The organism is Hydrogenophaga sp. GW823-FHT04C09, from assembly GCF_058796355.1.
This window is the reverse complement of the sequence record NZ_JBXAIO010000005.1, coordinates 1-219,837: the sequence shown is the minus strand read 5'-3', so window position 1 is coordinate 219,837 and position 219,837 is coordinate 1. Positions and strand designations below refer to the sequence as shown.

The 219,837-nt window shown below is 68.8% G+C and carries 213 protein-coding genes and 1 riboswitch (1 of these 214 only partly in view); of the genes, 106 read left to right on the top strand and 107 right to left on the bottom strand.

From position 1 onward, the window contains the following. The 3 genes from AC1Q9M_RS15875 to AC1Q9M_RS15865 form a co-directional block, all read left to right on the top strand. On the top strand, positions 1 to 255 hold the 3' portion of the coding sequence (locus AC1Q9M_RS15875) for a rhodanese-like domain-containing protein (protein ID WP_382163436.1). 165 nt of this gene lie to the left of the window's left edge; 255 of the gene's 420 nt are visible here — the last part of the coding sequence; the start codon falls outside the window, past its left edge; its stop codon occupies positions 253 to 255. A gap of 5 nt (positions 256 to 260) precedes the next feature. After that, positions 261 to 2,171: a DNA helicase RecQ gene (gene recQ / locus AC1Q9M_RS15870; RefSeq protein WP_492434567.1), complete on the top strand. Its 1,911-nt coding sequence runs from the start codon at positions 261 to 263 to the stop codon at positions 2,169 to 2,171. A gap of 180 nt (positions 2,172 to 2,351) precedes the next feature. After that, positions 2,352 to 2,702: a hypothetical protein gene (locus tag AC1Q9M_RS15865; protein WP_291120422.1), complete on the top strand. Its 351-nt coding sequence runs from the start codon at positions 2,352 to 2,354 to the stop codon at positions 2,700 to 2,702. A gap of 129 nt (positions 2,703 to 2,831) precedes the next feature. Here AC1Q9M_RS15865 and AC1Q9M_RS15860 read toward each other — a convergent pair whose 3' ends face one another. After that, positions 2,832 to 5,099, bottom strand: a complete 2,268-nt coding sequence (locus AC1Q9M_RS15860; RefSeq protein ID WP_382163792.1) for an ATP-binding protein — start codon at positions 5,097 to 5,099, stop codon at positions 2,832 to 2,834. 308 nt (positions 5,100 to 5,407) lie between these two features. Here AC1Q9M_RS15860 and AC1Q9M_RS15855 point away from each other — a divergent pair, with 308 nt between their 5' ends. From AC1Q9M_RS15855 to AC1Q9M_RS15835, 5 genes are all read left to right on the top strand, one after another. After that, positions 5,408 to 6,607, top strand: coding sequence for a threonine ammonia-lyase (locus tag AC1Q9M_RS15855; protein ID WP_382163442.1), 1,200 nt, complete (start codon positions 5,408 to 5,410; stop codon positions 6,605 to 6,607). Between the two features lie 82 nt (positions 6,608 to 6,689). After that, positions 6,690 to 8,150, top strand: a complete 1,461-nt coding sequence (locus AC1Q9M_RS15850) for a mechanosensitive ion channel (RefSeq protein WP_382322710.1) — start codon at positions 6,690 to 6,692, stop codon at positions 8,148 to 8,150. A 4-nt stretch (positions 8,151 to 8,154) separates the two neighbouring features. Continuing rightward, positions 8,155 to 8,583 carry a PaaI family thioesterase gene (locus AC1Q9M_RS15845; protein WP_382322709.1) on the top strand — a complete coding sequence of 143 codons (429 nt, stop codon included), beginning with the start codon at positions 8,155 to 8,157 and terminating at the stop codon, positions 8,581 to 8,583. Between the two features lie 60 nt (positions 8,584 to 8,643). Continuing rightward, a complete protein-coding gene (locus AC1Q9M_RS15840; RefSeq protein ID WP_382163450.1) occupies positions 8,644 to 8,787 on the top strand; it encodes a hypothetical protein in 144 nt (47 codons plus the stop codon). 369 nt (positions 8,788 to 9,156) lie between these two features. Continuing rightward, positions 9,157 to 11,016, top strand: a complete 1,860-nt coding sequence (locus AC1Q9M_RS15835) for a phosphoenolpyruvate carboxykinase (GTP) (protein ID WP_382163452.1) — start codon at positions 9,157 to 9,159, stop codon at positions 11,014 to 11,016. A gap of 127 nt (positions 11,017 to 11,143) precedes the next feature. Here AC1Q9M_RS15835 and AC1Q9M_RS15830 read toward each other — a convergent pair whose 3' ends face one another. Then, a complete protein-coding gene (locus tag AC1Q9M_RS15830; protein WP_382322708.1) occupies positions 11,144 to 11,719 on the bottom strand; it encodes a hypothetical protein in 576 nt (191 codons plus the stop codon). A gap of 105 nt (positions 11,720 to 11,824) precedes the next feature. On the opposite strand from AC1Q9M_RS15830, the gene AC1Q9M_RS15825 reads away from it, so the two are divergent. From AC1Q9M_RS15825 to AC1Q9M_RS15815, 3 genes are all read left to right on the top strand, one after another. Beyond that, positions 11,825 to 12,832, top strand: coding sequence for a LysR family transcriptional regulator (locus tag AC1Q9M_RS15825; RefSeq protein ID WP_492434742.1), 1,008 nt, complete (start codon positions 11,825 to 11,827; stop codon positions 12,830 to 12,832). 23 nt (positions 12,833 to 12,855) lie between these two features. Next, positions 12,856 to 13,653, top strand: coding sequence for a metallophosphoesterase (locus AC1Q9M_RS15820; RefSeq protein ID WP_382163458.1), 798 nt, complete (start codon positions 12,856 to 12,858; stop codon positions 13,651 to 13,653). A gap of 69 nt (positions 13,654 to 13,722) precedes the next feature. After that, on the top strand, positions 13,723 to 14,145 hold the full coding sequence (locus tag AC1Q9M_RS15815) for a universal stress protein (protein WP_291120438.1): 423 nt from the start codon (positions 13,723 to 13,725) through the stop codon (positions 14,143 to 14,145). Between the two features lie 68 nt (positions 14,146 to 14,213). Here AC1Q9M_RS15815 and AC1Q9M_RS15810 read toward each other — a convergent pair whose 3' ends face one another. Continuing rightward, positions 14,214 to 14,861 (bottom strand): TetR/AcrR family transcriptional regulator, encoded by a 648-nt coding sequence (locus AC1Q9M_RS15810; RefSeq protein WP_382163460.1) that lies wholly within the window; start codon positions 14,859 to 14,861, stop codon positions 14,214 to 14,216. Positions 14,862 to 14,960: 99 nt separating this feature from the next. Then, positions 14,961 to 15,890 (bottom strand): LysR family transcriptional regulator ArgP, encoded by a 930-nt coding sequence (locus AC1Q9M_RS15805; RefSeq protein ID WP_382322707.1) that lies wholly within the window; start codon positions 15,888 to 15,890, stop codon positions 14,961 to 14,963. Between the two features lie 153 nt (positions 15,891 to 16,043). Here AC1Q9M_RS15805 and AC1Q9M_RS15800 point away from each other — a divergent pair, with 153 nt between their 5' ends. The 3 genes from AC1Q9M_RS15800 (at position 16,044) to AC1Q9M_RS15790 (ending at position 18,369) form a co-directional block, all read left to right on the top strand. Then, a complete protein-coding gene (locus tag AC1Q9M_RS15800) occupies positions 16,044 to 17,396 on the top strand; it encodes a D-amino acid dehydrogenase (RefSeq protein ID WP_492434566.1) in 1,353 nt (450 codons plus the stop codon). Positions 17,397 to 17,603: 207 nt separating this feature from the next. Beyond that, a complete protein-coding gene (locus AC1Q9M_RS15795; RefSeq protein ID WP_492434565.1) occupies positions 17,604 to 18,038 on the top strand; it encodes a hypothetical protein in 435 nt (144 codons plus the stop codon). Positions 18,039 to 18,051: 13 nt separating this feature from the next. Further along, positions 18,052 to 18,369 carry a hypothetical protein gene (locus tag AC1Q9M_RS15790; protein ID WP_492434564.1) on the top strand — a complete coding sequence of 106 codons (318 nt, stop codon included), beginning with the start codon at positions 18,052 to 18,054 and terminating at the stop codon, positions 18,367 to 18,369. A gap of 601 nt (positions 18,370 to 18,970) precedes the next feature. Here AC1Q9M_RS15790 and AC1Q9M_RS15785 read toward each other — a convergent pair. Next, positions 18,971 to 20,137 (bottom strand): mandelate racemase/muconate lactonizing enzyme family protein, encoded by a 1,167-nt coding sequence (locus AC1Q9M_RS15785; RefSeq protein WP_492434563.1) that lies wholly within the window; start codon positions 20,135 to 20,137, stop codon positions 18,971 to 18,973. Between the two features lie 98 nt (positions 20,138 to 20,235). Between AC1Q9M_RS15785 and AC1Q9M_RS15780 the strand changes: the two genes are divergently transcribed. Beyond that, positions 20,236 to 21,183 carry a LysR family transcriptional regulator gene (locus tag AC1Q9M_RS15780; protein WP_382322702.1) on the top strand — a complete coding sequence of 316 codons (948 nt, stop codon included), beginning with the start codon at positions 20,236 to 20,238 and terminating at the stop codon, positions 21,181 to 21,183. A 4-nt stretch (positions 21,184 to 21,187) separates the two neighbouring features. Here the strand turns inward: AC1Q9M_RS15780 and AC1Q9M_RS15775 are convergent, their stop codons facing one another. Genes AC1Q9M_RS15775 through AC1Q9M_RS15755 form a run of 5 tightly spaced genes read right to left on the bottom strand, consistent with a single transcriptional unit; the run spans position 21,188 to position 26,510 of the window. Beyond that, on the bottom strand, positions 21,188 to 22,069 hold the full coding sequence (locus AC1Q9M_RS15775) for a M14 family murein peptide amidase A (RefSeq protein WP_382163472.1): 882 nt from the start codon (positions 22,067 to 22,069) through the stop codon (positions 21,188 to 21,190). A 41-nt stretch (positions 22,070 to 22,110) separates the two neighbouring features. Next, positions 22,111 to 23,367 (bottom strand): acyl-CoA dehydrogenase family protein, encoded by a 1,257-nt coding sequence (locus tag AC1Q9M_RS15770; protein WP_492434562.1) that lies wholly within the window; start codon positions 23,365 to 23,367, stop codon positions 22,111 to 22,113. Positions 23,368 to 23,402: 35 nt separating this feature from the next. Continuing rightward, positions 23,403 to 24,644 (bottom strand): serine hydrolase domain-containing protein, encoded by a 1,242-nt coding sequence (locus AC1Q9M_RS15765; RefSeq protein WP_492434561.1) that lies wholly within the window; start codon positions 24,642 to 24,644, stop codon positions 23,403 to 23,405. A gap of 22 nt (positions 24,645 to 24,666) precedes the next feature. Continuing rightward, positions 24,667 to 25,461: an alpha/beta fold hydrolase gene (locus tag AC1Q9M_RS15760; RefSeq protein ID WP_382322698.1), complete on the bottom strand. Its 795-nt coding sequence runs from the start codon at positions 25,459 to 25,461 to the stop codon at positions 24,667 to 24,669. Further along, positions 25,458 to 26,510 carry a 2,5-dihydroxypyridine 5,6-dioxygenase NicX family protein gene (locus AC1Q9M_RS15755; protein ID WP_492434560.1) on the bottom strand — a complete coding sequence of 351 codons (1,053 nt, stop codon included), beginning with the start codon at positions 26,508 to 26,510 and terminating at the stop codon, positions 25,458 to 25,460. The genes AC1Q9M_RS15760 and AC1Q9M_RS15755 overlap by 4 nt, the downstream gene beginning before the upstream one ends. Before the next feature lie 86 nt (positions 26,511 to 26,596). Between AC1Q9M_RS15755 and AC1Q9M_RS15750 the strand changes: the two genes are divergently transcribed. The 5 genes from AC1Q9M_RS15750 (at position 26,597) to AC1Q9M_RS15730 (ending at position 32,712) form a co-directional block, all read left to right on the top strand. Continuing rightward, positions 26,597 to 27,118: a flavin reductase family protein gene (locus tag AC1Q9M_RS15750; RefSeq protein ID WP_492434559.1), complete on the top strand. Its 522-nt coding sequence runs from the start codon at positions 26,597 to 26,599 to the stop codon at positions 27,116 to 27,118. Between the two features lie 5 nt (positions 27,119 to 27,123). Then, positions 27,124 to 27,552, top strand: a complete 429-nt coding sequence (locus AC1Q9M_RS15745; protein WP_382322696.1) for a MarR family winged helix-turn-helix transcriptional regulator — start codon at positions 27,124 to 27,126, stop codon at positions 27,550 to 27,552. 57 nt (positions 27,553 to 27,609) lie between these two features. Further along, complete coding sequence (locus AC1Q9M_RS15740; protein ID WP_382322695.1) at positions 27,610 to 28,515, top strand: DMT family transporter; 906 nt, start codon at positions 27,610 to 27,612, stop codon at positions 28,513 to 28,515. Positions 28,516 to 28,647: 132 nt separating this feature from the next. Further along, positions 28,648 to 32,154: a hypothetical protein gene (locus AC1Q9M_RS15735; RefSeq protein WP_492434558.1), complete on the top strand. Its 3,507-nt coding sequence runs from the start codon at positions 28,648 to 28,650 to the stop codon at positions 32,152 to 32,154. Between the two features lie 135 nt (positions 32,155 to 32,289). Beyond that, positions 32,290 to 32,712, top strand: coding sequence for a hypothetical protein (locus tag AC1Q9M_RS15730; protein ID WP_382163489.1), 423 nt, complete (start codon positions 32,290 to 32,292; stop codon positions 32,710 to 32,712). Positions 32,713 to 32,719: 7 nt separating this feature from the next. On the opposite strand, the gene AC1Q9M_RS15725 is transcribed toward AC1Q9M_RS15730, so the two are convergent. Beyond that, entirely contained in the window at positions 32,720 to 33,637 is a 918-nt protein-coding gene (locus tag AC1Q9M_RS15725; RefSeq protein ID WP_382327748.1) for a LysR family transcriptional regulator, read from the bottom strand. A gap of 101 nt (positions 33,638 to 33,738) precedes the next feature. Between AC1Q9M_RS15725 and AC1Q9M_RS15720 the strand changes: the two genes are divergently transcribed. Next, a complete protein-coding gene (locus tag AC1Q9M_RS15720) occupies positions 33,739 to 34,383 on the top strand; it encodes an NAD(P)-dependent oxidoreductase (RefSeq protein WP_492434557.1) in 645 nt (214 codons plus the stop codon). A 307-nt stretch (positions 34,384 to 34,690) separates the two neighbouring features. Here AC1Q9M_RS15720 and AC1Q9M_RS15715 read toward each other — a convergent pair whose 3' ends face one another. Beyond that, positions 34,691 to 36,769, bottom strand: coding sequence for an acetoacetate--CoA ligase (locus tag AC1Q9M_RS15715; protein WP_492434556.1), 2,079 nt, complete (start codon positions 36,767 to 36,769; stop codon positions 34,691 to 34,693). Positions 36,770 to 36,899: 130 nt separating this feature from the next. Between AC1Q9M_RS15715 and AC1Q9M_RS15710 the strand changes: the two genes are divergently transcribed. From AC1Q9M_RS15710 to fahA, 8 genes are all read left to right on the top strand, one after another. Continuing rightward, complete coding sequence (locus AC1Q9M_RS15710) at positions 36,900 to 37,940, top strand: SMP-30/gluconolactonase/LRE family protein (RefSeq protein ID WP_382322691.1); 1,041 nt, start codon at positions 36,900 to 36,902, stop codon at positions 37,938 to 37,940. Positions 37,941 to 38,023: 83 nt separating this feature from the next. After that, the gene (locus AC1Q9M_RS15705; protein WP_382322690.1) at positions 38,024 to 38,743 is read left to right on the top strand and encodes a TetR/AcrR family transcriptional regulator; all 720 of its coding nucleotides are present in this window, start codon (positions 38,024 to 38,026) and stop codon (positions 38,741 to 38,743) included. After that, entirely contained in the window at positions 38,740 to 39,684 is a 945-nt protein-coding gene (locus AC1Q9M_RS15700; protein WP_444687821.1) for an ABC transporter substrate-binding protein, read from the top strand. The genes AC1Q9M_RS15705 and AC1Q9M_RS15700 overlap by 4 nt, the downstream gene beginning before the upstream one ends. A gap of 35 nt (positions 39,685 to 39,719) precedes the next feature. After that, positions 39,720 to 40,487 (top strand): ABC transporter ATP-binding protein, encoded by a 768-nt coding sequence (locus AC1Q9M_RS15695; RefSeq protein ID WP_382163500.1) that lies wholly within the window; start codon positions 39,720 to 39,722, stop codon positions 40,485 to 40,487. A gap of 3 nt (positions 40,488 to 40,490) precedes the next feature. Beyond that, positions 40,491 to 41,240, top strand: a complete 750-nt coding sequence (locus tag AC1Q9M_RS15690; RefSeq protein WP_382322688.1) for an ABC transporter permease — start codon at positions 40,491 to 40,493, stop codon at positions 41,238 to 41,240. Positions 41,241 to 41,301: 61 nt separating this feature from the next. Continuing rightward, positions 41,302 to 42,087 (top strand): ABC transporter permease, encoded by a 786-nt coding sequence (locus AC1Q9M_RS15685; RefSeq protein ID WP_492434555.1) that lies wholly within the window; start codon positions 41,302 to 41,304, stop codon positions 42,085 to 42,087. Between the two features lie 35 nt (positions 42,088 to 42,122). After that, positions 42,123 to 42,932 carry a cyclase family protein gene (locus AC1Q9M_RS15680; RefSeq protein ID WP_382163506.1) on the top strand — a complete coding sequence of 270 codons (810 nt, stop codon included), beginning with the start codon at positions 42,123 to 42,125 and terminating at the stop codon, positions 42,930 to 42,932. A gap of 2 nt (positions 42,933 to 42,934) precedes the next feature. Further along, positions 42,935 to 44,257, top strand: coding sequence for a fumarylacetoacetase (gene fahA, locus AC1Q9M_RS15675; RefSeq protein ID WP_492434554.1), 1,323 nt, complete (start codon positions 42,935 to 42,937; stop codon positions 44,255 to 44,257). Between the two features lie 33 nt (positions 44,258 to 44,290). On the opposite strand, the gene AC1Q9M_RS15670 is transcribed toward fahA, so the two are convergent. Next, on the bottom strand, positions 44,291 to 44,980 hold the full coding sequence (locus tag AC1Q9M_RS15670; protein ID WP_382322685.1) for a TerC family protein: 690 nt from the start codon (positions 44,978 to 44,980) through the stop codon (positions 44,291 to 44,293). 211 nt (positions 44,981 to 45,191) lie between these two features. Between AC1Q9M_RS15670 and AC1Q9M_RS15665 the strand changes: the two genes are divergently transcribed. Next, entirely contained in the window at positions 45,192 to 46,493 is a 1,302-nt protein-coding gene (locus tag AC1Q9M_RS15665; protein WP_382163510.1) for a solute carrier family 23 protein, read from the top strand. 6 nt (positions 46,494 to 46,499) lie between these two features. Here the strand turns inward: AC1Q9M_RS15665 and AC1Q9M_RS15660 are convergent, their stop codons facing one another. Then, positions 46,500 to 47,780: an AsmA family protein gene (locus AC1Q9M_RS15660; RefSeq protein WP_492434553.1), complete on the bottom strand. Its 1,281-nt coding sequence runs from the start codon at positions 47,778 to 47,780 to the stop codon at positions 46,500 to 46,502. Positions 47,781 to 47,903: 123 nt separating this feature from the next. Here AC1Q9M_RS15660 and AC1Q9M_RS15655 point away from each other — a divergent pair, with 123 nt between their 5' ends. Next, entirely contained in the window at positions 47,904 to 48,326 is a 423-nt protein-coding gene (locus AC1Q9M_RS15655; protein ID WP_382163513.1) for a hotdog fold thioesterase, read from the top strand. Between the two features lie 12 nt (positions 48,327 to 48,338). On the opposite strand, the gene AC1Q9M_RS15650 is transcribed toward AC1Q9M_RS15655, so the two are convergent. Both AC1Q9M_RS15650 and AC1Q9M_RS15645 read right to left on the bottom strand, forming a co-directional pair. Then, a complete protein-coding gene (locus AC1Q9M_RS15650; RefSeq protein WP_444687819.1) occupies positions 48,339 to 48,698 on the bottom strand; it encodes a hypothetical protein in 360 nt (119 codons plus the stop codon). Continuing rightward, on the bottom strand, positions 48,695 to 49,261 hold the full coding sequence (locus tag AC1Q9M_RS15645) for a cob(I)yrinic acid a,c-diamide adenosyltransferase (protein WP_291119221.1): 567 nt from the start codon (positions 49,259 to 49,261) through the stop codon (positions 48,695 to 48,697). The genes AC1Q9M_RS15650 and AC1Q9M_RS15645 overlap by 4 nt, the downstream gene beginning before the upstream one ends. Before the next feature lie 201 nt (positions 49,262 to 49,462). On the opposite strand from AC1Q9M_RS15645, the gene AC1Q9M_RS15640 reads away from it, so the two are divergent. Both AC1Q9M_RS15640 and AC1Q9M_RS15635 read left to right on the top strand, forming a co-directional pair. Further along, positions 49,463 to 49,690: a hypothetical protein gene (locus AC1Q9M_RS15640; protein WP_382163517.1), complete on the top strand. Its 228-nt coding sequence runs from the start codon at positions 49,463 to 49,465 to the stop codon at positions 49,688 to 49,690. 85 nt (positions 49,691 to 49,775) lie between these two features. Beyond that, positions 49,776 to 51,200: an FAD-binding oxidoreductase gene (locus tag AC1Q9M_RS15635; RefSeq protein ID WP_382163518.1), complete on the top strand. Its 1,425-nt coding sequence runs from the start codon at positions 49,776 to 49,778 to the stop codon at positions 51,198 to 51,200. Here AC1Q9M_RS15635 and AC1Q9M_RS15630 read toward each other — a convergent pair. After that, positions 51,169 to 51,732: a toxin-activating lysine-acyltransferase gene (locus tag AC1Q9M_RS15630; RefSeq protein WP_492434552.1), complete on the bottom strand. Its 564-nt coding sequence runs from the start codon at positions 51,730 to 51,732 to the stop codon at positions 51,169 to 51,171. The two genes, AC1Q9M_RS15635 and AC1Q9M_RS15630, sit on opposite strands and share 32 nt — an antisense overlap. After that, positions 51,729 to 52,766: a TolC family outer membrane protein gene (locus tag AC1Q9M_RS15625; RefSeq protein ID WP_492434551.1), complete on the bottom strand. Its 1,038-nt coding sequence runs from the start codon at positions 52,764 to 52,766 to the stop codon at positions 51,729 to 51,731. The genes AC1Q9M_RS15630 and AC1Q9M_RS15625 overlap by 4 nt, the downstream gene beginning before the upstream one ends. Before the next feature lie 300 nt (positions 52,767 to 53,066). Here AC1Q9M_RS15625 and AC1Q9M_RS15620 point away from each other — a divergent pair, with 300 nt between their 5' ends. Continuing rightward, positions 53,067 to 53,624, top strand: a complete 558-nt coding sequence (locus AC1Q9M_RS15620; protein ID WP_492434550.1) for a 7TMR-DISMED2 domain-containing protein — start codon at positions 53,067 to 53,069, stop codon at positions 53,622 to 53,624. Positions 53,625 to 53,727: 103 nt separating this feature from the next. Here AC1Q9M_RS15620 and AC1Q9M_RS15615 read toward each other — a convergent pair whose 3' ends face one another. The 8 genes from AC1Q9M_RS15615 to mnmG all read right to left on the bottom strand — a co-directional run bounded on the left by AC1Q9M_RS15615 (position 53,728) and on the right by mnmG (position 61,945). Continuing rightward, the gene (locus tag AC1Q9M_RS15615; RefSeq protein WP_492434549.1) at positions 53,728 to 54,537 is read right to left on the bottom strand and encodes a YbaY family lipoprotein; all 810 of its coding nucleotides are present in this window, start codon (positions 54,535 to 54,537) and stop codon (positions 53,728 to 53,730) included. A gap of 93 nt (positions 54,538 to 54,630) precedes the next feature. After that, positions 54,631 to 56,187 (bottom strand): methyl-accepting chemotaxis protein, encoded by a 1,557-nt coding sequence (locus AC1Q9M_RS15610; protein ID WP_492434548.1) that lies wholly within the window; start codon positions 56,185 to 56,187, stop codon positions 54,631 to 54,633. A gap of 158 nt (positions 56,188 to 56,345) precedes the next feature. Next, positions 56,346 to 57,272 (bottom strand): ParB/RepB/Spo0J family partition protein, encoded by a 927-nt coding sequence (locus tag AC1Q9M_RS15605; RefSeq protein ID WP_382322677.1) that lies wholly within the window; start codon positions 57,270 to 57,272, stop codon positions 56,346 to 56,348. 20 nt (positions 57,273 to 57,292) lie between these two features. Next, entirely contained in the window at positions 57,293 to 57,832 is a 540-nt protein-coding gene (locus AC1Q9M_RS15600) for an RBBP9/YdeN family alpha/beta hydrolase (RefSeq protein ID WP_492434547.1), read from the bottom strand. Between the two features lie 16 nt (positions 57,833 to 57,848). Continuing rightward, positions 57,849 to 58,619 (bottom strand): ParA family protein, encoded by a 771-nt coding sequence (locus AC1Q9M_RS15595; protein ID WP_444687813.1) that lies wholly within the window; start codon positions 58,617 to 58,619, stop codon positions 57,849 to 57,851. Positions 58,620 to 58,630: 11 nt separating this feature from the next. Continuing rightward, on the bottom strand, positions 58,631 to 59,245 hold the full coding sequence (locus AC1Q9M_RS15590) for a LysE family transporter (RefSeq protein ID WP_382322675.1): 615 nt from the start codon (positions 59,243 to 59,245) through the stop codon (positions 58,631 to 58,633). 61 nt (positions 59,246 to 59,306) lie between these two features. Next, the gene (gene rsmG, locus AC1Q9M_RS15585; protein ID WP_492434546.1) at positions 59,307 to 59,981 is read right to left on the bottom strand and encodes a 16S rRNA (guanine(527)-N(7))-methyltransferase RsmG; all 675 of its coding nucleotides are present in this window, start codon (positions 59,979 to 59,981) and stop codon (positions 59,307 to 59,309) included. Then, positions 59,978 to 61,945, bottom strand: a complete 1,968-nt coding sequence (mnmG, locus tag AC1Q9M_RS15580) for a tRNA uridine-5-carboxymethylaminomethyl(34) synthesis enzyme MnmG (protein ID WP_382163535.1) — start codon at positions 61,943 to 61,945, stop codon at positions 59,978 to 59,980. Before mnmG ends, rsmG begins: the two co-directional genes overlap by 4 nt. A 137-nt stretch (positions 61,946 to 62,082) precedes the next feature. Here mnmG and AC1Q9M_RS15575 point away from each other — a divergent pair, with 137 nt between their 5' ends. After that, positions 62,083 to 62,670, top strand: a complete 588-nt coding sequence (locus tag AC1Q9M_RS15575) for an NADPH-dependent FMN reductase (RefSeq protein WP_382322674.1) — start codon at positions 62,083 to 62,085, stop codon at positions 62,668 to 62,670. A gap of 13 nt (positions 62,671 to 62,683) precedes the next feature. On the opposite strand, the gene AC1Q9M_RS15570 is transcribed toward AC1Q9M_RS15575, so the two are convergent. Both AC1Q9M_RS15570 and mprF read right to left on the bottom strand, forming a co-directional pair. Next, positions 62,684 to 64,072 carry a virulence factor family protein gene (locus tag AC1Q9M_RS15570; protein WP_492434545.1) on the bottom strand — a complete coding sequence of 463 codons (1,389 nt, stop codon included), beginning with the start codon at positions 64,070 to 64,072 and terminating at the stop codon, positions 62,684 to 62,686. Continuing rightward, on the bottom strand, positions 64,069 to 66,639 hold the full coding sequence (gene mprF, locus AC1Q9M_RS15565) for a bifunctional lysylphosphatidylglycerol flippase/synthetase MprF (RefSeq protein WP_492434544.1): 2,571 nt from the start codon (positions 66,637 to 66,639) through the stop codon (positions 64,069 to 64,071). Before mprF ends, AC1Q9M_RS15570 begins: the two co-directional genes overlap by 4 nt. Positions 66,640 to 66,755: 116 nt before the next feature. Here mprF and AC1Q9M_RS15560 point away from each other — a divergent pair, with 116 nt between their 5' ends. The 4 genes from AC1Q9M_RS15560 (at position 66,756) to AC1Q9M_RS15545 (ending at position 70,420) form a co-directional block, all read left to right on the top strand. Beyond that, positions 66,756 to 67,016 (top strand): YkgJ family cysteine cluster protein, encoded by a 261-nt coding sequence (locus tag AC1Q9M_RS15560; protein WP_382325812.1) that lies wholly within the window; start codon positions 66,756 to 66,758, stop codon positions 67,014 to 67,016. Between the two features lie 178 nt (positions 67,017 to 67,194). Next, positions 67,195 to 67,644 (top strand): CesT family type III secretion system chaperone, encoded by a 450-nt coding sequence (locus AC1Q9M_RS15555; protein ID WP_492434543.1) that lies wholly within the window; start codon positions 67,195 to 67,197, stop codon positions 67,642 to 67,644. Further along, positions 67,637 to 69,565: an OTU domain-containing protein gene (locus AC1Q9M_RS15550; protein ID WP_492434542.1), complete on the top strand. Its 1,929-nt coding sequence runs from the start codon at positions 67,637 to 67,639 to the stop codon at positions 69,563 to 69,565. Before AC1Q9M_RS15555 ends, AC1Q9M_RS15550 begins: the two co-directional genes overlap by 8 nt. A gap of 84 nt (positions 69,566 to 69,649) precedes the next feature. Next, positions 69,650 to 70,420, top strand: a complete 771-nt coding sequence (locus AC1Q9M_RS15545) for a class II aldolase/adducin family protein (RefSeq protein ID WP_382322669.1) — start codon at positions 69,650 to 69,652, stop codon at positions 70,418 to 70,420. A 21-nt stretch (positions 70,421 to 70,441) separates the two neighbouring features. On the opposite strand, the gene AC1Q9M_RS15540 is transcribed toward AC1Q9M_RS15545, so the two are convergent. The 13 genes from AC1Q9M_RS15540 to AC1Q9M_RS15480 all read right to left on the bottom strand — a co-directional run bounded on the left by AC1Q9M_RS15540 (position 70,442) and on the right by AC1Q9M_RS15480 (position 84,799). Continuing rightward, positions 70,442 to 71,188, bottom strand: a complete 747-nt coding sequence (locus AC1Q9M_RS15540; RefSeq protein WP_492434541.1) for a BUD32 family EKC/KEOPS complex subunit — start codon at positions 71,186 to 71,188, stop codon at positions 70,442 to 70,444. Positions 71,189 to 71,222: 34 nt separating this feature from the next. Continuing rightward, positions 71,223 to 72,557, bottom strand: a complete 1,335-nt coding sequence (gene glnT / locus AC1Q9M_RS15535; protein WP_492434739.1) for a type III glutamate--ammonia ligase — start codon at positions 72,555 to 72,557, stop codon at positions 71,223 to 71,225. 5 nt (positions 72,558 to 72,562) lie between these two features. Then, positions 72,563 to 73,873, bottom strand: coding sequence for a 4-aminobutyrate--2-oxoglutarate transaminase (gene gabT / locus AC1Q9M_RS15530; protein ID WP_492434540.1), 1,311 nt, complete (start codon positions 73,871 to 73,873; stop codon positions 72,563 to 72,565). 11 nt (positions 73,874 to 73,884) lie between these two features. Beyond that, entirely contained in the window at positions 73,885 to 75,354 is a 1,470-nt protein-coding gene (locus AC1Q9M_RS15525) for an aldehyde dehydrogenase (protein WP_382322665.1), read from the bottom strand. A gap of 155 nt (positions 75,355 to 75,509) precedes the next feature. Beyond that, a complete protein-coding gene (locus tag AC1Q9M_RS15520; RefSeq protein WP_382322664.1) occupies positions 75,510 to 76,121 on the bottom strand; it encodes a hypothetical protein in 612 nt (203 codons plus the stop codon). An 8-nt stretch (positions 76,122 to 76,129) separates the two neighbouring features. Further along, entirely contained in the window at positions 76,130 to 76,549 is a 420-nt protein-coding gene (locus AC1Q9M_RS15515; RefSeq protein WP_382322663.1) for a type III secretion system chaperone family protein, read from the bottom strand. Positions 76,550 to 76,669: 120 nt separating this feature from the next. Next, complete coding sequence (locus AC1Q9M_RS15510; RefSeq protein WP_382163568.1) at positions 76,670 to 77,506, bottom strand: ABC transporter permease; 837 nt, start codon at positions 77,504 to 77,506, stop codon at positions 76,670 to 76,672. 11 nt (positions 77,507 to 77,517) lie between these two features. Next, positions 77,518 to 78,426, bottom strand: coding sequence for an ABC transporter permease (locus tag AC1Q9M_RS15505; RefSeq protein ID WP_382322662.1), 909 nt, complete (start codon positions 78,424 to 78,426; stop codon positions 77,518 to 77,520). Positions 78,427 to 78,547: 121 nt separating this feature from the next. After that, positions 78,548 to 79,642, bottom strand: coding sequence for an ABC transporter ATP-binding protein (locus tag AC1Q9M_RS15500; protein WP_382322661.1), 1,095 nt, complete (start codon positions 79,640 to 79,642; stop codon positions 78,548 to 78,550). A gap of 97 nt (positions 79,643 to 79,739) precedes the next feature. After that, positions 79,740 to 80,909 carry an extracellular solute-binding protein gene (locus AC1Q9M_RS15495; RefSeq protein ID WP_444687806.1) on the bottom strand — a complete coding sequence of 390 codons (1,170 nt, stop codon included), beginning with the start codon at positions 80,907 to 80,909 and terminating at the stop codon, positions 79,740 to 79,742. A gap of 187 nt (positions 80,910 to 81,096) precedes the next feature. Continuing rightward, positions 81,097 to 82,536 (bottom strand): aspartate aminotransferase family protein, encoded by a 1,440-nt coding sequence (locus AC1Q9M_RS15490; protein ID WP_444687805.1) that lies wholly within the window; start codon positions 82,534 to 82,536, stop codon positions 81,097 to 81,099. 20 nt (positions 82,537 to 82,556) lie between these two features. Further along, the gene (locus AC1Q9M_RS15485; protein ID WP_382163578.1) at positions 82,557 to 83,924 is read right to left on the bottom strand and encodes a glutamine synthetase family protein; all 1,368 of its coding nucleotides are present in this window, start codon (positions 83,922 to 83,924) and stop codon (positions 82,557 to 82,559) included. A 65-nt stretch (positions 83,925 to 83,989) separates the two neighbouring features. Further along, positions 83,990 to 84,799 carry a gamma-glutamyl-gamma-aminobutyrate hydrolase family protein gene (locus AC1Q9M_RS15480; protein WP_382163580.1) on the bottom strand — a complete coding sequence of 270 codons (810 nt, stop codon included), beginning with the start codon at positions 84,797 to 84,799 and terminating at the stop codon, positions 83,990 to 83,992. A gap of 213 nt (positions 84,800 to 85,012) precedes the next feature. Between AC1Q9M_RS15480 and pdxR the strand changes: the two genes are divergently transcribed. Beyond that, positions 85,013 to 86,509 carry a MocR-like pyridoxine biosynthesis transcription factor PdxR gene (pdxR, locus tag AC1Q9M_RS15475; RefSeq protein WP_492434539.1) on the top strand — a complete coding sequence of 499 codons (1,497 nt, stop codon included), beginning with the start codon at positions 85,013 to 85,015 and terminating at the stop codon, positions 86,507 to 86,509. Position 86,510: 1 nt separating this feature from the next. Here the strand turns inward: pdxR and AC1Q9M_RS15470 are convergent, their stop codons facing one another. Together AC1Q9M_RS15470 and speB are read right to left on the bottom strand one after the other, a co-directional pair. After that, the gene (locus AC1Q9M_RS15470; protein ID WP_492434538.1) at positions 86,511 to 87,812 is read right to left on the bottom strand and encodes an NAD(P)/FAD-dependent oxidoreductase; all 1,302 of its coding nucleotides are present in this window, start codon (positions 87,810 to 87,812) and stop codon (positions 86,511 to 86,513) included. After that, positions 87,812 to 88,744, bottom strand: coding sequence for an agmatinase (speB, locus tag AC1Q9M_RS15465; RefSeq protein ID WP_492434537.1), 933 nt, complete (start codon positions 88,742 to 88,744; stop codon positions 87,812 to 87,814). Before speB ends, AC1Q9M_RS15470 begins: the two co-directional genes overlap by 1 nt. A 148-nt stretch (positions 88,745 to 88,892) precedes the next feature. On the opposite strand from speB, the gene AC1Q9M_RS15460 reads away from it, so the two are divergent. From AC1Q9M_RS15460 to gstA, 4 genes are all read left to right on the top strand, one after another. Beyond that, a complete protein-coding gene (locus AC1Q9M_RS15460; RefSeq protein ID WP_382322654.1) occupies positions 88,893 to 89,582 on the top strand; it encodes a response regulator transcription factor in 690 nt (229 codons plus the stop codon). Next, a complete protein-coding gene (locus AC1Q9M_RS15455) occupies positions 89,579 to 91,363 on the top strand; it encodes an ATP-binding response regulator (RefSeq protein ID WP_492434536.1) in 1,785 nt (594 codons plus the stop codon). The genes AC1Q9M_RS15460 and AC1Q9M_RS15455 overlap by 4 nt, the downstream gene beginning before the upstream one ends. Before the next feature lie 76 nt (positions 91,364 to 91,439). Beyond that, on the top strand, positions 91,440 to 93,917 hold the full coding sequence (locus AC1Q9M_RS15450; RefSeq protein WP_492434535.1) for a hypothetical protein: 2,478 nt from the start codon (positions 91,440 to 91,442) through the stop codon (positions 93,915 to 93,917). Positions 93,918 to 94,003: 86 nt separating this feature from the next. Next, the gene (gene gstA, locus AC1Q9M_RS15445) at positions 94,004 to 94,609 is read left to right on the top strand and encodes a glutathione transferase GstA (protein ID WP_382322649.1); all 606 of its coding nucleotides are present in this window, start codon (positions 94,004 to 94,006) and stop codon (positions 94,607 to 94,609) included. A gap of 96 nt (positions 94,610 to 94,705) precedes the next feature. Here gstA and AC1Q9M_RS15440 read toward each other — a convergent pair whose 3' ends face one another. After that, a complete protein-coding gene (locus tag AC1Q9M_RS15440; RefSeq protein ID WP_492434534.1) occupies positions 94,706 to 95,926 on the bottom strand; it encodes a YbfB/YjiJ family MFS transporter in 1,221 nt (406 codons plus the stop codon). Between the two features lie 118 nt (positions 95,927 to 96,044). Here AC1Q9M_RS15440 and AC1Q9M_RS15435 point away from each other — a divergent pair, with 118 nt between their 5' ends. Next, positions 96,045 to 97,397, top strand: a complete 1,353-nt coding sequence (locus AC1Q9M_RS15435; RefSeq protein ID WP_492434533.1) for a transaminase — start codon at positions 96,045 to 96,047, stop codon at positions 97,395 to 97,397. Here the strand turns inward: AC1Q9M_RS15435 and AC1Q9M_RS15430 are convergent. Next, entirely contained in the window at positions 97,394 to 97,996 is a 603-nt protein-coding gene (locus AC1Q9M_RS15430; protein ID WP_492434532.1) for a hemerythrin domain-containing protein, read from the bottom strand. The two genes, AC1Q9M_RS15435 and AC1Q9M_RS15430, sit on opposite strands and share 4 nt — an antisense overlap. Positions 97,997 to 98,083: 87 nt before the next feature. Next, positions 98,084 to 100,408 (bottom strand): heavy metal translocating P-type ATPase, encoded by a 2,325-nt coding sequence (locus AC1Q9M_RS15425; RefSeq protein ID WP_492434531.1) that lies wholly within the window; start codon positions 100,406 to 100,408, stop codon positions 98,084 to 98,086. Between the two features lie 141 nt (positions 100,409 to 100,549). On the opposite strand from AC1Q9M_RS15425, the gene AC1Q9M_RS15420 reads away from it, so the two are divergent. The 6 genes from AC1Q9M_RS15420 to minE all read left to right on the top strand — a co-directional run bounded on the left by AC1Q9M_RS15420 (position 100,550) and on the right by minE (position 104,281). Further along, positions 100,550 to 100,747 carry a heavy-metal-associated domain-containing protein gene (locus AC1Q9M_RS15420; protein ID WP_492434530.1) on the top strand — a complete coding sequence of 66 codons (198 nt, stop codon included), beginning with the start codon at positions 100,550 to 100,552 and terminating at the stop codon, positions 100,745 to 100,747. 4 nt (positions 100,748 to 100,751) lie between these two features. Further along, positions 100,752 to 101,306: a Cu(I)-responsive transcriptional regulator gene (cueR, locus tag AC1Q9M_RS15415; RefSeq protein WP_444687793.1), complete on the top strand. Its 555-nt coding sequence runs from the start codon at positions 100,752 to 100,754 to the stop codon at positions 101,304 to 101,306. A gap of 64 nt (positions 101,307 to 101,370) precedes the next feature. Then, positions 101,371 to 101,988: a Spy/CpxP family protein refolding chaperone gene (locus tag AC1Q9M_RS15410; protein WP_492434529.1), complete on the top strand. Its 618-nt coding sequence runs from the start codon at positions 101,371 to 101,373 to the stop codon at positions 101,986 to 101,988. A gap of 410 nt (positions 101,989 to 102,398) precedes the next feature. Continuing rightward, on the top strand, positions 102,399 to 103,166 hold the full coding sequence (gene minC, locus AC1Q9M_RS15405; protein WP_382322644.1) for a septum site-determining protein MinC: 768 nt from the start codon (positions 102,399 to 102,401) through the stop codon (positions 103,164 to 103,166). 35 nt (positions 103,167 to 103,201) lie between these two features. Further along, positions 103,202 to 104,017: a septum site-determining protein MinD gene (gene minD, locus AC1Q9M_RS15400; protein WP_291116397.1), complete on the top strand. Its 816-nt coding sequence runs from the start codon at positions 103,202 to 103,204 to the stop codon at positions 104,015 to 104,017. A gap of 3 nt (positions 104,018 to 104,020) precedes the next feature. Further along, on the top strand, positions 104,021 to 104,281 hold the full coding sequence (minE, locus tag AC1Q9M_RS15395; protein WP_204735402.1) for a cell division topological specificity factor MinE: 261 nt from the start codon (positions 104,021 to 104,023) through the stop codon (positions 104,279 to 104,281). Between the two features lie 295 nt (positions 104,282 to 104,576). On the opposite strand, the gene AC1Q9M_RS15390 is transcribed toward minE, so the two are convergent. The 12 genes from AC1Q9M_RS15390 to AC1Q9M_RS15335 form a co-directional block, all read right to left on the bottom strand. Then, positions 104,577 to 106,865 (bottom strand): penicillin-binding protein 1A, encoded by a 2,289-nt coding sequence (locus AC1Q9M_RS15390; protein ID WP_492434528.1) that lies wholly within the window; start codon positions 106,863 to 106,865, stop codon positions 104,577 to 104,579. 128 nt (positions 106,866 to 106,993) lie between these two features. Continuing rightward, positions 106,994 to 107,083, bottom strand: a riboswitch (glycine riboswitch). A 29-nt stretch (positions 107,084 to 107,112) separates the two neighbouring features. Then, the gene (gene map / locus AC1Q9M_RS15385; protein WP_444687788.1) at positions 107,113 to 107,904 is read right to left on the bottom strand and encodes a type I methionyl aminopeptidase; all 792 of its coding nucleotides are present in this window, start codon (positions 107,902 to 107,904) and stop codon (positions 107,113 to 107,115) included. Beyond that, a complete protein-coding gene (locus AC1Q9M_RS15380; RefSeq protein WP_382322642.1) occupies positions 107,904 to 108,158 on the bottom strand; it encodes a ParD-like family protein in 255 nt (84 codons plus the stop codon). Before AC1Q9M_RS15380 ends, map begins: the two co-directional genes overlap by 1 nt. A gap of 56 nt (positions 108,159 to 108,214) precedes the next feature. After that, positions 108,215 to 108,817 (bottom strand): hypothetical protein, encoded by a 603-nt coding sequence (locus AC1Q9M_RS15375; RefSeq protein ID WP_382322641.1) that lies wholly within the window; start codon positions 108,815 to 108,817, stop codon positions 108,215 to 108,217. A gap of 83 nt (positions 108,818 to 108,900) precedes the next feature. Continuing rightward, positions 108,901 to 110,088 (bottom strand): calcium:cation antiporter, encoded by a 1,188-nt coding sequence (locus tag AC1Q9M_RS15370; RefSeq protein WP_444687787.1) that lies wholly within the window; start codon positions 110,086 to 110,088, stop codon positions 108,901 to 108,903. Positions 110,089 to 110,335: 247 nt separating this feature from the next. After that, positions 110,336 to 111,124, bottom strand: coding sequence for an aminoglycoside phosphotransferase family protein (locus AC1Q9M_RS15365; RefSeq protein WP_492434527.1), 789 nt, complete (start codon positions 111,122 to 111,124; stop codon positions 110,336 to 110,338). A 26-nt stretch (positions 111,125 to 111,150) separates the two neighbouring features. After that, positions 111,151 to 111,459 carry a hypothetical protein gene (locus AC1Q9M_RS15360; RefSeq protein WP_382322639.1) on the bottom strand — a complete coding sequence of 103 codons (309 nt, stop codon included), beginning with the start codon at positions 111,457 to 111,459 and terminating at the stop codon, positions 111,151 to 111,153. 131 nt (positions 111,460 to 111,590) lie between these two features. Next, positions 111,591 to 113,384 (bottom strand): ATP-binding response regulator, encoded by a 1,794-nt coding sequence (locus AC1Q9M_RS15355; RefSeq protein ID WP_492434526.1) that lies wholly within the window; start codon positions 113,382 to 113,384, stop codon positions 111,591 to 111,593. Between the two features lie 7 nt (positions 113,385 to 113,391). Further along, entirely contained in the window at positions 113,392 to 113,988 is a 597-nt protein-coding gene (locus tag AC1Q9M_RS15350; RefSeq protein ID WP_492434525.1) for a response regulator, read from the bottom strand. A 92-nt stretch (positions 113,989 to 114,080) separates the two neighbouring features. Further along, entirely contained in the window at positions 114,081 to 114,473 is a 393-nt protein-coding gene (locus AC1Q9M_RS15345) for a GFA family protein (protein WP_492434524.1), read from the bottom strand. An 84-nt stretch (positions 114,474 to 114,557) separates the two neighbouring features. Further along, complete coding sequence (locus tag AC1Q9M_RS15340) at positions 114,558 to 115,460, bottom strand: spore coat protein U domain-containing protein (protein WP_492434523.1); 903 nt, start codon at positions 115,458 to 115,460, stop codon at positions 114,558 to 114,560. After that, positions 115,457 to 116,917, bottom strand: coding sequence for a fimbria/pilus outer membrane usher protein (locus tag AC1Q9M_RS15335; protein ID WP_492434522.1), 1,461 nt, complete (start codon positions 116,915 to 116,917; stop codon positions 115,457 to 115,459). The genes AC1Q9M_RS15340 and AC1Q9M_RS15335 overlap by 4 nt, the downstream gene beginning before the upstream one ends. Here AC1Q9M_RS15335 and AC1Q9M_RS15330 point away from each other — a divergent pair. From AC1Q9M_RS15330 to infA, 5 genes are all read left to right on the top strand, one after another. Further along, positions 116,858 to 117,352, top strand: coding sequence for a hypothetical protein (locus AC1Q9M_RS15330; RefSeq protein WP_492434521.1), 495 nt, complete (start codon positions 116,858 to 116,860; stop codon positions 117,350 to 117,352). The genes AC1Q9M_RS15335 and AC1Q9M_RS15330 overlap by 60 nt on opposite strands. A 98-nt stretch (positions 117,353 to 117,450) precedes the next feature. After that, positions 117,451 to 122,022 carry a hypothetical protein gene (locus tag AC1Q9M_RS15325; RefSeq protein WP_492434520.1) on the top strand — a complete coding sequence of 1,524 codons (4,572 nt, stop codon included), beginning with the start codon at positions 117,451 to 117,453 and terminating at the stop codon, positions 122,020 to 122,022. A gap of 148 nt (positions 122,023 to 122,170) precedes the next feature. Further along, positions 122,171 to 122,587: a hypothetical protein gene (locus AC1Q9M_RS15320; protein WP_492434519.1), complete on the top strand. Its 417-nt coding sequence runs from the start codon at positions 122,171 to 122,173 to the stop codon at positions 122,585 to 122,587. A 403-nt stretch (positions 122,588 to 122,990) separates the two neighbouring features. Beyond that, positions 122,991 to 123,209, top strand: a complete 219-nt coding sequence (locus AC1Q9M_RS15315; protein WP_444687778.1) for a hypothetical protein — start codon at positions 122,991 to 122,993, stop codon at positions 123,207 to 123,209. A 28-nt stretch (positions 123,210 to 123,237) separates the two neighbouring features. After that, positions 123,238 to 123,492 (top strand): translation initiation factor IF-1, encoded by a 255-nt coding sequence (gene infA / locus AC1Q9M_RS15310; protein ID WP_056265133.1) that lies wholly within the window; start codon positions 123,238 to 123,240, stop codon positions 123,490 to 123,492. Positions 123,493 to 123,504: 12 nt separating this feature from the next. On the opposite strand, the gene AC1Q9M_RS15305 is transcribed toward infA, so the two are convergent. Beyond that, entirely contained in the window at positions 123,505 to 124,533 is a 1,029-nt protein-coding gene (locus AC1Q9M_RS15305; protein ID WP_382322633.1) for a patatin-like phospholipase family protein, read from the bottom strand. Positions 124,534 to 124,538: 5 nt separating this feature from the next. Continuing rightward, entirely contained in the window at positions 124,539 to 125,636 is a 1,098-nt protein-coding gene (locus AC1Q9M_RS15300; RefSeq protein ID WP_492434518.1) for a 3-deoxy-7-phosphoheptulonate synthase, read from the bottom strand. A 171-nt stretch (positions 125,637 to 125,807) separates the two neighbouring features. Here AC1Q9M_RS15300 and AC1Q9M_RS15295 point away from each other — a divergent pair, with 171 nt between their 5' ends. Continuing rightward, positions 125,808 to 126,092, top strand: coding sequence for a hypothetical protein (locus AC1Q9M_RS15295; RefSeq protein ID WP_492434517.1), 285 nt, complete (start codon positions 125,808 to 125,810; stop codon positions 126,090 to 126,092). Here AC1Q9M_RS15295 and AC1Q9M_RS15290 read toward each other — a convergent pair. The 7 genes from AC1Q9M_RS15290 to AC1Q9M_RS15260 form a co-directional block, all read right to left on the bottom strand. Next, complete coding sequence (locus AC1Q9M_RS15290; RefSeq protein ID WP_492434516.1) at positions 126,073 to 126,717, bottom strand: 3'-5' exonuclease; 645 nt, start codon at positions 126,715 to 126,717, stop codon at positions 126,073 to 126,075. The genes AC1Q9M_RS15295 and AC1Q9M_RS15290 overlap by 20 nt on opposite strands. A gap of 86 nt (positions 126,718 to 126,803) precedes the next feature. Beyond that, positions 126,804 to 127,169, bottom strand: coding sequence for a DUF4148 domain-containing protein (locus AC1Q9M_RS15285; RefSeq protein WP_444687775.1), 366 nt, complete (start codon positions 127,167 to 127,169; stop codon positions 126,804 to 126,806). A 93-nt stretch (positions 127,170 to 127,262) separates the two neighbouring features. Beyond that, entirely contained in the window at positions 127,263 to 127,685 is a 423-nt protein-coding gene (locus tag AC1Q9M_RS15280) for a PaaI family thioesterase (protein ID WP_382322628.1), read from the bottom strand. Positions 127,686 to 127,723: 38 nt separating this feature from the next. Next, a complete protein-coding gene (locus AC1Q9M_RS15275; RefSeq protein ID WP_492434515.1) occupies positions 127,724 to 129,109 on the bottom strand; it encodes an MATE family efflux transporter in 1,386 nt (461 codons plus the stop codon). Positions 129,110 to 129,121: 12 nt separating this feature from the next. Then, on the bottom strand, positions 129,122 to 129,829 hold the full coding sequence (locus tag AC1Q9M_RS15270) for an SDR family oxidoreductase (RefSeq protein WP_382322626.1): 708 nt from the start codon (positions 129,827 to 129,829) through the stop codon (positions 129,122 to 129,124). Positions 129,830 to 129,928: 99 nt separating this feature from the next. Continuing rightward, positions 129,929 to 130,525 (bottom strand): TetR/AcrR family transcriptional regulator, encoded by a 597-nt coding sequence (locus AC1Q9M_RS15265; protein ID WP_382322625.1) that lies wholly within the window; start codon positions 130,523 to 130,525, stop codon positions 129,929 to 129,931. 73 nt (positions 130,526 to 130,598) lie between these two features. After that, positions 130,599 to 131,216, bottom strand: coding sequence for a TetR/AcrR family transcriptional regulator (locus AC1Q9M_RS15260; protein ID WP_382163658.1), 618 nt, complete (start codon positions 131,214 to 131,216; stop codon positions 130,599 to 130,601). 100 nt (positions 131,217 to 131,316) lie between these two features. Here AC1Q9M_RS15260 and AC1Q9M_RS15255 point away from each other — a divergent pair, with 100 nt between their 5' ends. Next, positions 131,317 to 132,057, top strand: a complete 741-nt coding sequence (locus AC1Q9M_RS15255) for an SDR family NAD(P)-dependent oxidoreductase (RefSeq protein WP_492434514.1) — start codon at positions 131,317 to 131,319, stop codon at positions 132,055 to 132,057. After that, positions 132,054 to 132,389 (top strand): DMT family transporter, encoded by a 336-nt coding sequence (locus AC1Q9M_RS15250; protein ID WP_291111674.1) that lies wholly within the window; start codon positions 132,054 to 132,056, stop codon positions 132,387 to 132,389. The genes AC1Q9M_RS15255 and AC1Q9M_RS15250 overlap by 4 nt, the downstream gene beginning before the upstream one ends. A gap of 6 nt (positions 132,390 to 132,395) precedes the next feature. On the opposite strand, the gene AC1Q9M_RS15245 is transcribed toward AC1Q9M_RS15250, so the two are convergent. Then, positions 132,396 to 133,067 (bottom strand): TetR/AcrR family transcriptional regulator, encoded by a 672-nt coding sequence (locus AC1Q9M_RS15245; RefSeq protein WP_492434513.1) that lies wholly within the window; start codon positions 133,065 to 133,067, stop codon positions 132,396 to 132,398. A 142-nt stretch (positions 133,068 to 133,209) separates the two neighbouring features. Here AC1Q9M_RS15245 and AC1Q9M_RS15240 point away from each other — a divergent pair, with 142 nt between their 5' ends. Genes AC1Q9M_RS15240 through AC1Q9M_RS15230 form a run of 3 tightly spaced genes read left to right on the top strand, consistent with a single transcriptional unit; the run spans position 133,210 to position 136,722 of the window. Beyond that, positions 133,210 to 134,016, top strand: coding sequence for an SDR family NAD(P)-dependent oxidoreductase (locus tag AC1Q9M_RS15240; RefSeq protein ID WP_444687769.1), 807 nt, complete (start codon positions 133,210 to 133,212; stop codon positions 134,014 to 134,016). A gap of 14 nt (positions 134,017 to 134,030) precedes the next feature. Further along, positions 134,031 to 135,167, top strand: coding sequence for a DUF5938 domain-containing protein (locus tag AC1Q9M_RS15235; RefSeq protein ID WP_382327797.1), 1,137 nt, complete (start codon positions 134,031 to 134,033; stop codon positions 135,165 to 135,167). A 13-nt stretch (positions 135,168 to 135,180) separates the two neighbouring features. Then, positions 135,181 to 136,722, top strand: coding sequence for an AMP-binding protein (locus AC1Q9M_RS15230; RefSeq protein WP_492434512.1), 1,542 nt, complete (start codon positions 135,181 to 135,183; stop codon positions 136,720 to 136,722). Here AC1Q9M_RS15230 and AC1Q9M_RS15225 read toward each other — a convergent pair. Then, positions 136,719 to 137,636: a LysR family transcriptional regulator gene (locus AC1Q9M_RS15225; RefSeq protein ID WP_492434511.1), complete on the bottom strand. Its 918-nt coding sequence runs from the start codon at positions 137,634 to 137,636 to the stop codon at positions 136,719 to 136,721. The two genes, AC1Q9M_RS15230 and AC1Q9M_RS15225, sit on opposite strands and share 4 nt — an antisense overlap. A 104-nt stretch (positions 137,637 to 137,740) precedes the next feature. Here AC1Q9M_RS15225 and AC1Q9M_RS15220 point away from each other — a divergent pair, with 104 nt between their 5' ends. Both AC1Q9M_RS15220 and AC1Q9M_RS15215 read left to right on the top strand, forming a co-directional pair. Beyond that, complete coding sequence (locus AC1Q9M_RS15220) at positions 137,741 to 138,838, top strand: alkene reductase (protein WP_492434510.1); 1,098 nt, start codon at positions 137,741 to 137,743, stop codon at positions 138,836 to 138,838. Between the two features lie 41 nt (positions 138,839 to 138,879). Further along, positions 138,880 to 139,899 (top strand): zinc-binding alcohol dehydrogenase family protein, encoded by a 1,020-nt coding sequence (locus AC1Q9M_RS15215; RefSeq protein ID WP_492434509.1) that lies wholly within the window; start codon positions 138,880 to 138,882, stop codon positions 139,897 to 139,899. Positions 139,900 to 139,912: 13 nt separating this feature from the next. Here the strand turns inward: AC1Q9M_RS15215 and AC1Q9M_RS15210 are convergent, their stop codons facing one another. After that, positions 139,913 to 141,292: a sigma-54 interaction domain-containing protein gene (locus tag AC1Q9M_RS15210; protein ID WP_492434508.1), complete on the bottom strand. Its 1,380-nt coding sequence runs from the start codon at positions 141,290 to 141,292 to the stop codon at positions 139,913 to 139,915. 213 nt (positions 141,293 to 141,505) lie between these two features. Here AC1Q9M_RS15210 and AC1Q9M_RS15205 point away from each other — a divergent pair, with 213 nt between their 5' ends. Both AC1Q9M_RS15205 and AC1Q9M_RS15200 read left to right on the top strand, forming a co-directional pair. Further along, the gene (locus tag AC1Q9M_RS15205) at positions 141,506 to 142,288 is read left to right on the top strand and encodes an alpha/beta fold hydrolase (RefSeq protein WP_492434507.1); all 783 of its coding nucleotides are present in this window, start codon (positions 141,506 to 141,508) and stop codon (positions 142,286 to 142,288) included. Positions 142,289 to 142,310: 22 nt separating this feature from the next. Beyond that, on the top strand, positions 142,311 to 143,978 hold the full coding sequence (locus AC1Q9M_RS15200; RefSeq protein ID WP_444687764.1) for an MFS transporter: 1,668 nt from the start codon (positions 142,311 to 142,313) through the stop codon (positions 143,976 to 143,978). A 16-nt stretch (positions 143,979 to 143,994) separates the two neighbouring features. Here the strand turns inward: AC1Q9M_RS15200 and AC1Q9M_RS15195 are convergent, their stop codons facing one another. Beyond that, positions 143,995 to 144,900, bottom strand: a complete 906-nt coding sequence (locus AC1Q9M_RS15195; RefSeq protein ID WP_382322614.1) for a LysR substrate-binding domain-containing protein — start codon at positions 144,898 to 144,900, stop codon at positions 143,995 to 143,997. Between the two features lie 230 nt (positions 144,901 to 145,130). Here AC1Q9M_RS15195 and phnD point away from each other — a divergent pair, with 230 nt between their 5' ends. The 6 genes from phnD to phnY are packed head-to-tail and all read left to right on the top strand — an operon-like array spanning position 145,131 to position 151,444. After that, positions 145,131 to 145,994, top strand: a complete 864-nt coding sequence (gene phnD / locus AC1Q9M_RS15190) for a phosphonate ABC transporter substrate-binding protein (RefSeq protein ID WP_382325808.1) — start codon at positions 145,131 to 145,133, stop codon at positions 145,992 to 145,994. Beyond that, positions 145,991 to 146,821: a phosphonate ABC transporter ATP-binding protein gene (gene phnC / locus AC1Q9M_RS15185; protein WP_444687763.1), complete on the top strand. Its 831-nt coding sequence runs from the start codon at positions 145,991 to 145,993 to the stop codon at positions 146,819 to 146,821. Before phnD ends, phnC begins: the two co-directional genes overlap by 4 nt. After that, the gene (phnE, locus tag AC1Q9M_RS15180) at positions 146,818 to 147,636 is read left to right on the top strand and encodes a phosphonate ABC transporter, permease protein PhnE (RefSeq protein WP_492434506.1); all 819 of its coding nucleotides are present in this window, start codon (positions 146,818 to 146,820) and stop codon (positions 147,634 to 147,636) included. Before phnC ends, phnE begins: the two co-directional genes overlap by 4 nt. Further along, on the top strand, positions 147,636 to 148,883 hold the full coding sequence (gene phnA / locus AC1Q9M_RS15175; RefSeq protein WP_492434505.1) for a phosphonoacetate hydrolase: 1,248 nt from the start codon (positions 147,636 to 147,638) through the stop codon (positions 148,881 to 148,883). The genes phnE and phnA overlap by 1 nt, the downstream gene beginning before the upstream one ends. Before the next feature lie 9 nt (positions 148,884 to 148,892). Further along, a complete protein-coding gene (gene psrA, locus AC1Q9M_RS15170) occupies positions 148,893 to 149,993 on the top strand; it encodes an iron-containing alcohol dehydrogenase PsrA (protein ID WP_492434504.1) in 1,101 nt (366 codons plus the stop codon). Beyond that, positions 149,990 to 151,444, top strand: a complete 1,455-nt coding sequence (gene phnY, locus AC1Q9M_RS15165) for a phosphonoacetaldehyde dehydrogenase (protein WP_382327805.1) — start codon at positions 149,990 to 149,992, stop codon at positions 151,442 to 151,444. The genes psrA and phnY overlap by 4 nt, the downstream gene beginning before the upstream one ends. Before the next feature lie 7 nt (positions 151,445 to 151,451). On the opposite strand, the gene AC1Q9M_RS15160 is transcribed toward phnY, so the two are convergent. Beyond that, positions 151,452 to 152,384 carry a LysR family transcriptional regulator gene (locus AC1Q9M_RS15160; RefSeq protein WP_382322609.1) on the bottom strand — a complete coding sequence of 311 codons (933 nt, stop codon included), beginning with the start codon at positions 152,382 to 152,384 and terminating at the stop codon, positions 151,452 to 151,454. 141 nt (positions 152,385 to 152,525) lie between these two features. Here AC1Q9M_RS15160 and AC1Q9M_RS15155 point away from each other — a divergent pair, with 141 nt between their 5' ends. The 6 genes from AC1Q9M_RS15155 to AC1Q9M_RS15130 are packed head-to-tail and all read left to right on the top strand — an operon-like array spanning position 152,526 to position 159,637. Continuing rightward, positions 152,526 to 153,371 carry a fumarylacetoacetate hydrolase family protein gene (locus AC1Q9M_RS15155; protein ID WP_382327809.1) on the top strand — a complete coding sequence of 282 codons (846 nt, stop codon included), beginning with the start codon at positions 152,526 to 152,528 and terminating at the stop codon, positions 153,369 to 153,371. 28 nt (positions 153,372 to 153,399) lie between these two features. Continuing rightward, entirely contained in the window at positions 153,400 to 155,496 is a 2,097-nt protein-coding gene (locus tag AC1Q9M_RS15150) for a hydantoinase/oxoprolinase family protein (RefSeq protein ID WP_444687758.1), read from the top strand. Then, positions 155,493 to 157,232, top strand: coding sequence for a hydantoinase B/oxoprolinase family protein (locus AC1Q9M_RS15145; RefSeq protein ID WP_492434503.1), 1,740 nt, complete (start codon positions 155,493 to 155,495; stop codon positions 157,230 to 157,232). Before AC1Q9M_RS15150 ends, AC1Q9M_RS15145 begins: the two co-directional genes overlap by 4 nt. 1 nt (position 157,233) lies before the next feature. Continuing rightward, entirely contained in the window at positions 157,234 to 157,617 is a 384-nt protein-coding gene (locus AC1Q9M_RS15140; protein WP_492434502.1) for a hypothetical protein, read from the top strand. Next, entirely contained in the window at positions 157,614 to 158,642 is a 1,029-nt protein-coding gene (locus AC1Q9M_RS15135) for a CobW family GTP-binding protein (protein ID WP_382327811.1), read from the top strand. The genes AC1Q9M_RS15140 and AC1Q9M_RS15135 overlap by 4 nt, the downstream gene beginning before the upstream one ends. 32 nt (positions 158,643 to 158,674) lie before the next feature. Then, positions 158,675 to 159,637, top strand: coding sequence for a Bug family tripartite tricarboxylate transporter substrate binding protein (locus AC1Q9M_RS15130; protein WP_492434737.1), 963 nt, complete (start codon positions 158,675 to 158,677; stop codon positions 159,635 to 159,637). A gap of 7 nt (positions 159,638 to 159,644) precedes the next feature. Here the strand turns inward: AC1Q9M_RS15130 and AC1Q9M_RS15125 are convergent, their stop codons facing one another. From AC1Q9M_RS15125 to AC1Q9M_RS15110, 4 genes are all read right to left on the bottom strand, one after another. Further along, entirely contained in the window at positions 159,645 to 161,261 is a 1,617-nt protein-coding gene (locus AC1Q9M_RS15125; protein ID WP_492434501.1) for a gamma-glutamyltransferase family protein, read from the bottom strand. Then, positions 161,258 to 162,448, bottom strand: coding sequence for a metal-dependent hydrolase family protein (locus AC1Q9M_RS15120; protein WP_492434500.1), 1,191 nt, complete (start codon positions 162,446 to 162,448; stop codon positions 161,258 to 161,260). The genes AC1Q9M_RS15125 and AC1Q9M_RS15120 overlap by 4 nt, the downstream gene beginning before the upstream one ends. Before the next feature lie 3 nt (positions 162,449 to 162,451). Then, positions 162,452 to 163,426: a Bug family tripartite tricarboxylate transporter substrate binding protein gene (locus tag AC1Q9M_RS15115; RefSeq protein ID WP_382327815.1), complete on the bottom strand. Its 975-nt coding sequence runs from the start codon at positions 163,424 to 163,426 to the stop codon at positions 162,452 to 162,454. Positions 163,427 to 163,564: 138 nt separating this feature from the next. Beyond that, positions 163,565 to 164,497, bottom strand: a complete 933-nt coding sequence (locus AC1Q9M_RS15110; RefSeq protein WP_492434499.1) for an MBL fold metallo-hydrolase — start codon at positions 164,495 to 164,497, stop codon at positions 163,565 to 163,567. Positions 164,498 to 164,595: 98 nt separating this feature from the next. Between AC1Q9M_RS15110 and AC1Q9M_RS15105 the strand changes: the two genes are divergently transcribed. Beyond that, positions 164,596 to 165,495, top strand: a complete 900-nt coding sequence (locus AC1Q9M_RS15105) for a LysR substrate-binding domain-containing protein (RefSeq protein ID WP_492434498.1) — start codon at positions 164,596 to 164,598, stop codon at positions 165,493 to 165,495. A gap of 14 nt (positions 165,496 to 165,509) precedes the next feature. Here the strand turns inward: AC1Q9M_RS15105 and AC1Q9M_RS15100 are convergent, their stop codons facing one another. Both AC1Q9M_RS15100 and AC1Q9M_RS15095 read right to left on the bottom strand, forming a co-directional pair. Further along, positions 165,510 to 166,421, bottom strand: a complete 912-nt coding sequence (locus AC1Q9M_RS15100; protein ID WP_382322600.1) for a glutaminase — start codon at positions 166,419 to 166,421, stop codon at positions 165,510 to 165,512. Positions 166,422 to 166,435: 14 nt separating this feature from the next. Further along, positions 166,436 to 169,039, bottom strand: a complete 2,604-nt coding sequence (locus tag AC1Q9M_RS15095) for an excinuclease ABC subunit UvrA (protein ID WP_492434497.1) — start codon at positions 169,037 to 169,039, stop codon at positions 166,436 to 166,438. A gap of 251 nt (positions 169,040 to 169,290) precedes the next feature. Here AC1Q9M_RS15095 and AC1Q9M_RS15090 point away from each other — a divergent pair, with 251 nt between their 5' ends. From AC1Q9M_RS15090 to AC1Q9M_RS15075, 4 genes are all read left to right on the top strand, one after another. Continuing rightward, entirely contained in the window at positions 169,291 to 169,851 is a 561-nt protein-coding gene (locus AC1Q9M_RS15090) for a DUF6622 family protein (RefSeq protein ID WP_382322599.1), read from the top strand. A gap of 76 nt (positions 169,852 to 169,927) precedes the next feature. Beyond that, entirely contained in the window at positions 169,928 to 170,572 is a 645-nt protein-coding gene (locus tag AC1Q9M_RS15085; RefSeq protein WP_382152382.1) for a TetR/AcrR family transcriptional regulator, read from the top strand. A gap of 106 nt (positions 170,573 to 170,678) precedes the next feature. After that, positions 170,679 to 171,695 (top strand): amidohydrolase family protein, encoded by a 1,017-nt coding sequence (locus AC1Q9M_RS15080; protein ID WP_382322598.1) that lies wholly within the window; start codon positions 170,679 to 170,681, stop codon positions 171,693 to 171,695. Positions 171,696 to 171,727: 32 nt separating this feature from the next. Further along, entirely contained in the window at positions 171,728 to 172,696 is a 969-nt protein-coding gene (locus tag AC1Q9M_RS15075) for a Bug family tripartite tricarboxylate transporter substrate binding protein (RefSeq protein WP_382322597.1), read from the top strand. 21 nt (positions 172,697 to 172,717) lie between these two features. Here AC1Q9M_RS15075 and AC1Q9M_RS15070 read toward each other — a convergent pair whose 3' ends face one another. Then, positions 172,718 to 174,331 (bottom strand): hypothetical protein, encoded by a 1,614-nt coding sequence (locus AC1Q9M_RS15070; protein WP_492434496.1) that lies wholly within the window; start codon positions 174,329 to 174,331, stop codon positions 172,718 to 172,720. 150 nt (positions 174,332 to 174,481) lie between these two features. Between AC1Q9M_RS15070 and AC1Q9M_RS15065 the strand changes: the two genes are divergently transcribed. The 4 genes from AC1Q9M_RS15065 (at position 174,482) to AC1Q9M_RS15050 (ending at position 175,982) form a co-directional block, all read left to right on the top strand. Further along, positions 174,482 to 174,724, top strand: coding sequence for a glutaredoxin domain-containing protein (locus AC1Q9M_RS15065; RefSeq protein WP_382322595.1), 243 nt, complete (start codon positions 174,482 to 174,484; stop codon positions 174,722 to 174,724). 81 nt (positions 174,725 to 174,805) lie between these two features. After that, entirely contained in the window at positions 174,806 to 175,297 is a 492-nt protein-coding gene (locus AC1Q9M_RS15060) for a GFA family protein (protein WP_382322594.1), read from the top strand. Between the two features lie 11 nt (positions 175,298 to 175,308). Beyond that, positions 175,309 to 175,578, top strand: coding sequence for an alpha/beta fold hydrolase (locus tag AC1Q9M_RS15055; RefSeq protein ID WP_382322593.1), 270 nt, complete (start codon positions 175,309 to 175,311; stop codon positions 175,576 to 175,578). Positions 175,579 to 175,613: 35 nt separating this feature from the next. Then, a complete protein-coding gene (locus AC1Q9M_RS15050; protein WP_492434495.1) occupies positions 175,614 to 175,982 on the top strand; it encodes an alpha/beta fold hydrolase in 369 nt (122 codons plus the stop codon). A gap of 21 nt (positions 175,983 to 176,003) precedes the next feature. On the opposite strand, the gene AC1Q9M_RS15045 is transcribed toward AC1Q9M_RS15050, so the two are convergent. Both AC1Q9M_RS15045 and AC1Q9M_RS15040 read right to left on the bottom strand, forming a co-directional pair. Beyond that, positions 176,004 to 176,201 (bottom strand): hypothetical protein, encoded by a 198-nt coding sequence (locus AC1Q9M_RS15045; RefSeq protein WP_382152400.1) that lies wholly within the window; start codon positions 176,199 to 176,201, stop codon positions 176,004 to 176,006. A 157-nt stretch (positions 176,202 to 176,358) separates the two neighbouring features. Continuing rightward, entirely contained in the window at positions 176,359 to 176,592 is a 234-nt protein-coding gene (locus AC1Q9M_RS15040) for a hypothetical protein (RefSeq protein ID WP_382152402.1), read from the bottom strand. 251 nt (positions 176,593 to 176,843) lie between these two features. Between AC1Q9M_RS15040 and AC1Q9M_RS15035 the strand changes: the two genes are divergently transcribed. Further along, positions 176,844 to 177,962 carry a DUF2325 domain-containing protein gene (locus AC1Q9M_RS15035; protein WP_492434494.1) on the top strand — a complete coding sequence of 373 codons (1,119 nt, stop codon included), beginning with the start codon at positions 176,844 to 176,846 and terminating at the stop codon, positions 177,960 to 177,962. Positions 177,963 to 177,990: 28 nt separating this feature from the next. Here the strand turns inward: AC1Q9M_RS15035 and AC1Q9M_RS15030 are convergent, their stop codons facing one another. Beyond that, positions 177,991 to 178,440 (bottom strand): MarR family winged helix-turn-helix transcriptional regulator, encoded by a 450-nt coding sequence (locus AC1Q9M_RS15030; RefSeq protein ID WP_382152407.1) that lies wholly within the window; start codon positions 178,438 to 178,440, stop codon positions 177,991 to 177,993. Between the two features lie 115 nt (positions 178,441 to 178,555). Here AC1Q9M_RS15030 and AC1Q9M_RS15025 point away from each other — a divergent pair, with 115 nt between their 5' ends. From AC1Q9M_RS15025 to AC1Q9M_RS15000, 6 genes are all read left to right on the top strand, one after another. Next, positions 178,556 to 180,055, top strand: a complete 1,500-nt coding sequence (locus tag AC1Q9M_RS15025; RefSeq protein WP_492434493.1) for a carotenoid oxygenase family protein — start codon at positions 178,556 to 178,558, stop codon at positions 180,053 to 180,055. 5 nt (positions 180,056 to 180,060) lie between these two features. Beyond that, positions 180,061 to 180,768 carry an alpha/beta fold hydrolase gene (locus AC1Q9M_RS15020; protein ID WP_492434492.1) on the top strand — a complete coding sequence of 236 codons (708 nt, stop codon included), beginning with the start codon at positions 180,061 to 180,063 and terminating at the stop codon, positions 180,766 to 180,768. A gap of 15 nt (positions 180,769 to 180,783) precedes the next feature. Further along, positions 180,784 to 181,578: an alpha/beta fold hydrolase gene (locus AC1Q9M_RS15015; RefSeq protein WP_492434491.1), complete on the top strand. Its 795-nt coding sequence runs from the start codon at positions 180,784 to 180,786 to the stop codon at positions 181,576 to 181,578. 40 nt (positions 181,579 to 181,618) lie between these two features. Continuing rightward, positions 181,619 to 182,596 (top strand): tripartite tricarboxylate transporter substrate binding protein, encoded by a 978-nt coding sequence (locus AC1Q9M_RS15010; protein WP_492434490.1) that lies wholly within the window; start codon positions 181,619 to 181,621, stop codon positions 182,594 to 182,596. A 59-nt stretch (positions 182,597 to 182,655) separates the two neighbouring features. After that, positions 182,656 to 183,723, top strand: coding sequence for a porin (locus AC1Q9M_RS15005; RefSeq protein WP_492434489.1), 1,068 nt, complete (start codon positions 182,656 to 182,658; stop codon positions 183,721 to 183,723). Between the two features lie 64 nt (positions 183,724 to 183,787). Then, a complete protein-coding gene (locus AC1Q9M_RS15000; protein ID WP_492434488.1) occupies positions 183,788 to 184,543 on the top strand; it encodes a hypothetical protein in 756 nt (251 codons plus the stop codon). Positions 184,544 to 184,568: 25 nt separating this feature from the next. Here the strand turns inward: AC1Q9M_RS15000 and AC1Q9M_RS14995 are convergent, their stop codons facing one another. Continuing rightward, a complete protein-coding gene (locus AC1Q9M_RS14995; protein WP_382322582.1) occupies positions 184,569 to 185,504 on the bottom strand; it encodes a LysR family transcriptional regulator in 936 nt (311 codons plus the stop codon). A 105-nt stretch (positions 185,505 to 185,609) separates the two neighbouring features. Here AC1Q9M_RS14995 and AC1Q9M_RS14990 point away from each other — a divergent pair, with 105 nt between their 5' ends. From AC1Q9M_RS14990 to fba, 12 genes are all read left to right on the top strand, one after another. After that, positions 185,610 to 187,079, top strand: a complete 1,470-nt coding sequence (locus AC1Q9M_RS14990) for a form I ribulose bisphosphate carboxylase large subunit (protein WP_444687748.1) — start codon at positions 185,610 to 185,612, stop codon at positions 187,077 to 187,079. A 27-nt stretch (positions 187,080 to 187,106) separates the two neighbouring features. Then, positions 187,107 to 187,544, top strand: a complete 438-nt coding sequence (locus tag AC1Q9M_RS14985) for a ribulose bisphosphate carboxylase small subunit (RefSeq protein WP_492434487.1) — start codon at positions 187,107 to 187,109, stop codon at positions 187,542 to 187,544. A 100-nt stretch (positions 187,545 to 187,644) separates the two neighbouring features. Next, entirely contained in the window at positions 187,645 to 188,625 is a 981-nt protein-coding gene (cbbX, locus tag AC1Q9M_RS14980; RefSeq protein WP_492434486.1) for a CbbX protein, read from the top strand. Continuing rightward, the gene (locus AC1Q9M_RS14975) at positions 188,618 to 189,388 is read left to right on the top strand and encodes an HAD-IA family hydrolase (RefSeq protein WP_492434485.1); all 771 of its coding nucleotides are present in this window, start codon (positions 188,618 to 188,620) and stop codon (positions 189,386 to 189,388) included. The genes cbbX and AC1Q9M_RS14975 overlap by 8 nt, the downstream gene beginning before the upstream one ends. Before the next feature lie 33 nt (positions 189,389 to 189,421). After that, the gene (gene rpe / locus AC1Q9M_RS14970) at positions 189,422 to 190,183 is read left to right on the top strand and encodes a ribulose-phosphate 3-epimerase (protein WP_492434484.1); all 762 of its coding nucleotides are present in this window, start codon (positions 189,422 to 189,424) and stop codon (positions 190,181 to 190,183) included. Next, a complete protein-coding gene (locus AC1Q9M_RS14965) occupies positions 190,174 to 191,262 on the top strand; it encodes a class 1 fructose-bisphosphatase (protein WP_492434483.1) in 1,089 nt (362 codons plus the stop codon). Before rpe ends, AC1Q9M_RS14965 begins: the two co-directional genes overlap by 10 nt. Positions 191,263 to 191,292: 30 nt before the next feature. Beyond that, positions 191,293 to 192,171 (top strand): phosphoribulokinase, encoded by an 879-nt coding sequence (locus AC1Q9M_RS14960; RefSeq protein ID WP_382322574.1) that lies wholly within the window; start codon positions 191,293 to 191,295, stop codon positions 192,169 to 192,171. Next, entirely contained in the window at positions 192,168 to 194,243 is a 2,076-nt protein-coding gene (tkt, locus tag AC1Q9M_RS14955; RefSeq protein WP_492434482.1) for a transketolase, read from the top strand. Before AC1Q9M_RS14960 ends, tkt begins: the two co-directional genes overlap by 4 nt. A 61-nt stretch (positions 194,244 to 194,304) precedes the next feature. After that, positions 194,305 to 194,973 carry an HAD-IA family hydrolase gene (locus AC1Q9M_RS14950; RefSeq protein WP_492434481.1) on the top strand — a complete coding sequence of 223 codons (669 nt, stop codon included), beginning with the start codon at positions 194,305 to 194,307 and terminating at the stop codon, positions 194,971 to 194,973. 6 nt (positions 194,974 to 194,979) lie between these two features. Further along, a complete protein-coding gene (gene gap, locus AC1Q9M_RS14945; protein WP_492434480.1) occupies positions 194,980 to 195,996 on the top strand; it encodes a type I glyceraldehyde-3-phosphate dehydrogenase in 1,017 nt (338 codons plus the stop codon). Further along, the gene (locus tag AC1Q9M_RS14940; RefSeq protein WP_492434479.1) at positions 195,993 to 197,186 is read left to right on the top strand and encodes a phosphoglycerate kinase; all 1,194 of its coding nucleotides are present in this window, start codon (positions 195,993 to 195,995) and stop codon (positions 197,184 to 197,186) included. The genes gap and AC1Q9M_RS14940 overlap by 4 nt, the downstream gene beginning before the upstream one ends. Positions 197,187 to 197,222: 36 nt before the next feature. Then, entirely contained in the window at positions 197,223 to 198,260 is a 1,038-nt protein-coding gene (fba, locus tag AC1Q9M_RS14935; protein ID WP_444591910.1) for a class II fructose-bisphosphate aldolase, read from the top strand. Here the strand turns inward: fba and AC1Q9M_RS14930 are convergent. The 24 genes from AC1Q9M_RS14930 to AC1Q9M_RS14815 all read right to left on the bottom strand — a co-directional run. Next, positions 198,251 to 199,591 carry a sensor histidine kinase gene (locus AC1Q9M_RS14930; RefSeq protein WP_492434478.1) on the bottom strand — a complete coding sequence of 447 codons (1,341 nt, stop codon included), beginning with the start codon at positions 199,589 to 199,591 and terminating at the stop codon, positions 198,251 to 198,253. The two genes, fba and AC1Q9M_RS14930, sit on opposite strands and share 10 nt — an antisense overlap. Continuing rightward, positions 199,592 to 201,049, bottom strand: a complete 1,458-nt coding sequence (locus AC1Q9M_RS14925) for a nickel-dependent hydrogenase large subunit (RefSeq protein WP_492434477.1) — start codon at positions 201,047 to 201,049, stop codon at positions 199,592 to 199,594. After that, the gene (locus AC1Q9M_RS14920) at positions 201,046 to 202,047 is read right to left on the bottom strand and encodes an NADH-quinone oxidoreductase subunit B family protein (protein WP_382322566.1); all 1,002 of its coding nucleotides are present in this window, start codon (positions 202,045 to 202,047) and stop codon (positions 201,046 to 201,048) included. The genes AC1Q9M_RS14925 and AC1Q9M_RS14920 overlap by 4 nt, the downstream gene beginning before the upstream one ends. 1 nt (position 202,048) lies before the next feature. Next, complete coding sequence (locus AC1Q9M_RS14915; RefSeq protein WP_492434476.1) at positions 202,049 to 203,503, bottom strand: sigma-54-dependent transcriptional regulator; 1,455 nt, start codon at positions 203,501 to 203,503, stop codon at positions 202,049 to 202,051. Further along, a complete protein-coding gene (locus AC1Q9M_RS14910; RefSeq protein WP_492434475.1) occupies positions 203,500 to 205,236 on the bottom strand; it encodes an enoyl-CoA hydratase-related protein in 1,737 nt (578 codons plus the stop codon). The genes AC1Q9M_RS14915 and AC1Q9M_RS14910 overlap by 4 nt, the downstream gene beginning before the upstream one ends. Positions 205,237 to 205,240: 4 nt before the next feature. After that, positions 205,241 to 206,299, bottom strand: a complete 1,059-nt coding sequence (gene hypE / locus AC1Q9M_RS14905; protein WP_492434474.1) for a hydrogenase expression/formation protein HypE — start codon at positions 206,297 to 206,299, stop codon at positions 205,241 to 205,243. Between the two features lies 1 nt (position 206,300). After that, on the bottom strand, positions 206,301 to 207,557 hold the full coding sequence (gene hypD, locus AC1Q9M_RS14900; RefSeq protein ID WP_492434473.1) for a hydrogenase formation protein HypD: 1,257 nt from the start codon (positions 207,555 to 207,557) through the stop codon (positions 206,301 to 206,303). Continuing rightward, positions 207,554 to 207,790, bottom strand: a complete 237-nt coding sequence (locus tag AC1Q9M_RS14895) for a HypC/HybG/HupF family hydrogenase formation chaperone (protein ID WP_492434472.1) — start codon at positions 207,788 to 207,790, stop codon at positions 207,554 to 207,556. Before AC1Q9M_RS14895 ends, hypD begins: the two co-directional genes overlap by 4 nt. Further along, on the bottom strand, positions 207,781 to 208,956 hold the full coding sequence (locus tag AC1Q9M_RS14890; RefSeq protein WP_492434471.1) for a Kae1-like domain-containing protein: 1,176 nt from the start codon (positions 208,954 to 208,956) through the stop codon (positions 207,781 to 207,783). Before AC1Q9M_RS14890 ends, AC1Q9M_RS14895 begins: the two co-directional genes overlap by 10 nt. Then, positions 208,953 to 209,822 (bottom strand): hydrogenase nickel incorporation protein HypB, encoded by an 870-nt coding sequence (gene hypB / locus AC1Q9M_RS14885; RefSeq protein ID WP_492434470.1) that lies wholly within the window; start codon positions 209,820 to 209,822, stop codon positions 208,953 to 208,955. The genes AC1Q9M_RS14890 and hypB overlap by 4 nt, the downstream gene beginning before the upstream one ends. A 26-nt stretch (positions 209,823 to 209,848) precedes the next feature. Beyond that, positions 209,849 to 210,196 (bottom strand): hydrogenase maturation nickel metallochaperone HypA/HybF, encoded by a 348-nt coding sequence (locus AC1Q9M_RS14880; protein WP_492434469.1) that lies wholly within the window; start codon positions 210,194 to 210,196, stop codon positions 209,849 to 209,851. Continuing rightward, the gene (locus tag AC1Q9M_RS14875; protein ID WP_492434468.1) at positions 210,189 to 211,328 is read right to left on the bottom strand and encodes a hypothetical protein; all 1,140 of its coding nucleotides are present in this window, start codon (positions 211,326 to 211,328) and stop codon (positions 210,189 to 210,191) included. The genes AC1Q9M_RS14880 and AC1Q9M_RS14875 overlap by 8 nt, the downstream gene beginning before the upstream one ends. Then, positions 211,325 to 211,774: a [NiFe]-hydrogenase assembly chaperone HybE gene (hybE, locus tag AC1Q9M_RS14870; RefSeq protein WP_492434467.1), complete on the bottom strand. Its 450-nt coding sequence runs from the start codon at positions 211,772 to 211,774 to the stop codon at positions 211,325 to 211,327. Before hybE ends, AC1Q9M_RS14875 begins: the two co-directional genes overlap by 4 nt. Before the next feature lie 8 nt (positions 211,775 to 211,782). Next, positions 211,783 to 212,010: a rubredoxin gene (locus AC1Q9M_RS14865; protein ID WP_382322555.1), complete on the bottom strand. Its 228-nt coding sequence runs from the start codon at positions 212,008 to 212,010 to the stop codon at positions 211,783 to 211,785. After that, a complete protein-coding gene (locus AC1Q9M_RS14860) occupies positions 212,007 to 212,885 on the bottom strand; it encodes a hydrogenase expression/formation protein (RefSeq protein WP_492434466.1) in 879 nt (292 codons plus the stop codon). Before AC1Q9M_RS14860 ends, AC1Q9M_RS14865 begins: the two co-directional genes overlap by 4 nt. Positions 212,886 to 212,900: 15 nt before the next feature. Beyond that, on the bottom strand, positions 212,901 to 213,404 hold the full coding sequence (locus AC1Q9M_RS14855; RefSeq protein ID WP_492434465.1) for a hydrogenase: 504 nt from the start codon (positions 213,402 to 213,404) through the stop codon (positions 212,901 to 212,903). A gap of 25 nt (positions 213,405 to 213,429) precedes the next feature. After that, the gene (locus AC1Q9M_RS14850; protein ID WP_492434464.1) at positions 213,430 to 213,732 is read right to left on the bottom strand and encodes a HypC/HybG/HupF family hydrogenase formation chaperone; all 303 of its coding nucleotides are present in this window, start codon (positions 213,730 to 213,732) and stop codon (positions 213,430 to 213,432) included. A 1-nt stretch (position 213,733) separates the two neighbouring features. After that, a complete protein-coding gene (locus AC1Q9M_RS14845) occupies positions 213,734 to 214,402 on the bottom strand; it encodes a HyaD/HybD family hydrogenase maturation endopeptidase (RefSeq protein ID WP_492434463.1) in 669 nt (222 codons plus the stop codon). A gap of 20 nt (positions 214,403 to 214,422) precedes the next feature. Then, positions 214,423 to 214,758 (bottom strand): HigA family addiction module antitoxin, encoded by a 336-nt coding sequence (locus AC1Q9M_RS14840; protein WP_382322550.1) that lies wholly within the window; start codon positions 214,756 to 214,758, stop codon positions 214,423 to 214,425. A 2-nt stretch (positions 214,759 to 214,760) separates the two neighbouring features. Continuing rightward, positions 214,761 to 215,486 carry a Ni/Fe-hydrogenase, b-type cytochrome subunit gene (gene cybH / locus AC1Q9M_RS14835; RefSeq protein WP_492434462.1) on the bottom strand — a complete coding sequence of 242 codons (726 nt, stop codon included), beginning with the start codon at positions 215,484 to 215,486 and terminating at the stop codon, positions 214,761 to 214,763. A gap of 31 nt (positions 215,487 to 215,517) precedes the next feature. Further along, positions 215,518 to 216,129, bottom strand: coding sequence for a HupE/UreJ family protein (locus tag AC1Q9M_RS14830; RefSeq protein WP_492434461.1), 612 nt, complete (start codon positions 216,127 to 216,129; stop codon positions 215,518 to 215,520). 29 nt (positions 216,130 to 216,158) lie between these two features. Further along, the gene (locus AC1Q9M_RS14825; protein ID WP_492434460.1) at positions 216,159 to 218,018 is read right to left on the bottom strand and encodes a nickel-dependent hydrogenase large subunit; all 1,860 of its coding nucleotides are present in this window, start codon (positions 218,016 to 218,018) and stop codon (positions 216,159 to 216,161) included. Positions 218,019 to 218,050: 32 nt separating this feature from the next. Continuing rightward, positions 218,051 to 219,133 carry a hydrogenase small subunit gene (locus AC1Q9M_RS14820; protein ID WP_291111419.1) on the bottom strand — a complete coding sequence of 361 codons (1,083 nt, stop codon included), beginning with the start codon at positions 219,131 to 219,133 and terminating at the stop codon, positions 218,051 to 218,053. Between the two features lie 466 nt (positions 219,134 to 219,599). Continuing rightward, positions 219,600 to 219,837 (bottom strand): hypothetical protein (locus AC1Q9M_RS14815; RefSeq protein ID WP_492434459.1); only part of this gene is annotated, 238 nt, incomplete at its 5' end.

The window sequence follows — 219,837 nt, the reverse complement described above, 5'->3', positions numbered from 1 at the left end:
TACCCCGACCTCACGCCCGACCCGGCGCGCTTTGCGTCGTCGGTCGAACAGGAGGCCGGCGGCAAGCACCGGCCGATCCTGCTGATCTGCCGCAGCGGCAAACGCACGCTGGACGCGGGCCAGGCCCTGGAGGCCGCCGGCTTCAGCGACGTGGCGCACGTGCTGCACGGCTTCGAGGGCGAACTCAACGACGACTTCAAGCGCTCCAGCCTCAACGGCTGGCGCCACGACGGCCTGCCCTGGGAGCAGATGTAAAACGGATGACCGAAGCCATCGACATCGCCCCCGGCAGCGAAATCCTGGAAACCAGCCTCGGCGTGTTGCACGAGGTGTTCGGCTACGACGCCTTCCGGGGCCCGCAGGCCGACATCGTCTCGCACGTGGGCGCCGGTGGCGACGCGCTGGTGCTCATGCCCACGGGTGGCGGCAAGTCGTTGTGTTACCAGGTGCCGGCCATCGTGCGCGAGCGCGCCGGCCAGGGTCTGACCGTGGTGGTTTCGCCGCTGATCGCGCTGATGCACGACCAGGTGGGCGCGCTGATCGAGGCTGGCGTGGCCGCGGCCTTTCTCAACTCCAGCCTGTCGCTGGAAGACGCGCAGCAGGTCGAGAAGCAGATGCTGCGCGGCGAGCTCACCCTGCTCTACGCGGCGCCCGAGCGCCTGACCACGCCGCGTTTCCTGGCCCTGCTGGACTCGCTGCACGAGCGCGGCAAGCTCAGCCTGTTCGCGATCGACGAAGCGCATTGCGTGAGCCAGTGGGGCCACGACTTCCGCCCCGAGTACCGCGCCCTGGTGGTGCTGCACGAGCGCTACGCCGGCGTGCCGCGCGTGGCCCTGACGGCCACCGCCGACGACCTCACGCGCGCCGACATCGTCGAGCGCCTGCAGCTGCAGGAAGCGCGCACCTTCATCAGCAGCTTCGACCGGCCCAACATCCGCTACCAGCTGGTGGAGAAGAAGGACGCCACAACCCAGCTGCAGCGCTTCATCCGCGACGAGCACACCGGTGCCGACGGTCACGACGCCGGCATCGTCTACTGCCAGTCGCGCCGCCGGGTCGAGGAAGTGGCCACGATGCTGTGCGAGGCCGGCTTCAACGCGCTGCCCTACCACGCGGGCCTGGACGCGGCCGTGCGCCAGCGCCACCAGGACCGCTTCCTGCGCGAGGAGGGCCTGATCATGGTGGCCACGATCGCCTTCGGCATGGGCATCGACAAGCCCGACGTGCGCTTCGTGGCCCACCTGGACATGCCCAAGAACATCGAGGGCTACTACCAGGAGACCGGCCGCGCGGGCCGCGACGGCGAGCCCGCCAACGCCTGGATGGCCTACGGCCTGCAGGACGTGGTGAACCAGCGCCGCATGATCGACGAAAGTCCGGCGGCGGACGAATTCAAGCAGGTGCTGCGCGGCAAGCTCGACGCGCTGCTCACGCTGGCCGAAGCCAGCGACTGCCGGCGCGTGCGCCTGCTGTCGTACTTCGGCGAAGCCAGCCAGCCTTGCGGCAACTGCGACAACTGCCTCACGCCGCCCGAGCTGCACGACGCGACCGAATCGGCGCGCAAGCTGCTCTCGTGCATCTACCGCGTGCAGCAGGCCAGCGGCACCGCCTTCGGTGCCGGCCACATCATGGACATCCTGCGCGGCAAGGCCACCGACAAGGTCAAACAGTACGGCCACGAGAAGCTGTCCACCTTCGGCATCGGCGCCGACCTCTCCGAAACCCAGTGGCGCGCGCTGCTGCGCCAGCTGATCGCGCGCGAGGCGGTGCAGGTGCACGACGCGCCCTACAACACCCTGCACCTGGCCGACGCGGCGCGCGACATCCTCAAGGGCCAGAGCCCGGTGTGGCTCAAGTCGCTGGCGGACAAGTCCACCAGCTCGGCGCGCAGCGGCCGGCAACGCGCTTCGCGCGCCACCGCCAAGGACGATGGCGTGCCGCTCAGCCTGTCCGAACGCGAATGCCTGGAGGCCCTCAAGGCCTGGCGCGCGGGCGTGGCGCGCGAGCACAACCTGCCGGCCTTCGTGATCTTCCACGACGCGACCCTGCGCGCGATCGCCGGCCGCAAACCCGAAACCCTGGCCGATCTGGACGGCATTGCCGGCATCGGCCAGAAAAAGCGCGAAGCCTACGGCTCGGACGTGCTTCGGGTCGTGAGTGCTTTCGTCTGATGCCAGCCGGGCGCTTTCCCGGCCTTTGATTACCTAGGTTCTAGACCCTCAACCGCCTGTCGGCGCACCGCCTGTCGGGCCCCGCTGCCGCTCAAGCTTGCGCCTGCCGCGCCGATGTTTCAGATGTAGCCGGAGGACTTCTTGTCCCCTCGGCCTGAGACCCACGAAACGGAGCGCGTCATGTTTTTCAGGTTGCCATGGTTTGGCAAATCCCGGCAGGTACAGCCGCAGTACCACGACACCCAGGTGCTGGAACTGGATTTTCTGGTTGACGAGTTCCATGAAGCCATGGCCGACATCAAGGACCCGGTGCGCCAGCGCGTGCACGCCGCGCTGATGTCCTGCCAGACGCCCAAGGATCTCTGGTTCCTGCGCAGCAAGCTGTTCAGCCTGATTTCCAAGCACCACTGCGAAAGCGTGGCCAACAGCCGCGTCGCCCGGCTCGACCAGAAACTGCGCTTCTTCGTCTCCAACCACCCCGAGTACTCGGCGGACGACCTGCCCAGCGGCCCGATGGCCTTGTTGCACTGACCATCCCCCCTGCGCCGCCTGCGGCGTCACCCCCAGGGGCGGCGGCAGCGGCCCGGCAAAGCCGGTTCCGCGCTGCCACTGGATAAGAAAAGGCCACCTTCGGGTGGCCTTTTCTTTTGCCTCGTTCGATCAGTGCACGAAGCCGATGCCCCTGGCCTCGCGCACTTCGGGCTTGATGCGGTGCTCGGCCTCCAGCTGGGCCATGAACTCCTCGGGGGCCAGCGCTTCGGCCAGGATCTCCACCTGGCGCTTCACGGCCGCGAAGTCGCCCGGGCAGAGCTGCTCCAGCTTGGCCAGCCGGGCGGCCAAGCCCGCGTCCAGGCGCGTGGCATCGCCCTCCAGGGCCTCCACCACGAACATGGTCTCGCGCTGCCTCGCCGTGAGCGGCTTGAAACGGATCTTGAAGGTGAAGCGCCGCAGTGCCGCCTGATCGATGCTGTCCATCAGGTTGGTGGTGCAGATGAAGATGCCGGCGAAGCGCTCCATGCCCTGCAGCATCTCGTTGACCTCGGTCACCTCGTAGGTGCGCTGCGCGCCGCGCCGGTCCTGCAGGAAGCTGTCGGCCTCGTCGAGCAGCAGCACCGCCTTCTCGGCCTCGGCCTCACGGAACATGGCCGCCATCTGCTGCTCGGTCTCGCCCACGAACTTGCTCACCAGGTCGCTCGCGCGGCGGATCATCAGCGGGCGGTCCAGCTGCTGGGCCATGTGCTCGGCCAGCGCGGTCTTGCCGGTGCCGGGCGCGCCGTGGAAACACAGGCAGCCATGGCCGCGCGCCTTGAGCGCGGCGATCACGCGCGGCAGTTCGTAGCGCGATTCGACGTTGAGCATGTCCAGGCTGTACTGCGTGGCGCTGGGCCGCTGCACCAGGTCGGGCTTGCGGCCCAGGGCCAGGTCGGCGTTCTTGAGCTGGCGCTCGATCAGTTCGTCGAGCACGGGCGCGGCCGCCTCGGCCGCCCGCGCCTTGCTGCCGCGCTTGGGCGCGGGCTGGCCCGCCAGCTGCGCGAAGCGCAGCGCGGTGCGGATCTGCGCGGGCGTGAGGCCCTTGCGTTCGGTCAGTCGCGCCACCAGGCCATCGGACACCGGCGCGCCTTCCAGCGTCTTGCGCACCAGCTGCTCGCGCGCGCCGGGCGGCGGGCTCTTGAGTTCGAGGTGGTAGGCAAAGCGGCGGCGGAAGGCCGGGTCGATCTGCTCGATGCGGTTGGTCACCCACAGCGTGGGCACGGCGTTGGTCTCCAGGATCTGGTTGACCCAGGCCTTGCCGCTGACGCTGCCGGTGTGCGCGGCCGCCACGTGTTCGGCGCGCGCCATGATCTGCGCCGCCTCGCTGGAGATCGGCGGGAACACGTCTTCCACCTCGTCGAACAGCAGCGCCGAGTGCGCCGTGCCCTTGAGGAACACCTGCGCGATCTGCAGCGAGCGGTAGCGGTCGCGGCCCGAGAGCGCGTTGCCGTCGCGGTCGGCGTACTCCACCTCGAAGAGTTCCAGGCCGGCGGCCTGCGCCACCACGCGCGCGAGTTCGGTCTTGCCGGTGCCGGGCGGACCGTACATCAGCACGTTCACACCCGGCTCCTTGCGCGCCACGGCCTCGCGCAGCAGGCCGCAGAGCAGGCGCACGTCTTCGCCCACATAGTCGAAGTCTTTCGCGGTCAGCGCCGAGCGCGCGGCCGGCCGGGTGAACACGGCCATGAGCTCGCTTTGCGTGCGGTACTCACGCATCAGCACCGGTGGCAGCTTCTCGCTCACTTTCATGAGGTCGGCCAGGTCGGTGATGTTGTGCTCGGAGATCAGGTTCTCCACCATGCCGATGCGCTCCAGGCGCGAGCCGGCGCGCAGCGCCTCGCCCACCTCGCTGGCCTTCACGCCGGCCACGTCGGCGATGGCCGCGTAGGCCTCGGGCGCGTTGTTGACCTTGAACTCGACCAGGATGGAGCGCAGGTCGCGCTGGTAGCGCGCGAGCGTGCCGTACAGCAGCAGTGCGCGCTCGGCGCGGTTGAGCTGCAGCAGGCTGGCCAGCGCGTCGATGTTCTTCTCCACCAGCGTGGACTGCTTCTTGAGCGAGTGGCTGAGCCAGTCGCCGGTGACCGCCAGCACCGACAGCAGGTCCTTGGGCGACTCCTTGGCGTACTCGTCCAGGTAGAAGAACAGCGTACCTTCTTCGTACGGACCGCGCCACACGCCGTAGCGCTCCATGAAGGCGTTGGTGGTCAGGCCGTCGTGGCCGCTCCAGAGTTCGTTGTCCTTGCAGCGGCGCTGCAGGAACTCGCGCAGGCGCAGCAGCACGGTGTGGGGCCACACCAGGTGGCGGCCGGCGAGCGAGAGCAAGGTGTTGAGGTCGCGCCGCACGTTGAAGCGCGGGCCCTGGCGCGCGGCCAGCGTGAGCACGAAATGCGAGCACATGAGGTCGAGCACGGGCGCCTGGCGCAGGCCATGGGGCACGAAAACGCGCCCCTCGCCCGCGAGAGGGGCACGGCCTTCGCGTGCATCGAGTACGGTGCGGGCCGCCGATGCAGCGGACTGCAGCGAGCGCTTGGTCATCCAGACACCTCCAGAAATGCCTTCCCGTGACGCCATGCCAAGGGAGCCGACATTTCAGCGGACCATAACCCAGCTTGATGAATCATGGAAGAGAGTGATACGAACGGTTTGAGCAATTTGTCGGGCTTTGCCCTCGCACCACACCGTCACGGCCGGTACACAATCGCGCCATGCTGCAACTACACGACATCCAGACCGCCGCCGGTCGCCTCGCCGGCCAGGTGCTGGACACGCCCTTCGTCGAATCGCGCACCATCTCCCAGCTCACCGGCTGTCAGGTCTTCCTGAAATTCGAGAACCTGCAATACACCGCCTCTTTCAAGGAACGAGGCGCCTGCAACAAGCTGGCGCAGCTCACGCCCGAGGAGCGCTCGCGCGGCGTGGTGGCCATGAGCGCGGGCAACCATGCCCAGGGCGTGGCCTACCACGCGCACCGGCTGGGCGTGCGCGCGGTGATCGTCATGCCGCGCTTCACGCCGGGCGTGAAGGTGGAGCGCACGCGCGGCTTCGGCGCCGAGGTGCTGCTGCACGGCGACACGCTGGATGCGGCTCGCGCGCACGCCCGTGAGTTGGCGCAGCAGCAGAGCCTGGTGTTCGTGCACCCGTACGACGACGAGGCGATCGTCGCCGGCCAGGGCACGGTGGCGCTGGAAATGCTGCGCGAGCAGCCCGACCTGGACACGCTGGTGATCGCCATCGGCGGCGGCGGCCTGATCGCCGGCATCGCCACGGCCGCCAAGGCGATCCGGCCCGACATCGAGATCGTGGGCGTGCAGACCGAGCGCTTTGCCGCCATGGTCAACGCCATCAAGGGCACGAACCTGCCGCAGGGCACGAGCACGATTGCCGAGGGCATCGCGGTGGGCACGCCGGGCGTGGTCACCGAGGCCATCGTCCGCCAGCGGGTGGACGACCTGCTGCTGGTCGACGAGGGCGACATCGAGCAGGCGATCGTGATGCTGCTGGAGATCGAGAAGACGCTGGTGGAAGGCGCGGGCGCCGCCGGCCTGGCCGCGCTCATCAAACACCCGCAGCGTTTCGCGGGCAAGCGCGTGGGTCTGGTGCTTAGCGGCGGCAACATCGACCCGATGCTGCTGGCCTCCATCATCGAGCGCGGCATGGTGCGCGCGGGCCGCCTGGCGCGCATCCAGGTCAACGCGCGCGACGTGCCCGGCAACCTGGCGCGCATCACGGCCACCGTGGCCGAGGCCGGCGCCAACATCGACGAAGTGCACCACCAGCGCGCCTTCACGCTGCTGGCGGCGCAGAACGTGGCGATCGAACTCGTGCTGCAGACGCGTGGGCGCGAACACATCGAACAGGTCATCGAGCGCCTGCGCGAAGCGGGCTTCGACACCACCCTGCTCTGACCCGCGCGCCCACCGGTTGACGCTGCGGCAAGGCCTCCGGCATCATCGGCCGATCAACGGCCAACGCGACAGGAGGTAGGGCATGGACACGAACACGCTGTGGAACTCGCTGCAAAGCACGCTGGGCACCCACATCCCGCAACTGCTCGGCGCGCTCGCCATCTTCATCCTGGGCTGGCTCATCGCGGTGCTGGTGCGCGCCGCGACGCGCAAGAGCCTGGGCTTCGTGGGCGTCAACCACCGCTTCGGCAAACTCACCAACACGCGCGTGGACATCGAGGGCGCGGTCGCTCTCGCGCTGTTCTGGATCGTGATCCTGCTCACCCTGGTGGCGGTGTTCAACTCGCTGAACCTCGCCATCGTTTCCGGCCCGTTTTCGGTCTTCACCACCCAGCTCTTTGAATATGCGCCGCGCCTGCTGGGTGGCCTGTTGCTCGCGCTGGTGGCCTGGCTGGTGGCCGGCGTGGTGCGCGCGCTCTCACAGAAGCTGCTGGACAAGACCACGCTCGACGAAAAGCTCTCGGAGCACGCCGACATGGCGCCCATCAGCGACAGCCTCGCCGGCGCGCTGTTCTGGCTGGTGATCCTGCTGTTCGTGCCGGCCATCCTGGGCGCGCTGCAGATGGACGGCCTGCTCGACCCCCTGCGCGCCATGGTCACCAAGACCCTGGACATGCTGCCCAACGCGGTGGCCGCATTCGTGATCGGTGGCGTGGGCTGGATCGTGGCCACGGTGCTGCGCAACCTCACCACCCACCTGAGCCGCACCGCCGGCGTGGACCAGCTCGGCAGCCGCGCCGGGCTGGCCGACACGGTGCAGCTCTCGCGGGTGATCGGCATGCTGGTGTTCGTGGCGGTGTTCCTGCCGTCGCTGATCGCCGCGCTCGACGCGCTCAAGATCGAAGCCATCTCGCGCCCGGCCACCGACATGCTCAACACCCTGCTGCAGGCCGTGCCCAACCTGATCGCCGCCGCGCTGATCCTGGTCGTCACCTGGCTGGTGGCCTCGTTCGCCAGCAAGCTGCTGGCGACCCTGCTGGCCACGCTGGGCTTTGACACCCTGCCCGCGCGCGTGAACATGGCCCATGCCTTCGAGAAGACCAGCGCCTCCACCGCCGTGGGCCGGGTCGTGTTGTTCTTCGCCATGCTGTTCGCCACCGTGGAGGCGGCCGCGCAGCTCGGTTTCGGACAGGTCAGCAGCATCGTGGCCAGCTTCATCCGCTTTGGTGGCGACATCCTGCTGGGCTCGGCCATCCTGGTGATCGGTTTCTGGCTCGCCAACCTGGCCTACGACGCCATCGACCGCGCCAGCGGCCCCGGCACCAAGGGCCTGGCGCGCATCGGGCGCTACGCCATCCTGGCGCTGGTGATCGCCATGGGCCTGCGCGCCATGGGCATCGCCGACGACATCGTCAACCTGGCCTTCGGCCTCACGCTGGGTGCGGTGGCCGTGGCCGTGGCGCTGTCCTTCGGTCTGGGTGGGCGCGAAGCGGCCGGCAAGCTGATGGACCACTGGCTCTCCAAATTCCGCCGCGAGGACTGAGCGCATGACGCAGAACCCCGAGACCCCCGTCACCGTTGATTTGCTTCAAGGCCTGCTGGCCGATTGGTTCGCACCCTGGATCCAGGCCATGGGCCTGCGGGTCGAGTCCTTCGCCGACGGCGAAGTCACCCTGCGCCTGCCGCAGAGCGACCAGCTCTCGCGCGTGGGCGGCATGCTGTGCGGCCAGGCCATGATGTCGGCCGCCGACACCGCCATGGTGCTGGCCATCGTCACCCAGCTCGGCACCCGCCGGCCCATGACCACGGTGCAGCTCAACACCAGCTTCCTCAAGCCGCTCTCCGGTCAGGACGCGCGCATCACCGCGCGCGTGGTGCGCGCGGGCAAGAACCTGGTGTTCGGCGAGATCGACATCAGCGGGGTCAGCGACGGCAAAAGCGTGTGCCGCGCGAGCACGACCTACGCCCTGCTCTGAACCTGCCGCGCCGCATCCCGTAAAATCCCGGGAGTTTTGAACCCTTCGACGGAGCGTCACATGGCCCAGCACCAGCAGCACACCCCCCACGACCAGCCCCAGGACATGGTGGAATCCATCGTCCCCTACATGCCCGTCGTGCTGCCGGTCGCCGGTGGCGTGCTGATGTTCCTGCTCGCTTTCATCGCGATCTACATGGCCTGAACCCGCCCGGGTTCCGCCAGGCCGAACGCCCGCCGGGGCCTTCGGCCTTTCTTTTTGGGCGCCCCGCCCCACACCCGGCCCAACCGTTTAATGCATCACGTTATGCGGGTTTTGCATGTAACCGCCTCGTAACGGAGCGGTCGCTTTCTTAAAATCGGGGCATTGGCCGACACGCTGATCAAGCCCGGATCCACCGACCCGGGTTTCATCTCCCCCTGCTGCCCCGCCATCCGCACCGCAGCCCCCCACGCGCCGACCGCCCTTTTTCGCCAAAGGGACCCCTTGGACAGCCGCCCCGTCATCTGCATGACGCCCGCGGCTGTCGGTGTCTCTGAGGCATGCCGGTTTACAAACTTCTGGAGCGACTCCATGAACTCACCCGTGATGCAGGGCCTGGCCCTCAACACCCCCTCCTATGTCAAGAACGCCCGGCTGATCGCCTGGGTGGCCGACATGGCCGCCTTGTGCAAGCCCGACAGCATCTACTGGTGCGATGGCAGCGAGGAGGAGTACGCCCGCCTGTGCCAGCAGCTGGTGGACGCCGGCACGCTCAAGAGGCTCGACCCGGTCAAGCGCCCCAACAGCTTCCTCGCCTGCTCCGACCCGTCGGATGTCGCGCGCGTGGAAGACCGCACCTTCATCTGCTCGCAAAAACAGGAAGACGCCGGCCCGACCAACAACTGGAAGGCGCCCGCCGAGATGCGCGCGACCCTGCAGCCGCTGTTTGACGGCTGCATGCGCGGCCGCACCATGTACGTGGTGCCGTTCAGCATGGGCCCGCTGGGCAGCCCGATCGCCCACATCGGCATCGAGCTCTCCGACAGCGCCTACGTGGCGGTCAACATGAAGCTCATGACCCGCATGGGCAAGGCCGTGTTCGACGTGCTCGGCGCCGACGGCGAGTTCGTGCCCTGCGTGCACACCGTGGGCGCACCGCTGGCCGAAGGCGAAACCGATCAGACCGCCTGGCCCTGCAACCCGACCACCAAGTACATCGTGCACTACCCCGAGACGCGCGAGATCTGGAGCTACGGCTCGGGCTACGGCGGCAACGCCCTGCTGGGCAAGAAGTGCTTTGCGCTGCGCATCGCGTCCAACATGGGCCGCCAGCAGGGCTGGCTGGCCGAGCACATGCTGATCCTGGGCGTGACCAACCCCCAGGGCAAGAAGTACCACGTGGCCGCCGCCTTCCCCAGCGCCTGCGGCAAGACCAACTTCGCCATGCTGATCCCGCCCAAGGGCTTCGAGGGCTGGAGCGTGACGACCATCGGCGACGACATCGCCTGGATCAAGCCCGGCAAGGACGGCCGCCTGTACGCCATCAACCCCGAAGCCGGTTACTTCGGCGTGGCGCCGGGCACCAACACGGCGACCAACCCGAACTGCATGGCCAGCCTGGACCGCGACGTGATCTTCACCAACGTCGCGCTGACCGACGACGGCGACGTGTGGTGGGAAGGCATGAGCGAAGCCCCGGCCCACGCCATCGACTGGCAAGGCAAGGACTGGACGCCCCAGATCGCCAAGGAAACCGGCGCCAAGGCCGCCCACCCGAACGCGCGCTTCACCGTGGCCGCCACCAACAACCCCGCACTCGACCCGGCCTGGGACGACCCCAAGGGCGTGGCGATCGACGCCTTCATCTTCGGCGGCCGCCGCTCGACCACCGTGCCGCTGGTGACCGAGGCCCGCAACTGGACCGAAGGCGTCTACATGGCCGCCACCATGGGTTCGGAAACCACCGCTGCCGCCTTTGGCGCGCAAGGCGTGGTGCGCCGCGACCCGTTCGCCATGCTGCCCTTCACGGGCTACAACATGAGCGACTACTTCCAGCACTGGCTCGACGTGGGCGGCAAGCTGGCCAGCCAGGGCGCCAAGCTGCCGGCGATCTACTGCGTGAACTGGTTCCGCAAGGACGAGGCCGGCAAGTTCGTCTGGCCCGGCTTCGGCGAGAACATGCGCGTGCTCAAGTGGATGATCGACCGCCTCGAAGGCCAGGCCGGCGCCGGCACCGAACACGCCTTCGGCGTGAGCCCGCGCTTCGAAGACATCCACTGGAACGGCCTGGACTTCTCCGCCGACCAGTACCGCACCGTGACCCACATCGACCGCGCCGCCTGGGCCCAGGAACTCGAGCTGCACGCCGAGTTGTTCACCCAGCTGGCCTACCACTTGCCCCGGGAACTCGAGGAGACCAAAGCGCAGATCGAGAAGCGCCTGGCGGCCTGAGACAGGCCGCACTCGATCACACCGGTGGTCCGCACGATCTGCGGCCCACCGGCGCGCCCCGGACCCACCGGCCAGGGCAAAAAAAAGCCACCGGACCCGGTGGCTTTTTTGTGGGCGCGTGGAACGCTCAGATGTAGTACATCAGGCGGTTGCGCGCGCGGGCGGTGCCCAGGCGTTCCCAGTAGCCCACCTGCGGTTCAGCGGCCCGGGTGGCTTCGGGCAGACCCAGCGGCTCCAGGGCTTCGGTGAAGGACGTCGCCTGCGCCACCGGGGCCTCGACTTCGCTCTCGTCCGCAGCGCGGGCGCGGGCGGCCATCAGCTCGTTCATCAGGCGGTGGTCCATGCGGGCCATTTCCCAGAGACGGGTTTCGGCGCGCGCTTCGGCCAGGGCTTGCGACCAGCCGTCCAGCGAAACCACCGCGCGGCGGGCCAGCGAACGGGCCGTGTCGGCAAACAGGGCCATGCCGGCGAAGACCACGACCCACAGGAAGACCCAGGCCAGGAACAGCTGGCCATCGGCCCAGGTGCTGATCAGGCGATCGGCGACCACGACCATGGCGGCCACGACGGCGGCCAGCAGCATGACGGAAAGACCACGCGCACTGTCGTTGCGGCGCTGAATGCCGTCGACACCCTTGTGCGCGGGCGTGGATGCCGGGCGCAGGCCCAGCGGGGCAGAAGGAAGGGATGCGTATGTGCTCATGGCGAACTCCAGAAATAGAAAAATGTCTTTTGGACAAGCGAATATTAGGGTTTGCCCTAGTATTTAGCCACTTTATCTTTGTGATGTCTTATATTCACCCGGGTGATAAATGGCCTGAATTTCCGAACCCTCGACCTGAACCTCCTGCGCGTCTTCGACGAGGTGATGACCGAGCGCAGCCTCACCCGCGCGGCCCACAACCTGGCCATGACGCAGCCGGCGGTGAGCAACGCGCTGCGCCGCCTGCGCGAGGTGATGGGCGACGAGCTGGTGCGCCGCTCGGGCTATGGGGTGGAGCCCACGCCGGTGGCGCTGGCCCTGTGGCCCACGGTGCGCGATGCCCTGCACATGCTGCGCGAGTCGCTCGCCCCGGGCGCCTTCGACCCGGCGAGCGCGCGCAACGCCTTCGTGCTCGCCATGGCCGACGCCACCGCCGCCAAGCTCATCCCCGGGCTGATGGACCTGCTGGAGAGCGAGGCGCCCGGCGTGAACCTGCGCGTGCTGCCGCTGACCACGCGCGACCCGCGCGGCCTGCTGGAGTCGGGCACGGTGGACCTGGCGATCGGGCACTTTCCCGGCGTGCTGGCCGAACTGGGCGCCATGCACCTGCAGGAAAACGACCCGCACTTCCACCACCAGCGCCTGTACGACGGCGAGTACGTGGTGGTCATGCGGCGCGGGCACCCGCTGGCCGGCCAGCCCCTGAGCCTGGACAGCTACTGCGATGCGCGCCACATGCTGGTGAGCTTCTCGGGCCGCCCCTTCGGTTTCGTGGACGAGGCGCTCGCGGCCATCTCGCGCCAGCGCCGCGTCATGATCACCGTCAACCAGTTCTTCACCGCCGGCCGGGTGGTGGCCACGACCGACCTGCTCACGGTGCTGCCGCGCCACTTCGTCGGCGCCACCGGCATGGAGCACGAGCTGGCCCTGTGCGACCTGCCCCTGCAGGTGCCCCCCGTGCACGTGGACTCGCTGTGGCACCGCCAGGCCACACAGAACACGGCGCACCGCTGGCTGCGGGAGACGGTGGCGCGCGCCGCCAACATCGGTTTTCGCCCTGCCCCACCCACCAACGCACCACCGCCGCAACGCCCCCGCAAGCCCAAGGCTTGAGCGCCCTGGACCACAATGCGCGCATGAAACTCCAGCTGCTCAGCGACCTGCACCTCGAAGCCAACCCCGACTTTGTGCCCATGCCGGCACCGGGCGCCGACCTGCTGGTGCTGGCCGGGGATGTCGGCTCGTACCAGCTGCGCCGCGACGGCAGCGCCATGAACGAAGCCGACTGGGGCCTGGGCCGTTTTGCCGACTGGCCGGTGCCGGTGCTGTTCGTGCCGGGCAACCACGAGTACGACGCGCTCGATGTGGACGACGCCCACGACCGCCTGCGCGAGACCTGCGAGCGCCTGGGCCTGATCTGGCTGGAGCGCGAGACGCGCGTGATGCAGGGCGTGCGCTTCGTGGGCACCACGCTGTGGAGCGACTACGACGTGCTCGGCGAGCGCGAGAAGGCCTACCGCGCCGCCAACCACTACCTCGTCAAGATGGCCGGCCAGCGCGACGGGCAACTGTTCGACGCCGAAGCCATGCGCGCCCTCGCCCTGGAGTGCCAGCACTGGCTGCGCGGCGCCCTGGCCGAACCGTTCGACGGCCCCACCGTCGTCGTCACCCACTTCGCGCCCACCCTGCACAGCGCCGACCCGCGCTACGGCCTGAGCCCGGGCACGGCCGGCTTCTGCAACGGGCTGGACGCCTGGCTGCCGCAGGCCGACCTCTGGCTGCACGGGCACCTGCATTGCCCCACGGACGTGCAGGTCGGGCGTTGCCGCATCGTGGCCAACCCGCTGGGCTACGCGGTGAAGAACGAACAGGACGGTTTTCTGCCGGACCAGCTGATCGACGTGCCGGCGCGGCCGGGCCTTGCCGCGGTTTGAGCCAGCGCAAGGTCCTTGTGCGCCAAGGACATACACTGCGCACTGATTCAACCTAGAAGGAGAGAACCTATGAAGATTCTGCTGGCTGTCGATGGCAGCGCCTACACCAAGAAGATGCTGGCCTACCTGGCCACGCACGGCGAGATGTTCGGCTCGAACAACAGCTTCTCGATGATCACCGTGCAAGCCCCGCTGCCACCCCGCGCACGCGCGGCCGTGGGCGCCGCGGCGGCCAACGAGTACTACGAGGAAGAATCCGCCAAGGTCACCGGCACGGTGGCCAAGTTCCTCAAGCGCCATGGCATCGATGCCAAGGCGATCCACAAGGTCGGCTCGCCCGGCGAACAGATTTCCAAGGCAGCCGACGGCGGCAAGTTCGACCTGCTGGTGATGGGTTCGCACGGCCACAGCGCCCTGGGCAACCTGGTGATGGGTTCGGTCGCCACGCAGGTGCTGGCCCACTGCGGTGTGCCGGTGCTGCTGGTGCGCTGACACCCCCCGCGCTCACGCAGAAAGGGCCGCATCCGCGGCCCTTTTTCATGGTCGTGCGGCCAGCGCCGTCAGCGCGCCCGCAGCCCGTCGAAACAGGTGCTCAGCACCATCTGGATGATCTGTTCGTTGTCGTACTGCTCGCTGCCTTTGAGGAAACCAAGCACCGGGTCGCAGGCGCGTGCGTACAAGGTGTAGAGCACGGCAATGGGTGGCAGGGCCGGGTTCAGGCTGCCGTCGGCCTGCGCCGCCGTGATCCAGGCGCCCAGGCGCTCGCTCACCTCCATGAGGCCATCCACATAGGCCTTGTTGGTGGTCAGCGCGGCGCGCAGGCTGGAGTTCTCGCTCGGCAGCGACGGCATTTCACCGGCCAGCTGCACCTCCATCGTCCAGCGCGCCACGGCCTTGAGCTGGTCGATCGGTCGCGCGCCGGTGGACTCGCCCTGCAGCTTGTCAAGAAACGCCAGGGCGCGCTCCATCACCCGCACCATGGCCGCCGCCGCGAGGTCTTCCTTGCTGGAAAAATGCTTGTAGAGGCTGGCCTTGGCGATGCCGACCTCGATCGCCACCTCGTCCAGGGTCATGGCCTCGAAGCCCTTTTCGGCCAGCAGGCGGTTCACCGCCGTGATGATCGCGTCCTCGCGCGCCAGGTGCATCTGCGCGCGGAAACTGCGCTTGGGAACCGGAAGAACGGGGGATTTGGCGACGGCGCTGACCATGGAAGCCCTTGTGACTGGTCCCGGATTCTGCATCAGATCGACGCATGCGTCGACATCATGACCGGTGAGTCACCATTCGGCCGAACGGGTTTTCCGACCTCAGGCCGCCACCGCCTCGACGCCTCGAAGGTTGTGGGCGGCGGCGCGGCGCAGGGCCGTGCTCAGCGCATCGAGCACGTCGGAATTGAGGTTCCAGCAATGCCAATGCAGCGCCACGCCCAGCCGATGGCGCGGCGCGAGGTTCACCAGCTCGCCGCGGGCCAACAGGTCGCGCACGCGCAGTTCGGGCAACACACTCACGCCCCAGCCCGCCATCACCGCGCGCACCTGGCCTTCGCTGGACGGCACGAACAACTGCTTGAGCATCACGCGCGAAAGACCGAAGGCCTTGGACACGAAGCCGTGCTGCAGGTTGTCCTTGCGGTTGAAGGCCACGAAGGGCACCTTGTGGAAGTTGTGCGCGTTCAGGCCCTTGGGCAAATGCTCGGCGGCGTAGGCGGCTTGCGCCACCACCACATAGTCCATGGTGCCAAGGGCTTCCATCTTGCAGCCCCGCAAGGCCTGCCCCAGCGAGGTCACGCAGCCCAGCACCTGGCCTTCGCGCAGCCACTCGTGGGTGAACTCCTGGTCGTCGGTGATGATCTCGATCGGCAGGCCGCCCTGCGCCAGGGCGTCGAGCGCGGGCAAGGCCCAGGTGGCGATGCTGTCGGCGTTGATCGCCACCGAGATGCGCTCGTCGTCGCGCCCGTTGCCGGTGGAACTGGGCGCGAGCTCCTTGAGGTCCTTCTCCAGATCGGCCCGCAGCAGCCGCATCATCTTGGCGTGCTTGAGCATGAGCTGCCCCGCCGCTGTGGGTTTGAGCGGGCGGCTGCGCACGATCAGCACCGTGCCGACCTGCGCCTCCAGCGCGCGCAGGCGCTGCGAGACGGCGGATTGCGTGATCGAGAGGCGCTGCGCGGCGCGCTCGAAACCGCCCTCTTCGATGATGGCGGCCAGGCATTCAAGGGCGTCTGGATCAAAGGTGCTCATGGGAAACCTCCGGCAGAGAGCGGCGTGCGCGGCTTGTGGCCTGCACATAAGTCGTTCTGATGAATGCGATTTTAGTTTAATTTCACTTCACCAAGCACCCGATATTTTCCATACTGCGGCGCATTCACCATCCCCTTTTTTGTGGAGCGGATCATGCAAGTCACGGTATTGGGCGCGGGCATCATCGGCATCAGCACGGCGTGGCACCTGCTGCAGCGAGGCCACGAGGTCACCCTGGTCGACCGGCAGCCGGACGCCGCGCTGGAGACCAGCTTCGCCAACGCGGCGCAGATCTCGGTGAGCTATTGCGAACCCTGGGCCAACAAGGACGCGCCACTGAAGACCCTGAAGTGGATGTTCTCCGACGAATCGCCGCTGCTGTTCCGCCCACAGCTCGACTGGGCGCAATGGCGCTGGGGCCTGCAGTTCCTGGCCCAGTGCAACGACAAGGCCTTCGTGCGCAACGTGGCGCAACTGGTGGCGCTGGGCGCCTACAGCCATGCGGCCCTGAAGGACGTGGTGGCCGAGACCGGCATCGAATACAACCGCCTCGAGCGCGGCATCGCGCACTACTACACCGACCAGAAATCCTTCGATGGCGCGGCCGACGCGGCCGCGGTGATGCAGCGCTTCGGCGTGCAGCGCCGCGTGGTCACTCGCGAAGAGTTGCTTGCCATCGAACCAGCGCTCCAGGCCTTTGGGGATCGCATCGTCGGTGGCACCTACACCCAGAGCGACGAATCGGGCGACGCGCGCGTGTTCACGCAGCAACTCGCGGCCCTGTGCGGCCAGCGCGGCGCGCGGCTGCTGTTCGGCCACGACATCGAGCAGTTGGAAAGCGACGGCCGCGAAGTGCGCCAGGTGCGCGTGCGCGACCGCATCACCGGCCTGGCCAGCGTGCTCAAGGCCGACGCCTTCGTCGTGGCCTGTGGCTCGTACTCCACGCCGCTGCTCGCCTCGGTGGGTGTGAACGTGCCGATCTACCCTGGCAAAGGCTACAGCGCCACCCTGCCCCTGTTGAACCCCGAGCGCGCGCCCTCTGTGAGCCTGCTCGACGACCAGATGAAATGCGCCGTCTCGCGGCTGGGCAACCAGCTGCGTGTGGCCGGCACCATCGAACTCGGCGGCTTCGATCTCTCGCTCGACACGCCGCTGGCGCGCAAGCGCTGCGACATGCTGGTGCGCCGCATCGAACAGGTGTTCCCCGGTGTGGCCGACACCCGCACGGCCGACGAAGGCGGTGACCCGCAGTTCTGGTGCGGCCTGCGCCCCGCCACGCCGACGAACATCCCCTTGATCGGCCGCACCAAGCTGCGCAAGCTGTGGATCAACGCCGGCCACGGCACGCTGGGCTGGACGCATGGCGCGGGCTCCGGCAAAGCGATTGCAGAACTCATCCACGGTGAGCAACCAGCGATGAACTTCGGGTTCCAGGGCATGGGAACCCGCACGCAGGCGACCGCGCCGGCTGGCGTGCGGCGGTTGCAAACAACGTCACGCAGCTGACAAATCGTTTTGGTCCCCCTTTCAGTCACTTTGTAGTTCAAACACTGCACTCCGGCACTTTCATCCCACAAGCCCAAGTCGCACTTAAAAACTCCGCGCTCTTCGGGGAGGAACGATGACGCGGCCAAAAGCTTAACGACCATCTGACTTCCCCGTTCTGGAACAACAGATCTGGGGTGGGATGTGAATTGGTTGCACGTGGGAGGGATGCGCAAGGGCATCCATGAGCAGGACATTCGTCGGCATGCACTGAGCTGGGCGGTGTTGCTCTTAGGGAGCATGGCGGGAACTGCGCACGCGCAAGCGCCGACGGCGCCATCGCAAGGGCTGCGTCAGCAGGGTGAACAGCAAGAGCGCTTGCAGCAGGAGCGCGAAAGCGCGCAGCGTAGGCAGCTTCAGGCCGAGCCCAAGGCACCGCCACCACCAGCACTTGAACCGCTCAAACCGTGGCCAGAGGTCGAGGCTCGTTGTCTGCCCATCCACGAAGTCGCATTGACCGGTGATTCGAGCGGGTCCTTTCAGTGGGCACTCGATGGCTTGATCGCCGGCCACGATCCTGCCATCGGCCGATGCCTGGGCATCGAAGGGGTCAACGTTGCCGCAGGCCGCGCCCAACAGGCCTTGATGGAGCGCGGGTACTAGCCGAGTAGCGGGTGTGGTTGCAGCAAGCTCCACGGCTGCGGCAACTGTCCCTGGTCCTCATCAGCCGGGAGCAGCGGCAACCGCAGTGACGGCTACGGGCGTGGGATTTGTCGCCGGTGTTCTGGAACAGGCCGCAAGGCCAGACATGGGGAAAGGACTGCAAGATACGCTTTTGCAGTTGGCCCAATATCAAATTGACAACAAACTTCCTCTTGCCGCCCCAATAACAAATGAAGTTGTAGAGGCATGGAAAAATTCAAAAAGCAGTCAACCCTTCAATGACTGGATAAATGATCAATGGAATAAAACTTTGCAAAAAAATGAAGGATGAAAAATGAAATCGTTGCGGGACAAAAATGGAAATTTAAAGTCGCTCACATCACTAAGCATTGGGCTTGCTGGGGTCGTCCTTGCCTTTGGCCCGCTCTATTTTTAGCCACACCCATGGATAGTGGTTTTTGGAGTCTTCGTTGGCATGACTCTCATGGGCTTTGCTGCATTTTCCTCAAAATCGGCAACACTGGATCTAAGAGCTTTTACACATGATCCTCTTGGATGGCGCAAAGCAAAAAAGAGTTATGAATCACCTAAGTCCGATTCTCAATCTGATAATTCGATCGATTAATAGGAGCTTGCCGCTACAGAATCCGTGGGGCTCTCTCCATTCACAAACGATCCTATGGGTTGGAGGAAGGCAAAAAGAGCTTCGAACAGGACACCTCCCCTCAATCTGACGACTCAGAGAAACGGTGAGCCTGCTCGCGGCGCAGAGAATGCCGCCAAGGTGCGCACGGCCCTTCGCAAGGCAGAGAGCGCGCAGAACGACCATCGCCCGTCTTCAGGCTTTCAGCAACCCCAGCCACAACCCGCTCCCGTCATCGTGCGCAAGAGAAGGCGAGTGCCCATGCCATTCGCTCCGATGGCAGACGGGCTCAACTTGCCAGCGCCCGCATCTCCGAAATGAGATCCGACTTGCCCTCAAACCCGATCCCCGGCAGCGGGGGCAAGCTCACATAACCCTGCTCCACCTTCACCCCATCGGGGAAACCGCCATACGGCTGGAACAGATCCGGGTAGCTCTCGTTGCCACCCAGGCCCAGGCCGGCCGCGATGGCGAGCGACATCTGGTGGCCGCCGTGGGGGATGCAACGGCTGGGTGACCAGCCGTGTTGCTTGAGCATCTCCAGCGTGCGCAGGTACTCCACCAGGCCGTAGCTCAGCGCGCAGTCGAACTGCAGCCAGTCGCGGTCCGGGCGCATGCCGCCGTGGCGGATCAGGTTGCGCGCATCTTGCATGGAGAACAGGTTTTCGCCCGTGGCCATGGGGCCGGCATACACCTTGCCGAGTTCGGCCTGCAGTTCGTAGTCCAGCGGGTCGCCGGCTTCTTCGTACCAGAACAGCGGGTACTGCGACATCGCCTTGCCGTAGTCGATCGCGGTCTTCAGGTCGAAGCGGCCGTTCGCGTCCACCGCGAGCTGCTGGCCGGGGCCGAGGATCTTGAGCACGGATTCGATGCGCTCGCAGTCGTCGGCAAGCGAAGCACCGCCGATCTTCATCTTCACCACCGAATAACCGCGCTCCAGGTAACTTTCCATCTCCTTGCGCAGGCCATCGAGGCCCTTGCCGGGGTGGTAGTAGCCGCCGGCGGCGTAGACGAACACGCGCGGGTCGGGTGTGCCGTTGCCGTAGCGCTCGGCGAGCAGTTGGTACAGCGGCTGGTTGGCGATCTTGGCGACGGCGTCCCACACGGCCATGTCGATGGTGCCCACGGCCACCGAGCGTTCGCCGTGGCCGCCGGGTTTTTCGTTGATCATCATCTGCGCCCAGACCTTGTGCGGGTCGAGGTTGTCGCCGGTGGCGTCGAGCAGGCTGGCCGGCTCGGCTTCGAGCACGCGCGGGCGGAAGCGGTCGCGGATCAGGCCGCCCTGGCCGTAGCGGCCGTTGGAGTTGAAGCCGTAGCCAATCACGGGTTTGCCGTCGCGGATCACGTCGGTGACCACGGCCACCAGGCTCAGGGTCATCTTGGAGAAGTCGATGTAGGCGTTGCGGATGTCCGACTTGATGGGGCGGGTGGATTCGGCGATGTCGACGATTTTCATGGTGCTGTTGGGGGTGAAGGAAGAAGCAATGGGTGGCATCATTCCCGGCGGACCGCACGGCGTCCAATACCCGAATCGCATACAACTATCTCTCGCCCATGGGCCCCGGCAACCGACCCCTTGACCTCGACTGGCTGGAGGATTTCCTCGCGCTGGCCGAGAGCGGCAATTTCTCGCGCGCGGCGCAGGCGCGCCACATCGCGCAACCGGCTTTCAGCCGCCACATCAAGTCACTGGAAGAATGGGCGGGCGTGCCGCTGTTCGACCGCAGCGCGCACCCCGCCGTGCTCACGCCGGCCGGTCAACGCTTCAAACCGCTGCTCGAAGACCTGCTGGGCCGGCTGGAGTCGGCGCGCAGCCTGGCGCGCGCAGCGCACGACGAGGCCGCGGCCGGCCTGCGTTTCGCGGCCACGCACCTGCTCTCGCTGGCATTTTTTCCATCGTGGTTCTCGCGCGTGGAGCAGACGCTGGGCCCGCGCACGGTGCAGATGCATTCCAACAACCTGGAGGCCTGCGAAGACCTGATGCTGCAGCGCAGTGTGCAGTTCCTGCTCTGTTATGGACATCCCGAGGTGCCGGGCCGGCTGGAGGCTTCGGGCCACCCCATGCACCCCATCGGCGAAGAGACGCTGCTGCCCGTCGCGGCCGCGCGGCCCGATGGCACGCCCGCCTTCCGCCTGGGCGAACCCACGCCCGCGCAGGAGCCCCTGCCCATCCTCGCGTACCACGCCTCGTCGGGCCTGGGCCGCATGCTGCAGGCCTGCCTGCGCCCGCTGCTCGGTGGTGAGGTGCCCCACCACACGGTGTTCGCCGCGCACCACGCGGTGGTGCTCAAGGCGATGGCGCTGGAAGGCCGGGGCATCGCGTGGCTGCCGCGCAGCCTGGTGGCGGCCGAGCTCGCGGGCGGTCAGCTCGTGGTCGCCGGTGGGGAGGAATGGGCGCTGGCGATGCAGATCCGCCTGTACCGCCAGCCGATGGAGATGACCGAGTCGGCCGAAGCGCTGTGGTCGCTGGTGCGCGGCAACGCGGCCACTCCCGCGCCCTGACCCTTCAGCCGGTCTTGCGGGCGGTCTTCACCGGCAGCACGATCGGCGCGGCGTCCTCGGGGCGCAGGCGCTCGCCCATCCAGCGCTGCATGTCCATCCACATCTGGCGCATCTCTGCGTCCAGCGGCGTGCGCAGCGCGCTGGGCAGTTCCACCGTGACCACCGGCATGCCCTGGTGCACGCCACCGTAGTTGCCCAGGCTGCCGGGGAAGATGCCGACCTGGTCGAGGTACAGGCGCCCGAGCTTGGGCGGCGGCACGCCCGGGCCGTCGAAGTCGAGCACGCCATAGGGCGCGTGGATGCTGACGATGAGGTGGGGCTGGAAGCGCGCCATCTCGTCGTGCAGGAAGCGCGATTCGGGCTCGGACAGCGGGCTCGAGCCCGGCCAGCGGCGCGGGTCCTTGCGGGTGCGCTGCTCCCAGTACACCTTGGCTTCGCGTTGCCAGTTGGGCGTGGGAAAGTTGCGGTTGAGATCCACGCCGTTGGCGTTGGTGCGCCGCGCGGGGCGGGCCAGCAGGCCGTCGGGGTTGAGCGCGGGGATGAAGCGCCAGTGCGCGTTGGCCGGCATCTGCACGGCGTGCTGGATCCAGTGCAGGGCCACGGCGGCGGACGAGAGTTCGTCGCCGTGCATCGCGCCCACCACCAGCACGCGCAGCTTCGCGTCGGGCGCGCTCACGTCGCGCGCGTAGATCGTGCGGCCCTGCACCGAGCGGCCGGGCGTGGCCTTGAGTTCGGCCGCGTCGCACAGCGCCCGCTTGAGGTTGGGCAGGCGCGCGACCAGGGCCTCGCAGGGGTGGGCCGGCGCCGCCTGGGCGGGGGTGGTCAACAGGCCCAGCAGCGCCAGGCACAGCGGCAGAACGGAAGGGAACCGGCGGGCTTGGAACATCCCGGCATTCTAGGAGCCCGGCCCCGCCATTCGTTCCCCGTTCATTCGTCGCGCTCGCCGGCCTCGTACAGCGTCTCGCGCCCCATGCGGTCGAGGATGAGTTCGGCGGTCCAGGGCAGCATGAGCGCGCCGCAGCGGCTGTCGCGGTACAGGCGCTCCAGCGGCAGGTGTTTCATCATGCTCTGGCCGCCGCAGGTGCGGATGGCCAGGCGCGCGATGTCGTTGGCGCCTTCCATCACGCTGTAGTGGGCGGCGTACAGGCGCAGCTTCTCGTCCTTCGTGGGGTTGGGCTTGGCCTCGGTGATGGCGCGTTGGAAGAGGCTCTTCATGCTTTCGAGCTGGATGCGCATCTGCGCCACCGCGATCTGTTTGGTGGGGTACTGGCGGCGCTTCACCGGCGGCTCGCCCTCGACCTCGCCGCGCAGGTACTTCACCGTGAAGTCGTAGGCCGCGGTGGCGATGCCCAGGTAGGTGGGCGAGAGCGTGAAGAACATGGCGGGCCAGGTCTGCGCGCCCTTGAAGTAGATGCCGCGCGGCATGAGCTGTTCGGCGTCGCTCACGAACACGTCCTTAAACGCGAGGTTGCGGCTGACGGTGCCGCGCATGCCCAGCGGGTCCCATTCGCCGCTGATGGAGAAGCCCGCGCTGGTGGCGGGCACGCTGATGTAGAGCGTGTCGCGCGCGTCGGGGTGGTCGTCGCCCTTGTCTTCGGTGCAGAGGATGCCGTAGTAGTCGGCCGCGCCCGAGAGGCTGGCGAAGATCTTGCGGCCGTTGACCAGCCAGCCGCCCTCGACCTTCTTCGCGGTGGTACCGAAGGGCGCGCGGCCGGCGGCGGCGGCGCTGCCTTCGCTGAAGGGCTGGGCGTAGACCGCGCCCTCGTTCACGATGCGCTGGAAGTGCAACTCGCGCCGCGCCAGGTGTTCGGCGCGCTGCGCCTCGGTCATGGCGATGCCGTCGGCCAGCACGCCGGTCCACATGGTGCTGCAGATGTGCATGTTCCAGGTGAGCGCGGTGGCACCGCAGAAGCGGCCGATCTCGGCGGCCACCATCATGTAGGTGGCGTAGTCGGCGCCCAGGCCGCCGTGTGCGGTGGGCACGCAGAGCCGGAGGAAGCCGGCCTCGCGCAGGTCGTCGTAGTTGGCGAACGGGAAGCTGGCCTCGCGGTCCCATTGCGGCGCGCGCGCGGCGAAGCGGCCGCGGCCGAGCGTGTGGGCGCGCTGGAGCAGCTCACGCTGCAGCGGCGTGAAGGGCAGGTCGCCCACGGCGGGGGTGAAGCTCAGGGAGGGGAAGGCGTCCATGGGTGTGTCCCTTGAAAACGAGGGGGGAAGAAGGATCAGTCGATGCGCCCGCCGAGCGAGGCCAGCACGCCGCGCCAGAGCGCGTCGGTCTCGGTCCGGGCGTTGTCGTCCCCGCCACCGCCGGGGTGCTCCCAGGCCGAGGTGACGACCATCACGAGGCCGCTGGCGGGTTGCACGAACAGGTGCTGCCCGTGCACGCCGCGCATGAGGAAGGTGCGCTCCTTGAAGGGCAGCAGCCAGAACTGGTAGCCGTAGCCGTAATAGGGGATGCTGCGGCCGGGCCGCAGCGCGTGGCTCTGTCGGTACTCGTCGGTGGCGTCCATCAGGTAGTCGCGCGGCACCACCTGGTGCTCACCCACGCGGCCGTTGTCGGCCAGCAGCACGCCCAGGCGGCCCCAGTCGCGCAGCGAGGCGTTGAAGAAGGCGAAGGCGCCTTCCTGTCCGTCGCCGCCGGTGCGCCAGAACGCCTCGTGCTCGGCACCCATGGGCTGCCACAGCCAGGCCTGGGTCAGCGCGGCCAGGCCTTGGCCGGTGGCGCCGCGCAACACGTAGCCCAGCACCTCGGTTTCGCCGCTGGCGTAGGCGAAGCGCTCGCCGGGCGGCGCGTTGCGCTGCGTGATGGTCTGCAACACCTCCATGGCTCCGCGGGGCGACTGCATGAAGGCCACGGCCAGGCGCGTCACGTCGTCGTTGCCGTCGTAGCGCTCGCTGAACTGCAGGCCCGAGGTCATGGTGAGCAGGTGCCGCAGGTGCGTGGCGCCGTAGGGCGTGCCCGCCAGCGCGGGCGCGTATTTCTCCGCCGGGTCGTCGAGCGAGGCGATGAGGCCCTTGGCCTGGGCGATGCCCACCAGCAGCGAGGTCACGCTCTTGGCCATGGAGAAGGACAGGAAGCGCGCGCCGGGTTCGCGGCCGTAGCGGTAGCGCTCCGCCACGATCTGCCCGTCCTTGAGGATGAGCAGGCCGGTGGCGCGCTGGTGCTCCAGGTAGTCGTCCAGCGAGTAGCTGTGCTCGCGGTGGCGGTAGTGCACGGCGGGCGGCGCGGCCATGGCGGGCAGCGGCCGCGCGTGCGATGCCGGCGCCACCCGGGCCACGTGCACGCCCGGCACACGGTCCAGCGCCGACCAGGACCCGACGCGGTAGGGGTTGTTGCCCCAGGTGGTGGCGTTGCCCACCGGATACCCCTGGGCCTTGCCCAGCAGCGCCTCGTCGGGCTCGGCCCCGGCCCCCAGCGCGGCCAGCACCAGAGCGGTGGCCAGAGCAAGGTGGATTCGCCGCATGGACCGCCTTGGAAAGTGCCGCTCAGTGCAGCGCGCGCGTCTGCGCCAGGAAGTCGAGCAGCAGCGCGTCGAAGTCGTCGGGCGCCTCCAGGTTCATCAGGTGGCCGATGCCTTTGAGTTCGGCGTAGCGCGCGTCGGGAATGGCCTCGGCCATCTGCTTCATCACCGCGGGCGCGGCGACGCGGTCGAACTCGCCGCCGATCAGCAGCGTGGGCACGCGAATGTCGCCCAGCGCGGCCTGGCGGTCGAAGGTGACCAGGCAATCCAGCGCGCGGCGGTAGGTGGCGGCGGGCACGCCGGCCATGCAGTGCTCGGCCAGGCGCAGGCCTTCGGGCAGGGAGCCAGGGCCGACCATCTGCGGCACCAGCCGCTGCGCCACCTCGGCCATGCTCTGGCCCGCGTCCAGCGGCGCGGTGCGCTGGGCGATGAACTGCTGCGCCCAGGCGTCGGCGCTGCGGCCGTCGGTGCGCTTGCCGAAGGCGGCCGAGGTGCCGCAGAGCACCAGCCGGCTCACGCGCTCGGGCCGGCGCGCCACCACCTCCTGCGCCACCATGCCGCCCATGCTGTGGCCCAGCAGCACCACGTGCTCGCATTGCAGCGCATCGATCAGGTCGATGCAGCTCTGCGCCAGGCCCTTGAAGGTGTAGGGCTCGATGGGCGCGCTGTGGCCGTAGCCCGGCATGTCCCAGGCCACCGCGCGGTAACCCGCGGCGGCCAGCGTTTCCACCTGCGGCGCGAACGCGACGTGGCCGCCGCCGATGCCGTGCAGCATCAGCACGGTGGGCCCGCTGCCCAGGGTCGTGAAGCGCGGGATCATGCGGCCACCACCCGGCCGGCGTCGACCACCACACGGCCATCCAGCGCCACCGTGCAGCCGCGCAGGGGGAAGTCGAAGTGACCGCGCGTGTGGCGCCCGGCCACTTCGTTGGCGCCGGTGCTGTAGAGGAAGTTGCCCGCGAAGGCGCGCAATTCGGTGCCGTTGAAATCGCGCTTGTCGTAGAGCGCCATGCTGTCCCAGCGCGCGGCTTCGTTGAGGCCGTATCCGACATGGCTCACCGCGTAGGCCTCCTTCTCGTTCCAGGCCGCGTAGTGGCTGCGCAGCAGCTCGGCGTCCACACCGCTGCCGTCGATGCGCGTCACGTGGTCGTTCTCGATGGTCATTGTGATGGCGCGCTCGATGTAGCGCTTGAAGGTGAGGTTCACGTCGCCCTCGGCCAGCACCAGCGTGCCGTGGACGCTGCCGGCCGCCGGAAAGGCCAGCACCATGCCACCGGGCCAGTGCGTGAGCGTGCCGGCGCGTGTGGTGCTGCCCCAGTTGCCACCCACCACCGCCCCCTGCAGCGAGATGGTGAGGTCGGTGCCGGCGGCGGAGCTCACGCGCAAGGCCTGGGCGCCGCGCACCCGTTTCACGTGGTCTTTCACGCGCGCCTCGGTCGCGTCGTCGGGCAGCAGCCGCACCAGCGCCTCGGGGTGTTCGTTGCTCACGTAGACGACGCGCGGCTGGGTGAAGCCATTGCCTTTCAGGATGGCGGGCAACTCGGGCGCGTGCATCAGGCCCTCGACCGTGCAGTCCACCACCAGCGTGCAACCCGACAGCGCGGCAATCACCGGCGCGAGTTGCTGCAGGGCAGGGCTGGCGCCGGTGGAGCGCGAGACCGGCTCGCCGGTGCTGAACACCGAGGGCAGCGTGAGCGTGAAGCTGCGCGCCCCCAGGCGGGCCGCCGCGAGCCGCGCCAGTTCCATCAGCACGGGCCGGCTCTGGCTTTCGCCGAGAATGGCCACCGTATCGCCGGTTTGCACCGCGCAGCGGCGCAGCACGGTTTCGAAGGCATCGATCCAGGCGGGTTCGGTCCGCTCCTGCAGCATGGGCTTTCCTTGTCTTGGGCCGGACCGCGTCAGGGTCTTGCAGCCGGCATTGCCATTATTCATGAATTTTCATATAAATTCCAACCATGTCCCCAGCCCGCTCCGCCGGCCACCAAGCCCGGCCCCCTGACTTTTCGGCGCACGAGTTCCGCGCCTCGCTGGGCATGTTCGCCACCGGGGTAACCATCGTGACCGCGCGCACCGACAGCGGCGATCTCGTGGGCCTGACGGCCAACTCCTTCAACTCGGTCTCGCTGTCGCCGCCGCTGGTGCTCTGGAGCCTGGCGCGCGTGGCGGGCTCCATGGCCGCGTTCTCCAATGGCCGGCACTACGCGATCAACGTGCTCGCGGCCGACCAGCAGTCGCTGGCCGAGCGCTTTGCCGCGCGCGACACCGACCGCTGGGCCGGCGTGGGTTTCACCAGCGGGGCCAGCGGCGCGCCGCTGCTCGACGGCACCGCCGCGAGCTTCGAGTGCTTCAACCGCAGCCAGTACGCCGAAGGCGACCACGTGATCTTCGTGGGCGAGGTGGAGCGCTGCCGGCATCGGCCCGAGGCCTCGCCGCTGCTGTTCCACGGCGGTCGCTTCTACACCGAGCACCCGCTCTGAAGGCGATGACGGCGGAGCGCTTCACGGACGACTACCTGGGCTACCTGCTCGGGCAGGCCAACCATGCGCTGTTCAAGGACTTCGACGCCGTGGTGCGCGACGCCGGCCTGAGCAGCATCGAATGGCGCGTGCTGGCCACGCTCACCGGCCGTCCACCCATGCCGGTGGGCCAGCTGGCGTTCGAGGTGTTGAGCCAGCAACCCACCGTGACCAAGCTCGTGCAGCGCCTGGCCGCCCAGGGCTGGGTGGCGCTGCGCGACGACCCGGCCGACCAGCGCCGCACGCTGGTGAACATCACCCCCGCCGGCCAGAAAAAGGTGACGCCGCTGATCGCGCAGGCGCGCGAGCACGAGGCGGCGGTGCTCGGCACCCTGAGCGCGGCCGAGGTGCGCCGGCTCAAGGACCAGCTGCGCCGGCTCGCGCAGCCCGGCTGACCCCGCACGAAGCCCACGCGACAGCCGGGACATCGGCGCGCGCCGACAATCGCCGGCATGACTTCACCGGCCGACCGCAAGACCCACCTCGACTCCCTCGCCATCACCCTGCTCGTGGTGTGCTGCGCCTTCTGGGGTTTCCAGCAGATCCTGATCAAGGACACCGTGGCCGAGGTGCCGCCGCTGTGGCAGGCCTCGCTGCGCTTCTGGGGCGCGGCCGTGCTCATCTGGGCCTGGTGCCGGGTGCGCGGTGTGCCGCTGTTCACGCGCGACGGCACGCTCAAGGCCGGCCTGCTCGCGGGTTCGCTGTTCGCCGGCGAGTTCGCCTTCATCTACCTCGGGCTGCTGCACACCAGCGCATCGCGCCTCACGGTGTTCCTCTACACCAGCCCCTTCGTGGTGGCGCTGCTGCTGCCGCGCGTGGTGCCAGGCGAGCGGCTGCGGCGCATCCAGTGGGTGGGCCTGGTGATCGCCTTCGCCGCCGTGGCGCTGGCTTTCAGCGAAGGCTTCATGCACGGCTCGCCGGTGGCCGGTGCGTGGCTGGGCGACGCGATGGCGCTGGCCGCCGGCACGCTCTGGGGCCTGACCACGCTCACCATCCGCGCCACGAAGCTCTCGGGCGCGAGCGCGGAGAAAACCCTGTTCTACCAGGTGGCGGTGACGGCGGTGGTCGCGCCTTTCATCTCGCTCGCGCTGGGCGAGGTGTGGTCACTCGACTACTCGGCGCGCGCCTGGGGTTCGCTGGGCATCCAGACCGTGGTCGGCGCCTTCGCGAGCTACCTCACCTGGATGTGGCTGCTGCGGCACTACCCCGCCACGCAGATGTCGACCTTCACCTTTCTCACCCCGGTGTTCGCGCTGGTGTTCGGCGTGGTGCTGCTCAACGAGCCGCTCACGCCACAGCTGGTGGTGGCGCTGGTGGGCGTGGCGCTGGGTATCGTGCTGGTGAGCCGGCGCGGCTGAACGAGGCCTTTCGGCGGCCCGGGGCGCCTCCCCTGGGAAATCCCGAGGTGGCCAGACCGAACCCCCCAGGAGATTCGGATCACTTCCCTGTTTCAGTTCTTTCACCCACGAAACTGAAACAGGGAGGACATTTTGAGCACCATCAGCGCCTGCTTGCCGGTCTATTCATTCCCTCTGCCCTTCGGCGACCAGACGGTGGACTCCGATGAGAGGACGCTCATCGAAGACGCCCACTCCCCGGCCAACGGATCGTCGCCCTCCGACTCCGCCTGGGAGGCCAGCCAGATTCCCCTCGAGCTCTTGCGGCCGTCCTTTTTGCAGGCCGAGGGGCCCTCCCTCGACGTCCAGCAGCGGGTGGCCGACATCCTCCAGAGCGTGGCCTTCACCCCCCTGAAGGACGACCTCGACCCCCTCGTTTCCGCCCAACACTATTACCCAGTGTGGTGCGTCCTGCTGTACGCCACCGTCGGCGCGGGCTTCGGGACGGGCATCGATTTCCAGACGGGCGCCGAGCACCCGAATTCGGGGCTGCACAACCTGCCGGCGCTGGTCGTCGGCCTGGGACAGGCGGGCGACACCAAGATCACCTGGGACGGCATCCGCGGCGCGCTGGCGGGCCGCGAGCAGGAACTGGAAGCCTGCCGCGTCTACCTGAGCGCGGCGTCCGGCCTCCAGGCCCTGGCAGGCCTGGAGGCGGAGTTCCTGCGACGGCCTCCAGGCGCGCAGAACCCGCGCGACCTGTCATTGCTCAAGGAAGCTCAGGCCAGACTGCGGGCGCTGGCGGACACCCACGCGGCGACGTTCAAGCAGTGCCTGGAGCCGGGCCATCTCATCCCCCGCTGCCTGCTGGCCGGGGTGCGCGACGTCGGTTTCGGCTCGCTCTCCCTGCTCAAGACCGTCCCGTCGGCCGTGGTCAGCGGCCTGTCGACCAGCGGGCCGCTGACCGGCGCGGCCAAGAACATCGCCGTCGCCCTGCCCTACCTCTCCGGCTCCATGAACATGGTGACGGGCGTCCTCCACATCCTGCAGGCCGTCTGCGAGGGCATGGATGCCCGCCGGGAGCGCAAGACGCTGCTGTTGGCCGAGCGGTTCGACAAGAACGTCTTCGAAGCCCACGGCGCGGATTGCCCCGAGTTGCTGGAGCTGATGGAGCACCGCCACCAATGGCGGGAGTTGAAACGGCTGGACGCCAACCTGCTGGACCTGCACGGCTGGATCCGCGGCATCTACGGCGGCACCAGCCTGGGGGGCGCCGTGGCAGCCACAGCGCTGACCGCGCTGGGCGGCGGCGCCTTGTTCGGCGCCGCCACCATGGGCATCCCCGGCCTGGTGGGCATCCTCCTCGCGGGCGGCTACATGCTGTGGTACGGCATTCGCGCCAAGGTCAGGGCCGCTGAGCAGAAGCGCCACGACAAGGCCTGCCGCGCGGTGGCGGCCCACCACGACCGCAAGACCGGCGCGATGCCGGGCCTGGCCGACCCTGACCAGGGTCGCCCGATCCAGGCCATCGCGCGCAGCCTGGTCGATCGGCTTCTGGCGCCAACCACACAACACCGCACCCGGCAGATGCTGATCGCCCTCGGCCTCTCGCCCTCGGTGATCGACGCGGCCATCCATGGCGACCGCGAGCCGCTCACCCGGCTCATCGTGCAGCTGGGCTCGCAGGCCAGCTCCCCGTCGGAGGCCGAGGCGCTGCGGCGCTTCCATGCGCGTTCGGACGTTTCCGCCTGGGACCAGCTGATGGCCCTGGACCGGTGGCAAGCCCTCGGCCACGCGCCGACGGACATCGCCCGCCCGGCCGAGCCGGTCCAACCGCGCTGGACCCGGCACCTCGCGCCGGGCTCCGGCATGGGGGACCTTCGCCAATCGTCCCTGACCCCGCGGCTCATCCAGCGGCACTGGAACGATGAGGGCTTCCAGCCGTTCCTGCGCCGCCTGTGTGTGCACACCCACGAGGTGATGAACACGCCGCAAGACGCCTGGGACCTGCTGCAGACCCGCCGCCACGAGGCGAAACAGGAGGCGCAGGCGCGCGCCACCGTCGCCGGCTGGATCGCCGGCGGCCAGTGGCGCAACATCGAAATATGCCTGCGCGACGACCACGATTTCGCCAACGTCAAGTACCAGCAAGTCCTTCAGAACGGCTACGGCATCTCGCCGCGGGACGCGGGCGGCTTTCTGACCGTCCTGCAAGGGCACGCTCGGACCGCGCCCTTGCAGACCGACACGCTGGCGTCGTTCATGTCCATCTGCCAGGCCAGCGATGCGGCCGGCAAACGGCAGCTCGTGCCGCACGTGCAGGCGCTCGTGGAAGCCACCGTCAAGGGCATGCCTTCAGAAGGCGAGGCGTTCTATGCCGCGCTGGGCATCACCTCCCTCCACGACATGGATGCACGCAACGTGGATGCCGTGCTGCGGTTGCTGCAGCAATTCCTGTCCGTGTCCGAAAAACTGCGGGGCCAGACCCTGTCCAAGGTGGTGGCCTCACTGCATGCCTACCCCACGGGTGGCGGCTTTCCCGAGGCCCTCTGCCGCCTCGCGGCCTTGCGCGAGCTCCGCCTGCGCTGCGAAACGGCGGGCCGCTCCGTGGAGGACCCGGACGTCCAGCACGCGCTGGCGATGGCCCGACAACTGTCGGGGCAGAAACTGCACACCTGGACGATCGGTGCCGGCGAAGGCGGTGGTGTGTTCGGTTTTAAGGGCTACCGCCTGAACGATGAAGGCGCGTTCATCCGGTACCTGTTCGAGCGTTGCCTGGGCAGCCCCCTCTCCCCTTTGAACCTGTCCTCCACCTCGCTTGGGAAGTTGTCGCTGGCGTCGGCGGACCCCACGCACCAGGCCGCGCTGTACAGCGCCCCTGGGGCCTTGGAGAAGGCGCTCCAGAGCCGCGACCCTCGCCAGCGCAAGACCGCCCTGGCCTGCCTCGAGGCGCAGCTGCACACCGCCAGGGAGCGCGCGGAAGCCGCGCCCGACGCATCCGGCTGCGTCACCCATCTGCAGGCGTTCTTTCGCCTGGAGAAGCTCGCCCAACAACACGGCGTGGCGACGTCGACACCGAGGCTGGGCCACCCGCTGGACCCGAACCGGCTCAATTTCTACCGCGCCGCGCTGGCGTGGCCCAACAAGACCGCCCGCGCCAAGAACATCCAGGCGATCCAGACCGAGCTCGACCAGCTGAAAAGGGGCCACGCCACGGGCAATCCCTTCTGGTCGGCCAAGTTCCTGCGGTCGCAAAAGATCGCGGGCGCCGCCGAACTGCAGAAAATGCGGGCGCTCCATCCAGAGATCGCGGCAGGCTCGTACAAGGGCCTGGTGAAGGCGCTTCAGGCCTTGAGCCGCATGGGTGTGGCCGCCCTGCGCCAGGCCATCCACCGAGACACGGAGAAAGCCCGCCAGTGGATTCAAGTCCACTTCAGGTCCCGTGGCGTGCCGCTGCCAAGCGACTGGCAGGAGGGGCTGAAGGAGGCCGCCCAAAAAGGGCCCCTCGACCTGTTGATGGCGCTGTCGGCCCTGAAGGACCGGGCGGCCCAACAGCACTCGAAAGAACTGGCGAAGCGGCTGTGGTCCCATGCCGGCAGCGGGATCCACATGGGCCTCACCCACAGCACCAAGACCCCTTCCAGCGACGCACCGCTCTGAGGCCCGTGGCGGCAAGCACCGCAGCGGACGGGTGGCCGTGCGATGTAAGTCATCCGTCAGTTTGGCGGATGAGCATCAGCCGGCCCTCATGGCCCGCGGCGCCCCAGCCGAGACCACCGCGGCAAGGAGAACCCCATGCTGTCCAAGGCTGTCGTGCTGCTGTCGCTGGTCGCGCTGATCTTTCCCATGGTGTTCTTCACCTTTGCGTCGCCGCCACTGCTCATCCTGAAACACGACACGCCGCAGGACGCGCGTTTCGTCCGGGGCTTGTTCAACTACTACTACTCGGTGGTGGTGGTCGCCGCCAGCCTCGGGGCCCTGGGCCAGCTGGCGGTGGGCCGCGTCGCGGTGGGGCTGGCCATGGGCGGTGTGGCGGCCTTTGTCTTCGCGGTGCGCCGCTGGGTCGTCCCGCGCATGGACGCGCTGCGGGAACGGATCGCGGGCGGAGACGCCTCCGCCATCCCGAGTTTCCGGCGCCTGCACATGGCGGGCATCCTGCTCAACCTGGTGCAGGTGGGCGTGGTCGCCTGGGGCATGGCGAAGCTCGCCGCGCTGTAAGAGGCGCTCAGCCCGGCCGGGCCGCGAAGTGCTGCTGCAGGGCCTGCAGCGCATGGCGCACCTTGGCCGGTTGTTCGCCGCGCCGGGGCGTGACCGCAAACACCGCCGCCGGCTCCAGCCGCCAGTCCGGCAGCACGGGCGCAAGCCGACCTTCGGCCTGGGCCTGGCGCACGTCGTCGGCCATGCCCACGTACAGACCCCATCCCGCCAGCGCCATGGCCTGCAGCGCGGTCACCTGCGAGGCCAGCAGGCGCGCTTCGACGCGCACCTCTTCGCGCTCGCCTTGCGGGCCCTGGAAGCTCAGCGTGTCCACCGCCGTGCCGCGCGGCGGCAGGCCCAGCCAGTCGTGCCCGGCGAGTTCGCCTGGGTGGCGCGGCCAGCCGCGTTCGGCCAGGTAACGCGGCGCGGCGCAGAGCTGGCGCTGGAGTTCCCCCAGGCGGCGCGCGACCAGGGAAGAATCGGTGAAGCGGCCTACGCGCAGCGCAAGGTCCACCCGCTCGCCGATGAGGTCGATGGGCGTGTCGTCCAGCAACAGGTGCAGCCGCAGCCGGGGGTGGCGGCGCAGCGGTTCGAGCGCGCTGGCCAGCAGCTCGCCGAAGCCGATCGGCGCGGCCAGGCGCAGCTCGCCCTCGGGTTCGTCGCGCAGGCGCTCCAGCGCCTGGTCGGCACTGCGGGCCTGGGCGACCATGGCGGCGCAGGCGGGGTAATAACGCTCACCGGCCTCGGTGAGCGTGAGGCGGCGGGTGGAGCGGTGCAGCAGCACCAGTCCCAGGGCCTCTTCGAGCAGGCGCAGCTGCTGGCTCACGGCCGAGGGTGTGCTGCCCAGGCGGCGAGCGGCGGCGCTCAGCGAGCCGCTGTCCACGATCTCCGCGAACAGCGCCATGCGTTTGAGCTTGTCGGTCCAGGCGGTAGTTTCGCTGCTCATTGATTAGATTTTCTACAAGAAGAAAGCGGATTTTGCCGCCTACCGCGCTTTTCGTGTAGCCAGGACACTAGATCCATCCCAACCTTTTCAGGAGTCCCGTCATGAAGATCGCCCTCATCGGTGCCACCGGTTTCGTCGGCAGCGCCGTGCTCACCGAACTGCTTTCGCGCGGCCACAGCGTGACCGCCCTCGCCCGCCACCCCGACAAGCTGGCCGCCCAGCCCCGGCTGCAGATGGTGAAGACCGACGTGACCGACGCCGCGCAGGTGGCCCGGGCCGTGGCCGGCCACGGCGCCATCGTGAGCGCCTACAACCCGGGCTGGAGCGAGGCCGAGATCCACCGCCTGTTCGGCCTGGGCTACGACGGCATCCTGGCCGGCGCGAAGCAGGCCGGTGTGCAGCGCGTGCTGGCGGTCGGCGGCGCGGGCAGCCTGGAGGTGGCGCCCGGTCTGCAGCTGGTGGACACGCCCGAGTTTCCGGCCGAGTGGAAACAGGGTGCGCTGGCCGCGCGCGACCTGCTCACGCGCCTGCGGGGTGAGAAGGAACTGGAATGGAGCTTCATCTCTCCCCCCATCGCACTGGCGCCGGGTGAGCGCACGGGCCAGTACCGCACGGGTGGTGACCAGTTGTTGCCCGGCCAGGGCGAAGCGCCTGCCGGCATCTCGGTGGCTGATCTGGCGGTGGCGATCGTGGACGAAATCGAGACGCCCAAACACACGCGCCAGCGCTTCACGGTGGCGAACTGAGGGCTCACGCCGGCACGAACGGGGGAGGCCACCGGGTGCCCGGCTCCGCGGCTGTCCCCCGGGGCGGCTTCGCCGCCCCTCCTCCTTTACGCCGCTGCGCCGGACACCCGGTGACCTCCCCCTCTGTGGCACGCGGACGGTCGAACACCCCCGCCCACCCTCAGCACGCTGCGGCTCGCGAGTGCCGGGCGCTCTGCGCAGCGGGGTAAAGGAGGAGGCGGCACCAGCCGCCGGGGGACACCCGCGGAGCAGAGCGCCCGGCACTCGCGGGCCCACGAGGTGCAGGCGCGAAAACCTGGCAGAGCAGCTACGCCCGCGAAGCCGCGAATTTCACGTACCAATCCAGGCAGCCCGGGTTGGCCATGGCCTCGCGGTTGATGACCTTCTCCAGCGGCTGGCCGAGCAGCAGTTTCTTGATCGGCAGTTCCTGCTTCTTGCCCGAGAGCGTGCGCGGAATCTCGGCCACCTGAAACACGCCGTTGGGCACGAAGCGCGGCGACAGCGCGGTCTTGATGCTGTCGTTGATGCGCGCCTTGAGCGCATCGTCGAGCACGGTGCCTTCGCGCAACACCACGAACAGCGGCATGTAACTCTCGCGCCCGAGGTACTCCAGGTCCACCACCATGGAGTCCATCACCTCGGGCAGGGCCTCGACCGCGCTGTAGAGCTCGCTCGTGCCCATGCGCAGACCATGGCGGTTGATGGTGGCGTCCGAGCGGCCGTAGATCACGCAGGAGCCGTCCGCGCCGATGCGCAGCCAGTCGCCGTGCCGCCAGACCGCGCCGGCCTCAGGGCCGAGGTCGCCACCCCCGGGCTTGCGGCCCTGGCCCGGCGGGTAGGTGTCGAAATAACTGCCGATCAGGCGCTGGTGGTCCACGTCGCCCACGAAGTAGAGCGGCATCGACGGGATCGGTTGCGCGCACACCAGCTCGCCCACTTCGTCGATCACCGGCTGGCCCTGCTCGTTCCACGCTTCGACCGCGCAGCCCAGCAGCCGGCACTGCATGCGCCCGGGCGTCTGCGGCAGCTCGCGGTTGCCGCCGATGAAAGCGCCCGCGAAGTCGGTGCCGCCCGAAATGTTGCACCACCAGATGTCCTGCTGCGCCTCGCTCTTCGCGATGCGGCGGAACTGATCGGTGCCCCAGCGCTGCGCGTCTTCCGACAACGGTGATCCGGTGGTGCCGAGCGCGCGCACGGCGGACAGGTCGCCACACGCGGCCAGGTCGACGCCGGCCTTGATGCAGTTGGCGAAGAAGGCCGCGCCCGCGCCGAAGAAGGTCACGCCCAACTCGGCGGCGAAGCGCCAGAGCGTGGTCCAGTCGGGCTTGTCCTTGCTGCCGCCGGGGTTGCCGTCGTAGATCACGCAGGTGGTGCCGTTGAGCAGGCCGCTGGTCTGCGCGTTCCACATCACCCAGCCGGTGGAGCTGTACCAGTGGAAGCGCTCGCCCCAGCTGTTGGGGTGGTAGCTGCAGCCCACGTCGTTGTGCAGGATCTTGAGCGCCATGCCCACGATCACCGTGCCGCCATGGCCGTGCACGATGGGCTTGGGCAGGCCGGTGGTGCCGCTGGAATAGACGATCCACAGCGGGTGGTCGAACGGCAGCCACAAGGGTTCGAAGGCGGCGGTGGCGGCATCGTCGCGCGCGGTGGCGGCCGCGAAGCTGGCACAGGGCGATGCGGCCTGCAGCGCCTCGGCCTGCGCCGCCTCGCCTTCGGCCAGGTTGGTGTGCAGCACCACGTGGCGCACCGTGGGCAGGGCCGCGCGCAGCTCGGCCACCACCGCCAGGCGGTCGTGGTCGCGGCCGGCGTAGCTCACGCCGTCGCAGGCGATCAGCACCACCGGCTCGATCTGGCGGAAGCGGTCGAGCACGGCGTTGGTGCCCATGTCGGGCGCGCAGATGCTCCACACGCCGCCGATGGACACCGTGGCGAGAAAAGCCACCATGGCCTCGGGAATGTTGGGCAGGTAGGCCGCCACGCGGTCGCCCGGCTGCACGCCCTGGGCCTGCAGGTGCTGCGCGAGCGAGGCGACCTGGCGCCGCAGCTCGGGCCAGCTCAGCTCCACGTGCCGGCCCTTTTCATTGCGGCTCACCACGGCGGAAAAACCCGCCTCGTGCGCCGGCCGCACGTGGCGGAACACCTGCTGCGCGTAGTTCATGCGCGCGCCGGGAAACCAGGGTGCGCCGGGCATCACGTTCTTCGCCAGCACGGCCGTGTGCGGCGTGGGCGACTGCAGCTCGAAGTAGTCCCAGATGCTTTGCCAGAAGCCGTCGAGGTCGGTGATGGACCAGCGCCAGAGCGCGCCGTAGTCGTCGAAACGCAGGCCGCGGTGCTCGGCGAGCCATTGCTGGTAGAGGCGGATCTGGGGCACGTGGGGCGCGGTCATGCGCCGAGCTTAGACCGGGCCCGCGCCCGGTACGACTAGGGTTTGTACGGTTGTACAAGAATCGGCGCCAACCGTTCAATGCCCCCTTCGCCGGCCGCAGCCCGCGGCCCGCCTCATCGGGGAACCCACCATGCCTTCGACAAACAACCCGCTGGACGGCTTCCAGGTCGACCGCGCCGCCATCCGCACCATCGGCCAGGACCTGCAACGGCCCGAGTGCATCCTGGCCGAGCGCGACGGCACGCTGTGGGCGGCCGACGCGCGCGGCGGCGTCACGCGCATCGGCGCCGACGGGCAGCAGCGCTTCATCGGCCAGCGCGCCGACCAGCGCTTCGCCAGCGCCGCGCAGGCTTCGCTGCACGACGTGGAGGCCAAGTACACGCAGGGCACCTTGCCCAACGGCCTGGCCTTCGCGGCCAATGGCGACGTGCTGATCGCCAACTTCGGCACCGACCGGCTGGAGGTGATGGCGCGCGACGGCCAGACGCGCACGCTGCACGACACCATCGACGGCCAGGCGATCGGCAAGGTCAACTTCGTGCTGCGCGATTCGAAGAACCGCATCTGGCTCACCGTCTCCACGCGCGTGAACCCCTGGACCGTGGCGGCCAGCAGCCGCGTGCGCGACGGCTACATCGCGGTGGTGGACGAACGCGGCCTGCGCGTGGTGGCCGACGGCTTTCACTTCACCAACGAGATCCGTTTCGACGCGAACGAGGAATGGCTCTACATCGTCGAGACCACCGGGCCGCACATCAGCCGCATGCGCGTGGTGGAGTCGGCCCAGGGCGTCGCCCTGGCCGACCGCGAGGTGTTCGGGCCCTCCCACCTGGGCGGCTTCCCCGACGGCATCGCGTTCGACGCCTTCGGCAACCTCTGGTGCACGCTGGTGATGACCGACCAGCTGATCGCGCTCACGCCGCAGGGCGAGCGGCGCCTGCTGCTCGACGACGGCAACCCCGAGGCCTCGAAGGTGCTGCTGGACCACATGAACGACGGCACGCTCACCGCCGAGGACATGCTGCGCGCGCGCGGCACGCTGGCGCCCTGGATGGCCAGCGTCACCTTCGGCGGGCCCGACCTGCGCACGGTCTACATCGGTAGCCTCATGGGCACCACCATCCCCTTCTTCACCTCGCCCGTGCCCGGCCTGCCCATGGTGCACTGGTAACACACCAGCGCCCGCCTTCCGCACGACCCGGCCCAGGGTTTGTACGGGTGTACAACATTTTTGAACACATGTTCAATACCGCCATGCCGTCCCGCAAGCCTGAGCCTGCCCGTCGCCAGAAGAGTGCCGCGCCCCGCCCCGACCGCCAGCAGGCCATCCTGCTCGCGGCCGAGAAGCTGTTCGCGCAGCGCGGCTACCACGCGGTGACGATCCGCCAGATCGCCGAAGAGGCCGGCGTGCCGCTGGCGCTGGTGGCCTACTACCACGGCCCCAAGCAGGACCTGTTCCACGCGGTGTTCGCGCACTGGAGCCACACCATCGAGGAGCGGCTGGCCGCGCTGGACGCCGCCTCGCAGGACCCCGACGACCCGCAGACCCTGCCGCGCATCGTCGAGGCCTTCGTGGCGCCGGTGATCCGCATGCGCTCCAGCCCCGAGGGGCAGTTCTACGCCCAGCTGGTCGGCCGCGAACTGGCCTACCACGGCGAGGAGTCCGACCGCGTGCTGCGCGAGTTCTTCGACCCGCTGGCGCACCGCTTCATCGATGCGCTGCACCACGCCCTGCCGCGCGCCAGCCGCGCCGAGGCCGCCTGGGGCTACCAGTTCGCGCTCGGCGCCCTGCTGCACCACCTGGTGGATGTGCGCGTGGAGCGCCTCTCGCTCAACATCAACCGCGCCAACGACCCGGCCGCCGCCGAGCGGCTGGTGCGCTTCATCGTGGGGGGACTGCGCGCCGCGCTGTGCCCCCCGCCCCCGCTTTCGCCCCGCCCCCCGAGCAAAACCAACCACAGGAGACCCCAATGAAACGTCGCACCGCCCTGGCCGCCCTGGCCTCTGTTCCCGCCGCCGCCGTGAGCCTGCCGGCTTTCGCGCAGAGCCCCACCAAGATCGTGTTCGGCTACACCGCCGTGACCGACTTCGCCTCGGTGTTCGTCGCGGCCGAGAACGGCTACTTCAAGAAGCGCCTGCTCGACGTGGAGCTCAAGTTCATCCCGATCAACTCCACCATCCCGGCCGCGGTGCAGGCCGACTCGCTGCAGATCGGCGGCCCCACGCCCAGCGTGTACCTGCAGTCGGTGGACGGCGGCCTGGACCACGTGGTGGTCGCCGGTGCCGGCGTGACCTCCAAGACCATCACCGGTTTCGGCCTGGTGGCCAAGGCCGGCAGCGGCATCCGCAAGGCCCAGGACTGCGTGGGCAAGAAGATTGGCGTGCCCGGCCTGGGCGCCTTCCTGCACGTGACCTTCCGCGCCTGGCTCAAGAGCCAGGGCGTGGACTACACCAAGGTGAACTTCGTCGAAGCCTCGTTCCCGCAGCACGGCGACCTGCTGCGCGGCGGTTCGGTGGACGCCGTGGTGAGCGCCGACCCCTTCATGAGCCGCATCACCGACTCCGGCGTGGGTTACGTGGCCTCGTACTACTCGACCTTCCTGCCCGAGAACCAGCCCACCATCATCCACGTCGCGCGCCGCGACTGGGTGGCCAAGAACCCGTCGGCCGCGCGCGGCTTCCGCGAGGCCGTGCAGGAGGCCGCGGCCTTCATGAACCAGCCCAAGAACGACGCTGCCGTGCGCGCGGCCATCGGCAAGTACATCAAGCTGCCGCCCGAGGTGATCGCCAAGGTGCAGATCTCGCCCCCCATGGCGGTGGTGACCGAGAAGCAGCTCAGCTACTGGGTCGACCTCATGAAGGACCAGGGCATGCTCAAGACGGTGCCCGACGTGGCGCGCCTGATCGCCAAGTGAGGCACGCCACGCCCCACGCCAGCGCCGCTTCGACCATGACCGATACCGTTCTGCACTTCGACCGCGTCGCCATCGAACTCGGTGGCCGGCAAATCCTCTCACCCACCGAACTGACGGTGAAGCGCGGCGAGTTCGTGTGCGTGATCGGCCCCTCGGGCTGCGGCAAGACCACGCTGCTGCGCGCCGCCGCCGGCTTCGTGACGCCCAGCCAGGGCAGCGTGCGCCGCCAGGGCGCGCCCATCACCGGCCCGAGCCGCGAGGTGGCGTTCGTGTTCCAGGACTACGGGCGCGCCCTGCTGCCCTGGCGCACGGTGCAGGCCAACGTGAGCCTGGCGCTGGAGGCGGCGAACGTGCCGGCGGCCGAACGGCCCGCGCGCATCGAGCACGTGCTGAAAACCGTGGGCCTGGCCGCGCACGGGCACAAGTTCCCGGCGCAGCTCTCGGGCGGCATGCAGCAGCGCGTGCAGATCGCGCGCTGCCTGGCCCAGCGGCCCGACGTGATGCTGATGGACGAGCCCTTCGGCGCGCTCGACGCCATGACGCGCGAGACCCTGCAGGACGAGCTGGCGCGCCTGGTGCGCGAGGAAGGCCTGACGGTGATGTTCGTCACCCACGACCTGGAGGAAGCGCTGTACCTGGGCGACCGCGTGATCGCGCTGCGCAGCAACCCCACGCCCGAGCTGCCCAGCCTGGCCGCGCTGATCGACGTGCCGCTGCCACAGCCGCGCGACCAGCTCAGCACCAAGGAACACCCCGAGTTCCTGCGCCTGCGCCGCGAGCTCTACCACTACCTCGGGCACTGAACGATGAAGCTGAAGTCCCTTGCGTTCCCGGCCCTGCTGCTGGGCGCGCTGGAAATCTGGGCCCGCACCACGGGCCAGGGCAGCGATGCCATCGCCCCGCCCAGCGCCGCGCTGCGCGCCTTCGGCGGCGCGGTCACCGACGGCTCGTTGCTGGAGGCCACGGCCTTCACGCTCGGCACGGCCGCGCTCGGCCTGCTGATCGGCGCGCTCGGCGGCCTGCTGCTGGGCACCTTGTTGGGCCTGTCGCGCCGCGCCGCGCAGCTCGGTTTCCTGAGCGTGGAAGTCGCGCGCCCCATTCCGTCGGTGGCGCTGATCCCGCTGGCCATGCTGGTGTTCGGTTTCGGCCTGCGCATGGAACTCAGCGTGGTCGCCTTCGCCTGCCTGTGGCCCATGCTGGTGCTCACGCAGGCCGCGGTGCAACAGGTCGAGCCCCGCCTGCTGGAGGTGGCGCGCGCGCTGGAACTCACGCCGCGGCAGCGCTTCGCCTGGATCATCGGCCCGGCCATCGTGCCGCGCCTGTTCGTCGCGCTGCGCCTGGGCGTGGCGATCGCCCTGGTGGTCGCCGTCACGGTGGAGATCGCGGCCAACCCGCACGGCATGGGCTACGCGATGATGATCGCGCAACAAAGCCTGGACCCGGCGCTGATGCTGGCCTGGCTGGCCTGGATCGGTGTCGTGGGCTACGTCATCAACGTCGGCGCGCTCGCGCTGCAGCGCCGCGTGGCGCGCGCCATGGGGGAGCAGGCCGCATGAGCGCCGCGCAGGGCCGCCCCAAGCAAGCTCGCACCGCAGTGCGGAGCACGAAGGATTTCGAATGAGCGCCGCACACAAAACCAACCGCACCTTGAACGCGCTCGGCAGCGCCTCGGGCTCCGTGCTCGTGCTGGCCGCCTTCATCGCCCTGTGGTGGGCCGCCAGCACCAGCGGCTGGGTCAACCGCGCCTTCCTGCCCACGCCGCAGGCCACGCTGCAAAGCCTGGCGCAAGGCCTGGCCGGCGGCGACCTGGCGGCCTACACCTGGGCCACGCTCAGCCGCATGTTCAGCGGCTGGGTGCTGGCCAGCGCGCTGGGCATCGCCCTGGGCGCGCTGATCGGCAGCTCGCAGCGCGCCAGCGAATGGATCGGCCCGACCCTGGAGTTCATCCGCCCGCTGCCGGCTTCGGCCGTGATGCCGCTGGCCATCGCGCTGTTCGGCCTCTCCGGCGGCATGGTGCTGGCCGTGGTCGCCTTCGGTGCCATGTGGCCGGTGCTGCTGGCCACGCTGCACGGCCTGGCCAACGTGCACAAGCAGCTGCGCGAGGTCTCGCGCTCGCTGGAACTCAGCCACCTGGCCTTCGTGCTCAAGATCGGCCTGCCCAACGCCATGCCCGACATCCTGGCCGGCATGCGGCTGTCGATGACGGTCTCGCTCATCGTCTCGGTGGTGGGCGAGATGATCGCCTCGCAACCCGGCCTGGGCCAGGCCATTCTGCTGGCCGCGCGCTCGTTCCAGGCCAGCGAACTCTTCGCCGGCATCGTGCTGCTCGGCGCCATGGGCTTTGCCAGCAACGTGGTGCTGGCCCTGGCCGAACGCTCGCTGTTGCGCTGGCAACGCCCCTGATTCCCAACATCACCGCCCCACTGGAGAACACCGCCATGCCCCGCAAATTCATCGACCTGTCCATCTACCTGGAGAACGACGTGGTGAGCGACCCGCCCGCGTTCGCCCCCAAGATCCAGTACTTCACGCACGACAACACCTTCGAGCAGATCGAGCCCTTCTTCCCCGGGTTGAAGAAGGAAGACCTGCCCGACGGCGAGGGCTGGGCGGTGGAGCTGGTGCAGCTCTCCACGCACAACGGCACCCACCTGGATGCGCCCTACCACTTCCACTCCACCATGGACAAGGCGCTGGGCGAGAAGAAGCCCGCGATCGCGATCCACGACGTGCCGCTGGAGTGGTGCTTCCAGCCCGGCGTGAAGCTGGACTTCCGCCACTTCGCCGACGGCTACGTGGTCACGGCCGCCGACGTGGAAGCCGAGTTGAAGCGCATCAACCACACCCTCAAGCCGCTGGAGATCGTGGTGGTGAACACGCGCGCCGGTTCGCGCTACGGCCACAACGACTTCGTCTCGGCCGGCTGCGGCATGGGCTACGAAGCCACCATGTATTTGCTGGAACGCGGCGTGCGCCTGACCGGCACCGACGCCTGGAGCTGGGACGCGCCCTTCGTGCACACCGCGCAGAAGTATGGCGAGACGAAAGACGCCTCGCTGATCTGGGAAGGCCACAAGGCCGGGCGCGACATCGGCTACTGCCACATCGAGAAGATGCACAACCTCGAGGCCTTGCCGGCCGACGGGTTCTTCATCTCCTGCTTCCCCCACAAGATCCGAGGCGCCTCGGCGGGTTGGACCCGTGCCGTGGCCATCTTCGACGACGCCCTCCAAGCCACCGCCGCATGACCATGGAACTCAACCACACCCACGACGCGAACACCCGCAGCTGGCTCGAATCGGCCAACGCCCCGGGCACCGATTTCCCGATCCAGAACCTGCCCTTCGGCGTCTTCCGCCGCAAGGGTTCCAGCGAGGCCTTCCGCGGTGGCGTGGCGATCGGCGACCAGGTGATCGACCTGGCCGCGATCGCGCGCGACAACGCGGTCTCGGGCCCGGCTTCGCAGGCCGTCAACGCCTGCACCGGTGACGCGCTCAACGACTTCCTGGCCCTGGGCCCGACCGCCTGGCGCGCGCTGCGCCACGCGCTGTTCGACCTGCTCAAGACCGGCGCCAACGGCCCCGGCGTGAACGCGCTGCGCGCCAGCCTGGTGCCACAGGCCGAGGTGGAGATGCGCGTGCCCACGCGCATCGGCGACTACACCGACTTCTACACCTCGATCCACCACGCGCGCAACGTGGGCCGCGTGATGCGCCCGGACGACCCGCTCACGCCCAACTTCCAGTGGCTGCCGATCGCGTACCACGGCCGCGCCTCCAGCGTGGTGGTCAGCGGCACGGCGTTTCGCCGCCCCATGGGCCAGGCCATGGCACCGGGCGCCGCCGCGCCGGCCTACGGCCCCTGCCACCGGCTCGACTACGAGCTGGAGATGGGCTTCTACATCGGCCCGGGCAACGCCATGGGCCAGCCGATTCCGCTGGTCGAAGCCGAGCAGCACATCTTCGGCATGTGCCTGCTCAACGACTGGTCGGCGCGCGACCACCAGTTCTGGGAAATGGCGCCGCTCGGCCCCTTCCTGGGCAAGAACTTCTGCACCACGGTCTCGCCCTGGATCGTGACGCTGGAAGCGCTCGCGCCCTACCGCGTGCCCTTCGCGCACCCGGCCGACGAGCCGCAGCCGCTGGCCTACCTGGACAGCGCGGCCAACAGCGAGCGCGGCGGCGTGGACGTGCAGCTCGAAGTGCGGCTGGAGTCGCGCGAGCACCGCGAGCGCGGCATCGCGCCCGACCGCCTCTCGGCCACGAGCTTTCGCCACCAGTACTGGACCATCGCGCAGATGGTCGCGCAGCACAGCGTGGGCGGCTGCAACCTGCAGCCCGGCGACCTGCTGGGCACCGGCACCATCTCGGGCCCCACGCACGCCGAGGCCGGCGCCATCGTGGAACTCAGCGTGGGCGGCACAAAGGACGTGCCGCTGCCGGGCATCGGCGCGCAGCGCCGCTTCCTGGAAGACGGCGACACGGTGATCCTGCGCGGCTGGTGCGAGAAGCCGGGCGCGGCGCGCATCGGCTTCGGCGAGAGCCGGGGCGAGGTGCTGCCCGCGATCGGTTGAGAGACGGGCGGGGCCAGGGCGCTGGCGCCCCCCTCAGGCCTCGGCCTTGCTCGTGGCGCGGGCCTGCATGAACTTGCCCAGCCCCACCACCAGCAGCGCCCCCGTGGCCGCCGCGACGTAGTGCAGCCAGGGGTGGGCCATGGTGTAGCCCTGCATCAGGTGGTCGTTGACGACGGTTTCGCCGCCAACCCAGCCGATCAGGGCGGCGCCCAGGGTCACGATGACCGGGAAGCGCCCCATGAGCTTGATCATCAGCGTGGAGCCGAAAACCACCAGCGGAATGCTGATCGCCAGGCCCAGGATCAGCAGCACCATGTTGCCCTGCGCCGTCGCGGCCACGGCGATCACGTTGTCCAGGCTCATCACCAGGTCGGCGATCAGGATGGTGCGGATGGCGGCCATCATCGTGCCCGTGCCCTTGTGGTGCCCGTCCTCGCCGTCTTCGTCGCCGCTGAGCAGCTGGTAGCCGATCCACAGCAGCAGCACGCCGCCGATGACCTGCAGGAACGACAGCTCCAGCAGCTTGGCCGCCACCACCGTGAGCACGATGCGCAGCACCACGGCCGCGCCCGAGCCGAACAGGATGGCCTTGCGTTGCTGCTCGGCCGGCAGCGAGCGCGCCGCCAGGGCGATGACGACGGCGTTGTCGCCCGACAGGATGATGTTGATCCAGATGATCTTCACCAGACCGACCCAGAAGTCGGCGGTGCTGAGGAATTCCATGGTGTCTCCAGCGTTTCGGGTTTGAAGGGTGAAGGCGCACTTTAGGAGCGAAAAACGGCCTCCCTCATGCGGGGTTCTGCGTAAACTTTGCGCGCCTTGGGGTCGAAACTTAAGCGTGTTAAGTCTGCTGCGGCTCAGAGGCTTTGCGGGCACAATGCCTGCGGCGCGAGGGGCGCCTTTTTTCACAACACGACAACGAGGAGACCGTGCCATGGGCATGTTCAACTGGACGGAGAAATCGGCTTCCACGCTCAACCAAGGCGGCGTGATCGCGCCCGATGAGCGCCTGCCCTGGCCACAGACGGCGGTGATGGGCGTGCAGCACCTGATCGCCATGTTCGGCGCCACGGTGCTCGCCCCCATCCTGATGGGCTTCGACCCCAACGTCGCCATCCTCATGAGCGGCATCGGCACGCTGATCTTCTTCCTCATCACCGGCGGCAAGGTGCCCAGCTACCTGGGTTCGAGCTTCGCCTTCATCGGCGTGGTGATCGCCGCCAGCGGCTACGCGGGCCCGGGCCCCAACGCCAACATCGGCGTGGCGCTGGGCGGCATCATCGCCTGCGGCCTGGTCTACACCCTCATCGGCGCCATCGTGCAGGCCGTGGGCACGGGCTGGATCGAGCGCTTCATGCCGCCCGTGGTCACCGGCGCGGTGGTCGCGGTGATCGGCCTGAACCTGGCCGGCATCCCCATCAAGAACATGGCGCCCACCGGCTTCGACGCCTGGATGCAGGGCATCACCTTCGTCTGCGTCGCGCTGGTGGCCGTGTTCACCAGCGGCATGGTCCAGCGCCTGCTGATCCTCATGGGCCTGATCATCGCCAGCATCCTCTACGCCGTGCTCACCAACGGGCTGGGCATGGGCAAGCCGCTGGACCTCTCCGGCATCGCCAACGCCGCCTGGTTCGGCATGCCCAGCTTCAGCGCGCCGGTGTTCCAGATGAACGCCATGCTGCTGATCGCGCCGGTGGCCATCATCCTGGTGGCGGAGAACCTGGGCCACATCAAGGCCGTGACCGCCATGACCGGCCGCAACCTGGACCAGTACATGGGCCGCGCCTTCATCGGCGACGGCGTGGCCACCATGGTGGCCGGCAGCGCGGGCGGCACCGGCGTGACGACCTACGCCGAGAACATCGGCGTGATGGCCGCGACCAAGATCTACTCCACCGCGATCTTCCTGGTGGCGGGCCTGATGGCCGTGTTGCTGGGCTTCAGCCCCAAGTTCGGCGCGCTGATCCAGGCCATTCCGCTGGCCGTCATGGGCGGCGTGTCCATCGTGGTGTTCGGCCTGATCGCCATCGCCGGCGCCAAGATCTGGGTCGACAACAAGGTCGATTTCTCCGACAACAAGAACCTGCTGGTGGCCGCGATCACGCTGATCCTGGGCACGGGCGACTACACGCTGAAGTTCGGCGGCTTCGCGCTGGGGGGCATCGGAACGGCCACCTTCGGCGCGATCATCCTGTACGCCCTGCTCAACCGCGGCCGGGCCACGCCCAAGGCCTGAGCCTCCTCACCGGCGCGTGCGCTCGGGGGCGGCCTTGTCCGCCCCCACCTTCGGCGGCCCGCTGACCGCGCCGCCGATCCGGGACCCGATGGCGGTGCCGATGCCCGGCAGGATCGCCGTGCCGACCGCCGCCCCGGCCAGGGCGCCCCAGGAAATCTCCACCGCCGGCTCGCGCGTGGGCCCCTTCGCGGCGAAGGGCACGCTCACGATGCCGCCGCCGATCGCCAGCTCCCCTTGCGCGTCGATCTGCTGGCGGTGCAGCGTGGCCTTGCCCGTGGCGCTGTAGCTGCCCGCCACCGCCTTCACCTCGGTGAACTCCGTCCGCATGCCCTGTTCGGTGTTGCGCGTGGCCATGACGCCGCTGAGGCTGTCCAGCGGCGTCTGGCCGGCGCGGTCCTCGCCCAGGGACTTGATGGCCTTGTCCAGGTCGATGCGCAGCAGGCGGGCGCGCTCCACGTCGAGCACGCTGCGCGTGCGCAGCGAGCGGAACAGCTCGACCGCCGTGTCGCCTTCGGCGCTCAGTGCCGTTTGGCCCGAGGCAAGGCCACCGACGAACGAGCGCCGGTGAAAGGCGTCCATCAGCGCAGCCACGTCCACGCGCCTTGGCGCGAGTTCCCCTTGGAGCACCATGCGGCCGTCGGCCGAGGTGGCCAGCCGTGCCTGGCCGTTCGCCGATCCGCCACCCGCCTGCACACGCAGTTGGTAGAGGTCCGCGCCGGCTTCGGCTCGGCCGTCGCGCGTGGCGTCCAGCGAGACCGGTGGATTCGCGTCCGGCCGGCGGATCTGCAGGCGGCCCGGCCGACGGTCCTCGTCCAGCTCGATCTCGCCCTCGTACACCACCGGCACCTCGCTGTAGGAGATGTAGGTCACGTCGGTGAACACGATCGAGCGCAGGACCAGCGTGCCCGCCTGGCGGTCCGTGGTCTTGCCCCGGTAGGCGGCCAGCGCCTTGCGCGGCACCACGGCGCCATCCACCTCCAGGCGGTCGATGACCAGTCGCTTGCGCCACAAGGGCATGAGCTGGGGGCGGATCGCGATGCGCCGCACCTCGATGGCTTCGGCTTGTTCGGTGCGGGCGTCCAGCACCTCGACTTCCGGCACGCCGAGCACGCGCCAGCGCACCGCGCCCACCACGAGCTTCTGGCCCAGGCGGGCCTCGAATTCGGCCTCCACCCGCCGCGCCAGCTCGTCATCGCTGGGCAGCCACGCCCACACGGCCAGGCAGGCGAACACCAACAGCGCCACCAGGGCGGCTGCGGCCAGGGCCCAGCGGCGTGCGAGTGTCATGAAGGGGTTGCTCCAACCTGGATGGTGCGGGCGCGCGCCGCCGCCGTCTGTAGGCATTCGCCGCCTTCTGCGAAGGAAACCGGCCGTCTCCTATAGTGACCCCACCATCACAGGAGCCCGACCTTGCCCATCTGGAAAAAACCCATCTCCGTCGCCGAACTCACCGCCATCCACAAGGACACCGCCGTGCAACACCTCGGCGTGGAGTTCCTGGAGGTCGGCGACGACTTCATCCGCGCCCGCGTGCCGGTGGACACCCGCACCAAACAACCGTATGGCCTGCTGCACGGCGGCGTGAGCGTGGTGCTGGCGGAGACGCTGGGCTCGTGCGGCGCGGCCTACAGCTGCCCCGAAGGCCACCGCGCGGTGGGCCTGGACATCAACGCCAACCACCTCAAGGGCGCCACCAGCGGCTGGGTGACCGGCGTCACGCGGCCGGTGCACATCGGCCGCACCACGCAGGTCTGGCAGATCGACCTGACGAACGAGGCGGGCGAACTCACCTGCGTCTCGCGCATCACGATGGCGGTGCTGGGGCCGCGCTGACCGGTCGGCGGCTCAGCCGCGTTCGCAGCGCCCCTGCGCCGTGGCCTGGCCCCGGAAGTCGCTGGTCCAGGTCTGGGCGGCGGTGTCGATCTGGATGCGCTCGTTGTCGACCGCGGTGAGGATCACGGTCTCCCGCACCGTGAAGGTGTAGACCGGCACGCCGTCGATGTGCACCGAGCGCACGCGCTTCTTGTCGTAGCCGATGCGCACGGTGCGCGTCCACGTGGTGCGCGCGGGCTGGTAGGCCGCCTCGCACACCAGCGTCACCTCACTCGCCGCGTCGGCCTTCTTGCCCTTGCCTTGCGCGGCGGCAGGCCCCACCACCCCGGTGGCCAGGCCCAGCACCAGCCAGGCGGCGACGGCGACCCTCATGGTGCGTCGGCCTTGGCCAGACGCTCGCTCTTCCAGTAGACGTCGTCACCGCCGTTCATGCGGTTGAGCACACGCGCGAGCACGAACATCAGGTCGCTCAGGCGGTTGAGGTACTGGCGCGGCGTTTCCTTCAGCTCTTCGGCTTGACCCAACGCAACCACGGCGCGTTCGGCGCGGCGCGCCACCGTGCGGCACACATGGGCCTGGCTGGCCGCGCGGTTGCCGGCAGGCAGGATGAACTCCTGCAGGCGCGGCAGGGCCTCGTTGTGCGTGGCCAGCGCCTCGTCGAGCGCGAGCACGGCCTCGGGCTTGAGCAGTTCAAACCCCGGGATGGACAGTTCACCGCCCAGGTTGAACAACTGGTGCTGGATCTCCACCAGCAGCTGGCGCACGCCCTCGGGCATCTCCTCGCACAGCAACACGCCGATGTGCGAGTTGAGCTCGTCCACGTCGCCCATGGCGTGCACGCGCAGACTGTCCTTGGAAACGCGGGTGTTGTCGCCCAGCCCGGTGGTGCCGGCGTCGCCGGTGCGGGTGGCGATCTGGGTGAGTCGGTTGCCCATGAAATGCCTCTTGTTGGCCGATGGTGAGACAGCGATTGTCCCCGAGGTCGGGCATCCGGCCGGAACCCGTAACCGGATGAGGGGAAATGTGTCTGAGGCAAAGGTGTTTGGCAGAGCGCAACGGCAGGCAAAAGCGCTTGGCCCGGGCCGGTGATGCGGGCGTAATGCGGCTTCGTTCCCCGTTTCAAAGGAGTCACACCGATGTCCCGCTTTCGTCTCCAGTCCCCGCTCTCCATCTCGGATTTCGAGAAACGCAGCGTGCAGCTGATGGCCGCCTGCGCCCTGGGGCTGGCCGGTCTCTCCAGCGTGCAGGTCGCACCGCCCACGCGCCACGCCCTCTCCGCCTTCACCCCGTCCTCGCGCCAGGCCGACACACCGCGTCCCGTGCGCCTGAACCCCCACACCGCCCTCCTGCCCGCCCGCCGCTGAGGGCGGGGCGCCCGGGCCGCACACGGCGGCCCCCAAGGCTTAAACTGACCGACTGCACACCCCACTGCTGCCGGAGACAAGCCCCATGAACGCCCCCACCGCCCTGAGCCACCTCACCCCCGAAGTCCACCAGCGCGCCGTCCCGGCCGAGTTCCTCACGGCCCTGCAGGCGCGATTCGGCGCGCAATGCTCCACCGCCCTGGTGGTGCGCGAGCAGCACGGGCGCGACGAGTCGGTGTACGAGGTGCCGCCGCCGGTGGCCGTGGTGTTCGCCGAGAGCACGCAGGACGTGGCCGATGCCGTGAAGCTGGCCGCCCAGCACCGCGTGCCGGTGATTCCCTTCGGTGTGGGCTCCTCGCTCGAAGGCCACCTGCTGGCCGTGCAGGGTGGCATCAGCATCGACGTGAGCCGCATGAACAGCGTGCTGTCCATCAACGCCGAAGACCTGACCGTGACCGTGCAGCCCGGCGTGACGCGCAAGGCGCTCAACGAGGCGGTCAAAAGCGAAGGCCTGTTCTTCCCGATCGACCCGGGCGCCGACGCCTCCATCGGCGGCATGTCGGCCACGCGCGCCTCGGGCACGAACGCGGTGCGCTACGGCACCATGCGCGAGAACGTGCTGGCGCTCGAAGTCGTCACCGCGCGCGGCGAGGTCATCCGCACCGGCACGCGCGCCAGGAAAAGCAGCGCCGGCTACGACCTCACGCGCCTGATGGTGGGCAGCGAAGGCACGCTGGGCGTGATGACCGAGATCACGCTCAAGCTCTACCCGCTGCCCGAAGCCATCTCGGCCGCGACCTGCTCCTTCCCCACCATCGAAGCCGCGGTGCGCACCGTGATCCAGGTGATCCAGCTCGGCGTGCCGATCGCGCGCTGCGAGCTCATCGACCACAACACCGTGCGCATGGTCAACACGCACAGCAAGCTCGGCCTGCGCGAAGAGAACATGCTGCTGATGGAATTCCACGGCTCGCCCGCGAGCGTGAAGGAACAGGCCGAGACGGTGCAGGAGATCGCCAGCGAGTTCGGTGGCAACGCCTTCGAATGGGCCGACACGCCCGAGGAGCGCACGCGCCTGTGGACGGCGCGGCACAACGCCTACTTCGCCGCGATCCAGAGCAAGCCCGGGTGCCGCGCGATCTCCACCGACACCTGCGTGCCCATCAGCCGCCTGGCCGACTGCCTGCTGGACTCGGTGAGCGAGGCCGACGCGGCCGGCCTGCCCTACTTCCTCGTCGGCCACGTGGGCGACGGCAACTTCCACTTCGGCTACCTGATCGACCCCAACAAGCCCGAAGAGCACACGCTGGCCGAGGAACTCAACCACAAACTGGTGGCGCGCGCGCTGAGCCTGGAAGGCACCTGCACCGGCGAACACGGCGTGGGCCTGCACAAGATGGACTTCCTGGTGACCGAGGCCGGCACCGGCGCGGTCGACATGATGCGCACCATCAAGCGCGCGCTCGACCCGGACAACATCATGAACCCGGGGAAGATCTTCGCGCTTTGATCGCTCCGGCGTCCAAGCCCTCCACCGGTGGCCAACGCAGCTCCTGAGGGGATTGTTCGGGCAAAGGCACAAGCTGGCGCAATTCCCGCCCCGCGAGTTGGGTGCTGCGCAACTCCTCCAGCATTTCACGCGCCCCACCATAGGGCGTGAATACATCGATCAGCCACGCCTGTTCGCCGCTGTTCCAATCCTGCAGCGCCAAGCGATGCGGCGATTGGCGCCAGCGGCAGGCGGCTTCTTCCGACAGCAGGGCCCAGGACGCATAGCCCACAGGCGCGTCGCCGCGCATGAAGAGCCGCGCCTGCCCCAGCATCAGCGGGGGCAGAACGCGCCACTCCAGGTCGGCCAACAGGGAGGCCCGAAAAGCGGACTGCTGCAGCATCAGCCAAGTCACAGCGCCCAGCATGGGAATTTTCTGCAAGGTGTTCTGGGCCTGAGTTCGCGCCAGTTCGGCGAGTGCATGAACGGTGTCGGCCGGCTCCGGCGAACCTGGGATGGACGTGTGCATCGATGGGTTGGAAAGCGTGGTCATGGAAGTCGGGGCGCAAGAAGCGCGTTGCTGGCGGCCAGATCGGCCTCGGACAGTTCGCCCACCGCGGCCTTGAGCCGCAGGGCACTCATCAGGCTGTCGGCCCGGGCCTTGTGCCAGTCGCGTTGGGCGGTGTGCAGCTGCTGTTGGGCATTGAGCACATCCGTGTTGATGCGCGTGCCAATGCGGTAGCCAATGCGGTTGGACTCGAGAGCGGCCTCGCTGGAACGCACCGCCGAAGCCAGTGCCTCCACCTGCGCCTGCCCGTTGGCCAGCCCGGCGTAAGCCTGACGCGCCAGCGTGGACGCCTGCCGCCGCGCGGCTTCCAGCTCTTCCTCCGCCTTGTCGCACAACGCCAAGGCCTCGCGCACGCGGGATTGGGTGCCGCCACCCGCGTAGAGCGGCAACGTGAAGGTCACGCCCAGCTGGGCCGTGCGCACCCGGCTGGCAATGTCCGCTGGCGACCCCATGCTGCCCGAAGCGTAGGCCGGGCCGTAGTTCGCCGTCAGGTCCAGCGACGGTGAGTGGCCGGCCGTCTGGCGTTTCACATCCGCACGCGCGGCGTCCACAGCGGCCTGCTGGAGCCTCACCCCCGGGTGCCCCGCCCGTGCGGCATCCAGCCAGCGGTCGAGCCCACCCTCAGGCAACGGCGGCAAGGCGGCCACAGGGTCCATCGGTTGCAGCGCGCCCGGCGCATCGCCCAAGAGCCGCTGCAGCTCCGCCTGGCGCAATTCCACATCGTTTTGAGCCGCCACCCACTGCGCCTGAACCGCATCGCGCCTGGCTTGCGCCTCGTGGACGTCCGTGACGGCACCGGTGCCCACTTCGTAGTTTCGCGTCGCCAACGCCAGTTGCTGCTCCACGGCGGTCCGATAAGAGCCCGCCGCGCGCACGCCTTCCTGGGCCACCAGCACATCCAGATAGGACTGAGCGGCACGCAACAGAAGATCCTGCTCCGCCTGATGGAACTGCTCACGTGCCTGGGCATGCAGGGCTTCGGCCTGGCGCCAACCCGCGTGGTTCCCGATGGTGGCCACTTTCGATCAACCGCCCGCCGTCGAGCACCAACACGCGGTCCGCCAGCCGCAGCGTCGAGAGACGGTGCGCCACGATGAAGACCGTGCGGCCTTCGCAAATGCGGGCCATGTTGTCGTGAATGGGGGTGCAGAACCGGACGCAGGCCTCGAGTCTGTACATCGCCTGGGCCAAAGCGAATGGCATGCTGGTTTAAGTGGCTGGCCCTCATGGCCTTGTTGTTGGGGGCCCATTCCCTTGCCGCAGCAATGCCCTTGGACCCTGGCGCGGATCGTGTCCCCCTTTGGGCCGCCCTGCAAACCGTGGCCGACCCGCAAGGCGAACTCACTCCTGGGCGGGTGGGTGCCCTTGTCGCGGCGGGCGATGCCATCCCTCTGCCGCATGCCAACCATGCGTTTGGCAAGTGGCTGCCCTACCCCTACTGGGCACAACTCACCCTCAGCAACCCCGGCCCCGACCCCCAGGCCTGGCTGCTTACCTACGAGTTGCCGACCCAGGACGAAGTGCGCCTGTGGATTCAGGACGATCAAGGGCAATGGGTAGAGCACCCGCAACTAGAAAACCTGCGCCCCTTAGCGCCCTCGTCGGGTCTGCTCTACCCCGCGTGGCGGCTGAAACTGCAGGGTGAGCAGAAAGCCAGCCTGATGCTGCGGCTCGATGGCTACAACCTCATGCGCTTTCCGTTGTTCGCGGTGCGCGACGACGCCTTCGTGCTGACGCAGGGCAAGCTGCATCTGTGGATTGGTTTGGTGCTGGCCGTGCCCCTGGTGGTGGTGCTCTATGTGTTGACGCTGATCCCCGTGGCGGCAGAACGCTCAGCCGCGCAATCTATTTCGGCGCGCGCACCACAACGCACATGACGCACGAGTTCGCGTCATGAGTCATTGAAGGACTCTGTTCAGGGAACGAATCGACGCACCGGCACCCCGATGCGTGTACCCCGGGGGGGTCGATCGGTGGGCGTCAGGGCGCCGGGCGCGCCTCCAGCACCGCCACCTGTGCGCCCAGCCGGTCCAGCAGGCGCAGGCGCGGGCCCTGCATGGCCCACTGTTCGGTGGTGGCCAGCGCGAACATGAAGGCGCGTTCGCGCTCCATGTCGGCCGCACAGGTTTGCAGTTCGCGGCGTGGGCCGCGCAGCATCTGCAGGGCCTGTCCGTTCAGGGTGTAGGTGCCGATGAGTTCGTTGCAGCCACCCGAGCCGGTCACGCGGCGGCCGTCGCTGTTCAAGACGAAGTGCGGCGCCTTGGCCGGGTCCTGCGCGGGCAGGGGCTGGCCGTCGAGCGACACCAGCACCCAGCGCACGTTCTCGATCCTGGGCGCGGCGGGCTGCGCACGGGTGTCGACCGGGCGCAGCAGCACGTCGGCATGGGTCGTGCCTGAGTGACCGAGCACGAGGTAAGCGCTGTCGGTGACGTACAAGGCCTTGCCATCCACCAGGATCTCGGCGCGCACCGAGTAGCTGCCCTTCTCCTGCACCCGCCGCTGCTCCACCGGCAGGCTGAAGCGCAGCGGCTGCGGGCCGCTGGCGGGGCCGGCGAAGTGGGCCAGCGTGACGGAGCCGCCATCGGCGCGGGACACGTCGGCCACCGACACGTCAAGCACCGCGTTGGGCGGCAGGGCGATCGTCCCTTCGAAGCGGGCCGTGCCGGTCACGGTGTAGGACGGCGGGTTGGTGACGGGCGTGCCGCAGGCCGTGAGCAGCAGGCCGGTGGCCAGGGCGCCCAGCAGGGGACGGCGGGACACGCGTGGGCTGGAGAGGTTCGACATCGTCATCGGGAGGCTCCTGAAAAAAGGGATGGTGTGCGGGACAGCCACCCCATTGTGCTCAGAAGTCCCCGCTCCGCCTGTGAAAGCCTGCAACCGGGCTCAGGCCGCCGCGCCCAGGCGGAACACCGCCACCGCCCGGACCAGGTCTTCGGCCTGCTGCCGCAGGCTGGTGGCCGAGGCGGACATCTGCTCGACCAGCGCGGCGTTCTGCTGGGTGGTCTGGTCCATCTGCAGAACAGCCTCGCCCACCTGGGACACCCCGGCGCTCTGCTCGGCGCTGGCGCTGGTGATCTCGCCCACCAGGTCGGAGACGCGGCGGATGCTGCCCACCACCTCCTGCATGGTGGTGCCGGCCTTGTCGGCCAGGGTGACGCCGCGTTCCACGCGCTCCACACTCTCACCGATCAGGTCCTTGATTTCCTTCGCGGCCTGCCCCGAGCGCTGCGCGAGGTTGCGCACCTCGCCGGCCACCACCGCGAAGCCCCGGCCCTGCTCCCCGGCGCGCGCGGCTTCCACCGCCGCGTTGAGCGCCAGGATGTTGGTCTGGAAGGCAATGCCGTCGATCACCGCGATGATGTCGGCGATCTTGCGCGAGCTGTTCTCGATGCCCTTCATGGTGTCGACCACCTGGTTCACCACCTCGCCACCCTGCTGGGCCACGCTGGAGGCGCCCTGCGCGAGCTGGTTGGCGGTGCGCGCGTGTTCCGCGTTCTGGGTCACGGTGCTGCCCAGCTGCTCCATCGATGCCGAGGTCTGCTCGAGCGCGCTGGCCTGGCTTTCGGTGCGGCGCGAGAGGTCGCTGTTGCCCGAGGCGATTTCCGCGCTGCCGTTGGAGACGGCCTCGGCCCCCTGCCGCACGGCGTGCACGGACGTGGCCAGCCGTTCGGTCATGGTGCGCAGCTTGGCCAGGGCGCTGTGCGTGTCGCCCTCGCGCACCCGCATGGACACACCGAGGTCGCCAGACGCCACCGCGTCGGCGATGCGCTTGAGTTCATCGGGGTCGGCACCGAGGGAGCGCACCACCTTGCGCAGGTAGATCGCCAGCCCGGCCAACCCCAGGGCAACGACCACCACGGAGACCACCACGATGTTGCGGTCGAGCTTCGAGAGGCTCTCGATCTCGTCGATGCGGTAGGCCAGGCGCTCGCCCTGGCGCTTCTTCTCCTGGGCCAAGGGCTTCAACAGGGCATTGCGCGCGGGGATGGTGTGGTCCACCAGGTAGGCGAAGGCTTCGTCCTTCTTGCCTTCCTGGATGAGCTTCACGTTGGCCTCGCCGATGCGCCAGAACTCGGTCATGAGGGCCGGCAGGGGCGCGAAGGCCTGTCGCCCGGCGTCGTCGATCATGCCCTCGCCGAACACCTTGAGCGCGTCGAGCAGCAGGCGTTTCTTCTCGCCGATGTCCGCCAGCGTGGCGTCGAGTTCCTGGGGGTTGCGCGAGAGGATCGCGTGGCGCACCTGCAGCGAGGTGCGGGTGACGTTGAGCTCCAGCTCGGCAATGATCTGCAGCTGGGGCACGTTGGTTTCGTTGATGCGTTCGGCGGCATCCACCACCCGGCCCATCATGATCCAGACCGTGGCCGCGACGGCCAGCAGCAGCACGACGAGCGTGGCATTGATGAGCAGCAGCCGCTGCCCCAGATTCAAGCGTTGCGACATGGGTACCTCCTCAGGTGGCCCAAGTCGAGTGGCAACTTTCAGAGCAAGGCACAACGCCGCAAGACCGGGCCAGCTCAGGTTATGCGGCTGTCAAGTGGTGCAATGCGGGGAAAAAGCCGGGAGAAACAGGCCTGTTTCTCCCGGCGCAGGCGGGGCCGTCAGTGGGCAGCGGTGCCGCGCAGCCGGTCGATGATGCCGTTGAGGGCCTCCAGCGAGCCGAACTGGATCACCACCTCGCCCATGTCCTCGAAGCGGCCGTGGCGCTTCACGCGCTTCTTGACCCGGACCTCGACGTCCGCCGTCAGCAGGTCGGCCAGCTCTTCTTCCACCCGGCGGATGTCGCGCGATTTCTCCTTCTTGAGCTTCTGCGGCGCCAGCGCGAATTCGGCGCCCAGCTTCTTCACCAGGCCCTCGGCCTCGCGCACCGACATCTTCCTGGCCGCGATCTGGTTGCCGGCGGTGATCTGGTGGGCCTTGTCCAGGGCCAGCAGCGCGCGCGCATGGCCCATGTCGAGGTCGCCCGCCATCAACATGGTCTGCACCGGCTCGGCCAGCTGCAGCAGGCGCAGCAGGTTGCTCGCGGCGCTGCGCGAGCGCCCCACGGCCTGGGCCGCTTGCTCGTGAGTGAGTCCAAACTCTTTCACCAGGCGTTGCAGGCCATGGGCCTCTTCCAGCGGGTTGAGGTCTTCGCGCTGGATGTTCTCGATCAGCGCCATGGCGGCGGCGGACTCGTTGGGCACGTCGCGCACCAGCACCGGCACGCTGTCCAGGCCGGCCAGCTTGGAGGCGCGGAAGCGCCGTTCGCCCGCGATGATCTCGTACTTGCCGGCGTTCGGGCCGTCGGCCAGCTGGCGCACCAGGATGGGCTGCATCACGCCCTGCACTTTGATCGACTCGGCCAGCTCGTACAGCGCGCCCTCGTCCATGCGGGTGCGCGGCTGGTACATGCCCGCCACCAGCTCGGTCACGGGCAGGCTGCTGGGCGCGCCCTCGGCGGCGGCCGGCGCGGCGGCGCCCTCTTCCACCTTGGGGCCCAACAGGGCTTCGAGTCCGCGGCCGAGGCCCTTGGGTTTCTTGGTGACCATGGGTCTTCTTCTTTCGATTGTCAGAGGTTCATGAGTTCGGCCAGCACGGCATGGCCGGTCGGCCAGTCGCCCAGGCCGGACTCGGCGTTGATGTGGCCGGCTTCGCCCAGGTCGACGAAGCGCGAGCCCCAGGCCATGGCGAACGCCTCGGCCCGCTCGAAGCTGCAGTACGGGTCGTTGCGGCTGCCCACCAGCACGCTGGGGAACGGCAGGCGCTGCAGGGAGATGGGCGACCAGCTGGGCAACACGGGGCGCATCTCTTCCCGCTCGGCATCGCCTGGCGCCACCAGCAGCGCGGCTTTCACACGATCGGTGTTCTTCGAGTGCGAGGCCCAGGCCGCCGTGTGCAGGCAGCCCAGGCTGTGCGCCACCAGCACGGCGGGTTCGTCGCAGCCCAGCAGCACGTCTTCCAGGCGCGCGATCCAGTCACCGCGCTTGGGGCGCATCCAGTCGTGCTGCTCCACCCGGCGGTAGCCGTGGCTGGCCTCCCAGCGGCTCTGCCAATGGTCGGGGCCACTGTTCTGCCAGCCGGGGAGGATGAGGATGTTCTGAGGTTTCACGTGAAACACCCTCCGCTCAGAGCTTGCCGATGCGCGCGACCATCTCCTGCGCGAAGGCCACAAAGGCCTGGCTGCCGCGGGCCGCCGGGTCGAATACCACGCCGGGCAGGCCGTAGCTCGGGGCTTCGGCCAAGCGGACGTTGCGCGGGATCACGGTGTCGAACACCTTGTCGCCGAAGTGGGCCTTGAGCTGGTCGCTCACCTGCTGCTGCAAGGTGATGCGGGGATCGAACATCACGCGCAGCAGGCCGATGATGGCCAGGTCCTTGTTCAGGTTGGCGTGCACCTGCTTGATGGTGTTCACCAGATCGGTCAGGCCTTCGAGCGCGAAGTACTCGCACTGCATGGGCACGATCACGCCGTGCGCCGCACACAGGCCGTTGAGGGTGAGCATGGACAGGCTGGGTGGGCAGTCGATCAGCACGAAGTCGTAGGCATCGCCCACTTCGGCCAGGGCGGTTTTCAGGCGCTTCTCGCGCCGCTCCACCTCCACCAGCTCGACCTCGGCCCCGGCCAGCTCCCGGTTGGCGCCGAGCACGTGGTAACCGCACTTCTCCGAATACACCGCCGCCTCGGCCACCGAGGCCGACTCCAGCAGCACGTCGTACACCGACAGCACCATCTGCCGCTTGTCCACGCCCGAGCCCATGGTGGCGTTGCCCTGGGGGTCCAGGTCCACCATCAGCACCCGCTGGCCCACCTTGGCCAGGCCGGCGGCCAGGTTGACGGTGGTGGTGGTCTTGCCCACCCCGCCCTTCTGGTTCGCCACACAAAATATTTTCGCCATGGTGCTGCTTCTTATTTGGAGAGGGCCAGCTTGATGCCGAAGCCGATGAGGAAGACCCCCGCCAGCTTCTCCAGCGTGCGGCCGATGACCGGGTTGGCGCGCAGGCGCGCGGCCAGGAAGTGGGTGAGCAGCACGGCCACCAGGCCATAGAGGAAGGTGAGAACGGCCACGGTGACGGCCATGGCGCCGAAGGTGATCAGGCCCTGGTGGCGGGCCGGGTCCACGAACAGCGGGAAGAAGGCCATGTAGAACACGATGGCCTTGGGGTTGAGCAGGGTGATGACCGCCGCCTGCTGGAAATACTGGCGCGGGCGGATGTTGAGCACCGGGGCGTCGCCGGGTTTGGCGGTCAGCATCTTCCAGCCCAGCCAAGCCAGGTAGGCCGCGCCCAGCCACTGCACCGCGCTGAAGGCCGCCGGGTAGGCCGCGAGCAAGGCCGCCACACCGGCCACGGCCAGCCACATCAGCACCTGGTCCGCCGCGATCACGCCGAAGGTGGCGGCCAGGCCGCCGCTCACCCCACCCTTGCTGGTGGAAGTGATCAGCGCCAGGTTCCCGGGTCCGGGAATGAGCAAAAAGAGGACGATGGCGGCCACGAAAGCGCCGTAATCTGCGATGCCGAACATGGAGGAACCCCGAGAAGTGGAGGGTCGAGTTTAAGCGCCCGCCACGCGCCGGCTGTGATGTTCAGGCAACAGCGGCGGGGCCCGGGCGCATCCAGACGATGCAGCGCTCGGCCTCCAGGGCGGGCACCTGCAGCTGTTCCACGTGAAACACATCCACCCCGGGGGTGGCGGCGTTCAGGGCATCGAGTTCATCCGCCGGGTGTTTGCCTTTCATGGCCATCCAGATGCCGCCCTCGACCAGGGCGCCGCGCGACCAGTTCGTGAAGTCAACCAAGGACGCGAACGCCCGCGAGCACACCACGTCATAGCCTTGACCGGAGAGGGCGTTGAGACTCTCCACCCGGGCATGCAGGCCCCGCAGGTTGGGCAGCTTGAGCGTGGCCGCCGCCTGCTGGATGAAGGCCGCCTTCTTGGCCACCGTGTCCACGCAGGTCACCTGGATCTGCGGGCAGGCAATGGCGATGACCACGCCGGGCAGCCCGCCGCCCGAACCCACGTCCAGCAGCAGCAGCGCCCTGCCCTGCGTCTGCCGTTGCAGCGGGCCGATGGCGGCCAGGCTGTCGAGCAGGTGGTGCGTCATCATCTCGGCCGGGTCGCGCACGGCCGTGAGGTTGTAGACCTTGTTCCATTTCTGAAGCAGGCCGAGGTAGTCCAGCAGCAGGTCCACTTGACGGGCATCGAGGTCGAGCCGAAGCGACTGCAGCCCGGCCTGCAGGGTGGTGCGCAGATCGCTCATGCGGCGGCGTCGGCAGGCAAGGTGGCAAAGCCCTTGAAGCCACCCTTTTTCAGGTGGATCAACAACAGGGAAATGCTGGCCGGCGTGATGCCCGAAATGCGGGACGCCTGGCCCAGGGTCTCGGGCCGGTGCTTGGCCAGCTTCTGCCGCGCCTCGAACGACAGCGCCGTCACCTGCAGGTAGTCCAGGTCGGCCGGCAGCTTCAGGCCTTCGTAGTGGGCGGCGCGCTCCACCTCGTTCTTCTGGCGGTCGATGTAACCCGAGTACTTGGCGGCGATCTCCAGCTGCTCCACCACCGGCTCGAGCAACTCGGCCAGTGTTTCACGTGAAACCTCGGGCGCCGCGTGCTTGCCGCCGTCCATGCCCACGAGGTCCGCGTAGGCCACACCGGGCCGGCGCAACAGATCGAACAGGTTGTGCTCGTGTTCGATCGCCTTGCCCAGCACACGCTCGCCCTCTTCCGCCGGCAGGTTGCGCGGGTTCACCCAGGTCGCCTTCAGGCGCTCTGTTTCACGTGAAACCGCGTCGCGCTTGCGGCAGAAAGCGTCCCATTGCGCGTCGCCCACCAGGCCCAGGCGGCGGCCGGCTTCGGTCAGGCGCATGTCGGCGTTGTCCTCGCGCAGCTGCAGGCGGAACTCGGCGCGGCTGGTGAACATGCGGTAGGGCTCGGTCACGCCCTGGGTGACGAGGTCGTCCACCAGCACGCCCAGGTAGGCTTCGTCGCGGCGCGGCAGCCAGGCCGCTTCGCCGCGGCACTGCAGCGCGGCATTCAGCCCGGCGAACAGGCCTTGCGCCGCCGCCTCTTCGTAGCCCGTGGTGCCGTTGATCTGGCCGGCGAAGAACAGGCCCTGGATCTGCCTGGTCTCGAAGCTGTTCTTGAGCGAGCGCGGGTCGAAGTAGTCGTACTCGATGGCGTAGCCCGGGCGCAGGATGTGCGCGTTCTCCAGCCCCGGCATGCTGCGCACCAGCGCGTACTGGATGTCGAACGGCAGGCTGGTCGAGATGCCGTTGGGGTAGACCTCGTGCGTGGTCAGGCCCTCGGGCTCCAGGAAGATCTGGTGGCTGTCCTTGTCGGCGAAGCGGTTGATCTTGTCTTCCACGCTCGGGCAGTAGCGCGGGCCCACGCCCTCGATCTTGCCGGTGAACATGGGGCTGCGGTCGAAGCCCGAGCGAATGATGTCGTGCGTGCGCTGATTGGTGTGCGTGATCCAGCACGGCACCTGCTGCGGGTGCATCGCCGTGCTGCCCATGAAGCTGAACACCGGCACTGGCCGGTCCGGATTCATGCCGCCGGGCACGCCATCGCCCGGCTGCTCGGTGCACTTGGAATAGTCGATGCTGCGGCCGTCCAGGCGCGGCGGCGTGCCGGTTTTCAGGCGGCCCTGCGGCAGCTGCAGCTCCTTCAGGCGGGCCGAGAGCGACACCGCCGGTGGGTCGCCCGCGCGGCCGGCCGCGTAGTTGTTCAGGCCCACATGGATCTTGCCGTCCAGAAAAGTGCCCGCCGTCAGCACCACGGTGCGGCCGCGGAAGCGGATGCCCACTTGCGTTACAGCCCCCACCACCCGGTCACCTTCGACCATCAGGTCGTCCACCGCCTGCTGGAACAGCCAGAGGTTGGGCTGGTTTTCCAGCGTGCGGCGGATCGCGGCCTTGTAGAGCACGCGGTCGGCCTGGGCGCGCGTGGCGCGCACGGCCGGGCCCTTGGAGCTGTTGAGAATGCGGAACTGGATGCCGCCCTCGTCGGTGGCCAGCGCCATCGCACCACCCAGCGCATCCACCTCTTTCACCAGGTGCCCCTTGCCGATGCCACCGATCGACGGGTTGCAGCTCATCTGGCCCAGGGTCTCGATGTTGTGCGTGAGCAGCAGCGTGGCGCAGCCCATGCGCGCGGCGGCCAGCGCGGCCTCGGTGCCGGCGTGCCCGCCGCCAACGACGATGACATCGAATTCCTGTGGGTACAACATGGTGCTTCTTCCGGGGAAATGCAGGCCCGGTGCGCCCGGGCAACCTGCGATTGTCCCACCGTTGGGGATTTCCTGCCCCTTCCACCCTCTCACGGAACGCAGGAATGCTGCGCGGCGGCGGTGCCAGAATCCCGGCCATGAGCACCTTTCCACCCCTCCTCGTCTTCGCGGGCAGCACCCGCGCCCAGTCCCACAACCGCCGTCTGGCCCAGGTCGCCGCCGACCTCGCGCGCGCCGCCGGCGCCCCGGTGACCCACCTCGAACTGGCCGACTTCGACCTGCCGATGTACAACGCCGACCTGGAAGCGCGCGGCACGCCGGCCGCCGCGATCCGCCTCAAGGAAATCTTTTGCGCCCACCCGGCGTGGGTGATCTGCTCACCCGAGTACAACGGCAGCTACACCGGCCTGCTCAAGAACACCATCGACTGGGTCTCCAGCCCCGTCAAGGGCGACCCCGAGTGGGGCGACGGACTCAAGCCCTTCGCCGGCAAGGTGGTGGGCCTGCTGAGCGCCTCGCCTGGCGGTCTGGGTGGCCTGAGAAGCCTGTCCCACCTGTCTCCACTGCTATTGAATTTGCAGTGCTGGTTGACCCCGCGCCAGTTCGCGCTGGCGCGGGCGGGCGAGGCCTTCGATGCCAGCGGGCAACTGGCCGAGCCCGCGCGCCTGGGCGTGCAGGGCGTGGTCGACCAGGCGCTCTGGGCCGCGCAGCGCTTCAACAGCTGACCACCGCATGCGCTCAGCGCGTGCGCCGCAGGATCTCGTCGGCCAGCTTCTGGTACTCGCCGTTGAAATGGTGGTCCCCCGGCAGCGGCACCGGCGTCACCTGTGTGGTGGGCACGCGCGGGCAGACCGTGTCGCGGTCGTTGGTGCCGTAGACGCACAGCGTGTCGGCTGCCGCGAGCTTCTGCAGCTCGGGCTTGAGCGGCAGGCCGCCGCTGTCGCGCTTGACCCAGTTGCTCAGACGGAACTCGAACGACGCTTTCTCGCCCGGCCCGATCAGCACCGTGTGCGCCACCAGCCCACGCGAGCTCGCGGGCAGGCGCGGCACCGCGAAGGGCAGCACGTCCGCACCCTGCGAATAGCCGATCAGCAGCGCCCGGCTCTTCTTCCATTGCACGGCGAAGCTGCGCAGCACGCGGTCCAGGTCCTTGGCCAGACCCTCGGGCGTGCGCGCCGACCAGAAGTAGCGCAGCGAGTCCAGCCCCACCACCGGCACGCCCGCCGCCGCGAACTTCGCGGCCAGCTCCTTGTCGATGCCGGCCCAGCCGCCGTCGCCGGAAAGCAGCACGGCAAAGGTGTCGGAGGTGCCAGCGGAGGGCACGGGCACCAGGGGCAGGTCGGCCACACCGGTGTCGGGCGGGAGCGCCGCGACAGCGGGCGCGCGGCTGAGCTGTCGCTGCGCATCGAGCAGCGAGGACGTGGCATCCGGGCCGGCCACGTTCATCAGCTGGGCACCGCGCACCTGGGCCACAAAATCCTGTGCCGTCGCCAGCGCGCAGGCCTTGTCTTCACTGTCGCGCAGCACCGTCCAGGGCGCGTGCAGTTGCGGTGACGGCAGCAGCGTCAAGGCCGAGCTGTCGGCCCGGCGCGTGAAGTGCACGCCCTCACCCTTGCACAGCGGCCGCTTCACCGACAGCGTGGGACAAAAACCCATCGAGACCGCGCCGCCGAAGGTCTGCTCCGGTGCCTGCGCGAGCATCGCGTAGGCCAGCGTACCGCCCTGCCCCTCGCCCACCAGCAGCGGCGGGAAGTAGGCCGGCAGGCGCGCATACCCCTGCAAAAAGTGCGAGAGGTTTTCCAGGTCGCCATCGGGCAGCAGGCAGTCGCCGCCGTCCTTGGTCAGCGCGGCCAGCAGGCGCGGCGTGTGGATGCCGGCGACCAGCGCGCCCTGCCCGGCCAGGGCCTGCGCCTGGGCGGCCAGCGCGGGCGTCCAGCCGCCTTCACCCGAGAGGAACAGCACGAAGGACCTGGCCTCACCCGGTGGCCGGTACAGCGACAGGTTCTTGAAGTTGCCGTGCGAAAGCGTTTCGGTGGTGGCAGCGGCCTTCGCCTGCGCGAGCGCCACCCCGGGCAACGCCAGGGCCGCCAGCAGACAGGCCGCGATGAGCGAGGTCCTGGCCTTCATTTGGAGATCACCTTGCGCAGGCCACCCGCGATCAGCGCGGCCACGTCGGCCAGGATGAAAAACGGCGCGAAGCCGCCCGGCGAGGCCAGGTAGCGCGGCTCCCAGACCGGGTCGAATTTTTCCTTGAACGCGCGCAGGCCCTGGAAGTTGTAGAAGTTCTCGCCGTGGTTGAACAGCAGCCGGCCCAGGCGGTGCCAGTTGGGCGCCAGCGGGTGCTGCGCCATGCCCGATAGCGGCACCATGCCCAGGTTGAAGCGCTGGTAACCCTGCGCCTGGAAATGCAGGATGGTCTGCGCGAACAGGAAGTCCATCGCGCTGCGCGGCGCATCGGGCAGCTGGCGCATCAGGTCCACGCTGGCCTCCAGCTTCTGGTCGGTGCGCAGCAGCGTGGCGAAGGCCACGATGCGTTCGCCCTGTCGCACCACCGCCACCGGCTGGCGCAGCACGTAGTCGCGCCGGAACGCGCCCAGCGAAAAGGCTTTCTCCGCCGTCTGATGCTCGCTCAACCAGGCGTCCGAAATCAACTGCAGCTGGCTGAACACGGCCACCGCCTGCTCCGGCATCAGCACCTCGAAGCTCAGGCCATCGCGCTGCGCACGCGCCACGCCGTGGCGCAGGTTCGCGCGCGCCTTGCCCTGCAAGGTGAACGTGGGCAGGTCCACCAGCGCGCATTCGCCGAGCTTGTGCACGCGCAGGCCCGCGTCCAGGTACACCGGCAGGCCCTCGGGGCGCACCTGGTAGAAGGCCGCGCGCCCACCCGATTCGCGCGCCTGCTCCACGAAGCGCCACACCAGTTCGGCCCATTCATTCACCGGTCCCACCGGGTCGTACAGCGCCACCCACGAGCGGCCGCGCCGCCCGAACATGATGAAGGCGCGCTGCGTGTCCGACACCATCAGGCTCTTGTCGCCCATCATCACCAGCCCCGCCCCCGCCGAAGGCTGGGCGCGCACGATGCGCGCGGCCTGCTCCAGCGCGCCACTGTCGGGCTTGACCAGCACCGCCTGAGGCCGGCGCAGCAGCCGGCTCAGCGCCACCGCGAGCGTGATCAGGCACACCGCCACCAGGGCGCGCAGCGAACGCGGCGCGTAACCGTCGAACTCGAACTGCCACCAGACCTGGTTCACGTAGTCCACGTCGCGGTACACGAAGAACAGCAGCGCCGTGACCGCCATCACCACCGCCGCCACCGCCGCCAGCCAACCCCAGGTGAAGGCCTGCGAGAACAGCGCCGCGCGCCGGTTGAACTGCTTGCGCGAGAGCGCCAGCGCGCCCGCCAGCACCAGCAACAGCACCGCTTCCGACACCGCAATGCCCTTGGGCAGGCACAGCACCAGGCTCACCAGCGCCAGGCCCAGCCCGGCCCACCACGACGCGTCCAGCCGCAGGAACATGCCGCGCGCCACGAACAGCAGCGCCAGCCCCGCGATGCTGCCCAGGAAGTGCGCCGCTTCCACCACCGGCAGCGGCATGTGGCGCGAGAGCAGTTCGGTGGCGCCCTCAGTGGCCGGCGTCACGCCCGAGACCAGCAGCACCACGCCCACCACCCAGGTGAAGGCCGACAACAACAAGGGCGAGAGGCTCGCCGCCGCCTTCACCACCGGCGTGGCCGCGCCGCGCTGCCATTCGGCGCCCGCCAGCATCGCCACGGCCAGCGCCAGCGGCAGCAGGTGGTAGACCACGCGGAACATCACCAGCGCGGCGGCCAGCTGCTCGGCCGGCACATGGTGGCCCAACGCCAACAGCATCACCGCCTCGAACACCCCCAGGCCGGCCGGCACGTGGCTGATCACGCCCAGCGCGATCGCCAGCGCGAAGAAGCCCACGAAGGCCGGAAAGGCAATGGCCCCGGCCGGCAGCAGAAACCACAAAGCGGCCGCGGCGGCCACCACGTCCACGGCCGAAATCAACAACTGCTGCAGCGCCAGCGACGCGCTCGGCAGGCGCAGCACCACACCCCGGAACACCGTCTCGCCCCCGCGCCGGCAGAACCCGATGAACGCGCCCGCCGCCAGCAACACCGCCACCGCCAGCCCACGCAACAGGCCCGGCGGCGTGCCGAACACCGACTGCACCGTGCCCGCGCCCCACACCAGCGCGCCCGCGCCCACCACCACGATGCCGATGCCGAACCCGAAGGCGTTGAACACGATGGCGCGCGAGACCAGGCCCGCTTCCAGCCCCGCCGCCCCGTACAGCCGCATGCGCACCGCGCCGCCCGTGAGCACGCCCAGGCCGATGGTGTTGGACAGCGCATAGGCGATGAACGCGGTCTTCGCCACCACGCGCTGCGGCAGCTGCGCGCCCGCATAGGCCAGGGCGGTGCGGTCGTAGAACGTGAGCGCGAAGTAACTCGCCGCGGTGGCCAGCACCGACAAGGCGAGCGCCGTGGCCGGTGTGGTGCGCACCGCGTCCACGATCTCGCCGTAGCTCAGCTCGGTCATGAGCTTGTGGCCGGCCTGCAGCAGCAGCGCACCCAGCAGCACGGCCAGCGCCGCATACACCCACAGGCGCCACTGGCTCAGACGGGACACCAGCGTCTCGGGGGTGGCGGTGGTCACGGGCATGAAGGGATGAACGTGTTCCGGTGAAAGGCAAGGGCACCCAGGGGCACCAGCGATGGACCAGTGTAAGCCCCTGCCCGCGCGCGACAATGCCACCCATGCTCCCCCCTGCTTCCGCCATGGCCTGCCGGCCCGGCTGCGCCGCCTGCTGCACCGCGCCGTCGATCAGCAGCCCCCTGCCCGGCCTGCCCCATGGCAAGCCTGCCGGCGTGCCTTGCCCGCACCTCGATGCCGCATTGCGCTGCCGCCTGTTCGGCCGGCCCGAGCGCCCGGCCGTGTGCGGCTCGCTGCAGCCGCAGGCCGCCATGTGCGGCAACAGCCGGGAGCACGCGATGCATTGGCTCGGCGAACTCGAACGGTTGACGCAGCCCGCGCGCTGAAGCGCGCTTCGCGCTCCCTGCGCTGGACGCGCAAAAAACGGCCCGCATCGCGAACCACCGGGATAGCCCCCGCACTCAAGCCTTCGTGCCCGGCCGTGGCACGCTGAGTGCGCACCCAGGCCACCCCCCGTGCGCAAGCCCGCTGCGCACCCGCAGCTTCGACAGACCCCCCGTCGCGATGAAACTCGAATCTCCTCCTGCAACCCCACAAGGCCCCGATGCCTTCGGCCCCCTCATCAACGCCACTTGCGAACTGGTGGGCGTGGCGCCCGCCACCGCGTGGCTGGATCTGCCCATGAAAGACTACCGATGCGCCACCTTCCTGGTGGACGGCGTCGAGTGCCTCGTGAGCCACCGCTCGATCGACCCCGAGGCCTTGTTCATCCACTGTGTGTTCGGGCCAGTGCCCGAGGTGCGCAGCGCCGATGCCCTGCTCAGCCTGCTCCAGTTGAACCTGACCCTGTACGGCCGCGGTTCGCCCACCTTTGGCGCGGACGCCGAGCGCAACCTGCTGCTGTGCATGGAAGAGCACCTGCAAGACCTGCGCGCCGAAGACCTTGCCCAACGCCTGGAAAACCTGGCGACACAGGCCATCGGTTGGAGAAAGGTCTGGTTGGCGCATGGGTAACAAGGTCTCTGCCCCCCTCACACATCCGATCTACGGGCCGATCTATCCACTCACCGTCTCCCCCCACAGTGCCATTGAGATCGGCGACATCTTGGCGGTGGCGCTCTGGACGGGCTTGCGCGACATGTCCGCCAGCATCATCTCTTCTGGGGTGGGGTTTGCCGTCACCTTGAGTGCCCGCATCCTGTGTCACGGCGTGCCGCAAGTGCAGCAGGAGTCCACCGCCCAGAGACTGGCCCAGATCCTGGGGACGGAGGAAAACCAAGACCGCTTTGAGGGAGTGCCGGGGGCGCATCACGGCATCGCGGCCATCAGCGTTGTAGCGGTGGCTTTCGCGGGTTTTTTCTTCGGCTCGGCCGGCACCTGGGAACGGCGCTCGGCAAGAACCTGGATCGGCGTCGGGACCGCCGCCGTGGGCGTCGCCCTCACCCTTGCCTCCGTCTACAGGCAGGAAAGCGACCTGTCGAGGACGGACACCGCGACCAACTACCTCGGCATGGCCATCGCCGCACTGACGCGCGACTTCATTCAGGCTCAGGCCGGCCGCATTTTTCCTGAAGTTCGTCTGCATCCAGAGCGCGCTCTGCGTTGGGCATTGAATGCAAACACCAGAACCCACCTCCTGCGATTGGGCACCCACATGGTGTTGTATGCGGGGATGAGCATCACGTTGAGCCGTTGGGTGGCCCTGCGCAACCTCCTGCACCCCGACTACAGTGGCATGAACCGGGAGCTTGGGATGTTTTCGAGCGACTCATGGAGGACCTTCGCGTTTCGCGGCCTCAACGAGGGAATCGACGGGGTCTTCGGCGTCATCCTGCTTGCCTGCTTCTTCCATGGGCATCTTCGGCGAGGACACGGCTGGCTCACCGGACCCGGCATCACCGTGAAAGAAGTGGCGCGTCGGGGTGGCTCGCGCGTCGCCATGAACCAGCCCGTCAGCGCCATCCAATCACTGATACCTTCCAAAGACTGGTACCTCGCGGCGTTGCAGGGAGTCACGGTGCTTCGCGGCGCCGTGCTCAACCTGGAAGCGAAGTGGCCCCGCACAGCCGGCGGCGGCGACTGTCTTCTGCACGCCGCTGCCGACGTCCTCGATGGCGGCGAGTGGAGGTGCGACGCCGCTCGCATCAGGGCAGCCCTGTGCAACCAGATCCGCCGATTGGCGCAGAACAGCGCCGATTCTGCGGAAAGTCTCAACTTGGTGGAGCACCACCTGGAACAGGCCGTCTCTCAGATGCGTGCGGATGCCGGAGAGCCGGCATATGCGGTTCTGGACGGCAACCGCCTGCTTGAAACCCTGCCGGAGACACTGCGAAGTGAACTCGAAGCATCCAGGCCCGAACAACACCCCTTGGTGGCAAACAGATGGCTGAACGAGGAGAGTCAAAGAGCTGCCTTGCTGCACTCCGTTGCCCGCTACTACGAACAAGACGGGTGCTATCTGCCCACGCGGGTGCTTCCGTGCCTGGCCCGGGTGCTGAATCGCCCCCTCGCACTGCATGGGGAAAGCACCACCGTCATGTACGACGCCGAGGGGAATGCCCTCAACGACCCTGCCGAAAACATGGTTCACATCCGGCACCGGCTTTCGATTCACGGTGAGGCGGGCGATCACTTTGAACGCATCGAGGCGTCCTCCGCTCGACGTCGGGAGAACGGAGAACTGCAGAGTCCGCAGGAGACAGATTCGCTAACCCAGTCCGGGAATCCGGCCGGCACGAAAAGCTCCATGAAGGCCTCGCACCAGCACATCGAGCTAGCCATTGAGTCGGAAACCCAGCTCCACGTCGGCCACGGCAATGAGTCCAACAACAACGCACGTCAACGGACAACGCCGAGAAGCGGACAAGGGCAACACAATCAGCGGACGGATTCCATGAACGGGGAAAGTCGGGAGCAGCACGAGAAGACGGACTAGCGTGGCAAGCCCGCCACGCACAGGTGACAGCGGCCCCGCAGGGCGCGCGATAGCATGGCCGTCCTGCCCCACGGAGCGCTTCGCATGCACATCCCTTCCCTGAAAGAAGTCGTCAGCGCCGAAGAATGGGCGCTGCGCTGCGACCTCGCCGCCTGCTACCGCCTCGTCGCCGCCTACGGCTGGAGCGACCTGGTCTTCACCCACATCAGCGCCAAGCTGCCCGACAGCGTGAGCGGGGGCGAACACCAGTTCCTCATCAACCCCTACGGCCTCATGTTCGACGAGATCACGGCCAGCAGCCTGGTCAAGGTCGACATGGCCTGCAACAAGCTGCACGACTCGCCCTTCCCGGTGAACCCGGCCGGCTTCGTGATCCACAGCGCCGTGCACGAAGCGCGGCCCGAGGCCGGCTGCGTGCTGCACACCCACACGCGCGCGGGCGTGGGCGTGAGCGCGCAGAAGGCCGGCATCCTGCCCATCAGCCAGCAGAGCACCTTCGTGCTGGCCTCGCTGGCGTACCACGGCTACGAGGGCGTGGCCTTCCGCCCCGAGGAGAAGCCGCGCCTGCAAGCCGACCTGGGCCAGGCCAACTACCTCGTGCTGCGCAACCACGGCCTGCTCACCGTGGGCCGCACCATCGCCGACGCCTTCCTGTCCATGTACACCTTCGAGAACACCTGCCGCATCCAGATCGACGCGCTGGCCGGCGGCGGTGAACTCACGCAGGTCGATCCCCGCATCCTCGCCGGCATGGCCGACGTGATGCGCATCGCCACCGCCGGCCAGGGCGCGCAGCTCGCGTGGCCGGCGCTGCTGCGCAAGGTGGACAAACTCGATCCGGGTTACAAGACCTGAGGCCCAGAAGCGGCGCGCAGATCAGGTAGGCGACGCCACAAACGCCGCCATGCCTTCGAGCACGGTGCGCAAACGCATCAGCTCGCGCGACGTGTCCAGCCGCTTCGACCACGCCGCGATGCGCGAGACGCGCTGCAAGCGCGGCAGCAGGTGGGCGATGAAGGCGCGCAGCGCCGGTCCGCCCGTGCCGCCCTGCTCATAGGCCTGCAGCACGGCGAGCACCGCGCCGGGCCCCAGCGGTTGCAGGTAGCGCGCCAGCGAGAGCAGCATCTGCAGCACGTCGTAGACCTGCACGGTCTCCAGCGCCATGCCCGGGCGCAGGCGCTCCTCGAAGTCCAGCCGCGCGAAGCGCCGGCCGTCCCAGGTGGTGTTGCGCAACTGGGCCCCACCGTGCCACTGGCCGCGCGCGTGGAAGGCCGCGAGGTCGGCGCTGGCCGCCACCATCAGCGGCAGGCGCTCGCCCTCGGGCCGGCGGTGCAGCTGCAGGTCCACCGTCTCGCCGATGTCGCCGGTGGTGAGCGTGAACCCGTCGAAGGCCAGCACCGGGGGCACGTGCTCCCCAGCAGCCGCCAGGGCCACGAGGCGCTCGTGTTCATACGCCAGCAAGGCCCGGGCGTCGGTCTGGCGCACGGCGCGCCAGGGCACGGGCACGTCCACGAAATGCGCGAACACCCAGATGCCCAGCGACTTGGACCAGCTGCGCAGCGGCCGGTCGGCGGTCTTGGTCCAGGTCTTGGCGGGGGGGGTGGTCGGTTCGGGCAGGCTCACAAGGGCGCGATTATCCCGAAACCGGCCGCGCCGGCTAGGGCGCGTCGGCGTAGCGCCGCAGCTCCCACTCGCTCACCTGCTGGCTCCAGGCCGCCCATTCGTCGTGCTTGAGCGCCAGGAACTGCGCGCAGAAGGCAGGGCCGACGGCCTCGCGCAAGGCCGCGTCCGCCGCCAGGGCGTCGAGCGCGGCGAGCAGGTCGCGCGGCAGGCGCGCGGGCAGGGCATCGCCCATGGCGTGGCGCTCGTAAAGGTCGTCCTCGCAGGGCGCCACCGGTGGCAGCGCCTGGTCGATGCCCGAGAGGCCCGCGGCCAGCGTGGCGGCGATGGCCACGTAGACGTTGCACGCCGGGTCTGGCAGGCGCCATTCCATGCGCCCGGCCACGCCACGCACGAGGCAGGTGCGGTTGTTGTCGCCCAGGGCCTTCCACACCGGCGACCAGGTGGTGCCCGAGGCGCTGCGGCTCGCGGCCAGGCGCTTGTAGCTGTTGACGGTGGGCGCGCACAGCGCGGCCAGCGCGTCGGCGTGGTGCAGCAGGCCGGCGGCGAAGCGCTGGCCGGTCTCGCTCAGGCCCAGCACGCCGGCCGGATCGGCCATCACGGGCCGGCCTTGCTCGTCCGTCAGGCTCAGGTGGAAATGCAGGCCGCTGCCCGGCGCGTGCGCCAGCGGCTTGGGCATGGTGGAGAACACCAGACCGTGCTGACGCGCCACCGCCTGCGCGGCGAGCTTGAAGAGCTGGTAGCGGTCGGCGGCGGCGAGCGCGTCGTCGTGCCGGTAGTTGATCTCGTACTGCCCGCTCGCGTCCTCGTGGTCGATCTGCTCCAGCTGGAAGCCCAGCGCCTCCAGCGTGCGGCGCATCTCGTCGAGAAAACCGAAGTTGCGGCCCATGGCCTGCAGGTCGTAGGAAGGTTTGGCGAGCCGGTCTTCCCCATCGCCCACGCGCCACTGGCCTTGCGCGTCGCGCTGCAGCAGAAAGAACTCGGGCTCGATGCCGACCCACAGCGTCCAGCCCCGTTCGGCTTTCAGGCGCGCCACCTGGCGCTGCAGCACCTGGCGCGGGCAGGTGTCCAGCGGCTCGCCGCCGGCGTAACCGTCGCACACCGCGTGCGCCACGCCCGGCATGAAGGGCATGGGCCGCAGGCTCTCGGGCCGCACCCGGCCCATGTACTCGCTGCGCGCGCCCATGCGCGGCAGACCGGTGCCCGCGATGCTGGGGCCGGAGAAACCGGCGCCCTGCTCCACCGCCTGCTGCAGGCGCTCCAGCGGCACGAGCTTGCCCTTGGGCGCGCCCAGCAGGTCGGTGAAGGTGGCCAGCACCGAATGGATGCCCTGCGCGCGCAGGACCGCGACGCGTTCCTCCAGCGTGGCCACCAGGCTCAAGCGAGCACCTCGGCCAGCGCGGCATCGAACGCGGCCAGGCCTTCGGCGAACACGTTGTCCTCGATGGTGAGCGGGAACAGGAAGCGGATCACGTTGCCGTACACACCGCAGGTGAGCAACAGCAGGCCGCGCTTCAGGGCCGCCATCTGCACCTTCTTCGTGGTCTCGGCATCGGGCGCGCCGGTGGCCGGGTCGACGAACTCGCAGGCCACCATGGCGCCCAGGCCGCGCACGTCGCCCATGCGCGTCTTGTGCTGGGCGCGCCGCGAGATCAGGTGGGCGATGAGCTGGTCGCCCAGCTTCTGCGCGCGCGCGGGCAGCTGCTCTTCTTCCATCACGTCGAGCACCGCGAGCGAGGCCGCGATCGCCAGCGGGTTGCCCGCGTAGGTACCACCCAGGCCGCCGGGCGCGGGGCCGTCCATGACGGCGGCCTTGCCGCTCACCGCCGACAAGGTGGTGCCCCCGGCCATGCTCTTGGCCATGGTCATGAGGTCGGGGCTCACGCCGAAGTGCTCCATGGCGAACATCTTGCCGGTGCGCGCGAAGCCGGTCTGCACTTCGTCGGCCACCAGCAGGATGCCGTGCTGGTCGCACAGCGCGCGCAGCCACTGCACGGCCTCTTTCTGGATCACGTTGAAACCGCCCTCGCCCTGCACCGGCTCGAAAACGATGGCCGCCACGCGCGAGGGCTCGATGTCGCACTTGAAGAGCTGCTCCATGGCGTGCTTCGTCTCATCCAGCGAGGCGCCCTGGGCCGGGAAGGGCACGTGGTAGATCTCGGGCGGGAACGGGCCGAAACCGGCCTTGTACGGCTGCACCTTGCCGGTGAGCGCGACCGAGAACATGGTGCGGCCATGGAACGCACCGCCGAAAGCGATGACACCGGTGCGCCCGGTGGCCGAGCGCGCGATCTTCATCGCGTTTTCGATCGCCTCGGCACCGGTGGAGAAGAAGGCCGTCTTCACCGGCCCGTCGATCGGCACCAGCGCGTTGATGCGCTCGGCCAGCGCCACGTACTCGGTGTAGGGCACCACCTGGTAGCAACTGTGCGTGAAGCGCTGCAGCTGCGCGGCGATCGCCGCCTGCACCTTGGGATGCACGTGACCCGTGTTGAGCACGGCGATGCCGCCGGCGAAATCGATGAAGCGGCGCCCCTCGATGTCCCAGAACTCGGCGTTCTTCGCGCGCTCGATGAAGAAGTCGCCGAACACGCCCACGCCGCGCGGCGTGGCGGCCTGGCGGCGCGCGTGCCAGCTGGCGTTGGTGTGCGGGGCGTTCAGGTTGGCGGCTTTCTGCGGTGCGTTCATGTCAGGTCTCCTCAGAGGGGGCTGTCGATCCGGATCCAGGTGGTTTTCGTCTCGGTGTACTTGTCGAAGGCGTGCAGCGACTTGTCGCGGCCCACGCCGCTCTGCTTGAAGCCACCGAAGGGCACGGTGATGTCGTCCTCGTCGTAGGAGTTCACGTGCACCGTGCCCGCGCGCAGCGCGCGCGCCACGCCGTGCGCCTTGTTGATGTCGCGCGTCCACACCGCGGCCTGCAGGCCGTAGATGTTGCTGTTGGCCTGCTTGACCACGTCGGCCGCGTCGGTGAACGAGAGCACCGAAAGCACCGGGCCGAAGATTTCCTCGCGCGCGATGGTCATGGTGTTCGTCACGCCGTCGAAGATGGTGGGTTGCACATACAGACCGCCCTTCACGGGCTCGACCGCCGCGCCACCGGCGAGCAGCTTCGCGCCCTCCTGCTGGCCGCTGTCGATGTAGCGCAGCACGGTGTCGAGCTGCGTGCGGTCCACGATCGCGCCCATCACGGTGCTTTTCTCCAACGGGTTGCCCGGCTGGTACTGCGGCACCAGCTTCAGGGCCTTCTCCAGGAAGGCCTCCTTGATCGAGGCCTCGACGAAGAGCCGAGACGGCGCGTTGCAGCTCTCGCCCTGGTTGAAGAAGATGCTGCCCACCGCGGCCTCCACCGCCTTATCGAGGTCGGGGCAGTCGGCGAACACGATGTTGGGCGACTTGCCACCCAGCTCCGTCCAGGCGCGCTTGAGGTTGCTCTGCCCGGCCATCACGTGGATCTGCTTGCCCACGCGCGTGCTGCCGGTGAAAGCGATGCAGTCCACGTCCATGTGCAGCGCGAGTGGGCTGCCGGCCTCGGCGCCATAGCCCGGTACCACGTTGAACACGCCGGGTGGAATGCCGGCGGCCAGCGCGAGTTCGGCCAGGCGCAGCGCGGTGAGGGGCGATTTCTCGCTCGGTTTGAGCACCACCGAGTTGCCGGCCGCGAGCGCGGGCGCGATCTTCCAGGCCGCCATGATCATGGGGTAGTTCCAGGGCACGATCACCCCCACCACACCCACCGGCTCGCGCGTGATCAGCGCCAGCGCGGTGCTGGGCGTGGGCGCGATCTCGTCGTACACCTTGTCCACCGCCTCGCCGTACCAGCGAATGCAATTGGCCGCGCTGTTCACGTCCACGCTGCGCGCGTACTTCACGGGCTTGCCCATGTCCAGGGTTTCGGTCAGCGCCAGTTCGTCGGCGTGGGCGATCAGCTGCTCGGCGAACTTGATCATCACGCGCTTGCGCTGCGCGGGCGCCATGCCGCTCCAGCGGCGGTCCTCGAAGGCCGCGCGGGCGGCGGCCACGGCCGCGTCGATGTCGGCCTCGCCGCAGCGCGCCACGGCGGTGAGCAAACGGCCGTCCACCGGCGAAATGCAGTCAAAGGTCTGTCCGTCGCGCGCGGCGATGCGCTCGCCGTTGATGAAGGCGCGGCCGTCGAAGGAGAGGTCGGTCATGAAGCGGGTTCCGGGGTTGCTGGGCCAAGGATTGGCCCCATGCTACGCCCGAAACGCGACGAACTGCGTATCCACTTTTTCGAGCTGGCAACGATCCAGTGCGTCACCCGAAAAAAGACCACCCGAAGGTGGCCGAACCCGGCATCTTCAACCGATCAGCAGCTCGGAAGACAGCTCTTCGAGAAGGTCTTGGGCAAGCACGGATTTTTCCCGCCGCCCTGGTTTCCTCCACTGAGACAGAAAAGCGCACAGCAATAAACCACGCCGAGCCCCACGGCGTACACGCCGCCGCTGGCCACGGTCAGTCCCAGGGATGTGCCGTGAAACGTCAAACAGCGCGCTCTTTGAACGCATCGATCGTCCGTTTCCACGCACTGCCAGTACTCGCGGCAGCTGTTCTTAAGATCCTCGTAGGAATCGTCATTGCGCGCCCGCGGGCGCTCCGACAATTGGTTGTTCGTGAGGACTGGCATGCCAAGCGGCTGATCGCTGCGCGCTTGGGCGATGACCACAGGAAGTCCGCTCGACCCACCAGGCGGGTTGACCTGGGTTTCATGGCGGACGATCCCCGCACCGCTCGACAGGCCAATCCCCGACCGCGGCGGGTTGTCGACCGGCAAGTGGCTCAGTTGAGACACCACCTCCTCCCGAGAGACCTCTCTATGGGGCTCCGTGAGATTCCGGGGCACCTCCAAGGCCACCTCATTGAGATCGATGGCATGGGGAATGTGAGCGGCGGACCGATCGATGTGGAAGCTGCTGTTCATGGGATTTTTCAGGGTTGTGAGAGGTTGCGGTGGAGGTCTTCGACGGTGTTGGACCAATGCCTGAACAAGACACCCAGCGCATCGAATGCGTGGCGCAGCTCGGGCGCGGCCATGGAGGGATGGACCGCTAACCGGGAGGTCAGCACGGCTTCCTCCGAATCCGGCGGCACGCTGAATGTGGTCCCGCCCAGTCCCCACCGATGGTTGGCTGTGAGCATGGACCGATGGCACTGAGGCCGGAGGAAGGCCGGGATCTCGCCCAGCTCGGCCCGGACCAGGATGTGATCGGCGCTGATGCCGGGCTCGAAATGGATGGCCACGCGCCGCCCGTCCACGGTGAGCAGGCCATCGCGCAAGAGATCGTCGGGGTCGAGCCGCTCCTGCTCACAGAAGCGCCGGATGAGGTTCTGGTAGTCCTCGGTGTTCATGGTTTCCTCTGGGATGAAGACGGACCAGAGGCAAGTGAGGGGCACCCCATGAAAGTTCAGCCGGCCGGCCAACAAAAAGGCCACCCGAAGGTGGCCTTGGACATCGGCAGCGGGGCCGCGTCAGCTCTTGAGCGCCGCCGCGATCTCCCGCTCGCGCCGCCGCGTGGCGCGCGCCACCCAGATCGCATAGCTCACGATCACGATGGTCACCGTCACGATCAGCAGCGTGGCCGCCGCGTAGATGGTCGGGTTGATGCCGCGCCGCGCGTAACCGAAGATCACCTGCGGCAGCGTGTTCACGCCCGGGCCGGAGAGGAACTCGGAAATCACCACGTCGTCGAACGACAGCGTGAAGGCCAACAGGAAGGCCGCGAGCAGGGCCTGGAAGATGTTGGGCAGCGTGATCAGGAAGAACACCTGGTGCGGCCGGGCGCCCAGGTCCATGGCGGCGTCCTCGATCGAGCGGTCCATCTCCAGCAGGCGCGACTGGATCACCACCACGCCATAGGCCATGCCCAGCAGGGTGTGGCCCAGGATGATGGTGAGCATGCCGCGCTGCGGCCAGCCGAACAGGTTCTGCGCGCCCACGGCCAGCAGCAGCAGCGACAGGCCGATGATCACCTCGGGCATCACCAGCGGCGCGTTCACCATGCCGCTGAAGACGGTGCGGCCCAGGAAGCGCCGGTAGCGCACCAGCACGAACGCCGCGAAGGTGGCCAGCACCGCCGAGAGCACGCCGGTGATGGCCGCCACCTTGAGCGAGAGCCAGAAACCTTCGACGATCTTGGTGTCGCGCGTGAGCGCCTCGTACCAGCGCAGCGAGAAGCCGGTGAAGCGCGCGTCCTGCCGCGTGCTGTTGAACGAGAACACGATCATGAAGACCAGCGGCAGGTAGAGAAAGGCGAACACCAGCGCCAGCCAGAACTTGCCGAAGTGTTTTTCAAGGACTTGTTTCATGGTCCGACTCCTCAGCGCTTCTCGGCGGGATCGCTGCTGTAGTGGTAGTACAGCGCCAGCGGGATCACGATCAGCGCGATCATCACCACGGCCAGCGCGGTCGCGCGCGGCCAGTCGTTGGCGGTGAACATCTCGTCCCACACCACGCGCCCGATCATGAGGTTCTCCGGACCGCCCAGCAGCGAGGGGATCACGAACTCACCCACGCAGGGGATGAAGACCAGCATGAAGCCGGCCACGATGCCGGCCTTGGACAGCGGCACCGTGATCAGCCAGAAGGCCTTGAACGGTGAGGTGCCCAGGTCGTAGGCGGCCTCCAGCAGGCGGAAGTCCATCTTCACCAGGTTGGCGTAGAGCGGCAGGATCATGAACGGCAGGTACACGTAGGTCATGCCGATCAGCATCGACACGTTGGTGTACAGCATGGGGATGGGCTCGCTGGTCAGACCGATCGACATCAGGAGGCGGTTGAGCACGCCCTGGTCGGCCAGGATGCCCTTCCAGGCGTAGACGCGCAGCAGGAACGAGGTCCAGAACGGCAGCATCACCATCAGCAGCAGCGCCGGGCGCACGCTGGCGGGCGAGCGCGCGATGAAGTACGCGAAGGGGTAGCCGATGATCAGGCACAGGATGGCGGTGCACAGCGCGTACCAGATCGAGCGCAGGTAGGCGTCGATGTAGAGCGTGCGGAACAGCGGCGCGCCCTCTTCGGTGCGGAAGATCGAGAGGTAGTTCTCGTACTTCAGGCTCAGGATGCCGCTCACCGGGTCCCAGATGGGCTTGAACGGGCTGATGTCGCCGCTCATGTCCACGAAGCTGATGTACAGCAGGATCAGGAAGGGCAGGAAGAAGAACAGGATCAGCCAGCCGTACGGCACGCCGATCACGAAGCGCTTGCCGGGAAGGGGTATTGAGGCCATACGAAGTTCCTGCAAAAGTAAGCGAACCAAACACGCTGTCCAGGGGTGCGGAGGAACCGGCTTCGCCGGGCCTCTCGCGCCGTCCCCCTCTCAGGGGGAAGCCGCGAAGCGGCGCAGGGGGTCAATCGCGCAAGACCACGCCGGCGCGGTCGTCCCACCAGAAGTACACGTCGTCTTCCCAGGTGATGTCGGAGAGGTCGTGGCGCGAGGTGTTGGCCTCGGTGATCTTGACCTTGCTGCCGTCGGTGGCCAGCACGATGTAGGTGTTGTAGGAGCCGAAGTAGGCGATCTCCTTGACCTTGCCGGTGAACAGGTTGGGGCCGGCGCCGTCCGGTCGTCGCTTGCCGATCTCGATCTTCTCGGGCCGCACCGCGATCGCCACCGGCATGTTGAGCGTGCCGCTCACGCCATGGCCGACGTGGATTTCCCCGATGCCGGTGGTGGCCGCGCAGCGGTCGGTCTCGTCCACGCTGAGCCGGCCCTCGAACAGGTTGACGTTGCCGATGAAGTCGGCCACGAAGCGGTTGCTCGGGTGCTCGTAGATCTCTTCGGGCGTGCCCACCTGCAGCACGCGGCCCTTGCTCATGATGGCGATGCGGCTGGCCATGGTCATGGCCTCTTCCTGGTCGTGCGTGACCATCACCACCGTCACGCCCACCTTCTCGATGATGTTGACCAGCTCGAACTGCGTCTGCTCGCGCAGCTTCTTGTCCAGCGCGCCCAGCGGTTCGTCGAGCAGCAGCATCTTGGGCCGCTTGGCCAGGCTGCGCGCCAGCGCGACGCGCTGCTGCTGGCCGCCCGAGAGCTGGTGCGGCTTGCGCTTGGCATACGGCGTGAGCTGCACCAGGGCCAGCATCTCGTCGGTGCGCTGCTGGATCTCGGCCTTGGGCAGGCCTTCGCGCTTGAGGCCGAAGGCCACGTTCTCCCAGATGTCCAGGTGCGGGAACAGCGCGTAGGACTGGAACATCATGTTGACCGGGCGGTCGTAGGGCGGCATGGCCGCCACATCCTGGCCGCCGAGCAGGATGCGCCCGGAGGTGGGTTTCTCGAAGCCCGCGAGCATGCGCAGCAGGGTGGACTTGCCACAGCCCGAGCTGCCCAGCAGCGCGAAGATCTCGCCCTTGCCGATCGATAGCGACACCTCGTCGACCGCGACCGCTTCATCGAAGCGTTTGACCAGTTTCTCGGTCACCAGAAAACCCGTTGTGTCTGCCATGTGGATGTCCGTTTCTTCTTCGCTGGACCAACAAAAAAAAGCCGCTCAACCGGGGAGGATGAGCGGCCCTTCTACCTGAGTAAGGGAACGGTGGTGCTTACTTGCCGCGTTTGAAGGCGTTGTAGGTTTCGTTGACCACGCCCAGGGAGTCGTTGGAGAAGCCACCGGTGGGGATGAGGCGCGCCGTGTCTTCCGGACCCAGGAAGATGGTGTTGTTGTTCTTCACCTCGTCCTTGATGTCGGCCAGCGCGGCCTTGTTGCCGGTGGGGTAGTTCATCTCGTTGGCCATGGCCGCGGCGTTGGTCGCGCGCAGGTAGAAGTCGATGAAGGCGTGCGCGTTGTTCACGTGCTTGGCGTCCTTGGGGATGGCCATGGTGTCGATGAACACGCGGCCACCGCCGGTGGGCAGCAGCGGCACGATCTCGTCCTTGCCACCGGTTTCCTTCACGCGGCCGGCGGCGATGTTGATGTCGCCGGACCAGCCGATGAAGGCGCAGGCCTTGCCGCCGGCGATGTCGTCGATCATGGTGCTGGAGAACAGGCGCACGTCCTTGCGCACCTTCTTGAGCATCTCACCCGCGAGCTTGAAGTCTTCCGGGTTCTCGCTGTAGGCCGGCTTGCCGACGTAGTGCAGCGCGACCGGCAGGATCTCGCTGGGCGAGTCCAGGTAGGCGATGCCGCAGGACTTGAGCTTGCTGGAGTACTCGGGCTTGAAGACCAGGTCCCAGGCGTTCTCGGGCATGGGCATGCCGCCCAGCGCCTTCTCGACCTTCTGCTTGTTGATGCCCACGGTGGTGAAGCCCCAGGCCCAGGGCACCAGGTACTTGTTCTCGGGGTCCACGCCGGCGATCTTGCTCATGAAGTCGGGGTCGAGGTTGCCGTAGTTCTTGAGCTTGCTCTTGTCGATGGGCTGGTACAGGCCGCCTTCGATCTGGCGCTTGCCGAAGTCGGCGGTGGGCACCACGATGTCGTAGCCCGAGTTGCCGGCCACCAGCTTGGCGTGCAGCGCTTCGTTGTTCTCGAAGGTGTCGTAGTTCACCTTGACGCCGTATTCCTTCTCGAAGTCGGCGATCAGGGACTCGGTGATGTAGTCGGGCCAGTTGTAGACGTTGACGACCTTTTCATCGTCCAGCACCGGGCCGGCCGGTGCGGCGGGGGCGGCCGCCACAGGCGCCGGTGCCGCGGGCGCGGCCACGGGCTCCTCTTTCTTGCCACAGGCGGCCAGCAGGATCGCCGACATCGCCAGAACCAGGACTTGCTTTTTCATGGTGTTGCTCACTCCAGGGAGGTAATTGACCGAAAGAACTCAACCGGGCGGGGCCGACATGGCTGAACGTGCTAGCAATATTCAGACCCAGCGCCGGACAGCGCCACCAGGCACGGGGCTGGTGGAATATCCGGAAAACATTCTAGGGCCTGTTCACACGACTTTTCCAGGTGCGAACGGGCCCTGGTCAGGCCAGCAGGCCCTCGGCGCGCAACTCTTCCAGGGTCGCATCCAGGCAGCGGTGGATGAGGTCCATCATCTCGTCGACCTGGGCGCGCGTCATCACCAGCGGCGGCGCGATGATCATGCGGTCGCCCACGGCGCGCATGATCAGGCCGTTCCTGAAGCAGTGCGCGCGGCAGCGCATGCCCACGCCCAGGGCCTCGTCGAACATCTGCTTCTTGGCCTTGTCCTTCACCAGCACCAGGCCGGCGACGAAGCCACAGGTCTGGGCCGCGCCCACCAGCGGGTGGTCTTCCAGCGCCTCGAAGCGCTCGGCCAGGTAGGGGCCGGTGTCGTCCCTCACGCGCTCGACCAGCTTCTCGCGCTCCATCAGCTCGATGTTGGCCAGCGCCACCGCACAGGCCACCGGGTGGCCGCTGTAGGTGTAGCCGTGGTTGAACTCGCCACCCTTCTCGATCAGCACCTTGGCCACGCGGTCGCCCACCATCACGCCGCCCAGCGGGATGTAGCCGCTGGTCACGCCCTTGGCGAAGGTCACCAGGTCGGGCCGGATGCCGAACTTCTCGTAGGCGAACCAGTGGCCCAGGCGGCCGAAGGCGCAGATGACTTCGTCGGAGATCAGCAGGATGCCGTGCTTGTCCACGATGCGCTGGATCTCCGGCCAGTAGGTCTCCGGCGGAATGATCACCCCCCCGGCGCCCTGCACCGGCTCGGCGATGAAGGCCGCCACCTTGTCGGCACCGATGGAGAGGATCTTCTCCTCCAGCCAGCGCGCCGCGCGCAGGCCGAAGTCGGCCTCGTTCTCGCCGGGGTTGGCGTTCTCGAAGAAATGCGGCTGCTCGATGTGCACGATGTCGGGGATGGGCAGGTCGCCCTGGGCGTGCATGCCGCTCATGCCCCCGAGCGAGGCGCCCGCCATGGTGCTGCCGTGGTACGCGTTGTGGCGGCTGATGATGACCTTGCGCTGCGGCTGGCCCAGCAGGTCCCAGTAGCGGCGCACCATGCGCACGTTGGTGTCGTTGCTCTCGCTGCCGCTGGAGCTGAAGAACACGTGCTCGAACTTGCGCCCGCCCACCTGCGGCGCGAGCTGCGCCAGCTTGGTCGCCAGCTGCACCGCCGGCACGTTGGTGGTCTGGAAGAAGGCGTTGTAGAACGGCAGCGTCATGGTCTGCTGGTAACCGGCGTCGGCCAGCTCCTTGCGGCCGTAGCCGGCGTTGACGCACCACAGGCCGCTCATGGCGTCGAGGATCTTCGCGCCCTCGGAATCCCAGATGTAGATGTTGTCGGCGCGCGTGATCACGCGCGAGCCGCGCGTGGCCAGGTCACCGTGGTCGGTGAAGGGGTGGATGAAGTGCGCGCTGTCCAGCGCCTGGATGGCCTTGGTGTCCTGCTGCTCGGCGCGGCGGACCAGCGCGGGTGGGGCGATGAGGGTGGAGGTGTTCATGCGGGGCTCTTCTTTCAAACTCAGACGTGCAGCAACAGGTGTTCGCGTTCCCAGGGCGAGATCACCTTCATGAACTCGTCGAACTCCAGCTCCTTGATCTCGGTGTAGATGGTGATGAACTCCTTGCCCAGCACGTCGTGCAGGTCGGTCTCGCGGCGCAGCCAGTCCAGCGCCTCGCCCAGGCTGCGCGGCAGCGAGTAGGGCGAGAGGTAGGCGTCGCCCTTCATCTCGGGCTTGGGCTTGATCTTGTTCTTCAGGCCCAGGTAACCACAGGCCAGCGTCATGGCCATCGCCACGTACGGGTTGGCGTCGGCGCCGATCACGCGGTTCTCCACGCGCCGCGCCTCGGGGCTGGAGATCGGCGAGCGGATGCCCACCGTGCGGTTGTCGTGGCCCCACTCGATGTTGATCGGCGCGGCGGTGTGGCGCGAGAGGCGGCGGTAGCTGTTCACGTAGGGCGCCACCAGCACCATGGCCGCCGGGATGTAGCGCTGCAGGCCGCCGATGTAGTGGTAGAAGGCCTCGGAGGGCGTGCCGTCGTCGTTGCTGAAGATGTTCTTGCCGGTGGCCTTGTTCAGGATGCTCTGGTGCACGTGCATGGCCGAGCCGGGCTCGCCCGCGATCGGCTTGGCCATGAAGGTGGCGTACATGTCGTGCCGCAGCGCCGACTCGCGCACCGTGCGCTTGAAGAAGAACACCTCGTCGGCCAGGCCCAGCGGGTGGGCGTGGAAGAAGTTGATCTCCATCTGCCCCGCGCCGGCCTCGTGGATCAGCGTGTCCACGTTGAGCTTCATCTTGTCGCAGTAGTCGTAGATCTCCTCGAACAGCGGGTCGAACTCGTTGACCGCGTCGATGCTGTACGACTGGCGCGAGGTCTCGGCGCGGCCGCTGCGCCCGATGGGGGCCTTGAGCAGCGTGTTCGGGTCGGTGTTGCGCGCGGTCAGGTAGAACTCCAACTCGGGCGCGACCACCGGGTCCAGGCCCTCGGCGTCGAACAGGTCGCACACGTGGCGCAGCACGCTGCGCGGCGCGAACGGCACCAGCTTGCCGGCGTGGTCGAAGCAGTCGTGGATCACCTGCGCCGTCGGGTCGGTGGCCCAGGGCACGATGCGCGCGGTGGTCGGGTCCGGGCGCAGCTGCATGTCGCGGTCGGTCGGCTCGATCACGTCGTAGTACGGCCCGCTGGCCGGAAACTCCCCCGTCACCCCCATGGCCACGATGCCCTGGGGCAGTCGCATGCCCCGGTCCTCGGTGAACTTCTCACGCGGCAGGATCTTGCCGCGCGCCACGCCGGTCAGGTCGGGCACCAGGCACTCGACTTCGGTCACGCGGTTCTGGTTGAGCCAGTTCTCCAGATCGTTGAAGCTCATCTTTTGGGGGGCTGTCATGTGCCATCTCCTGTGGGTGTGTTGTCGTTCGGGTAAGGCGGTCGGCAGAGCGAAAAGGGGGGCGGTCAGGCGCTGGCGCTGGCGGCGCTGCGCGCGAGGTCGGCGTGCTGCAGGCGCAGGTTCATGCGCTGGCGGCAGGCACGGCCGAAGGCCTCGAAGATCGCGGCGTAGAAAGGGGTTTCCCAGCAGCGCCACTCGGGGTGGAACTGCACGGCGTAGGCGAAGGTGCGCGCGCCGCGCACACCGAAGGCCTCCACCAGGCCGTCGGGCGCGTGCGCCAGGGCGTCGAGCCCGGCGGCCAGGCGGTTGATGCCCTGGCCGTGCAGCGAGTTGACCTGCGTCTCGGGGCCGCCGGCCCACTCCTCGAACACGCTGCCCGGCGCGAAGCGGATGGCGTGGCGCGGCGCGTACTGCTCGTCGGGCGGCGCGGTCTTGGGTTCGCGGTGGTCCATCATGCCGGGCACCTCGTGCACGCGCTGGTGCAGCGTGCCGCCCAGGGCCACGTTGATCTCCTGGAAACCGCGGCAGATGCCCAGCAGCGGCACGCCCTCGTGCACGCAGGCCTTCACCAGCGCCAGCGTGAGCAGGTCGCGGTCGGCATCCAGCGGCAGGCTGGGGTCGGCCACGTCCTCGTCGAAATGGGAGGGGTGCACGTTGGAGGGTGAGCCGGTCAGCATCACGCCGTCCACCAGGGCCAGCAGTTCGCTGATCTGGCCGGTGTCGGCCAGCGGGAACATCACCGGCTGGGCGTCCGCCCCGACCTTGACGGCCCGGGCGTATTTGTCACCCAGCAACAGAAAGGGCATCTGATGCCCGTGATCGCCCATCAGGCGGTGGTCGGCAGGCAGCCAGACCATGCAAGGTGGCTTGTTCATGAAGACTCCAGACAATGGCATTCATTGTGGGGGGCCAATTGGATTGGAACGAGGGCCATTTGGCCCCATGTTATGGTGCCAATGGCTCCCCCCTGCGCCGCTCACGCGGCTTCCCCCCGGAGGGGGGACCGCACCTGTGGCCCGGCGAAGCCGGTTCCACGGTGCGTCTGGATGGGGCCATTTCGCGCCGGCTGCTGCTTTGGAATTCTCCTTATGTTGTCTGAATTTCTGTTGGCTGAAATGAGCCGCCTGGGCTCGCAGGACGCCCTGCCCTTGCACCGGCAGCTCTACGAGGCGCTGCGCCGCGCCATGCTGGACGGCAAGCTGGGCGCGGGCGAGCGCCTGCCGTCCAGCCGCGACCTGGCGCAGGACCTGCGCCTCTCGCGCAACACGGTGGTGGCCGCGATCAACCAGCTCAGCGTGGAGGGTTACCTCGCCAGCCGCGTGGGCAGTGGCACCTTCGTCAACGACAACGTGCCGCGCACCACGCCAGGGCGCTCGGCGCGCCCGGGGCCGGGCCGGGCGGCCGCCACGGTGCAGGCCGCCCGCCTGTCCACACGCGGCCTGGCGCTGTCCAGCACCTTCTGCGCCACCGAGCTGGAGGTGCAGCCCTTCACGCCCGGCATCGCCGACTTCAGCGCTTTTCCGCTCACGCTCTGGCAGCGCCTGCAGAACAAGCACTGGCGCATGACCTACCCGGACATGCTGGACTACAACGACTCGGGCGGCTACGCGCCGCTGCGCCGCGCCGTGGCCGACTACCTGCGCGTGTTCCGCAGCGTGCACCTGGAGGCCGACCAGGTCGTCATCACCAGCGGCACCCAGCAGTCGCTCGAGCTCTGCGCGCGCCTGCTGGCCGACCACGGCGACACGGTGTGGGTGGAAGACCCGGCCTACTGGGGCGCGGTCAAGGCCTTCATGGCCACCGGCCTCGCCCTGCACCCGGTGGCGGTGGACGAGCAGGGCATCAACCCCAGCACGGCCGACAACGCGCGCCCGCCGCGCCTGATCTACGTCACGCCCTCGCACCAGTACCCCACCGGCGCGGTGATGTCGCTGCCCCGGCGCCACCAGCTGCTGGCCACCGCGCGCGCGCACGACGCCTGGGTGCTGGAAGACGACTACGACAGCGAGTACCGTTTCAGCGGCCCGCCGATCTCCAGCCTGGAAGGCCTGGACACCGATGGCCGCGTGTTCTACATGGGCACCTTCTCCAAGGTGCTCTACCCGGGGCTGAAGATCGGCTACCTGGTGGTGCCCAAGCCGCTGGTGGCGGCCTTCAAGCAAGCCCACTACGACCTCAACCGCCCGGGCCAGATGCCGGTGCAGGCCGCGCTGGCCGAGTTCATCGAGATGGGCCACTTCGCCAGCGCGCTGCGCCGCGCGCGCCAGAACTACGGCGAGCGCCGCCAGTGCCTGCTCGAAGCCCTGAAACCGGTGCTGCGCGACGACCTGCCCGACGGCCCCAGCATCAGCGGCGCCGAGCAGGGCCTGCACCTGTGCCTGCGCCTGCCGCCCGAGGTGGACGACCGGGCGCTGGCGCAGCGCATCGCGCAGCACGGCCTCACGGTGCGCCCGCTCTCGGCCTACTGCCTGCAGCGCAAGGACCTGCGCGGCCTGGTGATCGGGTATGGCTACGCGCCGCTGGCCGAGATCGAGCGCTGCGGGCCGCTGCTGGCCAACGCGGTGCGGCAGGTCCTCGCCGGTTGACTCAGATCACATCGCGCAGGCGGTGCCACAACATGCCCAGCGCCAGGCTGGGGGTGCGCAGCAGCGCGCCGCCGGGGAAGCGGCGGTGCTTGAGGCGCGCGTACACGTCGAAACGCGCCGCCTGCCCGGCCACGGCCTCGGCCACCAGCCGGCCGGCCAGACCGGTGAGCGCCACGCCGTGGCCGCTGAAGCCCTGCAGGTAATACAGGTTGTCGCCCAGGCGGCCGAAGTCGGGCGCGCGGTTCATGCTGATGTCCACGAAGCCACCCCACAGGTGCTCGATCGGCACCTCGCGCAGCGCGGGAAACACCTCGCCCATGCGCTGGCGCATCAGGGCCTCGAGGTTCACCGGCGTGCGGGTGGTGTAGCTCACGCGCCCGCCAAACAGCATGCGGTGGTCGGCGCTGAAGCGGAAGTAGTCGAGCACGAAGTTGTTGTCGCACACGGCCGCGTTGCGCGGGATCAGGCGCGCGCACAGCTCGGGGTCCAGCGGCGCCGTGCCCAGGATGTAGGTGCCCACCGGCATGATGCGCGGCGCGATCTCGGGCGCCACGCGCGGGCCGTACTCGGGCAGCATGCAGTTGCCCGCGAGCACGCCGAAACGCGCCTTCACCTGGCCGCGCGCGGTGCTCGCCACCAGCGTGGCGCCGCGCTGCAGGCCGGTCACGGGCGAGTGCTCGAAGAGGCGCGCGCCCGCGGCCTGCGCGGCGCGCGCCAGGCCCAGCGCGTACTTCAGCGGGTGCAGGTGGCCCGAGCGCTGCTCGCGCGCGGCCGCCACGTAGCGCGGGCTGTTGATCAGGCGCGGCAGGTCGGCGCCCTCGGCCCAGTCCACCGCGATGCCGCGCCGCTTGAGGCCCTCCATCTCCTCGTGCAGCTCCTGCGCCTTGCGCGCCGAGTCGGCCACGTACACATAACCGTTGACGCGGTCGCACTCGATGCCGTGTTCGGCGATGCGCGCGTCGATCAGGTCCAGCGCCTCCAGCGACATGTCCCAGGCGCGCCTGGCGTCCTCGGCGCCGAGCTGCTGCTCGAACGGGCCCTGCCCGCTCGCGTAGCCCACGATGGCCTGACCGCCGTTGCGCCCGCTCGCGCCGCTGCCGATGCGATCGGCCTCCAGGACCACCACCGAAAGGCCACGCTGCGCGAGTTCCAGCGCCGCGCTCAGGCCCGAGAAACCAGCGCCGACCACCACCACGTCGGCCTCGACGGCTCCTTCCAGCGGCGGCAGCGCCTCGGGCCGCTGCACGCTGGCCTCGTAGTAACTTTTCTGGTTGAGCTGGGTGTCCGAACCGATGAGTGACATCAGAGACCCCTCTGCCGCTTGGCGACCTGGCCGCTGAGGTAGGTCCAGACGAAGGTGGCTGCCGCGTTGGTGGTGAGCTCGGCGTGGTCGTAGGCCGGGGCCACCTCCACGCAGTCCATGCCGATCCAGTTCAGGTCGGCCAAGGCTTCCAGGAAGGTGAGCACCTGCGAGCTCGTCATGCCGCCGGGTTCGGGCGTGCCGGTGCCGGGCGCGAAGGCCGGGTCCAGGCAATCGATGTCCAGCGTGAGGTAACAGGGGCGTTGGCCGATGCGCGCGCGGATCGCCTCGATGGCGGGTTGCAGGCCCGCGCCGTCCAGTCCGCGCAGCGCGCGCGCCGTGAAGATCTGGCCGCCCTGGTCGGCCACGTACTCGCGCGCCGCGCGCTCGCCGCTGGAGCGGATGCCGATCTGCACCGTGTGCGCCGGGCTCGCCAGCCCTTCCTGCAGCGCCTCATAGGTCCAGGTGCCGTGGCCGGCCGGTTCGCCGAAGTGGTCGGCCCAGGTGTCGCAATGCGCGTCGAAGTGCACCAGCGCCAGCGGCTCGCCGCCGTGCCGGGCCTTCGCGGCGCGCAGCAGCGAGAGCGTCACGGAGTGGTCACCGCCCAGGAACACGCAATGGTGCTTCGCCATCAGCGCCGCCGCCTGTTCCTCGATGTGGCTGCGCACCTCGGGCAGCGGCGAGGCGTTGGGCAGGCGCAGGTCGAGCGCGTCGCCTAGGTGCGCCAGGGGCGAGACGTCGAACACCGGGTGGATGCCGTCGCACAGCATCAGGCTGGCCGCGCGGATCGCCTGCGGGCCGAAGCGCGCGCCCGGCCGGTTGGTCACCACGCCGTCGAAAGGCACGCCCGCGACGGCAAAAGGCTGGTCGGCCAGCGGGGCGCAGGCGAGGAAGCGGTTGGTGTTGCTGGCGTAGGCGAACTGACCCATGGCCATGAAAACGTCCTCGGTGAACAGGGTGCCAGAAGATACCCCCCGCCGGTACCGCCCATGAGTCCAATTGACCGGCGGCGTCGGTGTCCACCGGCCGGGGTGACTTTCGTCACTTCCGCGATGCGCCCCCAGCGCCTAACATGCCCGCACCATGCATGCCCTGGTTGCCCCACCCGCCCACGCCGCGCCCGACCCGCACGGCGCCACCGGCTTGCTGGTGGTGGACGACCACGACCTGCTGCGCCTGGGCCTGCTCACCCTGGTGCAGGCCCACGCCACCGACAGCGGGCGCCAGATCAAGGTGCTGGAATCGCGCACCCTGCAGGAGGCGATGGAGCTGTACGGCCGCTACCGGCAGCGCATCGGCCTGGTGCTGCTGGACCTGCACCTGCCCGACGCCCACGGCCTCTCGGGCCTGACCGCCTTCGTCAAGGCCTTCCCCGAGGCGCCGGTGGTGGTGCTCTCGGGCGTGAACGACCCCGGCCTGATGCGCCACGCCCTCTCGCGCGGCGCGCGCGCCTACCTCGCCAAGTCGGGCGACCTCAAGGAGGTCATCGGCTACATCCGCTCGCTGGGCCTGTTCGGGCCCGCGCCAGCGCCCGGACCCGCCGCGCCCACCGAGCCGGTGCTGCGCAGCGTGCGCAACAACGCCAATGGCGAGTCGCTGCAGCTCACCGATCGCCAGGTGCAGGTGCTGGAATGGGTGCTGGCCGGGCAGTCCAACCGCGACATCGCCGAACGCGCCCACCTCAGCGAAGGCACGGTGAAGAACCATGTCTCGGCGCTGCTGCTGCTCTTTGGCGTGAGGTCGCGCGCGCAACTCATCAGCCTGTTGCGGTGAGCGAAGCCGACACCGGCGACCTGACCCAGCAGCGCGTGCTGCGCGAGCAGGTCGCCGCGCTGTACGCCACTTCGCTGAGTTCCACCATCGCCGACGCGGTGCTGGCCTGGGCCCTGTGCGCGCTGTTCTGGTGGCAGCTGCGCGACCCCCTGGTCTTCGTGTGGCTGGGCCTGCACACCATCCAGGTGCTGCGCTACCCGCTCATCCACGCCTACTTCCGCGACCGCCAGGCCGCCGCGCGCAGCGCGTTCTGGGCGCGGCGACAGTGGCGCGAGCTGCTGTACTACAGCGCCACCTGGGGCCTGGCGCCCTGGCTGTTCATGCCGGCCGACGACCTGCCCATGACCACGCTGCTCATGCTCATCATGCTCGGCCTCATCAGCGGCGGCGTGCCGTCGGTGGCGCCACGCTGGGCCTCGGTGCTGGCCTTCGTGCTGCCCATGATGACCGGCCTGATCTCCGCCCTGCTCTGGCGCGGCGACCCCACGCACCTCTTCCTCGGCGCCTGCGTCGGCATCTACACCGGCGCCATGCTGCACTTCGCGCGCCGCCAGCACCTGCTGCTCACCGCCTCGCTGCAGATGCGCTTCGAGAAAGAGGCGCTGGCCGAGCAGCTCGCCGGGCAGATGGCCGCCACCCAGCGCGCCAGCGAGGAGAAGACGCGCTTCTTCGCCGCCGCCAGCCACGACCTGCGCCAGCCGCTGCACGCCATCGCACTCTTCGGTGCCGTGCTCGACAAGGAACTGCAAGGCCAGCCCACGCACGCCCACGCGCAGCGCCTCATGGGCGCGGTGCATTCGCTGGGCACCTCGCTGGACACCATGCTCGACGTCTCGCGGCTCGACGCCGGCGTGATCGAGGCCGATGTGCAGGACGTGCCGCTCAACACCGTGCTGCAGGCCCTGCACCCCTCGTTCGCCTCGCGCGCCGAAGAGCGCGAACTGCAGCTGCGCCTGCGCGCCACGCCGGTGTGGGTGCGCACCGACCCGCACCTGCTGCGGCGCCTGCTGGGCAACCTGATCGAAAACGCCATCAAGTACACCGCGCGCGGCGGCGTGCTGGTGGTGGCGCGGCCGCGCGGCGCGCAGGTCTGGATCGACGTGGTGGACACCGGCATCGGCATCGCGCCCGAGCACGCCGACCGCGTGTTCGACGAGTTCTACCAGGTCGACAACCCGGGCCGCGACCGCACGCGCGGCCTGGGCATCGGCCTGTCCATCGTGCGCCGGCTCTCCCTGCTGTTGAACCACCCGGTGCGCCTGCGCTCCTGGCCCGGCCATGGCACGCGCTTTCGCGTCACCGTGCCCCGCGCCAAGCCCACGCCCGAGCCCACCCTCTACAGCCGGCCGGCCACCCTGGCGGCCAGCCAGGCGCTGCCGCGCCGCGTGCTGCTGGTCGACGACGAGGCCGACATCACCGATGCGCTGAGTGCCTTCCTCCAGACCTGGGGCGTGGCCTCGGAGACCGCGCGCGACGAGGACGGCGCGGCACTCGCCCTGCAGGCCGCCGCCGCGCGGCAAGAGCCCTTCGACGCGATGCTCTGCGACTACCGCCTGGCCGAGGGCGCCGACGGCCTGGCCGCCTCGCAGCGCCTGCGCGCGCGCTTCGGCCTGGCGCTGCCCGTGCTGCTGATCACCGGCGAGACCGCGCCCGATCGCCTGCAGCGCGTGCGCGACTCGGGCGTACCGGTGCTGTTCAAGCCGGTCGATCCCGACCGCCTGCTGCAGGCCCTGGCCCGCCTCGCCCCGCCGGGCACCGCCCCCGCCGCCTTCACGTCGTGACTTTCGGCACTGTCGCGCGCACCGGGCTTTGCCTATCGTGCGGACCCAAGGGTAGCCACACCGCCCGGAGGTCTTCATGTTCGCTGTCACACCATCCCCACGCCCACGCCTGTCCCTGCCGCTGTGGCTCATCGCCTGTGTGCTGCTGCCCGCGCTGCTCGGCGCCTGCGGCGGCAGCAGCAACCCGCCCGAGGCGCCGGCCGAGCCCGAGCGCGTGACGGCGGTGATCGGCCCGGCCGGCGGCACCGTCACCGGGCCCGATGGCGCGCAGGTGGTCATCCCGCCCGGCGCGCTGCGCGGCAACACCACCATCGGCATCGCGCGCTCCAGCGCGGGCGCGCCGGTGCGCGACGCCTTCTGGCCCGCGCCCGCCGCCACCTACGAGTTCACGCCGCACGGCATCGCTTTCGAAACCCCGGTCACGATCCGCCTGCCGGTGCCCGCCGGCACCACCGGCCCAACGGCGTGGATGGCCTCCACCGACGCCGACTGGCAGGAGAGCGAGGCCACCCTCGCCGGCGGTTTCGCCAGCGTGCGGCGCAACACCTTCTCGTGGGGCATGGTGATCGCGGCCTGTTCGACCCCCGCCAACGCGCCACCCAACCCGGACCGCTGCTTCTCCCCACGCGGGCACACCAGCGTGGTGGCCAACCCCGGCAACGCCCTCACGCTCACCGGCTACTCCAACGCCTACAACAGCTCGGGCGGCTCCTACCGGCTCGACGCCGCGGCCACGCTGACCTTCACCGCGGTCTACAACCTCTGGCCCAGTTGCGCGAGCGCCCGCGTGACCATGGTCCGCCGCCAGCTCGACCGCCACCCGCAGGTGGTGGAAACGCTGTACGACCAGGCGAACATCGGCCTGACGCAGGGCGCCCATGGTGGGCGCGGCGCGGGCGGCACCACCGTGCTGCCGGTGCTCTCGCTCAGCCACCTCGACCAGGGCCGCCACGTGGTCGCCACCTATGTCTCGTGCCAGCGCGGCGACGGCTTCCAGGCGCGCTACTACGACGCCACGGTGATCAACGTGGCCGTCCCGGTGCCCACCACCACGCAGACCATCGGCGGCAACGTCAGCGGCCTCGCCGGCACGGTGGTGCTGCGCAACAACGGCGCGGACGACCTCGCCGTGAGCGCCGACGGCCCGTTCACCTTCCCCACGCCCCTGGCCACCGGCGTGCCCTACAACGTCACCGTCGGCACCCAGCCCGCCGGCCAGACCTGCACCGTGCAGAACGGCAGCGGTACGGCCAATACCGACATCAACAACGTGGCGGTCACCTGTGCGGCCGGCTCGACCCAGAGCTGGCAGGGTGCGGTGCTGATCGAATCGAACGACCTCGCCCGCGCCTTCAACCCCGTGGTCGCCACCGACAGCCAGGGCAACGCCTTCGCGGTCTGGGCGCAGGGCAACGGCACGTTCGACAACATCTGGGCCGCGCGCTACACCCCAGGTGGCGGCTGGGGCGCGCCGCAGGTGATCGACGACCACTCGGGCAACGCGACCGAGCCCCGGATCGCGGTGGACAGCGCGGGCAACGCCGTCGCCATCTGGGTGCGGGAAAACATCGTCTCCCGCCGCGGCGTGGTCGCCGCCAGCCACAGCGCCGGCGCCTGGGGCGCGCCGCAGGACGTGGAGGGCAACGCCGGGAACGCGCGCTCGCCGCAGATCGGCATGGACGCCAGCGGCGCGGCCCGCGCGATCTGGATCCAGCACGACGGCAACTTCGAGCGCGTGCGCAGCGCCCGCCTGCAAGGCGGCTCCTGGGACTCGACGGGCTCGTCCATCGACGGCGGCACGGGCGACGCCTCCGACGCGCAGATCCAGGTGTTCGCCAACGGCAGCGCCCTGGCGGTCTGGACGCAGATCAGCGCGGGGGTTCCGCGGGTCTGGCACAACCGGTTCAACGGCGTCGGCTGGTCCAGCGCCGACCTGCTGGACGACAACAACACCAGCTTCAGCCTGGGCGCACCGGCCCTCGCGGCCGACGCCACCGGCAACACCCTCGCCGTCTGGTCGCAGGGCACGGCCACCACCTCGTCCACCGTGTACGCACGGCGCTACGCCGGCGGCACCTGGGGCGCGGCCGAGGTCTTGTCGGGCGGCGGCACGGACAACAGCGCCCGGGCCCGGGTCGCGATGAACGCCAATGGCACGGCCACGGCGGTCTGGCAGGAATCGTTGGCCGACGGCCTGCAGACCTGGGCGCGCCGCCGCGTGGGCGCGGGCGCCTGGGGCGCGGCGGTGCGGCTGGACACCCCGCTGGGCGCGAGCGACAGCGAAGGCGAGCCCCAGGTGGCCATGGACCCCGCCGGCAACGCCACCGTGGTCTGGAGCCACACCCTCTCCGGCGGCAACCACCGCGACCTCTACGGCAGCCACCACCGCGTGGCCACCGGCAGCTGGAGCGCGCCCACGCTGCTCGACGCGGTGAACACCGGCGGCGTCAACCGCTGCTCGGTGGCCATGGACGCCAACGGCAACGCCCTCGTGGTGTGGGACCAGGACACCGTCAACGCGCGGCTGGACATCTGGGCCAACGTGTTCCGCTAGGGCCCTGGCCAGCAGGAAATCCCGGGCGCCGGTAGCATCGGGCCCGGTGCCGCCATCCGGCGGCGCCTTCCTGAGGACGACCACACATGAAGCTCTACTACTCCCCGGGCGCCTGCTCGCTCTCCCCGCACATCGCCCTGCACGAAGCCGGCCTGGCCTTCGAGGCCGTGCCCGCGCCCACCAAGACGCACCAGCTGCCCGACGGCACCGACTACTACACCATCAACCCGCTGGGCTACGTGCCCCTGCTCGAACTCGACGGCGGCGAGCGCCTGCGCGAAGGCCCGGCCATCGTGCAGTACATCGCCGACCAGGTGCCGCAGAAGAACCTCGCCCCGGCCAACGGCACGCTGGCGCGCTACCACCTGCAGGAATGGCTGAACTTCATCGGCACCGAGGTGCACAAGAGCTTCTCGCCGCTGTTCAACCCGGCCACGCCCGACGAGGTGAAGACCGCCACCAAGGACAAGCTGGGCCAGCGCCTGAAGTGGGTCGACAGCCAGCTCGCCGGCAAGCAGTACCTGATGGGCAACGACTTCAGCGTGGCCGACGGTTACCTGTTCACCGTCACCAACTGGGCGCCGCGCGTGGGCGTGGACATCACCGGCCTGGCCAACCTCACGGCCTACCGCGCCCGCGTGGGTGCCCGCCCGGCCGTGCAGGCCGCCATGAAGGCCGAAGGCCTGATCTAGAGAAGCACCCCCGCGCCGCCTGCGGCGTCACCCCCTCCAGGGGGCGTGCCTGGCGGCCCGGCAAAGCCGGTTCCACGGGCACTGGAGGGCGTTGTCTCACACCAGCGCCTTTTGCTTCATCGCGAACGCCGCGCCCAGCCACAGCGCGACGGCCGAGAACACCAGGCCGCGCGCCAGGCCACCGGGGCCGTCGGCGATGAAGCCCACCACCGTGGGGCCGACGATCTGGCCGGCCGCGAACACGATGGTGAAGGCGCTGATGCCCGCGGCCCACTGCGCGGGCGGCAGGTTGTGCCGCACCAGCGCGGTGGTCGAGGCCACCACCGACAGGAACACCCCGCCGAACACCAGGCCCGAGGTCAGCACCAGCGGCCAGCTGCTGGTGAGCGCCGGCACGATGGCCGCCACGCCCAGCAAGGCGTTGAGCCGCGCCAGTGCCTGGCCGTCGCGGTGCCGGTCCAGCAGGCCGGCCCAGATGCGCGACGAGGCCACCACCGCCACCCCGAGCAAGGCATAGAACAGCGTGATCGAGCCGGACGAACCGCCCTGCTCGCGCAGCAGCGCGATCACGAAGGTCATGTAGCCGATGTAGCCCACGCCAAAGCCCGCGTAACCCGCGAGCGAGAAAACGAAGTCGCGCACCTGGAACACACGCCCGCCGCCCGCCTGCGCGCTGGCCGATGGCGCGGCGTGAGCGGCCAGCACGTGCGCCGGCCAGGCCATGAGCGCGGTGGCCAGCAGGCAGACCAGGGCCAGCCCCCACCAGGCCCAGGCCCAGCCGTGCGGCTGGGACGCCGCCGCCAGCACCGGCGGCACGCCCAGCGCCGAGACCACGATGCCCAGCCCCGTGCCGCCGTAGTACAGGCCCAGCAGGAAGCCGCTGCGCCGCGGCTGGCGCGCGCCCAGCCGCGCGGCCAGCAGCCCGCCCACGATGAACACCACCGCACTCGCCACACCCGCCAGCAGGCGCTGAGCGAGCAGCGGCGCGGCGGCCGTGAAGAAACCGCTCAGGCCCATGAACAGCGAGGCCAGCAGCGAGCCCGACAGCAGCAGGCCGGTGGGCGAAAAACGCCGCATCAGCCAGGGCGTGGCCAGCGCGCCGATCAGGTAGCCCAGCGCGTTGAAGGTGTTCATCGCGCCGGCCAGCGTGTAGCTCCAGCCCAGGTCCTCGCGCATCGGCGGCAGCAGCAGGCCGTAGGCGAAGCGCGTGATGCCCAGCGACACCGCCGCGCCGAGCGAGAGCGCCAGCGCGAGCCGCACGTAGGGCGTGGTGTCGGGCATGTCGGTGAGGGAGACGGGTTCGGTGCGTGGGTTCATGGCTGGACCATTGTGGTTCAAGCGGTGCCCCACCGCACCGGTGCCAATTCGGCGCGCAACGAAATGTCCACTGCCACGCAGCGGCCCCACACCGCACCACCGCGCTTAAGCTGGCGCCATGCCCGACCCTCGACACATCGCCGCGCTCCAGCAAGCCGAGCGCGAACGTTTCATCGCCACGCACCCGCAATCCCTGGCACTCGCCCAGGCCGCGCAGGCCCACTACCTGTTCGGCGTGCCCCTGCACTGGATGCGCGACTGGCCCAGCCCCGCCGCGCTGTTCGTGCGCGAAGCGCAAGGCGCCTCGCTCACCTGCGTGGACGGCCTGCGGCACACCGACTTCTGCCTCGGCGACACCGGCGCCATGTTCGGCCACAGCCCGGCACCGCTGGCCCAGGCCATCGCGCAGCAGGCCGCGCAAGGCCTCACCTGCATGCTGCCGGCGGCCAACGCGGTGGCGGTGGGCGAAGGGCTCGCGCGCGTGTTCGGCCTGCCGATGTGGCAGCTGGCGCTGACCGCCAGCGACGCCAATCGCTTCGTGCTGCGCTGGGCGCGCGCCATCACCCGGCGGCCCCAGCTGCTGGTGTTCGACGGCTGTTACCACGGCGCGGTGGACGACACCCTGGTGGACCTGGACCCCGCGACCGGCCGCACGCTGCCGCGCGCCTCGGTGCTCGGCCAGGTCCACAACCACGCGGCCTTCACGCGCGTCGTGCCCTTCAACGACCTGCCCGCGCTCGAGGCCGCGCTGGCCCGGGGCGATGTGGCCTGCCTGCTGGCCGAGCCCGCGCTCACCAACTTCGGCCTGGTGCCACCCGCGCCCGGCTTCTGGGACGCGGCGCGCGACCTGTGCCGCCGGCACGGCGCGCTGTTCGTGTGCGACGAAACCCACACCATCTCCACCGCGCTGGGCGGCTACGCGCGGGCCCACGCGCTGGAGCCCGATTTCCTGGTGGTCGGCAAGGCGGTGGCCGGCGGCCTGCCCTGCGCGGTCTATGGCTTCACCGCCGAGATGGCCGACCGCATGGCGCGCGCCAAGGACGCCGCGCCCGAAGGCCACAGCGGCATCGGCACCACGCTCTCGGGCAATCCGCTCACACTCGCCGCGCTGCAGGCCGCGCTCACCCACCTGCACACCGATGCCAGCTACACCCCCATGCTGGCGCTGGCCGAGCGGCTCGAAACCGGTTTGCGCGAGCGCATCGCCCGCGCCGCCAAACCCTGGACGGTGACGCGCCTGGGCGCGCGCCTGGAGCTGCAGTTCATGCCGCACACCCCGCGCGACGCGCAGGACGTGCGCGACCACGCCCAGGCCGGACTCGAAGCCCTCACCCACCTCTTCATGCTCAACCGGGGCGTGCTGCTCACGCCTTTCCACAGCATGATGTTGGTCTCGCCCGCCACCACCGCGCAGGACGTGGCGCAGTTGCTGCAGGTCTTCGATGCGCTGCTGACCGCGCTCGCGGCCTAGGCCTCGCCCAGTCCCAGCGGCGCGGGCGCGCGCAGCACGATGCGGGTGAACAGCCGGTCGAACTGCGGGTTGCGCGGCCTGCGCGGGTTCAAGGGGTCGGTGTGCCGGGTGAAGGCCTCGTCCAGCACGGCCCAGTCCGCCTCGGTCAGCACCTTCTCGGCCACCGGCAGCAGGGCGGTTTCTTCCAGCCGCATGTGGTCCAGATAAAACGCCACGTAGCGCTGCGCCTCGGCCACGAAGGCCGGGCGGTGCAGGTCGCCCATGTACTCCCAGGCCATCAGCAGGTGCATCAGTTCGCGCACCCGCATCTCGCCGCTCATGTGGTCGCGCTCGAGCTGTTCGATGGTGGGCATCAGCTGCGGCGCCGCGAGCGCCAGGCGCGGGAACAGCAGGTTGGATTCCTTGGGGTGGTGGTTCTTCTCGGGGAAGGCGTCGATGTAGAACAGCATCGCGCGCAGCACGTCGAAGTAACGCTCGGGGCCGCCCTCGCCGGACGCATCGGGGCCGATCCGCACCATCTGCGACAGGGTGGTCAGCATCGCGCTCAGGCTGGCGTGCTCGTCAAGGATCACGCGCACGGCGTCGTGTGTCGTCGTCATGGGAAGTCTCCTCCTCCTGCAGGAGCCCCGAGCATCGCGCGACGGCCGCGCGCGCGCCTTGACGTGCATCAAGCCTTGAGCGCGGGCTCAGCGCTGCGGCGGCTTCCAGCGCTTGAGCAGCAGCGCGTTGCCAACCACGCTCACCGAGCTCAGGGCCATGGCCGCGCCCGCCACCACCGGGCTGAGAAAGCCCAGCGCGGCCAGCGGGATGCCGGCCACGTTGTAGGCAAAGGCCCAGAACAGGTTCTGCCGGATCTTGCGCACCGTGCGGCGCGAGATGTCCAGCGCGGCCGCCACCAGCAGCGGGTCGCCGCGCATGAGCGTGATGCCGGCGGCGTGCATGGCCACGTCGGCGCTCGCGCCCTGGCTGTGGCTCATGGCCATGCCCACGTCGGCGGCGGCCAGCGCGGGCGCGTCGTTCACGCCATCGCCCACCATGGCCACGGTGTGCAGGCGGTCGCCCACCACGGCCGCGCGCAACTTGCGCACCACGGTCGCCTTGTCGCCCGGCAGCACCTCGGCGATCACCTCGTCGTGGTCCGCGCGCAGGCCCAGCCGCGAGGCCATGGCCAAGGCCGCACCGCGGTTGTCGCCCGAGACCATGAACAGCCGCATGCCCTGCGCCCGCAGGCCGGCAATGGCCTCGGCCGCGCCGGCCTTGGGCTCGTCACCGAAGGCCAGCAGGGCCAGGGGCGCCCAGGTGGCGGCCGAGGCCGCATCACCCGGCGTCTGGCTGGCCAGCACCGACACCGTCGCGCCCTCGGCCTGCAAGGCCTTGGCGCGCTCGTCCAGCGGGCCCAGCTTCGCGCCGAGCTCGCCCATCCAGCGCAGACTGCCCAGGGCCAGCAGTGCGCCGTTGACGCGCCCCTGGCTGCCCCGGCCCGAGACCGCCTGCACGTCCTGCGCGGCGTCCGGCGCCACCTTGATGGACCTGGAGGCCGCGGCCTCCAGCACCGCGCGCGCCAGCGGGTGCGCGCTCTGCGCCTGCAGCGCCGCCGCCACCTGCAGCACGGCGATCTCGTCCACGCCCGGTGCGGCCTCGATCACCGTCAGGCGCGGGTGGCCCTCGGTCAGCGTACCCGTCTTGTCGAAGGCCACCGTGTCGACCTTGTGCGCGATCTCCAGCGCCTGCGCGTCCTTGATCAGGATGCCGTGCTGCGCCGCCACGCCGGTGCCGGCCATGATGGCCGCGGGTGTGGCCAGGCCCAAGGCACAGGGGCAGGCGATCACCAGCACCGCCACCGCGTGCAGCAAGGCCTCTTCCATCGGTGCGCCAATCCCCAGCCAGCCCAGCAGCGTCACCAGCGCGATCACCAGCACCACCGGCACGAACACGGCCGCCACCTGGTCCACCATGCGCTGCACCGGTGCCTTGCCGGCCTGCGCGTCCTGCACCAGGCCGATGATCTGGGCCAGCACGCTTTGCGCGCCGACCGCGCGCACCCGCACGTCCACCGCGCCCTCGCCGTTGAGCGAGCCGCCGGTCACGCCATCGCCCACGTCCTTGGACACCGGCAGGGACTCGCCGGTCAGCATGGACTCGTCGGCCTGGGTGTGCCCCTGCACCACCGTGCCGTCGGCCGCGAAGCGCTCACCCGGCAACACGCGGATCACATCGCCCGGCAGCAGCTCGTCCACCGCCACATCGGTGGTCTCGGTGCGGCGAATGCCATCGGGCAACAGGTGGGCCCGCTCGGGCCGCAGCGCATGCAGCGCGCGGATGGCCGTGGTGGTCTGGCGCTTGGCGCGCGCCTCCAGCCACTTGCCCAGCAGCACCAGCGTGATCACCACCGCCGAGGCCTCGTAATACAGGTGCGGCACCTCGCCCGCTTCGGCGCGCCACCACAGCCAGGTCGACAGCGCCCAACCGGCCGTGGTGCCGATCGCCACCAGCAGTTCCATGTTGCCGGTGCGCGCCTTGAGCGCGTGCCAGCCGGCGCGGTAGAAACGCGCGCCCAACACGAACTGCACCGGCGTGGCCAGCAGGAACTGGATCCAGGCCGGCAGCATCCAGTGCTGGCCGAACAGGTCCCCCACCATGGGCAGCACCAGCGGTGCCGAGAGCAACACACCGATCAGCACCGGCAGCAGGTCGCGCGGCACGCCCATCACGCGCTCGGTGTCCTCCTCGTCCAGGGCTTCCAGCGTGCGCGGCTCGTAACCCGCGTCGCGCACGGCGCGCTTGATGCGCGCCAGCGATTCGGCCTCGTCCACGCCACTGAGCGTGACGCGCGCCGACTCGGTGGCCAGGTTCACGGTGGCGTCGCTCACGCCCGGTTGCTTGCGCAAGGCCTTCTCGACCCGCGTCACGCACGAGGCACAGGTCATGCCGCCCACACCCAGATCGATCTGGGTCAGTGGATAGGTCGAGAAGGTGGCACCGGCGTCGGGAGAGGCAGCGATCGTGTTCATGGGGTCAGCATAAGCTTTACCACCATGGGAAGGTCAAACGCGCTTGTAGCGAACTGTGACAGCGCGGCCACCGCTTGACCTTGACACCATGTCAAGGATCACAATGGCTTCATGTTCCATCCACCCTTGAAGAAAGACACCATGAAACAAGTCCTCGATGTGCACGGCATGACCTGCGGCCACTGCGAAAAGTCCGTGACCACCGCCATCAAGCTGCTCGATCCCCAGGCCGAAGTCCGCATCGACCGCGGCCAGAACCGCGTCGAGGTGAACAGCACGCAGACGTACGAAGCCCTGGTCGAAGCGATCCGCGAAGAAGGCTACCAAGTGGCGGCCTGACCCCATGGCCACCGACCGCCTTCTGCACGCGCTGGCCCCCGCCGGCGAGCAAGACCCGGGCGACGCGCTGATCCACTGGCCGGTCAGCATCGGCAAGGCGGCGCAGCTCAGCGGCATCTCGCCCAAGATGCTGCGCCACTACGAGAGCCTGGGCCTGCTCACGCCCGTGCCCCGCACCGACAGCAACTACCGCCAGTACAGCCTGGCCGACGTGCACACGCTGCGCTTCATCCGCCGTGCGCGCGACATGGGCTTCGGCCTGGACGCCATCACCGAACTCGTGAGCCTCTGGCACAACCGCCGGCGCAGCAGCGCCAGCGTCAAGCGCATCACGCAGAAACACCTGGACGAACTGGCCCAGCGCATCGAAGCCCTGCAGGCCATGCAGCGCACGCTGGACCAGCTGCTGCACCTGTGCCCCGGCGACGACCGACCCGACTGTCCCATCCTCGACGACCTGAGCCACCCCGCTTGCACAGTTGCTGCAAAAAGCAGCACAAAACTTTACAAACCCGCCACATCGGCGGCACGGGGTGGAAACACGCGCGCCAGACACTGAAACCACTCCGCAGCCCGACACCTGTCCTGTGGAGATCCATCCTCAACAGACACCAGGAGTCCTCATGAAATCGCTTCCGAAACGCGCGCTGATCGCCACCACCCTGGCCACCGCCCTGGTGGGCACCTTCGCCACCGCCCTGGTGCAGGCCTCGGCCCTGCACCCCTCGGCCCTGGCCGCCGGCACGGCCGACACCGTCGTGGCCCAGGCCGACACGGCGGCCAAGCCGGCCGTCAAACCCGCTGCCCCCACCGCCGAGCAGCGCGACCAGAAACGCGCCGAACGCCACGCCCAGATGCAGAAGCGCATGGCCGAGCGCCAGGCGGCCTTCAAGGCCGAGCTCAAGCTCACCCCCGAGCAGGAACCGGCATGGAACGCCTTCATCGCCCGCACCCAGCCTCAGGTCGGCGCCATGCCGCGCCAGGGCACCCGGGAAGACTGGTCCAAGCTGACCACCCCGCAGCGCCTGGACAAGATGCAGGCCCTGAAAGCCGAGCGCGACGCCGCGATGGCCAAACGCGTCGACGCGATCAAGAGCTTCTACGCGGTGTTGAACGCCGATCAACAAAAAGTCTTTGATTCAAAACACCTAGGCGGCTTCCAGCGCGCCGGCATGCACCGCGGCCACCGGGGTGAGCATCGGCACCACGGCGAGCAACCGGGCGTGAAAAAGCCGACCTGAACAGGCGCCCGGACCGCGCCGGGTTCCCGTTCCACTATTCTTCTAAATCTTTAAATACAAAATAGCAGTAGTAGTAGAGGGCGCTGTCCGGTGTGGACAAGCGCCCTTTTTCTTGCTGGATCAAGGACTTGGCTCGCTCAGAAGCCTGTGTGAAGGGCACGGTTCCTTGGCGCTCGAAACGGGGATAACAAGGCAGTTACCCACTTTTCTGTGGATAACTCATGCGTTGTTAAAAAATTATTCACAGGTTTGTGCAAAACCCGCTCGTCGGTTGCTGAAACATGCCCTGACACCTGCACACCTTCCCGGGCCAAAACCCGTCAACCCGGCTGGTAAGATGCGCCGCTTCACAGCCAGACCTGCCGACCCGGCGTTCCTGCGGCTGGCCCGTTTTTGGATCTGTTTCGCCCATGTCTGTCGCCCTCGCAGGAAACGCGCCCGCCACCTTCGAAATCAAGAGCGCCCACCTGCCTTTGGTGGCCCTGATGCTCAAGTCGTCCAACCTGGATCTCCTGGCGCAGGAGTTCGCCCAGCGTTTTGGCGACATGCCCGATTTCTTCGACCACGATCCGGTGGTCATCGACCTGCACCCGTTGAACGTGGCCGAGGCCCATGCCCTGCCCGACTTCGGCGCGCTGCAGACCTTGCTGCGCCAGCACCGCCTCACGCCCCTGGCCGTGCGCGGCGGCACCATCGAACAGACCGCGCTGGCCGTGGCCGCCGGCCTCACGCCCGCGCCCGATGCCACCGTGCAACGGGCCGCCCCGTCGGCGGTACCGACCGAGACCGCCTCGCCGGAACCCGTGGCCGCGCCCCAGCCGATGCCCATGCCCGGTGCGCTGGTGATCGACAAGCCCCTGCGCTCGGGCCAGCAGGTTTACGCGCGCGGTCGCGACCTGGTGGTCATGGCCATGGTCAACCCGGGTGCCGAGGTGATCGCCGACGGCAACATCCACGTGTACGCGCCGCTGCGTGGCAAGGCCATCGCCGGTGCGCGCGGCTACGGGGAGGCGCGCATCTTCGCGCTGTCCATGGCGCCCGAACTCATTTCCATCGCCGGCATCTACCGCACCAGCGAAGTGGCCCTGCCCGAATCGGTCCAGGGCAAGACCGCGCAGGTGCGCCTGGTGCCCGGGCCCGATGGCGACAAACTCGTGATCGACGCCATCGGCGTCTGAGTCTCACCCCTTATTCGAATCGAAGGACTTTCACCATGACCAAGATTGTTGTCGTCACCTCCGGCAAGGGCGGCGTGGGCAAGACCACCACCAGCGCCAGCTTCGCCTCGGGCCTGGCCCTGCGCGGCCACAAGACCGCCGTCATCGATTTCGACGTGGGCCTGCGCAACCTGGACCTGATCATGGGCTGCGAGCGCCGCGTGGTGTACGACCTGATCAACGTCATTCAGGGCGAGGCCAACCTGAACCAGGCCCTGATCAAGGACAAGCAGTGCGACAACCTGTTCGTGCTGGCCGCCAGCCAGACGCGCGACAAGGACGCCCTGAGCCAGGAAGGCGTGCACAAGGTGCTGACCGACCTGTCGGCCATGGGCTTCGAGTACATCATTTGCGACTCGCCCGCCGGCATCGAGACCGGTGCGCTCATGGCCATGCACTACGCCGACGAGGCGCTGGTGGTGACCAACCCCGAGGTCTCCAGCGTGCGCGACTCCGACCGCATCCTGGGAATGCTGGGCAGCAAGACGCAGCGCGCCATCGAGGGCAAGGAGCCGATCAAGGAACACCTGCTGATCACGCGCTACAACCCAGGCCGCGTGGCCGATGGCCAGATGCTCTCGCTCAGCGACATCCAGGACATCCTGCGCATCAAGCTGATCGGCGTGATCCCGGAAAGCGAAAGCGTGCTGACCGCCTCCAACCAGGGCATGCCGGCCATCCACCTCAAGGGCACGGACGTGGCCGAGGCCTACAGCGACGTGATCGACCGTTTCCTCGGTGCCGACAAACCGCTGCGCTTCATCGAGGCCGAAAAAGTGGGCTTCTTCAAGCGCCTGTTCGGAGGGAAGTAAGGCATGTCGATCCTGTCTTTCCTGCTGGGTGAAAAGAAGAAAACCGCCAGCGTCGCCAAGGAGCGCCTGCAGATCATCCTGGCGCACGAGCGCAGCGGGCGCAGCGCTTCCGAGCCCGACTACCTGCCCGCGCTGCAGCGCGAGCTGGTCGCGGTGATCGGCAAGTACATCAAGATCAACCCGGACGACATCAAGGTCCAGCTCGACCGCCAGGACAACCTGGACGTGCTCGAGGTCAAGATTGAGCTGCCCGACCGCAAGTGATCGATGGCGGATCGGGTGAACTTTTGCAGTTCGCGCCGCCGATCCCCCATCTCGGGCCGTTTTCAGCCCACTTCATGCCACCGGTGCGCGGAACATCCGCCAATTCCTAGACTCCATGCTCTAGGGGGTGGCGCCGGCTTGCCGGCGTGATGCGGTGGAAGAGCCGCACCCATCCCGGGTTTCGCGGCGCTGCTATGTTCTTGCTGGAAGGGTGCAAGGACGCGGTTTCCAGCTTGTCTGGCTTCTCCTCTGGGCCTGTTTGTGGGGCAAATCGGGGCCGAGCAACGCCGCTTTTTCATTCCCCCGGGGCCGGGATGCCGCTGCGGCATTCGAACGGGCCCTGGATGAAGGTGTGGGGCTCGACGGTGCAGGGGCCCTCCAGGGATTCCGGGTAGACGTAGTCGTCGCCCCATGGCACCAGGTCCGCCGGCATGCGGCGCTCCTGCTCGGGCCGCTGGGCGACGGCGACCTTCATGTAATCCGTCCAGACGGGCAATGCCAGGCTTCCCCCGGTCGCGTTGCCCAGGCTGCGCGACTGGTCGTACCCGATCCACACCACCGAAGCGACGCCCGATGAATAACCGGCGAACCAGGCATCGCGTGCGTCGTTGGACGTGCCGGTCTTGCCGGCCGTGTCCTTGCGCCCGAGTGCGCTCGCTCGCCGCCCGGTGCCGTGCCGCACCACGTCGCGCAGCATGCTGTCCATCACGTAGGCATTGCGTGGGGAGATCACCTGGCCGCGGGGCGACACCGGCGGCGCTTCGTAGAGCACCGCACCGCCGCGCTCGCTGACCTTGAGCACCAGGCGGGACTCGACCCGCTCTCCTTCGTTGGCGAACACCGCGTAGGCCTCGGTGAGCTGCAGCGGGGTCACCGCACCCGCGCCCAGCGCCAGCGGCAGGATCGGAGGATTGAGCTCGGCCGCGAAACCGAAACGGGTGGCGAACTGCTGCACATATTCCGTGCCGGCGGCGTCCATGAGGTTGACCGCCACCACGTTCTTCGAGCGCGCCAGGGCCCGCCGGGCCGTGATGAAGCCTTCGTACTGGTTGCCGTAGTTGCGCGGTCGCCAGGCCTTGCGGCCGCGCGCCGAGGGCGTGACCAGCCGCTGCGTGTCGTCGACCAGGGTGCCGGGGAAATAGCCTTTTTCCAGCGCGGCGGAAAACACGAAGGGCTTGAAGGTCGATCCCGGCTGGCGCACCGCCTGCACCGCGTGGTCGAACTGGTTGAACGCAAAGTCGAAGCCCCCGGCCAGTGCCAGGATCTCACCCGACCTCGCATCGATGGACACCAGCGCGCCCTGCATCTGCGGCAGCTGTGTCAGCCGCCAGCGCCCGGCCGTGTCGGCCACGACACGAACGACGGCACCCGGTTCGATGCGCCTGCGCGCCGGTGCGTCGGGTTTGAGCAGCGCGCTGCTGCCCGGGCTCAGCGTGTGGCGTGCAATGCGAATCACGGTGCCGTCGCGCAGGGCGGCCGTGATGCCGGCGGAGGTCGAGGCTTCCAGCACGGTGGCCACGCGCAAGGCGCCACTGTCCCGGTAGGGCGCGAGGGCCCGGCGGATGCCGGCCGGGTCGTCGGCCTGCACGGCTTGCTTCAGATGGCCTTCCGGCCCCGCGGGGCCGCGCTGGTGCTGTGCATTCAACAGGCCGGCGCGCAAGGCATGGGTGGCGGCGCGCTGCTCGGCCACGTGGATGGTGGTGGTCACATCCAGGCCCCGCGAGTAGGCCTCGTCCCCATAACGCTCCACCAGCATCTTGCGAACCTGTTCGACCGCGTAGGCCGATGCCGGGTCGGTCGACGGGTGGTTCAGCGCCAAGGTCAGGGGCTCGGCGCGGGCCTGCTCATAGGCCGGCTCATCGAGATGCCCCAGCTCGCGCATGCGCTTGAGAATGTGCTGCTGGCGCACGGTGGCGCGCTCGCGGTTGGCGACCGGGTTGTAGGCGGAGGGCGCCTTGGGCAGGCCGGCCAGCATGGCCGCCTCGGCGACGCTGAGCTGGTCGAGCGTCTTGTCGAAGTAGACCGATGCGGCCGCCGCGAAACCGTAGGCCCGTTCGCCTAGGTAGATCTGGTTCATGTACAGCTCCAGGATCTTGTCCTTGCTGTAGACCGATTCGAGCTTGTAGGCCAGCATGATCTCCATGACCTTGCGCCGGTAGGTCTTCTCCCGGCTCAGGAAGAAGACCCGCGCGACCTGCATGGAGATGGTGCTGCCACCTTGCGCGTGCCCACCGGCCACGAGGTTGCCGAGCGCCGCGCGAACCAGGCCCGCGTAATCCACCGCCCCGTGTTCGTGGAACCGCGCGTCCTCGATGGCCAGCAAGGCCTGCTGCATGCGCAACGGGATGCGCTCGATCGGCACGAACTCGCGCCGCTCTTCGCCGTACTCGGCGAGCAGGCTGCCGTCCCTGGCGTGGATGCGCATGGGCAGCATCGGTTCGTAGTGGGCCAGGTGACCAACCTCGGGCACCTGCTGCCACAGGCGGTGCAAGGCATGGGCGGCGCCGAGGGCAACGCCGATGCACAGGCCAAGGGCCAGCGCGGCGAAGAACCGGGCCGTGAAAGGGGTTCGAAAGGAGAACATGGGCAAGGCTCAGGTGAAAGCGCCTCTCCCCCTGTCCTTTTACCTGAGAGTTTCGACTGCGTCGGCAGTCTGCCCCTTCGGTGTGCCGGTGCGCGCGCGGTGCGGCTCGGCCTCTCTCCAGTCGGCGAAATGTGTCTGCGGTCCGGTGGCCTGAGCGATCATGGGAGTTTGCGCCTTCGGCGGAGGCGCGACACGCCTCGCTCTCCCGCAGAGCGTCGCAGTCTATCAGAGGGTCAAAACCCGGGCGTCACACCGGTGCGCGGGCACCCGTGCCACCCGGCCAGGGCGTGAGCACCTCGTGTCCCTCGGGCGTGACGGCCACCATGTGTTCCCACTGGGCGGACAGGGAGCGGTCTTTGGTCACGACGGTCCACCCATCGGCCAAGGTCCGGGTCTCGCGCTGGCCTGCGTTGAGCATGGGTTCGATGGTGAAGACCATCCCCGGCTCCAGCCTGAGCCCCTCGCCGCGCCGGCCATGGTGAAGCACGTTCGGTTCTTCGTGGTAGATCCGGCCAATGCCGTGCCCGCAGTACTCGCGCACCACGCTGAAGTGCTCTCGATGGGCGACGGACTGGATGGCATGGCCAATGTCCCCCAGCGTCGCGCCGGGCCTGACCTGCCGGATGCCGGCCAGCAGGGCTTCGTAGGTGGTCTCCACCAGACGCCGGGCCAGCACGTTGGGTGTGCCGACGAAGTACATGCGGCTGGTGTCGCCGAACCAGCCGTCCTGGTTGACGGCCACATCGATGTTGATGATGTCGCCCTTCTTCAGCAGCTTGTCGGGCGAGGGGATGCCGTGGCAGACCACCTGGTTGACGGAGGTGAGGATGGTCTTGGGGTACCCGTGGTACCCCAGGTTGGCCGGGATGGCGCCCTGGACATTCACGATGTGGTCGTGGCAGATCCGGTCCAGCGTCTCCGTGCTGACCCCGGGGACGACGTGGGGCTCGATCATGCCGAGCACCTCCGCGGCCAGCCTGCCGGCGCGCCGCGCCATCTCGATGTCCTCGGCGGACTTGATGGTGATGCCGCGAGCCACTAGCGCTGGCCCGCCGGGGCTGTGCGGGACTTGCCCGGTGGGGTCGCGGCCGCCACGGTGATGTCCAGGCCCCCCGCGAGTTCCGCCCGCACCAACAGCTGGCAGATCTCCCGGTGGTCCAGCGCCGGGTGAAGCTCGGTCAGCATGCCAACCCGCATCCAGTGTTCGGCCTGCGCATTGATGGACCTGCTCAGCGCATTCCCCGCCACGCGCAGGTTCTCGTGCATCAGGTCCGAAATCTTGACGATCCCCATTCATCACCTATATATGAAACGTATATGAATTATATACGCCTCAAGGTGGACGGCGGCTAGTTGGGGTTGGCCGGCGGGGTGGGTGGCGCGGCGGCCGGTGGGGGGTCCACCGGATCCAGCAGGCCCTTGGGCGGGTTGCGCTTCATCTCACCGGCCAGCGTCAGCTGCTCGGGACTCATGCATTCATCGGCCAGCCGCTTGCCCAGTTGCTGGCTCATGAGCATGGACTTGTTGCCCAACTGCAGCCACATGGCGCCCCGCTTCGGGTCTTCGAGCCGGATGGCACCGGTGCGGCTTTCCACCGGGTGCATGTAGTACCGCGCGTTGCGCATGTTCTTCACCTGCACGATGAAGAACCCCTGCCGCTTGGCGGGCACGATCTCCACAGCCGAGCCCAGTTCGCAGGGGATGTTGCCGAGGTACACGCGCTGCGCGACCGCGAGATCGGCTTCGGTGAGGTTCACGCTGGAATCCTCTTCGATCGGTGTCACTTCTTCCACGGCCTTGGCCGCGGAGCGCGCCAGCGGCGCGCGTTTGGTCGTGGTGGTGGGTTTGGCCGCCGGCTTGGCGGCGGGCTTCGCGGGGGTCTGCTGCGCCATCACCGGGATGGGCGCGAACGCCACGGCGCTCAGGGAGAAGACGAGGGCAAGGATTTTCATGGGCCCTAGTCTGCCCGCATGGCCGCTGAAATGCTGTTCGCAGATGTTTCGACCGCATCCACCGTGGGCCGCCCATGGCGCGGCTAGGGAAAGAACAACAGCACGGCGAACACGGCAAACAGCGCGAGGTGCATGTAACCCTGCAGCGCCGAGGTGCGCTGGCCGTTGAAGGTGAGCATGCTCAGCACGGCGGTGGCCACAAACAGGGCCGTGTCCATGTGGGAGATGCCCATGACGACCTGCTTGTCGTACAACAAGCCAATGGCCAGCACCGCGGGAACCGTGAGCCCCACGGTGGAGACAAAGGCACCCAGACACAGGTTGACGGCCCGCTGCATCTCATTGCCCAGCGCCGCGCGCACGGCGGTCAAGGACTCGGGGGTGAACACGATCAGGGCGATGAGCACGCCACTCACGGCCACGGGCGCGCCCGCGGCCGCAATGCCGTAGTCGAGCACGACGGCCAGGTGGTGGCCCAGCAGAACGATCGGAACAATCATGGCCAGCAGCAGCAGCGAATGCACCCAGACATCCTTCCTGCTTTGCTGGACAGAACCCTCCGCCTTTTCGGTCTCGGTCGGCGCCCTGGAGGTGCGTTCCATGCGGCGCACCACCATCGCCCCGGGAGGGGGCTGAACGAAGAGGCGCTTGTGGCTGCCGATCTGCTTCCACAGGAAGGCCGCGTACAGCAGCGCGGTGAGGACACCGATGCCCATCGCCTGCTCAGGCCCGAATTCACCCGCTGTGCTGGTGAACTTGGGCAGCACCAGGGCCACCGTGGTCAACAGGGCAATCATCGACAGGTAGGCCGTCGCCCCCTGCGCATTGAACTCCTGTTCGCCATGCCGGGCAGCGCCCACCGCCAGGCAGATCCCCATCACGAGGTTCAGGATGATCATCAACACGGCAAAAATGGAATCGCGCCCGATCGTGGGAGCTTCCCCCGGACCCAAGAGCACCGAGGCAATCAGGATGACCTCGATGGACACGATGGACAGCGTCAGGATGAGCGTGCCGTACGGCTCGCCCAGTTTGTGCGCCAGGTAGTCCGCCTCATGCACGACACCAAACGATGCCGCCACGATGGTGGCCAGCAGCACGGCGAAGCTCAGGCCGGCGACACCGGGTGTGAGTGGCGCGGCCAGCCAGGAGGAACCGTAAAAAGAGAACAACCCCACCACAACCCATGCACCGAGCAGAAGCGCCCAGGTGGCTGGAGAGATGAGCCGCGCGCGCGCGGCGGGTGGGTGGAGGGGGGAGGCGTTGACCATGGCGACCACTTTCACAAGCAGTGCGGGGGCCGTCCCTCGCGGTTGAATCCATGCCGATGGGGTCGTCCCCATTCGGCCTCACACCTGGCGCGTGAGCCCCACAATTATAGGTTTCGAGCTTGTGACCCCGTGAACCGCCTCAGCCGCGCCTCTCCTCTCAGGGCATTGGCGCGGGCCTGAACAGGACCTGTGAAGCGGCCCTGTTCGGGCGCCATGCGGCTGGAGAAGAAACGGTGCTCGTGACCGCTCAGAGATGGGCCGATGCCATGTGGGCCATGGCCAAGGCCGTGTCCGGCGCGGAGCCGTCCTCCAGATGCCAGCAAGCGGAAAGGCCCGCCCAGGCCAGGATCCATTGAAGCAGCCGCCTGCGCTCGAGACCCGCCGAGGCGGCAACCACCTTCAGCCTGCGAAGAAACCGCTCCGGCGAGGTGGCGGTCTCAGCGTCGGGATTGCAGAAGAGGTTGGCGTAGTCAAAACCGCGTTCGCCCCACAGGCCCTTGGGGTCGATCGCGAGCCAACCGCGTGGACCGAAGTCCAGGACGTTGCCGTGGTGGATGTCCCCGTGAAGCACACCGACATCCCGCGCTGAGGCCAACAAGTCCCGTGCGGTCGCTGCGGCCGTGGCGAAGATGCCGCCTCTTGCTGCCGCGCAGGCCTCCAGCCCTTGAAACCAGGTGGGCAAGTCGGTGAGTGCCGGTGGCGGCTCTGGCCGCGGCGCGTGCAGTCGGGCGACCACGGCACACAGGATGTTGCAGGCTTCATCGTCGCGCCCATGGCGAGCCATCTCGGCGAGCGCCATGCCGCCTGGCGCTCGCTCCAACAGCAGCGCCGGGCCCTCGTGGGCCAGCACCCTGGCCGCACCGTCGCCCTGCCACCAGGCCATCAATGCCGCGCCGGCCCGCTCCTCCTGTTGGGTGGACAGCTTCAACATGGCGGGCGTCCCGTGGAACCGCACGGGCAGGAGCTGCCCGCTGTTCGTGACGACGGGTGGTCCGTCGGTCACCAGGCCCCAGCGATGGATGTACTCGGCCCTCATTCCGACACCTTAGCGCATGCCCCCTGTCACCTGCATTGCTCGTCAAACGTGCTCGTCATGGTGGACACCACTTCGGGGCGGATGCCGAGCCAGGTCTCGACCTTCATGTTCGTGGCCTTGGCTTCGCATTGGAGCCGCGCCTGTTCGGGCGGTTTTGCCGGCATCAGCTTGATCAAACCCGACAGGGCATCGCAATACAGTTTGAAGTTCTTCGCGCGCAATGCGTTGTCTCTCTGGGTGCGGAGCTTGTCGTACTCGGCACACTGCGGATCGGGTGCCGCGACGGACACGGCGGCGAGCAAGGACAGGGTCAGGCCAAGAAGGAGTTTGCGCATGGGAACGGGTCCGGGGCGGGACGTGGTTGGGTCGGAAGGAGAGATGGTCAACAGACGATCGCGAGTATTCATCGCGACCCTCCCTGGCGTGAAGTGACCCCGGTCACATGGCGGCGGGTGAGAACGGCAGATCAGCGCGCCAGCGCGTCCAGCAGCTGTTGCGCTTGCACAGGTTTGTGCAGGAAGGCCACACCGCTGGTTCGGATGTCGGTGATGCGTTGCGGCGCGGTCTCGCCGGTCACCAGCAAGGTGCGCAGGTGGGGTGAGGTGTTGCGCAGGACCAGGAGGTAGTCCAGGCCGTTGCGTTCTCCCGGGAGCCGGAAGTCGGAAACGACGGCGTCGATCGGGTGTCGCTGCAGCAGGTGCTGCGCCTGCGCCAGATCGCTGGCGGGGTACACCGTGCAACCGCGCGCGGAGAGCACCAATGCCATGGCCTCGCGGCTGGCCGACTCGTCGTCAATGACGAGCACATGGCGCGGCAGGCTGTTCGCGGCGTGAACCGGGGGAACAAGGCCAGCGTCTGCAGGGCTTGCTGGATGGAGCCTGCGCCCGTCGGCCTGTTTCACCCACACCCGAAAGCGTGTGCCTCGCGACGGCATCGATGAGAGCGCCATGGGATGTTCCAGCAGGCTCGAGAGCCGTTTGACGATGGACAGGCCGATGCCCAGACCGGATGCGCGGTCGCGTTGTGGATTGGCCAGCTGGTAGAACTCGTCGAACACCCGTTGTTGATGTTCTGTCGCGATGCCGATGCCGGTGTCGACCACCTCGAAGCGGACCCAGCCGGCCCGTCCCGCGGGGACCCCCGCCCTTGCCGCGACGAGCACACCACCGGTGCGCGTGTATTTGATGGCGTTGTCGATCAGATTGCCGAGCAGGCGCGTGAGCAGCTGCACGTCGCTCACGACGACCAGATCACCCGGCGCCCGGAACCGAAGCTGCAGGTCGCGCTCCTGGGCGCTGCCGGAGAACATGTGGTTCAGCGACAGGAACAGCTCGTGCACGCGCACGGGCTCCAGCGTGGGTTGCACGGCGCCCGCATCCAGCCGGGAGATGTCGAGCATGGTGTCCAGCGACTGGTTCAGCATGCGCACCGAGTGGCTCAACCGCGTGACCGTCTGTGCGCTGTCCGGATCGAGCCGGGACCGTTCCAGCACCGAGGTGAACAGCGAGATGGCATGAAGCGGTTGGCGCAGATCGTGGCTGGCGGACGCGAGAAAGCGGCTCTTTTCCCGGTTGGCGTTTTCGACCAGTTCCACCTGCTGGGCCAGGCGGCGGGCGAGGTCTTCCTTTTCAAAGCGCACCGTCAGCGACTGCTCGAGCAGGTCCGCCTGCTGGAACGTCCACTTGAGCGTCATCACCAGAAAGAGCGTCATGCAGAAGGCCAGCACCGAACCGACCAGGCCACCGTGCCAGAGGCAGGCGGAGATCATGCCGGCCGCCGCCGGGATGCTGAACGCGGCGATGGTCTGGCGGTGGGTGGAGACGATCGCGGAGCCGAGCGATATCGCACCCATGATGAACACGGAGATGAGAATCAGAGGGTCCACGTTCCGGTGCGCGTGGAGCAGCCAGGGTGCGGCCCCCCACATGGCGCCCAGCAGAAAGATGTCCCGGACACGGCCTTGCAGGATGCGGGGCAACTCGTGGTCCTGCAGGGGGCCGTGGGCCTCCAGCTTTCTGCGCTGCACGTAGCTCGTGAAGACGACGATGTAGAACAGGCCGAGCCAGACCAGGGGAAGCAGGGACGTCCCATTCAGGTAGAACAAGATCGCCAGCGGCGTGGCGAAAGGGATGGGCGAGAGGATGCGCACCGGCCCGGTCTTTTGCAGCAGGAGCGCGAGCTGGATGCGCTGCACGGTCAGTGGCGACCGGGCTTGCACGCCCAGCGCCCGGTGAATGCTCGTCAGCAGCTTCTCGATCACACCAGGCTCAGGAAAACAGCCCGATCAGCTCGGCGCGGGAGCGAACGTTGAAGACGAGAAAAATCGTCGAAACGCAATTCTTCACCGAGCCCAGCACCAGCCCGGTTTCGGCGGCGATCGCCTGGTTGTCGAGGCCGCTGAGCAGCAGTTCCAGGACCTGGATCTGGCGGTCGGTCAACCGGACCCCAGGCCTCAGGTTCTGGCTGCGGGCCGCCGCGCCGTGCTTCCCCGGGCGATGGCTTGCCGTGGAGGCGCTCTCAATCGCCGCGAGCATGCCCTTCAATCCATCGGTATCGCCCGTCTTGCAGAAGTAGCCCCAGGCACCGTGCGCCAAGGCTTCTTCGCGGACGCGGGGATCGTGCGTGCCCGACACGACCACAATCGGCAACTGCGGATAGAGCTGCCGCAGGAGTTTGAGGCCGGTCAGGCCGCGGGTGTCACCCAGGTTCAGATCGAGCAACAGCAGAAAGACCTCCTCGGCGCGCTGCTTCAGAAACAGCAGGGCCTGTTCCAGGCTGTGCGCATCGGCCACATGGAACCGGTCCGCGAAGTGCTGAACAATCACCTGGCGCAAGCCCATCCGCACCAGTTCGTGGTCGTCCACGGCCAGTATCGTTTTGCATCGCTGGTTTTCTGACATCGCCAGATGTTAGCCGCGGCAGCATCGTGGCCGCGGTGGGCGCAAGGATTCGCCGCTTATGCCTCGGGACGGCCCGTTTCCTCCTCGTCGCGCTCATACCGCCTGGCGAGTGGGAACGGTGGCAGCCAGGATTCGCGGCGCACGGTCCAGAGTTCGTAGGTGGGCACGAACTGGTCGGGCGCGTCGAGGGTGCCCAGGTTGACTTCGATTTCGTCGCCACTGCGCCCATACACCGACGAGCCACAGCGAGGACAGAAGAACCTGCCGGCGTAGTCGCTCGTTTCGCCTTCGACGGTCACGGCGTTCTGCGCAAAGATCGCGGAGGCGTGGAAGAGCGCGCCGTGGTGTTTCCGACAGTCGAGACAGTGGCACAGGCCCACCCGATGAGGTCGGCCGGTGGCTTCAATTCGAACGTTGCCGCACAGGCAACCACCCGTGAATCGGTCCATGCTGCGTCTCCTGGGATCGACCGCCATTGTCTCCCCGGTACCCGGTCTTCGAAAACGGTTTTTTTGACCACGGTCCCAGGGCGTTCAGTAGGTGATGAACACCGTGTGCGCCTGGGTACCCGAGCATGTGGGCCCGGTGCAGGTGCCTGCCTGACCCGCCTGCATGTTGCCGGTGAGCGTGACCGCCTGGCCGGTGTTGCCATTGCCGCTGCCCGAAGCGGGCGAAGGGGTGATGGTGTAGCGCAGACCTTGGAGCACGGCGGGGTTCGGGCTTACCGAGATGGTCCACGGCAGGCCCGAGCTGCAGCGCAACATGAAGCTGGTGGTTGAGGTTTGTGCTGTGGCGCTGAACGCGGTGTAGTTGAACGCCAGGTTGCCCGGATAGGTGTTGAACACGCACTGGTTGTTCACGCCCACGGTCATCACCACCGGTGCGTTGGGGCTGAGCGCGCCCGCGTTGCTGTTGGGGTATTGCGCGAAGATGTTGAAGGTGTCGCTGTAGACGCCGGCCGCGGGTGAAGGGGGGTTGGCGCCAGCGCCCACCTGAACCCGGATGCAGTAGTTCAGCGTGGTCGTGGCCGTCAAGGCGGCACCAAAGTTCAAGGTGCCGATTTGAACATTGCCAGTGCCCGTGGCGGGCGCGCGCCAGTTGCTGTTGTTGTTGCAGGTGCTGCCGCGGCTCAGGGAGTAGCTGAGGTAGTTGGAGCTGCTGCTCAGGCGCACACGCCGGAAGGGCTGAGAGGACGTTGCGTTGAGCCCGTCATCTGCCTTGAGGCGGTAGCTCAAGTTGCTGCCATCGCCTGCGGACCGGGTGCAGGTCAGCGTGGCCGAACCCGTCACCTCGCGCGGCGAAGGCGTCTGGTAGATCAGGCCGCTGCTGGTGGCCGTGACGGTGCAGCTGTAGGCGGCGTGGGCCGGCGGGCTCATGGCCAGCAGCAGCAAGGACAGGTGCAGATTCCAGGCGAAGTGAAAACAGGCTCGTTTCATGGGTCGACCCCTTCGCACACCAGCGGCGCGGGGCGCGCAATGTCGCTGGACGCGGTGAGCGTGACCTCCAGCGGCATCTGGCAGCTCGCGCCTTTCCAGCGCAGGCGCAGCTGGTGTTCGCGTTGCAGGCCGGTCAGAAAGGCCTGGCCGCCTCGGCCGACGGGAAAGCGGCGCTCGTCGCCCGACACTTCGATCTCGGCCCCGGCCGGTGCGGGCTGGCCGTTCTGCAGCCGCACGGTGATCAGCGCGGCCTGGCCACTGCGCACCGCGAAGCCGATCGTGACCGCGCTGCGCCGGCGCGGCACCACCACCTGCTCCAGGCTGTCGATCTCGGCGCTCAGGGGCAGGTCGGACGGGTTCAGGCGCACCTGGTTCGTGCTGTAGGGCTGCAGCCCGGTCACCAGGGCCACCCCGCCGCCGTCGGTGCGCGCGCGCTCGCGGCCCTGGAAGCTCACCCCCACGTCCGCGAGCCCGGGGACCTTCACGAGCACAAAGCTGTCCTGCACCGGTCGTGTGGCGAACGCACGCCCGTCCATCACCACCAGACCACCCTGGGTGCCCAGTCGCAGGGTCTGCTGTGCGGACGAGCTGCTCACGTCCGCGGTGAACAGGTTGTCGGGTCTTTGCAGGTACAGCCCGCCTTCGGCCACCGCCGACCCACTGCGGCTGCCGCCGAGGGCGCGCCAGCCCAGACCCGTGTCGCCGCGCAGGCCCTGGCTCGCGGTGGCGTAGGCGTCGGTCTGCCCGCCGCGGTGCATCAGGTGGGTCGAGGTGTTGATCTGCCGGTCCAGAGGCCACATCAGGGAGATGGCAAACAAGGTGCCCGAACTGGCGCCCTGCACGCGCGTGAGCACCGTGCTGAGCGAGCTGTGTGTGCCCACCCGCACGGTGTGGCTCAGGCTGTAGGTGTCCAGCCGGCCCTGCTGGCGTGTTTGCAGTGCGGCCAGGCCCAGGCCGAAGGTGCCGTACCGTTCGTGGGTGTGGCTGAAGCTGCCGGCCAGCTGCCATTGGGGCGGCGGCAGGGCGTCATTGAGACCCACGGTCCGGTAGCGGGCGGTGGCCCCTTGTGCGTTCAGCGAGAACGCCTGCTGGGCGTTGCCGAACTCGGTGCCGATCGACCATTGCAGGCCACGCCCCAGTGCGTCCTGCTCGCTCAGGGCCAAGGACGCCTGCCCCAGGGCCTGCCAGGGCAGCGCCTGGCTGAAGCCCACACCGACGCCTCGGGTCTGCTGTCCCCATTCGCCGCGCACCTCCATCGTCAGGCGCTTGCTCAGACCCTGGCGCCACAGGCCGGCGGCGAAACGCTCGCCGTAGTCCGCGTTGCTCAGGCCGAGACCGTTGCGCACCGCGCCCAATTCCAGGCTCCAGTCCGACAGCCCCGCTTCCAGCAACTCGCCATGGCTGAAAAAGGACTGCGTGATCAGCGTCTCCCGGCCCAGCGCATCGCGCACCACCATGCGAGCCCGCCCATCGCCCGAGATCGGCGTGGGGTTCTCGATGGTGAAGGGGCCGGCGGGCACATTGAGGGTCTGGCGCAGGGCACCATCACCACTTACACCTTCAAGTTTCAGAACAATGGCGCAGCCAGCGGCCCCATCTATCTGCGCGGAGAGCTGCCTTCCAAACTCACCTACAAGTCGAACACCGCCGTGTGGTCGAGCCTGCCAGGGGCGGCCTTGTCCGATGGCGTCACGGTTGCCGGCCTCAACAACAAGATTGAATTCAAGGTCACGGGTCAGAACATCGTCGAAGCGCTGATTGACTCGGTTGCGGTCGGCTCCATAGGCACCCTGAGCTTCCAGGTCGATGTGGCCAGCGATGCCGCTCCCGGACCGCTGGTGAGCAAGGGTTGGCACAGCCCTGGTGAGTGTTTGTCGGCCACACACCGATGAACAGCGTGACCAACCTAGATTCAATCCGGCGGACGGCGCACAGCAGCCCCGGCATGGGGCGCCGCAGCCGGTTCACAGGGGCCGGATGGCTGCAATGCGTGCTCGTCCTGGTCATGTGGCTGTGCCACCTGCAGGCCGCGCAAGCCGTGCAAGCCGGCACGCGCATCGCCACACAGGCGCGCGCCAGCTTTCTCATGCCCGGCATGGTGCAACCCGTCACCGCGTGGTCGGAGGTGGTTCTGGTCAACGTGGCTGCCGTCGAGTTGCTCACCCTCACGGGGCCGACCAGTCTGCGCGCGCCTGCCGGAATCCAGGTGTCCATGGCCTACCAGCTCACCAACACTGGTAACGTCGAATCCCGCTATACCTTGCAACCGGGCGACACCGGCTGCAGCGATCCCGCCACCGCGACTTTGAGCAACCTTCGGTTGGCGCTGGACACGAACCGCAATGGGGTGGTCGAAGCCCAGGAGACAGTCACGGCCCCGGGAACCGTGGCGCTGTTGCCCGGCCAGAGCGCGAGCCTGCTCGTCCTGGGTGGGGTGCCGGTCGTCGCCGCGGGCACGGCCTGCGTGTCGCTGTTGGCCGTGACGGCAGGCGAGCAGACCGCGACAGCCCGAACCCGCGTCCAGATTGGCACGGGTGCGTCGGTGTCCTTGTCCAAGACCGTCTCCAGCACAGGCGCGCTGGTGCGGGGCGCCAGCGCGCTGGACTTCACCCTGGTCGCCAACAGCATCGGCACCCAGGCCGCCGCTCCTGCTTCAGCCGACCCGACGGCTGCGACGCCCCTGAAGGTTGATGGCACATCCAGGTCGCTTGTGTTGCTGCGTGACGAGATTCCCGTGGGTACCCAGTACGTTGCGAACTCCTTGAAACCGTCCCAGGTCGATGCCCTGCGCCTCTATCGGCTCGCGGGCGATCCGATGCTCGAGTACCGCAGCGGCGATCACGCGGACGCCGTCGAAGTCGCCGTCGGCCTGCTGCGCAGCCTGGATGCGGGCTCCGCCGCTTCGATGCGTTTCCAGGCCAAGCTCAGGCCTCTGGCCCCTGGCCTGCCCTCGGACGTGGTCAACGTGGGTGAAATCCTTTACGCGGATGGTGGCCAACCCACCGCCGTGCGCAGCAATGCCATCGTGCTGCCCATCAGCGACAACCGCCTGGGCGTGGCCCTGCAGGCCGTGTCGGTGGTACCCCAGGCCGACGCGCTTGGCACGGCCGACGGCACCGCCATCGTCACTTTCCGCGCCCGGCTGCGCAACTACGGGAACGCGCCACTCTACAACCCCCGCTTGCTCCACCGACTCCAGCACGCCGTCATGGGCAACAGCCTGGGCACGTGGACCCAGGCGGCGGTGCCCTCACCGGGTCAGTACACCCTGGTGGCAGGCAGCCTGCGCACCGTGACGGCCAGCCCATCCTCCACCAAAGCGTCACTGTCCACCACCTACACAGGGCACGCCGACGGCCAGGACAACCTGCTGGGCAGCGAAGGTTTTCTGCCCCCCGGTGGCGACCTCACCATCGAGTACCAGGTGCGTGTCAATTTCATGGGGCGCATTGGCGACGTGCGCACCCAGGCCATGGCCGAAGCCGCCCGCGCGCCTGAAGTGCTGCCCGATGTCGCGGACACCGGCTCCGCCAATGGCACCGATCCCGACCCGCTGGGCAATGGCCTGCCGCAGACCCAGGCATCCGAGACGCCCGTGTCCACGCCACCCCTGCTCAGCGTCTCCCACACCGCCAGCATGCCGCGCCGCCTGGGCAACGGCGAATTCGAGATCGACCACACCATCAAGGTCACCAACAGCGGTGCCACCCCGGCGGTGGGTGTGCGGGTGTTCAACAACCTGGAGTGCGCCATCAAGTCGTCTTCCGGCAACAACGTCACCGGCTGGGGAATGACGGCAGGCCCGACCGCGCACAACGGCAAGTTGGCGATCAACGCGGACTACAAAGGCGTCGTGCCCAACCAGCCTCCGTGTGGCAACAGCATCGATACCAACAGCGGTGCGCCGCTGGATGGCGTGCTTTCGCTCACCGACGGCAATGGCACGCTGGCCGCAGGCGCATCCGAAACCATCACCTTCACGGTGAGAGTGAACCTGACACCCATCCATGGAGCGAACGCCAGACTTTCTCACCGCGTCTGGGCCGTGGCCTACGACGGTGATGCCGCCAACGCGACCCACACCGTTGCCGCCACCAACAGCGTGATCGAGGTCGTGCTGTTGATCGACCCGCAGGGCATCGTCTACGACTCCGTCACGCGCGCACCCATCGCGGGGTCCACGGTGCGCCTGCAGCGCACATCCTGCCAGGGCGGCGTGCCGGCCACCCCCATCATCCCGGCCGAGATTGCCGGCGGAGGCTCTCCCGCCTTCACCTACCACGCCGATGGCAGCGTGAGCATGGTCACCAGTGCTTCCGGCGAATACCAGTTCTTCTGGGCCTCCCCGCCGGTGCAGGACCTCTGTACCTACGCCATCAGCGCCACGCCACCCACCAGCGGCAACGCCTACTTCAGTTCGAACATCGCGCCGCAGCCGGGCACGTTCGCCGCTTGCGGCGACGTGGCGCCGAACGCCACCGCACCGCAAGGCAATGATCCCACCAGCTGGTACGCCAGCGTGGTCTCCGGCCGCAACGGCCCCGCCGGCGCCATCTGCGAGGTGTTGCACAACCACATTCCGCTGGACCCGGCCAGCTCCCGCAACAACATCCTGTTCCTCGAAAAAGGCGCCAACAAGAAAGAGCTCGAACTCGGTGATTTCATTGACTACAAGCTGAGCCTCACCAACCGCAGCAACGCGACACTCACCGGCGTCAGCTTCACCGACACCCTGCCCCCCGGCTTCGCCTACGTCGCCGGCACCACCTTCTTCAACGGCGTTCGCGTGGCAGACCCGAGCGGCGGCGCAGGCCCTTCGATCGTGTTCGACCAGCCCCTCCACGCCCTGGCCAGCGGGGCCAGCGTGAGCGTGCAGTTCCGTGTGAAGGTGGGGGTCGGCGCCCCGACCGCCGCGCCGGCCATCAACCGCGCCGTCGCGCGCTCCAACGGCGCCACCTCCAACGAGGCCACCCACAGCGTCAAGGTCACCGGCGGCGTGTTCGCCGACGACGCGTTCGCCATCGGCAAGGTCTGGCTCGACTGCAACCGCAACGGGGAGCAGGACGGTGACAAGGAATGGGGCGTGCCCGGCGTGCGCCTGTTCCTGGAGAACGGCACCAGCGTCATCACCGACGGTGAAGGCCGCTGGAGCCTCTTCGGCCTCAAGCCCATCACCCACGTTGTCAAACTCGATCGCCGCACCCTGCCTGCGGACGCCGAACTCCAGCCCTGGGACAACCGCAACGCCGGCAGCGCCGACAGCCGCTTCATCGACCTCAAGAAGGGCGAGCTCGCCAAAGCCAATTTCCCCATCACCAACTGCGGCGTGCCCGGCTTGCTCGACGCCGTGCAGAAGCGCCGCGAAAGCGCCAAGGTGGGCGCCGAACTCGACACCGCCGTCAAGCTGCGCCTCACCCCCTCGATGGCCGCTACCGCCGCCACCGGTCCCGGGCCGGCGGCCTCGCAAGGCGGCCTGGGCAGCGTTGCACCCGCCTCCGCGCCGTTGATCGACCTGCCCTCCGCGCTCGGTGGCATCGCCACGCCGGGTGCTCCGGTCACCCCGGGGCGCGCAGCCTCCCCCGTGCCCGTGGGTGCGCTCGACCCCTTGCCCGCCGCCACGCCCGTGGCGCTGGAAACCGCCCTGCCCGGCCTGAACAACCAACCCGCCTTCATCGACCTCAAGGACGGTGACACCGTGCCCACGCGCCAGCTCAATGTGCGCGTCAAAGGGCCACTGGGCACGACCCTGCGCCTGAGCGTGGGCGGCGTGGATGTGAGCGAGCGCCGCGTCGGCAAAAAGGCCGACCTGGGCAGCACCGCCACCTCCGCCTGGGAATACATCGGTGTCGCTCTGCAGCCCGGCACCAACCGTCTGCAGCTCACGGTCGTCGACCCCATGGGCAACCCGCGCGACACCGCCGCGCTGAACATCACCGCGCCGGACGACCTCGCCCAGCTGCACATCGACGCCGCGGCCGAACGCGTCTACGCCGACCCCCTGACCCCCTTCCCCATCGTCGTGCGCCTCACCGACAGCGCGGGCGTGCCCGTCACCGCCCGCACCGCCGTCACCCTCGAAACCGAGCGGGGCAGCTTCGCCGACGCCGACCTCAACCCCCTCGAACCGGGTACCTGCGCCTGCGCTTCAAGTTCGATGAAACCAACCTCGGCCTGGGAGGTGGTGCCTCCGCCGCCACGCCGTCGTCTGCGAAGGCCGCGCCCGCCGCCCCCAATGCCGCACCGCCGCCCGCACCCGAGCCGGCCCCGGCCAAGCCAGCGCCCGTGGCCGCCGCCGAGCCCGACGGCCTCACCGACCCCCTGTCCAGCCGCCTGCAATGGAGCGAAGCCTTCCTGTTCAAAGGCGACGGCACCGAGCTGCTGCCGGCCGGCAAGGCCCGGCTCGAACGCCTGGGCACCTTGCTCAAACAGGCCAAGGCGCGCCGGCTGGAACTCAGCCTGGGCCATGGCGACGAACCGGCGCGCGTGGACGCCGTGTGGCTGCCACGCGCCAAGGCCGTGCGCAGCCTGTTGCTCAAGACCTGCGGCTGCGCGGTGGGCATGAGCCTGGACACGCAGCCTGTGCCTTTTGCCACCGCTTCGACCACGTCGGTAGAGCCAGACGTGAGCGGGGGGTACGCACTTTTTGTGCACGCCGCTGTGGCGGTTGTGGCCGCCCAACGCTGATCAGGGACTGACAGGACATGCCTTTCATGAACACGCTGCACATCGCTCGAACGCAATCCATCTCCAAGGCCGGCAAGAGAGCTCCATCGCGCAAGGGGGCCAAATGGTGGCGGGTCTTGATGTTCGCGGGCAGCCTGCTCGTTGGTGCGGCTTCGAGCACCCAAGCGCAGACATTGATTTGGGCACCTTTCAGCAGTGACTGTTCTCTGGCAAGTGTGGGTGGTGGACTGTCCGGCTATGAATTGATCAAACGGGTCCGCAAGCGGGCCGGGGCACAAATCCCGTCCATTCTGCTGACCGGGGATGTGGAAATCCGGCATGGCCCGGAAAGCACCGCCACCGCCGTTGTCATCGCCTACAAGCCCCTGCCCTACGAAAAACTGGCGAATCTCCTCCAGGAGACCATTTCTTCCTTTGGGGCCCAGGCGTCAGGCGGCGCCTGAGGGCAGCCAGCGCGGCTGGCTCTTTTGTGTTACATTACGCAGTCGCCTTGAGCGACCAGCCGCATCCCGACTTCACTGCCAGGATGCAACCGCCCCCGGCAGAGGGGCTGCTGGTCCAGCCCCTCCAAGGTGCCGCCACACCGCTTTCTCACAGCACCGTGGCCTTCTTCCTCCCTGCTGTTGCCGATGCCTCTGCCGTGGCTCGTGCGCCGGTTCTGGCTTGACGCATCCGCGCCACGCCGAGATCGGATGAACCGGTGGGGCACCCCGGCGCATGGGGCTGCCACCTGTTATTTGTTTCGGGCATCCACGACGCCACGGTACCGACCGCGCGTCCCGCCCACTGATGTTTTTGATGATTCACACGAACGACACAACGATTACGAGACTGTCTCCCCTCACCATGGGCAAATACCGCATCGCGGCTTTGCCCCGCCTTCTGCCGGACGGCCTTTTTGCCGCGCAGGTCTCCATTGCCAGCGGCCATGGCAGCGCGTCCACCGACCGGGTGATCCGGTTCGACAGCGCCTTTCCCACACACGACGCGGCGGCGGATTACGCCCTTGCGCAAGGCATTGACTGGGTGCACGACTCGGTCCGCCTTTCCGCCCGCCCGAACTGACCGATACACTTCAAGCAAAGGAAACACCATGGCCAAAGAAGAACTGATCGACATGATGGGCATCGTCAACGAGGTGCTGCCCGACACGCGCTTTCGCGTCACGCTGGACAACGGTCATCAATTGATCGCTTATTCGGCCGGCAAGATGAAGAAGAACCACATCCGCATCCTGGCGGGTGACCGGGTGTCGCTGGAGCTCTCGCCCTACGACCTGACCAAGGGCCGCATCAACTTCCGCCACATCGAAGGCCGCGGCCCGATGGTGCCGCGCAAGCCGCGCTGATCCTTCGTTTTCTCAGTAGAACAGCGCCTGCAGGTCGACGCTGCTGCGTCGGCCCACGTCGGCGTGGTGCGCCGACAGCCAGGCGCTGCCGTGCTCGCGGCCCAGCGCGAACAGCATTTCAAAGAAGCGCATGTTCGCCGCGGCCTTGCTCTCGGCGCTCAGCTCGCGCATGACCTCGCTGGCCTCGATCACGTGAAAGTGCGTGCCGGCCAAGCGCCGGTCGAGTTCGCCCCGGCGCCACCAGGGGCTGTGGGCCGCGCGCTCGCGCAGGTGGGCAAACATGCGCATCTCGCGCAGGAAGGTGGCGTTGAACGCCAGTTCCATCATGCGGCTCTTGATGTCCGCTGCCGACTGCGGCGTGGCGCTGTGCTTGAGCGGGGCCAGCATCACCAGCACGATGTCGCGCGCGCGGCACTCGTGGAACAGCGGGAACACCGCCGGATTGGCCGCGTAACCCCCATCCCAGTAAGGCTCTCCATCGATCACCACGCTGCGGTGCATGGTGGGCAGGCAGGCCGAGGCCAGCACGGCGTCGGGCGTGAGCTCCCCCGAGCGGAACAGCCGCAGCTTGCCGGTGTTGACGTTGGTCGCCGCGACGAACAGCTTGACCGGGCTGCGCGCGCGCAGGCGCTCGAAATCGACCTGGCTCGACAGGATCTTGCGCAAGGGGTTGAGGTCGAACGGGTTGAGCTGCTCGGGCGAGAAGTAGTGGGTCCACTGCAGCATGAGCTGCATGGCCGGCGCCAGCCGCATGTCCTTGCCGTCGGCCGTGGGCAAGGCCACCTCGAACGGCATGCTGGCCGCCACGGCGCTCCAGAAGCCCCTGAGCGCGGCGCGCGCGCCCTCCGCTCCACCGGCCATCAGGCCTTGCGCCAGCAGCACCGCGTTCATCGCGCCCGCGCTGGTGCCACTCACGCCGTCGAAGCGCAGGCGCCCATCCTCCAGCAGGGCATCGAGCACCCCCCAGGTGAAAGCGCCGTGCGCGCCGCCGCCCTGCAGGGCCAGGTTGACGGTGGGCGGACCGCGCCAGCGCAGGGCCATGGGGCCTACCCGCGCGTGCGCCGGGCCCGCACGGCGGCCGCCAGGCCTTCGAGCACCGGCACGGTCTGCTCGAACGAGATGCAGGCATCGGTCACGCTCACGCCCGCCTGCAGGGGCTGGCCGGGCACGATGTCCTGCCGGCCTTCGCGCAGGTGGCTCTCGATCATCACACCCACGATGCGGCGCTCGCCCGTGCCGATCTGCGCGGCCACATCGGCGGCCACGTCGATCTGCCGGCGGTGCTGCTTGCTGCTGTTGGCGTGCGACACATCGACCATCACCTGTTCGCGCAGGCCGGCTTTCTGCAGCAGGCCGCAGGCGGCGGCGACGTCCGCGGCGCTGTAGTTGGGCTGCGCGCCGCCGCGCAGGATCACGTGGCAGTCGTCGTTGCCACGCGTCTCGAAGATCGCGGCCTGCCCCATCTTGGTCATGCCCATGAAGGCGTGCGCGGCGCGCGCGGCCTGGATCGCGTCGGACGCGACCTTGACCCCGCCGTCGGTGCCGTTCTTGAAGCCCACCGGGCAGCTCAGCCCGCTGGCGAGCTGCCGGTGGCTCTGGCTCTCGGTGGTGCGCGCGCCGATCGCGCCCCAGCTCACCAGGTCGCTGATGAACTGCGGGCTGAGCAGGTCCAGGAATTCGGTGCCCACCGGCAGGCCCAGCGCGAGCACCTCCAGCAGCAGCGCGCGCGCCATTTCCAGCCCTTCGTTGATCGCGAAGCTGCCATCGAGGTGTGGGTCGTTGATGTAGCCCTTCCAGCCCACCGTGGTGCGTGGCTTCTCGAAGTACACACGCATCACCACCAGCAGGTCCTCCTGCAGGGCGTCGGCCTGGGCCTTGAGGCGCTCGGCGTAGTCGATGGCCTGGGCGTGGTCGTGGATGGAGCACGGGCCGACGACGACCACGAGGCGGTCGTCCTGCCCATGCAGCACGCGCGAGATCGCGGCGCGGCTGCTTTCCACCAGGGCTTGCGCGGGATCGGGCGCGGGCAGCCATTCCTGCAGCAGGGCCGGCGTGATCAGGGGGCGCACCGCGCCGATGCGCAGGTCGTCGATGCGGGTGGTGTCGTGGGTGGACAGGACGGTGTGCGGGGTGTGGGTTTTCATGGCAGATCGAAATGTCGGGCGGATGACAAAGAAGCGGCCCGAGGTCCGTGGGCGCGCAAAAAGGTCACGTTCGGTGGATTCTGGGGCATGGGCGGTTTCAGGCGCCGAAGCGCGCGGTCGACACAGACGGAGACAGGCCCACCGTGTGGGCGATGGAAGATGGACAGGACGATGAAGACCTTTTACCTCGGACTCGTGGCAGTGTGCCTGGGCAGCGGCCCGGCCCTGGCGCAGACCACCGCGCCCGGCGACCCGCCCGCGAGGGTGGTGGAGCCTTTCAAGAACGAGGTCTGGATCAACGTGGGCGGCTTCTCGCGCCACTTTGCCCGCCACAACGGCTGCAACGAGAACAACCTGGGCCTGGGCGCCGAGTACCGCACCAGCGCCGAGCTGTCGTACATGGCCATGAACTGGCAGCCCTGGTCGCTGGGGCCGATCAAGCTGCGCGTGGTTTGAGGGCCTGCGCATCCGGGCGCTGTGTGTGCGTCTGGATGAAGCGGGGCAGGGCGGCGCGCGTGCAGCGCTGCAGGGCCATCAGAAAACCGTGATCGGGCTCGTCCACACTATGGCGTGCGCGCAGGTCGTGCTGGATGCGGCCCAGCAGCTCGGCCGCCATCTCGGCGTCGGCCAAGGCCCGGTGTGCCTGGCCGGTGCGCGGCAGCCGGAAAAAATCCACCAGCGAACCCAGTTTGTGGCTCGGCGCCTCGGGATAGAGCCGGCGCGAGAGCAGCACGGTGCAGGCAAAGGGTTGCTGCGCCTGCGCGCCGGCGCGCTCGAGCTCGGCCGTCCAGAAGCGGCGGTCGAACGCCGCGTTGTGCGCCACCATGGGCACCTCGCCCACGAAACGCGCGGCCTCGCGCATCACGGTGTCGGCCGGTGGCGCGGTCTCGATCATGGCGTTGGTGATGCCGGTCAGCTGCGTAATGAAAGACGGGATGCGCACGCCCGCGTTCATCAGGCTCTGGTAGCGGTCCACCACGCGCCCCTGTTCGGTGATGACGATGGCCACCTCGGTGGCGCGGTCGCCCATGGTGGGCGAGATGCCGGTGGTTTCGAAGTCGATGACAGCAATGCGGGACATGGGGCTGAACTGTAGCGCGGCGCGCACCCCATGCGCCGAAGCCCCGACATCGCTGAAAGACGCCGGGGCTCCGGTGGGCGGGCCGTTCAGCGCTGGACCACCACCAGGGTCTGCGTCATGTAGCGGTGCGGCGCCTGTTCGCGGTAGGTGATGCCGGTCTGGCCGTCGGCCACCAGCTCACCGCGCGCCCAGGCGGTGCGCAGCTCGGCCCGCACGTCGGCGCGGGTCTTCATCGATGCCATGGGCATGGTGGCGTAGCGGCCAGGGTTCAGGTCGCGGTAGGTGGCACCGGTCTGGCCATCGGCGATCAGCGTGCCGTTGCGCTGCGCTTGGGCGAGTTCGGCGCGCACCTGGTCGCGCGTCTTGGGCGACGCAGCGTCGGCGGCCAGCGCCATGCCGGCGCAGGCGGTGGAGAGGGCCAGGGCGATGAGGGAGAGGCGGGCGAGTTTCATGGGAGGCTCCTTGGGGTTGTGCCGGCGGTGCCGGCGTTGGCTTGCCCACTGGATACGCGCTTATCCCGCCACTGGATTCAACCCGGTGCGCGCTCAGCCCGCCGCCTTGGGGTACAGCACCATCTGCGTGCAGCGGAACAGGGCAATCGTCTTGCCTGTCTCGCGGTGCGTGACCACCGCGTCCCACACCTGCGTGGTGCGGCCCAGGTGCGCGGGTTTGGCCACGCAGTCGATGGTGCCTTCCAGCGCCGTGCCCAGGTGGTTGCTCTTGAGCTCGATGGTGGTGAAGCCGTTGGCCTCCTTGGGCAGGTTGGCCACGCAGCCGTAGCCGCAGGCCGTGTCGGCCAGCGTGACCACGCTGCCCGCGTGCAGGAAACCATTGGGTGCCATGGTGTGGGGCTGCACCGCGAGTTCGGCGCGCACCTCCTGCGGGCTCACCTGCGTGAAGACCAGGCCGAGATGGCCCGGCAGTTTGCCCACGCCGCGTTGGTTGAATTGTTCGGTGAGGTCGGTCATGCGGGTCTCCTGTTTTTTGGAATGAAAGGGCGAGGGGCTCAGCGCGTCCAGCTGCCCAGCCGGATCGCGATCGCCAGGGTGGAACCATAAACGACCAGGCTGAGCGCGACCACCGCGAACAGGCCGCTGGCCGAGGTCTGGAACACATGCACGCAGAGCCAGCCGCCCACCCCGAGGATGACGAGGCGGCCCATGCTGCCCGCGAGCGGCCAGAACATGCGGCCCGCGCCCTGCGAAGCGAAGAACAGCGCCAGGCCCAGGCCGAAGAAGCCGTAACAGCCGCCCACGATGTTCAGGTAGCTGGCGCCGAAGGCCAGCACCGCGGCGTCCTGCGTGAAGAGGTTCATCCACAGCCCGGGTGCGATCGCGGTCGCCACGCCGATGGCGCCCGTGATGGCCGCCACCACCGCGCCACCGGCCCAGGCCACGCGCACCGCGCGCGGGGCCTGCCCCGCGCCCATGTTGGTCGCGACCATCGCGGTCAGCGCGGTGCCGAAGCCGAACGCGATCGGTACCAGGATGTACTCGAGCCGCGCCGCCACGCCATAGCCCGCGAGCGCGGCCGTGCCGTAGTGGCCCACGAAGGCCGTGGCCACCGCGATGGAGGCGTTGCTGATCACCGGGCTGAGCGAGGCCGGCAGGCCCACGCGCAGGATCTCGCGCCACAGCGAGCGCTGGGGCCACCACGGTGTGCGCCCCAGGTGCACCGCGCCGTCGCGGCGCAGCAGCCAGGCCACCATCACCAGGGCCGACAGCGCGTTCACCGTGAGCGTGCTCAGGGCCGCGCCGGCCACGCCGATGCCCGGCACCGGGCCCCAGCCGAACACCAGCAGCGGGCTCAGGCCCAGGTGCATCAGCGCGGTGGCCACCAGCAGCAGCGAGGGCAGCAGCATGTTGCCCGCGCCGCGCACCACGGCGGCCAGCACGTTGGTGAACCAGATCACCGCGGCGCCCGCGAACAGCGCGTTCGAATACGCCAGCGCCGCCTCCAGCGCCGGCCCGCGCCCACCCATGGCGGCGAAGATGCCGCGCCCGCCGCCGAGCATGGCCGCCATGAACAGCACTGCCAGCAGCGCGGCGATCAACAAGGCCTGCTGCGCCAGCCGGCTCGCGTCCTCGCGCCGGCCCGCGCCCAGCGCGCGCGCCACGGCGGCGGTGGTCGCGCCGCCGATGCCACCGGCCGACATCTGCAGCATCAGCATCGACAAGGGGAACACCAGCGCGATGCCGGCGAGCGCGTCCGCCCCCACCAACCCGAGGATGTAGCCGTCGTAGCCGATCACGATGGTCATGGCGAACAGGCCCATCACATTGGGCGTGGCCAGCCGGAACAGCGTGGGCAGCAGCGGCGCGTGCAGCATCTGCTGCACGCGGGTCTGGGCGGGGTCGGCGCGCGGTGCGTCGACGGGCAGGACAGCGCTCATGGGGGGCTCCGCTCAGGCGCGCGCATCGCGCAGGTAGATGCCGGGTTCGGCCGAGAGGCCGCGCTTGACCTGCTGCGTGAGCTCGTCGCCCAGCACCTCCTCGGCACCGGCTTCCAGCGCGTCGAAGGCGCGGCGCACGATGGCCTCGGGTGTGGACTTGGGCATCTCGATGCCGCGCGTGAGGTCGGTGTCCACGAAACCCATGTGCAGGCCCAGCACCTGCGTGCCCTGCGCGCGCAGGTCGTGGCGCAGCCCGTTCGTGAGCGCCCAGGCGGCGGACTTGCTCGCGCCGTAGACCGACAGCATGGGCGAGTTGATCCAGCTCGCGATCGACAGCACGTTGAGCAGCGCGCCGCCGCCGTTGGCCGCGAGCACCGGCGCGAAGGCCTGGCTCACGCGCAGCAGGCCGAAGAAGTTGGTCTCCAGGTGCGCGCGCGCCGAGGCCTCAGCCCCATCGGCGAGGAAGCCGCCCAGCGAAGCGATGCCGGCGTTGTTCACCACCAGCGTCACGTCGCTCGCGTGGCGCGCCGCGGCGGCGACCGCCGCCGGGTCGGTCACGTCCAGCGCGATCGGCTCCACGCCCGGCAGCGTCACGCTGGCCGGGTTGCGCGCCCCGGCGTAGACCTTGCGCGCGCCGCGCGCCAGCGCCTCGCGCGCGAAGGCCAGGCCGATGCCCCGGTTGGCGCCGGTGATGAGAACGGTGGCGTTGTGAAGCTGCATGGTGAAAGTCCAGTCAATGAAGGAAGGGAGACAAGGTGAATATGACGATCGTCATATTTGTGGGTGAAGCAAAACGGGGCACATGAAAGCCGGCAGGGTTCAGGTGGAAGGGGAAGAAGAAACGTCGTGCCGCGCCAGCAGGGCGCGGCGGTTGTCGGCCAGCAGGGCCTTGCCCTCGGCGTTGTCGCCCAGCGCGCGCGCCAGCTGCAGCGCGCCCACCAGCTGGCTGGCGATGGCGGCGGCCAGGCCGGGGGCCGCGCCCTCGGGCAGCGCGCGCTCGACCGCCGACACCAGGCCGCGCACGCGCTCGGCGGCGGCGGCGCGCACATCGGGCGACTGGCGCGGCATCTCCGACACCAGGGCCGCGACCGCGCAACCGTTTTCGGTGCCGCTCAGGTGGCGCTCCGACAGGTAACCGTCCACCAGCGCGCGCAGGGGGCTCGCACCCTCGGCCTCGCGCGCGGCGTTGCCCTTGGCGATGCGCGCCGCGCTCTGCTGCCCGGCGTGCGCCAGGGCCTCGGCCAGCAGCGCGTCGCGCGAGGCGAAGTGGGCGTAGAAGCCGCCGTGGGTCAGGCCGGCCTCTTTCATGATGTCGGCCACGCCCACGCCCTGGAAACCCGCGCGGCGGATCGCCCGCGACGCGGTGTCCACGATGCGTTCGTGCGTGAGGGCCTTGCGGTTGGGCGCGATTTCCATGGTGGCGGGATTGTAGCCGTCAATATGATGATCGTCATATTTCACCCGATCAACGGCGCAACCGCGCCCGGCGCTAACGCTTCGACGCCACCACCACCGAGCTGCGCCACGAGGCCATCGCGCAGTCAACGATGCGCAGCAGCTGTTCCTCGCCCATGCCGTCGCGCGCCTGCATCGACAGGCCCTCGAGCACCGTGGTGTAGTACATCGCGAGCAGCGCCGAGTCGACCTGCGGCGGCACGTCGCCGTCGGCGATGCCGCACTCGATGCGGTGCTGGATCGCGTCCTGCGCGCGCAGGCGCAGCTCGCGCAGGTGGGCGCGCACCTTCTCGTTGGCCGGCACGCCCACGGTGGCGCCGAGCACCACCATGCAGCCGCTGGGCCGGCTCGGGTTCACGTAGGCGATGGCGTGGCTGCGCAGCATGGCCGCGATGGCCTCGAAGGCCGTGGGCTCGTCGGTCAGCGCCAGCTCGGCCTCGGGATTCTCCGTGCGCTCGTAGAGGTCCACCGCCTCGCGGAACAGCGCTTCCTTGGAGCCGAAGGCCGCGTAGAGGCTGGGCGGGTTGATGCCCATGGCCGTGGTGAGGTCGGCGATGGACGTGCCGTCGTAGCCGCGGTCCCAGAACACCAGCATGGCTTTGGCGAGCACGGCATCGCGCGCGAAACCGGGTGGGCGACCTCGGGTGGCCATGGCGTTTCCTTTCTGTATGAGTGGTCGAAGAATTCGGGCCGGGCGCGAACCGGTCCGCCTTTCTACCATTTTGAAGTCATCACTACGAAAAGGACTCGACATGAAACCGCTCCAGGGCAAAGTGGCGTTCGTCACCGGCGGCAGCCGGGGCATCGGCGCGGCCATCGCGCGCCAGCTCGCGCAGCACGGCGCCGAGGTGGCCTTTACCCACCAGCACGTCTCGGCGCAGGCGCAGCGCACCCACGACGCCATCGTGGCCGAGGGCGTGCGCTGCAGCGCCATCCAGGCCGACAGCGCGGACCGCCTGGCCCTGGCCGCCGCGGTGGGCCGCGCGCGCGAGGTGCACGGCCGGCTGGACATCCTGGTCAACAACGCGGGCATCTACGCCGGTGGCGCCATCGACGAGACCACCGATGCGCAGCTCGACGCGCTGGTCGCCGTGCACATGGCCGCGACGGTGATCGCCACGCGCGCCGCGGTGCCGCACATGGCGCCGGGCGGCAGCGTGATCAGCATCGGCAGCTGCCTCTCGGAGCGCGTGCCGGAGGCGGGCTGGAGCCTGTACGCGATGAGCAAGGCCGCGCTGGTCGGCCTCACCAAGGGCCTGGCGCGCGACCTCGGGCCGCGCGGCATCACGGCCAACCTGGTGCTGCCCGGCCCGATCAACACCGACATGAACCCGTCGGACAGCCCGCAGGCCGAGGGCGAGCGCGCCCATGTGGCGCTGGGCCGGTACGGTGAGCCGCACGAGGTGGCGGCGCTGGTGGCCTTCCTGGCCGGCGACGGCGCGCGCTTCATCACGGGCGCATCGATCGCCGTCGACGGGGGGTACGCCGCATGATCGCCTCTCAGGAAAAAACCGCCTGGCTGATCCTGCTCTTCGCGGCCCTGCTGGAGCCGGTGTGGCTGATCGCGCTCAAGCGCTCGCAGGAGTTCACCGTGTTCTGGCCCAGCGTGATTGGCCTCGGCGTGGTCGCGCTGAGCCTGGGCCTGCTGACGCTGGCCCTGCGCGACCTGCCCATGGGCACCGCCTACGCCGTGTGGGTGGGCGTGGGCTGCGTGACGGTGGCGCTGTCGGGCATCACCTGGATGGGGGAGAGCGGCGACCCGTTCCGGCTCGCCTGCATGGGCCTGATCCTGGTCGGCGTGGCCGGCCTCAAGGCCACGACGTAGCGCCGCTCAGGCGGCGGCGGTGGCGGGCCTGCGCCGGGGCGCCTTCTTCGCGCGCTGGGGCGCGGCGGCGGCGGGCGCGTCGATCATCTGCAGCACCACCAGGCGCACGCCGGCCTGCAGGGTGGCGATGGCCTTCCTGTCGCCCGAGAGGTGCTTGAGCAGGGCCTGCTGGAACAGGCCGTCGAGCAGGGCGTAGGCCACCTCGCTCGGCGCCTTCACCGGCGCGCCCGCGAGCTCCGAGAGGCGCTGCATCACGCGCCAGATCATTTTCTCCAGGCTCTTGTCGATGGCCTCCACGTCGTCGCGCAGCGCCTCCTCGAACAGCGCCTGCGAGCGCAGGTCGTACCAGAGCCGGTGCATGGTGGTCTCGGTGCGCAGCGTCTCGCCCAGCGCCTCGGCAAAACCGTCGAGCAGTTGTTCGAAGTGGGTGGAGGTCGTCGTGACCTCGTCGTAGCGCGTCACGCAGCGCGCCTTGTACTGGCGCACGCTGCACAGGATCAGGTCGAGCTTGTCGGTGAAGTAGTAATGCAGCACGCCGTGCGAGAACGCCGAGTTCTGCGCGATCTCGCGCAGGCTGGTGCGCGCGTAGCCCAGGTCGGCCAGCGTCTGCAGCGCGGCCTCGCCGAGTTCGGCGCGGCGTTCATTGAACTTGTCGTTGCGGGGGGGCGCTTTGCTCATCGGGCCATTGTAAGGACGGCCGCCCGCCCGCGCCATTCGAATTTGGACAGTCGTCAAGAAAAATCTTGACACTTGTCAAGAAAGCTCCGTAGCATGGAGCCGTTCCTCGAAGAACACGGTCCACACACACCAGGAGACAAACATGGCGAAGTTCGATCTGACCGGCCGCAAGGCCCTGGTCACCGGGGGCGCGCGCGGCCTCGGCGAAGGCATGGCACAGGCGCTCGCGGCAGCGGGTGCCTCGGTGATGATTGGCGACGTGCTCACGTCGCTCGGCCAGGAGACGGCGGGCAAGCTGCCCGTCACCGGCGGCGCGAAAGCCGGTTTCGTGAAGCTCGACGTGACGCAGGAGGCCGACTGGCAGGCCGCCGTGAAGGCCACGGTGGACACGCTGGGCGGCTTCGACATCCTGATCAACAACGCCGGCATCGAGGTCACCGCGCTGGTGGCCGACATCGAGCCCGAGGCGCTGCGCAAGATGCTGGACGTGAACATCGTCGGCACGGCGCTGGGCCTCAAGCACGCCTTCCGCGCCATGCGGCCCAACGGCGCTGCCGGCCAGGGCGGGGCGGTGGTCAACATCTCGTCGGTCGCGGCCACCATCGCCTTCCCCGCCATCGCGGGCTACTCGGCCACCAAGTCGGCGGTGGACCGCCTCACCCGCGTGGCCGCGATGGAGGCCGGCAAGCTCGGCTACGGCGTGCGCGTGAACTGCATCTACCCCGGCCTGGTGCCGACCGAGATGGGCATGAAGCTGGCCACCGACGTGGTGGCCGCCGGCCTGTTCGCCTCGCCCGACGCGGCGGTGGGCGCGATCATCGAGCAGACCCCCTCGGGCCGCTTGGGCGAGGTGGGCGACATGGCGGACGCGGTGGTCTTCCTCTGTTCGGACGCGGCGCGCTTCATCAACGGCGCGGGCCTGCCGGTCGACGGCGGCATGGGCATGTGAACCGGGAGAACACCATGAGCAAAACCAGCAAGAAACCCGTCATCGTCTACGGCGCCTCCGGCTACACCGGCCGCCTGGTCTGCGAGTACCTGCGCGAGTACAACATCCCCTTCATCGCCGCCGGCCGCAGCGCCGACAAGCTCAACGCCGCCATGCAGGCCAACGTGCCCGGCATCGAGACCGCGAGCTTCGAGGTGGTGGAGGTCGAGCACTCGGTCAAGGCGCTCACCGAGCTCTTCAAGGGCGCCTCGGTGGTGCTCAACACCGTCGGCCCGTTCGCGAAGTTCGGCCCCGAGGTGGTGCAGGCCTGCCTGGCCGCGAAGTGCCACTACACCGACACCACCGGCGAGCAGGACTGGCTGATCACGCTGGACGAGCAGTACGGCGAGAAGTTCGCCAACGCCGGCCTGCTGCTCTCGCCCGGCCTGGCGCAGATGTACACCACCGGCGAGATCGCCGCGCAGCTCTGCCTGGAGACGCCCGGCCTGGACACGCTGGACATCGCGGTGTTCTGGGGCGGCAGTCCCACCATCGCGTCCACGCAGACCATCCTGGTCAATGCCGCCATGGCCAAGGCCTACCACCTGCAGCAGAACCAGTTCGTCGAATGGCAGCCCGACGCCGGGCTCTACCAGCTGGCGATTCCCGGCCAGCACGAGATGGCGCTGGCCCTGCCCTGGGGCGGCACCTCGCACCCGGTGTGGTTCAAGCGCGATCCGCGCGTGGCCAACGTGAAGGTGCTCGGCGGCGTGTTCAACAAGCCGCTGATGCAGGGCGTGCCGCTGATCGTGGCCGCCGCGCTGGAAGCCACCAAGGACATGAATCCCGACGACCGCTACGCCGCGCTCGCGCAGACCGCGGCCGGCGTGATGAACACCATGCCGCCGCGCGAGAACCCGCGCATCAACAAGTCGGTCGACTCGGTGCACGCCTCGGGCCCGCTGGGTCGCGCGCACTGCGTCATCTTCGGCAACTGCAACTACAAGCAGACCGGGATGATGCAGGCCTTCGCCGCCAACTGGCTGCTGCAGCAGCCACCGAAGCGCGTGGGTTTCGCCTCGGGCTGCCAGGCCTTCGGCCACCACGAGCTGCTCGGTGCGTTGCGCGGCTTCGGCCTGGTGCAGGCCCCGGTGCTGACCGTGCACGTGTGAAACGGGCCCCTCCATGCGACTGATCGACTACCTCGACAAGGGGGCCATGCTCGGCCCGGACGCGCCCTGTCTCTCGATGGGTGGCATGGACCTGAGCTACGACGACGTGCGGCGCATCAGCCACCGCGTGGCGCGCGCGCTGGCGCGCACCGGCATCGACCCCGGCGCCAAGGTGGCGGTGCTCTCCAGCAACGACGCGCTGGCCTTTGCCTGCGTGTTCGGCATCTCGCGCGCGGGCGCCGTGTGGTGCCCGGTGAACCCGCGCAACGAGGCCTCGGAAAACCGCTACGTGCTCGACGCCTTCGACTGCAGCTGCCTGATCTTCCACAGCGCCTACGCGCCCATGGTCGAGCAGATGCGCGCGCAGCTGCCCAAGGTGCGCGTGTACGTGTGCCTCGACGCCGTGCTGCCCTTCGCGCCCTCCTGGGCGCAATGGGCCGACGGCACCAGCGACGAGCCGGTGGAGGTGCTCCCGGTGGACGACCTCGCCATGATCGCGGGCACCGGCGGCACCACCGGCAGCCCGAAGGGCGTGATGCTCTCGGGCCGCAACCTGGAGACCATGAGCGCGCTCACGCTCATGGGTTACCCGTTCGACGGCCGGCCCACCTACCTCGCGCTCGCGCCGCTCACGCACGCGGCCGGCGTGTTGTGCCTGCCGGTGATGGCGCTGGGCGGGCGCGTGGTCATCATGCCCAAGCCCGACCTGGGCGAGTTCCTGTCGCTGATCGAGCGCCACCGCGTCACCCACACCTTCCTGCCGCCCACGCTGATCTACATGCTGCTGCAGCACGAGCGGCTGGCCACGACCCAGCTCGATTCGCTGCAGTGCTTCTGGTACGGCGCCGCGCCGATCTCGGCCGCGCGGCTGGAAGACGCCTTGAGCAAGATCGGCCCGGTGATGGCGCAGCTCTTCGGCCAGACCGAGGCGCCGATGATGATTTCCATGATGTCGCCGCGCGAACACTTCCACGCCGACGGCAGCGTGGCGCGCGAGCGCCTCTCGTCCGCCGGGCGGCCCGGCCCGCTGGTGCAGGTGGCGACCATGGACAGCGAAGGCGTGCTGCTGCCCCCGGGCGGGACCGGCGAGATCGTGGTGCGCAGCTCGCTGGTGATGATGGGCTACTACCAGGATCCGAAAGCCACGGCCGAGGCCGGCCGCTTCGGCTGGCACCACACCGGCGACATCGGCCGGCTGGACGCGGACGGTTTCCTCTACATCGTCGACCGCGCCAAGGACATGATCATCACCGGCGGTTTCAACGTCTATTCGGTCGAGGTTGAGCAGGCACTGATGCAGCACCCCGACGTGCAGGACAGCGCCGTGATCGGCCTGCCCGACGAGAAGTGGGGCGAGGCGGTGGTGGCGGTGCTGCAGCCGCACGCGGGTCGCGCGCTCGTGCCCGAGGAGATCATCGCCTTCGTGAAGGCGCGCATCGGCAGCGTGAAGGCGCCCAAGCGGGTCGAGGTCTGGCCCGACCTGCCGCGCTCCAAGGTCGGCAAGGTGATGAAGAAGGACATCCGCGCCGAGCTGCTGGCGCGCATGGGGCGCTAAGCCGGCGCCTGAGCGAGCAAAGGCGCCGTGCGCTCCACGATGAAGTCGCGCAGGCAGCGAACCAGCGGCGTGAGCTGGCGCCGGCTGGGCATCACGAGGAACAGCGGCACGGCCTCGGTGGTCCAGTCGGTGCACAGGGCTTGCAGGCGGCCCTGCGCCAGGTCGTCGGCCACGTCGAAGAACGATTTGTAGGCGATGCCCTTACCCAGCAGGGCCCAGCGCCGCACCGCGTCGCCGTCGTTGGACACGTTGACGCTTTTCACGCGCACGGTGATCTCCGGGCTGGCGTCCCCGCGCGAGAAGCGCCAGCGGTCGTGCACCTCGTCGTGGAGCATGAAGCACAGGCAGTCGTGCCCGGTCAGCTCGTGCGGTGTCGCGGGCGCGCCGTGCCGCGCCAGGTAGGCCGGCGAGGCGCACAGCACGCGCCGGTGCGAGGCCGCCAGCGGCAGGGCCACGAGGTTGGAGTCCGGCGGTTTGCCATAACGGAAGGCCGCATCCACCGGGCTGCTGTAGACGTTGGCGATGCTGTCCGACAGCAGCAGGCGGATGTCCACCTGCGGGTGCGAGTCCTGGAACTGATTGAGCCAGGGCAGCAGCAGGTTGCGGCCGAGGTCGGACGGCGCGGCGAGCTGCAGCACGCCGCGCAAGGCCTGTTCGCCCGCGCCGATCTGCTGGCTCGCCTGCTGCAGCGCCTCCAGCGCCGGGCGGCACTGTTCGAGGAAGCGCTCGCCCTGTTGCGTGAGCCGCAGGCTGCGCGTGGAGCGCACGAACAGCGGCACGCCCAGTTCGGCCTCCAGCCGCTTGAGCGCGGCGCTGGTGGCGGCCGGCGTGAGGTCGAGCGCGCGCGCCGTGGCCGACAGGCTGCCGCTGTCGACGGTGCGCACGAAGATGTCCAGGTCCTGCAGGGCTTTCATGATTTTCAAATTTTGCTTGAAGATGGATTCAAAGACCAGGTGGTTTTTCAAATGAATGGATCGCGAGACCATGCTGTCCATTCCCACTTCACCGAAAGCCCACCATGACCTCCCCCCTGTTCCGCCCCCTCGAACTCGGCCCGCTGCACCTGCCCAACCGCCTGGTGATGGCGCCGCTCACGCGCAGCCGCAGCAGCCAGCCCGGCAACGTGCCCAACGAACTCATGGCCTGCTACTACGCGCAGCGCGCCAGCGCCGGCCTGATCGTGTCCGAAGCCACCCAGATCTCGCCGCAGGGCCAGGGCTACAGCTTCACGCCCGGCATCCACAGCGAGGCCCAGGTGGACGGCTGGCGCCGCGTGACCGACGCGGTGCACGCGGCCGGCGGGCGCATGGTGCTGCAGCTTTGGCACGTGGGCCGCATGTCGCACGCCAGCTTCCACGCCGACGGCCTGCCGGTGGCGCCCTCGGCCCTCTCGCCCGACGCCAAGGTCTGGGTGATGGGCGAGGACGGCGTGGGCCGCATGCTGGATGCCCCGGTGCCGCGCGAGATGACCGCGCAGGACATCCAGACCGTGATCGGCGACTACCGCCGCGCCGCCGCCAACGCCATGCGCGCCGGTTTCGACGGCGTGGAGATCCACGGCGCCAACGGGTACCTGATCGACCAGTTCCTGCGCACCACCTCGAACCACCGCACCGACGCCTACGGCGGCGGCACGGCGCAACGCACGCGCTTCGCCGCCGAGGTGGCCGCCGCCGTGGCCAGCGAAGCCGGCGCGGAGCGCACCGGCATGCGGCTGGCGCCCTTCATCACCCAGCGCAACATGGACTGCCCCGAGATCGTGCCCACCATCCTGCACCTGGCCAAACAGCTCGACGAGATCGGCCTGGCCTACCTCCACCTGGCCGAGGCCGACTGGGACGACGCGCGCCAGGTGCCCGAGGCGTTCCGCCGCGAGCTGCGCCGCGCCTACCAGGGCCGCGTGATCGTCGCGGGCAAGTACGACGCCCAGCGCGCCGATGCCATCCTGAAGGAAGGCCTGGCCGACCTGGTGGCCTTCGGCCGGCCCTTCATCGCCAACCCCGACCTGCCGGCGCGACTCGCCGCCAAGCTGCCGCTGGCCGAGCTCGATCCGACGACGCTGTTCGGCGGCGGCGCGCGCGGCTACACGGACTACGCCGCCCTGGCCGCCGCGTGATGCCCTCCTTTCCCCTTTTCTCCATCTTTGAAAGCAAGACCATGAAAGCCGTTGGATACCAGAAGCCCCAGGCCATCAGCGAACCCGACTCGTTGATCGACATCACCCTGCCCGACCCCGTGGCCACGGGCCGCGACCTGCTGGTCGAGGTGAAAGCCGTGTCGGTCAACCCGGTGGACACCAAGGTGCGCAAGAGCGGCGCGCCGGCCGAGGGCGAGGCGTACAAGGTGCTGGGCTGGGACGCCAGCGGCATCGTCAAGGCCGTGGGCCCGGAGGTCACGCTGTTCCAGCCGGGCGACCGCGTCTGGTACGCCGGCTCCATCGCGCGCCCGGGCACCAACAGCGAACTGCACCGGGTGGACGAGCGCATCGTCGGCCACATGCCAACGTCGCTCGACTTCGCGCAGGCCGCCGCGCTGCCGCTGACCGCCATCACCGCCTGGGAGATGCTGTTCGACCGCCTGGGCATCGCCCCGGGCAAGGCGCCCAGTTCGAAGACGCTGCTCATCATCGGCGCCTCGGGCGGCGTGGGCTCCATCCTCACGCAGCTGGCCACGCGCCTGACCAGCCTCACCGTCATCGGCACCGCCTCGCGGCCCGAGACCCAGGCCTGGGTCAAGGAGCTGGGCGCGCACCACGTGATCGACCACGGCCAGCCCATTGCGCAAGAGCTCAAGCGCATCGGCTTTCCCCAGGTGGACCACATCGTGAGCCTCACGCAGACCGACGCGCACTTCGACCAGATCGTCGAGGCCATCGCGCCGCAGGGCCAATTCGGCCTGATCGACGACCCGGTCTCGCTGGACGTGACCAAGTTCAAGCGCAAGTCGGTCTCGGTGCACTGGGAACTGATGTTCACGCGCGCGCTGTTCGGCACGGCCGACATGGTCGGCCAGCACCGCCTGCTCAACGAGGTGGCCGCGCTGGTCGATGCCGGCCTGATCCGCACCACGCTGGCCGAGCACTTCGGCCCCATCAACGCCGCCAACCTGAAGCGCGCCCACGCCCTGATCGAATCGGGCAAGGCGCGCGGCAAGGTGGTGCTCGAAGGCTGGGCCTGAGCGGCGCCGCGGTTCAGCCCGCGCCCAGGCGGCGCAGCTCGCGGTAGAGCGAGGCCCGGCTGATGCCCAGCAGCCGCGCGGCCTCGTCTTTCCGGCCCTCGGCCGCGCGCAGGGCCTGGCGGATGCGCGCGTCCCGCTCGCGGTCCAGCCCGCCCTGCAGCGAGTAGCCGCCGTCCGCCGCATTCGCTGCATCCGCCACGGGGCGCCCGGTGTCGGCGCCCAGGCCGGCGTCCTCGTCCAGCGCCACCTCGCCCGAGAGCAGGAAGCGCAGCAGCGCGTTCTCCAGCTGGCGCGTGTTGCCCGGCCAGGGGCACTGCACGAAGCGCGCGAGCACCGCCGCCGGCATGCGGCGCGGCTCCAGGCCCTCGCGCTGCGCCACGCGCTGCAGCAGCAGGCCGATGAAGTCCGCCAGGTCGTCGCGCTCGCGCAGCGCCGGCATGCGCAGGCCGGCCACGTTCAGGCGGTAGTACAGGTCGAGCCGGAAGGCGCCGCGCCGCACCAGGGCGGGCAGGTCGCGGTGGGTCGCGCAGACGATGCGCGTGTCGATCGCGATCGGCGCGGTGCCGCCCAGGCGCACGATCTCCTGGTTCTGCACCGCGCGCAGCAGGCTGGCCTGCAGGTGCAGCGGCATGTCGCCGATCTCGTCGAGGAACAGCGTGCCGCCGTTGGCGATCTCGAACTTGCCGGGCTTGCCCCGGGCGCGCGCGCCGGTGAAGGCGCCACTCTCGTAGCCGAACAGCTCCGCGTCGATCAGGCCCTCGGGGATGGAGGCGCAGTTCACCCACACGAAGGGGCGCCGCGCCCGCGCCGAGTGCGCGTGGATGGCGTGCGCGGCCAGTTCCTTGCCGCTGCCGCTCTCGCCCTGGATCAGCACCGGCAGCGCGTGCTGCGCGGCCTGCACGATGCGCGCGCGCAGGGCGTCCATGCGCGCGCCCGTGCCGATCAGGTCCTGCACGCCGTGGCGCGCCACCCAGCCGCTGCCCGCGCTGCGGATCGACAGGTCCTGCTGCGCCGCCAGCGCCACCGCCTTCTTCAGCGCGTTCAGGTTGGAGAACAGCGCCAGCCCGACCGCGCCGATGATGCGGTCGTCCTGGTACACCGGCACCTGGCGCGCGAACAGCTGCTGCCCTCGCACCTCCAGCGGCACGCCCGTCACCACCGCCTCGCCCTGCGCCACGAGGTGCAGGCGCGTCTTCTCCGACACCACCTCGGTGATGTGGCGGCCGATGAAATCCTCCTGCCGGCCGCCGAGCAGGCGGCAGTAGGGCTCGTTGATCAGGACCACGCGCCCTTCGGTGTCGACGGCGACCAGGCAGTCCGACACGTGGTCCAGCAGGCGGCGCAGAAAGACCGCCTCGTTCTGGCCGGAGCCGAACCAGTCGGGAAAGGGCATGGTGGGTTCCTCTCGGTTCTCAGATTTGAGACGCGAATTTGAGACTAGCCGCCGGCCGCGAAACCGTCAATCGGGCCCAACGCGCGGTTTTTCCCTTGAGAAACAACGGTCTTGCCTCGCGGGGCGGCCGAGGCGCGCACTGGCACATGTCGTGCGAAGACGGGCAGGCCGCCTGGCGGCGGCTTTTCTCAGCCCAACCCTGGAGACCCCAAGATGAGTTCCACATTGATCGGCGACACGCGCGTCACGGTGCACGGCAGCGGCCCCACCCTGTTCCTGTGCCACGGCTTCACGACCACCGGCGCGTTCTGGCGCGAACAGATCGAGGCCTTCTCGACCACCCACCGGCTGGTCATCATCGACCTGCCCGGGCACGGCAGCTCGCCGCGCCCGGCCCACCGCGACTACACCATGGAGGCCTTCGTGAGCGACCTCGAACGGGTCTTCGACACGCTGCGCATCACCGAGGCCGTGCTCATCGGCCTCTCGATGGGGGGCACGATCGCCCAGGCCTTCGCGCTCAAGAACCCCCACCTTCTGCGCGCGCTGGTGCTCGTGGGCGCCACGCCCCACGGCCTGGGGCCGGACGTGCGCGTGGACAACGTGCTCAAGGCGATCGACGAACTGGGCGTGGAGCCGGCCAGCCAGGCGGTCATCGAGCGCTCGTTCGGCTCGGTGGCGCCGCGCGCGCTGATCGACTTCGCGCGCCAGGAGGTGACGCAGACGCCCGCCTTCGTCGCCCGCCAGGCGATCGCCTCGCTCAACGCGGCCGACTCGCGCGCGCAGCTGGCCCGGCTGCAGCTGCCGGCGCTGGTGGTCTGCGGCGAAGAGGACCGCATCACGCCGCCCGCCGAATCGCGCGCGCTGGCCCAGGGCCTGCCGCACGCCGAGCTGCTGCTGATCCCGCAGGCCGCGCACTTCCCCATGCTGGAGCAGCCGGCCGCGTTCAACGACGGCCTGCGCCACTTCATCGGCCGGCTTCCTGCGGTTCAATAAACACCATCACGGAGACAAGATCATGAGCACAACAACACCTTCCCCCGCCGAGACGCGCCGCGTCGTCTTCGCCGCCGCCCTCGGCACCGTGTTCGAGTGGTACGACTTCTTCATCTACGGCAGCCTGGCCGTGTTCTTCGGCGCCCTGTTCTTTCCGCAGGGCAACGAATCCGCCGCCATCCTCGCCTCGCTCGCCACCTTCGGCGCGGGCTTCGTGCTGCGGCCTTTCGGCGCCGTGTTCTTCGGCCGCCTGGGCGACACGGTGGGGCGCAAGAAAACCTTCCTCATCACCATGATGATCATGGGCGTGGCCACCGCGGCCATCGGTTTCCTGCCGACCTTCGAGACCATCGGCTGGGCCGCGCCGGCCATCCTGGTCTCGCTGCGCCTGCTGCAGGGCCTGGCCATCGGGGGCGAGTTCGGCGGTGCCGTGACCTACATCGCCGAACACTCACCGGTGCGCCGGCGCGGCTTCATGACCAGCTGGCTGCAGATCACCGGCACCATCGGGCTGCTGCTGTCGCTGGCGGTGATCCTCGCGCTGCGCTCGGTGCTCAGCCCCGAGCAGTTCCTCGCCTGGGGCTGGCGCGTGCCCTTCATGCTCTCCATCCTGCTGCTGGCCTACTCCATGTACGTGCGCGCGCGCCTCGAAGAGTCGCCCGTGTTCCAGCAGATGAAGGCCGAAGGCCGGGGCTCGCGCAACCCGATCAAGGACACCTTCGCGCACGGCCCCACGCTGCGCATCGTGCTCGTCACCATCTTCGGCGCGGTCGCCGGCCAGGCCGTGATCTGGTACACCGCCCACTTCTACAGCCTGCAGTTCCTCACCGCCACGCTCAAGCTGCCGCCCCAGTCGGCCTACGCCTACCTCACCATCGCGCTCATCCTCGCCACGCCCTTCTTCGTGTTCTTCGGCTGGCTCTCCGACCTCATCGGGCGCAAGTGGATCATGCTCACGGGCTGCCTGCTCTCCGCGCTGCTCTTCATTCCCATCTTCGAAGGCATGGCGAAGTACGGCAACCCGGGCCTGCAGGAATTCCGCGAGCGCACGGTGGTGGTCATCGAAGGCGGCGACTGCCGCGAAGACCAGACCTTCATCGGCCAGCTGTTCCAGCCCAAGGCCACCAAGCCCTGCACGCGCGCGCGCTCCTTCCTCGCGGCCAACAGCGTGCCCTACACCATCCAGCCCGCCAGCGGCGAGCTGCGCGTGGTGCTGGGCGAGCAGCGCTGGGACGGCTTCGACCAGGCCGCGCTGCGCGAGGCGCTGATCGAGCGCGGCATGCCGGTGAGCGCCGACCCGGCGCGCATCAACGCGCCCATGGTGGTGCTGATGCTGTTCTGCCTGGTGTTCCTGGCCACCATGGTCTACGGCCCCATGGGCGCCTTCCTGGTCGAGCAGTTCCCCACGCGCGTGCGCTACAGCGGCGTCTCGGTGGCCCTGCAGTTCGGCAACGGCTGGATCGGCGGCTTCGCCCCCTTCATCGCCACGGCCATGGTGGTCGCCTCGGGCAACATCTTCCAGGGGCTGGTCTACACCGTGGCGGTGTCGGCCCTCGCGGTGCTCATCGGCGCGCTCTTCGTGCGCGACCGACACCGCACGGGCATGGACGACGCCACGGGGATCGTCGAGGCGCCGGCCGTGGTCTCGCCGCCGGGCGCGCTGCAGGTGAAGAGCCCGCCCCTTCGGTAAAACCGTCCCTTCGCGCCTACCGTCCGTTGCCTTTCTTGCGGGCCGGCCGGTGGACGCCTTCGGTGGGCGGCGACACGGTCTCGAAGAACGCGTGCACCATGCGCGCGCTGCGCCGCTCGGCCAGGCACAGCACGTGCGCGTAGGTGTAGATGTCCGCGTCGCTGATGCTCACCAGGTGCAGGCCCGGGCCGGGCACGAACTCCACCGTGGACACCGCGGCGATGCCGATGTCCTGCGACACGGCCTCGCGGATCACCTCGCGGCTGCTGATCTCCATCACCACCTCGGGCTCCACGCCGGCCTTGTGCAAGGCCAGCTCCAGCGCCTTGCGCGTGGTCGAGCCCTGCTCGCGCAGGATCATGCGCTCGCCCTGCAGCTCGGCCAGCCGGATGCTGCGGCGCCGCGCGAAGCGGTGCTCGCTGGAGGTGAAGATGCCCACCGGGTGGCGGCTGAACGGCACCGAGAGGAAACGGTCGTCCTTCACCAGCTGCGCGAGCACGCCCACGTCGGCGCGGTAGTCGAGCAGGCGGTCCAGCACGTCCTGCGAGTTGCCGGTGCTCACGCTGACCTTGATGGCCGGGTAGTGCTGGCTGAAGTCCGCCAGCATCCGGGTCACGTGGTACGGCCCCACGGCCGCCACGCGCAGCTGGCCGGTGCGCAGCTCGCCCGCGTCGCGCAGCAGGCTCACCGCGTCGCCCTCCAGGCTGAAGATGTTCTGCGCCAGCTGCATCAGCTGTTCGCCCAGCTGCGTGAGCTGCACGCGGCGACCGCTGCGGTGGAACAGCTCCACCTTGTAGCTCTCCTCGAGAAAGCGCACCTGCGTGGTGATGGTGGGCTGGCTCACGTGCAGGTGCTCCGCGGCCTTGGTGAAACTGCCCATGCGGGCCACGGCGTAGAAGGATCGGAGCTGGGTCAGTCGCATAGAAAAATTGTATAGAACTCCGCCAATCTTTGAATTGGTCTCGGCTGAACGGCGGTGGTTTACTGCGTCCAGAGCGGTGCAGGAGTCGACAGAACCACCGGACGCTCGTGATTTTTCATCGTTGTCACAGGCGCGTCACACCCGGCTGAAAAACTCCAAGCCGGGCAAGTCCGCTCAGTCGAAGATGGAGAATTTTCATGTCCCTACAAACCCCCGGAGACAAGCTCATGATGAATCGCAGAAAGGTGCTGATCGGCACCGCCGCCACCGTGGCCGGCACGATCGCCTTCCCCGCCCGCTCGCAACAGGTGCTCACCGTCGGCCTGATCCCGTCGGAAGACTCCCGCGCCATGATCGCCAACAGCCAGAAGATGATGGACATGCTGTCCGCCGCGCTGGGCATGCCGGTCAAGCCCTTCGTGGCGGCCGACTACAACGGCGTGATCGAGGCGCTGCGCTCCAAGCGCCTGGACGTGGCCTACCTCGGCCCGTTCTCGTACGTGCTCGGCGCCACCATCGCGCCCATCGAGGCCTTCGCCGTGGCCGAAACCAAGAAGGCCGGGCGCACGTTCTATTACAGCCAGGTGATCGCGCACAAGGACAGCGGCATCAGGACCGTGGCCGACTTGAAGGGCAAGACCTTCGCCTTCGTCGACCCCAGTTCCACCTCGGGCCACCTGTTCCCCAAGGCCGGTCTCATGAAGGCCGGCTTCGACACCGACAAGGACTTCGGCCGCGTGATCTTCTCGGGCTCGCACGACTCCAGCGCGATCGCCGTGCAGAACAAGAAGGTGGACGCCGCCGCCATCGCCGACCGCATCCTGGACGCGGCCATCGCCAAGGGCCTGGCCAAGCGCGAGGACCTGGTCGAGGTGTGGAAGTCCGACCCCATCCCCGAGTCGCCCACCGTGTGGCGCACCGACCTGCCGGCCGATCTCAAGAAGCGCGTGCAGGCCGCCTTCCTGCAGGTCAAGGACATCCCCTGGTCCGACCAGGGCCAGCTCAACGGCTTCCACCCCACCAACGACGCGGCCTACAACGTGATCCGCGACACCGCCAAGCTGCTCAACCTCGATCTGAGGAAGATGAAATGATCGAGATCCGCAACCTCACCAAGCGCTACGGCGACTTCGTGGCCTTGCACGACGTCAGCCTGAGCGTGGCCAAGGGCGAGTTCGTCGTGATCCTGGGCGCCTCGGGTGCGGGCAAGTCCACGCTGCTGCGCTGCATCAACCACCTCGCCGAGCCCTCGGGCGGCGAGATCCGGGTGGACGGCGAGCTCTCGCGCGGCGACCGCGCCGGCCTGCGCAAGGTGCGCCGCGACGTGGCCATGATCTTCCAGCACTACAACGTGGTGCCGCGCCTCTCGGTGCTGAAGAACGTGCTCACCGGCCGCCTGGGCTCCATGCCCGCGCTGATGTCGTGGTTCCAGCTGTTCCCGCGCGAGGACATCGACGCCGCGCGCGAATGCCTGCGCCGCGTCGAGCTCGAGCACAAGGCCGACGTGCGCACCGACACCCTCTCGGGCGGGCAGAAGCAGCGCGTGGGCATCGCCCGCGCCCTGGCGCAGCACCCCAAGGTGATCCTGGCCGACGAGCCCGTGGCCAGCCTGGACCCCAAGACCTCGCGCAAGGTGCTGCGTTACCTGCAGCAGGCCAGCCGCGACTCCGGCATCACCGTGATCTGCAACCTGCACCAGGTGGACTACGCGCGCGAGTTCGGCCAGCGCGTGATCGGCGTGGCCGGTGGGCGCATCGTGTTCGAGGGCCGGCCCGACGAACTCACCGACGAGGTGCTGCAGCGCATCTACCCCGGCGGCCTCGAAGGCCCGACCCCACCCGACGCACCGGCGGCCTCGGTGGCCGCGCCGTCCCCTGTCGCGGCGCACGCCGCTCCCCAACTGGCTTTGGAGCAACCATGATCGGCATCGGACGCTACAACCTGCTCGTCGCCAAGAGCGGCGGCAACGACGGCTGGTGGAAATACGCCGTCACCGGCCTGGCCCTGCTCGCCGTCATCTGGTGGGCCGCCATCGGCAGCCAGGTCAGCCTCAGCGAACTGGTCAAGGGCGCGCCCTGGATCGGCGACTTCCTCTCGCGCATGTTCCCGCCCAACTGGGAATTCGCGTCCAAGCTGGTCACGCCCGCCATCGAGACCGTGCAGATCGCGATCTGGGGCACGCTGCTGGCCTTCGTGCTCGCGGTGCCGGTGTGTTTCCTGGCCGCGCGCAACCTCTCGCCGCACCCCGTGGTGTTCCACTTCATGCGCCAGGTGCTCAACATCATGCGCGGCATCAACGAGATCATCCTCGCGCTGATCTTCGTCGCCGCCGTCGGCCTGGGCCCGTTCCCCGGTGTGCTCGCCCTCGCGCTGCACGGCGCCGGCATGCTGGGCAAGTTCTTCGCCGAGTCCATCGAAGACATCGACCAGGGCCCGATCGAAGCCCTGCGCTCCACCGGCGCGGGCCCGATCCAGATCATCATCTTCGGCGTGCTGCCGCAGGTGGTCACGACCTGGATCGCCGTCATCCTCTACCGCTTCGAGACCAACCTGCGCCAGGCCACCGTGCTGGGCATGGTGGGCGCGGGCGGCATCGGCTTCGAACTGGTGGGCAGCATGAAGCTGTTCCAGTACCAGGACACGGCCACCTGCATTCTCGTGATCGTGGCCATGGTCATGACCGCCGATTACGTTTCCAGCAAGCTTCGCGCTTGGATCCAACAAGGAGCACGTTGATGGCCCCGGACCAATTCAAACTCAAGGTCAATGACCGCGAGTACAACAAGCCGGCGCAGCCGGTGGTGGTGGTGTGTGTCGATGGCTGCGAGCCCGACTACATCACGCAGGCCATCCAGGCCGGCGTGGCACCCTTCCTGAAAAAGATGCTGGCCAAGGGCACCTCGCTGGTCGGCGACTGCGTGGTCCCCAGCTTCACCAACCCCAACAACCTGTCCATCGTCACCGGCGCGCCACCCTCGGTGCACGGCATCTGCGGCAACTACTTCCTCGACACCGCGCTGGGCAAGGAAGTGATGATGAACGACCCGGCCTACCTGCGCGCCGAGACGCTGCTGGCCGCGTTCTCCCGGGCCGGTGCGAGCGTGGCCGTGGTCACCGCCAAGGACAAGCTGCGCACCCTGCTGGGCCACCAGCTCCAGGGCGGCATCTGCTTCTCGGCCGAGAAGGCCGACAAGGCCACCGTGGCCGACAGCGGCATCGACCGGGTGCTCGAGCTCGTGGGCAAGCCCGTGCCCTCGGTCTACAGCGCCGACCTGAGCGAGTTCGTGTTCGCCGCCGGTGTGAAGCTGCTGGAGGCGCGCCGCCCCGACCTGATGTACCTCTCCACCACCGACTACGTGCAGCACAAGTGCGCGCCGGGCACGCAGGGCGCGAACGACTTCTACGCCATGATGGACGGTTACCTCGCCCAACTCGACGCGCTCGGTGCCGTGATCGCGCTCACCGCCGACCACGGCATGAGCCCCAAGACCGACGCCGCCGGCCAGCCGCGCATCGTCTTCCTGCAGGAGGTGCTGGACGAAACCGCCGGGGCCGATGGCAGCCGCGTGATCTTGCCCATCACCGACCCCTACGTGGTGCACCACGGCGCGCTCGGCTCCTTCGCCACCGTCTACCTGCCGCGCGGCGCGAACGCCCGCACCATCGCCAGCGCCCTCATGAGCCACGACGGCATCGAAGCCGTGCTCACGCGCGACGAGGCCGCCGAACGCTTCGAGCTGCCGCCCGACCGCATCGGCGACCTGGTGGTGATCTCCGACCACCTCACCGTGCTGGGCACGCGCGCCGCCGAGCACGACCTCAGCGGCCTGACCGTGCCGCTGCGCTCGCACGGCGGCCTGTCCGAACAGAAGGTGCCGCTGCTGTTCAACCGGAAGCTGCAAGGCCTGCTCCCCGGGCGCCGGCTGCGCAACTTCGACATCTTCGACCTGGCGCTCAACCACGCCGTGCTCACGACCGCCTGAAGGCTTTCCATGACCGCGAACTACTTCAATCCCGTGCACAGCGTGTACGGGCCAGGGGCCCTGTTGTCTCTGCCGAAGCTGCTGGGGGGCCGCAGGGCCGCCCTGGTGACCTTCCCCGAGGCGCGCCAGCTCGGCCTGCTGGCCCGGCTGGAGGGCGTGCTCGGCGCGCAGCTGGCCTGCGTGATCGACCAGGTGCTGCCCAACCCCGACGTGGCCGAACTCGCGGCGACGCACGAGGCCTTCTGGCGCGAACACGCCGACGTGGAGGTCATCGTGGCCGTCGGTGGCGGCAGCGCCATCGACACCGCCAAGGCGCTCATGGTCGGCACCGCCAGCGGCCGCTTCCAGGAGCTGGTCGACCTGCTGGCCACCGGCGCGGCCTTCACGCCGCACGCGGTCAAGACCCTGATCGCCGTGCCCACCACCGCCGGCACCGGCAGCGAGGTCACGCCGTGGGCCACCATCTGGGACCGGGAAAGCCAGAAGAAGTACTCGCTGCACCTGCCGCAGACCTGGCCCACGGCGGCCCTCATCGACCCCGAGCTGATGCTCTCGCTGCCGCCCGCGGTGACGCTGCAGAGCGGGCTCGATGCCTTGTCGCACGCGCTCGAATCGATCTGGAACGTCAACGCCAACCCGGTCTCGGACGCGTTCGCGATCTCGGCGGTGAAGGACATCCTGGACGTGCTGCCGCGCCTGATGCGCGAGCTCGGCAACCTGGAGCTGCGCGGGCGCATGGCGCTGGCCGCGCTCAAGGCCGGCATGGCGTTCTCCAACACCAAGACGGCGCTGGCGCATTCCATCTCGTACGAGATGACGCTGCGCTACGGCCTGCCGCACGGCATCGCCTGCTCCTTCCCCTTGCCCATGGTGCTGGCGCGCGCCATCGGCCGCCGGGACGACCGCGACGCGGTGCTCGAGCAGGCGCTGGGCGGGCCGCTGTCCAGCGCCCCCGTGCGCCTGGCGCGCTTCATCGAACAGTTCGGCGTCGGCACGCGCTTCTGCGACTACGGCGTGAGCGACGAAGAAGCCGAACAGATGGTGCTGCACGCCCAGGGTGGCGCGCGCGGCAAGAATTTCATTGGCAGCGCCGAGGAGACCCTGGCATGAACGCACGCAACCCCTTGCGCGACAGCGAACACTTCCGCGCCGAGGCGCTGCGCATCGGCGGCGAGCGCATCGCGCGCGAACGCACGCTCGACGTGATCAACCCCTACAACCGCGAGCGCGTGGGCACCGTGCCCCTGGCCACACTGGACGACGTGCGCCGCGCGTACCACATCGCCCACGCCTACCAGGCCCAGCTCACGCGCTACGAGCGCTCCAGCATCCTGCAGAAGGCCTCGGCCCTGCTGCGCGCGCGCGCCGACGAGGCCTCCACGCTGATCACGCTGGAGTCGGGCCTGTGCAAGAAGGACTCGATGTACGAAATCGGCCGCGTGGCCGACGTGCTGGTGTTCGGCGCCAACGAGGCGCTGCGCGACGACGGCCAAGTGTTCTCCTGCGACCTCACGCCGCACGGCAAGAAGCGCAAGGTCATCACCATGCGCGAGCCGCTGCAAGGCGTGATCACCGCCATCACGCCGTTCAACCACCCCATGAACCAGGTGGCGCACAAGGTGGTGCCCAGCATCGCGACCAACAACCGCATGGTGCTCAAGCCCTCCGAGAAGGTGCCGCTCTCGGCCTACTTCCTGGCCGACATCCTGTACGAGGCCGGCCTGCCGCCCGAGATGTTCCAGGTCATCACCGGCGACCCGCGCGAGATCGCCGACGAGATGCTGGTCAACGAGCACGTGGACCTGATCACCTTCACCGGCGGGGTGCCCATCGGCAAGTACATCGCGCAGAAGGCCGGTTACCGCCGCATCGTGCTCGAACTCGGTGGCAACGACCCGCTGATCGTGATGGAGGACGCCGACCTCGACAAGGCCTCCGACCTCGCGGTGCAGGGCTCGTACAAGAACTCGGGCCAGCGCTGCACCGCGGTCAAGCGCATGCTGGTGCAGGCCTCGGTGGCGGCCGAGTTCACCGAACTCGTGGTGGAGAAGACCCGCCGCTGGCAGCACGGCGACCCCATGGACGCCAAGATGGACATGGGCACCGTGATCGACGCCCAGGCCGCCGAGCGCTTCCAGGCCCTGGTGAACGAAGCCGTATCGCAGGGCGCGCGCCTGCTCACCGGCAACCAGCGCGAGGGCGCGCTCTACGCACCGACCGTGCTCGACAACGTGCGGCCCGAGATGACCGTGGTGCGCGAGGAAACCTTCGGCCCGGTCTCGCCCATCATCACCTTCCGCGACATCGACGAAGCCATCCGCATCTCCAACGGCACGGCCTACGGTCTCTCGTCCGGCATCTGCACCAACCGCATGGACCACGCGACGCGCTTCGCGAAAGAGCTGGTGGTGGGCACGGTGAATGTGTGGGAAGTGCCAGGCTACCGCATCGAACTCACGCCCTTCGGCGGCATCAAGGACTCGGGCCTGGGCTACAAGGAAGGCGTGCAGGAGGCCATGAAGTCCTTCTGCAACGGCAAGACCTTCACCCTGCCCTGGTGAACCGGGGCTAGAGGGCGGGTGAACCGCCGGGTTCGCTGAGCCGGTTGCCCCAGCCCTCCACCGTCTCGCGCAGCATGCGCGCGACGATCTTGCTCGCCGGCGTGAGCTGGCCCTGTTTGGGCAGGGCCAGGGTCACGTGGCGCCGCAGGTCGGGGTTGACCACGCGCGAGGCGCGCAGCCGGCCCGCGCGCAGCTCGGCGTCGATGGAGAACGGCCCGAGCAGCGAGTACAGCCCGCGCGTGTGCGCCACCAGCTCGCGCTGCACGCGCAGCGAATCGGCCTCCACCTCGGCCTGCAGCACGAAGCCCTTGCTGCGCGCCGTCTCGTCCAGCACCGCGCGCCAGTGCGCGGGCCGCCGCGGCAGCACCAGGCGCAGCCCGGCCAGGCGCGCGAATTCGAAGGTGTCGTTCTGCGTCAATGGGTCGTCCGGCCGCGACACCAGGTAGGTGCCCGCCACGGCCAGCAGCTGCTCGTCCGCGCTGGTGGGCTTCTGGTAGCGGAACAGGATGGCCATGTCCACGCTGCCCATGTCCAGCAGCGTGTCCAGCTCGCCGCCCTGGCCCTCGCGCACGTTGAGCTTGATCTTCGGAAACTCCGCCTGCAGGCGCAGGAACACGTGGGTGATCAGCGGGTGCGCCGCCGAGGGCAGGATGCCCAGCCGCACCTCGCCCATGGGCTCGCCGGCGTCGATGCGGATGTCGGCCAGCAGCTGGTCCGTGTCGCGCACCCAGCCGCGCACGCGCGCCTCCACGTGGCGGCCCAGGTCGGTCAGCGTCACGCCGCGCCCGGTGCGCCGGAACAGCGCGCCGCCGCACTGTTTCTCCAGCTCGCCGATCTGCCGGCTGATGTGCGACTGCACCGTCTGGCGCAGCGCCGCTGCCTTGGTGAAGCTGCCGAGTTCGGCCACCTCGAGGAACAGCCGGAAGTCGTTGGGGTTCATGGGGTCTCCGGTTCTGATATGCCAATCAAGGCATGTCTGAAATCTCCGTTTGCATTCTAGGCAGATGGCGGGCGCTTTCCTAGACTGCGTCCCCATCACCCCCGCGCTGCCCGCAGCGCCCCACCCGGAGACAAGCCCACCATGCGTTTCGCCAGCTTTGAGACCGACGGCCGCGCCACCTACGGGGTGGTCGGCAGCGACGGCCGCCACACCCCGGTGCCCGCCGCCTTCCAGGCGCGCCACGCCGACCTGAAAGCCGCCATCGCCGCCAACGCGCTCGGTGAACTGAACGGCCTGGCCGGCCCCTCGCTCGCGCCCGAGCAGGTGCGCCTGCTGCCCGTGATCCCCAACCCCGGCAAGCTGATCTGCGTGGGCCTGAACTACAAGAGCCACGTGGCCGAGACCAAGCGCGCCGACAGCGAACACCCCTCGCTGTTCCTGCGCTTCAACGACAGCCTGGCCGCGCACGGCGACACCGTGCTGCGCCCCGCGTTTTCCGACCGCTTCGACTGGGAGGGCGAACTCGCCTTCGTGATCGGCCAGGGCGGCCGCCACATCGCGAAGGAAGACGCCTTCGAGCACATCGCCGGTTATGCCTGCTTCAACGACGTGAGCGTGCGCGACTGGCAGAAACACACCCACCAGTTCACGCCCGGCAAGAACTTCCCCGGCACCGGCCCCTTCGGCCCTTGGCTGGCCACGCGCGACGAGGTGCCCGACGTGACGAAGCTGCAGCTCGAAACCCGCGTCAACGGCCAGGTGATGCAGCACGCCAGCGTGGGCGACCTGATCTTCGACATCCCGACCATCGTGGCCTACATCTCGCGCTTCACGCCGCTCTCGCCCGGCGACGTGATCGCCACCGGCACGCCCGGCGGCGTGGGCGACCGCCGCGAGCCGCCGCTCTACATGAAAGAAGGCGACGTGGTCGAGGTCGAGATCACCGGCCTCGGAATTCTCCGCAACCCGATCGGCGTCACGGCATGACTGGCCGCACGCACCCGAGGAACACACCATGAGCAACACCAACCTCACCCCCCATGACGCGCGGCTGCGCGTCGCCGTCGACATCGGCGGCACCTTCACCGACATGGCCGCCTTCGACGAAGTCACCGGCCAGCTGCTGTTCGGCAAGGCCCTGTCCACCCATGGCCAGCTGGTCAACGGCATCCAGGCCACGCTGGACAGCGCGAACATCGACCTGCGCGACGGCCACCTGTTCCTGCACGGCTCCACCATCGCCATCAACACCCTGCTGGAGCGCAACGGCGCCAAGACCGCGCTGCTGATCACCGAGGGCTTTCGCGACATCTACGAGATCGGCCGCGTCAACCGGCCCGACGCCTACAACCTGTTCTTCAACAAGCACGAGCCGCTGGTCAAGCGCTCGCTGCGCTACGAAGTGGCCGAGCGCCTGCGCGCCGACGGCAGCACGCACAAGGCGCTGGACGAGGCCGCCGTGCGCGAGCTGGCGCGCGAACTCGGCGGAAAAAACATCGAGGCCGTGGCCGTGCTGCTGCTGCACTCCTACCGCAACCCGGCGCACGAACAGCGCGTGAAACAGATCCTGCAGGAGGAACTGCCCGGCGCCTTCGTCTGCGCCTCGCACGAGCTGAGCCAGGAATACCGCGAGTTCGAGCGCGTCTCCACCGCCGTGGCCAACGCCTACGTGGGCCCGCGCGTCTCGGCCTACCTCGGCCAGCTCGAAGAGCATTTGAGCAACAAGGGCTTCGAGGGCGACTTCTACGTGGTGCAGTCCACCGGCGGCCTGTTCCCCAGCGAGCACGCGCGGCGCGACTGCGTGCGCATGCTGGAGTCCGGCCCGGCGGCCGGCGTGATCGGCGCCCAGGCCATCTGCGCCCAGCTCGGCATGGGCGACGCCATCGCCTTCGACATGGGCGGCACCACCGCCAAGGCCGGCGTGATCAGCGAAGGCCGGCCGCTGACCACCGGCAGCGCGCTCATCGGCGGCTACGAGCGCGCCCTGCCGATCCAGATCCCGATGATGGACATCCATGAGGTCGGCACCGGCGGCGGCTCCATCGCCCGCGTGGAAACCGGCAACGCGCTGCGCGTGGGCCCGCAGAGCGCGGGCTCCATCCCCGGCCCCGTGGCCTACGGCCGCGGCGGCACCGAACCCACCGTGACCGACGCCAACCTGGTGCTCGGCCGCCTCGACGCCGACCACTTCCTCGGCGGCGAACTCAAGCTCGACCTGGCCGGCACGCAGCGCCAGATGGAAGAGCGCGTGGCCAAGCCCCTGGGGCTGGACACCACCGCCGCCGCCGACGGCATCCTGCGCATCGCCGTCACCCAGATGTCGCACGCGGTCAAGGCCGTGACCACCGAGCGCGGTCTGGACGCCGGCAGCTTCACCATGGTGGTCTACGGCGGCGCCGGCCCGCTGCACGCCTCGGCCATCGCGCGCGAGATCGGCATCCGCAAGGTGCTCATCCCGTACGCGCCGGGTTATTTCTCGGCCTACGGCATGCTGTTCTCCGACCTGCGCTACGACTACGTGCGCTCGGTGTTCCGCAAGCTCAACGACGTGTCCTTCGACGAGATCGAAGCGCTCTACAAGGGCATGGAAGACGAAGGCCGCGCCGCGCTCGCCGCCTCCGGCATCACGCCCGACGGCATCGTGATCGAGCGCGCCGCCGACATGCGCTACGTGGGCCAGGAGCATGCCGTCACGGTGGACCTGCCCGGCGCTTTCTTCGTCGACAAGGACCGCTCGGCCATCAAGAACCACTTCGACCAGGTGCACAAGGTGCGCTACGGCACCTCCGCGCCTCAGGAAGCGGCCGACCTCGTGAGCCTGCGCGTGACCGTGCTCGGCACCATGAAGAAACCGCCGCGCCACCATGTGGACGAAGGCGCGGCACAGCCCGAAGCCGCCGCCCTGCGCGGCACCAAGCCGGTGTACTTCCGCGCCGGCGGCTGGGCCGACACGCCCATCTACAAACGCGACCTGCTGCGCGCCGGCAACCTCATCAGCGGCCCGGCCCTCATCGAAGAACACGCCTCCACCACCGTGGTCCAGCCCGGCGACGAACTGCGCGTCGACGGCCTGGGCAACCTGCAAATCGCCATCGGGAGTGACCGCTCATGAACACACGAGACCTGCCCAGCACGACGGTTGACCCCGTCACCGTCGAGATCATCCGCAACGGCCTCTTCGCCGTGACGGAGGAGATGAAGACCAACCTCACGCGCACCGCCTACAACCTCATCATCTATGAAGCGCTGGACTTCACGGTGGGCCTGTTCACCAAGGAAGGCGACACCGTCTCCATCGGCCTGGGTCTGCCCATGTTCATCCGCGGCATGGCCGAGACGGTGAAGGCGAAGATCAAACATTTCGGTGTTGAGAACATCAAGCCGGGCGACATCCTCGTCACCAACGACGCCTACACCACTGGCAGCCACCTGAACCACTTCACCTTCACCATGCCGGTGTTCCACGAAGGGCAGCTCGAAGGCTTCACCTGCTGCATGGCGCACTGGCTCGACGTGGGCGGCACCCTGGGCAACGTGACCACCGACATCTTCAGCGAAGGCATCCAGATCCCGATCGTGAAGTACCAGCGCGAAGGCGTGGTCAACCAGGACCTGATCGACATCATCGCCATGAACGTGCGCATGCCCGAGCGCGCGCTGGGCGACCTGCGCGCGCAGATCACCGCCATCACCACCGGCGAGCGCCGCTACGTGGAGCTGCTGCAGCGCTACGGCGCCGACGCGGTCAACGGCTCGATCCGCCAGATCATGGATTCGAGCGAGGCCGTGGCGCGCAAGAACACGCTGTCCATCCCCGACGGCGTGTACGAAGCCGAGTCCTACATGGACGACGACGGCCTGGAGATCGGCAAGCGCATCCCCATCCGCGTCAAGGTCACCGTCAAGGGCGACGAGATGACGGTGGACCTCTCCGACGTGAGCAAGCAGGTGCGCGGCTTCTACAACTCGGGCTTCACCACCGGCATCGCCTGCGCGCAGGTGGCCTACAAGTGCCTCACCACGCCCACCGACTACCCGGTCAACGACGGCAGCTTCCGCTCGCTCAAGGTCATCATGCCCATGGGCACCGTCATCAGCGCCGAGCGCCCCTACCCGATGCGCGTGTGGATGACCTTCCCCATGACGGTGATCGACACCATCTTCAAGGCGCTCGCGCCCGCGATTCCCGACCGCGCCATCGCCGGCCACCACGCCGACCTGGTGTTCCCCAACATCCACGGCATCTCGCCCGAAGACGGCCGCCTGTTCATCGTGGGCATCGGCCCGCTGGGCGGCGGCTGGGGCGCCAAGAGCACCGAAGACGGCGTGTCCGTCACCGTCTGCATCAACGACGGCGACACCCACAACAGCCCGACCGAACAGCTCGAAGCCAAGTACCCGGTGCTGGTCGAGAAGTACGAGATCCGCCAGGACAGCGCGGGCGCCGGCAAGTACCGCGGCGGCCTGGGGGCCGAGATGGTGGTGCAGGCGCTCTCGCCCTTCACCGTCACCACCCGCATCGACCGCGTGCACTGCAAGCCCTGGGGCCTGGAAGGCGGCGGCGACGCCATGGGCAACGGCCTGGCCGTGCGCCACAAGGGCGAGTGGAAGAGCGACCACCTCAACGCCAAGATCTTCAACGTGCGCCTGGAGCGCGGCGACGCCTACAAGATGCTCTCGGGCGGCGGCGGTGGCTTCGGCAGCCCGCTGGAGCGCGAGGCCGAGAAGGTGGCCGAGGACGTGCGCGAAGGCTATGTGAGCGCCGAGGTGGCGCGCGAGGTCTACCGCGTGGCGCTCGACGGGCAACAGCAAGTGGACGAGGCCGCCACGGCCCGCCTGCGGGCCTGACATGGACACCGCCACCGTGGCCGCCGCCGACCCCCGCGCCGCCCGCCTGCTCGGCCTGTGGAGCCGCCTGAGCGCCCAGCACGTCACGCTGGGCTCGGGTTGCGGCTGCGGCGTGGGCGGGGTCAGCGTCTCGCTGCAGGACTTCGAGCTCGACATCGCCGACTACCTCTGGGCCGAGAGCGAGCGCCTGGGCGTGCCCAGCGTGGAGGCCTTCCTGCTGCAGCCCGGGCCGATCGCCGAACAGCGCCAGCCGGTGATGCAGCTGCTCACCCGCCTGGAAGCGGGCGAGGCCGACGAAGCCGATGCCGACTGGCTGCTCACGCGGCTGGCGCGCACGCTCGAATCGTTTGCCAAGCTGCATGGCCCCATGGGCGAGATGTCATGACGAAGGCTGTGCCTGTCACCGTGCTCACCGGCTTCCTCGGCAGCGGCAAGACCACGCTGCTCAACCGCCTGCTGCGCGAGCCCGGCATGCAGGGCACGGCCGTGGTCATCAACGAGTTCGGGTCCGTCGGGCTCGACCACGACCTGGTCGACCACACCGAAGAGAACATGGTGCTGCTGGCCAACGGCTGCATCTGCTGCACCATCCGGGGCGACCTGGTGGAAGCTTTCGAGCGGCTGGCCGCCACGCCGGCCGCGCAGCGTGGCGAGCTGCGCCACGTGGTGCTGGAGACCACCGGCTTGGCCGACCCCGCGCCCATCCTGCACACGCTCATGGGCGACCCGCGCCTGCAGGGTGCGTGGCGCCTGGCGGGCGTGGCCTGCACCGTGGACGCCTGCCACGCCATGGCCACGCTGGACCAGCACCCCGAGGCCGTGAAACAGGCCGCGGTGGCCGACCGCCTGCTGCTCACCAAGACCGATCTCGCGGCGGCGCCCGAGCTCGAACCGCTGGTGCAGCGGCTGCGCGACATCAACCCGCTGGCCGAGATCCGCACCGACGCCGACGGTGCCCTGAACGCCCTGCAGGCCTTGCTGGCGCGCCCGGCCGCCGCCTTCACCGCCGTGCCCGACACCGGCCGATCGAGTTTCTTTCCCGCGTCCGGCGGGCACGGTGCCAGCCGGCACGACGACCGCATCCGCTCGCACGTCATCGTGCGCGATCGGCCGCTTTCGCGCGAAGGCTTCTTCGCCTGGCTGGACATGATCGCGAAGATGCGCGGCGACGACCTGCTGCGCGTCAAGGGCATCGTGCACCTGGACGACGACCCGGAGCACCCGCTCGTCATCCACGGCGTGCAGCACCTGTTCCACCCGCCCGAGACGCTGCCGCGCTGGCCCAGCGACGACCGGCGCACGCGCATCGTCTTCATCACGCGCGGCATCGATGCCGAAGACATCGACGCCACGCTGAGCGTTTTCGAACGGCGCCGCGCGCGCCGCACCCCCGCCCCTCAACCCGATTGACCACAAACCCGAAGGAGACAGACATGAAGTGGATGAAGCATTGGATGACCGGCCTCGCCCTCGCCGCCGTGGGCGTGGCACCCGCCCTGGCCCAGGGGAAATTCCCCGACAACATGATCAAGCTCATCGTGCCCTTCGCGGCCGGTGGCGGCGTGGACGGCGCGGCGCGCCTGCTCGCCAAACAGCTGCAGACCGACCTGGGCGTGACCGTGGTGGTGGACAACCGCGCCGGCGGCAGCGGCACCATCGGTGGCAAGGCGGTGCAGACCGCGCACCCCGACGGCTACACCCTGCTGTTCTCGGCCGCCACGCACGTGCTCGCCAGCCACGTGCTGGCCACGCCGCCCTACGACCCCGTGACCGACTTCGCGCCCGTGGCCCGCACCGGCGAGGCGCCGCTGCTCATCGTGATCCCGCCCACCGCGCCGCAGAAGAACCTGCGCGAGGTGATCGACGCGGCCGGCAAATCCGGCAACCACTGGAACGCCGCCATCCCCGCGCTCGGCGCGCCCAGCCACCTCGCCACGCTGCTGCTGGCCAAGCAGGGCAAGGTCAACTTCACCATGACGCCCTACCGCGGCACGGCGCCCGCCGCCACCGACGTGGCCGGCGGCCACGTGCAGGTGCTGGTGGATTCCATCATCTCGCTGCAGCCCATGGCCAAGGGCGGCCGCGTCAAACCCATCGCCCAGACCGGCGCCAAGCGCAGCAGCATCGCCCCTGATGTGCCCACGGCCGCCGAGAGCGGCTACCCCGGCCTGGTGTACGTGTCCTGGTACGGCGTGTGGGCGCCCAAGGGTACGCCGGACGACCGCGTGCAGTTCCTCAACAAGGCCATCAACAAAGCCACGGAAGAACTGGCCAAGGCCGGCTCGCTCGCCTCGCTGGGCGTGGAGCCGGTGGTGGAATCGGTGGACACCTTCCGCAAGTACATCGCCAGCGATGTGGCGCAGAGCGCTGGCCTGTTGAAAGAGGCCGGGTTCAAGCCGGAGTGAGCACCCGTCAACAGCCCACGGCCTGCCCGTCGCGCCGGGGGTCGCTGGCGGCCACGTAGCCCGCCCCTTCGCCGTCCAGGCGCCAGATGAACTGCCCGGCGCCGAAGTCCTGGTAGGCGTCGTCGATGGTCTTCACGCGGTGGCCGCGCCGCTCCAGCTCGGCGACGGTCTGGCGGTTCATCGCGCTTTCGACGTTGATGTCCAGGCCCTGGTCGAAGCGCCAGCGCGGCGCGTCGCAGGCGGCCTGCGGGCTCTGGCCGTAGTCCAGCATGCGCGCCAGCGTCTGCATGTGGCCCTGCGGCTGCATGTTGCCGCCCATCACGCCGAAGCTCATCACCGGCTGGCCGCTATGGGTGAGGAAGGCCGGGATGATGGTGTGGAACGGCCGCTTGCCCGGCTGCACGGCGTTGGGGCTGTTGGGGTCCAGGCTGAAACCATGGCCCCGGTTCTGCAGGCTGACGCCGAAGCCCGGCTCCACGCAGCCCGAGCCGAAGCCCATGTAGTTGCTCTGGATGAAGCTCACCATCATGCCGTTCTCGTCGGCCGCCGTGAGGTACACCGTGCCGCCGCGCACCAGGTTGCCGGCGCCGAAGGTCTGGGCGCGGCCCATGTCGATCAGCCGCGCGCGGGACGCGAGGTAGCCGTTGTCCAGCATCTGCTCGGGCGTGACCTGCAGGTGGCGGCTGTCCGCGACGTGTCGGTACACGTCGGCGAAGGCCAGCTTCATGGCCTCGATCTGCAGGTGCTGCGAGTCGGCCGAATCCACCGGCAACGACGCCAGGTCGAACTGCGCCAGGATGCCCAGCGCCATGAGCGCGGCGATGCCCTGGCCGTTGGGCGGTATCTCGTGCAGCGTGTAGCCCCGGTAGTCGCGCGAGATCGGGGTGACCCATTCGGGCTGGAAGCTGGCCAGGTCCTGTTCGCTCAGCACGCCGCCGGCGTCCCTCACGAAACGCACGAGGGCCGCCGCCACCTCGCCGCGGTAGAAGGCTTCGCCCCGGGTCTCGGCGATGGCGCGCAGGGCGCGGGCCGCCGCGGGAAAGCGGAAGCGCTCGCCGATGTCCGGCGCGCGGCCGAAGGGCAGGAAGCTTTGCGCGAAGCCGGGCTGCGCCGCCAGCTCGGGCGCGCCGGCCTTCCATTTCTGGTGCACCACGGGGGACACGCCGTAGCCGCCCTCGGCCGCCTCGATGGCGGGCTCCATCAGGTCGGCGAACGGCAGCTTGCCGAAGCGCGCATGCAGCGTGGTCCACGCGGCCACGGCGCCGGGCACGGTCACCGCGTCGACGCCGCGCTTGGGCGGCGTCTTCGGGTCTTCACCGTACTTGCGGCGGAAATAGTCCGTCGACCAGCCGGCCGGCGCCGGCCCCGAGGCATTGAGGCCATGCAGCCCCTGGCCGTCCCACAGGATGCAGAAAGCATCGCTGCCCAGCCCGTTGCTCACGGGCTCCGTGATGGTCAGCGCGGCGGCGGCGGCGATGGCCGCGTCCACCGCGTTGCCGCCCTTGAGCAGCATGCGAAGACCGGCCTGCGCGCCGAGTGGCGTGGAGGTCGACACCACGTTCCTGAAAAAGCCCGGCAGACGGACGCTCGCGTAGGGGTTCTGAAAATCGAAAGGCAGGTTCATGTCAGTCCCGATTCGGGGCCGGCGACCACTTGCCCGGCCTTGATGACCAGGCGGTGGTGGCGCCGATCCGCCACTTGTTCGATCTGGGTGAAGGGATCGCCGCGCACGATCAGCATGTCGGCGATGTGGCCGGCCACCAGCGCGCCCCGGTCGGGCAGGTTCAACAGGTCGGCCGCCAGCGAGGTAGCGCCGACCAGCGCGGCCAGCGGCGACATGCCGCAGGCCACCATGTAGCGCAGCTCCTGCGCGTTGTTGCCGTGCGGGTTGCACAGCGTGCCGGTGTCGGCCCCCATCACGATGCGGCCGCCGGCGCGGTAATACAGGCCCACCGATTCGCGGTGCCGTGCGGCCACGCGCTGCGCCTTGGCCAGCGACGCGGGCGACACGGCCTGCGGGTTCAGCAGCACCTGCTCCACCGCGGCCAGCGTGGGCACCAGGAAGATCTGCCGCTCCAGCATCAGGCGCACGGTCTCGTCGGTCATGAACATGCCGTGCTCCACCGAGGTCACGCCCGCGCGCGCGGCGTTCAGGATGCCCTGGGTGCCGATCGCATGGGCGGCGGTGGGCTTGCGAAACCGGCGGGCCTCGGCCACGCCCGCGGCCAGCTCTTCCTCGGTGTACTGCGCGTCCTCGATGTCGGTGCCGGCGTGCAGCACGGCGCCGGTGGCCATCAGCTTGACGCAGTCGCAGCCCGCCAGCAGCTGCTCGCGCACCGCCTTGACCACCTCCTGCGGGCCGTCGGCCACGCGCGCGATCTTCCACTTGGTGCCGCCCGTCATGCAGATCACCTTGCCCGACACCCGGATGTACGGCCCGAGGAAACGCCCGGCGTTGCAGGCGTCGCGCACGGCGAACTCCACGTGGTCGACGCCGCCGCAGTCCCGCAGGGCCGTGATGCCGCCGCGCAGGGAGGCCTGCGCGTTCTCCAGCGCCTGCAGCGTCAGCGCCGCGTGGTCGTTGCCCTGCCCGGTGACGCTCTTGCCATCGCCCGACATGGTGAGGTGCACATGGCAGTCGATCAGCCCGGGCAGCAGGGTGTCGCCGCCGAGGTCGAAGCGCGGCCCCTGGTAACCGGTGAAGCGGTCGGCCGGCCCCACCGCGTGGATGCGGCCGGCTTCCACCAGCACCGCGTGGCCCGTGGGCAGGACATCGCGCCCGTCGAAGACGGTTCCGTTTTCATACAGCATGCGTCAGTCGGCCTTGATGTTGGCGGCCTTGACCACCTTGGCCCACTTGGCGTACTCGCTCATGACGTAGGCCTGGGCTTCCTGCGGCGTGCCGCGCATCACTTCCACGCCCAGGCTCTGCCACTTCTCCTGGGCCTCCGGCGTGTTGACGGCGTCGTCGATGAGCTTGTTGAGCTTGAGCACGACATCGGGCGGCGTGGCGGCGGGCGCCATGATGGCGTACCAGGCCTCGAAGTCAAAACCCGGCACGCCCGCCTCGGCGATGGTCGGCAGATCCCAGCCTTTGCTGCGCTGGGCGCCGGTCACCCCCAGGCCGATGAGCTGGCCCGATGCGATGGACGGCTTGATCACCAGCGGGCTCACGAAAGCCACCGGCACGCGCCCGGCCAGCAGGTCGGGCATGAAGGCGCCCGTGCCCTTGTACGGGATGTGCTGCATGTTGACGCCGGCGGCCAGCTTGAACAGCTCGGCCGCCAGGTGCGGCGAGGTGCCCGGCCCGCCCGAGGCGTAGTCCACGCCGGTCGGCTTGCTCTTGAGGTAGGCGATGAGCTCCTTGACGTTCTTCACGCCCAGGGACGGGTGCGCCACCAGCACCAGCGGGCCTTTGGCCACGATGGAGACGGCGGTGTAGTCGCCGACCTTGTAGGACGACGCGGCGCCGAAGATCGACGGGTTGACCGCGTAGGTCATGCCGTGCAGCACCAGGTTGTGGCCGTCGTGCGGCTGTCGCAGCACCGAAGCGGTGGCCAGGTTGCCCCCGGCGCCCGGGATGTTTTCGATCACCACCTGCTGCCCGAGGCCGGCGCCCAGCTTGGGGGCCAGCGTGCGCGCGAAGGTGTCGTTCGGACCACCCGGCGCCACCGGGACCACGAGGCGCACCTGGCGCACCGGGAAGTCCGTGGCCGCCGCGCTGGACACCAACCCGGCAAGGACCGCACCGAGGGTCGCCTGGACCCATGTCTTGACCATCTGATTCATGAAAGTACTCCATTTGCCCGCAGAGAACCCGCGCGCCCGGGGGCAAACCAGGGCGCAGCACATCGCGCTTTTTCTTGTCTTCCTCTACCGACCGCCGAGACGTTTCCAGGGTGGAGCGACTTGAGCCTGAAGCACAAGTCAGGCCTGCCCGTGGTCCACCTTCCAGGCATGGCCGCTGGCGTCCACATGCACCGTGTCGAAGTGCAGCGGCACGATCACCTGCGAGTCGGGTGAGGTGGTGTTCACCTCCTGCACAAAGGTCTCCGCCTGGGCCAGCGCCTCGGCCTGCGAGGCGCCATACGGCGCGGTCTGCACATCCCAGTGCGTGGCGATCACCAGCTTGGGCATGCCCACGCGGCGCAGCAGGCGGTCGGTGTAGTCGCGCACATGCAGCCGGGGGCGCGCGGCGGGCACCAGCGCGATCGTGGCGTCGATGTCCAGCAGATCGCGTTCGATGTAGTTCATGGAGCCGAACACGACGATGCGGTGCCCACCCCAGCGGATGTAATAACCCATCGTGCCGCCTTCGCAGTAGTCGATCATGCGCAGCGGCCGATCCACATCGCGCGGCACCTCGCCCCATTCGAAGTAGCGCTTGGCCGCCAGCGGCGAGTGCAGGCTGTTCACCACGCGGATGGCAATGTCGTCGAACTGGTAGTCCTCGCCGCCCTTCACCGTGATGAGCTGCTGCTCGTCCACGCCGTTGGCGCGCGCGATGTTGGTGGTGCTGTACGTCCCGATCACCAGCGCGCCGGTCTTGCGCGCGATGTGCGGCATGTCCATGCAATGGTTGAAATGCGAGTGCGAGATGACGATGTAGTCGGCGCTGTCAATGTGCCGGTCGACCAGCCCGGTGTCGGACGACAACACGTCCTGCGGACGAAAGATCGGCCGCGTGTCGCCGGGGGAGATCGGGGCGTCGGGGTCGCCGAAGGTCTTGCCCGCGTAACGCACGCGGGAGAAGTAGGGATCGACCAGGAGCACCGTTTTGCCGTCGGTGATCCGCCAGCCCGCGGCGCCGAAATGGGTGAGCTGCAAGGCGCACGCTTCACCGGTTTTTTTGTCGCTCATGACCGCTTCTTTTTGATGGACGAGCGCCCATTCTGCGGACGGTTCAGTGATACTTCTAATACCGTTTTGCTATTTATTGATAGCTCAAAGATATCAATATGATCGAGTTGCGCCAGCTGCACCAGTTCGTCGCCGTCGCTGAAGAGTTGAACTTCCGCCGGGCGGCCCTGCGCCTTCACATGTCGCAGCCGCCGCTGTCCCATGCCATCAAGCGCATTGAAGAAGCGGTCGGCAAGCCCTTGTTCGACCGGGGCCGGCGGCACGTGCGGCTCACCCCGGTCGGCGAGATCTTCCTGCGTGAAGCGCGCCGCACCTTGGCGCAGGCGGCCCACGGCATGAGCCTGGCGCAGCGGGCCTCCGACGGCACCGCCGGCAGCATCCGGCTTTCTTTTGTGGCCAGCGCCGCGCTCGGGCCGCTGCCCGATCTCGTGCTGCTCTTTCGCAAGGAGTACCCGGGCGTCGAAGTCCTGCTGGACAGCGACACCACCGGCGGGCAGCTGGAGGCGCTGCGGCGAGGGGCCACGGACATCGCCCTGATCGTCGCGCCGCTGCAGGACTCCAAGGGCCTGGTCGTGGACCACTTCAAGGAAGAAAAGATCGTCATCGCCCTGCCGTCCTGGCACCCGCTGGCGTCGCGCAAGTCGATCCAGCTGAGCCAGGTGGCCACCGAGTCGTTCATCTCGTTCCCGTTCTCGGCGGGGCCCGGCTTCGAGAGCATCTTTCTCGCCGCCTGCCAGCGGGCCGGCTTCTTTCCGAAGGTGGTGCAGGAGGTCTCCCAGATGGTGACCAAGATCATGCTCGTGGCCAGCGGTGTCGGCGTCGCGCTGGTGCCGAGCTCCTTCGCCGCGATGCAGATGCCCCACGTGACCTACGTGCCGGTGCTGGAAGGCCGGCGCCCGCTGCGCTACAGCCTGGCGTTCGCGACGCAGGCGCGGCGTGACAACCCCCTGGTCGAATCGTTCCTGGCGCTGGCTTGCGGCAGCCAGCCTCGCGGGTGACGCCGCGCGCTCCGTCAGAACACGGACAGCCCGGTGCGCGAGGCGAAGAGTTCCAGCGCCTGCATGCCCAGCAGCGAGTTGCCCGTGGCATCCAGCGCGGGTGACCACACGCACAGGCTCAGGCGGTCGGGCACCACCGCCACGATGCCCCCGCCCACGCCGCTCTTGCAGGGCAGGCCGATCCGGAAGGCGAACTCCCCTGCCGCGTCGTAGGTGCCGCAGGTCAACATCAGCGCGTTGATCCGGCGCGTCTGGCGCTCGCTCAGCAGGGGCTCGCCGCTGAAAGGGTGGCGGCCGTCGCGGCACAGGAAGCCGGTGGCGCGCGCCAGCTGTTGGCAACTCATGCGCACCGCGCAGTGGTGGAAATAGGCGTCCAGCACAGCCGCGACGTCGTTGTCGATCTTGCCGAAGCTCTTCATGAAGTTGCCCAGCGCGATGTTGCGAAAGCCCGTCGCGGCCTCCGATGCCGCCACCTCCTCGTCGAAGTGCACCGGCTCGTTGCACAGGCTGGACACCAGCTCCAGCATGGCCGCCTTGGGATCGCCCTGGCTGACCAGCCGGTCCGTGACGGCGATCGCGCCGGCGTTGATGAAGGGGTTGCGCGGCGTGCCCTGTTCGGCCTCCAGCTGCACCAAGGAGTTGAAGGGGTTGCCGGAGGGTTCCCGTCCGATGCGTTCCCACAGGCGCTCGCCCATGGCTCGCATGCCCAGGGTCAGGGCGAAGAGTTTGGAAATGCTCTGGATCGAGAAGGGGGTGGCGCTGTCGCCGGCCTGCGCCTCCTCGCCGTCGCAGGTGCGCAAGGCGATGCCGAACTGCGCCGCGGGCACGCGCGCCAGCGCGGGAATGTAGTCGGCCACCCGGCCCTGCGCCCCCAGGGTCGGGCGCAGGGTGGCGACGATGTCCTCGAGGATGGGCTGGAATTGCATGGGGCGATTGTCGGTCAGCGTGCACCGAGCGCCGCCGCCAGATGGGGTGCCGTCGGGCCGCCGGGGCAGGCCGCCACCGCGTCGGGCGTGCCCGCCACGACGATGCGGCCGCCTTCATGGCCGGCGCCCGGCCCCACGTCGATCACCCAGTCGCTGGCGGCCACGACACGCATGTCGTGCTCCACCATCACCACCGTGTTGCCGGCGTCCACCAGTGCATTCAGCTGCGCCATCAGCCGATCCACATCGGCGGGATGCAGGCCGGTGGTGGGCTCGTCGAGCACGTAGAGCGTGTCCCCGCGGTTGGGCCGCTGCAGCTCCGTGGCCAGCTTGATGCGCTGTGCCTCGCCGCCGGAGAGTTCGGTGGCGGGCTGCCCCAGCCGCAGGTAGCCCAGGCCAATGTCCTGCAGCAGCTTCAAGGGCCGGTGGATCGCCGGGTCTTCCTGGAAGAAGGCCACGCCTTCCTCCACCGTCATGGCCAGCACCTCGGCGATGTTCTTGCCGGCATGGGTGATCTGCAAGGTTTTCTCGTTGTAGCGCTGCCCGCCGCAGGTGGCGCAGGGTGCGTACACGCTGGGCATGAAAAGCAGTTCCACGTGGACGAAACCTTCGCCTTCGCAGGTGTCGCAACGACCGCCCGGCACGTTGAACGAAAAGCGCCCTGCGCCCCATCGCCGCGACCGCGCCGCAGGCTCGGCGGCGAAGCGTTTTCGCACCGCATCGAACAGCCCCGTGTAAGTGGCGAGGTTGGAGCGCGGCGTGCGGCCGATCGGTTTCTGATCGACCCGCACCAGGCGGCGAAAGGCATCGGCACCGGCTTCGATCCGGCCGCCGCTCACCACCGCGCCGCCGACCTCGGCGTCCTCCGCCGTGTCGCCCGTGTCGCGCTGGGGCGGTTCATGGCCGAGGTGGTCCGCCATGAGGTCCACCAGGGCATGGCCCACCAGGCTCGACTTGCCCGAGCCGGAGACACCGGTCACCGCGGTCAGCACGCCGATGGGGAAAGCCGCGTCGAGGCGGTGCAGGTTGTTGCAGCTGACGCCGGTCAGCTTCAGCCAGCCCCGCGGTGGGCGAACGGCCCGCCTGCGCGGCGGCGGTGCGGCGAAGAGGTGCCGCGCGGTGTGGGAGTCCGGCACGCGGCGCAGGCCCGCCGGCGGGCCGCTGTACAGCACGCGCCCGCCGTTCTCGCCCGCTTCGGGGCCCACGTCCACGATCCAGTCGGCGTGTTTCATCACCGCGAGATCGTGTTCGACCACGAAGAGCGAATTGCCGGCGCGCTTGAGGCGGTCCAGCGCCGCCAGCAGCGCCACGCCGTCGGCGGGGTGAAGGCCTGCCGAGGGTTCGTCCAGCACGTAGAGCACGCCAAAGAGGTTCGCGTGGATCTGCGTGGCCAGCCGCACGCGCTGCAGTTCGCCCGACGACAGGGTGGGTGTCTGCCGGTCGAGCGACAGATAGCCCAGACCGATGTCCTCCAAGGTCTTGACGCGCTCCAGCACGTTCTGGGCGATCCGTTGTGCGGCGATGCGTTTCTCTTCCGAGAGGTGGGGCGTTCGCCGCACGTCGGGAGCGCCTTCATGACCCGGGCGCGGGGCCATGGCCCGGCGGGCGCGGCCCCTGGGCGTGGCCGCTGGCGCCGAAGTGGATGCGAGCCGGCCGGCGGCCGCCGGTTCAAGCACCTGCGCGAGCCGGGTCAATGGCAAGCGGGAGAGCTCGCCGATGTCCAGGCCGGCGAAGGTCACCGAGAGTGCCTCGGCCTTCAGGCGTTTGCCCTGGCACGAAGGACACACCGTGCCGGACATGAAGCGCGCCACGCGGCGCTTCATCAGTTCGCTGGAGGTCGTGGCGAAGGTCTGCAACACGTACTTGCGCGCGCCCGTGAAGGTGCCCTGGTAGCTCGGCTCCATCTTGCGGCGCAACGCGGCCCGCGTCTCGGCCGGGGTGAAGCCGGCGTACACCGGCACGGTGGGCTGCTCTTCGGTGAACAGGATCCAGTCCCGGTCCTTCCTGGGCAGATCGCGCCACGGCGTGTCGACGTCGTAACCCAGCGTGACCAGGATGTCGCGCAGGTTCTGCCCATGCCAGGCCGGCGGCCACGCGGCGATGGCGCGCTCGCGGATGCTCAGCGTGTCGTCGGGCACCATGGCCTTCTCGGTCACGTCGTAGACAAACCCCAGTCCCTGGCAGACCGGGCAGGCGCCCTGGGGCGTGTGGGGCGAAAAGTCCTCGGCGAACAGCATGGGCTGATCGCGCGGGTACCAACCGGCGCGCGAGTACAGCATGCGCAGCATGTTGGAGATCATCGAGACCGAACCGAGCGTGGAGCGCGAGCCCGCCGAGCCCCTGGGCTGCTGCAGCGCCACGGCGGGCGGCAGCCCTTCGATGCTGTCCACATCGGGCGTGCCGACCTGGTCGATCAGCCGGCGGGCGTAGGGCGACACCGAGTCGAAGTAGCGCCGCTGTGCCTCGGCATAGATGGTGCCAAACGCCAGCGAGGATTTGCCGGAGCCGGAGATGCCGGTGAAGACGACCAGTGCATTGCGGGGCGCGTCGACATCGACGTTCTTCAGGTTGTGTTCGCGTGCGCCGCGCACGCTGACGAACTCGAAGGTTTTGTTCACAGGCGCACTCTTGAAGTTGCCGGATCAAGCGAAGATCCGATGCCCTACAGCTTGGCACAGTGGGAGGCGCGGCAACAGGGGGTGCTTGGCGGGGTCGTGTGTCGGAGGCGTCCGACGCGGCCGCCGCCGTTCGCCCTCGTCAGACGGCTCTTCGCGCCGCACCCACGCAGTTTCGTCGCAACGGGATCGCCAGGCGCCCTCGCCCCCGGCACAGTGCGTCCTCCCTCAACCCCTTCCTCGCGGAGCCCACCATGCTGCTGCAACTGCTCGCCAACCACCCCGAAGCCGTCGTCCCCGTCCTGCGCCAGACACCGTTGTGGGTGTGGGGCCTGCTCGTGGCGCTGCTCGCGCTGGGCGCCAGCCAGCTGCGCGAGCGCAGCGCCAGCCTGGCCCGCGTGTCGCTGATGCCCCTGGCGATGACGCTCTTCTCGGTCTCGGGCACGTATTCGGCCTTCGGTGCGACGCCCCACCGGGGCCTTGCCGTTTCGGCCTGGCTCATCGCCGCGGTGCTGGCCTTCGCCCTGGTCGCGCGCGGCCGCGCCGATGGCGCCCAGTACGACCCGGCGCGGCGCCTGTACCGCCTGCCGGGCAGCACCGTCCCGCTGGGCTTGATCGTGGGCATCTTTCTGGTGAAGTACGTGGTCGGGGTCGATCTCACCATGGCGCCGCAGCTGGTCCGGGACACGCAGTACGTGCTGTGCGTCGCGGCCCTGTACGGCGCGTTCACGGGTTTCTTCATCGGCCGCGCCGCGCGCCTGTGGCGCCTGGCGGTGCGCCCTGGCAAAGCCCTTTATTCACTTAATGGTGAATAAAGGGCTGCGCGGGGGAGTTCGGGTACGCTGTGGCGGCATTGCCCGCCCCACTTTCCCCCGCACAAGGACCTCCGCCGTGACCGCCAGAAAGGCCCCTTCCGAGCCCAAGATCCGCGACGCCGAGCGCTCCAAGGCCGCCATCCTGGTCGCCGCGCGCGAAGAATTCGCCCGCACCGGTCTGGGTGGCGCGCGCGTGGAGCGCATCGCCGAGAAGGCGGCGGTGGACAAGAAGCTCGTCTACTACTACTTCAAGGACAAGGACGGCCTGTTCGCCGCCGCGCTGGAGAGCGTCTACGCCGAGATCCGCAACGCCCAGCTCTACCTGGACCTGCAGGGCATGCCGCCGCTGATCGCGCTGCGCCGGCTGGTGGAATTCACCTGGGACTACTACATCGCCCACCCCGAGTTCATCACCCTGCTCAACAGCGAGAACCTGCACCTGGCGCGCCACCTGCACGGCTCGCAGCGCATCCGCGAGCTGAACTCGCCGCTGGTGCAGTCGCTGGGCGACATCCTGGAGCGCGGCCAGAAGGCGGGCCTGTTCCGCGCCGGCATCGACCCGGTGCAGCTCTACATCACCATCGCCGGCTGCTCGTACTTCTACCTCTCCAACATCCACACCCTCTCGGCCGGCTTCAACCGCGACTTCAAGGCGCCCAAGCAGCTCACGCAGCGGCTGGCCCACATCACCGAGGTGATCTCGGCGTTCGTGCTCGCGTAGCGGCTTTCTTCACTGCTCAGGGAAAACCAGGGGAAATCGGGGGCCCCACGCCCCTTTGCTTTTCCCTATAATTCTCCAATTGGTGAATAAAGAGCGAGAAAAGCCCATGCGAAAGATCGACAGTTACGCCCACATCCTGCCGCGCAAGTACTTCGAGCGCATGGCCGAGCTGGCCAAGGACAAGGGCGCCATCAAGCGCTGGCTGACGATTCCGGTGCTGTACGACCTGGACGCGCGCCTGAAGATGATGGAAGGCTTTCCCGAGTACCAGCAGATCCTCACGCTGTCGAACCCGCCCATCGAGCTGATCGCCGGCCCCGAGGACTCGCCCGCGCTGGCCCGCCTGGCCAACGAGGAGATGGCCAAGATCCGCGACGCGCACCCGGACAAGTTCCCCGCCTTCGTGGCTTCGCTGCCCATGAACAACCCGGCCGCCTGCCTGGAAGAAATGGAATACGCCATCAACGTGCTGGGCGCGCGCGGCATCCAGGTGTTCACCAACGTGAACGGCCGCCCGCTCGACGAGCCCGAGTTCTGGCCCATCTTCGAAGCCGCCGTGAAGACCCACGACGTGCCGGTGTGGATGCACCCGGCGCGCGGCGCCAACATGCCCGACTACGCCTCGGAGAAGAAGTCCAAGTTCGAGATCTGGTGGACCTTCGGCTGGCCCTACGAAACCAGCGCGGCCATGACGCGCATGGTGTTCTCCGGCTTCTTCGACCGGCTGCCCGAACTCAAGGTGATCACCCACCACATGGGCGCCATGATCCCGTTCTTCGACGGCCGCGTCGGCCCGGGGCTGGACCAGTTCGGCAGCCGCACCTCGGACGAAGACTACGAAGGCCTGCTCAAAAGCATGGCCAAGCGCCCGATCGACTACTTCCGCCTGTTCTACGCGGACACCGCGCTGGCCGGTGGGCGCGCGGGGCTGCAATGCGGGCTCGAGTTCTTCGGCGCGAAGCAGGTGGTGTTCGCGTCCGACTGCCCCTTCGATCCCGAAGGCGGCCCCATGTTCATCCGCACGATTCCCGAAGCCATCGACTCGCTCAAGCTGTCCGAAGAAGAGCGCGAGGGCATCTACTTCGGCAACGCGCTGCGCCTGCTGAAGATGCCCTGCTGCTAGTCGCCACACCCACCTTTCAAGGAGACACGACGATGAAGAACCCATGGATCCGCGCGCTGCTGGCCGGCCTGCTCGCCGCCACCGGCCTCGCGGCGCACGCCCAGACCTACCCGAACCGCCCGGTGCGCATCATCGTGCCCTACGTGCCCGGCGGCACGGTCGATCTGGTGGCGCGCGTGCTCGCGCAGCGCCTCACCGAGCAGATGGGACAACCCTTCGTGGTGGAGAACCGCGCGGGCGCCAGCGGCGTCATCGGCAGCGACCTCGTGGCCAAGGCCCCGGCCGACGGCTACACGCTGCTGGTGCAGTCGCCCACGCTGATCGCCAACCCGCTGATGGTGCGCAAGGTGCCCTACGACGTGGTCACGGACTTCACGCCGGTCTCGTTCCTGGGCTCCGTGCCCATGGTGGTGGCGGCGCACCCCAGCGTGCCGGCCGACGACCTGAAGCACTTCCTCGAAGCCGCGCGCGCCAAACCGCAGGGCTTCAGCCTGGGCACCTCGGCCATCGGTTCGCCCATGCACGTCTCGCTCGAAGCCATCAAGTTCGGCGGCAAGCTGGAGATGCCCATCGTCGCGTACCGCGGCACGGCGGCGGCCCTGAACGACCTGCTCGGCGGCCAGATCAGCGTGATCATCGACGCCCTGCCGTCCACCGCGCCGCACATTGCCAGCGGCAAGCTCAAGGCCCTGGCCGTCACCACCAAGGCGCGCCTTCCGAGCATGCCGAACGTGCCCACCGTGGCCGAGTCCGGCATTCCCGGTTTCGAGATGGTGACCTGGTACGGCCTGTGGGCGCCGGGCAAGCTGCCCGAGGCGATCAGCAAGCGGCTCACGGAAGAAAGCGCCAAGGCCATGCGCTCGTCGCTGGTGACCGAGCGCCTGGGTGCGCAAGGCTTCATCGCCGCGCCCATGGGCCCGGCGCAGTTCGCACCCTACATCACCAAGGAGATCGCGACCTACGCGCGCATCGTGCGCGACGCGAAGATCCAGATCGACTGAGGACGCGGGGCGGCCCGGGGTTCACCAGAACTTCAGCTTCGCCATGAGCTGCTCGAACGCGGTGCGAAAGCCGGCGTCGCGACTCAGGAGTTGGTGGCTCCAAGAGAGCCTCTCGTAGCAGCAGGGCGAGCCGTTCTGAAAGGCATGCAGGATCTTGTACAGCTCCCGCTTCGAGGCCTTGTTCATGTGCCGTGAAGCGCCTGCGAGCAGATTCAGGTAGGCCAGCGCGGTTGCGGTGCGCAAAGGAACCTCTTCTTCGCGGGTGAGCAGATCGAGCATGGTCTCGTTGTTCAACGCCAAGCTCCACAGCTTCGCCGCCTGCTCGGGATCCTCATCGATCGCTTCCTGGAAGCTCTCATGCACCTCTGTGGTGTGCAGCCATTGTGCAAGCCATCCGATGGCCTGCACGTGGCCCCATTGCACCGCCATGGTCAGGGCGCGCCGCACCTCCGCGTGCATGTGAGCGAAGGCGTTCCAGTTCCTGATCGTTTTCAGTGCCGCCGCCATTTCATGCACGGTGCCGTTGGCCAGGGCTTCCACGAAGCTTTCCAGAAGCGTTATGTCGTCCGACTCGATGAAGTGACCTGCCCAAGCTTTGGCCAGTGTCCGGTTGCCGATGTCCATGGACAGCACGTTCGCCGATTTGACGATGTAGCCCAGCGCGTCATAGAGCGCGATGCTGTGGCTTGAAAGTCCGTCGGGCGAGGTCTTGATGTGCAGGGCATTGCCGGAAACATTGGGGTCGTACAGCCAGACCTTGTCAATCCCATCGTCCCCCTTCTCGAGCAACACGGCCATCTCGTGGCCGTGAGCATGGAGGTCGTTCGGGATGTTCCAGCAGATCAAGTGTCCTTGGCGCTCACCCGGTTTCATGCACGAGAGCAGGCGCACGAGGAGGCGGCCGAAGTGTTGTGGCGTGAACTGGACACGGCTGTCGCTGCTGTCGCACACGTGCTCGTAATGCAGATGCTCCAGTGTGTCGACGTCGAAGGGGTAGGTGCCTTCAGCCACGTTGCACAAGAACTGCTTGAAGCATTCGCAACCTTGCATGAAGGCCATGGTCGCTTCCCACGCCATGTGGCGGCACAACGCGTCCCGGATCTTGCCGTTTTGATTCAACAGCGAGTTCACGTGCAGACCTCGGTAGGGAGCGGGCTTCCCGACCTCGTACACCTTGGATACCCTCCCCGGAACCTGCCAGGTGTGGTTCTTGTGCTTCGCGCTCTTTTCGGCGACGTGGGTGTGGAACGATTTTCTGCGTTGGTCACTTCGGGCGCCGCTGAACCACTCGGGCGGCAGCCCCGTGTCGAGCGCCAGCATCGTGGCGCGTTCCCAGCGGTCCTGGCCACGATGCCTGTGCATCGGTTTGCCCAGCAGGGTGGCGAAGGCATCCCGCACCTCGCGGTTCCACAGCAGGACGGCCACGGACTCCGGGTGGTCCATGACCAACTCAAGGCAGAGGTCGGCGGTTTGCTTGGGGTCTTGGATGGGAAAGCGGGAGAGGGTGGCGATCTCGCCCTTTTGCATCAGCAGACGCAGTGCCACGCGCTCGTCTGATGAATCATCATCTTCTTCTTGATGTCGCAGGTCTTGGTATTCGGTGTCGAATGCGTATCGGGTATCCAGTGAGTACATCTCGTCATGAACGGTCGCGAACCAGGCGCTTTGCGCTGAAGGCCTGTCAAAAAAACTCCCATGGCGGCCTGAGTACCGCGTTGTCGATCGAAAGTTCTATGCCGATTTTTTGCCCTGTCGCGCATACCCTCCCCCCGTAAACTCTCAGCCATGTCACTCAAAATCGTCGTCTACTCCAAGTCCGCCTGCCCGCAATGCGAGTCGGCCAAGATGCTGCTGAAATCCCGTTCGCTCGGTTTCGAGGAAATCAAGATCGACGACGAAGCCGAACGCATGGCCTTCTACGAAAAGTGCGGGCCCTCCGTGCGGCAGATGCCGCAGATCTTCATCAACGACCAGCGCGTGGGTGGCCTGCAGGGGCTGCAAGCGGCGCTGGCGCAACTGAGCCGGTAGGGCCGCCCGTCGTTGCAGGGCGTTGTCCGACAGCCTTCGAGGCATCGGGCGGGCTCAATGGGGGTTTGCAAGGAGATCGCCATGAAGCTCGAAGGCTCTTGCCATTGCGGCCGCGTGACCTTCTCGGTCGACTCGGCCGAGCCCGTGCCCTTCATGCGGTGTTACTGCTCCATCTGCCGCAAGACCGCGGGCACCGGTGGTTACGCGATCAACCTGGGCGCCGACCACCGCACGCTGAAGGTGAAAGGCAAGCGGCACCTGCGCGTCTACCAGGCCAGCATCACCGAGGGCGACGAGGTGCGGCACAGCACCGGCCAGCGCCATTTCTGCGGCGTGTGCGGCACCGCGCTCTGGCTGTACGACCCGAGCTGGCCCGAGCTGGTGCACCCGCACGCGGGCGCCATCGACACGCCCTTGCCCGAGCCGCCCGCGAACGTGCACATCCTGCTGGACTCCAAAGCCCCGTGGGTGCGCGTGGAAGGCCGCAAGGGCGACCAGCGCTTTGACGGGTACCCCGACTTCTCGCTCAAGGACTGGCACAAGCAGCACGCCAGGAAGCCCAAGGCATCCTGAGCCGGCGCCGCATGGACACCCTGTCAATCGATGGCATCCGCGTGGCATTGCGCCTTGCGGGCGACCCCCACCGGCCGGCCTTGTTGCTGCTGCACGGCTTCCCCAGTTCGTCGGCGTCCTTCCGCAACGTCATCGACGGGCTGGCGCAGGACTGTTTCGTCATCGCGCCCGACCTGCCCGGCTTCGGGCAGTCCGAGCCCATCGATCCCCCGTCCTTCGCGGGTTTCGCGGACCTCAGGACCCCACGCCCGAGCGCGCCGCGGCGGCCACGGCGCACCTGACCCGGGCGGGCACGCGCGACCAGTACGTGGGGGGTGTGCCCGACGACATCGCGCGGCGCATCGATTCGAGGGTGTGGGAAGAGGACTGGCGCGTCATGTCGTTGCCCGGGCGCATCGAGATGCACCGCCAGCTCGTGCTCGACTACGGCCAGCACCACGCGCGCTTTGGCGAGATCGCCGACTGCCTGGCCCACTGGCAACCTCCGGCGCTGATGCTCTGGGGCCGGCACGACGTCTTTTTCGATCTGGCCGAAACGCTTTCGTGGATGAAGGCCCTGCCGCGCATGGAAGCCCACATCCTGGATGGGCCGCATTTTCTGCTGGAGACGCACGCCGCCGAATGCGCCGCGCTGATGCGCGATTTCTTCCGCCGCTGCGAGCGGGCCGCTGGAACGGCCGCCTGAACGGGCCAACCGCCCGGGCCGTCAGGCGGTCATCTGGTCGATGCGCTTCTCCATGTCCAGCAGGCCCATCAGCCCCAGTGCGCCGCTGGAAATGCCCAGGTAGATCAGCGCGTTCCAGGGAGACTGGTCCTGGCCCAGGGCCACGGCCAAGTGAAGGAGAGAGGCGATGGCCGCCATGCCGGCCACCGTGATCACGCACAGCTTGAAAAATTCTTTCATCGCCATCTCCTTGAATCAACGGTAACGGTCCGTGACAGCAGGAGACGAGTGTGGATTTGAACCTCGGGCGACTCTGTAGGAAGACCAAAAATGCGGATGTAGGAGATGTCCCACACGACAAAAACCCCTCCAAGAGAGGGGCGGGCGGCCCGAGGGCTCAGGCGGCCAGCATCCAGCGCGGGGGGCTGGGTTGTTGAGGCGCGTGCTCTTCGGCCGTGCCGAGCTGCACCACGCGCAAGCCTTCGGGCAACCGGGAGGACGAACGCGGGTAGAGGTACGGGCACTCGTCGAGCCACAGGTCGGGCTGGTTCTGCAGGTTCTTCACGCAGCTGTTGAAGATCAGCCCTTCGGCAAAGCCGGGTTGTTCACCAAAAATCTTGTAGATAAACACGAAAGCACTCCCAGAAGCAATTGGACAAGGGATGGGTCGCATGCACTTGAAACTTCTTTCGCACATGCTGCCACCGTTGCGCGGCAAGAATATGACGCAGGACGCGATCGCCGTGTAGGAGTTGTGGCAATTTTCACGAGGGAGAACGGGAAACGGCGAACGGCAGAGGGGCCGGTTCGACCCCCGCGGCACCGGGGGGCTCGGTTACAGTAGCGCTATATTCGGTTGTATATATCGAAAGCGCCCACCGCATGCCATCCCCCACCGCCCATCCCGGTCACCGTCTGCACTGGGTCTGTCTCGCCCCGCATCTGCAGGGCATGGTGCTGCGCACCTGCCTGCCCGCGCACGGTCTGCGGCAGCTCATGGCGCCCTTCACCGACGTGCTGAACCCGTCGGACTTCGCGCTGCGGTGCGAGGCCGCGCGGCTCGCCTCGCAGCACGCCGGCGTGGCCCGTGCCTTGCAGGGCCTGCTGGACCAGCGGCATCGGGAGGCCATCGAGCAGTGCTCCCGGGCCCGCACCGAGGCCGATCTGCTGGGCCTGTGGGAAGCGGCCACCCGCTCGGGGGAGGTGCGCGGCGCCTGCTGGGCCTTGCTCACCGACCGCCGCAGCACGCCCCGGCTGAGCGGGCTGATCTCGCGCGACATCGAGGCGCTCACCAGCGCCGCGAGCGCGCAGCGCGAACGCGACGCGGCCGAGATCGGCGCCCTGCGCACGCAGGTGGCGGCCATCGACGAATCGTGGCGGCTGAGCGCCACCTTGCTCGAAGCGGCCAGGGACGCGCGGGAGCGGGCCGAGTCGCTGTCGTCGGCGCTGATGTTCCAGGTCGGTCGCCGGGAGCAGGCCGAAGTCGCCGCGCTCGCCGCCGAGGCCCACGCCTTGCGCCTGGAGCAGGAAACGATCCAGCTCCAGGTCCAGCTCGGCGAACTCGGGCGCGAGCTGACGGTGGTGGAGGAACAGCTGCGCGGCTGGATGAACGGCGAAGGCGCCGAACCCACGTCGCTCGGGCCGCTCATCCGTGGCCGCAAGCTGCTCTACGTGGGCGGGCGCCCCAGCGCCAACCCGTCCATCCGCGCGCTGGTGGAGCGGCACGGCGGCGAGTACCGGCGGCATGAAGGCAGCGTGATCGACCCGCGCAACGAACTGCTGCTGGCCGCGCTGACCTGGGCCGACCTCGTTGTCGCGCCGCTGGACTGCGTGGACCGCGAATCCGCCGTGGCGCTGCAGCGCGCCTGCCAGCACAACGGCCTGGACTATGTGCCGTTGCGCACCGCCAGCGTCGCCAGTTTTGCCGCCGGCCTGTGCACCACCATGGCCCTGCCTCGCGTGTCGGCGCCGGTCAACAGGCTCTGCCTGCGGCACGGCTGAGCCGGCGTCACGCCACGCGGCCGCCGCTTCAGGGGATCGGGCGGTCGTCGCCGACGTTCATGCTGATGCGCTCCAGCACGTGGATGCAGGCGTCCACCTCCTCGGGCGGGATGCCCTGCAGCATGGTCTCCAGGAAGCGCTTGCGCTTCTCCAGAATGCCCTGCACCAGCTTGTCGCCCAGCGGGGACAGCGAGACGCGCGTCAGCCGGTTGTCGGCCGGATCGTCTTCGCGAACGATCAGCTTCTCCGCCTCCAGTGCCTTGAGCTGGCGGGTGATCGACCCGGGGTCGACGCGGATCTCCGAGATCAGCGCCTTCTGCGTGCAGCCCCGCTGCCGGTGGATCAGAAAGAGCAGCCGCCAGCGCGCGGCCGTGACGCCCGTGCTCTCCTCGAAGGCGTTGGTGGCGGCGTGGTAGGCCTTGCCCAGCCACAGGAAGATGGTGCTCTGGACGGGCGGTGACTTGGCTTTCTTGGTCATGTCGTCGGTGCGTGCTAGGTACTTTCCATTATCGATCGAAAATTGCTTGCCACAAGCAATTGATTGCCGGATACTCTCTTCATTGATTGGCACAGGCAACCATTGGAGTGGGCAAATGATTGAGGTGGTGGACAGGATCGCCCTGACGATCCGGGCGGACAACGACAACCCTTTTCTTCAGGGCCCGTTCACGCCCAACGCGAACGAGTACACGGCCGACACCGACAGCCTGCAGGTGATCGGCGAGATCCCGAAGGACCTGCACGGCATCTACGTGCGCAACACGCACAACCAGGTGCACGAACCGCTGGGCATCTACCACCCGTTCGATGGCGACGGCATGCTGCACGCGGTGCATTTCGAGAACGGCCGCGCCACCTACCGCAACCGCCTGGTGCGCACCACCGGCTACCTGGCGGAGAAGGGCGCGGGCCATTCCCTGTGGCCGGGCCTGCTGCAGCCGCACCTGGCCTCGCGGCGCGGCTGGGGTGCCATCGGCGCCATGAAGGACAACGCGGGCACCGACGTGATCTGCCACGCGGGCAAGCTGATCGCCAGCATGTCGCAAGGCAGCGAACCCTGGCGCCTGGACCCGCGCACGCTGGAGACGCTCGGGCCCGACGCCAACTGGGCGCGCAAGGTGCCCGAGGGCGTGAGCTCGCACTACAAGGTCGACCCGGAAACCGGGGAGATGATGTTCTTCAACTACCCCGAGAAATGGCCGTACATGCACTACGGCGTGGTCGATCGCCACAACCAGCTGGTGCACTACGTGCCGATCGAGCTGCCGGGCGCGCGCTGGCCGCACGACCTGGGCATCACGAAGCACTACACCATCCTGCACGACCTGCCGCTGTACTTCGACCCGGTCAAGCTCAAGACCGGCGAGCACGATCTGGTGTTCAACCGCGACCAGGCGGCGCGCTTCGGCGTCATCCCGCGCCATGGGGACAGCAGCCAGGTGCGCTGGTTCGAGGCCAAGCCCTGCTTCATCCTCCACCTCTCGAACTGCTACGAAGACGGCGACGAGGTGGTGATGGACGGCTGCATCATGCCGGACTTCAAGAAGATCCCGGTGAGCGCCGACATGAACGTGTACGACCGCATCCTGGCCAACCTCGACAAGCACCACAACAAGACCTTGATGCACCGCTGGCGCTTCAACCTGAAGACCGGCCAGACCACCGAGCAGTACCTCGACGACGAAGTCACCGAGTTCCCGGTCTGCAGCAACGATTACGTGGGCCGCCCCTACCGCTACAGCTACAACGTGCTGTACAAGCCCGGCGACTGGCTGTTCGCCGGCCTCAAGCGCTTCGACCTGCTCACCGGCGCGGCGCAGCGCCACGAATACGGCGAGGGCCGCTACGGCAGCGAGCCGCAGGTGGCGCGCCGCCTGGGCGCGAAGGCCGAGGACGACGGCTACGTCGTCGTCATGGTGGCCGACATGCGCCAGAACCGCTCCGAGGTGCTGGTGCTCGACGCGGCCGACGTCGCGCGCGGCCCGCTGGCCACCATCGTGCTGCCCGAGCGCATGTGCGTCGGCACCCACGCCTGCTGGGTCGAGGGCGACCGCATCGACGGCGAACACCGCGACCCGGCCGCGCTGGCGTGAGCACCATGCCGTCGCATCCCCTCGTGCTCCTGCACGGCCTGAACACCACCGCCGCGGTCTTCGATGGCGTGCGAAGCGCCCTGCCTTCCACCCTCGCGGTCCACACGCCCGAACTGCCGGCCCTGGCCGACGTCGACGCGATCGCCACCGCGCTCCTCAAGATGCTGCCCGCGCGTTTTCACCTCGTCGGCTTCTCCTTCGGGGGTTACGTCGCGCTGGCCATGCGGGCGCTGGCCCCCGAGCGCCTGAGCGGCCTGGGCCTGGTCTGCAGCGGGCCCCAGGCCGACACGGCGGCACAGGCCGCCGCGCGCCGCCAGGCCATCGGCACGGCGGCGAACGGTGGCCACGCCCAGCTGGTCGCGGCGCAGACCGCGGCCGCCTTCCACCCCGACAGCCTGGGCGATGCGTTGCTGATGCAGCGGCGCACGGCCATGGTGGCCGCCTACGGCGCCGAGCGCTTCATGGCGCACCAGGAAGCCAGCCTCGCGCGGCCCGAGCGCGGGGCCCTGCTCGACGGCCGCGTGCCCACGCTGATCGTCGCCGGCTCGCACGACAAGCTGTTCGCGCCCGAGCACCAGCGCGCGCTCGCGCAGGGCATTCCGGGGGCCGAATTCCACGCCGTGCCCGGCGCCGGCCACCTGCTTCCCCTGGAGCGGCCCGAGGCGCTGGCGGCCCATCTGGCGCGCTGGGTCGCCGCCACGTCCTCTCTTTGAACCAAGGATCCCGACATGCGAACCTACGAGCTGCCCGACTACCTGGTGTCGGGCGAAGGGCCGACCACGGTCTACCTGCTGCACGGTGCCTACGGTGCCAAGGAATACTGGCGCTGCACCACGCAGGCGCTCAACCAGGCCGGCTACCGCGTCGTGGCCTGGGACGCGCCCGGCTACGGCACCAGCCCGGTGCCCGACACCCTCAGCATGACCGACATGGCGCGCGTGGCCGGCCGCCTGATCGGCGCGACCAGCACGGGGCGCAACGTGGTGCTCGGCCACAGCATGGGCGGCATGGTGGCGCAGAAGACGGCGGACCTCTTTCCCGACCGTGTGCAGGCGCTGGTGCTCTCGGCCACCGCGCACACCTTCAACCACTCGGGGCCCGAATGGCAGGCCAACTTCCTGGCCACGCGCGTGGCGCCCCTGACACAGGGCCGCGCCATCGCGGACTACGCGCCCGAGATGCTGCGCTCGATGATGGGACCGGGCGCGCAGGGCCCCGCCATCGACCACGTGCTGCACAACGTCCGCCTCATGAACGCTGCCGGTTTCCAGAAAGCCATCCAGGCCACGGCCGCCTACCTCGAAGAAGACGTGCTGTCGCGCATCGCCGCGCCCACGCTGTGCATCGCCGGTGAACTCGACGCAACCTGCCCCGCCGCGGTGATGCGCCGCATGGCCGGCCTGCTCAAGCGGGGCGAGTACCACGAGATGAAAGGCGTGGCCCACTTCGGCTGGGCCGAGCGGCCCGACGAGTACCACCAGGTGCTGCTGTCCTTCCTCGGCCGCACGGCCCCCGCGCACTGACCGACGCCCATCGCCCCCCACAAGAACGGAGACCGTTTCCATGAGCCCCCTTCACAAGACCCTGGGCCGCCTGGTGGCCATGGCCGCGCTCGCGGCGCTGCCCCACCTGGCGATGGCCGACACCTGGCCGAGCAAGCCCATCACCCTCATCGTGCCGTACCCGCCCGGGGGCTTCGCCGACAACGTCACCCGCTCCCTGGCCGCCGAAGTCAGCAAGACCCTGGGCCAGACGGTGGTGGTGGACAACCGCACCGGCGCCAGCGGCCGCATCGGCACCGACGCCATCGTGCGCGCGCCGAAAGACGGCTACACCATCGGCCTGGGCGTGCCCGCCACCCTGTCCCTGCTGCCCGTCACCGACCCGCGCTACGCCGACCTGAACCGGCAGATCACGCCCATCACCATCGCCGTGCGCACCGAGGTCGGGCTGGCCATCAACCCGCACCGCATCCCCGCGCGCAACTTCAAGGACTTCGTGGCCTACGCGCGCTCGCTCAAAGGCGAGATGGCCTACGGCTCGGCGGGCAACGCCACCAGCTCCCACCTCTGGTCGGAGACCATCCTGGAGGCGGCGGGCATCAAGGCGGTCCATGTGCCTTACAAGGGCGAAGCGCCGGCCGTGACCGACCTGCTCGGCGGGCAGGTCCAGTTCGTGCTCATCAGCGGCAGCGTCAAGCCCTACGTGGACAGCGGCAAGCTGCTCGTCATCGCCACCTCCGGTGAAGAGCGCTGGCGCCTGTTCCCCGACGTGCCCACGCTCAAGGAGCTGGGCGTGGACGGCGTGGCCGCCTCCGGCTGGCTCGCCTATTTCGGCCCGGCCGGTCTGCCCGCCGGTGTCACGGAAAAACTGAACAGCGCCTTCGCGTCCGCCTTGAAACAACCCTCGGTGCAGAAGCTGCTCGAGGGGCAGGGCTACAGCGCGATCGGCAGCACGCCGCAGGAACTCAGCGCCGTCACGGCGCGCGAGATCGTGCAGTTCGACAGGATCATCAAGTCGGGCCGCGTGAAGCTCGACTGATGCCAGGGCGCAGCCGCGCCCGTTTCACTTCCCCTTCCTTTTCCCCCGGAGACAAACCAATGACATGCAACCAGCTGCTGGCTGGCGCGGTGCTGTGCGCGCTCGGCGCCGGCGCGAGCGCCCAATCCAACGTCACGCTCACCGGCGTGGTGGACGCCGCGGTGCGCCACAGCACCAACTCACAAGGCTCGCTGACCTCCCTGGCCAGTGGCAGCAACTCCACCTCGCGCTTCATCCTGCGCGGCGTGGAAGACCTGGGCAGCGGCCTGAAAGCCAGCTTCTGGCTGGAAGGCGCCTTCAACGCCGACACCGGCACCTCCGCCGTGAGCAACCAGTTCTTCGACCGCCGCTCCACCGTCGGCCTGGCGGGCCCCTGGGGTGAAGTGCGGCTCGGCCGCGACTGGAACCCGGCCTTCCTGTCCTGGGCCGGCACCGACCCCTTCGTGGTGGTCGGCGTGGGTGGCGCGATCAACATGTGGGCCTCGGCCCCCTCCGTCGCGCTGCGCCGGGCCTTCGGCGCGGGCGCCACCACCTTGTCGCGTTCCAACAATGCCCTGCAATACCTCCTGCCCGCCAACCTGGGCGGGGTGTACGGGCAGCTCATGGTCGCGCCGGGCGAGGAGGGCAACGCGCAGGGCAGCTACGACTACCACGGGGCGCGCCTGGGCTACGCGGCGGGCCCGTTCGACGTCGGCGGTTTCTACGGCAACACCCGCATCGACGCGACCAACGCGCAGTTCAAACAATCGGGCGCGCGCGCCTCGTACCACTTCGGCGGGGCCATCCTCTCGGGCAGCTTCACGCAATCGGCCTACCTGGGCTCCAAGCACAAGGCGCTCTTGGTCGGCCTCAGCGTGCCGGTGGGCGTGGGGGTGATCAAGGCCTCCTACGTCAAGGTGGACCAGAGCGGCCGGGACGCGGCGGGCGCCAGCATCGCCGCCGACGACGCCCAGCGCTTCGCGGTGGGTTATGTGCACAACCTCTCCAAACGCACGGCCGTGTACGTGAACGCCGGCCACGTCTCCAACAAAGGGCGGGCCACCTTCGCCATCTCGGGCGGCCCGGCCGGCAATGCGCCCGGCACCAGCTCCAGTGGCTACGAAGTGGGCCTGCGCCACCACTTCTGAGATCGACGGTCGAAGCCCAGGGGAGACGACGGGGCATGGCGGTCCGCGGGATGAAATGTCCTGAATGAACCAATTCACGCCGCGCCGCACTTTTGCCGTGGTTCCCTCGGCCGTGCGCCTGCACGGTCGAGGGAATCGACGTTTCCCGTTTGCTTACCGACTTTTTTTCAGAATGAACCCGATCTCCCATCCGACCCCGAGCTTCAACCTGGAGGCTGCCCGCGACTACTACAACTACAGCCCCGACACCGTCCAGTTCCTGGAAGAGGACCGTTCCGAGACCCCCTTGAGCTTCGACCACGCTCGCCAGTACTTCGCCCAGGACGCGATGCAGCGCGGGATGACGCTGGAGAAAGCGCGGAACGTGCAGGCGAAATGGGGCAACCATGAGCCTGGCCTGGAATGGTTCGCCTATCTGAACAAGCATCCCCAGCTTCGGCAGACGATGTCCATCGAAGAGGCCGTGCAAGCCTCGAAGTTGCTGTGCAAGACGATCGAGGCACTCCGCGATCCCCGTCAGTGCGCGACGAACGCCCAAGCCCTTCACCAGGTGCTGTTGTGGGGGACGGCCGAGCAGTTCCATCTCCATGGCTTCGCGCTGGAGTGGTTGAAAGACAGCCTGAAGCCCCGGGAACTCCAGGCGCTGCTGCTGGCCAAAAACTGCGAAGGTGTGCCAGTCCGTGCCGCGGCTTTGCGGCGTGGTGATGCGGAGGCGGTCGACCGGTACGACCGGCTGCTGGACACCTTCGAAACCCACCTGGGCGAAGAAGGCATCCGGTGGGTGATCGAGGTGGGCTCCCACGACCGGCGGGTGTCCTGATCGGCCTGGGCCTCTTCAAACCCCATCAGCGCGCGGGCGGCGGTGGGGCGGGAAAACTCTCCGCCAGATACGCCTCCCCGCGCTCCAGCACGAAGTAGCGGAACGCCTCCGCCGCCGGTGACAGCAGCTTGGACTGCGTGTGCACCACGTTCCAGGCGCGCACCACCGGCGCGCCCTCCACGTCCAGCACGGTCATGAGCTGGTTGCTCAGCTCCAGGCCGATGGTGTGCAGCGACAGAAAACTCAGGCCCATGCCGGCCATCACGGCCTGCTTGATGGTCTCGTTGCTGGCCATCTCCATGATCACGCGCAGCTCCACGTGCTCGTCGGCCAGGAATTTCTCCAGCGCCGCGCGCGTGCCCGAGCCCTGCTCGCGCACGATGAAGTCGTATTCCCGCAGCAGCGCCGCCGGCACATGGCCCGCGTGCGCGAGCGGGTGGTCCACCGGCGCCACGAACACGTGCGGGTGCGCCGCGAAGGGCTCGGCGCGCGTGGCCAGTTCCTTGGGCGGGCGGCCCATGATGGCGATGTCCACCTCGTTGGCATGCAGCATCTTCACCAGCTGCTCGCGGTTGCTCACCGCCAGGCGGATGTCGATGCGGCCATGCTCGCGCCGGAACTCGGCCAGCAGGTGGGGCAAAAAGTACTTGGCCGTGCTCACCATGCCGATCACCAGCGTGCCGGTCTCCAGCTTCTGCAGCCGCGCGGCCGCGTCCTCCGCGTCCTTCAGCGTCGCCAGCACCTTCCTCGCGTAGACCAGCATGTACTCGCCCACGGTGGTCAGCGCCACCTTGCGGCCGTTGCGCTCGAAGAGCGGCATGCCCACGTGCCCTTCCAGTTCCTTCACCTGCATCGTCACCGCCGGCGGCGTGAGGTGCAGCACCTGCGCCGCGCGCGCGAAGCTGAGGTGGCGCGCCACCTCGCTGAAGACCCGCAGCTGCCGAAAGGTGGCGTTCTTCATTCAGCAATTCCTTAATCGAACTTCTAAAAATCGTGAATTTACTTTATTCAAGCCGAAATCTACAGTCCGCTCCACCCCAGACAAACCCCACTTTTGGAGCCACCGATGAGCAACGCCCCCACTGGTTCAACCGAGATCACCGACGCCAAGAAGCGCTACAGCGCGGGCGTGCTCAAGTACAAGCAGATGGGCTACTGGATGCCCGACTACGTGCCCAAGGACACGGACACGCTGTGCCTGTTCCGCATCACCCCGCAGGACGGCGTGGACCCCGAGGAGGCCGCCGCCGCCGTGGCCGGCGAGTCGAGCACGGCCACCTGGACGGTGGTGTGGACCGACCGCCTCACCGCCTGCGACAGCTACCGCGCCAAGGCCTACAAGGTCCAGCCCGTGCCCAACCGCCCGGGCGAGTACTTCGCCTGGGTGGCGTATGACCTGATCCTGTTCGAGGAAGGCTCCATCGCCAACATGACGGCGAGCCTGATCGGCAACGTCTTCAGCTTCAAGCCGCTGAAGGCCGCGCGGCTGGAAGACATCCGCATTCCCGTGGCCTACGTGAAGACCTTCAAGGGCCCGCCCACCGGCCTGGTGGTCGAGCGCGAGCGCCTGGACAAGTTCGGTCGCCCGCTGCTGGGCGCCACCACCAAGCCCAAGCTGGGCCTCTCGGGCCGCAACTACGGCCGCGTGGTCTACGAAGGCCTCAAGGGCGGGCTGGACTTCATGAAGGACGACGAGAACATCAACTCGCAACCCTTCATGCACTGGCGCGACCGTTTCCTGTTCGTGATGGACGCGGTCAACAAGGCCAGCGCCGAAACCGGTGAGGTCAAGGGCAGCTACCTGAACGTGACCGCCGCCACCATGGAAGACATGTACGAGCGCGCCGAGTTCGCCAAAGAACTGGGCTCGGTGATCGTGATGGTGGACCTGGTGATCGGCTACACCGCCATCCAGAGCATGGCCAACTGGTGCCGCAAGAACGACATGATCATGCACATGCACCGTGCGGGCCACGGCACCTACACGCGGCAGAAGAACCACGGCGTGAGCTTCCGCGTGATCGCCAAGTGGCTGCGCCTGGCGGGCTGCGACCACCTGCACACCGGCACCGCCGTCGGCAAGCTCGAAGGCGACCCGCTCACCGTGCAGGGCTACTACAACGTCTGCCGCGACAGCTACACCAAGACCGATCTGCCGCGCGGCCTCTACTTCGACCAGGACTGGGCCGACCTCAAGAAGGTCATGCCCGTGGCCTCGGGCGGCATCCACGCCGGCCAGATGCACCAGCTGATCGAGCTCTTCGGCGACGACGTGGTGCTGCAGTTCGGCGGCGGCACCATCGGCCACCCCATGGGCATCCAGGCCGGCGCGGTGGCCAACCGCGTGGCGCTCGAAGCCATGGTGAAGGCGCGCAACGAAGGCCGCGACCTGCTGCAGGAAGGACCCTCCATCCTCAAGCAGGCCGCGCAGCACTGCAGCCCGCTCAAGGCCGCGCTCGATACCTGGGGCGAGATCAGCTTCAACTACCAGAGCACCGATTCCAGCGACTACGTGGCTACGCCGGCCATGGCCTGAACCCATTCACTTCGAGGACCGCACACCATGATGACCAACGCCACCGGCCGCATCACGCAAGGCCAGTTCAGCTTCCTGCCCGACCTCACGGACCCGGAAATCACCGCGCAGATCGAATACGGCCTCAAGCGCGGCTACGCCTGGAGCGTGGAATACACCGACGACCCGCACCCGCGCAATACCTACTGGTCGATGTACGGCAACCCCATGTTCGACCTGCACGACGCCGCCGGCGTGCTGCAGGAGCTGCAGGCCTGCCGCAAGGCCTTCCCGCGCCACTACATCCGCCTGATGGCCTTCGACTCGACGCGCAACGTCGAGACCATCGCCATGAGCTTCATCGTCAACCGCCCGGCCAGCGAGCCCGGCTTCATGCTGGAGCGCCAGGAGGTCAACGGCCGCAGCCTGCGCTACACGACGCGCGGCTACGGCGCGGTGCAGCCCGAAGGTGAGCGGTATCAATGACTCCCCCTGCGCCGCTTCGCGTCTTCCCCCTTCGGGGGACCGCACCCACGGCCCGGCAAAGCCGGTTCCGTGGTGCGACTTGACCCAGGTGCCCACACCCGTGAACTCAACCCTCTACGCCATCCCCGGCAGCACGCCGCCGCCGCTGTCCACCGATGCCACCGTGACCACCGCAGCGGCACCGGTGGCCGCACCGCCCGCGCGCTCGGTTGGCGCGGTGCTGGCCGAGACGCAGGTCGAGGCCGTGCTGCAGGAGCTGGACGACGAGCTCGTGGGCCTGGCGCCCATCAAGGCGCGCGTGCGCGACATCGCCGCGCTGCTCGTCATCGACAAGCTGCGCACCGGCCTGGGCCTGCCCTCGCAGCCGCCCAGCCTGCACATGTGTTTCTCGGGCAACCCCGGCACCGGCAAGACCACGGTGGCCCTGCGCATGGCGCAGATCCTTCACCGCCTGGGCTATGTGCGCAAAGGCCATCTGGTGGCCGTCACGCGCGACGACCTGGTGGGCCAGTACATCGGCCACACCGCGCCCAAGACGCGCGAGGTGCTCAAGAAGGCCATGGGCGGCGTGCTGTTCATCGACGAGGCGTATTACCTCTACCGCCCCGAGAACGAGCGCGACTACGGCCAGGAGGCGATCGAGATCCTGCTGCAGGTGATGGAGAACCACCGCGACGACCTGGTGGTGATCCTCGCCGGCTACGAGGACCGCATGAACACCTTCTTCCAGTCCAACCCCGGCATGCGCTCGCGCATCGCGCACCACCTGGCGTTCCCGGACTACTCGGCCGACGAACTGATGCAGATCTCGCGCCAGATGCTGGCCGAGCAGAACTACCGCTTCAGCCCCGAGGCCGCCGAGGCCTTCGAGCGCTACCTGGGCCTGCGCCTGCAGCAACCCCATTTCGCCAACGCGCGCAGCGTGCGCAACGCGCTGGACCGCGCGCGCCTGCGCCAGGCCAGCCGCCTGTTCGCGCAGCCGCAGCGCGAGCTCACGGCCGAAGAACTCACCACGCTGCAGGCGCCCGACATCCTGGCCAGCCGCCTGTTCAGCGACACCGAAGGGGCCGGCCATGCTTGAGGCCCTCATCTTCGACGTGGACGGCACCCTGGCCGACACCGAGGCCGCGCACCGCGCCGCCTTCAACGCCGCCTTCGCCGAGGTGCGCCTGGGCTGGCACTGGGACGACGCCACCTACATCCGCCTGCTGCAGGTCTCGGGTGGCAAGGAGCGCATCGCCCACCACTGGCGCATGGTCGAGCCCGACGTGGCCGGCGGCCAGGCCGCGCAAGCCACCATCGAGCGCGTGCACGCCATCAAGACGCGCCTCTACGAAAACCGCGTGAGCGGCGGCCAGCTCGCGCTGCGCCCCGGCGTGCTGCGGCTCATGCGCGAAGCCCTGGCCAGCGGCCTGCGCCTGGCCATCGCCACCACCACCACGCCGGCCAACATCGACGCCCTGCTGCGCACCCCGCTGGGCCCGGACTGGAAACGCCACTTCGCCGCCATCGGCGACGCGTCCACCGCGCCGCGCAAGAAGCCCGACCCGCAGGTGTACCAGCAGGTGCTGGCCACGCTGGGGCTGCCGGCCGCCGCCTGCCTCGCTTTCGAGGACTCGGCCAACGGCCTGCGCGCGGCCACCGACGCCGGCTTGCAGACCCTGGTCACGCCCACCGTGCACACGGCCGACCACCGCTTCGACGACGCCCTGCTCGTGCTGCCCCACCTGGGCGACGTGGACCAGCTGCTGCCCAGCGGCGTGGCCGGCATGGAGCAGCGCTGGGTCACGGTGGACGCGCTGCGGCGCTGGCACGCCGGCACCACGCTGTTCGAGTCGGCCTGAGCTTCTTTTTTTCAAACACAGAGTCGCCCCACGATGTCCCGCCCGCCCAAGTTCACCCCGTCGCCCAGCGTGCGCCTGGCGCCCTCCATCCTCTCGGCGGACTTCGCGCGCCTGGGCGAGGAGGTGCGCGCCATCGAAGCCGCCGGCGCCGACTTCGTGCATTTCGACGCGATGGACAACCACTACGTGCCCAACCTCACCATCGGCCCGCAGGTCTGCGAAGCCATTCGCCCGCACGTGCAGATCCCCATCGACGTGCACCTCATGGTGGAGCCGGTGGATGCGCTGGTCCCGCTGTTCGCCAAGGCCGGCGCCAACTGCATCAGCTTCCACCCCGAGGCCTCGCGCCACGTGGACCGCACGCTGCAGCTGATCCGCGCGCACGGCTGCAAGGCCGGCCTCGCGCTCAATCCCGCCACGCCGCTGGCCTGGATGGAGCACGTCATGGACAGACTGGACCTGGTGCTGCTCATGAGCGTGAACCCGGGCTTCGGCGGCCAGGCCTTCATTCCCCACACCCTGCACAAGCTGCGCGAGGCGCGCCGCCGCATCGACGCCCACACCGCCACCGGCGGCCAGCCGATCTGGCTGGAGGTGGACGGCGGCGTGAAGCTGGACAACATCGGCGAGATCGTCCAGGCCGGCGCCGACATCTGCGTGGCCGGCAGCGCCATCTTCGGCGCCGCCGACGCGGCGGGCGGCTACCACGGCGTCATGAGCGCGATGCGCCACGCCGCCACCACCCCGGACTTCCATTCCAGCAACGCCCCGCGGAGAACCACGCCATGCCACTGACCGGCCGCAAGACCCTCACCCAGTACCTCATCGAAGAACGCCGCCGCTTCCCCGAAGCCAGCGGCGATTTCAACGCCCTCATTCTCGACGTGGCCATGGCCTGCAAGGCCATCGCGCGCGCCGTCGCTTTCGGGGCTTTGGGCGACGTGCTGGGCAACCACGCCGCTGCCGCCGGCGGCTCGGTCAACGTGCAGGGCGAGACGCAGAAGAAGCTGGACGTGCTGAGCAACGATTACTTTCTGCGCATCACCGAGTGGGGCGGCCACCTCGCGGGCATGGCCTCCGAGGAAATGGACGCGCCGTACCAGATCCCGGGCACCTACCCGCGCGGCAAGTACCTGCTGGTGTTCGACCCGCTCGACGGCTCCAGCAACATCGACGTGAACGTCTCCGTGGGCAGCATCTTCTCGGTGCTGCGCGCGCCGGCCAGCGAGGACCGCGAAGTCACCGAGGGCGACTTCCTGCAGCCCGGCACGCAGCAGGTGGCCGCCGGCTACGCGCTTTACGGCCCCACCACCATGTTCGTGCTCACCGTGGGCAACGGCGTGACCGGCTTCACCCTCGACCCCAACCTGGGCGAGTTCATGCTCACCCACCCCGAGCTCACCGTGCCCGCCGACACGCAGGAGTTCGCCATCAACGCCTCCAACAGCCGCTTCTGGGAAGCGCCGGTCAAGCGCTACGTGGACGAGTGCCTGGCGGGCAAGACCGGCCCGCGCGCCAAGGACTTCAACATGCGCTGGATCGCCAGCATGGTGGCCGAGGCGCACCGCATCCTCATGCGCGGCGGTGTCTTCCTCTACCCGCGCGACAGCAAGGACCCGGCCAAGCCCGGCCGCCTGCGCCTGCTGTACGAGGCCAACCCCATCGGATTCATCATGGAGCAGGCCGGCGGCCGCGCCAGCACCGGGCGCGTGCCCATGCTGGGCGTGCAGCCCGACGGCCTGCACCAGCGCATCGGCCTGGTGTTCGGCTCGAAGCACGAGGTCGAGCGCATCGAGCGCTACCACGCCGAGCCGCCGGCGCGCAAAGACCTGGACAACCCCCTGTTCCACGAGCGCAGCCTGTTCCGCGTCTGACCCGATTCTTCAACTCCACGGGACATCACCATGTCTGAGCGCCACCCCATCATCGCCATCACCGGCTCGTCGGGCGCGGGAACCACCTCGGTCACCCGCACCTTCGAGAACATCTTCCGCCGCGAAGGCGTCACCGCCGCCATCATCGAAGGCGACAGCTTCCACCGCCACGACCGTCAGCAAATGAAGCTGCGCCAGGCCGAGGCCGAGCGCGCGGGCAACGGCCACTTCAGCCACTTCGGCCCCGAGAACAACCTGTTCCCCGAGCTGGAGGCGCTGTTCGCCAGCTACGGCCGCAGCGGCACCGGCCAGTCGCGCAAGTACCTGCACGACGCCGAAGAGGCCGCGCCCTGGAAACAGGCGCCCGGCACCTTCACGCCCTGGCAGGAGCTGCCCCAGGACACCGACCTGCTGTTCTACGAAGGCCTGCACGGCGCCGTGGTCACGCCCGAAGTCAACATCGCCCAGCACCCCGACCTGCTCATCGGTGTCGTGCCCGTGATCAACCTCGAATGGATCCAGAAGCTCTGGCGCGACAAGTCCAAGCGCGGCTACAGCACCGAGGCCGTCACCGACACCATCCTGCGCCGCATGCCCGACTACGTGAACTACATCTGCCCGCAGTTCGCGCACACGCACGTCAACTTCCAGCGCGTGCCCTGCGTGGACACCTCCAACCCCTTCATCGCGCGCGAGATCCCGGCGCCCGACGAGAGCTTCGTCGTGATCCGCTTCGCCAAGCCCAAGGGCATCGACTTCCAGTACCTGCTGAGCATGGTGCACGACTCCTTCATGTCGCGCGCCAACACCATCGTGGTGCCCGGCGGCAAGATGGAGCTGGCGATGCAGCTGATCTTCACGCCCTTCATCTGGCGCATGATGGAGCGCAAACAAAGGGCGTTCGCATGAGCGCGCGCCAACCCCCGAACCTCGACCTCGCGCGCCGCATGGCCAACGCGATCCGCCTGCTCGCGGTGGACGCGGTGGAGGCCGCGCAATCCGGCCACCCCGGCGCGCCCATGGGCATGGCCGACATCGCCGAGGTGCTCTGGAACCGCCACCTGCGCCACAACCCGGCCAACCCGAACTGGTTCGACCGCGACCGCTTCGTGCTCTCCAACGGCCACGGCTCCATGCTGCTCTACGCGCTGCTGCACCTCACGGGTTACGACCTGTCGATGGACGACCTGCGCCGGTTCCGCCGCCTGCACAGCAAGACCGCCGGCCACCCCGAGGTCGGTGTGACGCCCGGCGTGGAAACCACCACCGGCCCGCTCGGCCAGGGCCTGGCCAACGCCGTCGGCATGGCGCTGGCCGAGAAGCTGCTGGCCACCGAGTACAACCGGCCGGGCCACGCCATCGTGGACCACCACACCTACGTGTTCCTGGGCGACGGCTGCCTGATGGAAGGCATCAGCCACGAAGCCTGCTCGCTCGCCGGCACGCTGCGCCTGTCGAAACTGGTGGCGCTCTACGACGACAACGGCATCTCCATCGACGGCCACGTGCAGGGCTGGTTCACCGACGACACGCCGCGCCGCTTCGCCGCCTACGGCTGGCAGGTGGTCACGGTGGACGGCCACGACCCCGGCGCGATCGACGCGGCGCTGCGCCGCGCGCGCAGCGCCAGCGCACAGGCCGAAGGCAAGCCCACGCTGATCTGCTGCAAGACCATCATCGGCAAAGGCGCGCCCAACAAGCAGGGCAGCCACGACGTGCACGGCGCCGCGCTCGGTGCGGCCGAAGTGCAGGCCACGCGCGAGGCCCTGGGCTGGACCGCCGCGCCGTTCGAGATCCCGGCCGACATCGCCGCCGCCTGGAACGCCACCGAACGCGGCCACGCGCTCGAAGCCGACTGGCAGGCGCGCTTCGCCGCCTACCGCGAGGCCTACCCGGCCGAGGCCGCCGAGTTTCACCGCCGCCTGGTCGGCGAACTGCCCGAGGGTTTCGCCGACGGCCTGCCCGCGCTCGTCGCGGCCCTGGGCCGGCGCACCGACGCCATCGCCACGCGCAAGGCCAGCCAGCTCGCGCTCGACGCCCTGGCGCCGCAACTGCCCGAAATCTTCGGTGGCAGCGCCGACCTCACCAGCTCCAACCTCACGAACTTCAAGGGCTGCGTCACCGCCGGCCCCGACAAGGCCGGCCGCTTCACCGGCGGCAACCACCTGAGCTACGGCGTGCGCGAGTTCGGCATGGCCGCCATCATGAACGGCCTGGCCCTGCACGGCGGCTTCATTCCCTACGGCGGCACCTTCCTCGCCTTCAGCGACTACAGCCGCAACGCCGTGCGCATGGCCGCGCTGATGAAGCTGCAGGTGATCCACGTCTTCACGCACGATTCCATCGGCCTGGGCGAAGACGGCCCGACCCACCAGCCGGTGGAGCACGTGCCCAGCCTGCGCCTCATCCCGGGGCTGGACGTGTGGCGCCCCGGCGATGCGCTGGAAACCGCCGTGGCCTGGGCCCACGCCCTGCAGCGCCGCGACGGCCCCACCGCGCTCGCGCTCTCGCGCCAGAACCTGCCGCCGCTGGGCGACGAGACCCGCGCCACCGCCATCCAGCGCGGCGGTTACGTGCTCTCGGACATGCCGGGCGCGCAGGCCCTCATCGTCGCCACCGGTTCCGAAACGGTGCTGGCCCTGCAGGCGCAGACCGCGCTCGCGGCCGAGGGCATCGCCGTGCGCGTGATCTCCATGCCCAGCACCAGCGTGTTCGACCGACAGGACACCGCCTGGCAGGACGCCGTGCTGCCGCCCGCGCTGCCCGCCGTGGCGGTGGAGGCCGCGCACCCCGACTTCTGGCGCAAGTACGTGGGCCGCACGGGCCGTGTCGTGGGCATGAGCAGCTTCGGCGAATCGGCTCCCGCGAAAGACCTGTACGCGCACTTCGGCATCACCGCGGCGCGCGTGGCCGACGAGGTGCGCGCGCTGCTGCATCCGCGCCCCCGTGTGCGGGCCGGCATCGAGGCGGAGGCCGCATGAGCGCCGCGCCGGGCCGCCCCAAGCCAGCTCGCACCGCAGTGCGCAGCACGGAGGTTTCACCATGAGCGCCATCGACCTGGCGATGTTCGACCTCGACGGCACGCTGGTTGCCACCGCCGGCGAGATCGGCGACGCCGTCAACGACACCCTGGTGCGCTTCGACCTGCCCGCCGTCTCGCCGGTGCAGGTGGAGCGCTGGATCGGCCACGGCACGCGCGAGCTGTTGATCCAGGCCCTGGCCTCGGCGGGCAAGACCGGGGTGGACGTGGTGCGCGCCAGCAGCGCCCTGCCGCTGATCGCCGCCGAGTTCGACCGCCACTACCAGCGCCGCTGCGGCACGCGCAGCCAGCTCTACCCCCAGGTGCGCGAAACCCTCACCGCCCTGCGCGAACGCGGCGTGAAACTCGCCGTGGTCACCAACAAGGAAAGCCGCTACACCGCCACCGTGATGGACGCGCACCGCCTCGCGCCCCTGTTTCACCGTGTGATCAGCGGCGACACCCTGCCCACCAAAAAGCCCGATCCGGCCGGCATCCACAGCTGCCTGGCGTTGTTCCAGGTGCCGCCCGAGCGCGCGCTCTTCGTGGGCGATTCGTCCATCGACGTGGCCACCGCGCGCAACGCCGGTGTGCGCGTCTGGGCCCTGCCCTATGGCTACAACATGGGCGAGCCCATCACCGCCTGCGCGCCCGACCGCGTGATTCCCGACCTCTCCGCCCTGCTGAACTGAACCCCCATGACACAGAAAACTCCCCTCCGCCTCGGCATCAACGGCTTCGGCCGCATCGGCCGCAACGTGTTGCGCAGCGCCATCCAGAACTTCAGCGACATTGAAGTGGTGGCGATCAACGACCTGCTCGAGCCCGACTACCTGGCCTACATGCTGCAGTACGACAGCGTGCACGGCCGCTTCAAGGGCACGGTCTCGGTCGAAGGCAACACGCTGATCGTCAACGGCAAGAAGATCCGCCTGACGCAGGAGCGCGATCCCGCCAACCTCAAGTGGAACGAAGTCGGTGCCGACGTGGTGATCGAATCCACCGGTCTGTTCCTGGACAAGGTCACGGCCCAGAAGCACCTGGACGCGGGCGCGAAGAAGGTCATCCTCTCGGCCCCCTCCAAGGACGACACCCCGATGTTCGTCTTCGGCGTGAACGACAAGACCTACAAGGGCGAGGCCATCATCTCCAACGCCTCGTGCACCACCAACTGCCTGGCGCCCATTGCCAAGGTGCTCAACGACAAGTGGGGCATCAAGCGCGGCCTGATGACCACGGTGCACGCGGCCACGGCCACGCAGAAGACTGTGGACGGCCCGAGCAACAAGGACTGGCGCGGTGGTCGCGGCATCCTGGAGAACATCATCCCCAGCAGCACGGGCGCGGCCAAGGCCGTGGGCGTGGTGATTCCCGAGCTCAACAAGAAGCTCACGGGCATGAGCTTCCGGGTGCCGACCTCCGATGTGTCGGTGGTGGACCTGACGGTGGAGCTGAACAAGGACGCGACGTTTGATGAGATCTGCGCGGAGATGAAGGCGCAGAGCGAAGGCGCCTTGAAGGGCGTGCTGGGCTACACGACGGACAAGGTGGTGGCCACCGACTTCCGGGGCGACACGCGCACCTCGATCTTCGACGCGGACGCCGGCATCGCGCTGGACAAGACCTTCATCAAGGTCGTGAGCTGGTACGACAACGAATGGGGTTACTCCAACAAGTGCCTGGAGATGGCGCGCGTCGTGGGCGGTTTCGCATGAGCGCGCTGCGTTTCGGCGACGTGTGCGCGAGCGGCTTCGCGCGCGGCAAGCGCGTGTTCATCCGCGCCGATCTGAACGTGCCGCAGGACGACGCGGGCCGCATCACCGAAGACACGCGCATCCGCGCGAGCCTGCCGGCCATCCAGATGGCGCTGGACGCCGGCGCGGCCGTGATGGTCACCAGCCACCTGGGCCGCCCCACCGAAGGCGCCTTCAAGCCCGAGGACTCGCTGGCCCCCGTGGCCGCGCGCCTGGGCGAGCTGCTGGACCGCCCGGTGCGCCTGGTCGCCAACTGGATCGACGGCGACTTCTCGGTCGCCCCCGGCGAAGTCGTGCTGCTGGAGAACTGCCGCCTCAACGTGGGCGAGAAGAAGAACAGCCCCGAACTGGCGAAGAAGCTCGGCGCCCTGTGCGACATCTTCGTGCACGACGCCTTCGGCACCGCCCACCGCGCCGAAGGCACGACCTACGGCATCGCCGAGACCGCGCCCATCGCCTCGGCCGGCCCGCTGCTGGCCGCCGAGATGGATGCGATTGCCAAGGCGCTCGCGGCCCCGAAGCGCCCGCTGGTGGCCATCGTGGCCGGCAGCAAGGTCAGCACCAAGCTGACCATCCTCAAGAGCCTGGCCAACAACGTGGACAACCTGATCGTGGGTGGCGGCATCGCCAACACCTTCATGCTGGCGGCCGGCCTGAAGATCGGCAAGAGCCTGGCCGAGGCCGACCTGGTGAACGAGGCCAAGGCGGTGATCGAGGCCATGAAGGCGCGCGGCGCCGAGGTGCCGATCCCCACCGACGTGGTCACGGCCAAGGCCTTCGCGGCGGACGCGGTGGCCACGGTGAAGAAGGCCACGGACGTGGCGGACGACGACCTGATCCTGGACATCGGCCCCGAGACGGCCCAGAAGCTGGCGGCGCAGCTGATGCAGGCCGGCACCATCGTGTGGAACGGCCCGGTGGGCGTGTTCGAGTTCGCGGCCTTCGAGGGCGGCACCAAGACGATTGCGGACGCCATTGCGAAGAGCAGCGCGTTCAGCATCGCCGGTGGTGGCGACACGCTGGCCGCCATCGCCAAGTACGGCATCGAGAAGGACGTGGGCTACATCTCCACCGGCGGTGGCGCCTTCCTCGAGGTGCTCGAAGGCAAGACCCTGCCGGCCTTCGAGATCCTCGAACGCCGCGCGGCCTGACTTTTTTTCCTTTTCACTTCATCCAGGAGCTTTCCCATGGCGCTTGTTTCCCTTCGCCAGGTGCTGGACCACGCGGCCGAACACGGCTACGGCGTGCCCGCCTTCAACGTCAACAACCTCGAACAGATCCTGGCCATCATGGAGGCCGCGCAGGAGACCGACAGCCCGGTGATCCTGCAGGCCTCGGCCGGCGCGCGCAAGTACGCGGGCGAGGCCTACCTGCGCCACATGGTGCTGGCGGCGGTGGAAGCCCACCCGGACCTGCCCGTGGTGCTGCACCAGGACCACGGCGCCACGCCGGCCGTGTGCATGCAGTCCATCCGATCGGGCTTCACCAGCGTGATGATGGACGGCTCGCTGCGCGAGGACGGCAAGACGCCCGCCACCTACGACTACAACCTCGCGGTCACGCGCCGCGTCTGCGAGCTCGCGCACGCCGTCGGTGTGTCGGTGGAAGGTGAACTCGGCTGTCTCGGTTCGCTCGAAACCGGCGAAGCCGGCGAAGAAGACGGCGTGGGCGCGGCCGGCAAGCTCACGCACGACATGATGCTCACCGACCCCGAGCAGGCCGAAGACTTCGTGCGCCGCACCGGCGTGGACGCCTTGGCCATCGCCATCGGCACCAGCCACGGCGCCTACAAGTTCACGCGCCAGCCCACCGGCGACATCCTGGCCATCGACCGCATCGCCGCCATCCACGCCCGCGTGCCCAACACCCACCTGGTGATGCACGGCAGCTCCAGCGTGCCGCAGGAGTGGCTGGCCATCATCCGCGAGCACGGCGGCGACATCAAGGAAACCTACGGCGTGCCGGTGGAAGAGATCCGGCGCGGCATCCAGAACGGCGTGCGAAAGGTCAACATCGACACCGACATCCGCCTGGCCATGACCGGTGCCATGCGCCAGACCTTCGCCAAAGAGCGCAGCGAGTTCGACCCGCGCAAGGCGCTGCTGGCGGCGAAGAAGGCCGCGCGCGGCGTGTGCCGCGAGCGCTTCGAGGCCTTCGGCAGCGCAGGGCAGGCCGGCAAGATGAAACCGGTGCCGCTGGACGCGATGGCCGAGGCCTATGCCTGAGGGAGTTCCAGCACGAACTCCGCGCCGCCGCCCTCGACGTTGCGCGCGCTCAGCCGCCCACCGTGCTGCTCCACGATGCCGTAGCTGATCGACAGGCCCAGGCCCGTGCCCTTGCCTACCGGCTTGGTGGTGAAGAAGGGGTCGAAGATGCGCAGCAGGTGCTCGGGCGGGATGCCCGGGCCGTTGTCGCGCAGCGCCACGCGCACGGTGCCATCCGCGCGCTCCAGCGACACCACGATGCGCGGCGCCTCGCGCTGGCCCACGGCGTCGAAGCCGTTCTGCAGCAGGTTCATCATCACCTGCTGCAGCTGGCCCGCGCTGCCCATCACGGTGCAGGTCTCGCCGGCCTGCCACTGCACTTCCACCGGCGCCGAGCGGCCCTTCTGCACCCAGTGGATCGCGCGCTCGATCACCTCCACCAGGTTCACCGGCTTGCGCTCTTCCGAGTCCATGGCCGAGAAGCGCTTGAGCCCATGCACGATGTCGGCCGTGCGCTGCGCGCCTTCCAGCGTGCCCTCGATCAGCGAAGGCAGGTCCGCCAGCAGGTGCTCGATGCGCAGCTTGCGCCGCATCTCGTCCAGCACCGCCTCGGGCTCGTGCGCATGCATCGCGGCCAGGTAGGTGCGCAGCCGTTCGCTGTACTTGCTGAGCGCGTGCACGTTGCCGAGCACGAAGCTGATCGGGTTGTTGAGCTCGTGCGCCACGCCCGCCACCAGCTGGCCCAGCGAGGCCATCTTCTCCGAGTGCAGCAGCTGCTGCTGCGTGCGCTTGAGGGCCTCGTGCGCGGCGCGCATCTCGTGGTACGCGCGCTTGAGTTCGGCCGTGGGCCGGCCCACCCACACCGTGCCCACGCGCCGGCCCTTGTCGCCGATGCGTGGCGTGCAGTTCGCGTCCACCGACACGGCCTGGCCCTGGCGGTCCAGCAGGTTGAGCTCGATCGCCTCGCCCGCGCGCGGCGCGTCGGCCTTCTCCATGGCCGCGCGCGCCAGCTCCCGGCTCGCTTCGTCGGCCAGCAAGGCGTACAGCGGCGTGCCGCTGAGCTGTTCCTCGGGGCGGCCGGTCAGTTCGCACAGCGCCGCGTTGGCCTGCTCGATCACCCCGTTCGCGTCGCACACCACCAGCACGTCCGACATCGAGGTCAGCACGCTGAAGATGAACTGCTGCGACTGCTCCAGCTCGGTGTTCTTCTTCTCCAGCTCCACCTCGTCGTCGATCAGGCGGGTGTAGACCTCGTCCATCTTCTGGATCACGTCCATCCAGGTGGACTCGTCCACGCCCTCCATCGGCACGGTGGGCAAGGGACTCTTGGCGCGCGCTTTTTTCGTGGCCATCTAGTGCACCGTGCAGACCATGCAGGGGTCGAAGGAGCGCACGATGTGCTGCACGGCCACCGGCGTCTTCTCGCCCTCGCGCACCGGCGCGTTCACCAGCGCCTGCTCCAGCGCGCCGGGCGTGCCGGCGGCGTCGCGCGGCGAAAAATTCCAGCTCGTGGGCGCGACGATCTGGTAGTTGGCGATGCGCCCGCGCCGCACCACGACCCAGTGGCCCAGGCTGCCGCGCGCCGCTTCCGACAGGCCCATGCCGCTGCCCTCGTCGGGCAGGTCCGAGGGCACGCAGAACGGCTCGGTGGGCCGCAGCGCGCCCAGCCAGTCCTCCATCAGCGGCACCACGCGCGCGAGTTCGAGCGCGCGCGCCAGCACGCGGGTGTAGACGTTGCCGCCGTGCCGCGCCACGGCGTCGCGCACCAGCGGGTGGCCGGCCGCGAGCTGGCGCGCGATCGCGCCGGTCTCCACCACCTCGCCGGCCAGGCGCGGCGCCTTGTTCCAGGTGTAGCCGCGCGCCTTGTCGGGGTCGGGTTTCGTCTGCCCCACCAGCGGGTGCAGCGGGCCGGCGCCGTCGGCCAGCCAGGCGTGCGTGGCGTCCTCGGTGATGGCCGCCGCGTCCACCGCGTCGAGCCGCCCGGTGTCGGCCCGCCACACGCCACCGGGCAGGGCGAAGCCGCCCTCGGGCTGGGCGTAGGCGCCGTAGCTCAGGTAACGGCCCGGGCCGGGGCCCAGGGTCTGCAGTTGCAGGTCGCGCACCAGCGTGAGGAAAAAGCGCAGGTCGCCGCCCAGCGGGTCCCGCGCGTGCCAGTCCCACAGCGCGTCTTCGGTGGCGATGGCGGTCACGGCCTCCAGCGGCGTGGCGAACAGCTGGCGCTCCAGGAAGGCGCGGAACTCGCGCACGCGCGAGAGCAGGCGCACGCGTTCGGCCGCGTCGATCGGCCGCGTGGAGCCGCCCGGCTCGATGGACTGCGTGTGCGGCCACTTGCCACCCAGCGTGCCCAGCAGCGTGAGCCAGCGCTGCCGCGCGGCGGTGGCCGCGCGCACCTGCTCGCCATGGTTCGGCGCGAAGCGGCGCACCGCCTCGGCGTGCCAGGCGTGGGCCGCGTACACCGGGCGCGTGAAGTCCGGCATGAAGAACAGGTAGAAGTGCGTGAGGTGGTCGGCCAGGTTCTCGGTCGCCAGGATCACGTTGCTCGCGTGCTGGCCGTTGGCCGGCATGGTGATGCCGCCGAGCGCGGCCAGCGCGCGCGCCGAGGCGACCGACTGCGACACCGAGCAGATGCCGCAGATGCGTGGCACGTACACCAGCGCGTCGTGCGGCGCCTTGCCCTGCAGGATCTGCTCGAAACCCCGGTACATGGTGGCGTTGACCTGGGCCGAGGCCACACGGTCGCCCTGCACGTCGAGCTGGACTTCGAGATCACCCTCGACGCGGTTGAAAGGACCGACCAGAAGACGGCTCATTTGAGGCGGGTCTTCCGGATGGCCGGCGTCACCACCAGGTGGTCGGCCACGGCGTTGTGCTTCACGCGCTTGGGCGTGGCGCTCTTGGAGAGCGAGGCCAGCGCGACGAACCAGGCCTTGGGCATGTCGGTGGGCAGGCCGATGGGGATGCCGGCGAGTTTGGGCGTTTCGTGGAAGGGGTGGCCCGGCTCCTGGAAGCCGGGCTCGGTGCAGGCGATGCAGGCATAACCCCCGCGCGTGCACGAGCCTTCGCCGTTCCACAGCCGCGTGTTGCAGTCGGCGTGCACCTGCGTGCCCTTGCAGCCCATGTGCTCCATCATGCAGCCCAGGTCCGACGGCTTTTCCGCGCTGGCCTTGAACTCGTAGTACTCGTTGCGCGTGCAGCCGTGGTGCACCAGCTGGTCGGCGTAGAAGCGCGGGCGGTTCAGCGGGTCGAGCTCGCCGGCGCCGAAGCCGTCGGCGGCCAGCGCCATCAGCGTGTCGATCACCCAGCTCGGGTGCGTGGGGCAGCCCGCGATGTTGATCACCGGCAGGCCGCTGGCCGAGCGGAAGGCTGCGCCCAGCAGGCCGCCGGCTTCGTCGTCCTCGTACTGCAGGCCGCAGGCGTCGGTGGGGTTGTCGCCGCCCGCCGTGATGCCGCCCCAGGCCGCGCAACTGCCCACGGCCAGCACGTGCTTGGCGCGCGCGCTCAGGCGTTTCACCCATTCGATCATCGGCAGCTGCGTGCCGGCCAGCATGTGGAAGCGGCCGGTGCCGTTGGGCCCGCGCAGCAGCGAGCCTTCCACGCACAGCGCATCGAGCCGCGTGCGGCCATCGAGCACCGCGTCCAGCAGGTCCAGCAGCTCGTCGCCGCTTTCCATCGAGAGCGAGGGGTGCCACAGCAGGTTCACACCCGCGTCGCGCAGGTGGCCCTGGAAGTCGGTGGTGTCGGCGCACAGCAGCGACATGCTGCAGCCACCACACCCACCGGATTGCAACCACAGGACGTTCAGTGCCATGTCATTTCTCCAATCCCAGGCGCTGCATCTTGCCGCGCAGGCCCACGCGCGAGAGGCCCAGCTCCTGCGCCACGCGGGTCTTGTTCCAGCGGTGCCGCTGCAGCGTCTCGCGCAGCACCATGGCTTCGATCACGTCCAGCCGCTCGGCCAGGGTGCCGCTGGTGGGCAGCGCGGCCTGCAGGTCGTCACCGCCATTGCCATGGCCCTGCAGCACGCGCCCCGAAAACGCGGCGGCGTCAAGCGCGCTGCCGTCCTGCAGCGCGAGCGCGCGCGCGATCTCGTTGCGAAGCTCGCGGATGTTGCCGGGCCAGGGGTAGGCCAGCAGGCAGGCCAGCGTCGCGTCGGGCAGGGTGGCGCCGGGGTGGCCGAGTTCGCGCGCCACGTCCTGCAGCAGCTGACGGGCGATGGGCGCGATGTCGGCCGCGCGCTCGCGCAGCGGCGGCACGGTGATGCTCACGCCCGCGAGGCGGTAGTACAGGTCTTCGCGGAACAGGCCTTCGCGCACGCGCTGCTCCAGGTCGCGGTGGGTGGCGGCGATCACGCGCACGTCCACCGGCACCGGGCGCGCGCCGCCCACGGGCCGCACCTCGCCTTCCTGCAGCACGCGCAGCAGCTTCACCTGGAAGGCCGGCGAGGTCTCGCCGATCTCGTCGAGGAACACCGTGCCCCCGTGCGCGCGCTGGAACAGGCCGGGGTGGTCTTCGTAGGCGCCGGTGAAGGCGCCGCGCTTGTGGCCGAACAGCTCGGACTCCAGCAGCGTGTCGGGAATGGCGGCGCAGTTCTCCACCACGAAGGGGCCGGTCAGGCGCGGCGAGGCGTAGTGGATCGCGCGCGCCAGCAGCTCCTTGCCGGTGCCCGATTCGCCGAGCACCAGCACCGAGAGGTCGTAGCGCGCCACGCGCTGCGCCATCGCGCACACGCCGTCCAGCGGGCTGCCGGGGGCGCGCACCAGGCGGTCGAAACCGAAGCTGGCGCGCGCGCGGTCGATCTGCGTGGCGGTGCGCTGGCGCAGCACGCCGGTGCTGGTGCGCAGCTCCAGGTCGAGCCGGCTGGTCTGGCGCTGCAGGGCCTGCGCCTCGACCGCGTTGCGCACCGAGTCCAGCAGGTGGTCGGGCGCCCAGGGCTTGAGGATGTACTGGTAGATGCCGGCCTCGTTGATGCCGGCGATGATGTCTTCGCTGTCGGTGTAGCCCGAGATCACCATGCGCACCGCATCGGGCCAGCGCTCGCGCACTTCCTTGAGGAAGCTCACGCCCGTCATGCCGGGCATGCGCTGGTCGCACAGGATCACGCTCACCGGCTGGCGTTCGAGCAGGCCGCGCGCCTCCTCGGCGCTGCTGGCGGTGAACACGGTGAAGTCCTCGTCCAGCGTGCGGCGCATCGCGTCCTGCGAGCGCACCTCGTCGTCCACCACCAGCACGGTGGGCAGCACGTCGGCGGGGAAGGGCGCGTTCATCGGTGCACGGCCAGATGCCGGGGCGTCCACGCGTGCGGCAGCTTGTGCACGAAATGGTGGCGCGCCACGTGGTAGCTGGGGTCGAAGCCGTAGAAGTTGCGGTGCATGCGCGCGAGTTCCTGTTCGCGGTGGTGGGCCAGCGGGCGGCGCGCTTCGTCGCGCTCGCGGGTGGCCTGTTTGGCCGCCAGCCTCTGCGGCAGATTGTAGGAGGCCGCGAGCGCCAGCGCGCGCTGCAGGCAGCGGTCCTCGAAGCCCTCGCGGCCGGCCTCGTCGCAATGGTCGATCAGCGTCAGGTGCCAGGCGTCGAGCGCGCGCAGCGGCGTGCGCTGGCGCATGAGCGCCTGCGCGCCGGCCTCGCCCAGGCGGCGTGGCAGCAGGTAGGTCCAGTACTCCGAGCCATACAGGTTGCCCATGTTCTTGTAGTGCGGGTTGAGCACCACGCCCTCGTGCGCCCAGACCTCGTCGGCCGCGAGCGCGAGGAAGGCGCCGCCCGCGCCCGCGTTGCCGCGCAGCAGGCTCACCGTGAGGCGGTCGGTGGTCTCGATCACCGCCAGGGCCAGGTCGTTCATGGCCTGGATGTTGCGCCACGAGGCGTCGGCCGCGCTGTCGCCGCTGCGGTGGGCGGCGGCCTCGATGGCGTTGAGGTCGATGCCGTTGCTGAAGAAGTCCTCGCCGCCCATGAGCAGCAGCACGTTCACCGGCCGCTCGCGCACCGCCTGCCAGGCCGCGCGCAGGCGCTCGCAGCGAGCGGTGGACATGGCGCCGTTGTGGAAGTCGAAATGCAGGCAGCCCACGCGCGCGCCCTCGGGGCCGTGCTCGGTGTAGCGCAGCTCGCCCCACTCGTCCTCGGGCCGCTGCAGCGGCGCGGGCAGCGTGGGCAGGGCGGCGGCCTCGGCGGCGAAGGCCTGTGCCGCCGCCTGCTTGAAACCGGCGGCTTCGCCCACGCGGCGCACATGGCCGATCCACACGCCGCCGTCGCGCGTGCGGCGAAGCAGCGCGCCGTCGCGCTGGGCCAGCAGCTCACCCGGTGCCGCGTGCGCGAAACCCGCCATTGCCGCGCCGGACGCCGCGTGGCCGTCCATCAGGTGGCAGGCCTGGCCCCAGAGCGCGTCGAGCACGCCGGGCTGGCCGTCGGCGCAGCGCAGGCGCGCGAGCACCTCCGCCGTGGTGTGCTGCGCCCAGTGAATGGCGCGGTCGGCCTGGCGCATCGCGGGGCGCCATGACGCGGGCGGCGGTGGGTCGCCCGAGCGCTCGCCGTTTTGAAAGCGCTGCACGGCGGCCAGGGTGGCGGCGAGCGCGGCCTGCGTGACCTCGCGCCGGTACAGGCTGCCCTTGGCCGCCTGGCGCAAGGGAAAGGCCGCGTGCGCCCACACCGGGCCCGCGTCGAACTCGGCGTTGGCCTGCAGCACGGTCACGCCCCAGTCGCGCTCGCCGCGCAGCACCGCCCAGTCCAGCGCGTTCGGCCCCTGGTCGCCCGGCGGGCCGGGGTGCACCACCAGGCAAGGCAGTGCCTGCCACACGCTGGCCGGGATGCGGCGCTTCAGGAACGGCGCGATCAGCAGCTCGGGCTGGAACAGGGCCACCGCCTCTTCGGTCACGCGGTCGTTGATGTCCAGCTCCACGCTCACCCGGTGGCCGCGCGCGCGCAGCTCGGCGAACAGCCGCTGCGTGAGGCTGTTGAAGCTGTGGCACAGCAGCAGGATGCGCAGGCCAGCAGGGGCCGGGGCGTTCATGGCATCAGCAGATCCGCGGCAACTGCTCGCCACTCAACCAATCGACGACGCGCCGACCGCCGAAGCGCGTGGCCATCTGCACGAAGTGGTGCGGGTCGGCCGTCACCTCGCCGATGCGCGCGGCATCCGTGCCCAGCGGGTGGGCGCGCATGGCCGCGAGCACGGCCTCGGCCGCCTCGGGCGCGCACACCGCGACCAGCTTGCCTTCGTTGGCCACGTAGAGCGGGTCCAGCCCGAGCAGCTCGCAGGCCGCGTCCACCTGCGGCCGCACGGGGATGGCGGCTTCCTGCAGCAGCATGCCCACGCCGGACTGGCGCGCGATCTCGTTGAGCGTGGTGGCCAGGCCGCCGCGCGTGGGGTCGCGCAGCACGCGCACGGTGCCCGGCGCGGCCGCGAGCATGGTCGCCACCAGCGTGTGCAAAGCGGCGGTGTCGCTTTCGATGGTGGTCTCGAAGGCCAGCGACTCGCGCTGCGAGAGCACGGCCACGCCATGGTCGCCGATGGTGCCGGAGAGCAGCAGCACGTCGCCCGCACGCGCGTTGCGCCCGCTGATGTCCACGCCCGGCGGCAGCACGCCGATGCCGGTGGTGCTGATGAACACGCCGTCGCCCTTGCCTTTTTCCACCACCTTGGTGTCGCCGGTGACGATGGGCACGCCGGCCTCCCGCGCGGCCTGTGCCATGGAGCGCACCACGCGCTGCAGCTCGATCAGCGGGAAGCCTTCTTCCAGGATGAAGCTCGCGCTCAGCCACAGCGGCGTGGCGCCGGACATGGCCACGTCGTTGACGGTGCCGTGCACCGAGAGGCAGCCCACGTCGCCGCCGGGGAAGAACAGCGGCGAGACCACGTGGCCGTCGGTGGCGACCACCAGCCGGCCCTGGCCGGGGTTCAGCGCGGGCAGGGGCAGCACCGCGCCGTCGTCGCCCTGGCGCAGCCAGGGGTTGTCGAAGGCGGCGAGGAACAGCTCCTCGATCAGCTGCGCGGCGGCCTTGCCGCCCGCGCCGTGGCCCATGTCGATGCGACCGTGTTTGATGTCCAGTGGTCGCGTGTAGTCTTTTTTCATGTCAGCTTTCCAAAGCCTCCGGAGCGCCATCCAGAGGCACCGAGGAACCGGCTTTGCCGGGCCTCGGGTGCCGTCCCCCTCCCGCCGAAGGCGAGAGAGGGGGAAGCCGCGAAGCGGCGCAGGGGGTGACCGCCTGTACATCTCTGAAGCGGCCGTAGGCGTAGTGCGCCGCGCAGGCGCCTTCGCTGGACACCATGCACGAGCCCACCGGGTTCTCGGGTGTGCACACGGTGCCGAAGATCTTGCAATCGGTCGGCTTCTTCACGCCGCGCAGGATCGCGCCGCACTCGCAGGCCTTGTTGTCGGCCACCGGGCGGTAGGTCAGCGCGAAGCGGCGCTCGGCGTCGAATTCGGCATACGCCTCGCGGATCTTCAGCGCGCTGTAGGGCACCTCGCCCAGGCCGCGCCACTCGAAGCTGGGCCGCAGCTCGAACACCTCGGACACGAGCGCCTGCGCCTTGAGGTTGCCTTCGCTGGTGACGGCGCGCTTGAACTGGTTTTCCACGTGGGCGCGGCCTTCGTTGACCTGGCGCACCAGCATCAGGATGGCCTGCATCACGTCCAGCGGCTCGAAGCCGGCGATCACCACCGGCTTGCGGTATTCCTCGGCGAAGTGCTCGTAGGGGCCGGCACCGATCACGATGCTCACGTGCGCCGGGCCCACGAAACCGTCGATGGGCACGGTGCCGTACTCGCGCACCTCGGGCGATTCCAGGATGTGCGTGATGGCCGACGGCGTGAGCACGTGGCAGCACAGCACGCTGAAGTTGGTGAGGCCTTCGCGCTGCGCGAGCTGGATGGTGAGCGCGGTCGGCGGCGTGGTGGTCTCGAAGCCGATGGCGAAGAAGACCACCTCGCGCTGCGGGTTCTGGCGCGCCAGCGCCAAGGCATCGGCGGCCGAGTACACCATGCGGACGTCGCCACCGCGCGCCTTGGCGCGGATCAAGGAAAGGCTTTCCGACGCCGGCACGCGCATGGTGTCGCCGTAGGTGCAGACGATGGCGCCCTGCGCGAGCGCCAGGCCGATCGCCTGGTCGATGCGGCCGATGGGCAGCACGCAGACCGGGCAGCCCGGGCCGTGCACCATCTTCACGTTGGGCGGCAGCAGCTCCATCACGCCGTAGCGCGAGATCGCGTGCGTGTGGCCGCCGCAGAACTCCATGAAGCTGTAGGTTCGGTCGGGGTGGGCTTCGGCGGCGATGCGCGCGCCCAGCTGCTTGGCAATCTCACCGTCGCGGAACTCGTCGATGTACTTCACGGCTGGACCTCCGCATTCATGGCCGCCATTTCGGCGAACAGCGCCAGCGTGCGCTCCGCCTCGTCGGGGTCGATGGTGCCGATGGCGTGGCCCACGTGCACGATCACGTAGTCGCCCACCTTCACATCGGCCACCAGGGCAACGGAGATCTCCTTGCGGATGCCGCCGAGATCGACCACCGCCTGGTCGTTGGGCCGCAGCTCCACCAGCCGCGCGGGGATGGCTAGGCACATGGTTCGGTTTCCTTTTCGTGGGGCGTTGTCTGAACGGAAGCGGGGGATTCGAGCTGGCGCGCGGCCGCCCAGGCCTGGCCCAGGGCCAGCCCGGCGTCGCCGCAGCCGTGCGGGCCGGGCAGGTGCACGCCGAGGCCGGCGCCGCGCAGGCGCTCGGTCACGCGCTCGCGCAGCAGGCGGTTGAAGAAGCAGCCGCCGCCCAGGCACACGGTGGTGCTGCCGTGGTCGTGCGCGGCGCGCGTGGCCCAGTGCGCCAGCGCATCGGCCAGCGCGAGGTGAAAACCCGCCGCCGCCTCGTCCACGCGGTCGGTGCGCACGTCGAGCAGCGCGGCGAACAGGCCGCGCAGGTCGAGCCGGCGCTGGCCGTCGGGCAGGGCGTCGGTGAGCAGGTCCACCAGCGAGGCGGGCAGGGGTGGCTGCGCCGGGTGCAAGGCGAGCCAGCGCGCGGCGGCGGCTTCGAGCGCGATGGCGGCCTCGGCCTCCTCGGTCTGGCGCACGCTCAAGCCCAGCGCGGCGGCGGCGGCGTCGAACCAGCGCCCGGCGCTGCTGGTGGGCGGGCAGTTCAGCCCGCGCGCCAGCATCTGCTGCACGCCGCTGGCCGTGGCCTGGCCGACCACGGGGGCGAAGCGCGGCACGGTCTCCGCGCCCCGGCCCAGCGCGCGCAGGGCGCTGGCGGCCATGCGCCAGGGCTCGCGCGCGGCGCGGTCGCCGCCGGGCAGGGCCAGCGGGTGCAGGTGGCCCAGGCGCTGGCAATCCGCGCCGTCCACGAGCAGCAGTTCGCCGCCCCAGGCGGCACCGTCGTCGCCCAGGCCCACGCCGTCGAGCGCGAGGCCGATCACCGGGCCTTCGATGCCGTGTTCGGCCACCACGGCCGCGATGTGCGCGTGGTGGTGCTGCACACCGACGGCGGGCACGCCCAGCGATTCGGCGAGGTCCATCGCCAGGCGGCTGCTGAAGAAGTCCGGGTGCAGGTCGTGCGCCACCGCGGCCACCGGGCCGTGCTGCTGCAGCAGCGCGCGGGCCGAGGCTTCGAGCGCGGCGCAGGCGGCGGGGTCGCTCAGGTCGCCGTGCACCGCCGTCCAGTGGGCCCGGCCCTGCGCGTCGAGCAGGCACGCGGCGTTCTTCAGCCAGGCGCCGCAGGCGAGCACGGGGGTGGTGGCCATCATGCGTGGGCGTGGTGATCGTGGTCGTGGTGCATCTGGTGGTCCAGCCAGTGCAGCCAGGCGTCCATGCCGTCGCCGGTGGTGGCGCTGAGCTGGATCACCTCGATGCCGGGGTTCACGCGCCGCGCCAGTTCGATGCAACGCGCCACGTCGAAGCGCACGTGGGGCAGCAGGTCGGTCTTGTTGAGCACCATCAGCGAGGCGGCGGCGAACATGTCGGGGTACTTCAGCGGCTTGTCCTCGCCCTCGGTCACCGAGAGGATGGCCACCTTCGCGGCCTCGCCCAGGTCCCACACGGCGGGGCACACCAGGTTGCCCACGTTCTCGATGAACAGCAGGCTGTGTTCGTCGTGGTGGTGATGGTGGTGATCGTGGTCATGGTGATCACCGTGGTGCGAGTGCAGCCGCGCGAAGGCCTCGGCCACCATGGGCGCGTCGAGGTGGCAGCCCTTGCCGGTGTTGACCTGGATCGCGGGCGCGCCGGTGGCGCGGATGCGGTCGGCGTCGAAGCTGGTCTGCTGGTCGCCTTCGATCACCGCGACGTGCAGGCCGGGCGCGCGCGCCTTGAGCGCCTCGATGGTGGCGCACAGCAGCGTGGTCTTGCCCGAGCCCGGGCTGGAGACCAGGTTGAGCGCGGTCACGCCGTGCGCGTGGAAGTGCGCGCGGTTGTGCGCGGCCACGCGGTTGTTGGCGCCGAGGATGTCGGTCTCCAGCTTGATGGCGCGCGCCTGGCTCATGCCGGGCACCGAGACGCGCGCGGCACCGGCACCGAAGTGCAGGTCGCCATTCGCGGGGTTCACCTGCAGCGCGGCCGGCGCGGCCACGGCGGCGCCCTCGACATGGTCACTGCATCCACATACGACACACATGGTCGGTCTCCTGTTTTCGTGGGGGTTCAATCATCGGCCACCTGCATGTCGAGCACACGCAATTCGGTGCCGGTGCTCGGCTGCAAATGGAAACTGCCGCAGGCCGGGCAGGCGTCGCCGCGCTGGGCCAGGGCCACGGTCTGCGAACAGCCCAGGCACCAGGCCTGGCCCGGGGGTTCTTCGATCTCGATCGACGCGCCTTCGAGCAGCGTGCCGGGGGCCAGGGCTTCGAGCGCGAAGCGCAGCGCGCGCACGTCCACGCCCGCGAGCTGGCCGGCCTCGAGCCGCAGCGCGAGCAGGCGCTGGAAGCCTTCGCGCGCGGCCGTGTCCTCCACCAGCTGGAGCACGCCGCCGGCGAGGCTGGCCTCATGCATGGTCCACCTCCGGGGCGCGCGCGAGGTGTTCGATGGCGAAAGGCACGCAGGGGTCGAAGGCGGCCACCAGCAGGTTCACACGCCGCGCGATCGCGCAGTCGGGCAGCTCGGGGTCGAGCCGCGCCAGGCGCTGCGCCACCTCGCCTTGCGGGTGGAAGTTCCATTCGGTCGGCGCGACCACGCGGCAGGCCAGCACGCGCTGCGCCTCGGGGTCCACCTCGACCTGGTGCACCAGCAGGCCGCGCGCCATCTCCACCCAGGCCAGGCCGCGCCGGGGGCCGGTGGCCACGGCGCCCCAGTCCAGGCAGGCGTCGCCGCCGTCGATCGCGAGGCGCACCAGCTCGGCGATGCGGGTGCCCAGCAGCGCCCAGGGCGTGAGCGGCACGCCGTCGGCCACGGCACCGAGGCGGCTCCAGGGGCCGGTGTGGGCGCAGGCGCCGTGCCACCGCGGGCGCAGCGCGAAGGCGGGTTTGTGCGCGAGCGTGGCGCCCAGCATGCACAGGCTGGGCGGGTGGGCGTGCGGGCGCAGCGCGGTCTCGTGCGTGAGCGGGGCGAAGGCGTCGGCGCTGTGGGCGCGGCGCAGCAGCAGGGGCAGCCACTGTTCGTGGCGCTGGGCCCAGGTGTCGAGCCAGTCGGTGCCGCCGGCCTGCCAGGCCGCGAGCCAGTCGCTCGCGGGCATGCGCAGCAGCGCGTGCTGCAGCCAGTGGCGCAGCGCGGGCCAGGGGGCGGGGTCGTCCTGCGCGGGCCAGGGGCAGCCGCGCAGCGCGGCGGCGGCCTGGGCCGCGGTGGGCGCGTCACCCGGTGCGAGCAGGCGCGGCCAGTCCAGGCCGATGCGGCGGAGGTGCTCGGCCGCGGTCTCGCGGCGCAGGCGCTCGGCCACGGCCTGGGGCGGCGGCAGCAGGCCGGGCGCGGCCGCGCCGATGGCGAGCTGGCAACACAGGCGGTGCGCGTGGCTGCAGAGGTTGAACAGGCTGGCCATGAGCCCGGGCAGGCGCGCCGGCGGCACGCCGTGGCCCATGCGCGCGGCCCAGTCCTGGCGCGTGCTCTGCAGGCTGTGCGGCGGCGGCGCGCCTGGCGTGAAGCGCAGGGCGCCCGCCAGGTGGGCCAGACCGCCGGGGGCGACCAGGTTCATGCGCGGCCTCCCAGGAAGAAGGCGCGGCGCGAGGGCACGGGTGGGGGGGTGACCGGGGGCGCGGGCCGGGTGAGCGCCAGCGCTTCGCGCGCGGTCTCGCGCGCCAGGGCCTGCGTGGCGAACTCGCCCATGGGCGAGAACAGCGCGCAGGTCTCGTGGTAACCGATGGCGGGGTCGTGCGCGCCGATGAAGTCGAAGCGCTCGCTGCCGAAATCGCGCACGAAGCTGCGGCCCACCTGGCCGCCGTGCGGCAGCGGCTGCGCGGGCAGGCGCACCAGGCTCATGAACCAGGGCGTGATCAGCACGCCCTCGGCCACGGGGTCTTCGTCACCGGTCCTCGCCCACTCGAAGCCCACCGCTTCCACGCACAGCGCGGCATTGAGCAGCGGAACGCCCTGCATGCGCTCGGCCTGCACATGCCGGTAGAAGTCTTCGAGGGCTTGCACGCGGTTCATCATGGCAACAACAAAAACTGATCGGGCTCGCAATCACAGTTCGGGCAGCGCCAATGCGACGGCAGGTCGGCGAAGGGCGTGCCGGCGGGGATCTGCCACTGCGGGTCGCCCACGGCGGGGTCGTAGACCCACCAGCAGATCTTGCACTCCAGGCGCGAGCCGGCTTGCAGCACCTCGCGGTTGCCGAGGTAGGAGCCCTCGAAGCCCTCGAAGTGCTCGCCGCTCATACCGCCTCCAGCCAGGCCATCACTTCGCGCAGGCGCTCGTGCGAATCGCGCAGGTCTTCGGGCGCGGCCATCGCCACCTCGGGCATGTCCACCACCTCCACCGTGTTGAGGATCACCTTGTCCATGGAGTTGTAGTACACCACGCGCCAGCAGTTCGGCAGCCGCGTGTTGGAGATGCGGCAGTTGCCGTACCCGCGCGAGAGCATGAGCACGCGGCCGGTGCCGAGCTGGTGGTCCAGGAAGCCGATGTCTTCGGGCGTGACGGGCAGCAGCGTGAGGTTGACCACGTGCGAGACCTGGCCGGGCTGCCAGCGCGCCACCTGGTCGCGGATCTCGTCCACCAGCAGCGGTGCGTTCTGCACATTCGGCGGCAGCAGGCCGTTCCACTGCGGCGGGCTGGCCCACACGTCTTCGGCGGCGGTGGCGGCGAACAGCGAGGGCACCGGGCCGACTTCGATCGCGTCGTCCACCAGCTCGGCGTCGCGGCCTTCCTCGTGGCGCCAGGTCATGAGGCGCCAGACGCCGGCGAACACCGACTCCTGCACGCGCACTTCGAGGTTGCCCGCGCCCAGCTGCACGATGGCGCTGGCCTCGCCCTCGCCCAGCACCTGGTTGATGATGCGGAAGTCGCGCGGCGAGAGCTGGCGCAGCGGCACCAGGCCCGGGGCACCGCCCTCGGCCCCCTGTTCCAGCAAGGCCAGCACCTGCTGCAGCGCGGCGCGCGCCTGGTCCAGCCCCACCAGTTCCTCGGGCTCGGGCAGCACCGGCGGGCGGTAGGTGCTCATGTCCTTGGGCAGGGGCAGGTAGTCGAGCGACTCGTCTTCGGGTTGCGTGCCAGGGCCCAGGGCCACGAGCGGAATGGGAAAGTCTTTCATGGGGTGTCCTTGGGTTCAGTGGCAGCCGCCGGCGTCGCTGGAAGAAGAAGCCGCCGTCTTGCTCACGACGGGAATGCCGATGGTGGGCGGGCGCGAAGGCGGCATGCGCAGCGCGGCGTCCACGCCTTGCAGGTAGACGTCCCAGTCCTGCATGCCGGCGATGGCGGTGACGTATTGCCCGCTGCGGAAGAACAGCAGCGAAGGCCAGCGCTGCGAGCCGTAGCGGCGCGCCACCGCGTCTTCGCTCTCGCGCGGCACGGCGGCCACCGCGAAGCGGCCGGCAAACACCTTCATGAGCTCGGGCAGCACGGCGGCCACGTCCTGGCCTTCGGGGAAGCGCACGGCGTCGCCGGCCAGCAGCAGCACGCGGTCGCCGGGCTGGGCGGCCCAGTCGGCCACGCTGGTCTCGTCGACGAGGGCGGCGCCGAACTCGCGCACCAGGCGCATCACCAGCGGCGCGGCGGGGTCGGTGCTGGGCGGGGTGACGGCCAGCGGGCGGAAAGCGGTCTCGGTGGTCATGACAAAGTCTCCTGAAGAAGGGAATTCAACCGTGGGCGAGCTGGCGCAATTGCTCGGCGCTCATGCGCGAAGGCAGCTCGAAGCCGGCCTCGCCGTCGGCGCCCTGACCCTGCATGGCGCCCAGCACCAGGTTCAGCGCGGCGTTCACTTCGCTGGCGCGCTCGGCGTCGATGCGCTCGCGCGCGTCGCCCAGGAACACCAGCAGCCAGTCGCCCGGCGCCACCTCGCCCACCAGCGCGGTGGTCACGCGGCGGCGCTCGCCGCGCCCTTCGCACTGCGCGTGGCCGGGCTCGATGGCCCTCACCTGCATGGGCATGCCGATGCACATCTCAGGCCGTCTCTTTCGGGAAGAAGCGCTCGTCGCCATCGCGGCAGGCCGCTTGCGATGAAGGGCGCTGGGTTTCGTAGGCGGCGAGCGCGAGCTCGTCCATGGTCACGGTCTCGCGCCCGCTCAGCGGCTCGCGGCGCGGCACGGGCTCACCGCCCCAGCGCGCGACCTCGGCCACGGCCAGCGCCAGGGCTTCGTCCATCGCGGCCTTCACCACCGGGCGCAGGCTGCCGCCGTAGTCCTCCAGCTCCTGCGGCTGGCAGCCGATCAGCAGCACCTGCGCCGGGTACCGGCCGGTGAGCTGGGCGAGCGAGAGCACTTCCTGGAAACCGGTCTGGTGCAGGCTCATCTTCTTCGCGCCCAGGAAGCGCGGCACCTCGTCGTCGCGCACCAGCTTCAGCGTGCCGGGGGCCAGGCCGTAGTCGATCGCGTCGAAGATCAGCAGGCGGTCGGCCGCCTGCACGTGCTGGATGAGGTACAGGCCCTGCGTGCCGCCGTCCACCAGCGACACGTGGGGCGCGAACTGATGGCGCTGCTGCAGCGCCTCCACGCAGCGCACGCCGAAGCCTTCGTCGGCCCACAGCAGGTTGCCGATGCCCAGCACGCAGATGGAGGAAGGCGGGGTGTCACCGCTGGGGTGACAGGCGTTTTCAGGCGAGGTGAGGCTCATGGTGGGCAGGCTCACAAAAATCAGGTGGAAGAAAGAAGGGCGGCCGCGCGCAGGCGCTTCCAGGCGTGGAAGCTGTCCCAGGCGGCCTGCTGCGCGAGCCAGAAGCCCGCGTCCACGCGGAACACGCGCGCGCAGCGGATGGCGGTGTCGGGCGACATGGCGCGCTGGCCGTGCACCAGCTCGTGCAGCCGCCGGCGCGACAAGCCCAGGAGCCGCGCGGCCTCGCTCTGGTTGAGCGAGAGCGGGCGCAGGCAGGTGCGCGCCAGCAGCCGCCCCGGGTGCGTGGGCACGCGCAGCGGCACGCCCACCGGCGGCAGGGCCGGGGCGAGCTTGAAGGCAACCGCTGCGCGTTTCACGCTCATTCCTTGAAGGTTCTATGGCCGGAGATCATCGTGCTCACGATGCTCTGACGGCCCATGATGTCTTCGCGAATGGCCGCGTAGATGTGCAGCAGCACGAAGGTGACGATGCCCCACATGCCCAGGCGGTGCCAGGTGTGCACGTCCTGGCTCTGGCCCATGAGCGGGATCACCCAGCCGAACAGGTGGTCCTGCCACGAGCCGGCCTGCGAGCCCTCGCTGTACAGCGCGAAGCCGGTGACGATCATGAAGATCGACAGCATCAGGTAGAAACCGAACATCGCGAAGCGCGCCAGCGGGTTGTGGCCCACGTACTGGTTGGGCTTGGGGATCAGGAACAGGTACCAGCGCAGCATGTTGAACACCTCGCGCCAGTAGGCCTTCTGGAACATCGGCACCCAGAACAGCTCCTTGGCGTGGTGGTTGCCCACCAGCGCCCAGTAGGCGCGCGCCACCAGGCCCACGGCCATGATGTAGCCCGCCGCGAAGTGGGCAAAACGGATGTAGCCCATGAGGTAGTGCGCGCTGGCCTCGCCCGGCATGGTGGGCAGCGGCTGGCCGATGAAGTAGCCGGTGACGCACAGCACGGTGATCGACAGCGCGTTGATCCAGTGCCAGAGGCGCACCGGCACCTCGTACACATAGACCGAGCGGATCGTCTGGCCCTGCTGGAGTTCGAGCGCGTCCGCGTTGGCGTGCGGCGCCGTGGAGGATGGGGTGGACATGGTGACCTCCTTGAAAGAGGGTGCTGCCGCGTCAGGCCGCGAGCTGGCCGAAGAGGTACAGGCCGGCCGCGCTCAGCAGCGCGCCCAGGCCGCCCAGCGCCCAGCCGCTGCGCTCGGCGAGCCAGCGCCGGATGCCCAGGCCGATGCCCACGCCGCCCCCATGCAGCAGCGCGGTGGTGAACAGAAAGCCCACCGCGTAGCCCGCGAAACCGCTCTCGGGCGTTTCGGAGCCGTGTGCCAGGCCGTGCAGCGAGGCGGCGGCGGCGATCAGCCCCAGGCCGATGGCTGGCGACAGCGTGGCGCGGCGCGCGAGCAGCAGCATGCCGCCGAACAGCACCACCGAGAGCGACACGCCGTGTTCGAGGTAAGGCACCGTGAAACCGAGCATGCCCAGCGTGGCGCTGACGATGAGCGCCAGCAGGAAAGTGGCCGGGCCCTGCCAGGCCCTGGCCGCCGGCAGCGCCGAGACCGACCACACGCCCACGGCCACCATGGCCAGCAGGTGGTCGGGCCCGAAGGGGTGCACCAGGCCCTCGAACAGGCTGCTGGTGCCGTGGCCCGTGTGGGCCTGCGCGGCGCTGGCCGCGCCGGCCAGCAGGGTGGCGGCGATCAGGCCGCGCGCGGTGTTGCTCTTGAATGTCATGGGGGATCTCCTCGTTCTTGTGGGGGCGTTCAGCGAACCGTCACGCGGCTCATTTCCTGACCGTCTTCGCTCATCACGTGGGTCGAGCAGGCCAGGCAGGGGTCGAAACTGTGCAGCGTGCGCAGGATCTCCAGCGGCTGCTCGGGGTTGACCATGGGCGTGTTCATCAGCGAAGCCTCGAAGGCGCCGATCTGGCCCTTGTGGTCGCGCGGCGAGCCGTTCCAGGTGGTGGGCACCACGCACTGGTAGTTCTCGATCTTGCCGTCCTTGATGCGGATCCAGTGGCCCAGCATGCCGCGCGGCGCGGCCACCGTGCCCACGCCCTTGGCCTCCTTCGGCCAGGTGCTCGGGTCCCACTTCTCGATGTTGGCCGTGCTGGTGTCGCCGGCCTTGATGTTGCCGACCAGCTGCTTGAAGTCGTCCATCATCATCTCGGCGGCGTACTGGCTTTCCAGCGCGCGCGCCAGCGTGCGGCCGATGGTGGTGGGCAGCAGCTGCTTGGCGCTGTACTTGGTCTCGGGCATGCCCAGCGCCTTCGGAATGGCGCTGTTGATCGCCACCGCGGCCTCGTCCACCTGCTGCTTCACGCGCTGGCAGAACTTGTTGCCCTGCGTGGCGTGCGCATAGCTCAGGATGTAGCGCGAGAGCGGGCCCACCTCCACCGCGTGGCCGCGCCAGCGCGGCGACTTGATCCACGAGTACTTGGCCGACTCGTCGAGGTTCTCGATCTTGGTGCGCGTGCCCTTGAAGTTCGGGCCTTCGGGCGTGTAGTTGGCCTCGGTCACGCCGTCCCAGGGGTGCAGGCCCTGGGTTTCGTCGCCGTACTTGTACCAGCTGTGCGTCACGAACTCCTGCACCTGCTCGGGGTCGCGCGGGTCGATCTCGTGGATCTTGTTCCAGTCGCCGTTCAGGATCACGCCGCCGGGCAGCTGGTGCGTGCTGTGGTCGTAAGGCACCTTCTCATACGTGCCGTAGTCCGCCACGTTGGTGGCCGAGAGGCCGCCGCCGTACAACCAGCCGGCCTGCTTGTAGATGGTGCCGATGGCCAGCACGTCCGGGATGTAGACGTTGTTGTTGAAATCGATCATCTCCTGGATGCGGGCCTGCACGAAATTCAGCCGCTCCATGTTGATCGGGGCGCCAGCCGCGCCGTTGCCGTCGATGTTGATCGCGCAAGGCACGCCGCCCACCAGGTAGTTCGGGTGCGGGTTCTTGCCGCCGAAGATGGTGTGCACCTTCACCCATTCCTTCTGCAGGTCCAGCGCCTCCAGGTAGTGGGTGACGGCCATCAGGTTGGCCTCGGGCGGCAGCACATAGGCCTTGGAACCCCAGTAGCCGTTCGCGAAGGGGCCGAGCTGGCCGCTTTCCACGAACTTCTTCAGCCGGTTCTGCACGTCGCGGAAATACCCCGGCGACGACAGCGGGTGCGAGGGCGACACGATGTGCTGCAGATCGCTGGTCTTCTTCGGGTCCGCCTTCAGGCACGAGACCACGTCCACCCAGTCCAGCGCGTGCAGGTGGTAGAAGTGCACCGCGTGGTCGTGCACCTGCAGCGTCTTGGCCATCATCTCGCGGATGAGGTGGGCATTCAGCGGAATGCGGATGCCCAGCGCGTCCTCCACCGCGCGCACCGAGGCCAGCGCGTGGCAGCCGGTGCACACGCCGCAGATGCGTTCCACGAACGCCCAGGCGTCGCGCGGGTCGCGGCCCTTCAGGATCACTTCCAGCCCGCGCCACATGGTGCCGGTGGAGACCGCGTTGCGGATCACGTTGTTGCTGTCGAGGTTCACCTCGCAGCGCATGTGGCCTTCGATCCGCGTCACCGGGTCGACGACGATGCGCCGGCCCGTGTTGTCCATGCGGAAGCCTTGAGTTTCGTAAGCACCCATCTGGTGTTCCTCTTCGTTCTGGTTGTGGGGTGTCAGTGGCTGGCGGGTGCGTCGGTCTTGCGGGTGTCGCGGGCGCGCTTGGCCACCGAGATGGCGGCATGCGCCGCCACGGCCGCGCCCACCACGCCGGCGGCGGTGGCGCCGATCTGGTCGGCGTTGGCTTCGATGCCGAAGGCGTGGATGTCGGTCAGGCGGTCGTAGAACGAACCCTTGTCCCAGAAGCCGTCTTCCGAGCAGCCGATGCAGCCGTGGCCCGCCTTGATGGGGAAACTCGTGCCCTCGTTCCACTGCACGGTGGAGCAGGCGTTGTAGGTGGTGGGGCCCTTGCAGCCCACCTTGTAGAGGCAATAGCCCTTGCGCGCGGACTCGTCGTCCCACGCCTCCACGAACTGGCCCGCGTCGAAATGCGGGCGGCGGTAGCACTTGTCGTGGATGCGCTGGCTGTAGAACATCTTCGGGCGGCCCTGGCGGTCCAGCTCGGGCACGCGGTCGAAGGTGAGCATGTAGGTGATCACGCCCGTCATCACCTCGGGGATGGGCGGGCAGCCCGGCACCTTGATGATGGGCTTGTCGGTGATCACCTTGTGGATCGGCGTGGCCTGCGTCGGGTTCGGCTTGGCCGCCTGCACGCAACCCCAGGAAGCGCACGAACCCCAGGCGATGATGGCCTTGGCGTCCTTCGCCACGTGCTTGAGCTTTTCAACGAAAGGCTTGCCCGACTGGATGCAGAACATGCCGTCTTCGTTCAGCGGCGGGTTGCCTTCCACGGCCAGGATGTACTGGCCCTTGTACTTCGTCATGATCTCTTCGAGGATCGCCTCGGCCTGGTGGCCGGCGGCGGCCATCAGCGTGTCGTCGTAGTCCAGCGAGATCATGGAGAGCACCACGTCCTTGGCCAGCGGGTGGGCGCTGCGGATGAACGATTCGGTGCAGCAGGTGCATTCCAGCCCGTGCAGCCACAGCACCGGTGTGCGCGGCTTGTTTTCCATGGCGTGCGCGATCTGCGGCACAAAGGAAGGCGCCAACCCCAGCGAGGTGGCCGTGAGCGAGCAGTATTTGAGAAAGCTGCGGCGCGAAATGCCTTTGCGGCGCATGACCTCGTAGAAGGTTTCCATGACGGGTTGTCTCCGGTGCTTTGTTGGGGGCGGGGGGCGACACGCTGATTTGCAAGTCGTGCGCCAGCCCGCTCCATGTCCGGGAATACCCTGGGGAGCGCGGTTAAGTGGTTGTTTTCAAAGGGAGGAAATGGACGCGGTGATTAGCCTGGAAAGGAATCGATCACGGTAATGGAAGCGATCCTTCCGTTGAGGCCATCAATGTGGAATGTGATGTTCCGCATGATTGGCGATGCGCCCCCAAGTCGCCGCACTCCACCTACTTGCGGTCAAAGACTTCCTAAGGGTCACGGAGCGACGACTATTTGCGATGCCAAGTTCATCGAACCTAAGAGCGCGGAATTGGGCTTTACAACCGGCTACTGTTATGCCGACTAGATTAACTAAGTCGGCTCAAGGCATACATTCACAAGAGAGGCGCGTTGCCGACGCTTAACCTGAATCAAGTAGTCGTTAAACCAATGCCTCAGGTTTTTTTGGTGTCGTTTTGTGACTTGTTGAGTCTGGTCATTCCATCCAACACTCGACGCCTAGCATCTTCGTGATCCACAAAAGACTTGACTTTGCTTGCAGGAACCAAAGTCAGTGCCACGGTCCAGAGCTGCCACAGCGTGAGCGAAACGAGTACGCTGTTGAATTCCGCCGATCTCTGACCCGAGATTTCCATCGAATACTGACCCACCGCTTTGTGAGCAAAGCAGCTC

Excerpts from the sequence above, each read along its gene's own strand:
- AC1Q9M_RS15120 (WP_492434500.1), bottom strand. The coding sequence starts at position 162,448 with ATGCTGTATGAAAACGGAACCGTCTTCGACGGGCGCGATGTCCTGCCC.
- AC1Q9M_RS15740 (WP_382322695.1), top strand. The coding sequence starts at position 27,610 with ATGACTTCACCGGCCGACCGCAAGACCCACCTCGACTCCCTCGCCATC.
- gstA (WP_382322649.1), top strand. The coding sequence starts at position 94,004 with ATGAAGCTCTACTACTCCCCGGGCGCCTGCTCGCTCTCCCCGCACATC.
- AC1Q9M_RS15235 (WP_382327797.1), top strand. The coding sequence starts at position 134,031 with ATGAGCAAAACCAGCAAGAAACCCGTCATCGTCTACGGCGCCTCCGGC.
- cueR (WP_444687793.1), top strand. The coding sequence starts at position 100,752 with ATGGCCACCGACCGCCTTCTGCACGCGCTGGCCCCCGCCGGCGAGCAA.
- AC1Q9M_RS15785 (WP_492434563.1), bottom strand. The coding sequence starts at position 20,137 with ATGAAAATCGTCGACATCGCCGAATCCACCCGCCCCATCAAGTCGGAC.
- hypE (WP_492434474.1), bottom strand. The coding sequence starts at position 206,299 with ATGAAAAAAGACTACACGCGACCACTGGACATCAAACACGGTCGCATC.
- AC1Q9M_RS15145 (WP_492434503.1), top strand. The coding sequence starts at position 155,493 with ATGAACACACGAGACCTGCCCAGCACGACGGTTGACCCCGTCACCGTC.
- AC1Q9M_RS15200 (WP_444687764.1), top strand. The coding sequence starts at position 142,311 with ATGAGCACAACAACACCTTCCCCCGCCGAGACGCGCCGCGTCGTCTTC.
- tkt (WP_492434482.1), top strand. The coding sequence starts at position 192,168 with ATGAGCGCGCGCCAACCCCCGAACCTCGACCTCGCGCGCCGCATGGCC.
- AC1Q9M_RS15715 (WP_492434556.1), bottom strand. The coding sequence starts at position 36,769 with ATGACCGCGCCCCACGTGCCCCAGATCCGCCTCTACCAGCAATGGCTC.
- phnC (WP_444687763.1), top strand. The coding sequence starts at position 145,991 with ATGATCGAGATCCGCAACCTCACCAAGCGCTACGGCGACTTCGTGGCC.
- AC1Q9M_RS15850 (WP_382322710.1), top strand. The coding sequence starts at position 6,690 with ATGGACACGAACACGCTGTGGAACTCGCTGCAAAGCACGCTGGGCACC.
- AC1Q9M_RS15650 (WP_444687819.1), bottom strand. The coding sequence starts at position 48,698 with ATGAGGGTCGCCGTCGCCGCCTGGCTGGTGCTGGGCCTGGCCACCGGG.
- AC1Q9M_RS15130 (WP_492434737.1), top strand. The coding sequence starts at position 158,675 with ATGAAGCATTGGATGACCGGCCTCGCCCTCGCCGCCGTGGGCGTGGCA.
- AC1Q9M_RS15640 (WP_382163517.1), top strand. The coding sequence starts at position 49,463 with ATGTCCCGCTTTCGTCTCCAGTCCCCGCTCTCCATCTCGGATTTCGAG.
- AC1Q9M_RS14895 (WP_492434472.1), bottom strand. The coding sequence starts at position 207,790 with ATGTGCCTAGCCATCCCCGCGCGGCTGGTGGAGCTGCGGCCCAACGAC.
- AC1Q9M_RS15685 (WP_492434555.1), top strand. The coding sequence starts at position 41,302 with ATGAGCGCCGCACACAAAACCAACCGCACCTTGAACGCGCTCGGCAGC.
- AC1Q9M_RS14915 (WP_492434476.1), bottom strand. The coding sequence starts at position 203,503 with ATGAACGCGCCCTTCCCCGCCGACGTGCTGCCCACCGTGCTGGTGGTG.
- AC1Q9M_RS15020 (WP_492434492.1), top strand. The coding sequence starts at position 180,061 with ATGCCGTCGCATCCCCTCGTGCTCCTGCACGGCCTGAACACCACCGCC.
- AC1Q9M_RS15055 (WP_382322593.1), top strand. The coding sequence starts at position 175,309 with ATGGACACCCTGTCAATCGATGGCATCCGCGTGGCATTGCGCCTTGCG.
- AC1Q9M_RS15830 (WP_382322708.1), bottom strand. The coding sequence starts at position 11,719 with ATGAGCACATACGCATCCCTTCCTTCTGCCCCGCTGGGCCTGCGCCCG.
- AC1Q9M_RS15025 (WP_492434493.1), top strand. The coding sequence starts at position 178,556 with ATGATTGAGGTGGTGGACAGGATCGCCCTGACGATCCGGGCGGACAAC.
- AC1Q9M_RS15720 (WP_492434557.1), top strand. The coding sequence starts at position 33,739 with ATGAAGATCGCCCTCATCGGTGCCACCGGTTTCGTCGGCAGCGCCGTG.
- AC1Q9M_RS15450 (WP_492434535.1), top strand. The coding sequence starts at position 91,440 with ATGTTCGCTGTCACACCATCCCCACGCCCACGCCTGTCCCTGCCGCTG.
- AC1Q9M_RS15760 (WP_382322698.1), bottom strand. The coding sequence starts at position 25,461 with ATGATCCCGCGCTTCACGACCCTGGGCAGCGGGCCCACCGTGCTGATG.
- AC1Q9M_RS15775 (WP_382163472.1), bottom strand. The coding sequence starts at position 22,069 with ATGTTCCAAGCCCGCCGGTTCCCTTCCGTTCTGCCGCTGTGCCTGGCG.
- speB (WP_492434537.1), bottom strand. The coding sequence starts at position 88,744 with ATGGCCATGGGTCAGTTCGCCTACGCCAGCAACACCAACCGCTTCCTC.
- AC1Q9M_RS15335 (WP_492434522.1), bottom strand. The coding sequence starts at position 116,917 with ATGGTGGTGCGCGATGCGCTGGGCCGGGAGACGCTGATCACGCAGTCC.
- AC1Q9M_RS15635 (WP_382163518.1), top strand. The coding sequence starts at position 49,776 with ATGAACGCCCCCACCGCCCTGAGCCACCTCACCCCCGAAGTCCACCAG.
- AC1Q9M_RS15205 (WP_492434507.1), top strand. The coding sequence starts at position 141,506 with ATGAGTTCCACATTGATCGGCGACACGCGCGTCACGGTGCACGGCAGC.
- AC1Q9M_RS15515 (WP_382322663.1), bottom strand. The coding sequence starts at position 76,549 with ATGAACACCGAGGACTACCAGAACCTCATCCGGCGCTTCTGTGAGCAG.
- minC (WP_382322644.1), top strand. The coding sequence starts at position 102,399 with ATGTCTGTCGCCCTCGCAGGAAACGCGCCCGCCACCTTCGAAATCAAG.
- AC1Q9M_RS15440 (WP_492434534.1), bottom strand. The coding sequence starts at position 95,926 with ATGAACCCACGCACCGAACCCGTCTCCCTCACCGACATGCCCGACACC.
- AC1Q9M_RS15365 (WP_492434527.1), bottom strand. The coding sequence starts at position 111,124 with ATGAGGGCCGAGTACATCCATCGCTGGGGCCTGGTGACCGACGGACCA.
- AC1Q9M_RS14825 (WP_492434460.1), bottom strand. The coding sequence starts at position 218,018 with ATGGGTGCTTACGAAACTCAAGGCTTCCGCATGGACAACACGGGCCGG.
- AC1Q9M_RS15220 (WP_492434510.1), top strand. The coding sequence starts at position 137,741 with ATGACCTCCCCCCTGTTCCGCCCCCTCGAACTCGGCCCGCTGCACCTG.
- AC1Q9M_RS14990 (WP_444687748.1), top strand. The coding sequence starts at position 185,610 with ATGAGCAACGCCCCCACTGGTTCAACCGAGATCACCGACGCCAAGAAG.
- AC1Q9M_RS15500 (WP_382322661.1), bottom strand. The coding sequence starts at position 79,642 with ATGGCAGACACAACGGGTTTTCTGGTGACCGAGAAACTGGTCAAACGC.
- AC1Q9M_RS15745 (WP_382322696.1), top strand. The coding sequence starts at position 27,124 with ATGACGGCGGAGCGCTTCACGGACGACTACCTGGGCTACCTGCTCGGG.
- AC1Q9M_RS15300 (WP_492434518.1), bottom strand. The coding sequence starts at position 125,636 with ATGAAAACCCACACCCCGCACACCGTCCTGTCCACCCACGACACCACC.
- AC1Q9M_RS15250 (WP_291111674.1), top strand. The coding sequence starts at position 132,054 with ATGATCGCCTCTCAGGAAAAAACCGCCTGGCTGATCCTGCTCTTCGCG.
- AC1Q9M_RS15125 (WP_492434501.1), bottom strand. The coding sequence starts at position 161,261 with ATGAACCTGCCTTTCGATTTTCAGAACCCCTACGCGAGCGTCCGTCTG.
- AC1Q9M_RS15245 (WP_492434513.1), bottom strand. The coding sequence starts at position 133,067 with ATGAGCAAAGCGCCCCCCCGCAACGACAAGTTCAATGAACGCCGCGCC.
- AC1Q9M_RS15545 (WP_382322669.1), top strand. The coding sequence starts at position 69,650 with ATGCACATCCCTTCCCTGAAAGAAGTCGTCAGCGCCGAAGAATGGGCG.
- AC1Q9M_RS15610 (WP_492434548.1), bottom strand. The coding sequence starts at position 56,187 with ATGTCGCAACGCTTGAATCTGGGGCAGCGGCTGCTGCTCATCAATGCC.
- AC1Q9M_RS15660 (WP_492434553.1), bottom strand. The coding sequence starts at position 47,780 with ATGACACTCGCACGCCGCTGGGCCCTGGCCGCAGCCGCCCTGGTGGCG.
- AC1Q9M_RS15705 (WP_382322690.1), top strand. The coding sequence starts at position 38,024 with ATGCCGTCCCGCAAGCCTGAGCCTGCCCGTCGCCAGAAGAGTGCCGCG.
- AC1Q9M_RS15075 (WP_382322597.1), top strand. The coding sequence starts at position 171,728 with ATGAAGAACCCATGGATCCGCGCGCTGCTGGCCGGCCTGCTCGCCGCC.
- fahA (WP_492434554.1), top strand. The coding sequence starts at position 42,935 with ATGGAACTCAACCACACCCACGACGCGAACACCCGCAGCTGGCTCGAA.
- AC1Q9M_RS14865 (WP_382322555.1), bottom strand. The coding sequence starts at position 212,010 with ATGAGCGGCGAGCACTTCGAGGGCTTCGAGGGCTCCTACCTCGGCAAC.
- AC1Q9M_RS15835 (WP_382163452.1), top strand. The coding sequence starts at position 9,157 with ATGAACTCACCCGTGATGCAGGGCCTGGCCCTCAACACCCCCTCCTAT.
- AC1Q9M_RS15845 (WP_382322709.1), top strand. The coding sequence starts at position 8,155 with ATGACGCAGAACCCCGAGACCCCCGTCACCGTTGATTTGCTTCAAGGC.
- AC1Q9M_RS15045 (WP_382152400.1), bottom strand. The coding sequence starts at position 176,201 with ATGAAAGAATTTTTCAAGCTGTGCGTGATCACGGTGGCCGGCATGGCG.
- phnY (WP_382327805.1), top strand. The coding sequence starts at position 149,990 with ATGAACGCACGCAACCCCTTGCGCGACAGCGAACACTTCCGCGCCGAG.
- AC1Q9M_RS15590 (WP_382322675.1), bottom strand. The coding sequence starts at position 59,245 with ATGTTCGGCATCGCAGATTACGGCGCTTTCGTGGCCGCCATCGTCCTC.
- AC1Q9M_RS15730 (WP_382163489.1), top strand. The coding sequence starts at position 32,290 with ATGCTGTCCAAGGCTGTCGTGCTGCTGTCGCTGGTCGCGCTGATCTTT.
- AC1Q9M_RS14965 (WP_492434483.1), top strand. The coding sequence starts at position 190,174 with ATGCCACTGACCGGCCGCAAGACCCTCACCCAGTACCTCATCGAAGAA.
- AC1Q9M_RS15645 (WP_291119221.1), bottom strand. The coding sequence starts at position 49,261 with ATGGGCAACCGACTCACCCAGATCGCCACCCGCACCGGCGACGCCGGC.
- AC1Q9M_RS14920 (WP_382322566.1), bottom strand. The coding sequence starts at position 202,047 with ATGGCACTGAACGTCCTGTGGTTGCAATCCGGTGGGTGTGGTGGCTGC.
- AC1Q9M_RS15035 (WP_492434494.1), top strand. The coding sequence starts at position 176,844 with ATGCCATCCCCCACCGCCCATCCCGGTCACCGTCTGCACTGGGTCTGT.
- AC1Q9M_RS15840 (WP_382163450.1), top strand. The coding sequence starts at position 8,644 with ATGGCCCAGCACCAGCAGCACACCCCCCACGACCAGCCCCAGGACATG.
- gabT (WP_492434540.1), bottom strand. The coding sequence starts at position 73,873 with ATGAACGCACCGCAGAAAGCCGCCAACCTGAACGCCCCGCACACCAAC.
- AC1Q9M_RS14960 (WP_382322574.1), top strand. The coding sequence starts at position 191,293 with ATGTCTGAGCGCCACCCCATCATCGCCATCACCGGCTCGTCGGGCGCG.
- AC1Q9M_RS15700 (WP_444687821.1), top strand. The coding sequence starts at position 38,740 with ATGAAACGTCGCACCGCCCTGGCCGCCCTGGCCTCTGTTCCCGCCGCC.
- phnD (WP_382325808.1), top strand. The coding sequence starts at position 145,131 with ATGAATCGCAGAAAGGTGCTGATCGGCACCGCCGCCACCGTGGCCGGC.
- AC1Q9M_RS15690 (WP_382322688.1), top strand. The coding sequence starts at position 40,491 with ATGAAGCTGAAGTCCCTTGCGTTCCCGGCCCTGCTGCTGGGCGCGCTG.
- AC1Q9M_RS15765 (WP_492434561.1), bottom strand. The coding sequence starts at position 24,644 with ATGCGGCGAATCCACCTTGCTCTGGCCACCGCTCTGGTGCTGGCCGCG.
- AC1Q9M_RS15010 (WP_492434490.1), top strand. The coding sequence starts at position 181,619 with ATGAGCCCCCTTCACAAGACCCTGGGCCGCCTGGTGGCCATGGCCGCG.
- AC1Q9M_RS14975 (WP_492434485.1), top strand. The coding sequence starts at position 188,618 with ATGCTTGAGGCCCTCATCTTCGACGTGGACGGCACCCTGGCCGACACC.
- AC1Q9M_RS15425 (WP_492434531.1), bottom strand. The coding sequence starts at position 100,408 with ATGAACACGATCGCTGCCTCTCCCGACGCCGGTGCCACCTTCTCGACC.
- recQ (WP_492434567.1), top strand. The coding sequence starts at position 261 with ATGACCGAAGCCATCGACATCGCCCCCGGCAGCGAAATCCTGGAAACC.
- AC1Q9M_RS14930 (WP_492434478.1), bottom strand. The coding sequence starts at position 199,591 with ATGGCCACGAAAAAAGCGCGCGCCAAGAGTCCCTTGCCCACCGTGCCG.
- mnmG (WP_382163535.1), bottom strand. The coding sequence starts at position 61,945 with ATGTTGTACCCACAGGAATTCGATGTCATCGTCGTTGGCGGCGGGCAC.
- AC1Q9M_RS14910 (WP_492434475.1), bottom strand. The coding sequence starts at position 205,236 with ATGAACGCCCCGGCCCCTGCTGGCCTGCGCATCCTGCTGCTGTGCCAC.
- AC1Q9M_RS15460 (WP_382322654.1), top strand. The coding sequence starts at position 88,893 with ATGCATGCCCTGGTTGCCCCACCCGCCCACGCCGCGCCCGACCCGCAC.
- AC1Q9M_RS15820 (WP_382163458.1), top strand. The coding sequence starts at position 12,856 with ATGAAACTCCAGCTGCTCAGCGACCTGCACCTCGAAGCCAACCCCGAC.
- infA (WP_056265133.1), top strand. The coding sequence starts at position 123,238 with ATGGCCAAAGAAGAACTGATCGACATGATGGGCATCGTCAACGAGGTG.
- AC1Q9M_RS15795 (WP_492434565.1), top strand. The coding sequence starts at position 17,604 with ATGCGCAAGGGCATCCATGAGCAGGACATTCGTCGGCATGCACTGAGC.
- AC1Q9M_RS15520 (WP_382322664.1), bottom strand. The coding sequence starts at position 76,121 with ATGAACAGCAGCTTCCACATCGATCGGTCCGCCGCTCACATTCCCCAT.
- AC1Q9M_RS15240 (WP_444687769.1), top strand. The coding sequence starts at position 133,210 with ATGGCGAAGTTCGATCTGACCGGCCGCAAGGCCCTGGTCACCGGGGGC.
- AC1Q9M_RS15090 (WP_382322599.1), top strand. The coding sequence starts at position 169,291 with ATGCTGCTGCAACTGCTCGCCAACCACCCCGAAGCCGTCGTCCCCGTC.
- AC1Q9M_RS14940 (WP_492434479.1), top strand. The coding sequence starts at position 195,993 with ATGAGCGCGCTGCGTTTCGGCGACGTGTGCGCGAGCGGCTTCGCGCGC.
- AC1Q9M_RS15560 (WP_382325812.1), top strand. The coding sequence starts at position 66,756 with ATGGCCTGCCGGCCCGGCTGCGCCGCCTGCTGCACCGCGCCGTCGATC.
- AC1Q9M_RS15390 (WP_492434528.1), bottom strand. The coding sequence starts at position 106,865 with ATGTTCTCCTTTCGAACCCCTTTCACGGCCCGGTTCTTCGCCGCGCTG.
- AC1Q9M_RS15505 (WP_382322662.1), bottom strand. The coding sequence starts at position 78,426 with ATGGCCTCAATACCCCTTCCCGGCAAGCGCTTCGTGATCGGCGTGCCG.
- AC1Q9M_RS15065 (WP_382322595.1), top strand. The coding sequence starts at position 174,482 with ATGTCACTCAAAATCGTCGTCTACTCCAAGTCCGCCTGCCCGCAATGC.
- AC1Q9M_RS15555 (WP_492434543.1), top strand. The coding sequence starts at position 67,195 with ATGAAACTCGAATCTCCTCCTGCAACCCCACAAGGCCCCGATGCCTTC.
- AC1Q9M_RS15550 (WP_492434542.1), top strand. The coding sequence starts at position 67,637 with ATGGGTAACAAGGTCTCTGCCCCCCTCACACATCCGATCTACGGGCCG.
- AC1Q9M_RS15370 (WP_444687787.1), bottom strand. The coding sequence starts at position 110,088 with ATGGTCAACGCCTCCCCCCTCCACCCACCCGCCGCGCGCGCGCGGCTC.
- AC1Q9M_RS14850 (WP_492434464.1), bottom strand. The coding sequence starts at position 213,732 with ATGTGCATCGGCATGCCCATGCAGGTGAGGGCCATCGAGCCCGGCCAC.
- AC1Q9M_RS14830 (WP_492434461.1), bottom strand. The coding sequence starts at position 216,129 with ATGACATTCAAGAGCAACACCGCGCGCGGCCTGATCGCCGCCACCCTG.
- AC1Q9M_RS14985 (WP_492434487.1), top strand. The coding sequence starts at position 187,107 with ATGATGACCAACGCCACCGGCCGCATCACGCAAGGCCAGTTCAGCTTC.
- AC1Q9M_RS15710 (WP_382322691.1), top strand. The coding sequence starts at position 36,900 with ATGCCTTCGACAAACAACCCGCTGGACGGCTTCCAGGTCGACCGCGCC.
- AC1Q9M_RS15265 (WP_382322625.1), bottom strand. The coding sequence starts at position 130,525 with ATGGAAATCGCGCCCAACCGCAAGGCCCTCACGCACGAACGCATCGTG.
- AC1Q9M_RS14855 (WP_492434465.1), bottom strand. The coding sequence starts at position 213,404 with ATGACCACCGAGACCGCTTTCCGCCCGCTGGCCGTCACCCCGCCCAGC.
- phnE (WP_492434506.1), top strand. The coding sequence starts at position 146,818 with ATGATCGGCATCGGACGCTACAACCTGCTCGTCGCCAAGAGCGGCGGC.
- AC1Q9M_RS15430 (WP_492434532.1), bottom strand. The coding sequence starts at position 97,996 with ATGACGACGACACACGACGCCGTGCGCGTGATCCTTGACGAGCACGCC.
- AC1Q9M_RS14995 (WP_382322582.1), bottom strand. The coding sequence starts at position 185,504 with ATGAAGAACGCCACCTTTCGGCAGCTGCGGGTCTTCAGCGAGGTGGCG.
- AC1Q9M_RS15630 (WP_492434552.1), bottom strand. The coding sequence starts at position 51,732 with ATGACCACGCTTTCCAACCCATCGATGCACACGTCCATCCCAGGTTCG.
- AC1Q9M_RS15525 (WP_382322665.1), bottom strand. The coding sequence starts at position 75,354 with ATGACCGACCTCTCCTTCGACGGCCGCGCCTTCATCAACGGCGAGCGC.
- AC1Q9M_RS14925 (WP_492434477.1), bottom strand. The coding sequence starts at position 201,049 with ATGAGCCGTCTTCTGGTCGGTCCTTTCAACCGCGTCGAGGGTGATCTC.
- AC1Q9M_RS15060 (WP_382322594.1), top strand. The coding sequence starts at position 174,806 with ATGAAGCTCGAAGGCTCTTGCCATTGCGGCCGCGTGACCTTCTCGGTC.
- rpe (WP_492434484.1), top strand. The coding sequence starts at position 189,422 with ATGTCCCGCCCGCCCAAGTTCACCCCGTCGCCCAGCGTGCGCCTGGCG.
- pdxR (WP_492434539.1), top strand. The coding sequence starts at position 85,013 with ATGTTGTCTGAATTTCTGTTGGCTGAAATGAGCCGCCTGGGCTCGCAG.
- AC1Q9M_RS15495 (WP_444687806.1), bottom strand. The coding sequence starts at position 80,909 with ATGAAAAAGCAAGTCCTGGTTCTGGCGATGTCGGCGATCCTGCTGGCC.
- AC1Q9M_RS15780 (WP_382322702.1), top strand. The coding sequence starts at position 20,236 with ATGGGCCCCGGCAACCGACCCCTTGACCTCGACTGGCTGGAGGATTTC.
- AC1Q9M_RS15225 (WP_492434511.1), bottom strand. The coding sequence starts at position 137,636 with ATGAAAGCCCTGCAGGACCTGGACATCTTCGTGCGCACCGTCGACAGC.
- AC1Q9M_RS15115 (WP_382327815.1), bottom strand. The coding sequence starts at position 163,426 with ATGAATCAGATGGTCAAGACATGGGTCCAGGCGACCCTCGGTGCGGTC.
- AC1Q9M_RS15800 (WP_492434566.1), top strand. The coding sequence starts at position 16,044 with ATGCAAGTCACGGTATTGGGCGCGGGCATCATCGGCATCAGCACGGCG.
- AC1Q9M_RS15260 (WP_382163658.1), bottom strand. The coding sequence starts at position 131,216 with ATGGCCACCCGAGGTCGCCCACCCGGTTTCGCGCGCGATGCCGTGCTC.
- AC1Q9M_RS15665 (WP_382163510.1), top strand. The coding sequence starts at position 45,192 with ATGGGCATGTTCAACTGGACGGAGAAATCGGCTTCCACGCTCAACCAA.
- AC1Q9M_RS15695 (WP_382163500.1), top strand. The coding sequence starts at position 39,720 with ATGACCGATACCGTTCTGCACTTCGACCGCGTCGCCATCGAACTCGGT.
- AC1Q9M_RS14890 (WP_492434471.1), bottom strand. The coding sequence starts at position 208,956 with ATGATGGCCACCACCCCCGTGCTCGCCTGCGGCGCCTGGCTGAAGAAC.
- AC1Q9M_RS15315 (WP_444687778.1), top strand. The coding sequence starts at position 122,991 with ATGGGCAAATACCGCATCGCGGCTTTGCCCCGCCTTCTGCCGGACGGC.
- AC1Q9M_RS15000 (WP_492434488.1), top strand. The coding sequence starts at position 183,788 with ATGAACCAATTCACGCCGCGCCGCACTTTTGCCGTGGTTCCCTCGGCC.
- AC1Q9M_RS15015 (WP_492434491.1), top strand. The coding sequence starts at position 180,784 with ATGCGAACCTACGAGCTGCCCGACTACCTGGTGTCGGGCGAAGGGCCG.
- phnA (WP_492434505.1), top strand. The coding sequence starts at position 147,636 with ATGGCCCCGGACCAATTCAAACTCAAGGTCAATGACCGCGAGTACAAC.
- AC1Q9M_RS15725 (WP_382327748.1), bottom strand. The coding sequence starts at position 33,637 with ATGAGCAGCGAAACTACCGCCTGGACCGACAAGCTCAAACGCATGGCG.
- AC1Q9M_RS15855 (WP_382163442.1), top strand. The coding sequence starts at position 5,408 with ATGCTGCAACTACACGACATCCAGACCGCCGCCGGTCGCCTCGCCGGC.
- AC1Q9M_RS15860 (WP_382163792.1), bottom strand. The coding sequence starts at position 5,099 with ATGTGCTCGCATTTCGTGCTCACGCTGGCCGCGCGCCAGGGCCCGCGC.
- AC1Q9M_RS15330 (WP_492434521.1), top strand. The coding sequence starts at position 116,858 with ATGGCTGAAAAAGGACTGCGTGATCAGCGTCTCCCGGCCCAGCGCATC.
- AC1Q9M_RS15670 (WP_382322685.1), bottom strand. The coding sequence starts at position 44,980 with ATGGAATTCCTCAGCACCGCCGACTTCTGGGTCGGTCTGGTGAAGATC.
- AC1Q9M_RS15080 (WP_382322598.1), top strand. The coding sequence starts at position 170,679 with ATGCGAAAGATCGACAGTTACGCCCACATCCTGCCGCGCAAGTACTTC.
- mprF (WP_492434544.1), bottom strand. The coding sequence starts at position 66,639 with ATGCCCGTGACCACCGCCACCCCCGAGACGCTGGTGTCCCGTCTGAGC.
- minE (WP_204735402.1), top strand. The coding sequence starts at position 104,021 with ATGTCGATCCTGTCTTTCCTGCTGGGTGAAAAGAAGAAAACCGCCAGC.
- AC1Q9M_RS15270 (WP_382322626.1), bottom strand. The coding sequence starts at position 129,829 with ATGCAGCTTCACAACGCCACCGTTCTCATCACCGGCGCCAACCGGGGC.
- AC1Q9M_RS15280 (WP_382322628.1), bottom strand. The coding sequence starts at position 127,685 with ATGACCGACCTCACCGAACAATTCAACCAACGCGGCGTGGGCAAACTG.
- AC1Q9M_RS15605 (WP_382322677.1), bottom strand. The coding sequence starts at position 57,272 with ATGGTCACCAAGAAACCCAAGGGCCTCGGCCGCGGACTCGAAGCCCTG.
- AC1Q9M_RS14880 (WP_492434469.1), bottom strand. The coding sequence starts at position 210,196 with ATGCATGAGGCCAGCCTCGCCGGCGGCGTGCTCCAGCTGGTGGAGGAC.
- AC1Q9M_RS15570 (WP_492434545.1), bottom strand. The coding sequence starts at position 64,072 with ATGAAGGCCAGGACCTCGCTCATCGCGGCCTGTCTGCTGGCGGCCCTG.
- AC1Q9M_RS15470 (WP_492434538.1), bottom strand. The coding sequence starts at position 87,812 with ATGTCACTCATCGGTTCGGACACCCAGCTCAACCAGAAAAGTTACTAC.
- psrA (WP_492434504.1), top strand. The coding sequence starts at position 148,893 with ATGACCGCGAACTACTTCAATCCCGTGCACAGCGTGTACGGGCCAGGG.
- AC1Q9M_RS15375 (WP_382322641.1), bottom strand. The coding sequence starts at position 108,817 with ATGAAAATCCTTGCCCTCGTCTTCTCCCTGAGCGCCGTGGCGTTCGCG.
- AC1Q9M_RS15480 (WP_382163580.1), bottom strand. The coding sequence starts at position 84,799 with ATGAACAAGCCACCTTGCATGGTCTGGCTGCCTGCCGACCACCGCCTG.
- AC1Q9M_RS15770 (WP_492434562.1), bottom strand. The coding sequence starts at position 23,367 with ATGGACGCCTTCCCCTCCCTGAGCTTCACCCCCGCCGTGGGCGACCTG.
- AC1Q9M_RS15345 (WP_492434524.1), bottom strand. The coding sequence starts at position 114,473 with ATGGACCGATTCACGGGTGGTTGCCTGTGCGGCAACGTTCGAATTGAA.
- AC1Q9M_RS15285 (WP_444687775.1), bottom strand. The coding sequence starts at position 127,169 with ATGAAACTCGCCCGCCTCTCCCTCATCGCCCTGGCCCTCTCCACCGCC.
- AC1Q9M_RS15070 (WP_492434496.1), bottom strand. The coding sequence starts at position 174,331 with ATGTACTCACTGGATACCCGATACGCATTCGACACCGAATACCAAGAC.
- AC1Q9M_RS15135 (WP_382327811.1), top strand. The coding sequence starts at position 157,614 with ATGACGAAGGCTGTGCCTGTCACCGTGCTCACCGGCTTCCTCGGCAGC.
- AC1Q9M_RS15320 (WP_492434519.1), top strand. The coding sequence starts at position 122,171 with ATGAACACGCTGCACATCGCTCGAACGCAATCCATCTCCAAGGCCGGC.
- AC1Q9M_RS15110 (WP_492434499.1), bottom strand. The coding sequence starts at position 164,497 with ATGAGCGACAAAAAAACCGGTGAAGCGTGCGCCTTGCAGCTCACCCAT.
- AC1Q9M_RS15575 (WP_382322674.1), top strand. The coding sequence starts at position 62,083 with ATGAGCACCTTTCCACCCCTCCTCGTCTTCGCGGGCAGCACCCGCGCC.
- AC1Q9M_RS15755 (WP_492434560.1), bottom strand. The coding sequence starts at position 26,510 with ATGCTGCAGGAGCGGACCGAACCCGCCTGGATCGATGCCTTCGAAACC.
- AC1Q9M_RS15680 (WP_382163506.1), top strand. The coding sequence starts at position 42,123 with ATGCCCCGCAAATTCATCGACCTGTCCATCTACCTGGAGAACGACGTG.
- AC1Q9M_RS15420 (WP_492434530.1), top strand. The coding sequence starts at position 100,550 with ATGAAACAAGTCCTCGATGTGCACGGCATGACCTGCGGCCACTGCGAA.
- AC1Q9M_RS14845 (WP_492434463.1), bottom strand. The coding sequence starts at position 214,402 with ATGAGCCTCACCTCGCCTGAAAACGCCTGTCACCCCAGCGGTGACACC.
- AC1Q9M_RS15150 (WP_444687758.1), top strand. The coding sequence starts at position 153,400 with ATGAGCAACACCAACCTCACCCCCCATGACGCGCGGCTGCGCGTCGCC.
- minD (WP_291116397.1), top strand. The coding sequence starts at position 103,202 with ATGACCAAGATTGTTGTCGTCACCTCCGGCAAGGGCGGCGTGGGCAAG.
- AC1Q9M_RS15595 (WP_444687813.1), bottom strand. The coding sequence starts at position 58,619 with ATGGCGAAAATATTTTGTGTGGCGAACCAGAAGGGCGGGGTGGGCAAG.
- AC1Q9M_RS15195 (WP_382322614.1), bottom strand. The coding sequence starts at position 144,900 with ATGCGACTGACCCAGCTCCGATCCTTCTACGCCGTGGCCCGCATGGGC.
- AC1Q9M_RS15340 (WP_492434523.1), bottom strand. The coding sequence starts at position 115,460 with ATGAAACGAGCCTGTTTTCACTTCGCCTGGAATCTGCACCTGTCCTTG.
- AC1Q9M_RS14875 (WP_492434468.1), bottom strand. The coding sequence starts at position 211,328 with ATGAACCTGGTCGCCCCCGGCGGTCTGGCCCACCTGGCGGGCGCCCTG.
- AC1Q9M_RS15230 (WP_492434512.1), top strand. The coding sequence starts at position 135,181 with ATGCGACTGATCGACTACCTCGACAAGGGGGCCATGCTCGGCCCGGAC.
- AC1Q9M_RS15510 (WP_382163568.1), bottom strand. The coding sequence starts at position 77,506 with ATGAAACAAGTCCTTGAAAAACACTTCGGCAAGTTCTGGCTGGCGCTG.
- AC1Q9M_RS15435 (WP_492434533.1), top strand. The coding sequence starts at position 96,045 with ATGCCCGACCCTCGACACATCGCCGCGCTCCAGCAAGCCGAGCGCGAA.
- AC1Q9M_RS15360 (WP_382322639.1), bottom strand. The coding sequence starts at position 111,459 with ATGCGCAAACTCCTTCTTGGCCTGACCCTGTCCTTGCTCGCCGCCGTG.
- hypB (WP_492434470.1), bottom strand. The coding sequence starts at position 209,822 with ATGTGTGTCGTATGTGGATGCAGTGACCATGTCGAGGGCGCCGCCGTG.
- AC1Q9M_RS14860 (WP_492434466.1), bottom strand. The coding sequence starts at position 212,885 with ATGAAAGACTTTCCCATTCCGCTCGTGGCCCTGGGCCCTGGCACGCAA.
- AC1Q9M_RS15290 (WP_492434516.1), bottom strand. The coding sequence starts at position 126,717 with ATGTCCCGCATTGCTGTCATCGACTTCGAAACCACCGGCATCTCGCCC.
- AC1Q9M_RS15100 (WP_382322600.1), bottom strand. The coding sequence starts at position 166,421 with ATGCAATTCCAGCCCATCCTCGAGGACATCGTCGCCACCCTGCGCCCG.
- AC1Q9M_RS14950 (WP_492434481.1), top strand. The coding sequence starts at position 194,305 with ATGAGCGCCATCGACCTGGCGATGTTCGACCTCGACGGCACGCTGGTT.
- AC1Q9M_RS15380 (WP_382322642.1), bottom strand. The coding sequence starts at position 108,158 with ATGGGGATCGTCAAGATTTCGGACCTGATGCACGAGAACCTGCGCGTG.
- cybH (WP_492434462.1), bottom strand. The coding sequence starts at position 215,486 with ATGTCCACCCCATCCTCCACGGCGCCGCACGCCAACGCGGACGCGCTC.
- AC1Q9M_RS15615 (WP_492434549.1), bottom strand. The coding sequence starts at position 54,537 with ATGACGATGTCGAACCTCTCCAGCCCACGCGTGTCCCGCCGTCCCCTG.
- AC1Q9M_RS15305 (WP_382322633.1), bottom strand. The coding sequence starts at position 124,533 with ATGGCCCTGCGCTGGCGCGGTCCGCCCACCGTCAACCTGGCCCTGCAG.
- AC1Q9M_RS15815 (WP_291120438.1), top strand. The coding sequence starts at position 13,723 with ATGAAGATTCTGCTGGCTGTCGATGGCAGCGCCTACACCAAGAAGATG.
- AC1Q9M_RS15215 (WP_492434509.1), top strand. The coding sequence starts at position 138,880 with ATGAAAGCCGTTGGATACCAGAAGCCCCAGGCCATCAGCGAACCCGAC.
- rsmG (WP_492434546.1), bottom strand. The coding sequence starts at position 59,981 with ATGAGCGATCTGCGCACCACCCTGCAGGCCGGGCTGCAGTCGCTTCGG.
- AC1Q9M_RS15275 (WP_492434515.1), bottom strand. The coding sequence starts at position 129,109 with ATGAGCGCTGTCCTGCCCGTCGACGCACCGCGCGCCGACCCCGCCCAG.
- AC1Q9M_RS15140 (WP_492434502.1), top strand. The coding sequence starts at position 157,234 with ATGGACACCGCCACCGTGGCCGCCGCCGACCCCCGCGCCGCCCGCCTG.
- AC1Q9M_RS15005 (WP_492434489.1), top strand. The coding sequence starts at position 182,656 with ATGACATGCAACCAGCTGCTGGCTGGCGCGGTGCTGTGCGCGCTCGGC.
- AC1Q9M_RS15750 (WP_492434559.1), top strand. The coding sequence starts at position 26,597 with ATGTCCCCAGCCCGCTCCGCCGGCCACCAAGCCCGGCCCCCTGACTTT.
- AC1Q9M_RS15490 (WP_444687805.1), bottom strand. The coding sequence starts at position 82,536 with ATGAACACCTCCACCCTCATCGCCCCACCCGCGCTGGTCCGCCGCGCC.
- AC1Q9M_RS15295 (WP_492434517.1), top strand. The coding sequence starts at position 125,808 with ATGAAGACCTTTTACCTCGGACTCGTGGCAGTGTGCCTGGGCAGCGGC.
- AC1Q9M_RS15410 (WP_492434529.1), top strand. The coding sequence starts at position 101,371 with ATGAAATCGCTTCCGAAACGCGCGCTGATCGCCACCACCCTGGCCACC.
- AC1Q9M_RS15865 (WP_291120422.1), top strand. The coding sequence starts at position 2,352 with ATGTTTTTCAGGTTGCCATGGTTTGGCAAATCCCGGCAGGTACAGCCG.
- AC1Q9M_RS15030 (WP_382152407.1), bottom strand. The coding sequence starts at position 178,440 with ATGACCAAGAAAGCCAAGTCACCGCCCGTCCAGAGCACCATCTTCCTG.
- AC1Q9M_RS15485 (WP_382163578.1), bottom strand. The coding sequence starts at position 83,924 with ATGACAGCCCCCCAAAAGATGAGCTTCAACGATCTGGAGAACTGGCTC.
- AC1Q9M_RS15155 (WP_382327809.1), top strand. The coding sequence starts at position 152,526 with ATGCGTTTCGCCAGCTTTGAGACCGACGGCCGCGCCACCTACGGGGTG.
- fba (WP_444591910.1), top strand. The coding sequence starts at position 197,223 with ATGGCGCTTGTTTCCCTTCGCCAGGTGCTGGACCACGCGGCCGAACAC.
- AC1Q9M_RS15805 (WP_382322707.1), bottom strand. The coding sequence starts at position 15,890 with ATGAGCACCTTTGATCCAGACGCCCTTGAATGCCTGGCCGCCATCATC.
- AC1Q9M_RS15105 (WP_492434498.1), top strand. The coding sequence starts at position 164,596 with ATGATCGAGTTGCGCCAGCTGCACCAGTTCGTCGCCGTCGCTGAAGAG.
- AC1Q9M_RS14820 (WP_291111419.1), bottom strand. The coding sequence starts at position 219,133 with ATGGAAACCTTCTACGAGGTCATGCGCCGCAAAGGCATTTCGCGCCGC.
- AC1Q9M_RS15810 (WP_382163460.1), bottom strand. The coding sequence starts at position 14,861 with ATGGTCAGCGCCGTCGCCAAATCCCCCGTTCTTCCGGTTCCCAAGCGC.
- gap (WP_492434480.1), top strand. The coding sequence starts at position 194,980 with ATGACACAGAAAACTCCCCTCCGCCTCGGCATCAACGGCTTCGGCCGC.
- AC1Q9M_RS15210 (WP_492434508.1), bottom strand. The coding sequence starts at position 141,292 with ATGCCCTTTCCCGACTGGTTCGGCTCCGGCCAGAACGAGGCGGTCTTT.
- AC1Q9M_RS15160 (WP_382322609.1), bottom strand. The coding sequence starts at position 152,384 with ATGAACCCCAACGACTTCCGGCTGTTCCTCGAGGTGGCCGAACTCGGC.
- AC1Q9M_RS15255 (WP_492434514.1), top strand. The coding sequence starts at position 131,317 with ATGAAACCGCTCCAGGGCAAAGTGGCGTTCGTCACCGGCGGCAGCCGG.